Below are 230,686 nucleotides of genomic sequence, written 5' to 3'. Positions count from 1 at the left end.
TCGCTGTGTAACCCAACTCAGCCATGTCGTCCATGGTTCGTGTCGCAAACCTCACTTTGATGGCGAGGACGCTCTGCCTGCCATTGATGTATTAATTGAAAAAACGCCACAGCAACGCCCTGACCTATTGCTCATGAGCGGCGATCAAGTCTATGTTGACGATGTTGCTGGCCCAATGTTGTATGCTATCCGTCAGGTCATCGAGCTGCTAGGGCTATTCGAAGAAGAGCTGGATGATGCGACCTTAAACAATAGCGCACAATTAAGTGACGCAGAGTTAGGCTATTACCAGCGCGAGAAAATTCTACCTAAAACCGCTGACAACAGCTTACTATCATCCCTATTTTTTGGCGCTAAACAAAAGCCTATATTCACCTCAGTCAATGCCAAAAATCACTTGATCGCCTTTAGCGAAGTGATGGCGATGTATCTTTTGGTTTGGTCGCCAAACATGTGGCGGCTGGTTACTTCTGGAGTGCCGAAAAATGTTGGCGAACAGTTTCTAGAGCAGTACCGGACCGAGCAACAAGTACTTACCAGATTTGTCGACAATTTACCACGCACCGCTAGAATGTTGGCGCATGTTCCAACGTACATGATCTTCGATGATCATGATGTGACTGATGATTGGAATCTAACTCGCGGTTGGGAAGAAGAAGTTTACGGCCACCCATTGTCAAATCGTATGGTTGGGAATGCTCTGGCGGGTTACTGGTTGTGCCAAGGATGGGGCAATGATCCTGATGTTTTTGCGCCTCTGGTGGAAGCCGCGCAGAAAACCTTTACAACGCAAGGGCTTAACGCTCAAGACCAATTCATAGAAGCGCTATATGATTGGGATCAATGGCAGTACTGCTTGAATACAACACCCGCTATTTTTGTTATGGATACGCGCACACGCCGTTGGCGTTCAGAGTCAAATCCCAATAAACCCTCAGGATTATTGGATTGGGAGGCACTGTGTGAGTTCCAGCAACAGATTTTAGGCAAGGAATCCGTGATTGTAGTTTCAGCTGCCCCAATTTATGGGCTTAAATTCATTGAAGCGGTGCAAAAAGTATTCACTTTTTTCGGCAAAGCACTAATGGTTGATGCTGAAAACTGGATGGCGCATAAAGGTACCGCTCAAGTTATCTTAAATATCTTTCGTCATTACAAAACACCGCCGCTGTTCATGATCCTAAGTGGCGATGTGCATTATTCCTTTGTTTACGACGTTACTCTGCGTTTTCGCAAAAATAGCCCAAGAATTTTACAATTCACATGTAGCGGTTTTAAAAACGCCTTTCCAACGGGTTTACTCAAGGGATTTGAACGCCTAAATCGCTTGTTATACTCTAAGCGTTCTCCGCTAAACTACTTTACTCGCCGTCGCAATATGCGAGTTGATGAACGTGATCCTAATCCAGAAAGCTTGCCCAGCGTATTAGGACATGTGGTTAATACACCAGCGGTTGGGCAGTTATTGCTGAACGACCATGGCGAACCCGATAAATGCCAACTTTTATTGGCAGACGGCACCACTATTACATTCACCCAAGATTAACGAGCACGCGCAATAACCATGAGCGAAGAAACATTCAGTATTGGCCTGTTTTACGGTTCTACCACTTGCTACACCGAAATGGCCGCAGAAAAAATTCAGCAACACTTAAATCAATTAATTGGATTCGAGTGCGTACAGCTATTTAATTTACAGGATACGGCGTTAAGCAAAGTCGCTCAGTTCGATATTCTTATCTTGGGCATTTCAACCTGGGATTTTGGTGAAATTCAAGAAGACTGGGAATCGCAATGGGACGATATTAGCTCCCTTGATCTTGCAGGTAAGGTCGTCGCAATGTTTGGTCTGGGTGACCAGATCGGTTATGCGGATTGGTTTCAGGACGCTTTAGGAATGCTGCATGATGAGGTAATTGCACGCCACGCTACCGTCATTGGTTATTGGCCAAATGATGACTATGAGTTTACCGCATCGAAAGCCCTCACCCCAGATAAGCGTCATTTTGTAGGATTATCGTTAGACGATGAAAATCAATATGACAAAACTGATGCACGCATTGCGCATTGGTGTGAGCAATTACTTAGCGAGCTTAGTTAGGCAAGATTACTATGTCGCACCAAAGCCGTTTGCAAAAGCCTTTTTATCGCAACGGCGAGAACCACCGGGCGGGCGCAGATGTCACATTTGCTGATATCAAACAGGTGTTCGGTTTTCGCAGTATAACTATCGGCCGCTGGGTTAGCGGCGCAGAACAACAAATTGCCGCCAACTTGTTTTTCGATGCATTGTGCGATTTATCCGACCTGCTGGCCATTCCAACGCCAGTGATTTCACTCAATGGCACTTTATCATTAGCCTTTGGCACGGGCGGCAGGAGGTCAGTAAGCGCCCACTACGACTCTGCCAATGGAACTCTGGCGCTCGCTAAAAATGCGGGTGGGGGAGCATTAGCCCACGAGTGGTTTCATGCCTTTGACCACTATATTGCCAAAAAAGCTTTTGTTGCTGCAGGAGCATTGGATTTCGCCAGTGAACTATGGTTGCAAGGCAAATCCCTATCCCCACATCCTTTAAACGAACAACTCAACCAATGGTTTCAGCTGATCTTCCTGCAACCGACAAGCAACGGTAATAACGCGCTAAACTCGAGTGCCTACCTACAACGTAGCGTCGCCATCGATAAACAACTAAATACGTTTTATTACGCTCGCCCGCAAGAAATTACGGCGCGTGCCTTTGAATCGATACTCCAAGATAATCCCGTCAAAAACCATTTTTTAGTTGCGGGTACCAAGCAATCCACTGAAGCGCAATTGGGCGCGTACCCAACTGCAGCCGAACGCCAAACGTTAAGTCCCTTGTTGTACCGGTACTTTGGTCAACTTGGAGCGGCAATCCGCTACCAATACGAACAGCGAAATGTACGATGACTCGTCGGATCTGCACGATCTTTTTACCAGAAAGATCACTTCAGGGGCTATTCATTTTTATTTGAGCAAGTATACTAACAGGTCTGATTGACGTTAAAAGATTGCTAAAGAGATGAAAAGAAAAAAGCATACCTCGGCTGACGACGAAGCACAGATCGATATGACCCCGATGCTTGACATCGTATTCATTATGTTGATTTTCTTCATTGTGACGACGTCGTTTGTTAAAGAGAAAGGTCTTGAAGTTAACCGTCCGAAGGACAACAATTCACCAACGCAACCGAGTAAAGCGTTGTCTATTCAAATTGATGAATATGGCAAGATCCGCATGAATGGACGTGATGTTGATATTCGTCGTGTTATCGCTAACATTCAAACCTACTTGGCGGAAAACAACACGGATTCTGCTGCCATCCAAGCTCACGAAGATACAGAGCATGGGATTGTGGTTGAAGTGATGAACCAAGCCAAAGAGGCAGGTATTGAGAAAGTTTCAGTACTGGTTAAATAAGCGTTAAATGACAGACAAAAACCGAGTTCCTTCGAACTCGGTTTTTTTATGCTCGCTAGTCCTGGTTCTTATACGTCATATTCCGCTCTTGCCAAAGCTTTAATCCAATACTGAATAAATTACTGATATTGAAGACGCTGCCGAAAATACTGCCTACCGAAAGGGCATAAATCAGGCCAAGTAATTCAGCGAGTATAAACCAGCGACGAATCTGCGCTGCGCTATGCAAAACAATGGAGCCGACGGTAAAGATCAATGAACTGGCATAGGCTACGAGTATCATTAATCCATGGTTTAACACGAATAGTTCGTAACCCAAAAAACCAAGATTCAAGGCAACAAATAAATACAGGATGCCATTGTGGCGATAGCGCATAGCGATGATATTGCGCACACTCGCTAGCATACAGCCGACACCTGCCGCCATTGCTCCTAATAAGAAGAAGTGCGTGCTGACACTAGCGAGCGCCAGTGCGGAAATAAAACGATAATGATTAATTTCATTCTGCCGGTAGCCAATGAAATTTAAGATCACGGCGATGGCACCAAATGCTTCAGCTAAATACAACGTAAAACCTCGAGTTAAATACTGTTAGGACCAAACACTGACTGAATGGGGAACTGTGACTTAGGAATGGTTGCCGTACCTACAATGTGATCGGCAGGCCGCGCGACCATACGATAAGTTGTGCCACAAAAATCAGCCAAGACAATCGCATACGCTGGAATTTCATCGACACCAAGCCCCAAAGGGTCAAAAAGCGGCACATCATACTGATCTATTGTCAAAATAGGTAGCGTTTGCCGGTTAATTTTGCAGAATTTGACGGGGATTGGATCCGGGATCTGTGCGTAAACTTCGAAACACGGTACTCTGAAAGGAACCCCCATCCAAACATAATCCAGCACAGCGATGCGAGAAACCGTATCTGAGAGTATTGGATTAACCGGCATTTGAACCTCACTAAAAGTTCAGATAAAACGCCCGACAAAGTTGACGGTATTCGTCAGTATACACGTGATCAGCGGTGTAAACATTTATCTGTTGCTGCACAGTCGATTGAGGCTCTTTAGTGATCTCAAACACATATCGGCTGACTGGCTTATTGACCACACTAGCAATGTCGAGTTGTTGCGCCACAAAGAGCTCACGTTGTTGCAGTAAGCTTACCCACTCATCGCGCACAGGTGCTGGTAAAATCACAAATGCTTTGCCGGCCGAGGCCAGTCCCTGCTGCAACCCTAAAGCTAATTCAGATAGGTCTAAACTCACCTGCGAACGTGCTTGCTGGCGATTTGCAAAATACCCATTAAACCCGCGAGAGGGTGATTGGATTGAGTTAAAATACGGCGGATTGCTGATGATAATGTCGTATTGCATTGGCTGCTCGGCCAGCCATTGTCTGGCATCTTGATTGACCACAGTTATGCTATCTGGCCATGGGCTTAGCGCAACATTACTTCTCGCTTGCTCACAGGCTATGGCGTCAATATCAACTGCGGTGATCTGCAACTGGCCCTGCGACCATTGTGCGAGCATCAACGCCAGCAGACCGCTACCGCTACCAATATCAACAGCTTTATGCGGTGCAGTAGGCGTTGAGCTTTGACTTAATCGATGGTTCGCAAAACTGCCCAACAGGATACTGTCGGTGCCTACCTTCATGGCACAATGACTATCTTCAATTTGAAATTGTTTAAATTTAAAAATGCTGCAACTCCACCATTTGCCGAGCGACATCAGCAGCTCGAATGGGACGATACTTTTCTAATGGCCCAAACATCAACGGCGCAAGCAGTTTACCGGCCCAAATCCCCATAGCCTCTGCGTAGCGTGTATCTGAACGTTCACCGAGCAGCAAAGAAGGTCGAACCGCAGCAGCATGAGCCAATTGCGGCATGGTCATAATGGCATTCTCGAGCTCGCCCTTCACACGTAAATAGAAGTTGCTACTTTTTGCGTTCGCACCAACCGAAGAGATCCAAACAAACCCCTTAGCCCGTTGCGCCCGAGCTAACTGTGCGGCAACGTGCACATATTCAAAATCTACCCGCCGGAAGGCTGCTTTGGAGCCTGCCTGCTTCAATGTAGTGCCCAAACAGCAATAAACATGATCGACCGTAAAGTAACCTTGGTAATCCTGTAAATACTCAAAATCAATCACCACTGGCTGAAGCTTATTGGCAGGATCAAAAAACTGACTGCGACTCAGGGGTTTACGCACCAATAAGGTAATACTGCTGTAGCGCTGGTCAGCCAACAATTGCTGAGTCAACGTGCGGCCCACTAGGCCTGTTGCACCGAGTACAATCGCCGTTTTATCGCTAGTCACTTTGGTTCCTCGTTACGATGCTCTACACTACCCCCTCAGTGTAAAACAAAGACGTAATAATAATGAAAAAACTCTGCTTTCTTGTACTGCTTTTTAGTGGAAATAGTTTCGCCCAAACAGCACTTTCCATCGAGCGCATATTTTCTTCACCGTCATTGGACGGCTCGGCCCCAGTAAACCTGCAGATATCACCTGACGGTAAACGGGTAACCTTCCTGCAAGGCAAAGTTGATGATTATGAACGCTATGACCTCTGGGAGTATCATATTGAAAGCGGTGAAACTCGCTTATTAGTCAATTCAGATGATTTGCATCAAGGTGACGAACAACTATCGGACGAAGAAAAAGCGCGGCGCGAGCGCATGCGTTTATCCGGCACAGGCATAGTGGATTACACATGGTCAGCGGACGGCAGTGCATTATTGTTTCCTCTTGCTGGTGACGCGTACTATTACCGCCTAGCAACCGCAGAATCTCCGGCCGCCGTTAAGCAATTATTGGATACACCTGAATTTGAAACCGACATCAAACTATCACCCAAAGGGAATTATATTTCTTATATCCGTGATCAGAACCTTTACATAAAATCAATTGATGCAGATAAAGAGCAAGCTATTACTCGTGAAGGCGGTGGCGATATTAAATTCGGCATGGCTGAATTTGTTGCGCAAGAAGAGATGGGGCGTTTAACCGGGTATTGGTGGTCACCGGATGAATCGCATTTAGCTTTTACACGAGTGGACGAATCGCCCGTAGACGTGATTACGCGATCTGAAATTTATGCAGACACGATTACGATGATAGAGCAGAAATACCCGCGCGCAGGTACACATAATGTGACGGTTACTCTCGCAATCCAATCCCTTAGCACAGGGCAACGTGAATGGGTGGATTTAGGGCAAGCACAAGATATCTACTTTGCGCGCGGACAATGGGCCAAAGATAACCGACATTTTACTTATCAACTGCAATCCAGAGATCAAAAACAGCTGACCCTGTTCGCCTATGATATACAACAGAAGTCATCCAAAGTATTGCTGCAAGAGCAAGCTAATACCTGGGTAAATCTGCATGATGACCTAGCCTTTCTTGATGACCAGCAACATTTTATCTGGGCATCAGAGCGGGATGGCTTTCAGCATTTGTATTTGTATCACCTGTCATCTGGCTTAGTGCGACAACTCACAAAGGGTAGTTGGGTGGTTACCTCGTTAGACGCGGTTGATGAACAAAACCAACGGATCTTCTTCAGTAGTAGAAAAGATACGCCATTAGAGAACCACTTATACAGTGTCTCGTTTAGTGGTGGTGACATTACACGGGTTTCCCAGCGGGACGGGTTTCACGAAGTCACATTCAGTGACAATGCACATATTTACGTGGATAGTTTTTCTACCATTAATAGTCCTCCTCAAGTTAGCGTGCATCGGGCCTCTGGTGAGCTATTGACCTGGCTGCAGGAAAACACCATAGATGATAACCATCCTTTACATGCGTATCAGTCACACTGGGTAAAGCCAACCTTTGGTACTCTAAAGACTGAAGACAACGCAACTTTGCATTACCAATTATTTACCCCACAAAAACTGCAAGGCAAACATCCGGTCATTGTCTATGTATACGGTGGCCCTGGCGTACAAGTGGTCAGAAATCGCTGGTTCGGTCCGCGTGGTTTAATGATGCAATACTGGGTGAACCAAGGCTACGTCGTGTTTTCCGTGGATAATCGCGGCTCAAAATATCGTGGCAAAGCCTTTGAAGATCCGCTCTATTTGAAAATGGGTGAAACCGAAGTGCAAGACCAAATTGCCGGGGTTAAATTTCTGCGTACCCTGCCCTTCGTAGACCCTGCTAGGATTGGTATTCACGGCCATAGTTACGGTGGCTACATGACGATCATGAGCATGTTTAAAGCGGGTGACTATTTTAGTGCCGGTGTAGCAGGGGCGCCGGTGACCGACTGGCGTTTATATGATACCCACTATACTGAACGGTATATGGGTAACCCGAATAAAGTAGATGCTGCTTACACTGCGGCGTCAGTATTTCCCTACGCAGACAACCTAAAAGGTCCACTTTTGATTTATCATGGCATGGCGGATGACAACGTCTTGTTTACGCATGCAACAATGCTGTATAAGCATTTACAGGACCGCGCTATTCCTTTTGAAGCAATGGATTATCCCGGTAAAAAACACAGTATTCGCGGTAAAAATACGCGTATTCACATGTACAAAACGATTACGCAGTTTTTTGAGCGCAATTTAGCGCCACCAGCCAAACACTAATCGCGTAAGCAAAACTGTAAAAAAATCGCCGGCATCAAATGATGCTGGCGCTCCCAAGTCTAACCAAACATTGCATTTGCTAACGCTTTTTGCAGGCTCTGTGCGGTGTCTTTACTGAGTTCCGTATGTAATGGTTCCGCTTGACCAGAAACCCAGATTTTTAATTCGGCATCCATGTCAAAGTGACCGGCGGTTTCAACTTTAAATTGAGTGATCGCGCGGTATGGAATGCTGTAATAATCCACTTTTTTACCTGTCATGCCTTGTTTATCAATAAAGATCACTCGGTTTGTGGTCAATACGAATAGATCTCGGATTAATTTATAGGCTTGAGTCACCTGTTCAGTATCCGCCAATACCGGGGTTAGTTCTTCTTGGATTTCTCCAGCATCGATTTCAGAGGCATTCCCCAATAGTTTATCTAGTAATCCCATAAATATTCCTTGTTTGTGAATGTTGAGTTAATTCAACTGCGTTTTACGCTGTAATCAGTGCCCTATCCTAAACCTAAACATCAATGCGCGCCAATTCGTTAGCGCTGAATATTGGTGACTGGAACTCGCTATTTATGCATAACACAAGAGTTTATCTAACCGACTGTAACCGCGTTACAACTGGTCCCACAGCAGAGCGAATTATACTGTGCATTTTTCTGGTTTTATCGTTAGGCTAATGGTTAATTGTTCAATATTTTGAAGAGATCGTTTTTTGCCAGTCGCCACGATTAATTACCAACACATTCTTGCTGCACAATCTCGAATTGAAGCAACGGTGGTCAATACACCAATAGTGTCTTCGAGTCGCTTAAACCGATGGTTAAGTCGAGAAAGCTTGCCTTCAGGACACACCCATACCGTCCTGTTTAAAGCAGAATGTTTGCAGAAAACAGGTGCGTTTAAGCTGCGCGGTGCCACTAATTTCATCGCCCACCTCGCAGAACGCAAGCAACTGCCTGATTCGATTGTGGCCAACAGTTCGGGCAATCATGCTCAAGCGGTCGCCTTTGCAGCGCGTCAATTTGGTATACCTGCTACTATTTTTGCCGCTGACAACATCTCACCGGTTAAAGCAGCAGCAACCCGTGATTATGGTGCTAATTTGCAAGTCTATCCTAATCGCATCGAAGCTGATCAGGCGGTGGCGCAAGCCAGTCAACAATCCGGTTGTATCTGGATCCCGCCATTTAATCATCCAGATATCATTGCTGGACAGGGGACTGCGATTGCCGAAACCCTGCAGCAAGTCGATCCCGTGGATGCCGTATTCACGCCTTGTGGCGGTGGAGGGCTGACGGCGGGAAGCTTTATCGCAACACGCCATTTAAACCCTCAGGCTAAGGTTTTTGGCGTTGAGCCACTGGCCGCCAATGATGCCGCGGAGTCACTCCGGGCTGGCCATATTAAGCGTCTTGCTATGCCAGCCAAAACTCTTGCTGACGGAGCTGCGACGCCTAGTGTCGGCAGTCTCACCTTTCCTTTTTTGCAACAGTTGGACGGCTTTTATGAAGTGAACGAGCATGCTATAAGCTATTGGACTCAATGGCTACAACACTTACTTAAATTACATATTGAGCCCACTTGCTGTATGACCATGCAAGCAGTCGCGCAGTGGTTATCTCAACAAACCAGTGCTAAACGCGTCCTGGTCGTTTTATCAGGCGGAAATATCAGTGCCAGCACCACCCAGCAAATTTATGCAACCGACCATTTAACCAATCATCCATCAATGCAAACTATTCAGGACCTCTGCTCATGAAAAACGTGTTAACCCTGCCGGTAAGGCTTATCTCATTGCTTACCCTGTTTTGCAGTATCAACCTTTATGCAGCTCCGCTCCATATTAGCAACGTTAAAGGGTATACCCTAAATACTCAGGGAGAGTTAGTCACCTTCAGTGACATGATCATTGAGGAAGGCAAAGTGCGAGCAATCGGTGGAGAAGCACTAGGTCATGGTTACCCCACCGCTGAAATGTTGGATGGTCAGGGTAAAACCTTATTACCAGGTTTGATTGACGCCCATGGTCACTTACTTGGACTAGGTGATACCTTACTTGCAATTGATGTCCGGGAGACAGCTTCCGCTCACGCTGCGGCGCAGGCAGTGGCTGATTACGCAGAGAATCATCCTAACCTTAGTTGGATCCAGGGCCGAGGTTGGAATCAGGTGTTATGGCCAGATAAAGCCTTCCCTACTGCGGCGATACTCGACGAACAAATCGCTGATAGACCAGTGTGGCTAACCCGCGTTGATGGACACGCCGGTTGGGCCAACAGTGCCGCATTAAAAATTGCGGGCATTGATAGCGCTACCGTTTCACCTGAGGGTGGCAAAATCATCACCGACGATAACGGCAATCCTACCGGAGTACTTATCGATACCGCGATGGGACTGGTCGAGCAACACTTGCCAAAACTTGACGACCAATTGCGTATCGAACAATTAAACGCCGCAGGTGAGCACTTACTCGCACTTGGAATTACCAGTATGCACGATGCTGGTATCGATTACGCCACGTATAACCTGTATCAAGCGTTAGCCGCGCGCGGCGAATTGCCATTACGGGTATATGCAATGTTATCAGCGACTGACCCGCAGTTACCTAAGATGTTGGCCGCGGGCATAATTCAAAGGCCAGACGATAAACTCTTGATCCGTAGTGTCAAAGCTTATGGAGACGGTGCCCTCGGCAGTCGCGGTGCAGCCTTGTTACAACCCTATTCAGATGATCCACATAATCACGGTTTATTGGTAACCGCTGAGGAAAAGCTACCCGATCTGTTTAATCAAGTGCTCAGTCAGAACTTTGCATTGCATTTTCATGCGATCGGTGACCGCGCTAATCGACTGGCACTGGATCATTTTGAACAAGCCTTCCAACAGTTCGGCGGACAAGAATTGCGGCATCGCATTGAGCATGCTCAAGTCATTGCGCTAGAGGACATTCAACGCTTCAAAACCCTAAATATCATACCGTCAATGCAACCCACTCACGCCACCAGCGATATGAATATGGCCGAAGACCGCATTGGCAAGCAGCGCTTACAAGGTGCCTACGCATGGCAGACGTTTTTGCAACAAGGGTCGATTCTTGCGTTTGGCTCTGATTTTCCGGTTGAGTTGGCAAACCCATTCTATGGCCTGCACGCTGCAGTCACTCGCCAAGATCGCAACAACCAGCCAAAAAATGGTTGGGTACCGACACAAGCACTCAGTGTAAAACAGGCATTCAAAGCCTTTACGCTGGACGCAGCATATGCTGCCGATCAAGACCAAAAAATCGGTGCTTTATTACCGGGCTATTGGGCTGACTTTATTCTGGTCGACCAAGATCCATTCTCCATAGAGCCGCAGAACATCTGGCAGATAGAAGTGCATAATACCTTCATCGCAGGTGAAGAAGTTTTCGCAAAAGAATAACGTGTATAAACAGACCTCGTTCAAAGATAATCAGGCTTTGAACGAGGTTGAATGATGGCCGAATCCGAAGACAAATGTTTGCTTAAGTGCTAGGCCTTTTCACCCGCCTAATTGACGTCAAATGCCAGATTCAGATCAAATGGATGGATACCGAATAGCAACGGGTCGAAAACGATCAACCAATTCAGCAAACTCTGCGGTTTTGCGAAATTCGCTTACCGCAAAATTCAGTTTTGTTACCACACTATCAGGCACGGCTAAATTGACGGCCAAATAATTCCCTTTAAGTTCTGGCGTATGCAACCAGGCAACAGCCTCCACGTCGTCAATGGATGCATTGAATCGTTCTAGTGAACTGGCTAATGTGTATCCAGATGCAACCATAAGATCCAAGCGGCCACGCAAAAACAAGCGGATCGGATCATCCTTGTTGTCGCACTGCAGCAGATTGTCCCCGGCCACGAAACCTCGGGCTATTAGCACTGATTCATAGATATCATCTCTGGTCACGCCAATGGTGTAATTGAGTACGTCATTGGTTTGTGTGATAGCTATATCAGCGCGGCTCTTTAGTTTGAAATACAGCGTCTCACCGGATACTGCTGGCCCTACCCATTTAAAGAATGGTTCACGCGCTGCGTTTCTCGAGGCACTTAAGATAGCGCCTTTGGGGTTCTGCATGCCCTTCGACATGGCGCGAGTCCATGGCATATCGATGAATTCACACCGTAATCTAGCGATCTCACAAGCACGCTTGATTAATAAGCCATTTAAACCGTCAATTTTCCCGTTGGTTGTAAACGTATAAGGGCGATAGTTACTTTCAAAATAAATGGTTAAATCGGTGTCCTGTTCATTAGCCTGCACACCAGTGGTTAAGCACCCGCAAACGACACAAAAAACCAGCCAATATCGCCCCATCAACGTCTACCTATTTATATAACGTGCGGATCCATCGCTCTTCAGTAATGAAACGCCAAGCCCAGCTATCCCATTGACTTTCGAGACCTTTCGCGACAATCGCATCTTCGCTCTCACCCGCGACCTTAAGTGCTTGAACATAGGCATAAGTCTCTTCGATCATAGCTTTAAAACGGATTAGATCTTGTTTATTTGCCAAAGCTCCGTGTCCGGGAATAATCTTTGTCTCTGCGTTGATCATGTCTAGCACCTGTGTAACAGACGCAATGTAACCTGCAACACTGCCACCAGCACCTAAATCAATATAGGGGAACCAATCTTTAAAGAACAAGTCGCCAGTATGTAATACATTAGACTCTTCAAACCAAACAATGCTGTCGCCGTCAGTGTGTCCGCCAGGCAAGTGAATGACGTGAATAGTCTCATTATTAAAATGAAACTTAATCCCGTCTTGGTAGGTAACTACCGGCAATGCAGCTGCATTAACATCATCGCCGGACGCCAGTCGGATGCGCACATTTTCATGAGCAAATATGGTTGCGCCCTTGGATTCATTAAAGAATGCGTTCGAACCCGTGTGGTCGCCGTGATAGTGAGTATTAACAACATAGCGGGGTTTATCAGAGCCTAATTCTTGTAATGCGGCAGCGATTTTTTCTGCTAACGGTGCATATTGATCATCAACAATCAGTATTCCATCACTACCTGCCGAGACACCAATATTACCGCCTGACCCTACCATCATGTGCACAGTGTCTGACAATGCTTGCACATTCATCTCAACACCCGCAAAGCGGTCGTCGGCGAATGCTGCGCTTGGTAACAACAAGGCCCCAAGTATGCAGCCCAACAAATTGCAGCGTTTCATAAAAATTCCTTAGTCCAGTCAGCTATTCAGATTTGAGTAACTCACTATGTATAACAACTAAGAATAGATCATTTTGTAAACACAAAGTAGCGGTTTATCAATACCCAAGAATGCTCATTACTCCGCCGCTTTAAGCAGATGAGTCCAGATACATGAATTTACGCAGCCTAACCTAGCCGAATACGCCGCGAGTGTGGCTTCTCATCAGCCGCAGCACTGCCCGGTGAGTGATGACTATTAAAGAAGCAGTATTACCTGCAACTATGCCGTATTGTCAAACCCTTCTAACCCGTCAACGCCTCTATTTTATCGCGGTTGCGCCGCGACAAGGTCAACAATTCACCCTCAGACAGAATAACCGTATAGTCTCCTTTATCATTCGGGCGGAGTTCTGCGACGTAGGTTCTCCGAACGATAGACGAACGATGAATACGAATAAAGTGTTCCGGATCCAGTTGCGTTTCCAAGTTTGTCATGGTTTCCCTGTGCAATACGGTTTTACCGTCATTGAGATGTAACTCAGCGTAATTACCTGCACCCGTGATGTAGTTGATGGTTGCGACATCTATCAATCGGATCCGGCCAGGATCTCTGACCACTAAGCGGTTTTTGTATGTATTCCCTGCGAGGACTTTAGGGGCCGGTCGTAAGGATCCAGAATCTCCCCCGGCAATAACGTCAGCCGGTAACGCAGCCAATGCCTTTTTCAATGCCTGCAGGAAACGTTCATTAGTAAACGGCTTTAAGATATAGTCCACTGCGTCGACTTCAAATGCAGGTAAAGCAAACTGATCATAGGCAGTAATAAAGATCCGCAAACAAGAGTCGGGGAGTTCACGCGCCAAGGCTATTCCTGTCATACCTGGCATCTGCATATCAAGAAACGCTAACTGCACGTCATGTTGGGCCGCGATTAACAAAGCTTCGCTACCCGAGCTGGCCTGAAATACATGCCCGACTTGCGCACACTCCGATAGCAATCCAACGACCGCTTGGCGCGCTAATGGTTCGTCATCGACAACCAGTACATTGATCATGATTCCCTCCCTATTTGCTTGATAGGTAAACTCAGTAGTGTTTGAAAAATACCATTATTAAGCGGTGTTAACTCCAAACGAAATGACTTATACAATCGCTTCAGTCGCTCCCGCGTATTTGACAGGCCAATACCAAACCCGGATTCAGTGTTTGTTTCATCAATGTGATTGGTTAAATAAATCTCCAATGCACCATTGTGTTGATGAATACTCAGGGTAATTTCATTGTCTTGCCCAGCTAATTGAGCCCCATGTTGCACTGCATTTTCAACTAAAGGTTGTAACAACATGTTAGGAATAAAAGTATTTAAGCAATCATCGTCAACGCGGGTCTGGATTTTAAGCTTGTCCGCAAAGCGTAATTTTTGGATCGCCAAGTAGCTTTGGATAAACTGCATCTCCTGTCGCAGCGTGATAATTTCTTCCTGCTTGGTGTCTAATGACATGCGTAGCATAGTGCTGAGCTCAGACAAGGCGTGAATGGCTTTGTCCTTTTCATTTAATCGCACCAAACTGCTGACTGTATTGAGCGTGTTAAATAAAAAATGAGGATTAAGTTGCGAGCGCAATGATTTAAGCTGTTCGACCACGAGTTCTTGCTGGATTTTATTAAACAGTACACGTTGTTGCATCGACTTATGATAGTAGTGCCCACCAACAGCCGCCCATAAGATCGCAGCATAAATTACAATATCAATCACACCCGTGGACATAATCACGCTATACAGACGCTGCTGAAAGCCATCAAACGGTTGGTCTCGGATAATCAGCTGCATGATTAAGCTAATGGTCCAATAACAAAACAATACCCCAAGCGATGCCATTGAGGCTGGCCAGAACTTGCGCCACTTATTCGGTTCAACTCTCTCTAGAGTGGTGTGTATAACCACAAAAACGGCTGGGGTAACCCAAATAAAATTAAGAAACCAAGGCGCCATCATGACCCAGTAGTCCCACCAGCCAAGCGCCAGTTCAACGGCTTTTGCATTGCGCGATTGTGCAAAAGAAAAGAATGTCAAAAAGCTTAACCATATAAAAATGTTCGCCAACCAAAACCAGCGACTTTGAATTGAAATTGAATGCTCACTGCGAGAATTTGAAATAACCCACCCCGGATAAACGCACTATTGATGATAAATATTTCGCACAACTTAATCATACGTCATATCGAGAGAATTAATCCCCCATTTATCCATTTATTTAGGCGATTTGTCACTTAGAAGTCGCAGTTGGTGGAAGCCCTATGGAGCTCATACTCGTGCGGGCATAGCGTATAGCGCAGATAACAACAGGGTTATCTTAAAACACACAACTCTTCGTTGTTTCTTAGTCAGAGCGACGAAGCAGGGAGACATCATAATGTTTGCAAATTCAAAAATCGCACGCGCTGTTAAACTAGCGTGTGTCGCAGGCGCGACAACGTCCTTGTTGTTCGCGCACGCGGCGAGTGCCCAACAAAGCGACCCAAACAGTAACGATGATACCGCCGATGTTGAAGTTATATCGGTCACCGGCAGCCGCATTCGAGCGCCTGGTGTCGAATCATCAAGTCCAATTATTTCTATTGGTGAAGAAGAAATTGGTTATCTACAAACACCTGAATTTGAACGTATTGTGCGCAGCTTGCCAGCCACCATTCCTGCTGATGGCAGTAATGTAAATAATGGCACGGCTGGCGCTGCAACGATTGACCTACGTGGTCTAGGCCCACAACGTAACCTAGTGTTACTTGATGGTCGTCGCTTAGTTCCCTTCAACTTTAATGGTGCAGTTGACACCGCAACCATCCCCACAGCTTTGATTGAGCGTGTCGACGTGGTTACCGGCGGTGCATCAGCGGTTTATGGTTCAGATGCGATTGCTGGTGCAGTCAACGTTATTCTTAAAGATGATTTTGAAGGCGTCGCCCTTGATTTAAACCATAACCAGACGGGGGAAAGTGATGGGGATCAAGACAGTATCTCGTTAACTGTAGGCTCTAATTTAGACGATGGTCGCGGTAACGCAGTGGTAAGCCTTAGTTGGATGGAACGCGACGCCGTTAGATTAGGGCAGCGTCCACTTGGCCAACTTGGGATCAACTCAAATACGGGCGCAGGATTAGCCGAATTTTTAGCGGGTGAAGAGCCGGCCCAACCCATTGCTGGTTGTGGTGGCCCGAATGTGGTCGACTTCGTTAACGGCAGTGGTTCAACTACTGCAATCCCGACCCGTTTTGAATTAATTGGTACCGGCGTCAGTGGTCAGTTCCGTGATGACCGAACCTTGGGCGATCAATGTAGCCGATTTAATTTTAACCCTTTCAACTTTTATCAAACACCGGCACAGCGCTACTCAGCAACAGCGTTAGCTAATTATGAAATTAATGAACACGCGAATGTGTACGCCCGCTTTAACTATTCCAATACATCCGTAACTCAGCAAGTTGCACCGTCAGGTACCTTTGGTGCTAGCTTTGTGTTGCCGCTCTACAATCCACTACTCAGTGATCAAGCCTTACAATATATTCTCGATGGGGCTAACTCGGCGGTCGCCGACGGTTCACTCGTCGATGGTGGCAGTTGGACAGACGCTAACGCGAATGGCGTAGTTGATACTGAAGACAGTGTTACTGTGCGCTTGCGTCGTCGTACCCTTGAACTTGGTGCACGCACAGAGCGTTATGACTCAGACTTGTGGCAGCTTAATGTGGGCGTAAACGGCACCTTTATCGGTGATTGGGATTACGATGCATCATTCCAATACGGTGAATCGAACCGTACCACTGTGCGAGATGGTTATACTAATCTAACCAATATTCAAAATGCGTTGGACACACGTGATGGTGTTACCTGTGCGGTAGGTGGCAACTGTGTACCTATCGACTTGTTTGGTGGTTTCGGCACGATCACCGAAGCGCAGGCAGGATACGCGCGAGCAATCGCATTGCAGCAGCAAAAGTATGAGCAAACCATCGGTACGTTGTTCTTTACCGGCCCGGTTGACGCCATCGAATTACCAACAGCCGCGGGGCCGCTCGCGATGAGCTTTGGTTATGAATATAGAAAAGAGGATGCGTTGCTAGAGCCGGACGAGTGTCTCAAGTTAGCCCCAGCCAGTTGTCAGGGCGGAGCCGGCGGCAACTTACTGCCAATCCGTGGTGGCTATACTGTTAATGATTTCTTCTTCGAAGGCATACTCCCCATCTTTGATGGTCAGACCTTTGCTGACCGCCTCGATCTTGAGTTCGGTTTCAGAACGTCCGATTATGATTCCATCGGCACGACTGACTCCTGGAAAGTCGGTTTCAACTGGCGACCTGTAGAATCATTAATGGTTCGCGTTATGCAACAGCGGGCCAACCGTGCACCGAATGTGGGTGAACTGTCTTCGCCGGTAACTTCGGGCTTGAACAATGCTGTCCAAGATCCATGCTCGGTAGCAAACGCAGGGAATATCGATGATCGCTTGCGCCAGCTGTGTATTTCTACTGGTATGACGGCAGCTCAAGTGGGCGTTATCCCAGATATTATTGCGGGTCAAATTAATACCTTTAATGGCAGTAACCCGACCAATCCGCCAGGGCCTGAAGAAGCTGATACAACGACCGCAGGTTTTGTTTGGACACCGGAGTTTGATGGTGTTGATAGCTTTGTCTTCTCCGCGGATTACTACAAAATTGATATTGAGGACATCATCGGCAACTTCAGTGCGCAAGAAATCTTAGATTCTTGCTATGTTGCTGGATTGGCCAGTGAATGTGCCAAGATCACTCGCGTCGGTGGTGATCTTACCGGTTCAGCGGCTGGGGTAAACTTATTTACAACTAACCTCAACTACTTGCAGGCTGAAGGTGTAGAAATCGCGTTTAACGTATCATTTGATTTAGATGATATGGGTAGCTTGCGCTTTTCAGGAAATATCAACAAGTACTTGTCACAAGAGTCGCAAAGCTCAATCACGGTGCCCGTCATTGACTGTAAAGGCTACTATGGCACTACTTGTGACCCCATCTCTGATCTCCGTTGGATCCAAAGAACCACTTGGACCCATGATGACTTGACGGTTTCTGTGCAATGGCGTCACATCAGTTCAGTGGATGTTGAGCCACCTGAGCGTTCGCTCCGTTATGAAGCATTCCGCAGTATTGATGCCTACGATTACATTGATATCTTTGGTAGCTACCAAATCAATGACTATATAACCTTAACTGCTGGAGTGGACAATTTATTTGATGATGATCCACCAGCACTCGGTAATGAAATTGGTGATACCAGCTCTAATTCAGGTAACACCTTCCCAAGTAACTACGACACGCTAGGTCGTATTTATAAAGCGGGTATCAATTTCCGCTTCTAAGACGATAAGTCTGCCGTCAAGTCAGCGAGGCCTGAGTGCCTCGCTTTTTCATTCTGCACTGATAAAACGAAATCGCGGGACCGACTCGCCATTCACGTCGACAGTTTCTTGAAACATAGTAAGCGGGCGTACCCAAAGTTTACCTTCACCATACAATGGTCGATAGACCACGAGTTGTGAGCCGTCTTCGGAATGCGTGGCGATATCAATAACCTGATAATCATTGCCTTTATAATGTCGATAACGCCCCGGTTTAAGCGACACTCGGTTGCTCCTTTGTTCGTCGATACTGCCAGGTGAGTAGTAACAAATACCCGACAATAATTATTAGGCTAATTTGCATTAAGCCTTGCCAATTGAAAATGGCAAGCAAAGCACCGGCACTAAGCGCTGCTAACGCTTGGCCAGCAAACACAGCAAAGTCATGGGCCCCTTGTGCAGTAAAACGTTGTTCATTGGAGTGACTGCTGGCTAACAATAAAGTACCGGCCAGAAATAATAAGTTCCAGCCTAAGCCCAATAATACCAGCGCTAACCAATATTGCACAAAGTGTCCCCCAATATAACCGACAAGTATTGTAATTAGATAAATAACAATCCCTGTTGCGATCACGCCTTTGAGGCCGAGACGCACGACCAACCACGCACTGATAAAGGAAGGAAGATACATTGCTAAAATATGCGATTGGATCACCCACTTGGTCTGTTCAAGGCTGTAGGTCTCGACTACATGCATATGGACGGGAGTAGCCGTCATAATAAAGCTCATCAAAGCAAATCCAGTAACCGATGTTGCAACCGCGATGATAAATTTTGGCTGACCAAACAATTGCCGCTTAGGAACAACGATACTCGAGGTATTGCTTCGCAACGATGGCGTGCGTGACAGTCGAGTAAAAAGCAGTGCACATATAACCATTACACTAGCGACCAACAAAAAACTTCCGGCAAACGGTTGCGCAAACAACGGCTCGCCTACTGTTGCTAGTTCTGGCCCAACGACCGCCGCGACTAACCCACCCAGTAACACAGTCGAAGTGGCTTTTGCGGCCAACTCACTAGGCACAGATTCTATTGCGGCAAAGCGCGTTTGCTGAAAAGCAGCGACACACAGGCCAAGGGCAAAGGTACTAAACAGGAATCCGTTGAAACTTTGCTGTAAGGTTGCCCACATCGCGACAGTCGCAGCTAATGCTGCTACCAATGCAGCACAGATAAATACCAAACGCCGGCCCCACCGATGCATAGCGCGGGTCACCGGCAGCACACCGCACGCAGTACCCACTATCATGAGCGCAACAGGCAAGGTTGCCAGCGCCTCACTAGGCGCCAGGCGGGATCCAACGATACCGCCTACCAGCACAACAGTAGCACCAGCACTCATAGCTAAGGCTTGAATACAAGCCAGTAACCAAACTTGCGCAGGCAATCTACTTCCCCTTACCCTGCATGGCATACGCTGCGACTAGTGCCGTAAGTGCAGCCGCGGTAGGTTTACCGTGCTGCCAGTCACTGTTCTCAACGCCACTACCGGCAATATCCACATGGGTATAGGCCAATGGCTCATCATTTTCCACATCATGCTGAACTAGCCCTGAGGCAATGGCCAAAAACGCCATTGGGAATTGATGCCCTCGCATGGTAGAAACTGATGGGGCATTATTCGATGACAACACATCATCAGCTTTGCTACGCGGAGCAATAAACGCATAGTCTTCACGGCGACTGCGCGAAATCTCACCACAATCACCCCAGATTTCACCATGCGCAACAATATGTTTGGCCACTTGACGTGCTTCGGCGCAGCCGTTTTGTACATACCCCGTGTAAGGGCCTAGCGCGATGGCTGCGTGGCCTGTCAAGGTGGCTACGGAGAATAATTCCGGTTGAGTTTGCTGGGGCTCCGCTAATGCCAATTCGCGGAGATGGGATAACACATCGGCCAGTACCATTCGTCCTTCTGCATCCGTATTGCCAACGCGGACGCGCACACCTGCGTGTCCAGAAATAATTTCATCGGGCACAAATGCGTCATCCCCAATACTATTGCGAACCACCCCGAGCTCTGCGACTACTTTCAGATGAGCCGGTTGAATCTCCGCTAAAGTGCGCATAAAACCCGCCACAGAGGCTGCACCGCCTTTGTCTCTGCTCATACCGGCCATATGCCCGCCGACTTTAAGGTCGGCACCGCCAGTATCAAAAGTAATTCCTTTACCCGCTAGAAACAGACTTTTTTGCGTTAATCCAGCTCCGTCGTAAGTGAGACGAACAACCCGCGGTTGATGACGCTCTACTTGCACCGAGGCCCGCGCAACCGCATGCAGTAATGGGTATTCTGTGCGTAACTGAACATCATCAGCAATGACCTCGACCTTTACTGCTGTGCCTTTAAATGCTTCCACACAATAGTCCGCAAATGCGGGCGGAGCCATACGCTCAGGCTCAGTTCCACAGAGGTCACGGGCTAAACGTTTGCCCACTTCTAGCGCATACAACTGGTCTGCTTGCTCGGTATCTGTCCCCACGATACCAATCGCAGAGATCGGTTCGAGCTCGCTTTCTAAATTCGCCTCGCGCGCTTCTAAGGGCTGCCATAAACCTTGACAGAGACCTAAGTAGGCAGCCTCTCTAGCCTTGCTAAACTTACGGTCGCTTTGTTCTAAATTAACCATCAATAATGGCTTTTGGGCTCCCACTGCAAGTAAGGTATCGGCAGCTTTACGTGCGGCATCGAAGATTCGACGTACGTCGTCGTAATAATGCTTTAATTCTCCGGTTGGGATATGGATCAGGCGTTGCTCCGGCGCATCTGCACAGGGAACAACAACCAACTCCTTTCCCACCCGCCCATCGACTGCTTGATGAGCAACCAAGGCTGCTACGATTGCTTGGTCGGTTATTGCTGATAAGGTATCTGATAGCACCACGAGGGCATCAAATTCTGCAACGGTTCCATGGTGTTCGAAGGTTTCTACTGCGATAACGTGCGGTGCAGGCATACGAATTCTCAAATCAAGTTAACGGATTCGGTATTGTGCCTGTGGTTCGGCTGCAAACTCAAGCTGTTCCAGTGGTAAATCCATTTGGCGCATGGAATGATTTGTTGGCAAGCCAACGTGTAAGCCCACCAAGCGTATGCCACGCCCCTGCGCTCGACTGAATGCTTCTCGCAAAAGCACGTCAAAGTAGTCGGCTTGTAATAGGGTCATACGGTGCTCGACCGTGGTTTGCTGAAAGTCGGCAAACTTGAGTTTGACGCCCTGTGAAGCGATTTTAGTTGCACTACCCTGAGATAAACGCTTAAGCAAGCTTTCATACAACCGCTGACTCACTTCTTGGCATTCTTCTAACGAGGCTATATCTGCGGGTAATGTTCGCTCAACTCCAACTGATTTGCGCTGCCGCTCAACAGTAAGGTCTCGCTCATCGATAGCATGGCTACGCTTCCATAATACCGGTCCAAACTTGCCAAATTGCTTTACTAGCCGATCGAGCGGATATTTGCGCACGTCTTCACACGTGTATAAGCCTAGCCGATGCAATTTCTCGATGGTGACTTTGCCCACTCCGGGGATTTTGCGCAGCGGCAATTGGCGGACGAACTCATCCAATTCATCGGGTGTTACCACACACAAGCCATTCGGTTTATTCTCATCACTGGCAATCTTGGCGACAAATTTAAGCGGTGCGACACCGGCAGAGGCAGTTAGGCCAATTTCGTGCTGAATGCGTCGGCGAATATCTTCTGCAATTAACGTGGCACTGCCGTTGAATAGTTGGCAGTCACTCACATCTAGATAAGCCTCATCCAAACTTAGTGGTTCAATTGTGTCGGTATATTGTAAAAAGATTTCGCGGATTTGCTTAGACACGCTGACATAAACGTCCATGCGCCCCTTGATCAATGTTAAGTCAGGGCATAACCGCATGGCATGGGCCGTTGGCATTGCTGAGCGCACGCCGTATTGGCGCGCTGGGTAGTTACAGGTACTAATAACGCCACGTCGGTCTGAACTTCCGCCGATAGCGATTGGAATATGCGTTAAGGCTGGGTTATCACGCATCTCAACGGCGGCATAAAAACAATCCATATCGACATGAATGATTTTTCGCATGTACCCACCAACCTGTATAAATAACCAGTATCATGCATTTATTATGGCTAAATTGCAAAGTATTCAGGCATAAAACCAACAACGCAGTGTATGCTGCTTTCTACGTTATTTACCGATGGCTGATATCCGTATGGGCTCAAGTCGAAATTGAAAAACTAAATTATAAAGAAACCTAATACAGGTGTAATGCTCATCCAAGCAAGTATCATTATACGAAAAGATAACCCTCCTGAAGATAACCGCTATCCACTGACTTATATACCAATGAAGACTCATGTCATAAGAACAGTGCTAAACGCTGCGTCTCACTAAACGCCAGGCAACCTGAAAGCTACAAGATTTTGTTCTTTTCCCACTCGGCCAATTTCTTCTGCCGAGCCGCTTCCTTTTCCATCCGCGCTTTTTTACGATCGCAGGGTTCAGGACAATCACAGGCTTTATCAACACCCAAAGCGCCTAGGCCTCCGCAGCTTCCAGATATGGTTTTGCGTTGCACCATATAACCAATCGCCATAGCGGCGACCATCGCAAGAAAAAAGAAAAATGCAAGGATAAACGTGCTCATAATATTTAAATACTCTGTAATTACTGGTTTGGATTGACCACAGTTACACGCTGATCAAATCCACTTGATGTCCATTCAATAAATTCATCTTGTTCTTTGGTGATTAAGATCACCGCCCAGTCATTCAGCTCAGCCATTGCCTTGGCCTGTTCAGCACCCATCACTGCAAGTGCAGTCGCTAAACCATCGGCGGTCATAGCAGAAGGATGGACGACGGTAACCGAAACTAAATTATGCTGGATTGGGTAGCCCGTGGTCGGATCAATCAAATGGGAATAACGCACCCCATCCTGCTCGTAGTAATTACGATAATCACCCGATGTCGCAATACCATTATCACCGATCGCTATCACTTTTTGTAATGCGCGTTGCTGACTCACCGGTTTCTCTATTGCAATGCGCCATGCTTGACCGTTAATTTTGCGACCTGCGACACGCATTTCACCACCAATTTCGACTAAATAACTATTTATTCCTTTGCCGTGTAGTAGCTCAGCAACCGCATCAACACCGTACCCCTTCGCAATCGTACTCAAATCAACATAGAGTTCTGGGTGATACTTAATGACCGCATCGGCTGTTAATAGCAATTTATCTAAACCCGTTCTTTCTCGCGCGCGCTCAATAGCATCAACCGAAGGCACCTGTTCTGGTCGCATCTGTGGGCCAAACCCCCATAAGTTGACAACCGGTCCAATCGTTACATCTAACGCACCCTGAGTAAGCTCGCCTAACCGCAACGCTTCAGCGATAACTAATTGAGTCTGTGGTGAAATAGAAAAGGGCTGATCACTCGCGTGCTGATTGAAGCGCGACAACTCTGAATTGGGATCATAAGTCGACATTAACTTATTCACGTCAATCAATAGCTCATCGATTTCTACTTGTAATGCTTCAGCATCGAGGTTGTCAGGCGGTGGGAATTTTACATTGTATGTAGTTCCCATTGTCTGGCCTTGTAAGTGGATTTCTTGCTCGGTCGGAGGTGCACAAGCAGAAAGCAAGACCAGTAAAAAAACAAGCAGAATTGCGTGGAATAATTTCATAAGAATCCTAAAAAAAGAGGGCGATATCGCCCCCTTTAATCATTTGCATTTGACGGCAGTTTAGCCACCAAAGTCATCCAACATGATATTTTCATCTTCAACGCCCAGATCCTTGAGCATGTTGATCACAGCTGCGTTCATCATAGGTGGTCCACACATATAGAACTCGCAATCTTCTGGCGCAGGGTGGTCTTTCAGGTAGTTCTCAAGCAAGACTTGGTGAATAAACCCGGTATACCCTTCCCAGTTGTCCTCTGGCTGAGGATCAGACAAGGCAACATACCAGTTAAAGTTGTCATTCTCATCTTGCAACATATCGAAATCTTCAACGTAGAACATTTCGCGCAGTGAACGTGCACCATACCAGAAAGAAATCTTACGTTTTGATTTCAAACGGCGCAGTTGATCAAAAATATGTGAGCGCATCGGCGCCATACCCGCACCGCCGCCAACAAAGACCATCTCCGCGTCAGTTTCTTTCGCAAAAAACTCACCAAATGGACCAGAAATAGTGACTTTATCACCTGGCTTCAAACTCCAAATGAATGAGCTCATTTTACCCGCAGGTAAGCTTAGATTATTAGGTGGCGGCGTAGCGATACGCACATTCAGCATAATAATCCCTTCTTCCTCTGGATAGTTTGCCATCGAGTAAGCACGGATAGTCTCTTCATCAACTTTTGATTCAATATCAAAGAAGCCGAAACGCTCCCAATCACCACGATACTCGGCTGGAATATCGAAGTCTTTATACTTAACATGATGCGGTGGTGCTTCAATTTGGATATAACCACCAGCACGGAACGGCACGCTCTCACCATCAGGAATTGCCAATTTAAGCTCTTTGATGAAAGTTGCTTCGTTATTATTCGAAATAACTTCACAGTCCCACTTTTTGATCCCAAAGACTTCTTCTGGTAACTCAATCTTCATGTCCTGTTTGATAGCGACCTGACACGATAGACGACAACCTTCACGCGCTTCACCTTTGGTAATGTGATCAAGTTCAGTTGGCAATATTTCACCACCACCTTCTTTCACATCCACTCGGCACTGACCACATGAGCCACCACCACCGCAGGCACTAGAAACGAAAATCCCTGCCTCAGCAAGTGCACCTAATAACTTACCACCCGGTTCGGCCGTAATAACCTTATCAGGATCGTTATTCACGATAATCTTAACATCACCGCTCGGTACAAGCTTTGACTTGGCAAACATAATAATAAACACCAAGGCGAGTACGATGGCGATAAACATGCCAACGCCGAGGTAAATTTCAACTTGATTCATACCTTTGACCTGCCTTTATTAAAGTTGGATACCGGTGAATGACTGGAAGCCTAATGCCATTAGACCTGCAATCATAAAGACTGAACCTAAACCACGCACACCATCTGGCATATCAGCGTATTTAAGCTTCTCACGTACCGCAGCCAGAAGGGTAATCGCTAATGCCCAACCAATCCCGCTACCTAATCCGTAAACTACACTTTCAGCCATGTTGTATTCACGCTGTACCGCGAAAGCAACACCACCAAAGATGGCACAGTTTACTGTAATCAATGGCAAGAATATCCCCAAAGCGTTGTACAACGCAGGGAAAAACTTATCCAAACTCATTTCCAGTATTTGTACCAATGCAGCGATTACGCCGATAAAGGTCAAAAAGTTCAAGAAGCTTAAATCAGCTTCTGGAAAACCAGCCCACGCCAATGCTCCTGGTGCCAGGATGTTTACGTAAATCAATTGGTTTACCGGAACCGAAATCCCAAGTACAACAATTACCGCTACACCTAAACCCATTGAGGTTTTTACTTTCTTTGATACTGCTAAGAAAGTACACATCCCCAAGAAGAGGCTGAGAGCCATATTCTCGATAAAGATCGAGCGGATCAATAATGATAAATAATGTTCCATGATTAGTCCTTAGCCTCTACTTGCTCGGGGCGAATAGTACGAATAAACCAGATCATACCGCCAATTAAGAAGAACGAGCTAAATGGTAAAATAAGCAAACCATTACCTTGATACCAACCGCCATTTTGCACCAATGGCAGGATTTCAAAGCCAAGAATTGTGCCGAAGCCAGCCAACTCTTTAATCGTGCCGATAACAATCAGGATGAACGAATAGCCTAAACCATTCCCAATGCCATCAAGTAAGCTCATCATTGGTGGACTCTTCATGGCATAAGCTTCAGCACGGCCCATTACGATACAGTTGGTAATAATCAAACCAACAAACACCGATAATTGTTTGGAGATTTCGTAGCTGTATGCTTTTAGTACCTGATCGACCACGATTACCAACGACGCAATAATGGTCATCTGAATGATGATCCGCACGCTGCTGGGTATGTGGTTACGAATAATGGATATAAATAAGTTTGAGAACGCTACAACCGATGTCAACGCTAGTGACATCACGAGTGCAGTTTCTAGCTTGGTCGTAATCGCCAATGCCGAACATATACCAAGTACGTGTAAGGCAATAGGGTTACTGTCAAGAATCGGCCCGAACAGGGCTTTTTTCATTTCTTTTGTATCTGCCATTGTTCTTGCCTCTTATGAACGCCAGGATTGCTTTTTAAGGTAAGGGCCATAGCCATTCTCACCTGCCCAGTAAGTCAATGTGTTCTGTACGCCGTTGCTGGTTAGCGTCGCGCCTGAGATTGCGTCAACCGCATACGGGTTGTCATTACCCGCTTGCTTCTTAACCTGAATAGCAACTTTGCCATCATCAAACAGTTTCTTACCTTGCCACTTAGATGCCCATGCTGGGTTTTGAATTTCACCACCCAACCCCGGCGTTTCTTTGTGCTGGTAGTAAACCAGTTCTTTAATGGTGTTGCCGTCAGCGTCAACCGCTAGAAAGCCATACATTAAATCCCAGAGGCCACTACCGTGGACCGGCAGAATCACGCGTGTTACATCACCACCAGAGTTCTTTACGACGTAAACACTCGCGACGTCAGCACGACGCTGAAAACCAACGTTGCTGTTCTCAACCTTGCTGCTACGCGCAGGATCTTTAGCCGCTTTATACATGTCGTAACCTTCTTCAGTCTCGACATATTGGCCAGTTTCTAGATTAATATGACGTTCCTGCACAAACTGCTCATAAACATCGGCGATTTGTGCACCCGTCATGCCTGCTTCATACAATCCAGCAGCAGTTAGAATGTTAGTTTTCTTATCCAGTGCGGCATTGCGTTCTTGTGTGGCACGTAGACCAACTGCAGAGCCTGCTACAACGATAGAGCAAACCAAACATACAGCAACTACGATGCCAACGGTTTTTCCTAAAGTTTCTTTTTTAGCCGACACGAGCAAGCCTCCGTTTTATGTTGCTTTGCGCCACGAAGTAGTCAAACAATGGCGCCCAAAGGTTAGCAAATAGAATGGCCAGCATAATCCCTTCTGGGAATGCTGGATTTAGCACACGGATAAGTACGGTCATAAAGCCGATGAAAATCCCGTATGCCCACTTGCCTTGATTAGTGAATGACGCCGACACGGGGTCAGTCGCCATAAAGAACATACCGAAAGCCAAACCGCCAATCACAAAGTGCCAGTAGAATGGCATTGCGAACATAGGGTTAGTGTCACTACCGACAAAATTCAATAAAGAACCGAAGAAAGCTACGCCTAAGGCAACGCCAGCAACAATTCGCCAGCTGGCAATGCGCATGTAAATAATAAACAAGCCACCCAGCATTATCGCTAGTGTAGATACTTCACCTACTGAGCCAGGAATGTTGCCGAAGAAAGCATCCCACCATAGTGTCATATCAGTAAAGCCATTCGTGACATCACCCATTTCGCCTGATGCAGCCTTACTCAACCAAGTTGCACCTGAATAACCGTCAGCTGCCGTTGCAGGGTTAGTCGCAATCCACACTTGGTCACCAGAGATTTGTGCCGGGTAAGCAAAGTATAAAAATGCTCGACCTGACAATGCGGGGTTGAGGAAATTACGCCCCGTACCACCAAAAATCTCTTTCGCAATGACTACACCGAACGTAATACCCAAGGCAACCTGCCAGAGTGGAATCGTCGCAGGTAGTGTTAATGCAAATAAGACGGAGGTTACAAAGAAACCTTCATTCACTTCGTGCTTGCGGATCGAAGCAAACAGCACTTCCCAGAATCCACCCACCACGAAGGTCACCGCGTAAATCGGAATAAAGAAACATGCGCCGTACAGCATCATGCTTCCCCAACCCGTACTATCTAAGCCTAATTGACCACCTAGTGCAGCAAACAAACCTGCCTGCCAGAAATCTGGCAGCGAAGTACCGTACTGCACCATGGCTTCATGCGCTTGGGCACCAACGTTATACATGCCATAGAACATGGCTGGGAATGTTGCCATCCAAACCATGATCATAATCCGCTTAAGGTCGATGCTATCACGTACGTGAGTGCCGGCCTTGTTAACCTTGCCTGGCGTATAAAAAATTGTTGCTGCTGCTTCATACAGCGCATAGAACTTTTCGTATTTCCCGCCGGCTTCGAAATGCGGCTCTATGTCTTCAAGAAATGTCTTTAATCCCATGACTTAGCCCTCTTTCTCGATAGTAGTTAGACAATCGCGCAAGATTGGGCCGTAGTTATATTTGCCTGGGCAAACATAGGTACATAAAGCCAAATCTTCTTCATCCAGCTCTAAACAGCCGAGTGTTTGTGCGCTATCAGTGTCACCGGAAATAATGTCGCGTAATAGCAAAGTCGGGATGATATCTAGCGGCATGATGCGCTCGTAGTTCCCGATTGGCACCATGGAACGATCAGAACCGTTGGTGGTGGTTGTCATATTAAATTTCTTGCTGCCACTCAAATGCCCGAGATATGCACGGGTGATGGAGTGTTTATCGCTACCTGGCGTAATCCAACCAAACAGCTTTTTCTCGCGACCTTCCATTAGCAATGAGATTTGCACATGGAAACGCCCTAGATACCCATGCACACCCATCGCATTGGTACCCATTAAGACTGAACCTGATACCGCGCGAACCTCACCTTCTTTGCGCTCGTTGGCAGTGAGTTCAGTGATTGATGCGCCCAGTACAGTGCGGATAAGGCGTGGATTGGTTGCTGCTGGTCCACCCAAGGCAACTACGCGATTGTTATCAAGCTTGCCGCTGGTAAACAATGCGCCAATGGCGATTACGTCTTGATAACCGATGTGCCATACGCGCTTATTCAGACCTACCGGATCTAAAAAGTGAATATGAGTGCCGACTAGACCTGCCGGGTGAGGGCCAGCAAACTCATTAACTTCTACGCGTGGTCCTTTTGCATCAATCGACGCACCAGCGGCTTTACTGACAAACACCTTACCTTCGGTTAAGGTGCTTAATACCGCCAAACCATTATTAAAATCATCGATGCGCTCGTTGATCACCAACAACGGATCGGCCGCCAAAGGATTAGTATCCATAACCGACACGAAAATTGAATGTGGTGTCGCGTCAAGCGCTGGTGAACGACTAAATGGACGTGTGCGGAAGGCAACCCACATACCCGCATCATTCAACTGCTCAACCACTTTATCCCTGGCCAACCCAGCCAATTGGTCAGCGGCTACTGGCTCAAAGCTGATTTGCTCATCACCTTCCAGCTGAATAACCACGGACTGTAATACACGTTTGGCACCACGATTAACCTCAACCACCTGACCGGCCGCGGGCGCAGTGAATTTAACGCCAGGGTTCTTCTTGTCTTCAAACAAGACCTGACCTTTTTTCACTGTATCGCCGACCTGCACATGCATGGTTGGACGCATACCAACGTACTCTTCGCCCAACACAGCGACTTTAGTAACGGCGGGGCCATCACTGATTTGCTGCTGCGGCGCTCCCTCGATAGGAAGATCCAAACCTTTCTTGATTTTTATCATACGCTATAGCACTACTTTAATTACAAAACCTAATTTTACTAACCCACTTGGCAGGGATTGCCATCGGCAGGCAAATAGCCTAGTAAAATGGGTCTCGGCTGAAGGATGACCAATCACCCAGCTCTGCTTTGGTGGAAACCAAAACCCCACACCACGAAATGCTTATCCTCACAAACCGTCAAGGTGTCCGTATCTTGCGCAAATATAATCTTGTGAATAAAAGAATTTTATGATGCTTTTTCGTTCGCTTTGAGCGGCAATGTCTCCCAGACAATTTCCACTTAAATAAACTCTGTGATTTTAACACTATCCGGCATTGTTGTGCTAATCAAAATCACATAAACATCAGAAATTTAATGTTTTAAATTGCCAACTCTTCACACACCGAGGCCGATCCGGACAAATGTGTACCTCGCACAGCTGTGTCATAATCGTTTATAAGCATAGCAAAACGCCCCAATTTGGGGCGTTTTTTCGATTTGACGTTACCAGCTTCTCAATGGGTCAACATCGGCATCATAGTCAACACCATCGAAGGCAAATCCGAAAAGTTGCAAGAAATCTCGATGATATCCCGCATAATCAGCCAATTCATGGAAGTTGTCCTGAGTCACCTGATCCCACAATGCTTTTACTTTCGCCTGTGTAGCATCATTAGTTTCTTTGCCATCCATGCGATAACGACGGGCGTCATCAGTTGGCGCATTCTCGGCAAAAAGACGGCGCGAGAATAAACCTGCGATTTGCTCGATACAACCTTCGTGCGTACCCTCTTCTTTCATCACTTTGTAAATTAAAGAGATATATAACGGCATCACCGGAATAGCAGAGCTGGCTTGGGTCACCAAGGCCTTCAATGAGGACACGTGGGCATCGACATTAAGACCGGCGTGACGCTCACGAATAGCGGCAGCGGCGCGATCCAAATCCTCTTTGGCTTTGCCAATGGTTGCTTGCCCATAAATCGGCCAGGTCAACTCTTTACCAATGTAGGTATATGCTGTGGTCTCACAGCCATCGGCCAGACAACCGGCATCGGCTAGCGCATTCAACCAAAGCTCCCAATCTTCGCCACCCATGACTTTCACGGTATCGTGGATTTCTTCGTCACTGGCAGGCTCTAAATCTACCGTGTGGATCAAATCTTTGTCAGTGTCATAAGTTTTGGTTGAGTACGCCTGACCCACTGGCTTTAGCGTTGACTTATAGACCGTTCCTGAGACTGGATCGGCTCTGCGTGGCGACGCCAAACTGTAGACCACCAAATCAACCGTACCGAGGTCGGCTTTGATGGTTGCAATGACTTCATCTTTCAATTCGTTAGAAAACGCATCACCGTTTAAGGTCTTCGCATATTTACCTGCAACGCTCGCCCGAGCATGAAAGGCTGCAGTGTTATACCAACCCGCAGTACCGGTTTTTCGTTCTGTTGGGGCTTTCTCGAAACAAACCCCCAAAGTATTGGCTTGATATCCGTAGGCCGCAGTGATCCGCGACGCTAAACCATAACCTGTTGAACAGCCAATCACCAAAACGTTCTTGGGCTTGCGAGTATTTGCGGCAAACTCTGCAGCATGCGCTTGAATATAATCGATTTGTTTATCAACCGAAGCCTGGCAGCCCTCGGGGTGAGCGTTGGTACAGATAAAACCACGCACTTTTGGCTTAATAACCATGATAAATCCTATTGCTGAGAATGGCCGCTATTGTAATCAGATGTGCAAGATTAACAACTCGGAGCAGCTTTTAAAAAATTTAGCTATAGCGTCATGCGGCTTTATCACCGGTTATTATCAAACCGTGTGCCGACTCCTCCATTAGCTTTAATTGAGTAAATGTGCAGTAAAAACTTCGAGCTGTACTAAGCTTACTTGTACTACGCCCAACAACAATTCAAATACTCATGTTAAAACATATAGTTAGCATAATCCTTTTCACTTTTATATGGTTTTCTCCCATGGCGGTTGGGCAATCCATTGTAGTAAAAGCCCAGCAGATGCTGGATGTGCAGACGGGGCAAATTATCTCCCCTGCCGTTATCGTTGTGAAAGATGGGATGATAACCGCGATAAACCCAACATCTTTACCAGAAGGTATCAAACTCATCGATTTGGGTAGCCAAACGTTGTTACCTGGCCTAATTGATATGCACACTCACGTGACCGGTGATTATTTTACTGGCGCTGAGTGGACCACGGCAGCAGTGCGTCAGACCAGTCCCGACTGGGCTCTGCAAGGGGTTCGCTTCGCCCGAGAAATATTGAGCAATGGCTTTACAACCATACGTGATCTTGGTGCTCAGCCAGGGTTCCCCGATGTCGCTTTGATGCGTGCAATTCAAGCTGGGCACATGCCAGGCCCCGACATTTGGCCTGCTGGACATGCAATATCCATCACCGGAGGGCATTGTGACTGGACAGGGTTCGCCCCAGGAGTAATGGAGTTGGGGCCAGAATCTGGTATTGCCGATGGCGTTGATGAGGCTATGAAAGCCGTGCGTTACCAGGCAAAGCACGGCGTCCGGGTAATTAAAGTTTGCGCCACTGGTGGTGTTTTTTCTTTTTCGCAAAATGCTGAAGTTGGCGCTCAGCAGTATTCACTGGCAGAACTTGAAGCGATTGTGCAAGAGGCGCACAAGCTAGGCTTAAAAGTTGCGGCTCATGCGCATGGAACCAACGGTATTAATGCTGCGATAACCGCTGGTGTAGATTCTATTGAGCATGGTTCAATACTGTCAGAAGAATCAATTGCTCTCATGCAAGCACACGGCACATTTCTGGTACCTCAGGCTTATTTGAATGAATTTGAATTAGCGCCTGATACACCGCCAGCGACAGTAGCTAAAAACGAATACCTCAAGCCTCTTGTCACGAATAGCTTTAAAATGGCCTATGACGCTAACGTAAAGATGGCCTTCGGCTCAGACAATGGCGTTTTTCCGCACCGTGATACCGCTCTGGAGTTTGCAGCCCTTACTCGCATGGGTATTGCGGAAATCGATGCGTTAAGAATGGCGACGATCTACGCAGCCGAACTCCTCGGTGTTGACGACCGGGGTACCCTGACTGTGGGCAAACGTGCTGACATTATTGCCGTTCCAGGAAACCCATTGGACAATATTTCTGTGATGGAATCAGTATCGTTTGTAATGCAAACCGGTAAGATTTTTAAATCGTAGCTACGTAGCTTGACCGCTACCGGTCAACGGGGGCTCCGCGAAACCGTAGTACCAGTTTTACCAAGCCTACCGTGGTTGCCACTAACAATGCCGCCACGCCAAGCAAAACTAAAGCACTGTTTAATTGTTTTGATTCGGCATTGTTTGCCACAACGACCAACCAATGCACATAACAAAGAAACAGCGCCATACCCACCGAACACCAAGCCAACCAGTTTGCAATATAATTTAGCGATTCAGCTCTTCTCTCTGGCGCTAGCCAATAGGATTTATTCGGCAGGTTGATAAGTTCATCTGACAGTGACGGTATGAAGCGGCTGAGTAGTCCAGTTACCAGTGAAATAACAAGAACGATTGAAATCATCAGCACAATATAACTGTCACGAGATAAATAACTGTCTGCATGCCATGCGGCATCAAAATGGGAGGCGACGCTTGCGGGCATTTGTTCGCCCGTGAGCCAGATAAACAAGGCAGCAATCACGGCTGTGATAATTGAGATTTTCATAATAGCGCGTCCTTTTGCATTTTCATGATTGCAAAATAATACCACAACGATCTTACTTTTCTAGTCTTCAAAGCCCCCAAATGATTAGCATCAACCTATCAAAACACCAGCGAGTAAGTCTGATAGAAACGTGGTCAGATTTGATCTATTCACTAGCAACTTATCCGCGACGTATAAACTTTAACCGCTCAGTAGAACGTCCGAATGCAAACATTACTGTGCAGCGTCTATACAAACACTTTGCTTACCCGTGATTAATCTTTGTGTAAATCTAACCAGATCATCGACGTCACATTGAACATCCGGCATAACCCCTTCGTTCTGCCAATTCTCACCTGTTGCTGGGTGGCGCAACTCTGCATAGGCCATTATCAGACTGATATTTTCGCTAAGCGCTTTGGTTGTTGTCATCTGACTCAACCCCATTGTCGGCGAACCAACAATTGTGGCACGTTGCGCCTGTTGCAAGGTGTATCCAACAAATTCCCATGCGCCGGCGACAAAGGGAGAAGTGAGTAAAACAATTTGCACATCTGGGGCGATGCTGATTTCAATCTCATCCGTAAACAACAGCTGCGTTTTATCATGCGCAAACTTCAATTGAGCAATAGGAAGTCCCGCCGGCATTAATTGGCTCAACAGACGCCTGGCCAACTCCAAATCAATCTGACCGGCCTTCCTTAAATCAATGATTAACGCATCCGCTGACGCTAAATGAATTAATGCCTCATCCAAAACGTCCTGTGAATTAGCGTAAATTAGATCGCCGTCCACTTGCAAATAGCCAACGTTATCATTAAAAAATTGCGACTGAATAACAGCCGGAAAAACGATATCGGATGTTTCCTCAGAAAGCGTAAAGCCTGCACGCCAGTGCACTGCAAAATTAGCATCATTACTAGCGGCAAATAATGAGGATTCCAGTTTTCGCTTTAACCGTCCAAATTGATATTCCTCGTTAAACTCACCACGAGCAATTGCTGACGTTAGCATTGCAATAATTTGCTCGCGCTTGTTGTCCAGCAAATAATCTTGCTCTATGGTTGCCACCAAGTTATTCATCGCTGTCACAACTTCCTGATGCACGACGATGTTCTCATCCGCAGCCTTCAATGGTTGATTTACAATCATCCCCAGCAACAGTAATAGTGGGAATAGTAGACACTGCTTGGCCATCTGTTTTTCATTCTAATTAAACTAATCATAGAAGAGATGCGGCTCGATCGCGGTTATTCAAGCACGCAGAATCTCGACACCCCATTCATTGATTTATAGCATCAACCCAAAAGGCCCCTAATGCTCATTAAAGGCCTATTATCGAGAAAGGATGAGTGAGTTATCGATTTTGATAGTAGGCTTGTTCTGATAGCTTATGATAAGCCTTTACACCTTCGTAAAACGTTTGATACGACGCATAAATGCGGGCAAAGTCAGCGTTTTCGGCCGACTTTTCTGCCAGCACTTCTGCCGTAGCTTGACGTAATGCGTTTATCACATCATCCGGCAGTGGACGAACATCGACCTTGTGCTCTTGGATCAGCTGCTGCATGGCATTATTGTTGCGCGCAGTGTATTCGTCGAGCATGTCCTGATTCACTGCGCGCGTGGCAATTTCTACAATTGCCTGTAGATCCTTAGGTAAGGCATTAAAGGCCTCTTCGTTGACAATAAACTCTAACGCGGTGCCTGGTTCATGCCACCCCGAATGGTAATAGTAGGTAGCTGCATTATGTAGACCGAAGGCAAGATCATTGTAGGGCCCCACCCATTCAGTTGCATCAATCGCGCCCGTTTGCAACGAGGTAAAAATTTCTCCCCCCGTCAATGTCACTGGTACGCCGCCAATTTTGGCAAAAACTTCACCACCAAGTCCGGGAATGCGCATATTTAAGCCCGCAAAGTCCTCCAAGGTATTAATTTCCTTTTTAAACCAGCCGGCCATTTGTACGCCAGTATTACCACCAGCAAAGGGGATAACGCCAAAGGGCTTATAAATCTCGCGCCAAAGCTCTAAGCCCCCACCATAATGCAACCAAGCATTCATTTCAGTCACATTCATACCAAAGGGAATTGCGGAGAAGATCGGAGCTGCTGGTATTTTGCCTTTCCAATAATAAGCACCTGCGTGGCCCATTTGCGCAGTACCCTGTGCAACAGCGTCAAACACTTCAAATCCTGGGACCAATTCACCCGCACCATACACCCGCACTTTTAAACGTCCGCCGGACATGTCTTCTACATAGCGCGCAAAGGTCTCAGGCCCCCTGCCCAAGCCGGGAAAATTTTTCGGCCAAGCAGTTACCATTTTCCAACGATATTCCTGCACTGGTTCGGCAGTCCCCTGCGCGGTTGAGGTGGACTGCGAGGATTGACCACACCCCCACATTAACGTAAGTACTGATAGGGAGATAAGGCTAGCGAGCGTAATTCTTATTTTCATTGTTATAACCTTAAGCGGTGAAACTTATAAATTAGTAGATTGTATCAGGCAAATAGGTCGCCAGTTCTGGCCATAGTGATAGTAGTATCAACACTAACACCTGAATAGCGATAAAGGGTATCACACCACGGTAAATCTGGGTGGTTTGGATCGTCTTCGGTGCAACTCCGCGTAAGTAAAAAAGGGCGAAACCAAAAGGTGGTGTTAAAAACGACGTCTGTAAATTCACCGCCAACATGATCCCTAACCACACCGGATCGATCCCCATCATTAACAGCACTGGTGCGACTATAGGCACTACGACGAAAGTAATCTCAATAAAATCCAAGATAAACCCGAGTAAAAATACCACTAACATCACCACCAACATCGCACCGACTTGACCACCGGGCAGACTGCTAAAGAAGGATTCGATGAGTTCTTCGCCGCCAAAACCGCGGAATACCAGCGAAAAGACGGATGCGCCGATCAAAATCAAAAACACCATAGAAGTGATTTTACTGGTGTCGATGAGAACTTCGGTTAACTGCTGACGAGATAATGTGCGTTTTACTAACGACAAAACTAACGCCCCCATCGCCCCCACACCTGCCGCTTCGGTAGGCGTCGCATAGCCGCTGATAATTGCCCCCAACACAACCACAATAAGTAACAATGGTGGAAGTAATGCCGATAGAATACGCTTAAGCGGTACAGGCTCGGCATGTTCGGTTTGATTGACTGGCATGCGTTGCCGCCACGTCGTAAAGACCACGTACACCACATATAAACCGACTAAAAGTAAGCCTGGGATGATTGCGCCCACAAAAAGATCGCCGACTGACACTGAATCTGGCGAGAAAATTCCCATATTCAACTGGGCCTGTTGATAAGCACTGGATAGCACGTCACCTAGCAAGACCAGAGCAATCGAGGGAGGAATAATCTGGCCCAAGGTTCCTGTAGCACAAATCAGTCCGCTACTGAGTTCTGGGGTATAACCTTTTTTCAATAAACTCGGCAGCGAAAGGAGCCCCATCGTCACAACTGTCGCACCGACAATGCCGGTACTGGCTGCCAATAACATGCCGACGAAAATAACTGAAAGTGCCATCCCGGCAGGTAAGCGACCACTCAGCAATTGCGCCATGGTTTGCAACAGTTCTTCGGCAATCTTGGATTTCTCCAACAACACGCCCATGAATACGAACAGCGGTACCGCAATTAACGTAGTATTGGTCAAAATCCCGTATAACCGACTGGGTAAAGCATGCAAATAGCTGGCGTCAAATCCACCAAGGAGAATACCCACGCCAGCAAACAATAATGATGTTCCGGCCAATGTTAACGCCACCGGAAAACCCAGCAACAAAACCAAACAAACGCAAGCAAACAACAGCAAAGCCATATATTCCATTACTGTGCTCCTGCTGCTTGCTTTATCACCCCAAAATAGCGCACGACATCTGCACAACCTTGTAATAAGAGCGTACCGCAAAACACTGGGATTAGACTTTTCAACACAAAGACAAGTGGCAATCCACCCGCTTCTTTAGAAGATTCCATAAGTTGCCATGAGTTAATCACGTAGTCCCAACTCATCACAAAAATAAAGACACAGACTGGGAACAGCAATACCAGCGTCCCAATAATATTGACCCACGCTTGTTGGGTAGGGCTAAAATTGCGATAAAAAATGTCGACCCGTACATGGCCATCATCTCGTAAGGTATAAGCAGCCCCCAGCATAAACACGAGTGCATGCAAATACATCACAGATTCTTGTAGCGCTATCCAACCGGTCGAAAAACCGTAGCGCAGCACCACAACTAAAAAAGTAATGAGCGTCATCAGCAAGATCCCATAACTTGCTGCATGCCCGAGCCAGCGCAAGATCCGGTCAATTGAGTTACTGAGCGAATTCACTCACAGCTCCTGTTATCATTTTTCTAATTGAGCTATAGGGTAAGCGTTGCTGCTAGGTCTGCGCAACCGAAATAAAAAACCCCGCTCGTGGCGGGGCTTTTTATCGTGCTTTTGTCTGAATTAGAGGATATCTAATAGCTCTACGTCAAACACTAAGGTGCTGTAAGGAGCGATGGCACCACCCGCACCTTGCTCGCCATAAGCGAGGTTATGCGGCACATATAAACGCCACTTAGCACCGACTTGCATCATTTGTAATGCTTCGGTCCAACCTTTAATTACGCCGTTGACTGGGAATTCAGCAGGTTGACCACGATCATAACTACTATCAAATACCGAACCGTCGATTAGGGTGCCATGATAATGTGTGCGTACGGTTGAATTCGCATCAGGTGTCGCGCCATCGCCAGCATTAATCACTTCGTACTGTAAACCAGAAGCTGTAACTTCTACTTCAGCACGCTTTGCATTCTCAGCTAAAAATGCTACGCCTTCTTCGATTACGGCTTTATGCTGTTCTGCCTTAGCCGCTTGCATGCGCTCATGGATCGTATTGAATGCGGTACGCAAATCGGCATCAGAAACCTGTGGTGCCGCGCCAGTGAATGCATCACGCACGCCTTCGACGACCGCATCAACATCCATTCCTTCAAACGGATTTGACGCCAATTGCTGGCCCATTTGATAGCCAATCCCGTAGCTACCTTGACCTTCGATTGTGGTAAATTTATCGCTCACATTTATCCCCAAAGTGGTAAAAGGCGGGGATGATAACACAGTCTGAGACAAATTGTGGGGAATAGACAAGTGTCTATCTTATAGCCAAACACATTAGACAGCTATCCATCACTTGCAGTATCGTGTTAATTGGCAAAATTTAAGGAGAAGGAAATGGCTGAAATAGATGCACAACTTCGAGATACCGTGCGCCAACTGGGCGCAACGCTTGGCGCAACGATTAAACATCAGTTGGGCGATGAGTGGCTCGAGCGGATAGAAACGATCCGCAAAGCAGGACGTTCAGCCAATAAGGGGGATGCGGAGAACCGCGCAAAATTACAGGCGCTGTTCAGTGAATTGGATGAGTCTGAACTACTCGTAATTGGTCGAGCATTTGCACAATTTCTTAACCTCGCTAATATCGCTGAACAAGAATACAACTCAGCGCAACAAATTGATTTCCCTATCGATCAATTGTTTGCTCACCTTGATCGTGCTGAGCTTAGCAATGATAGCATCGCGAGTGCGGTCGCTGATCTAAATATCGACTTGGTGCTAACGGCTCACCCAACCGAAGTCACGCGCCGCACCCTGATCCATAAACACAGCGAATTGGCTAAATGTTTAGCTCGCTTACACCAAAGTACCACCGACGAATATCACCGCGACAAACTCAATCAACGCATCGCCGATTTAATTGCCCAAGCTTGGCATACCGAAGAGATCCGTACCGTGCGGCCAACACCGGTTGATGAAGCGCGTTGGGGATTCTCTGTGATCGAAAATTCACTGTGGGATGCTGTCCCCGAATTTTTGCGTGACTTTGAAACCCGTTTAAAAAGTAATTATGAGCTGGCCTTACCGCTCGATGCCAAGCCTGTTCAATTCAGTAGCTGGATGGGCGGAGACCGCGATGGTAATCCGTTTGTTACGTCCAAAGTGACCGAGCAGGTTTTATTATTGGCGCGCAAACGCGCCGCTAAATTATTTGCCATTGATCTCGACAAGTTACAGGTTGAGTTGTCCATGAGTGAGTGTAACGCGGCCTTGCGCGAAGAGGTTGGTGATGCGTTGGAGCCTTATCGGGCATTGTTACGTCCTCTGGTTACCCAACTCCAGTTCACTCGCGATGACATTGATCGCCATGTAAATGGAAAACCCAGTGAACCAAGCCAATGGATCGCATCCCAGGACGACCTAATCAAGCCATTGATGTTGTGTTATCAAAGCCTCGTTGACTGTGGCATGCAAATCGTTGCCGATGGTTTACTGACTGATACCATTCGTCGTGCCCACTGTTTCGGGATCCACCTGTTGAAATTGGATGTGCGCCAAGACTCACAGCGCCACGCGGATGTGTTCAGTGAAGTTACTCGTTATCTCGGTTTAGGAGACTATAACCAATGGTCAGAAAGCGACAAACAAGCCTTTTTATTACGTGAACTGAGTTCCAAGCGGCCACTCTTTCCCCGCCATTGGCAACCGAGTGAAGAAGTACAAGAGGTCTTAGACACAGCAGGAACAATTGCCGCACACTCCGAACATGGGTTTGGTATTTACATTATTTCAATGGCAAGTGAACCCTCGGATGTGCTCGCCGTGCAGTTGTTGCTGCAAGAAATGGGAGTGACCTGGCCAATGCCTGTGGCCCCCTTGTTTGAAACCTTGGATGACTTAAACCAGTCGCCAACAGTGATGAACAATCTGCTCTCAATTGATTGGTACCGTGGCTATATTCAAGGTCGCCAGTATGTCATGATTGGCTATTCTGACTCCGCTAAAGATGCCGGTGCCCTCGCCGCCGGCTGGGCCCAATATCAGGCGCAAGAAGCTCTAGTTAAGCTCGCGCAAGATGCGCAGATCCAATTAACTCTGTTCCATGGCCGCGGCGGTACAATCGGTCGGGGTGGTTTGCCGGCGCATGCGGCCATTCACTCCCAACCGCCAGGTTCATTGGATGGAGGCTTTCGCGTTACAGAACAAGGCGAAACCATCCGCTATAAATTTGGGATGCCAGAGTTAGCCAAACGTAGCCTTGGGATTTATGCCAGCGCGATTATTGAAGCCATCTTATTTCCACCACCTGAACCGAAGCATGAATGGCGGGAAACAATCCAAACCATGGCTGATCAGGCGCGGGATAATTATCGCGGTATTGTGCGCGAACACCCTGACTTTGTGCCGTACTTTCGCGTTGCTACGCCCGAACAAGAGCTCGGTAAATTGCCCTTGGGGAGTCGCCCAGCAAAACGCAAGCCCACCGGTGGTATAGAAAGTTTGCGCGCAATTCCATGGATATTTGCCTGGGCGCAAACCCGTTTAGTGTTGCCGTCTTGGCTTGGTGTCATGCCAGCGATTCAGGCTAGCTACAATTCAGATGCTAAAGCAACGATTGAGGAAATGATCGCAGACTGGCCATTTTTTGCTTCACGTCTATCAATGCTCGACATGGTATTTCACAAAGCCGACCCGCAGATCAGCGCCGCCTATGATGAACGCTTAGTGCCTGCAGAGTTAAAACATTTCGGCGAAACCCTGCGCCAAGAGCTCTCCGACAGTATTGCCCTGTTGTTAAAGTTAACCAAGCAACAAAGCGTGATGGAAACTGATCCGCAAGGTAAGGAGTCGATGAACATTCGTGCTGGGTATTTACAACCCTTGCATTACCTGCAAATTGAATTACTCGAGCGGATCCGCGCACAGGTTGAAACCCCAGATGGCGAGAGCCCTTCTGCAACCGTTGCAACCCTCGAACGCGCAATGATGGTGGCAATCGCCGGCATCGCAATTGGGATGCGCAATACTGGCTAATGCCGTTAGGCGTATGCTAATTATCGCAGCCATCTAAGTTAGACCAGTAGCGTAGCGTTAATAAACAGAAGGCCTGATGATTATCAGGCCTTTTCTTTTTGCTTGGGAAGCTTCTTTGACAATACCCGAGTTAAAACACCACTGTTTGCTCCGGTGTACACGCCGTTTGCGCTAACTCACAGACTTGATAACGATAACTACCAGCCCCTTTTTGGCCAATATTATCAAAGCTTTGCCCACTATTCGCCACAGTAGCAACGCGTTGACCGTCACGATACACATCCACTTGCTCACCACCTAATCCAAGCCATTGTAGTTCAGTATTTTGTACGCCTTTCTGCTTAAACCCAGAAACTGTCAATTCGGCCTGGGTGGCTTCAGTAACCACATTTACCACATTGCTGCATTCGAGCGACTCGCCGCCAGCATTAAACGCAGTAACCCAAAAGAAGTACTCTGAACTTGCTTGCGCCTGCGTATCACTGATAGTACCGAAACCTGTCGCTGCGACACTTGCCTGAGTCGCGACGATTTGTCCATTTGTGCAACTACCTAATGGGTCACTGCTAGAACGATAAAGGTTAAACCCTAGCTCATTATCGGCATTATCATTGAACTCAAAACTGACACTAGTGGCCGTCATTGCAGTAGCGACAAGGTCGCTCGGTGCTAGAGGTACTTCAGGAACTAGAGTGGACGAACGAATAACTAGTTGATCAACGTATAAGCTATCAACCGCCTCGCCACTGCTTTGCTCAGCATCCGTAGCGCGGATCTGCACGGCACCGCTGATAGTTCCCAACACGGCCACGACACTATTGTCAGCAGCTTGACTGGACACGGTGAACAAGGGCGTCCAGCTATTGCCGTTATCCAGCGACATCGCAAAGTTTGCGCCTTCATTACCAGAGACCCAGGTATTCGCCACTAACGTCGAACCCCCTGCTCCGCCAGTGATATTGAAATTCCAGATATGCTGATAGGCTTGCCGTCTAGAGCGCTTAGGCCCCCCAGAGCTGGCTTCTGTGACAACTTGAGCGTTGCCATCATCAGCGTAAGTCGTGGCAAAACCGTTGGTGACCTGCCCTTGGTTCGTCAATTCGCTCAACGCAAACTCGGTAATTTCACTCGGTTGCACTGGTGTCACAACAGCAACCAGAAGACTATACGCGGAGGTGCCAGCACCATTGATTGCCGCTACACGGTATTCATAGGTCGAATCAGCCGCAACAGTATTATCAACAAAATTGGTCGCATTTGCGCTCAAGCGTGCGATCGTCGTCCAGTCTGATGCCACATCGCGCCGTTGCACCACGTATGACTCTTCATCATCGGCGTTATCAAGCCAAGCTAAAGTCACCGCGTTAAAATCAATACTGACGGCTTCTAGCGCACTGGGTGCAAGTGGAATAGTGACTTGTTGATTCACTCTGAAAGACGCCACATAGCTGGCAGATTCATTTAGCGTGCGTGCATTCCACGCACCACTCTCAGGCGCAAATGCTGGATCGATTCCCTGGGGCACGCCTGCATAGCTCACTTGTGGATTTGAAAACCGACCGACGCGGGCAGCACCGGAGCAGCTATACGACATGATCGTACGAAAGTAAGGAGACCCATTGTCATCGATTGAACCATCACTACAACGGCGATAGCCATAATTAAACGCACCAGATACGCCACCACCAACGGTTTGTCGATCATGATGGGCTCCTTGATTGTGACCAATTTCATGCGCTAAGGTACGATTGCCTACCATACAAGGCACATCGGTTACATTGAACGCTGAGGTTGCTGATGAACGCAGGTAGCCGATCCCACATCCTTGGCCATCATAAATCAAAGATACAATATCGGCATTCAACTGATCCCGTACTTGATGAACTTCATCCATTTGTCCATCTGACGTCGAGCGCAATGCAGTCAACGTTTCACTTGCATTGGTTCCGCTGTAGTCAGTTAAATGGGTGCCGACTAAATTCATAGTGATGTTTATTCCACTGGCGGCATAAGCATTATTTAGATCGGTAATAGCGGTAACAATATCTGCATCCAATTGCGAGCAACTCCCGGCATAGTTACACGCACCTTGCGTATACACTACTAGCAGGTCCTGCGTTACTGTATCACCGCTGTTAGCGCTTGCCGTGTCGGCCACAAACTCATTAATCTCTGAGTCTCCAAGCGGCACTTCACCATCAGCTTCTTCACTCGGTAGCGAGGCCAAATCAACTTCGTACAGTAATTCCTTTCCGGCATTATTGGTCGTCATTCGGTAGGTTTTTTCCTGCCATTGCACCAAGCCTGAAAGCTGACTTCCTTTAAAGGTTATAATCACACTTGCCGCTTCATCTCCCTGCACATGACCACTCCAAACATGCAGTCCCTTCCGACTGCGGTCTAGACTCGTTCGAACAGCAACAACCGGTTCGGTTAGGTTCGGTAATTCAATCAGTACCTCTGCGGCTAATAAGGCTTTGCGGTTTGCTTTGATTTTAAACGCCTGGCTCACATGTGCCGGTAATTGCGCATTGCTGTGCGGCGCTAATTCAGAAAATAACGCAAGAGGCTGCGCATAAGCTGCTGCGGGTAAGCCAGAGAGCAAGGTGGCTAGGATAGCAGCATTTTTGCAGGTTGAAGTGATCGTTTTCGGCATCATGGATGTGCCCTCTTAGTAAATTCGAAACAACAAGACACTGGTATAACCGCAGGTCTATTCGTAGTTGCAGTATAGAGTTATGGTGCTGCAAGTTGGGTAAGTGGAATTTTGCCTAAGGATATTTTTTTATAACTTTACGTTTCCTAACCGGCGACTAAGCAACAGGCAGCTAACGTAAACTGGCGATTGCTAAAGTTAACCTATACACTGATAGGCACTTAGCAAAATCCGGTGCTAATCAGTCAAAATGAGAGGTCAGCGGTGTCAGGTGTATTCAAACCGCATGGTAATTTAACTGTGCAAATTAAAGACCGCGTTCTCTGGCTAGAGGGCACAGGCCCTTGGAATCTAGAATTGCTGCAACAAGCAAACCAAGAATTACCTAAAAACTTTCCTTCCTGCATGGGTGCAAAATGGGGGGTGTTAACCATTATGCATGGTGACGCAATGTATATCCCCTCAGCGGAAAGCTACTTAAAAGAACACGTAAAAAATGAAAAGAACTATGGCCGTGTCGCTACTGCAGTGGTCATAACAAACCGTGACTCTTTTGATTTTTACACCCGTTATTTTGACAACCTATATTCCTCTTGTGGTGAAGTCTCGATGAGCTTTACCGATGTAACAGAAGCTGAAAAATGGCTGGCAGAACAGCTTCACTGAATTTGGCAGGAACTAAAAAAGCCAGTCCTAAGACTGGCTTTTGATATCTCGAATAAGTATCAATCAAGCGTTAGTAACGAAGTCTACACCCAATTGAATATCACCACGGAGACCGTCTAGCATGTCTTCCTTGGCTTTCTGCTCAAATGCGCTCAGTTCACCGTAGGGTAAAATCTCTTCTACGCCATTTGCCCCCAAACGCACAGGGTGAGCAAAAAATGCTGCATCATCAGAATCAACCTGAACATAAGTATATTCGACGACATTATCGCCTTTCATAGCGGCAACTAATGATAAACAGAAACGCGCTGCGGCTTGACCCATAGATAATGTTGCTGAACCACCGCCTGCTTTGGCCTCAACCACTTCAGTGCCGGCATTTTGGATACGTGTCGTTAATGCTGCGACCTCATCATCACTAAAGCTTACGCCTTCAACTTGTGACAATAATGGCAAAATCGTCGTACCTGAGTGACCACCAATCACTGGTACATGCACACCAGAAACATCCAGACCTTTCTTTTCAGCAACGAAAGTCTCAGCACGGATAACATCTAATGTAGTCACACCAAACAATTTATTTTTGTCGTATACACCTTTGGCCTTGAGTGCCTCAGCAGCGATTGCCACTGTAGTATTCACTGGGTTAGTGATGATCCCGATGCATGCTTTAGGACAAGTATCTGCGATAGCATCTACTAAGTTGCGAACGATCCCAGCATTAATATTAAATAAGTCAGAGCGATCCATACCTGGCTTACGCGGCACACCAGCAGGGATCAAAACAATATCACAGCCCTGCAAGGCGTCAGCCAAATTATCTTTACCGTGGCCGGTTACTTTTACATCGGTAGGAATGTGGCTTAAGTCAACCGCAACGCCTGGAACAACCGGGGCTACGTCGTAGAGTGATAACTCTGAGCCGGCTGGTAATTGAGTTTTTAATAAAAGTGATAATGCCTGACCAATACCACCAGCCGCACCTAGGACTGCTACTTTCATGAGTCTCTCCTACAAGAATATTCTTTACAAAATTAAAGCGTCTATGCACACGCACATAGAAGTGTGAGCTCAAGCAACGCGCAAGAAATTAAACGCCCGACACACTAAATCAAAAGGGCCCAAAACTCAATGACCCAATGGTCGTATACTGAGTATTTTAGGCAATTATAGCCTGAATTTACGATGAAAATTGCCACACCGCGTTGATTGCGGCAAAATGTGGGTTTTCCTCCAAGCAACTGCAATACCTATGGCAACTCCGAAGCAAGAATTATTGATAAAAGCATTCAAAGACTTATTGAAAGCCGAAAGCTATGGCTCGCAAGGAGAGATCGTAGACGCCCTTAAACAAGCGGGTTTTGATAGTATTAGTCAATCTAAGATTTCGCGCATGCTGAGCAAGTTTGGCGCGGTGCGCACGCGCAACGCCCGCGGTGATATGGTTTACTGCTTGCCACCTGAATTAGGTATGCCGACGGCGAAAAGCCCACTCAAGCAGTTAGTATTGGATATCGTGCACAATAATGTCATGGTAATCATTCGTACCAGCCCAGGAGCTGCTCAGCTTATCGCTCGCCTTTTAGACTCGTTATCGAAAAAAGACGGTGTGCTCGGCACCATCGCCGGTGACGATACAATATTCATCGCGCCTGCCGACGTAACTCAAATTGAAGAGTTACGGCAGCGGGTAGAGAAGCTGTTCGATAACGTATAACTAAAAATGAGCGAGTATCCTTGCCTCGCCTAACAATCTATTGGGAAACGGCTAGTCATACTCAATGTGTACGGGTTGTATATCCAATAAGCTATTAATACTGACAACCCTCGCAACTATAAAAGTTTTTCTAACTGTCATGTTAAATGCATTAGCTGGCTTACGACTCGACAGTGAGCGCACAAAACAAAGTCGTAGTACTCCCTCCAAGTAAATCACAAAAACAAAAAACCGGCCAAAAGGCCGGTTTTTCTAGATTAATCCGATTGGATTAGAAGCGGTATTTAACACCTACACGCATTGACCAGGTCGATGCATCTGCGTTAACTGTTTGACCTGCATCACCATCAAAGTTGGTGTATAGGTAGGTACCATCGTCAAGTAGACGAGCATCAACCACTGGGTTGTTGTACTCGAAGTTAACCTGACGGTATACACCCCAATCGTCGTTGATTAGGTTACCTAGGTTACGGATTGCGAAGTAAACTTCACCACGGTGTCCGTCCATAAAGCCAGGTAGCTCCTGAGAAACACGTAGGTCAACGCGTGTCCACCAGTTACTGTTCTGAGTATTGCGGTCAAGGATTGAACCGCGCGCACCTTCTAAACCACGCGTACGGATAAAGGCGTTGAACGCGTCTAGATCAAAGTTGTCGCCGTATTGAACGATTGGATCGTCAACCAATGGTACGTACAACAATGAACGATCTTCGAATGGACGCTCGTCACCAAAGCCCGGATCCCAGTCAAAGTTGAAGCTATACGGCTTACCTTTCACACGTTGTGCAAATAGGTTAAAGCGCGTGTCATAACCGTCGAAAATTTCCATCTTGTAGCCAAGATTGAAAGTAAAGCGGTGCTTAACTTCGTAGTTACTGGTTGCAACTTCTGGATTGTTGTAATCAGCGGTAGACAAGTTACCGTAGTTAGAACTTGCCGTTGAGCTGTTCATTGGGCTGCCTTCTTCAGCATCCATGTACGCATATGCTGCGCCAACACGTAAACCACTGTCATACGTCTTGTTAGCAAACACTGAAACTACCAATGAATCGCCATCGTCATCAGAGTTAGTCAAGAAGTAATCAGTTGTGTTACGGCCAGAACAATCGCTACTCGCTACATTCGCAACGCAATCTGCATCTAACAAATCAGCGTTCTTGTAGATAGGACGACCATCAGCTGCACGACCGATACGGACTGAGTTCAGTGCAATTGTCTTAGCAGAGTCTTGCTGACGTGAGTAAATCGCGTCGATACCAGCAACGGTACCATCTTCAAACTCGTGCTGTGTACCTAGGTTAAACTTCCATACGCCTGGTACGTTGAAGTCTGCGTCTAGCGCATTAACCGCACCGTCACCACCGGTCAAACCGTCGATGGAAGCTTGTGGTACGTTGAACAAGAATCCAGGAGTATTCGCTGCTAATAATGCATCACCTGACGTGATACGCGAAGCAAGAATAGTTACACCGTTGTTTGAATAGTTGTTAGACAACCAAACATTCGGGTTACCACCAGCGAACAAACCAGCACCACCGTATACGAACGTACTGTCATCAACTACGTAGTTGAAGCCTAGACGTGGTTGTAACAAATCCATGTCTGGTGCAACTGCGTTGGTGAAGCCATAACGCTGCTGGAAGCTTGGGTTAGCAGTTGGAGTATCGTCAGATGTCCATTTGTCGTAACGCAGACCGAAAGTCACTGTTAGGTCAACAGTTGCTTCCCAACGGTCTTGTAAGAAAACAGTCGTGTTTTCGAAGGTAAATGCCGCTGCACCATCGTTCGCATCAAGAGAAGCTGGGATGTTGTAGTCGATTTGTGACGCGATACCGTTGCGGAAGTCATCCAATGAATCAAATTCAAAGATACCTTGGCTGCCTGGAACGAATAGGTTGAACACGTCAACTGCACCGTACTCGACACCACCAGTGATTTCGTGATCACCTGCGAAATAAGTACCTGCGATACGGAACGTATCTGTATCATAGTCCAATTTGTTCGCTTGACGGAATTGGTCAGCACCCAAGAAAACGTCTACGCTACCGACTACGTCGCGAATAACCACGTCACCGAAGTCAGAGTCAGAAGTGAATGGCGTTTGGCCATTACGCACTTCTTGCATACCGAAACGGATTTCAGTAGAGAAGTCATCTGTCCAGTCAGAGAACAACTGCAATGAGTATGAAGTCAACTCATTTGCACGTTGGTAGTAGCGGTCATTGAATGCGTAGCTACGTGAGCCAGCGCCTGTTGCACTGATAGTGTTACCGTCAGTGTTTTGGTACGTCAATGACGCACGTTGACCGTCCATGATTTCCCAATCTAGCTTGATAAGCACTTTTTCTTCGTCTTCATCAGCTGCAGTTAGGATATCACCCGCTTGGTAACCATAGGTATTAAGGGCAATGTCACGGATTTCATCAAGTAAACCAACGGTTAGACCAGAAATTGGCTCAGCAAAGCCTGCACCTTCTGGGCCATCTTCAAAAAGTTCAGTTGGCTCATGAGTTTCATACGCAGCAAAGATAAATAACTTATCTTTAATGATCGGCGCACCGATAGTGAAACCGTAACGCTTCTCATCAAAATCAGGCACGTCAAACTTGTTGCCTTCAATTGAATCACCTTGCATTGAGTCGTTGGTGTAATCGATCCACACACTACCGTGGATTTCATTAGTACCAGAGCGAACAACGGCGTTAACGTTACAACCAGTGAAACCACCGTAAGTTACATCGAAAGGAGCAAGCTGAACGTCAACTTGGTCAATTGCGTCGAATGGGAAAGGTAGACGCTCAGTTGGGTAACCATTGTTGTTCAAACCGAAGTTATCGTTTTGCGCAATACCGTCAACAGTGATGCTGTTGAAACGGTTGTTTGCGCCACCACACTGGATTGCATCAGAGTTTGATGGATCGATAGTGATACGTGGGTCGTTTTGGATAACGTCTTTAATGTCACGAGAGATAGACGGTTGGAACTGAAGATCTTCAAAATTGAAGTTAGATGATGGACCTAACGCCTCAGTAACAACACCACCTGCAGCACCAGTAACTACAATACGCTCAACGTTAGAAGATGTTTCTAGCGCGATGTCAACGTTCGCTGGCTCACCTAGGTTAAGGTAAACATCTTCAATAGTACGCGAACCTTGCGCGTCTACTACGGTAATCGTGTAAGGACCGCCTACACGTAAACCACGTGCTACGAAGTTACCACTTTCATTAGTTTCTAATGTACGAACAGCGCCAGTACGAGTGTCTGTCAAAGTAACGGTAGCACCGCTAATCATCTCGCCAGCTTGAGTTGCTACAGAACCACGAATGGTTGATGACGTATCTTGCGCCATCGCTGCAGTAGAAAGGCCTACTGAAACAGCAACTGCAATCGCAACACGATTGAGTTTTGATTTAAGTAACATAGTGTGTTTCCTATTAATGTATCGTAATACTTTGTTCAACGCGGTGGCTTATTATTGTTATCAGCACGTTGAGTCCAATTCAAAAAGCTGCGGAAGTCTATATAAGAAATGTTGCAACTTTATGACAATCAGCCGCTTAGTTTGGAACGAAGTCGCGTAAAAATCCAGCAAAAAAGTCATTTTTGGCGATAAATCAACCAACTTCAGACCACGTGTTGTAAGATTATGTCCCTAACTGTATGACAGTTTAATGATAGAACCATCAATTCTGTGCATTCCAAGCTGTAACGAAACTGACGTAACCGATGACTAAAAACCGGCAACAGCAAACAAAATGGGTAACAGATGCCCCTAAAAAATTGCCAAAAAGCAGCTAAACACGTATCTTTGCACGAAGTCAGCAAAATTCCGTTTTATCATGCAAAAGCCGCTTATTATCGCCATATCTGGAGCATCCGGTTCCGGTAAATCCTTATTTACTGAAAATCTGCTAAAAGCATTCGCCGAGCAAGGCCGGCCAGTGCAGATTTTGCGCGAGGACCATTATTATAGGGCGCAAGATCACCTACCGATGGAAGAGCGCGAAAAAAATAACTATGACCATCCCAATGCATTTGAGCATAGCTTGTTGAAAGACCATCTTGAGGCACTACGAAATGGTGAAGAGATTGATTATCCGCACTACTGTTATAAAACGCATACTCGTCTGCCGGATACGGAGCGCTTAAAACCAGCGCCGGTAATCATTCTTGAGGGCATTATGCTATTGGCTCGGCCTGAGCTTTTACCGTTGTATGACGTCAAAGTGTTTATCGATACCCCGTTGGACATTTGTTTAATGCGTCGTATGATGCGAGACGTGCGTGAACGTGGACGAACACTAGAATCTGTCGCGACCCAATATGAATCAACGGTCAAGCCTATGTATCATCAGTTTATAGAGCCAAGTCGTTTTACCGCTGATGTCGTGGTAACCCAAGGCGGCAAAAACTACATTGCACTGGATGTAATCTCTTCGCACATCAAGCAAGCACTACAATAAAAATAAAAAGGTAACCCTACACATGACTGGTATTTTTGGCATTCTATTGCTGCTCGCATTGGCATACGCCATTTCTTCTAACCGCCGCGCCATTCGTTGGCGCACCGTAGGTGGTGCTTTCGCCATTCAGGCCGGAATTGGGGCATTTATCCTGTACTTTGAACCTGGCATTCAAATGCTGTTGAGTTTGAGTGAGTTTGTTAAAAACATCATTGGTTACTCACAACAGGGTATCGACTTTTTGTTTGGTCCGGTCGGTAACCTATCACTCGGATTTATTTTTGCGTTTAATGTACTACCCGTCATTATTTTCTTTTCCTCGTTAATCACCGTCCTATACCACATTGGCATTATGTCTTGGGTGATCCGCATTATTGGTGGTGCGCTAGAAAAGCTATTGAAAACCTCACGACCAGAATCGATGTCTGCGGCAGCAAATATATTTGTTGGCCAAACCGAAGCTCCACTCGTGGTGCGCCCCTTTATCCCTAAAATGACACAGTCAGAACTGTTTGCCATTATGGTCGGTGGTTTAGCCTCAATTGCCGGTTCTGTGATGGCTGGCTATGCTGGATTGGGCGTGGAAATCAAATACCTATTAGCCGCAAGTTTTATGGCCGCGCCGGGCGGACTCTTGATGGCGAAGTTGATGCAACCCGAAGTCGATAAAGTGCATAACGAACTGGCCGAAGTGAAGGAAGAAAAAGCCGACTATGCCAATGTGTTTGATGCGGCGGCCAGTGGTGCCTCCTCAGGCTTGCAATTAGCCTTGAATGTAGGCGCTATGTTGTTGGCTTTTGTTGCTTTGATTGCGCTTTTAAATGGAATGATTGGTGGCATTGGCGCATGGTTTGGCATGCCCGACCTAACCTTCCAAATGATCCTTGGCTATATATTGCAACCGTTAGCATGGGCGATCGGTGTACCATGGGAAGAGGCGCGCTTAGCCGGCAGCTTCATTGGGCAAAAAATTGTCGTGAACGAGTTTGTTGCGTATCTCGATTTCATCAAATACAAGGAAGAGTTGTCGGCGGGTACGCAAGCGATTGTAACGTTCGCTCTGTGTGGTTTTGCAAACTTCTCTTCTATTGCTATTTTGATGGGCGGGATTGGCGCAATGGCACCTACTCGCCGCAAAGAAATCGCGCAGTTGGGGTTGAAAGCGGTTTTTGCTGCTACACTAGCTAACTTAATGAGTGCAGCGCTCGCTGGCGTATTCTTATCGCTGGCGTAAATGCCAGACACTGGCAAAAGTTTTTTTGACCCGAATCAATGACCTCCGCAGAAAGCGCGCTATAATGCGCGCCTTTCCAGTGAAATAGAGATGACTATGACTCAGCGATTAGTTGCTGTCGATTATCAGGCAGCCAATGCAAAAGAAGAATTCGTGCGTTCATTGCGCGAGACAGGATTTGGCGTGTTAAAGAACCACCCGATCCAGCAACAATCGGTTGCCGATATCTACGCCAACTGGCAGAATTTTTTTAATAGCGACGAGAAAAATCAATATACCTTTCATAAAGAAACTCAGGATGGTTTTTTCCCGAGCACTGTGTCGGAAGTTGCAAAAGGCTTCAAAAAGAAAGATATCAAAGAATATTTCCATTATTACCCTTGGGGACAGTGTCCAGCCGAGCTAAAGCAACAGCTGCAAGATTACTATGATCAGGCAACAGCACTGGCCGCTGAATTATTGTCATGGGTAGAGGAACTGTCGCCCAGCGAGGTCAGTCAAGGCTATCGTGAACCCTTATCGAATATGATCAAGGATAGTGAACAGACCTTACTGCGCGTACTGCATTATCCACCGCTAGATGGCTCGGAAGAACCCGATGCAATCCGTGCCGCAGCTCATGAAGATATCAATTTACTGACCATCTTGCCGGCAGCAAATGAACCCGGCCTGCAGGTCAAAGGCAAAGACGGTGGTTGGATCGATGTGCCTTGCGACTTCGGGAACTTGATCGTTAACATCGGTGATATGTTACAAGAAGCCTCGGGGGGCTATTTCCCTTCAACAACGCATCGCGTGATTAATCCTGAAGGAGCTGATCAAACTCGCTCGCGTATTTCATTGCCGTTATTTTTACATCCGCGTCCTGATGTTGTGTTATCTGAACGACATACCGCGGACAGCTATTTAAAAGAACGGTTACGCGAGTTAGGCGTAATTTAGTCCGCTTTGGCGAGGCGCTGATCCACTTCTGTGAGCAGCGCCCAAGCCACATCTATTGCTAGAGCTAAACTCTCTGGCTTGATCCGCTCTACAGTATCCTGTGCGGTGTGATACCACGGATGCGCACCTACCCCTAAAAACAAATAAGGGATACCTGCGTCGGCAAAAACCGCATGGTCACTGGCACGCTTAAAATTAATATCAGTGCCCACTGAACGTCGAGTCCGCGCTTGGCGATGCTCTTTGATCAAGCGTAAACCAGAGTCTGCCAGTAGTGTTGCGTTAATATCATCGACCAATGATGCGAACGCTACATGCGATTGCGTGCCGGTTAGGTACAAACGCGCTGGACGCCCCAACTGACCGAGCATATCTAAATTAATGTTAGCGACGATGCTGGAGAATGGAACTCCCTCATGTTGGAGCATCGCTTTAGCCCCAATTAACCCTTTTTCCTCAGCATCAGTTGCCGCGAACAACAAGCGGTGCTGCCACGCTGTATTATTACTGAGCTGGGCCAAAGCCAGCATAACGGCCACACCTGATGCGTTGTCATCCGCGCCAGGATGAATTCGGCCTTGCACGCGGCCAAGATGATCATAGTGGGCGGTTAATACAATCACACCCAACTGATCCCCCTTTGTTATCGCCAGTAAATTGGTTCCCGAATAAGCATTCAATCCATTTTTCATCGTAAAGGGGTGATAAAAATCATCGCTCGACAGTACCCCTTGCAACTGTGCTTGAACATAACGCTCAACAATATGCTGCTGTGCCTCAATGCTTCCCTGTGTGTTTGGCTCTCGCCCTGCGCGTTCGGGTGCTGCGAGATAAACTAAATCATCCCACGCTTGGCGGTATACATCTGCATGAGTCTGGTTGGTTGCTGCAGCCAGAAGTACTAGGAGGCAAAGCCAAAACTTCACGATACCGAAACTACAACTGTTGCAGTTTGGTGAGCTTGCCCTGGTAACGCGCTTCATCTTGCGGATTTGGCGCCCGACGTTTGGCCATCGCAAGATATTTTTCGGCGCGACTAATATCACCTAATTCGTAATAGGTTTTGCTCAGCCCGAAAAGGATTTCATGCTTTTCCGCATCTAAACGATGCGCTCGCACAAAAAATTGTAAAGCATCATCAAGTTTACCTTCATCAAATGCCTGCTCTCCGAGAATAAAATGGTAAAAGGGATTATCTTGCCGCTGGCGTTCTACACGACTAAAAATGCGCTCAGCAAGCTCGGTCTCACCATTCTGGCTATGTAAAAACGCAAGGTTTTCCCACGCCGTAAGATTATCGTCATCAGCTTCTATTGCCCTTTCATAACTTTGCTTGGCGAATTCCAGGTGTCCAGTACGGCGATATAGGATCCCTAAGTTGACCCAAGCGCCGTCAAAATTGGGATCCATTAATACAGCAGCCCGAAAATATGCATACGCCCTCGTGTACGCTTCGTCAATCAGTGCATCCGCACCTTTATTGTTATAGAACATGGCGAGTGCTTGTTGCTTAGTAATCTCTACAACGGGGAAATGCTTGCGACTCTCTTGCGGATCAAAATCAATCACCACATCCGAACTCAATAATTGGATCACCTGTTGATCATGCTTTGGCCGTACTAACACATTGACATGCCCATTGAGCAATGAAAAGCCATCGCGGCGAGTCCAGTATTCGGGTATCTGAATATCCTGAAAGCGCGCATCAAAACCAGCGTATTCAGCCAATGCAAAAGTCATTATTGACATCGACAAGCAGTTTGCAGCGCCCGTTCTAAACGTATCAGACGCGGTGGTATTGGCATCATTGCTGTACAGCAGGTTCAGATCAGAGCGATCAAAAATACTACTGACTAATGCTTTGATCTTCTTAGTGGGATGGTCGTGTTGCCATGTAATGCGGTTAACAAAGGACTTCGCTTCTGGAGTAAGCTCAAATACCTCTTCCTCGGTTTCGATAGCAAAGAGATGATAACCAGGAAATGCACGGTCATTAAGCAACTGATTTGGACTTTCGCTCAGCGGGACGGACGTGCTCTGGCAAGCGCTCAAACTCAGTGCCACTAAGGCTAACAAGATTTGTGGAACCTTTCGCATACGTTACCCCACCAAATGTTAACAACATGTTAAGCATATACAGTAAGACCCAAGTCGGACAAGGGAGTTCCCCGTAAAATAGTGTCGTTCATCGTATGCATGGTCTAGCACAGCTCAATCTTCAGGTTTGCGCCAGCCATAAAACAATTTCGGACATAAACACAGTATTGGCCAATACCTCTGTTAATGGCCCCATTGCCATTATCGGGATCAAGCCAACCAGATAAGCGGGATAGAAGCGCTTCTTATTTGACCAATCAAACACCATGCCGCCGATCAGGAATAACAACATTACTGCCGATACCACAATGGCAGCTTCTACATTTAATACCAAAGCTATCCGACCAACTCCAGGTGTACCAATTGAAAGTGTCGCAGCGAACATTAACCGCCTATGCCACTCAGTCTGCTTTCGAAGCCTTAACCCTAGGCCAATGAGCATGCCGAAAACCAGCAAATTCAGCCAATCCAAGGCGAGAAAAAACTCCGGAGTAAAAAACACCGGCGTTCGCCCCACAACGACTGTATAAGGTAAAAACACAGCACCCGTCACTAACATCCAAAGCGCCAGCGCTGCTCCTATTCGCCCGAATAAACGATGATTGCCGCGTCTGTCAGAATAGATGAAATATGTTTGGCAAATATACAGCACCAGCCATGCCATAAAGGACAGTGCATGCATATGCACCCACCATGGAGCATCAAAACTCGATCGAGCCGTGAGGATAAAAAGGACAAATCCTACAATCACTATGGACGCATAGCTAATAGCGGTAACCAAGAAAAAAGTGGCCTCTCTTTGCTCAGTCTCTGTTTGCATTTCGATCTCCTGATTTCACTACAACGATAGTTCAGTCACCGAAATGCGCCAGCCAAACGGGTAAAAACAATTTTTTACAATTCCTCTATTGAGGGGCTAGCACGCACAGCCTAGTCTTAAAGCTGTGCCTTCTGATGCGATGAACTGGAGTGTTTGGGCTGCATTTACGGTGGTGGCCTTTATCGGTCTATTTCGCACTGTTGAGATGATCCCAATTTTACTCCTTGAAATTATCTATAAGTGCCTCTGGTTGCTATTAGTTGCCTTGCCACTGTGGCTGGAGGGACGTTTGTCAGAGCAAACAACCGATGGCTTGATTTTCCCCTTCGCATTAGTCATTTTACCGATCCTCGCAATGCCCTGGGAATACGTAGTTAAGAAACTCATACTGGGCCGCACTCACGCCACAGTTTGAACGTCTGGCACTCCTCCCAGAATGCTCGCCCCTTATCGGTAACCTTATATCTGCAGCACAATATCGTGCGGACCATCGACAATAATGCATTGATAGAAACTAGGCCAAGGTTCCAGATTACAAAAGATTCATCAACCAAAAAACAATGGCTGCTGTAATGAAACTATGCAATGTGCACTGCATGACTTAATTTCACTTAAAGACATCATTTGAGGTAAGCAATATGAATATGCGCTTAAAATCTACCATTCTCGCTGCTGCATTGATCAGTGTAGCAGGAGCCGCTGTCGCCGGCGGTAACTACGCGAAAAGCACTGCTAGCCAACCTGATATTGTTGATATTGCTGCAGGCAACGCCAATTTCACGACACTGGTTGCGGCACTGCAGGCCGCGGACTTAACCGATGCATTAGGAGGCAAAGGTCCATTCACCGTTTTTGCTCCCACCAACGAGGCATTTGCGAAACTACCAGCAGGTACCGTTGAGTCGCTGCTAAAGCCTGAAAACAAGCACAAGCTGGTCGAAATCCTGACTTATCACGTGGTTCCAGGGGAAATCTATGCCAAAGAAGTGGTTAATCTGTCTAGCGCCAGTTCGTTGCAGGGCGATAGTATTGATATTCACGTATCTATGGGCACAGTAACAGTCGACGGCGCCAAGGTTATCCAAACTGATATCAAAGGTAGCAACGGCGTAATCCATGTTATTGATAATGTGATTTTGCCCAATTCTTAAGGTTGATGCTCCGTCAGATCCAACTGACGGAGCCTAGTTGATGTTTTATTTTTGCTCAAAGGTGCCATAGCCATTCCCAAAACCAACGCTTTCTTTTATGCTGATCGTACCTGTTGGGCAGCAAAGAAATAGTATGAAAAAACGAGTTGTGTTTAATCAAAAAGGGGGCGTCGGTAAATCCACCATTAGCACCAATTTGGCCGCATCAAGTGCCAAACGGGGGTTAAAAACACTTTTAATCGATCTCGATGCACAGGGCAATGCTACCCATTATGCAGGTATCGACGTTGCCGAAGACACGCATACCGTCGCAGATATGTTTAAGCAAACCGTAGGATGGTTCAGTAAAGCGCTTACGGGCGAAGATTTTGTGCAGCCCTCAGCATTTGAAAATCTCTTCGTCATGCCCGCAGACAAAAGTTTAGCCAATATTGAACGCGAGTTAGAGTCGCGCTATAAAATGTTTAAGTTGCGAGATACAATCAAAGAGCTTGAAGGTCAGTTCGATCGCATATATATCGATACGCCGCCGAACTTTAACTTTTACTCCAAGGCTGCATTAATCGCTGCAGATTCTTTCCTAGTACCATTTGATTGTGACGATTTTTCCGCTCAAGCGATCCAGCGTTTACTCGACAATGTCATGGAACTCAAGAGCGATCATAATCCGGATTTGGCCTGTGAAGGAATCATCATCAACCAATTCAATGCGCAGGCGAATTTGCCCAAACAACTCGTTGCCGGATTAGTTGCGCAAGGATTACCTGTGTTAGAAGCCAAACTAAGTGCCTCGGTAAAAGTTCGAGAGTCGCATAGCCAGCGTCGTCCGCTCGCCTTTTTTGCCCCGAGTCATAAACTGAGTCAGCAATTCGAAGAACTACTCAACGAACTCGAATCTTAGACGCCTGATGGGAAGTTCTGCCGATCCACTACAAGGGCTTACAGTTGCCATTGCGACTCAACACCGTAAGGCAGACTACATAGCAGCTCCATTAGCTGCAGCGTTGGATTGGAAAGTAGTCAATTACACTGATTTCAATACCGACTCTTTAGGTACCTTCAGTGGTGAAATAGAACGATCGCTTTCCCCCTTTGAATGCGCTAAACAAAAAGCGCTAATGTCTGTCCAGCACGCAAATGTTAAGATAGGTATTGGCAGTGAGGGTAGCTTTCAAAGTGACGCTTTTGGCTTGTTTGCGATCAATACGGAAATACTCGTCTGCGTTAATCATGTTGGTCAGGTGATCGCAAGTGCCAGCGCTCAACAACCCATTATGGTTGAGCAATTAGCATTAGAACTTCCGCTTATTGAAGATTGGCAAACGCAGGTCAATGCGTTTACCGCTGAAGTGCCACCGGCTCAGGCCTGTATTCTCATCGCAGTTAATAGCAAAAACAGTGTACTGGCTGTGCGCAAAGATCTGATCGGGGCAGCCGCGATACAAGCAGCCGTGCAACAACTCAGTACCACTGAGTCAGCGAGTTTGCTAAAATTGCAATACGATTTTCGGGCCATGCACTGCCCACAACGTCAAGTAACTTTAGATCTAGCTGCGCAAGCGCTTGCCAAACACTTAACCAGTCTCTGCCCAAAGTGTGCAGCACGTGGCTTTGTTGCTAGTCAAGCAGTCGCAGGGCTACCTTGTCGTCATTGTGGAACACCCAGCACGCTACCGAAAGCCTATATTACGGCTTGCCAAAAATGTGGATTTAACCAAACCCAAGCGGTCGATATGCGGGATACAGATCCCGTAAATTGTAACTTTTGTAACCCATAAAATGACAGACAGTAAAACTCAATTTTTACCTGCAAACGAAACAGGAATCGCTCAAGCGGCTGATCTATTGAGGCATGGAGGGACTGTAGCCGTGCCCACGGAGACCGTCTATGGCCTTGCCGCAGATGCAACCAATCCGGCAGCGGTTGCGAAAATTTTCAAGGCCAAACAACGCCCTAACAATCATCCCCTGATTGTGCATATCCACAGTCTTGCACAGCTTGATTCGATCTGTTCTGACATCCCGGCCGTTGCGCGGCAAATCGCCAAAATTTTTTGGCCTGGACCACTCACTTTGATCCTGAAGAAAGGTGCGCTGATCGGTTCGGCTGTCACCGGTGAACTAGACACTATCGGAGTACGCATGCCTGCTCACCCGGTGTTCCGGGAAATTCTGCAACAGGGAGAATTGATTGTCGCAGCGCCTTCCGCCAATCCACACAAACAGCTCAGCCCAACTACAGCCGAGCAAGTGTTTAACGAATTAAGCGATAGAATTGACGCAGTGGTCGACGGAGGCGCTTGTGATGTTGGTTTAGAGTCAACTATCCTCGATGTCAGCGATTACCCACTCCAACCAATGCGCATTTTGCGTGCCGGTCCAATCACCGCAAAACAATTATCCGATGCCCTGCAGCTGCCAGTACAAAGCTATCGCAGTCATCAGTTACAGGTGCCCGGTAACATTAAGCAACACTACCAACCAAAGGGCAAACTGCAGGTTAAAACAACGGATGAGTTGACTGCCGCGCTGGCTCATTGGCCAGAACATACCGCGTGCGTATACTATAGCGACGAATTAACACAACAACTCGGCAATAGGGAGCTTGACGGCTTTGTTCAACTCAGTGCAGAAAAAGCCAACTATGCCCGTCATTTGTACCAATCGCTGTATCAGCTCGATAACCAAGGCTTTGCCAATATTTGGGTCGAACAACCGCCCAGTGATGAAGCGTGGGATGATGTGAATGATCGGTTAGCGCGCGCACAGGCTTGAATGTAGGCGGCGACATACAGTTCTGCCGCTGCCTGATTGTGCGAATAACTTAAACCAAGCCACAATCGCGTGACATATTCTCAATCGATTTGGGGTGTACGATAATATTGTCCTCGATGCGAATACCACCAAAAGGCTTAAATTCAGCGACCCGATCCCAATTGATATACTGACTGTTATCAGAACTGCGCAGCTCCTCTAATAGACTGTCAATAAAGTATAACCCTGGCTCGATAGTGAAGACTTGGCGAGCCTCAACCGTGCGCGTGCAACGCAAAAACGGATGATCGTCGGGTGCTGGCTTCGGGGTCCCCCGCTCATCAGCAATCAAGCCACCCACGTCATGCACCTGCAAACCTAAGAAATGCCCAATGCCATGCGGGAAAAAGGTACGACTAATGCCCTTATCAACGACCTGCTGGGCAGTAAGATTCACAATATGGGCATCACTTAAAATCTCGGCAATACCATCATGAGCCTTGCGATGAATGTCGGCATAGTCGACGCCAGGTTGTAGCTCTGTGGCGAGCAACTTCGTCAAGTTATCCACGCGCGAGATTAAATCGTTAAATTCGTGGGGCTGGTTACAGTAAGTGCGGGTAATGTCGGCAGCATAGCCATTAAACGATGCCCCCGCATCAATCAGAAAACTACGATGCTGCTGCGGTGGCTGCGACTCTAGCACCATATAATGTAGGATAGAGGCATTTTCATTCAACGCTACAATGTTGCAATAAGGCACTTGATTTTCGCCCTGTCGAGCAGCGTTTAAATAGGCCAAATTGATGTCAAACTCACTTTTGCCTTGCAAAAAAGCCTGTTCCGCGGCGCGATGTGCTGCAACGGCAGTTTTATTGGCCAAACGCATGCACGATAATTCATAGTCAGTTTTATAGGCGCGATGATAATGCAAATAATGCATGACCCGATCAGGGTTTACATGACTAAAGCCTAAGGCTTGTGCGACCTCTATGAACTCGCCCACATAAGCATATTTGTCCTTGTCATAGGGCAAGTGTTTCTCTACTGCATTGGCTTGCTTTAATAACACAACATCAAAGTGTTGCGTCCAAAACGCCGCCGGCTCAGGTGGGACTTTATGCCAAAAATCCACCGGGCGATAAAAAATCAACTTAGGTTTATTCACGCCATCGACAACCAACCAGCAGTTCGGGTTATCAACCACTGGCAACCACGCTTTAAACTGAGGGTTTACGTGAAATGGGTAATGATTATCATCAAGAAACATGACTTTACTTTGGCCCGAATGAATGACGAGGCCATCTAACGCTTCATTTTCCAAGGCTTCGCGTGTCCGCGCTTGTAAGATTTCAATGTGTTTGGCGTAATCTTCAGCTAATGCTTGCATATATTCCTTACTCAATTTCAATACGACCAGTCGCAGTGGCTGGTTTTAATTCGTGCTTGGGGACCATTTGCATATGCTGCAACTGCTCGAACACATCGGTTTCTAGCCCCAGCTGACGTTGATAGATATATTTATAGGCTAACACGGCTTTAACATAATTTCGTGTTTCTCGATACGGGATTGATTCGATCCAGATGTCAGCATCTTGCGCCTGTTGTTTTGGTAGCCAATTTAACACACGCTGCCACCCTGCATTATACGAAGCCGTTGCTAACACCGGATTATTATCCACTTTCTGCATGAGATACTGTAAGTAACGCATGCCTAAAGAAATGTTACGCTCTGGCTCAAGCAACGCCGAATAGTTGACCGATTGCTTTTCGAGGTAGTTCGCCGTGGTTGGCATTATTTGCATCAGTCCACGCGCCCCTACTTGCGAAACAGCATCGACCATGAAGGAACTTTCGCGTCGCGTGATGGCCAGCGCCCACGCAGGATCGACTTGGTACTCATTAGCTAATGGCTGCAATGGTGTTGCGTTGGGCACGGGGAAACGGCGCACCACATCATCCATGTAACCTAACTCAGTAAACAATTGGATTGCCTGATCAAACCACCCCCAGTGATGGGCGAGTAATGCGGCCTGTAATTTAATATCCGGTGACATCTCACGCAAAGCATAACGCCATTCACGCCGAGCTTCGGCGAAGCGCTCATTGCTTTTCAGTTCATAAGCGCGATTAATCGCTGGGTCTTGGATCAAAAGCGTTTGGATCTGTACATCCGTAATCGGCTCGCGATGATTGAACTGCGCCGGTTGGTCGAGCTGAGCACTCGCTAAAAATCCGTAATAATGGCGCTCTTGTGCGGCATTACTGAACCGCTCTCTAGCCTTTTCAGCGACGTCTAATTGCTGCCAACTGCGTCCCATCCAATACTCATAGGAGAGATCCTGCTGTGCAATGTCGCTGGCTTGCTCGATAATTGCTAACGTCTCTTGCCACTGCTGCTGCCGTACACTGGTTGCAACCTGCCAACGTAAGATTTCTTCGTTAAGGTTAAACGCTTGCGCCTTTTGCAGCCAACTAGGCGCATCTGGATGCTGGTCGACGGCCAATGACAGAGCGATAGCGCTAACAATATCCTCACGTTGCTTTGCGTCCAGTTGTAAGCCATCTGCAAACGTTTGATAAGCATTGATCACTTTATGCGGTTGTGACCACGCCAATTTTTTCATCGCATAAGTAAATGCTTCACCCTCTTGCAACAGATACTGCATGGGTAATCGCTTCGCATTGGTCAGGCGTGCAGGATTGCGTTGCGCGTCACGCCACAATTGCGCGAGATATTTGTGTTGGGGTTTTAAACTGCGCGCCAGAAAACTGGCAAGACGATAATTACCCTCTTGCGTGGCCAACTTGACTCGCTTTAACGTTCGTTCGGAGGTTTGCAGGCCCGCTTTTTTCCAGCGCGAAAACAACGGATCGCAGGCACTGGGTTGCGAGTAAGCAACCATCCATAAATGCGCGACTTTGGCATCAAGTACTTGCGGTTCAGCGTCCGCAGGTAACGTGTGACGAAGATAGTAGCAATCCAGCTCAGCACTTAACCCGGCATGATAGTCACGCACAAACGTTTGATTCGCATTCTGATCCTGCAATAGCTGTAACCAACGCTTACGCACGTTCCGTGCTACGGGTTGACCGTCGTAACGGGTTAGAAATTCGCTAATTTGCGCTTCTGATTGGCGTGACAAACTAGCCAGTAACCAATACTTCCATGCATAGGGATATAACGCGTAGCCTTCCAGTGCATGCAAACGTGCTTGCATGTCAGCAGCGTCAATATTGCGCTGCGTACGGATAATGGTAACAAACTCGTCAAACTGCTCACGATAACGCACAGTATCAGGGGCGCTGTACGGGTCTACCGCAGCAGCCATAGGCGTTTGCGGAAAAGTAATAAGGGGATTGTCGACTGCCAAAACAGAATTATGCCAAGCTATAGATATAAAAAATAGTCGATATAACCCTGCCAATTTAAGGCTTTTAATACGGCTAAAACGCAGCATCGACGCAACTAAAAATGACCTAGGCATACTCATAGAGTAGCAAGATTTGACGCGCGTTTCAGCGAACTTTGTCGCAATTTACGCACTTTGTGCCTTGAAAAAAACGCGAGACTACCTATCTCTAGACTTTCAAACACGTGTTTTATTTTTTCGTTGTGTTTCACACCGATTTTAACGAGAATCTCGACCCCCTACGCATAAAGTGGTGTGAGTCATCTATACTTATGCTCCACCGCGATGAGGAGATATACAATATGATTTACTCAGGTAGCTGTCTTACAGTTGCAACTATCGACTCGGCCAATGACATCGCCGAGCTAGTGTTCGATGCCTCGGGCTCGGTTAACAAGTTTGACCGTCAAACCGTGGAAGAGTTGGACCAAGCCACACAAGCCATAAAAGCACAGAGCGGCCTCAAAGCCCTGATCGTTCGCAGCGCTAAGCCTGCTTTTATTGTAGGTGCTGATATCACAGAATTCACTGGATTATTTGCTCAACCCGACGACGAAGTCCTTGCTTGGGTAGCAAAAACCTCGCAAGTATTCGATCGTTTCGAAGATCTTCCACTGCCAACCGTTTGTGCCGTGAATGGCTTTGCCCTCGGTGGCGGGTGTGAAATGGCGTTGGCCTGTGACTTACGTGTCGCTGATACCACCGCACAAATTGGTTTACCTGAAGTAAAACTCGGTTTAATGCCTGGCTTTGGTGGTACGGTTCGATTACCTCGAGTCATTGGCTCAGACAATGCGCTTGAATGGATGACTACCGGACGTGACCGGAAAGCCGCTAAAGCACTTGCTGAAGGCGCGGTTGATGCTGTCGTTGCGCCAGATGCACTGCGTGAAGCTGCTATTTCAATGGCCCAAGATGCAGCGGCCGGTAATATTGACTGGCAAGCTCGACGCACGCAGAAAAAATCCCCTTTACAGTTAAATAAAAATGAAGCCATGATGAGCTTTTCAACTGCAGCTGCTATGGTTGCAGCGCAGGCGGGCAAGCACTACCCCGCTCCGCATATGATGGTTGAAACAGTAAAAAATGCCGCTATGCTGGACCGCGAGGGTGCATTGAAGCTAGAAAATGAAGGCTTTGTTAAATTAGCTAAAACCGATGCGGCGAAAGCGCAAATTGGTATTTTCATGGCCGACCAACTGGTCAAAAGTAAGGGTAAGAAACAAGCTAAACAAGCCAGTAAAGAAGTTAAGCAGAATGCCGTGTTAGGTGCAGGCATCATGGGGGGCGGTATTGCGTATCAGGGTGCGGTGAAAGGCATTCCAACGGTGATGAAAGATATCAATCAAGCCGCACTCGATCTCGGCATGAAAGAAGCGTCTGGCATTTTGTTGAAAGGCATGCAGCGCGGTAAAGTTGACGGCGCTAAAATGGCGACGACCTTAGCCAACATCACTCCAACACTTGAATACAGCGCGATCAAAGACGCTGACCTCATTGTTGAGGCCGTAGTAGAAAATCCGAAGGTTAAAGGTATTGTTCTGGGTGAGACTGAAAACGTCGTCGCTGACGATGCGATCATCTGCTCGAACACTTCCACTATTTCAATTAACCAATTAGCCAAGAGCTTAAAGAAGCCTGATCGCTTCTGTGGTATGCACTTTTTTAACCCTGTGCATAAAATGCCACTGGTTGAAATCATTCGTGGTGAAGATACCTCAGACGATACTATTGCAGCGGTTGTAGCCACAACGTTACGCATGGGTAAAACGCCTATCGTAGTTAACGATTGTCCAGGGTTTCTAGTCAATCGTGTCCTATTCCCCTACTTTGCAGGATTTAGTCGCTTAGTGCTTGATGGTGCTGATTTTACTGCCGTCGATAAAGTTATGGAGAAGCAGTTTGGGTGGCCTATGGGTCCAGCTTACTTACTAGACGTAGTCGGCATGGATACGGCAGATCACGCCGCTGGCGTTATGTCAGAAGGTATCCCTGAACGTATGCAAAAGATTGATAATGACCCAGTGACAGTCATGTTCAAAAACGAGCGTTTAGGTCAGAAGAACGGCAAAGGCTTCTACGATTACGGCGTTGACAAGCGCGGTAGACCGCAGAAAACTCCAGCGCAAACTGCGTATGAGCTATTGCAACCGCATGTTGCCGAGCGCACCGATTTTAGTGCTGACGAGATTATTGCTCGGACAATGATCCCAATGGCTAACGAAGCCATTCGTTGTTTAGAAGAAGGTATTGTTGGTAGCGCAGCAGAAGCCGACATGGCACTACTCTACGGGCTTGGTTTCCCACCGTTCCGTGGCGGTATTTTCCGTTACATCGAGACTATGGGATTACAAGCGTTTGTTGAATTAGCCGATAAGTATGCTGACTTAGGCCCGATTTATCAGGTCTCTGATGGTGTTCGCGAGATGGCTCGCACCGGCAAATCATACTTCGCATAATTCAGGCCTAGGAGAATCTTATGAAAGACGTAGTAGTTATTGATTGTATACGCACCCCGATGGGTCGCTCCAAAGGCGGTGTTTTTCGCAATGTACGTGCAGAAACCTTATCTGCACACTTAATGAGTAAGTTGCTTGAACGTAACCCTAACGTTAACCCCGCTGAGATCGAAGACATCATCTGGGGTTGCGTACAGCAAACCAAAGAGCAGGGCTTTAATATCGCACGTAACGCACAGTTACTTACCGATATTCCGCGCAGTACAGGCGCTGTAACGGTAAACCGTTTATGTGGCTCGTCGATGCAAGCCTTGCACGATGCGACTAAAGGGATCATGACCGGCAACGGTGATATCTTTATGATTGGTGGTGTTGAACACATGGGCCATGTGCCTATGACCTTTAATCTAGACTTCCACCCGGGGCTAGCCAAGTATACTGCCAAGGCATCAGGCAATATGGGTATGACCGCTGAGTTACTGGGTCGCCAAAACGGTATTACGCGTGAAATGCAAGATGCATTCGGTGCTCGCTCGCATCAACGTGCGCACAAGGCTCATCTTGAGGGCCGTTGGGCCAATGAGATTGTGGGCATTGAAGGGCATGATGAGAATGGCGTACTCAAGTTAATTGAGCATGATGAAGTTATCCGCCCGGATAGCACTATCGAAACTATGGCAAGTTTGCGCCCAGTATTTGATCCCGTCAACGGCACGGTTACCGCTGGAACTTCCTCCGCAATTTCTGACGGTGCAGCTGCCATGTTACTCATGTCTGCAGATAAAGCGAAAGAACTTGGCCTAACGCCACGCGCGAAGATCCGTGCGATGGGCGTAGCTGGATGTGACGCTGCTATTATGGGCTTTGGTCCGGTACCTGCCACCCAGAAAGCACTTAAGCGCGCGGGATTAACCATGGATGACATTGAAATTGCTGAATTCAATGAAGCTTTTGCAGCGCAAGCATTGTCGTGTGTCAAACAGCTAGGTTGGCTGGATAACTACGATGAGAAAGTCAACTTGAATGGCGGCGCGATTGCTCTTGGCCACCCACTCGGTTGTTCAGGTGCTCGTATATCTACGACGCTACTCAACCTCATGGAGTCAGAAGACAAAACATTAGGTTTAGCGACCATGTGTATTGGTCTCGGTCAGGGGATTGCCACAATCTTCGAACGCGTCTAACTCCCAGCACGAAAAATGCTAACAAGCCCGTAGCCGCATGGCTATGGGCTTTTTTATATTTAGCCTGATCCCCACCGACCCGTTGGCTGCGTTTACGCCCCAAGTTCGCCTATAAATAAACAGACTTTTCGAGTTACCGTTGCACTGGTGTTGGCAATCGAGCATAAATTTGCATAACTCCTTGCTTGCGAATGGCCCCTTGCATGTTATTAGAACTTCCTTGTGGACTTTGGACTTTGGACTTTGGACTTTGGACTTTGGACTTTGGACTTTGGACTTTGGACTTTGGACTTTGGACTTTGGACTTTGGACTTTGGACTTTGGACTTTGGACTTTGGACTTTGGACTTTGGACTTTGGACTTTGGACTTTGGACTTTGGACTTTGGACTTTGGACTTTGGACTTGTAAATATTAGATCCTGAGTTCTTATTTTCTATTTAATTTTAAATTTTTAATTGAGTTTTTGGTTTTTGGTTTTTGGTTTTTGGTTTTTGGTTTTTGGTTTTTGGTTTTTGGTTTTTGGTTTTTGGTTTTTGGTTTTTGGTTTTTGGTTTTTGGTTTTTGGTTTTTGCGGCTATAGTTAATTCACAGGATAAAAAAACAAGGAATTTTTATGTTACTAAAGCACGCTCGTTTACTCATTGTCTCCCTTTTTCTTCCACTACTTACCATCATAGGGTGCTCCAGCTCCCAACCCTTCATTCCCGTTGCTCAGTATACATCCGATACCGCCTTATTTTTGTATAGCCCACTACAAGTAAGGAATGGGCATGAAGTTCCTGTCATTCATATCAATGGTCAGGAGGTCACGCGGTTAACAAATGGTGCTCTAACGGTGGTTAATCTGCAGCCGGGATTACACGAAATCACCTTGTACAAAATGGAAACGCCATTCGCGGTGGCTAGCCAAGCGTTCTATGCTGCGACCTTTACGATAGAGCAAGGTGAACGTCTCTATTTCCGCTGGCAAGAAGATAAAAGCTATGATGTATCGTTAACTGCCGATAGTTTTGCAGGTCCAATGGATTATCGATTTGTACCCGCGCAAATTGCCAGCACTGAGCTTAGCGAAGCAAAAATCAAAACCGTGACTGTACTTCCGGTGCGAGCGCCACTCGAGTCATAAACATCTGAGGGGCCAGATACTTTGATGGTCTCGACGGACAGCCTACTCTGCCATGAATGGATCGGCTTGCGTTGCATAGCAACATAAGTTATTGCCCTGGGTTAGTTTTAACACAGTCAATCTGACGCCTTAAACTAGTGTCCTGTAGCCCAGCTCGAGCCAGAGGGACTTAGAGGCAATCAATCATTTACATGTATGTAAAACCATTTAATCTTATTTCTTCAACATAATTAGAATACCGGTATTTGCGCATGGCATTTAAAACGCTCCTGTTCTGTTGCTTTGTTTTGTTATGGATTAGTGGCAACGCGTGGTCGCGCGAATCACTCACCGACCCAAACGCGTTTTATCAAAACAGAATGAACGTAGCCCCATTAATTCCGGCCAACAACAACAGTAGTGCTCTCAGTTGTGCGCCGCGTAAACCTGTCAATCTGAGCTCTTTTCAAAGCAGTACGGACATAAATTATGCGCAGTCTGGCTGGTCTAAACGCGTATCAACCGACCGTAAATGGCTGGCAAGCAGTGCAGAATTAGGCCGTCTACTGCTCATAGATTTTGCCACAACGAATGACGATTCACTGGTATTTCGGTATTTATCCAATGGTCGAGAGCTCGAACTGTATGAACCGTGGAGCTCGTCAAAAATATTCGCTTATACCGCCGCCATGGCAAAGTTACGCGAACAAGGTATTGGCGCAACCAGCACTATTGGTGAGGTCAGCGTCGCAGACCTGATCACCAGTATCAACAGCTATGAGTCTAGCGGTAAGGCGCCAGGTGATTCCAATGCGATTGCAACGTTTTTTGCCAACTTGGCGGGGCGTGACTTTTTAACTGAGCTATTTCATGCCCGCTGGTTACTTCTGGAAGACCCTGCAGTCCGCTTTCGCGGGGCTTACGGCAATCAAGCATTCAATCCATTTGATTACACGTGGCATGATGCAAACAAAGCAGTGAGGTTGGTGCCGTTTCAGCACGCATCGGAAGACCCCGGCTATCAGCCGTATCGCTGCGCTACCTGCGGATTAACTGGCAATAAACCTATGCATGCGCTGGCTCAAGCGGAGTGGCTGAAGCGTTTGGCCACTCACTCAAGAATCGCTGCGACACGTCATCCCCTACTCGAACAAGCAGATGTCGATATTTTATTGTACGGCTCAGATGGTCTAGGAGGCATGATGGCTGGCATCAGCCGGATCCTAGCTGATGCTATCGCAGGAGCGATTGAACCAGGAGCGGATAATGACAGTAAGGCGGTTTTGGATAACGCAACTCAGGGGCAATGGCGTATATTCCAAAAAATTGGTTGGGGTCCGAGTGAAACGCGGGGCGCCGGCGAAGTGGTATTGTTAGCGCATGTTTGCTTGCCTTTTTATCAGGGTGGCAGGGAATTTACGCTTGCCGCCCAGACAGCGCAGAGTGGCAATGGTGAAATCTTTGTCGGCTACGCAGGGATCAAAATGCAGCACCTGCTGAATCAAAGTATGCGCAAGTTGTTTGCGCTGGACGATAGTTAATTATATTAACTGAGCTTAAATTAACATATCTGCGCACGCTCTCATACACGCCGGGATTAGGCATTGAACAAATCGAAATTTTATTTGTGTTTATACTTTAACCAGCGGTAGTATAAATTTTCGCCCTCGGCGTTTGGATAGCTATGCAGAGAAAAAGTAGGACCTTAGAAGAATCAATTATTCTCACTATCAGTGGTGCTATCTCACTGAGTCTCTTGCCGTTTGTTATCATTCGATTTTTACAAAACGATATTGCTGTGGCCATTCTAAATACCACGGCAGTCTCGGTTACTGCCGCCATATTTCTTCAAGTGTATATTACCCATACGGTTTATTATGCCCGTTGGGCCTTAGCTCTATTGAGCGTGATCGTGATGGTGCTCACTATCGGTATCAAAGGACCCGATCAAATTGTCTGGGCCTACCCAGCCATTACAACCGTTTTTTTTCTCCTGACACCGCGTGTGGCAGTCATTATCGGCTCGCTGTTTATCTCCGCAGTCATTTTAATCATCTGGCCACAGATTGACGCTTTTTTTGCGTTGAAATTCGCGGTCTCAGCTGGCGCTACGTTGCTATTTTGCTTCGCATTTGCGAGCCGAACTCGACGCCATCAAGAGTTTCTCCAGCGTATGGCAACCTCCGATCCGCTTACCGAAGTAGGTAATCGACGAGCGATGGAAGAGATGCTTATTAAAACCATTGAAAGACTGCGGCGATACCATGAGCAAACGTGCTCTTTAATTATGATGGACATTGATCATTTCAAGCAAATCAATGATCAGTTTGGGCACGCAGTTGGCGATGACGTTCTCAAACACTTTGTTCAGGTAATTGCAGAGCGGATCCGCAAAACGGACGCTTTGTTTCGCTTCGGCGGCGAAGAATTTGTTGTGATTGTCGAAAACACAGGGCTGAATGAAGCAAAGTTGCTCGCGCAAGAGTTGGTCGATGCGGTGCGCTCGGCTAGCTGGCCAGTCGCATCACTTAACGTCACCATGTCATGTGGTGCCGCCGAGTTTAATGGCAAAGAAACTGCCTACGAGTGGATCGCTAGAGCAGATTCTGCGATGTATCGGGCAAAAGCGATGGGCCGTAATCAAAGTCAGTTTGCTGATTAAAGCATTAACGCACATATTCTCTGGGTACGCGCTCAGATACCCGCGTGAGTAGTTCATAGTCAATCGTACCTGCTCGTGCAGCAACATCGCCAACGCTAACATGACGGCCCCATAATTCCACTTGGTCACCAATCGCAACTTTTGGGTGGTCAGTTACATCAAACGTCAGCATATCCATTGAAACCCTACCCACTAGCGGAATTCGCTGCCCATTACACCAACCGGGTGTACCGCTGGGAGCGTGCCGTGGATACCCATCGGCATACCCAATAGCGACCGTCGCAATTCTGGACGCGCGCGATGCTTGCCACGACGCACCATAACCGACACATTCGCCGGCATTAATATTACGCAAGGCTATTACTGGGGCGCTTAGCGTCATGACCGGCTGAAGACCAATGTCGACAGGTTGTTGACTTGCCATCCCACCATATAAAGCTATGCCTGCGCGATTCCATGCACCGTGACTACTTACCCATTGCAAAATACCCGCCGAATTCGCCATACTGCTTTGAAAATGGTACTGCTTAAGTATCGTGTTGAGACATTCAATTTGATTTTTGGTGTGCGGGTTCTCAGGTTCGTCGGCACACGCGAGGTGACTGAAGATCACCGTTTCCTGATTAATTAAGTGCGCAAAGAGGTCAAATACATGCGCTAATTCGTGTGGCATAAATCCCAAACGATGCATTCCTGTATCGACCTTTAACCACACCCGTGGCGTCATGTTCAAATTGTCATTGATCCATTGCAACTGAGCCATTCGATGCGCAACTAGAATGACATTATTGGTCAAGGCCCAGCGCGTTTCACTTTCACTGTATGCGCCCTCTAACACTACGATGTTTTGCTTACTTCCCTGTTCCCGCAATTGCATAGCTTCGTCTACAAACGCAACGGCCACACACGTTGCTGCATGCTCCAGTGCACGCGCAACCTCTACAGCCCCATGCCCATAAGCATTCGCCTTAATCACCGCCAGGGTATTACCGTTAGGATTGCACTTTTGCAACAACTTGAAATTTGACAATAGCGCATTTAAATCAATGGTTGCGGTAGTTTTGCGGGTCAAAGGTCTCTTCCATCGAGTAGCTAAACGGGAATATTATTCCAACATGTACTTTATTAAAAGAATAAAGTATTCTTTTGCAATGAATATCGCTTATAGACGCTAAACATACCGCAATGCTTGATCAATATTCCAGTCTTGATGTCGTTGTTTTTGTCGGCTATGCGCTATTACTCTTGATTTCCGGTTACTGGTTTAATCGTAGAGCCAACAATGGTGCTGACTATTTTCTCGCAGGCAACACCATGCCGGTATGGGCGGTCGCTATTTCGGTCTTGGCTACCTCGCAATCAGCCGCGACTTTTTTAGGCGGGCCAGATCAGGGATACCGCGGCGATTTGAGCTATCTGGCCAGTAATATTGGGGCGTTTATTGCGGCATTGGTGGTTAGCCTGATATTAATCCCGCGCTTTTATCAGGCCCGCGTAATGACAGTATATGAGTTATTACAAGAACGATTCGGGGCTGACGCCAAGCAACAAGCAGGATGTATTTATTTGTTTGGCCGCTTACTCGCCAGCGGCGCTCGCCTTTATATGGCTGCGATTGCGGTCGCCATGATCCTGTTCGGAAACATTGCTCCAAGCAGTGTGCTAAGCGCCACAGCAGTCATAACCATTTGCGGCCTCGCCTATACCGTATACGGCGGCGTCCGCAGCGTTATCTACAGTGACGTTATTCAGTGTTTTGTGTATGTCAGTGCTGCCATTGCGGTTATTGTTTGGTTGCTGATTTCTATTCCGGCGGACCTGACTACTATAATTACCGCGCTAGAAACACCGCTTGACGGTAGCGCATCGAAGCTCACATTGTTCGACTGGCGCCTTGATTTTTCAGCAGGCGGTGTATTTACCATGGCCTCAATCCTGACCGGATTTGTGCTGCTTAATATTGCCGCGTTTGGTTTAGACCAGGACATGACTCAACGGGTACTTACCTGTAAGTCAGCACGCGATGGTGCTGCCGCGATGTTGAGCTCGGTCTTCCTAGTGATCCCAGTCATGTTACTGTTCATTACTATCGGACTACTTCTATACATTTTCTATCAACGCCCTGACTTAATGCAGTTGTCACAAACCAGCGCTACAGCGCCCAGTTTTGCAGGTGAAACCGTTACGATTTTCATGTATTACGTGCTTACACAAATGCCCGCGGGTTTAAAAGCGTGGGTCACCATCGGCATAATAGCAGCTGCACTATCTACGCTAAATTCAGGTTTAAATTCAATGGCATCAGTCATTGTTAATGACTTAGTAAAACCGTTTTGTAGCAAGCGCATGCAAACCTTATCGAGTGCACAAGAAGTCCGTTTTGGTCAATGGACAATGGCAGTCGTTGCTCTTTTACTCGCTTCGGTCGCCAGCGTTTGTTTTTATTGGCAACAGTATACCGACACTCCCTTATTGCAATTTGCCCTGAGTGTCATGGTGTTTTCCTACAGTGGTTTATTAGGCGTCTACTTTACTGCAATCTTTACCCAACGAGGGTCTAAATTAAGTGTTCTACTAGCACTTATCAGTGGTTTTGTTGTGCCTTTGCTGCTGCAGCCTTATATACTGAAGTGGTGGCTACCCACTGACGAACCTGTTTCGATCGGATTTACTTGGCAACTCATGCTCGGTACATTAACCTCCAGCATCGTCTGTTTATGCGGTGCGCAGCGTGCATCATCAACGGGTCATAACCGTCAACAACCAAGAGCCAGTTAACACTATGCTGCATCATGAAACCTTTACGACTGCGCAATTGCTCACTCAGTTGAGCAAGATAATATCTGAAGGGCGAAATCCCGACACCATGGATATTGATCTTTTGGGTACCGAAGACATCCTTAAACGCATCAATCAAGAAGATCAAAAAGTAGCTGCGGCAGTAAGTGAGTGCATCAGTCAAATAGCAGCAGCGGTTGATACTATCGTTGCTCACTTGCAGCAAGGTGGACGTTTGTTTTACCTGGGTGCCGGTACCAGCGGACGCCTCGGTATCCTAGACGCAGTAGAGTGCAGACCGACGTTTAGCGTCTCTGACGAGCTGGTACAGGGAATTATCGCGGGCGGCGAAAAGGCGATTCAACACGCGGTTGAAGGAGCTGAAGATGATCATCAAGCCGCAATCGTAGACTTACAGCGTGTCGGCTTTTCGCATACCGATGTATTGGTTGGCTTAACGGCTAGCGGTCGCACCCCCTATGTAGTTAGTGGACTGCAATACGCCAATCAATTGGGTGCGCCAACCATCGCTATTACCTGTAATCCTGATTCTCCCGTGATAGAGGCTGCAGATATCGGGATATGTGCAGTGGTAGGGCCCGAAAGTTTGACCGGCTCGACGCGCATGAAGTCCGGTACTGCGCAAAAGCTGATCCTAAATATGCTGAGCACAGCCAGTATGATCAGATTGGGTAAGACCTATCAGAATCTGATGGTTGATGTGAACGCCACCAATGAAAAGCTAAGAGCGCGAGCAATCCGTATCGTTATGCAAGCCACCGATTGCACTGCAGATGAAGCTGAAGATGCGCTCAACCGCGCTGACAACCGTGCCAAACTTGCGATCTTAATGCTGCTCACCAACACTGGTGCCGAACAAGCAGAAGGTCTGTTGATCCAGCATAACGGCTTTTTGCGCAAAGCGGTTGAAGCGCAAGGTGGCTAATATCTTCCGTGGACTTTTAATTTTATTGGCAGTGCTGCACTGTCATGCCTACGCGATCACAGTTGGCGCTGAGCGCCCGGAGCTTTACTTGCCGGAGTTAGCGAATAAACAAGTAGGTCTGATTGTGAATCCCTCATCGCGCGCATTTGACCAACATTTGGTTGATTATTTAGTGAGCCAAGACGTAACCATCGCTGCCATATTTTCACCCGAACATGGCTTCCGCGGTGATAAGGGCGCAGGAGAAAAGGTTGCCGATAGTATAGACAGTGTTAGCGGTGCTCCCATCTATTCATTGTATGGCAAAACACGTAAGCCAACGGCGCAAATGCTCAACAATATTGATGTTCTCGTTTTCGATTTACAAGATGTTGGTGTGCGCTTTTATACCTACATTAGTACCCTGCATTATGTGTTAGAAGCTGCTAGCGAACAGAACATCCCAGTTATCATCCTTGATCGCCCTAACCCGAATATCCGCTTTGTTGACGGTCCACTATTAGAGCCTGCTTTTCAATCGTTTGTTGGGATGCACCCGATCCCAATTTTGCATGGTATGACCGTGGGTGAATTGGCGCAAATGATTATAGGTGAAGAGTGGTTAACCAGTGCCGATCCTGTGAATCTTTCGGTTGTACCGGTCGCGGATTATGCGCGCGACATGCGGTACTCGCTGCCGATTGCACCAAGCCCTAATTTGCCTAATGATCAATCAGTTCAGTTATACCCAAGTCTGTGCCTGTTTGAACCCACGATAATGAGTATTGGCAGAGGAACACCTTTTCCGTTTCAGGTTTTAGGGCATGATCAGGTTCACCTCGGAGTTTTTGACTTCACTCCGATCAGTATGCCCAAAAGTGCACCCAAGCCTAAACTACAGGACTCCCCACTACAGGGCTTAGATTTGCGAACAAGTGACCAAGAGGGGTTATTTTTAGCGTTACTGATCGAAAGTCTGCGTCAGAGTCAGGACTTGAAGATTAATTTTTTCACTTCAGAGAGCTTCTTTGATAAGCTCGCTGGCACTGATAAGCTGCGCCATGCATTACTAGAAGGCAAGTCTGAAGCCGCTATCCGAGCCGGATGGCAAGCAGGTTTGAAACAATTCAAGCAGCGACGAGTCCCCTATCTTCTCTATCCCGAAGCGATGTCAGACGCTTAAGACGTCGCCCCCACGCGAAAACGATGCACCACACTATTGGTTTTTTCCAATAGTTTACGTCCACTGCGAGACGCCTGAGTCAACGCAATGAAGAGCATATCGATGATCAATTCTTGCGCCGTTCGCGCCAATATCGACGACAAACGCAGTGAAGGGTCTTCAGCCACCGAGTAAAGTCGAACATCTGCCATATCCGAAACAGGGGTACCACCATACTTGGTAATCGAAATAACTCTCGCACCGTTGTTGTGCGCCGCAGTGACTGCATTTAGAACTTCTCGTGTACAACCTGATTCACTGATAGCAATCACGACATCAAACTCACCAAAGGTGGCCGCAATACCAAGCTGCGCATGACCGTCTTGCTCAGCAATCGCATGGATCCCTAACTTGTGCAACTTATAGGAGAAATCCTTACCCACCAGCGCTGAGCCCCCGATGCCACAAATCAAGATGCGCTGCCCATTTTTAATCAACTCAACGGCGCGTTCAAAAGCGACTATTTCATTCAGTTGGCGAGTTTCATGCAGCACAGCAATCTTGCTGTTTACCAACTTATCAGCCATTTGCTGATAGCCATCAGTAAGGGTGATTTGGCCATGTAATTGGGTATTGGGAGTTTCGTTGTTAAGGGCATCTATCACCGCTAGTTTGAACGCAGGATAGCCCCGATAACCTAACTTTTGCGCAAATTTGACTACGCTGGATTGACTTACCCCTACTACATTTGCCAATTCCTGTGAGCTTAAATCTCGCACTGCATTTGGAGAGTCCAGAGTAAACGTGGCTAATTTCGTCTCACTGGTTGAGAGATTCTCACGGATGGCTTTAATTTTTACAAAGGCAGACATGGCAATTGTGAACAATAGAAGGTCAACTCAGTATAGAGACTTCAACTAGAATGTGAATTATTTATTCGGAATAATTCCAATAAATAGAATATTTATCTGCGCAGGTATATATTCTTCGCTATAGTAACCAGAATAATTGCATGGAGTGATTGTTACTTTGAGCCAAGAAGCCCTTTTACCTGTATGGCAGGCGTTAAACCGTCCTCATCTAACATTAGATGACTTGCTTCCTACGATCCAACACTTAAGCAGCCTACCGTACGTAACCAGCGAGGTGATCGGGCAAAGTTACGAGCAACGACCCATTCATCAACTAAACCTTGGGCACGGGCCTGTAAGGATCCTCGCGTGGACTCAAATGCATGGTGATGAGCCAACAGCCTCAGCCGCCGTTCTGGATCTTGTGCATCATTTGGTGACCGGTCAGGTTATGCCGCTAGAGGAATTTCTTGCACAATTCACGCTGCAGATCATTCCAATGTTGAATCCGGATGGTGCTGCACATAGAACCCGTGTGAATGGACAAGGCATCGATATTAATCGCGATGCCAACAAGCTGACCACCCCTGAAGGTCGGTTACTGATGAGAGTTGTCACCCACTTTAAGCCTGATGTCGCATTTAATTTACATGACCAGAATCCCTACTACAGCGCCGGACATTCGCGTAAACCTGCGACAATCGCGTTTCTAGCTCCCGCCTTCGATGCAGCCAAATCGCTCAATCCAGCACGGACAAAAGCCATGCAATTGATTGCTTCGATGCGCAAGGAACTGGAAGCTCAGATCCCAAATCAGGTTGCACGTTACAATGATACCTACTCTTTTCGCTCGTTTGGAGACACCATCGCAGGATTAGGCACCAGTATTATACTGATTGAGTCTGGAGCGCAGTTTAACGATCCCCATCGCCAAATTGCTCGTTACATGAATATTGTCGCGCTTGCCCACGCGCTGCTCGCGCTGTCGAATAATCAGTGGCAGCAGTATTCCCAAACTGATTATTTTGCTATTCCAGAAAATCTGGAAGACGGATTTGCTGACATATTGATCCGCGGTGTTAGCCTGCGCAGAGACCAGCACACTCTGCCATATAATACAGATGTTACCTTCCGGGTCATCGAATCCACCCAGCGACCAACCCTCGATGCCATCGGTGACTTAAGCCATCATGCGGCTTTTCAGGAAATCAACGGAGAACATTTGTGTCTTATCGCGGGGAAAGGGTTTTTACTCACAGAACCACTCATACTCTCACAGGAGAAGTACCGCGAATTGTTGCTTGCCGGCTACAGTTTTTTTGTTGGCGAACCGCGATGGATATCCAATACAAGCAATTGGCCACTCATGTGCAAGCCCACCGCTGAGCATACACTGCAACCGGGTTGTGATGGCTATGCACTGCTAGTTGAAGACGACAATGTCATCTCAGCGATACTCGGCAACCAATACATCCCTAACCTAGCAGCTTAAAGGATGCTGATGAGCCAAACTATTGCGTTAACACCTATCAGTAACTCCCAAAAGCCGGGTTGGCTGGAACGGCATCAGCAAAAATTGACCGAGATCCAATTGCGTGCTGCAAATATTCGCTGGGTATTTATTGGCGACTCAATTATTCAACACTGGGAAACCCTTGCGACAGACTCTTGGCATCAACTTGCGACTACCTTTAACGCCTTAAATTTAGGTTTTGCGGGCGACCGCACCGAGCATTTATTGTGGCGTATCGAACACGGTCAACTCGAGGGTTACACTGCCGAAGGCGTTATATTGCTAATTGGTACCAACAATAGTGGACATCGCAAAGATCCTGCCCACATCACTGCTGAGGCTATTCAAGTCATCATTAAGAAAATCCGAGAAAAGCAACCTAACGCGCGTATCATCGTGCATGCATTGTTGCCCCGCGGCAAACGACCAACGAATCCATTACGTTGTCTAAATAACGCGATAAATCATCAGGTCCGGCAACTGACTGCTTCTTTGCAAGTCGAATGGTTTGACGCTGCGGAACTATTTATTAACGAGCAAGGTTTGATGAAAAATCAGGTCATGGATGATTACCTTCATCCTAATCCCAGCGTTTACAAAGTTTGGGAAAAAACATTATGCCCACTGCTGCAGGCAAAATAGTGATGCTCATTCAAAGTCGTGCAGGCTTGTATATCGAGCAAGCTGAGATGTTTCAATTTCAAGCCGCACAACGCCTTGCTTAAAACGCTGCAGGATAGCGGTGAGCTTGAACAACTGCAGTGCGAAGTATTTGCACGTTACAATATTGATTACGTTGCGAAGTGAACAATAGGGACTTTCCTCAATTCGTTTTTAATAGCATTAACTCAGCCTAGCAACACAGCTATGTTGCAGAACACAGTCAGGGTAATTGCATTCACAGGTTGGAATAAATTAAGGAACAGTAATTATTATTACCCAGTTTTGTGCAATAGATGGTCGGTCAGCAATGATCGAATTTAAGACGGATGTGATCATTTACGACTACAGGCTCAACTCCACAAAGCGGCGTTCAGTTTATTAATTCCTGCTCCAAAACATCATTGTTTGGCTTGTAGTTTCTGAAGTGCATATTCCATGGCCTCGTTTGCAGGCATAGCCACATCTGGTTTTACACCTTGTTGTTCAATTCGCCCCGAGTTGGCGGCATAGTAATCTGCAATGGGTAATGACAGTTGTAAACCATGGCTTAGGTCGTACATTTTTTGCGACAGCATTTCTCCTGCAGTCACTTCCCCAACTACAGTTACGTTATCAATATAGCTCAACGCATCCGTTACCAGTTCGGCAGCGCTAGCCGTTCTTTTGCTGGTTAATACATACACAGGTTTATTGAAATATGGTGCGGTTGGTTGGAATTGAACACGCGTTATTGCATTGTTTTGAGCGTCATTCCAAAAGCTTTTTATAGACCAACCAGCCCAAGGAACTTGTTGTGAAATTTCTTTTTGGGTTGGTAAACGATCATGCGCCTTGTTCCAAGGCTGTGAAATGAATATGCCTGCATCTAAAGGTGATTGAATTAGATGACTGACTAACGGCTTTACGGCAAAAGCGCCACCATTGTTATTTCTTAAATCTATAATTAGGCCAGTTGCCTTTTTGTCGGCTATTTCTTTGTATGCAGTGTATATTTGCTCGATGGTATCCATACCCATCATGGTATTGACTGTCAGAATAGCGATGGAGTCATGCCAAGTTAAAGCAGCGCCATTGCCTCCCACGTTCATGGTGTCTAGATAATCAACCATTTGCGGTGCAGGCATTTGGGCGTTGTCTATTCTTACATGTGAAAACGGGCCTTCGTACCAAATGCGATTAAAGGCTTTTATAAAAGCTTCTTTATCTGTTGCTGTCCTCGCAAGCGTTTCGATTTTTTGTTCCATATCTTTGTAGGCATCCGAAGATAGTTCTTCAGGGTTATAGTGATATTGATGCATCAGCGATTTAATATCCTGATTAATGGCCTTAAAATCTATGGCCGGCTGATTTGCAAATAGATTGAATGACGCTAAACCAGCGGTTAGGCAAATAAGCAGGGGTAAGCTGATTTTTTTCATTGTTTTGACCTTTTTCTTTCTTAGTAAACATTTTCGTAATGGTCAGAGAGCAAATTTCAAACCAAATGTAACCACTTGAAAGTATTGGGAATTATACTTATCTGATTGTGTATATTCTAAATTCAGTGGTGAAAAACACGATTTAATGGTCTGATTATTGAACAGTTTTTTCTTGTTTCGTTATCGCTCAGTCATTTTTGTTCTGTGTCTTGAAAAAAGAGACTGTAACTAATTTCGTGTAACTGCTTATTATTAGTAGTCCTCGTCATAATGCGGTTTTGACCAGAAGTAAGTTACATTGGGCGTCTACTTTCATTTTCCACTTTTTTTTTGTAGGACAAGGTGAACGGCTCAAAATGGCGCTCAGCGTAACTAAACAATTAATTTCCAACGAAATGATTTATGGCACAGTCGGAACGAAAACACTTCTTCCAACCTCAGTAAGCATATGGCCCAAAGTAATTAGGGAACACCTAGTCAAAGTGAAATGAGTGCCGTTCTGCAATGGTTGAACGTCTACTCAGGTTGATTTTTAGCTTGCGCAAGTAGGACGGAAACTTGTTCCTGCCGTGCGGTTATTTGCTCTTTCAATTGAGTTTTCTCTTCAGTATCTGTGGCGGCTGATAACGCCTGATGCAATTGCTCCAACTCCGACTGCAACTGCTGGATCGAGAGTTCCTGTTGTTCTGCCTGCTCAGCTTTATCAAAAGCGACTTCTTCGTGCTGCTCCCCCTGCGCCTTAGTCACTTTCTTTTGCGGCTTTTGCGGAAGAACCGCAACATTCGGATCAGTCGGCCGTTGCGCCATGTAATTGGGGGATAAAATTTCAATACCCCGTTGATGAAATTCGTCGAGTATTGCTTTGTGTAATTTTGATTTTGCCGTTAATAGCCCTTTGACTTCAGTTAATAGACCCGATACACGATAACTGACACTAAAGTCGCCAAGCGCCAAGACTTGTACAAAGCCGTCAGATAATTCGGCTTTTTTCGCAGCACAAACTAGGACATCTTCTACTGTGTCATGATGCACGTCGTAGCCAATACTCACGTGCGCGGTAATTAAAGTGCCAGATGAGCGAATCACAGATACCGGATTGGCGATCAGATAACTATTAGCAATTGAAATCAGCTGGCGCTGCTCGGTTTGAATTTCTGTGTCCAACAAACCCTTTTCCGAAACGCGGCCAAAATATTCATTGCACTGAATAAAGTCTCCGGTGCGAAAAGGTTTATTTAGGCGCAGAACAAAACCCGCCATGAGATTGCTGACGATGGTTGTGGAGGAAAAGGCGATAACACCAGACACCATAACGCCAAGCAAAGCCAGCACCTGATTACGAGAGCTTTCACTGATGGGAAGAGACAGAATAACTGCGACAAAAGCAACAATAACCAGCATTCCAAAACCCAGCTGACGCGGTAAGCGCTGTTCCACACTGAGTTCAGGCTTAACCAACAATAACCGATGAGCCACATAAACAATGATTGCGGTTATGATAAGCGTGATAAAAAGAGGGCCAGATTGAGTTAAGCGTTCCATGATTTTCCTTGCACCGTGATAAGTTCATTGGTTTTAAGCATTCCAGTGACTCTAACAACTCATTTCGCTTGGGACTGAATTAATAAGTCTCACCTTTCCTTGCGACAAGCGCAACCAATCAATGGCAAATAAGCTCGCAATCCTAACTACTCATAATGGAATTATTGATGCATAACATGTCCCTTTCGCCTCAATCCTGACCGCACTGGTCGAGGGGCGGTTGAAAATTGTACCGTGCAATTTAATCTAGCGACTTATTCACAAGCATAAATGAGTAGCGTACCCATGCTGATGAGAAACCGTACTGCAAGTCTACTTCTGGTTGTAAGTTCCGCACTAGTTGGCAACAGTGTAAACAGTGAGTCCTTGATTGCGTATCCTGATTACACCGGTGACTACGAGGGCTTCAGTTTGGTCTTGGACGAGCGGTTTGACGACTTTAACCAGACTATCTGGAAAACCGGAGATGGCGCAGTCGGTGCGGAATCAGCCTGTCGCTTTCAGCCCCAAGGGGTACAAATTCGCAATGGCATACTCACGTTACTGGTGCAACAAGAAGCTATCGAGCCTAGTTGGTCTGAAGACCATCAACAGCAGAAAAACGCATATGATTTCTCCTGTGGTGAGGTGCATACCCAACCGCACCTGTCTGTTCGCTACGGGCGCATTGAAGCTCGTATGAAAGCCCCTGACAGAGCCACTGCGTCAGGCTATATTTCCTCGCTTTTCACCTATACCAATCATGTGGATCCGCAGGCGCCTGCAGATGCCTTATTGGAATGGGAAGAAATTGACGTTGAACTGGAAGGTGGCCGCCCGGATAAATTTCAAGCGAATTTGATTTATGGTGTAAATACCTGGGAATGGTGGCGTACACGTGCTTATGGGGCATGGGAAGATAAGATCATTGTTGGCCCTGTGGATGAATGGCGGGTATTTGCTATTGAGTGGTTGCCTGACGCTATTAAGTGGTATGTGGATGGTGAGCTAGTCAAAACGTTACATCAAACCGACACCGACTGTGAACCGACGTGCGTCGGTGAACAACGTTTCCCAGCGCCCATTCCAGACAACCCGACGCAATTGTTCGTAAACTTTTGGATCCCCAATGATGCCATTCAAGACACCTTTGGTGGCAATAAAGTCCGCAATCAATATCCAATGAAAACCGAATACGATTGGATCCGCTACTATCAGCTTGACACTCATCCTGTTGATTGGTCTTCAACTCACTGAGCGGCATAAATCCAGCTGGATTAGGGTAAGGTTTGTAATTGATGTTTAATTTCTGCCCGCACGGCGTCCACATGACCAAGGACCAGTTCAACTGAGGTGTTGTGCTGTTGAATCTTGTCCCAGTGTTCATTCCAATTAACTTTGAGGTTACTGGTATGAGCTTCCACTTCCGGGGCAATTAAAGCACTTAGCTCGTGGATCAAACCGACTTTTACCCAGCCGATCCGCGGACTTCCTTCTTCTGTATTATTGTCATAATGCAACGCATAGATATTTTGCTCTAATTCAGACAATAACACTAAGACCTCAAAAGCCGCCTCACGAATGGTATTGTTATCTTCGGTCACTTCCAAACGCCATGTATTGTAAGTGAAGCCAACGATCGCAAACACCACACTGAACATAGCGGTAAGGTAATACAGAGTGAATTTTTCACGTAATGTCACTCAATGCTCCTTCTATCCGGGAATTCTGTCGAAGTTAGACCGTATCAACATCCATAACCTTTCATCTAAACATCTACCGATGTTTGCTAATGTGAAAATTTAGCAGCGAATGCTTACCCCTGACTAGCTGCACGTCGGCTAAGGTCGCAATCCAGACACAGTGACCGGTAACCTGCCGTTAGCCCCCAGCTGTCCAGCTAACACTTTAGCCAGCGCATCAAACATAAACCCTCTCGGTTGCTCATTGGCATCTGCGTAAACCCGGTAATCATAAGTGACCAGCGCCAGATCCAGATGAGAAGCAAATTGTCCAATGACATAGGGCGCGCGAAGTGCGGCAAATATTCTTAGCTTTTCTTGTTGCGTTGCGCGTACCAGCACATTCGAGATGATTCGATACTGTTGCTCTTTATCCATTCGATTTTGCCACTCAATCCAATCGTCCATTCCCCCCATCTCAGCCATACTGTGTTGTGGAGAGATATCACCAACAAGTACTGCCGAGGCGTTATCCAGCGCCGAATATAATTGCTCAAGCTTGATTTCATTCGCCAAGGAAAAGCAGTCGTAAACAGGTAGTTTAACCGCTTGTAAGGCAGCTTCCATCGCCGCACAGCGAGCTGCATCAGGCATCAAAACCAGCAAGGGCTGAGCGGCAATCGGCAAAGTCGTCTTTTGAATAACGGGGGTAATTGCAGCTTCAGCGAGCGCCAATTCCAATTCATCAAATCGCGGCAGTGGCGCCGTTATCTCTGGCATATTCGTAACCAGTGACTTTTTTAACCTCTGAATGCGCCCAATAGATGCCTCTAATTCAGTCGTTGACACCATACCAATCCCGGCATTTGCCCTATTGGCGCGCTGCTCACTGATTTGAGCGTGCACCGAACGCATTGTTTGGCTGTACTGGGTAATGTCAGCAGGTGTTCGAATGGTGAAAGGCATCAGCGCGATGTCAGCACCGGCATAAAAGGTTTGTAACATAGCATCAGAAGGCTCCATGTAATGTGCGATGCCAGCCATATCCAGCGCGTCGGTGACAATGACGCCCTGATATCCGAGCTCGTGACGTAATAATTGGGTCAAAATAGCATGTGACAACGTCGCCGGTAGAATCGTTTTATCGCCCTCGCGAGTGACAAATTCAGTACTGTCCAATGCAGGGTATTGAATGTGAGCTGTCATTATCATTCCGGGTTGCGCGTTGTCTTGCGCACTAATTGCCCGTTTAAATGGCAACAAATCGACTTGCTCAATCACTTCCCTCGAATGTGCGACTGTGGGAAGCCCGGTATGACTATCAATATGCGTGTCACCATGCCCAGGAAAATGCTTCATTGCTGCAATGATGCCGTTATCTTGTAATGCCCTTACCGCAGCATGCCCTAACTCCGCCACCATGGGCGCAGATTCGCCATAGGAGCGCACATTGATCACGGGATTCAGAGGATTCACATTTACATCAACCGTCGGAGCGAAGTTGACGTTGATCCCCAGTGCTGTTAATTGTTTCGCGATGGCAGCATTAATTTGTTGGGCAAAAGTGTTTTTTTGCCGCGCAAAGGTTGCACCAATGGCCATATTGCCGGCAAACGCATTACTTTCACTCACCGGGATCCTCGATACGCGCCCGCCTTCTTGATCAATGGCAATAAATAGCGGGGGTAAACCAGCATCTGCCACTGCTCCTTGAAGATCAGCAATTAACCGTTTGACTTGGCTAGCTGACGCGACATTTTCTGCAAACAGGATTACACCGCCAATCTGGTGCTGCACAATCAGATCTTTCAATTCAGCGGGTAGTTGAGTGACGGGCTCACGGCATTGCTCAGATGGGATTTCTGATTGGCAAAAATACCGAATATCCAGCATTTGCTTTTGACCCAGCATAAAATCTAAAGGCATGGCGCTAATGGGCTTAACAACTATTGATGCACACAGTGCTAACCAAAAGTAAAACATGGATTGAATGTGGCGCATTGTGTTGACATACCCCTTCGCGTTTTTATCACTTTGATGACTTTCAACTTTACCATAGATTGGTAAAGTAAGACTTTATTCAAACTCGTTACAACGTTACTCTGCTAGGCGTTACTTGCCATTAGTGCGTCAACCAAAGCATTGCTTAATATGATAAAAATCACGTGGTTCTCTTTGCCGACATCAGTGCAGCTCATGACATTAAGTCTATTTTTGCTGTTGTCTAGCTGTGCCACAAACAATCTCGTGCAAATGCCATCGGCTAATCAAAACCAGCGGGTAAAAGTTTTAGTCATGCACTTTACTGCGCTGAATTATGCTGATTCAGTCACTGCCTTGGTCGACGCAGGCGGACTCAGTTCACACTATTTGGTGCCTGAAAATGGCGACACGTCCTATCCGCACGATAAACTAAAAGTATTCCAGCTAGTAGATGAACACGCACGTGCTTGGCATGCTGGACAAAGTTACTGGCAAGGCATGAGTGGTTTAAATGATCAATCGATCGGTATTGAAATTGTCAATGTCCCTGAGTGTGCGCGCGATCAAACACTCTCTTCAAGTCGTGCGGAAAATGCAGCCAATCGCGTATGCCTCTATCCTGATTATGATCCTCAACAAATCGAGCTATTAATAAAACTGAGTCAGGACATTTTAGCGCGTAACCCTGATATTCATCCGACCGCTGTTGTCGGCCATGCCGACATTGCCCCCCAACGCAAGAGTGACCCTGGCCCAAGATTCCCATGGTATCAGCTTTATCAAGCCGGGATTGGTGCATGGTATGACAACGCCCAGTTCATTGCTTATTGGCGTGATTTCAATCATCGCTTACCGCATATTGGGCTAACCCAAGCAGCCTTGCGAGCCTATGGCTATGGAGTCACAGAAACCGGTATTCTGGACCAAGCCACGCGCGATACGCTGGCCGCTTTTCAGATGCATTTTACGCCGTGGCAAGTTGACGCAACCAATAGTAGCCAGACCAATGCCGCATTATTTGCGTTGTTACATAAATACTTCCCAACCCAGTTAGCGGCCTTAATGCAGCGTTATCAACGTGAAGCAACCGTGCTGCCTCAACCGCAGACAGCCAAGCCTGCTGGCCAGATCGATCGGGTGTTTCCAGATGCAGAGCCTTCAGACCGGACGCTTGTCAATAACAAAGCCCGGTTTAAGGCCTATCAAGGTCGCGGCACATTGCGATTGGAAAATGTTTCTCAGCAACCGCTAACCGCTGACCTATTCATCAATGGCCAAAAACTCAACTTAGCAGATGAATTCAAGCCCGATACCCATTATGAATATTCGTTATCGCGGCGCACGCGAAACGGTATTAATGCGCTGGCAGTAAACAATATCCAGCCGCATGATGGTCAGCTCAGAGTGGTCATTCCCTACCCTGAACTACACGCGTCAAAACCGATGGATGTTGACTTCAGCCAAGTTGACCAATTAATCGCTAGCGATATAGCTAATGGCTTCCCGGGTGCGGTGCTATTGGTTGCTCACCAAGGCTCGATAATCAAACATCAAGCCTATGGCTTCGCGCAACGTTATAACCAGCACGGTCGTGAGTTGATCACACCAAAGCCGATGACTACGGACACACTTTTTGATATTGCCTCGAATACCAAAATATTCGCTACGACGCTGGCAATTATGCGTTTAGTCGAACTTGGGTTGCTCGATATTGATAAGCCACTGTATCACTATCTCCCCGAATTTAGAGGTGACGGACGTGATGCTAGAACCACTCGCGACCTGTTGACGCACACCGCAGGGTTATCGCCGGAAGTGCAATTTTTTCGCCGTGATAATTCCCTTGGTACTCGTTTCTTTTCCCAGCAAGCAGAGCAAACGAAACGGCTATTGCTAACGCAAGTGCCATTACTCACCAGTAATGGTGTGGTGATGCAGTACAGTGATAGCAGCTTTATGCTGCTCGGTATCCTGGTCGAGCGGATCACAGGCTTACCCTTAGATACGTTCGTCGAATCTAGCTTATATCAGCCCTTGGGGTTAACGCATAGCGTATTTAATCCAAAGCAAAAACTATCTACCGAACAGCATTACGCAGCAACGGAATTAATGGGTAATACGCGTGGCGGCCGGATCCAGTTTGACAACATTCGTACCTACACGCTTGCGGGCGAAGTTCACGACGAAAAAGCCTACTACAGTATGCAAGGCGTTGCAGGCCATGCCGGCTTATTTTCTACCGCTCACGAACTCGCCATATTGGCACAAATGTTACTAAACGGGGGTGGCTACGGCGACCAACATTTGCTGTCAGAATCCATTATCAATCAATTCGTCTTGCCCAGTGCTGTGGATAATGCCACTGGACTCGGTTTTCGGCGCGCGGCAGGCGGCCAGCGGCGCTGGCAATTTGGCCCGTATGCCAGTGAGCGCGCTTTTGGTCACACCGGTTGGACCGGCACTCTCAGTGTGATAGACCCTGAGCATGAGTTAATTATTATCTTACTGACGAACAAGCGCCATACACCTATTCAAACCGCCTTTGATGATGCGGGTAACGAGACGGTTGCTTTCGCGGGTGATAGCTTCGAAACCGGACGCTATGGCAGTGTTGTAAGTCTCATTTATGAAGCCGTACTTTTTAATGACTAGCCTGATCTTGCGGCTGCAAGCGGGCTATGCCAAGCTCTCGCCGCGAAAACGGCAAACAATTCCATAAGGACAAACATGGACTGGATATCAATTATCCCACCACTGGTAGCGATCGCTATCGTGTTTTGGAAGAAAGAAGTCATCTTGGCACTATTGATGGCAGTGCTTTGTGCGGAAGCATTGCTGCTGTTGAGTAGCGGTGAACAAAGTGTACTGTTTAGTCCCATCAGTAGTGTAGAGAGAGTGATCGCCATAATCACGGATGGCGGGAACGCCCGTATCTTACTGTTCAGTGTTTTGATCGGTGCGCTGTTAGCTTATGTCAGAGATTCTGGCGGTGTCGCAGCGACCGTCGCGCTGCTAGTGAATAAAGGCGTTGCCAAAAGTAAACGGCAAGTGGGTGGTTTAACCTTTTTAACCGGTGTTGCAGTGTTCATTGAGTCAAACTTGAGTGTTCTAACCGCAGGTATCTTGTCACGTGGCTTATTTGATAAATTTAACATGAGTCGAGCTCGGCTTGCATACATTATCGATAGTACCAGTGCCCCCGTGTGTATTTTGATCTTGTTGAATGGCTGGGGCGCCTTTGTTTTAGGCTTGCTGAGCAACTACGAGTTAGATGCAGCGCCAGCTGCGATTTTATGGGGCAGTGTACCTTTCAATTTTTACGCTATTTTCACCTTGTTAATTGTGTTGTATACCATTTTCACCGATCAACTGCATGGCCCGATGAAACAAGAGGAAACCCAGCTAAGTAGCACGGGATCAGAGCTTAATGCAGCACCCGCAACTAAAGCGCGTTTTATGCTCCTTCCACTATTAACCATGATCATTGCTATGCTTGGTTTTATGCTATGGACCGGCAACGGCGACCTTGCCGCCGGTAGTGGCAGTAAATCTGTACTCTATGCCACTGTGCTTGCCTGTGTCGTTGCCTATCTTTTGCTACTCAGCCATCGCCGCTATAGCCACCAAGAATTAGTCACCGTTGGTTTTAAGGGTATGGGCGAGCTATTACCCTTAGTCACCATTGTTTTACTATCGTTGACTCTCGGTGCCAGTCTTAAGAGCTTAGGCACAGGGGTTTTTGTGGCCGGAATTGTGGGTGAATACCTGTCTATTTACTTGATCATACCGTTGCTGTTTGTGGCAGGTGGGATCATGTCGTTTACCACAGGCACGAGCTGGGGAACATTTGCGATTTTGGTACCCATTGGCGTTCCCTTGATACAAACCTTAGGCTTGCCATCAGAACTAGTCTTAGCTGCCATTTTGGGTGGTGGTATCTTTGGTGATCACTGCTCACCTATTTCTGATACTACTGCAGTATCTTCGATTGCGGCTGGTTGCGATTTACTTACGCATGTACGCACTCAGTTACCTTATGCGTTGTTCGCTGGTGGACTAAGTCTTATCGCCTTTACCCTAGCGAGTTTTATTATGATTTAACGTACTAGGAGGCGAATAGCTGCTCAAGATCAGCAAATGCCTTAAATTCCAACGCGTTCCCGCAGTAGTCGAGTAAAAACATCGTCGACTGCTCGCCCACCTGACCTTTGAAGCGAGTATAGGGTGCAATGATGAAATCGATATGTTGCGTTGAGAGCTTATCCGCCAAAGCTTGCCAATCATCCGGTGACAGAACAACCCCAAAATGTGGCACCGGGACGGCTTTACTATCCACTTGATTATGCTCGGGAGCCGAGGGCATTTGTGCCACTTTATGGGTCACTAATTGATGACCAAAAAAATTCCAATCAATCCACTGTTCGCTGCTACGCCCTTGTTCGCAACCCAGCAAATCACCATAAAATGCCCGCGCTTGCGCTAAACAGCTCACTGGAATAGCAAGATGAAACGGGGAAAGTGTTGTTGACATATTACCCGCCTCTTACTGCAACTTTTTCAGCAAGCTTAATTTTGTTTTATTAAACGGCGCATAGCGTATATCCAAGTCAAACCAGAAGCTGCGCTTCATGACCGATTTCAGATGACTAAACGTATCAAAACCCCATTTACCATGGTAACTGCCCATCCCAGAATGCCCGACCCCGCCAAACGGTAATTCAGGATTGACCATAAACATAAAACCATCATTAACACAGACACTGCCCGCACTGGTTTTCTGTAAAACTTTTTGCTCTAGCTGCCCATTCTTGGTGAACAAGTACATGGCGAGCGGCTTTGCTCGCTGTTTTATCAAACGGATCGCGGCATCCATCGATTCCACTGGAATAATCGGCAAAATAGGACCAAATATTTCTTCTTGCATCACTGCAGAGTCAAGCTTGGGATCAATTACAATGGTAGGGGCAAAATAGCGTTCGTCAGTGTCTACGGTTCCACCATGCGCAATGTTTTGCCCCTCGAGATAACTCGCTAAACGGGCACAATGGCGTTGGTTAACAATCCGCCCATAATCAGCTGACGCGCGAGGATCATCACCATACTGTTTAATGAGCTTGCGTTTGATGGCATCTACTAGGGGTTCTACAAAGTCTTGCTCGACCAACACATAATCCGGAGCCACACAGGTTTGGCCGGCATTCATCCACTTAGCCCAGACAATACGCTGTGCCGTGACCTCCAAATTGGTTTCCTTATCAACAATACAAGGGCTCTTCCCCCCCAATTCTAATGTTACCGGTGTTAAATGCTCCGCTGCTGCGCGCATCACAATTTTACCGACGGCTTCTCCGCCGGTATAGAAACTATGCGCAAAGGGCAGTTTAAGGATTTCTGTGGTTTCCTCTTTGCCACCTTCAATCACACTAAAGGCTTGATTGTCTAAGTATTGCGGGATCAATTTAGCGATGAGGGCTGATGTGGCTGCCGATAATTCTGAGGGCTTTAATACCGCACAGTTCCCCGCAGCGATTGCGGCAATCAATGGCGCTAAAACGAGTTGGAACGGATAATTCCAAGCACCGATAATCAACACCACACCCAAGGGGTCTGGTTTAAGATAGCTTTTACCGGGTTGCGCCAGAATAGGTGAAGAGACTTTACGTATCTTCATCCACTTTTTTAAATGTTTTAAGGTATGTTTGATCTCTGCTTGCAAGTAGCCAATCTCAGAAATCCACGCTTCCATTTCACATTTACCGAGATCTTGCGCGAGGGCTTTCTGAATGTCTTGCTGATGTTCTTCTACGAGTCGATCAAGCTGCTTCAGCTGCTTGACTCGCCATTGATATTCATGAGTCACACCAGAGTTGAAATACTCATCGAGTTGCACAAAAGAATCTTCAATGTAACGAAAATCGTCTTTACGATTTGTGCCTGAAATATCAGAAATAGTCGCCGTCATAGTCCATCCCACTCTCGATTGAATAGTCGCATTATTGCATAGCCCACGGGCTATTAGTACGAGATTTCACAACAACTGATCAGTCGCACATTGCCAGCAAGCGCCGATACATGAAACCAGTTGTTCCCGCACAAAAAAACACTGCACGAGAAGATTTCAATAGATAAACACATTCATAAAGAATGAATCGACACACCCTGATCAAACGAATGACATGACCAACTAACATTTAGTCATTCTGCTCATATCCGTGTGGTTAATTAAGCCAATGATCTTAAAAAACCAATATAACTAACTGTTTTTAATAGAATTAAAATGTGGCTCCGATATTGCTAAATAACTGGGGTAAGAATAACGAGTAAAAAAGGAACGCACATGTATACCGATGAAGATTTAAATCAGGCGGTGCAACACAACATTTTCACTGCTTCTGAAGTACAGAATTTTCGCCACTACATTAATCAAGCCCGTAACTCTCATGCGGTCGATGAAGAAAATTTCCGCTTGATAAACGGCTTTAACGATATTTTTGTGGTGATCGCCAGTGGTTTATTATTAGCCTCACTTGCTTGGCTGGGGTACTCAACCTATGCACCGCTCGGCGGCCTTGCTGTCGCTTTAGGATCTTGGGGGCTCGCTGAATACTTTGTGATCAAGCGTCGTATGGCGTTGCCTGCAATCGCCCTGCTATTATCCTTTTTGTCGGGATTGTTTGCGATCCCGATCCTGTTCCAACCTGAAGTCAAAGAATTTGCTTTGATCGCCTCAGGGTTACTAACCACTGTGGGTGCAATTTGTCACTGGCTACGGTTTCGTGTACCCATTACCGTTGCTGCGGGAGCTGCCGCTTTGACTGCAGGAATTGTGGGTGCGGTTTTATACTATTTCCCGGCAACCGTTTTCTATGTGAATAATATTCTCTTGACGTTTGGTTTATTAATTTTCGGTTTGGCCATGTTCTGGGACAGTAAAGACACACAGCGCCAAACGCGTGCCTCCGATGTGGCATTCTGGTTGCACTTATTGTCAGCCCCGATGATTGTGCATCCCATATTTCAAAGCCTTGGTGTGCTGGATGGCAACGGTGGCATTATGATTTCGCTGGTTGTTTTAGCACTATATGTATTATTGGCGTTGATCAGTATTGCAGTTGACCGCCGGGCGATAATGGTTTCGGCTCTGGTGTATGTGATCTATACGTTCTCTAGCCTGATGGAAACATTCGGTATGGTTACCTCAAGCTTTGCCATCACAGGACTCTGTATCGGCTCATCGTTGCTATTGCTATCCGCTTTCTGGCATGGCTGCCGCAAATGGGTGCTGAGGCTAGTTCCTGCACAAGTGCAATTGAAACTGCCCGTTATCAAAGCGTAAGCTAATTACTAATAGGTTAGCCAATCGCACTATCAATGAAGAGAGGCATCAAGCCTCTCTTATTTGTTTTTACAATGTCGTTGATAGGACAACTGTGTACCGAACCATGTACACACACTAAACAAAACACCACCTGCTAGGCTCAGCAAAAAAACGCTTAAGACCGATGCTTGTATGCTGTGGCTAGCTTCCGTTCTTTGGGATAAGCTCAACGTGAGAAAGTACAACGGCACGAACACAGAAGTACTGTAAATAAGCAATCCGCGTACAAATAAAAATCGGCAGAACCCTTGCTCTAATGTCTTCTGCCATTGAGCCCGTGTGACTGGGTCCCACTGCGTGTGCATGCTCGCTGTTAACATCAACAAACGTCTGATATTGAAGCGCTTTACTGCTTTCTTTGGATTGAATAGCATTATTCGTCCGTAGTTTCACTATCTGAATCAGAGGACTGATTAGCAATAGACGCCCCACTAGCAAATCCACTTCCGATTGAACGCACTGCCCAACCGGCTCTAACAAATCCGGATGTTGCCGCAGCCAATCCTCCTGTTAGCCCCGATAACGCTCCCAACCCCACCAACTACCCGATCCACTTCATTTAACGATAGTGTTCTCATTTTAGTGTCCTTACTAAATTAGTGTTGCAAAACCATAAACCCCTTTGGCAGATACATGTGTATGTGCAAATAAAGTAAAACAGGTTGAGAACTAGCCCGCAACTGATCTTAGGTATAAAAAAACCAGCCATTCGGCCGGTTTTTTTATTAATTGGTACTCAGTTTACGCATCATAGGGATGGCGAAGGACCATCGTATGCGCTCTATCTGGTCCGGTAGAAATGATATCCATCGGCACACCCGTTAGCTCTTCCAAACGCTTAATGTAGTTCTTTGCGGCTTGTGGTAACTGAGCAAAATCAGTTAATCCGAAGGTATTATCCGACCAGCCTGGCATGCTCTCGTACACCGGAGTTACCAACTCATAACCATCAGCGGCCATCGGTGGCACATCAGCAATGTTACCCTCAGCATCTTTATAACCCACACAGATTTGCAGTTCTTCTAAACCATCCAATACGTCCAGTTTGGTCAAACAAAAGCCAGTGATTGAGTTAATCTGCACAGCCCGCTTCATAGCAACAGCATCAAACCAACCCGTGCGACGCTTCCGCCCTGTGGTCGCACCAAATTCGTGGCCTTTAACACCTAAATGTTCACCAACCGCACACTCAAGTTCGGTTGGGAAAGGACCCGAACCAACGCGTGTGGTATAGGCTTTTACGATACCGAGAACATAATCTAGATTTAATGGGCCAAAACCTGCACCAGTGGCAACACCACCTACCGTAGTATTCGATGATGTCACATACGGGTATGTGCCATGGTCGATATCTAACAATGTACCTTGTGCACCTTCAAACATAATGGCATCACCGCGCAAACGTGCCTTGTCTAACATGTCAGTAACGTCAACGACCATCGCTTTGAGCATATCGGCGACAGCTAAAGCTTCATTTAGCACAGTATCGAAATCCACCGCCGGTGCTTTGTAGTATTCGGTTAACATAAAGTTATGATAAGCCAACACTTCTTTTAGCTTGCTGGCAAAGTCTTCGGGATTAAACAAATCCCCAACGCGCAAACCGCGGCGCGACACTTTATCTTCGTATGCTGGACCGATACCGCGACCAGTCGTACCAATGGCTTTATCACCACGAGCTTTTTCACGCGCTTGATCGAGTGCGATATGGAACGGCAAAATGAGTGGGCAGGCTTCACTGATAACCAGGCGCTCGCGCACTGGCACGCCACGCTCTTCGAGCATTTTCATTTCGGTCAATAATGCTTCAGGACTTAATACCACACCATTACCGATCACACAGGTGACGTTGTCACGTAAAATACCCGACGGGATCAGATGTAATACCGTCTTTTCACCGTCTATAACAAGCGTGTGACCCGCATTGTGTCCGCCCTGATACCGCACCACGTATTTGGCGCGATCCGTAAGTAAGTCAACAACCTTACCCTTGCCCTCATCACCCCATTGGGTGCCGAGCACTACAACATTTTTAGCCATGGAAATTTACTATCGAAAAAATAGACGCGGATCCTACCAAAAAAAACCCCAAGTGTTGACCTTTTTTCGAGCAGATCCAGCAACAACTCGAAGGTGCTTTGCAGTGCACTGATTTGCTTACTAAAAGTTCTATTCGCTCAAATAAGACCGGGCGCTGCAAACGTATGTAACGTGACTCAATGTTAGCAATATGTAAATCTGGCTAAAATCATGTAAATGGATACGCCCATGAAGAATCTGACGTTATTAGCCCTTTCATTGACCAGTTTAAGCACTCTCGGCGCTGGATCTGCTGACGTTTTCTTTGGCACCACTGAACCCTTTGCCAAAGAGGCTGTTTACTTTGCCCTGACTGACCGCTTCGTTGATGGTGATCCGAGCAACAATCACACTGAGCAGGGCAAAGAATATGCAGATGGACAGTGGTATACCTTTGATCGTCCGTTGCTTGGTCCGAATGGCCAATCTGCAAATGTAGGGTATTTAGGGGGCGACTTTCGCGGCGTACTGAATAATGCGGACTACATTCGTGACATGGGCTTTACTGCGATTTGGCTCACGCCCATTTGGGATAATCCGGACCTTGCATTTAACGGCGGTGAAACCATTACCTACGCCGGCGGCTATAAAGATGGTGGCAAAACCGGATATCACGGCTATTGGGCTCACAACTTTTATCAAGAAGACGAGCACCTAATCTCAGCAGGGCTTAAATTTAAAGACTTCACCGCAGCACTGGAACAAAAAGGACTCAAGTTTGTGCTTGATATTGTCGCCAACCATGGCTCACCGGCCTACAGTATGGCTGAAGATCAACCTCTCTTTGGCGAACTCTATGATGCGCAGGGTAATCTGGTTGCGGATCATCAAAACTTACATCCGACTGAACTGAGTGATGATAACCCTCTCCATGAATTTTATAACCGTCAAACCGGGCTGGCCCAATTATCCGATATCAATGAGAATAATGACGCTGCTTATGATTATTTACTGAATGCCTATCGGCATTGGCTGGCACAGGGCGTTGACGGAATTCGTATCGATACCATCAAAGAGATGCCGCATCATTTTTGGAAACGCCTAGCCGATGACATTCGTCGTGACTATCCAGGTATGTTTATGTTTGGTGAAAGCTTCTCCTACGATGCGGAGTTTATTGCACAGCATACGCTGCCTGAAAATGGCGGTGTGAGTGTATTAGATTTTCCCGGTCGTCAAGCCATCACTCAGGTATTCGAGAACCCCGATAGTGACTTTGCTGAGCTCACCTCATACTTACATCTGACTTCTGGGGTCTATCAAAATCCGTATGAGCTGATGACCTTTTACGACAATCACGATATGGCGCGCATGAATGCTGATGATGCAGGTTTTATCAATGCGAATAACTGGTTATTTACCAGTCGTGGGATCCCAGTAATTTACTATGGTTCTGAGATCAATTTTATGACTGGCAAAGCCGAGCACGAAGGCAACCGTAATTACTTTGGACAAGCCAATGTAGAACGTGCGAAACAGCACCCTATTCAACAACAGCTAAGCCGCGTAGCAAATTTACGCAAGCAGTTACCGGCGCTACAGCGAGGCTTACAATTTAACCTTACCTTTGATGGGAATATTGCTGCGTTTTATCGTGTGCTGCAGCTAAACGATATCACCCAAACGGCTTTAGTCATATTGAATAAAGGCGATGCCACTAATGTGACCTTGGATAAATACCTCAACACCGGCCTATGGCGTGATGCGTTCAGCGCTGAAAATATCCCTATCGATAGCGCCAAACCTTTAACCCTGCAAATAGCGGCCAACGACTTGCGCGTCTTGGTATTGAACGCTCCATTGACGGCACCAGAACTTGTGTCTCAGTTACGTCAGCTACAAAAAGGTATTAAATAGACTATCTGGAGGGTGTTCAGCGCAGTAGAAACCATAAACTGATCACCCCGATTACCACCAATACTCCACCCACGCGGCGGAGTTCATTGGGGGATTGCAGACTGACAGAAAGCATGAATTTTTGCCATTTTTGGGGGAATAACAGGGGGCCAATTCCCTCCACCACAAGCACTAAGGCCAGTGCAATCAACCACATGGAGCTATCCATTATACCCCCTTGTGGTTGAGGCAAGAAAAATCATATTGCTTCGGATCATGATAAAGAGCAAAACCAAAGCGTAACCGCTCAGCGCGATAATCGGTCAGGATCCCGTGAGTTGCTAATTGATCGTGTAGCCGCGCAGCGGTTGCAGCATCGGGTAATGCAAACGTCAAGAAATGGCCATGATTGGATAAATCGTTGCACAATAAACTATCACGGTTTAATAACGGGTGCTGGAGCGCATCAATGCAGGCTAAAAACTGCTGTTGGCAAGACTGAATATAAGCATCAATAGCCTCTACACTGAGTGCTTCTTGAGCAAACAGTTTTAATACTGCCCGCAAACGATAGATAGCAGAAAAATCCATCGTCGCGCCCGCAAAGCGCATACCGGTTTTACTGTATTTAACCTCTCCTTGCTTGGCGCTGCTAAGTTCACCAAACTCGGCGTACCAGCCGGTATATACCGGCCGTAAATCACAACCCACGGGTACGACAGCAAAACAGGCACCTTCACCACCCTGGGCATATTTATAACTACCGGCTAAATAAAAGGCCCGTTGCGTAATATGGCTAAGATCCGTGGGCTTCGCCATAAATCCATGGTATCCATCAACCACCACCAAGGTGTCGGGATCGGTAACTGCATCAACAATCGCATCAATGCCTTCTACCACCACACCCGAGTTAAAAAATACCTGACTAAAAAAAACTAAGTCATAGTGGTTGGATTGAATGGCCTCAATAAAACGCGGATTAAACGTAGCATAAGGTGCAGATGCGATCCGTGTAACGGTTACCTGACCCGCTTCTTCCATGCGTGCAATTTGCCGCGAAAAACTATGAAACTCACTATCCGTCGTCAATACGCGTAAGGGACGCCCAGAAGGCAAACACGACATAATGCGGTAGAGCAGTTCGTGGGTATTGGGCGCGAAAACAATCTGCTCATGGTCTGGCAGGCTAAGTATGCGAGCGATATGTTGTTGAACGTCAGGAATGCAATCGCGGAAAAAGTAGCTCCATTTCTCATCCACATACCGCGCAGTGTCATCCCAGTATTGCAACTGCGCATCGCGCGTGACGTCAGGCCAAAAATAATGGCTATGACAAGCAAAGTGTTGCTTGTTTGGGTTAGCCGCTAAAAATCGAGAGTATAAGTGCTGATACATAACCAATGAGCATGCCGAATGCCTAAAGTAGCTGGCATGCATAGTACCATGCAAGCTAGCAATTCGGTATGCTTTGACTCCCGCTAGGTAGTCAGTGGCAAGCGCAAACTAAACACCGTTCCCTGTCCGACTTGACTGCGTACACTGATCTCTCCACGCATTAATGCTGTTAGCTTTTGACAAATGGCTAAACCAAGACCAACATGCACCCGCTTATCATTACACTGATTAGCAGCTTGATAACGCGCCGTAAAAATAAACGCCAGCTCACTCTCTGCAATCCCATTGCCGGTGTCTTTAACCTCAACACACGCAAACTCTTCTTGGCGATATAATAACAAATCAATATGTCCATCTTCGGGGGTATGCCGAATAGCATTGTCCAGCAGGTTAGCCACAATACGCTCGACCTTGCCGATATCCGCATGCACGAACAGCTCTTGATCATCGGCCTTAACACTTAGGGTTATATTCTTACTCATCAGTTGCCCGGAAAACGTAGCAGCTACATCATGCAACAGTTCAGCTACTGAGAATGCCTCTTGCGTAAGTGTGACCTGCCCGGCTTCTAAGTAGGCAAGTTCAAAGATTTGTTCAATCAAACGCTTTAAATTCTCTGCATTCTTAAGGGAAATCTGAATAAAACGTTTGCGCTCTGCAGGACTCAGGGTGTCGTTCTGAATATCTAAAGTTTCAATATAGCCCTGCAAATTGGCCAAAGGCGTACGTAAATCATGCGAGAGATCGGCTAGTAGCACGCGACGCTGAGTATCGGTCTGCTGTAATTTATCAAACTGTAGCGTTATGTGTTCCATCATGTCATTAAACGCACACCCTAACCGATGGATTTCATTGTGACTGGTGCGCCGCCATTGGCGCTTAACTTTAGCAATTTCTGCAGCTGCAAAGCTGGCGTCCCGGACCGCGTCCATATCATCACTGAGCAGTTTCATCGGTCGCGTAAATGCTTTAAACAACACTAATAATGCCACCAGTAAAAAAATCAGCGCGGCAGCAGCAAAAATAGCAAACTGCTGGGTTGCGGCACTGCGCTTTAGGTTTGCCAAGATAGAGTCATAAGCCTGACCACCAATAATGATATAGATATAACCTTGAACGCCTTGCTCGGTAATGACGGGGGCTGCAGAAAATATTTTGCTTCGTTGGGAATGACGTGGGTCGTTGCCCAAGATAGGTAAACTTGCAGTCTCAGCTAAAAAAGCAGAGATGGGTTCAAGTTCCACAGAGTGGCGAGCTAAGTCACCCAGTTCAGACGCATAGCTTAATATCTTGCCGGTAGGATCCAGATAATAGAATTCAAAGCTTGGTCCCATGACCATTAAGGTATGAAACAGGTTTTTCAGCGCGTCGTAATCATACACGCCTTGCGCTAACAATGGATTATCGCTCACCAAGTGTGCCGCCAAGTCCACATGTAAACGCTGTTCAGCTTCCAGCCGCGTATTTTGTTGCAAAGTAGCCGACGCATACACAAACACACCAACGACCAGGATAAATACGCTCACCAAAGAGATGGCTAAACGTTGGTAAAAACACAGCTTCAACATGCCTCTCGAACTCCTGCTGCATTTAGCTTGTAACCAACGCCCCAGACCGTTTGAATAACTAATGGCTGAGTAACATTAGTCTCTATTTTTGCGCGCAGCCGATTAATATGCGAATTAACGGTGTGCTCGTATCCGCTGTGATGATAACCCCACACAGACTCCAGCAGCTGCGCACGAGAAAACACTTGATTTGGATGTTGTGCTAGAAACGCCAACAGTTCGAACTCGGTCGCTGTTAACTCAATAGACTGGTTGTGTAATATGACTGTGCGGCGTTTGGTACAGATATGTAACTGGCCAACGTTAACCGTCGCGTGCGTATCATCCTGTGAAGGTAAAACGCTAGCGAGCATATGCACCTTACGCAGTTGGGCCCGGATCCGCGCCTGCAATTCGCGCACAGAGAATGGCTTGGTTAAATAATCATCGGCACCAAGCTCCAATCCTAATACCCGGTCCATCTCAGAATCCTTGGCGGTGAGCATAACAATCGCTTGCTCAGGCTTACGCTGCCGCACTTCCCGGCAAATATCCAAACCGCTAACGTGCGGCAACATTATATCCAACAGCAATAGCTCGTATTGATTATCTAATGCTTTAGCAAGCCCTACATCGCCTGTTGCAGCATGATCAACAGTGATACCTATTTCAGTCAAATTCACTCTGATGAGGTCGGCGATATCGTTGTCATCCTCAACCACCAAAACACTGTCGTTCATGCTCATTTTCCTTACTCTACTCGGGTTACAACCACCCGCATCACTGGATTGTCAAACTTATGCTGCGCAGCCAATATCGAGTCTGCCAATCCATCATCTTGTGATACAACGCCACCATGCATGGCGACGTAATCAACATCATCACGTGCTGCGTTATAGCCTTCACCACCGTCCGCAGGACCAGGAATAGTGCCTAGTGCCTCCGTATTTGCTTCTGTGCCTGCATCGTAGGCCACTGTGGTTGTCATCCAGCTATCACCCACAGCTAATTCGGCCAGCGATATAGCATTAAGACCGGTAAATGCATCATTTGTATTCACCAACATTGTGGTAATCGAGAGTAATGCATCGGTCGTGTCTACGACTGTTACAGTAATCGTTTCGTTATTACCGGGACCAATCGGTGCAACACCTGAAACTGCAGCCAAGGCCATATCTAACGCGATAAGTTGAGAGTTGTCGCCGCCTTCCGCCATTACCTCAATTGCCTCAGTGGCGGTCTCTCCAACAGCAAATAACTGGCCTTCAGCATGCAGTATTACCGCCGCGGGAGAAAGCGGCTGCGCATTAGTTAAATTGGTTAGTGTTACCTCATAAGTGACCATCACTGGCGCTGGAGGCTGTGGTTCAGGTGGCGGGGACGGTGGGGGTAAATCATCGCTATCACTGCCACAGCCGGCGAGCACAACACTGAAAACGCTTGCCAGCAATAACTGGCCCTTGATTGGATTGCTAATCATAGCGGCCTCCTTATTGCACTGTAACCGTGACTTTTGCGACAGGATTCAGCCAACGATGTACATTGTTGGTTACATCACTGCTGCCGCCACTGGCGTCACTATCACCTAAATTGCCTGGGTGAATATGCACGTTGGTATTTATCGACATCGTAGTCACCCCAGTTCCGTTCATACCCAATAAGGGGTCAAGTGGAGGAGGAACTGGCATACCAGGCATTCCCGGCATGCCACTGCCACGCAGCTCGTCATTGGCTTCAGTACCAGCATCATAGGCATTCAGATAGAGGGTGTAAGTTCCGGCTTCACTTGGGATTGGCCAGTTATCCAAACCGACAAAGCCGTCATTGGAAGGAAGGATCATTGCTACGATAGACAACACATCGTTACTTTCGGCAGTGCTCAACATCGCCGTGGTTGTTTGCGCTGGCGCAAGCAAACCACCGGCTGGGTTGGCCACTGCATCTGCGCTTATCGCACTACCGATAGCCACAAGCCCATCGAGACTGCCTCCTTCAGCCATTGCTTGAAGCTCTGCCGACGCAGGAGCCCCAACATCAAACAAGGTATTCTCATCGCCATGGGCCACGACCAATATTGGCGTAAAATAGATGCCTTGAGTCAGGTTAGTAACTTCAACGGTGAGTTCAGCCGCTGATGACGTTGACGCAATACCTAAACATAGCGATGTCGCTAGAAGTGAATAACGTTTTTTCATAGATTCCTCGTGAGTAAATGTGATTAACAACGAGGAAAGTGTGCGCAACAATTATCGCAAAAGTATCACGAAATGATCATAATTTGCTGGCAATTGGTTCTCGCAATGCGCGGCTAGCGCTGGCTCGAAACAATCAGCGACGGTGAGATGAAGCAAACCATCACGGTTGGTTTTTACCGTGACAGTTTGACTCTTGATTCAGATAAACGCTTCAACCTGCGGATTAATACAATAGACTATAAATTTTACGGCGGTAGGTCGATTTGAGTGCGTCACCGTCTGGCAAAGCATTAACCATATCCAAGAACAGTTTTTTCGCATCGCCAAAGTTTAAATCTTTGCTGATAACACTGTATAACAAACTCAGTGCCTCTTCGTGCTTATTGGCTTGTTGTAATTGCACGGACAATTGGACCTGAGTTTCCATATCGTCAGGATTTTCTGCCAACTTCGCCTGCAACGCTTTAATTTCGGGCGATTCCGCTGCTTGCTCAGCCAGTTCAATTTTACCCTGCAAGGCACTATAGCGGCCATCTTGGTCCACCAGACCTATAGTGCTAAGAATCGCTTTGGCTTGCTCAAGATAACCTTGCTCGATAAAACAATCAGTCATCATCAGCTTACCATCCAGATTATCGGGATTGATTTCATAGGCTTGCTTAACCAAAGGAAAGGCCGCAGCATAATTGCCTTCACTAATTAACTGTGCGCCTTGAGCCAGCAATTCTTGTTCTGGCGATGGTAAGTGTTTGGCGAGCATTTCACGGATTTGTGCTTCTGGTTGCGCACCAGCAAAGCCATCAACCGGTTGGCCATCTTTGACCAGCATAACCGTTGGCAAATTACGTACCCCAAACTGACCAGCGATTTCTTGCTGTTTCTCACAATCGACGGTCGCTAAAATTAAATCGTTGGGGTATTCCCGTGCTATTTTTTGCAATATTGGCATCAAATCTTTGCACGGCTCGCACCAATCGGCCCAGAAATCAACCATGATGAGCTTTTCATGGGATTGCTGAATGATCACCTGTTGGAAGTTTTCGAGGTTGAGTTCTACGATATTTGTCGCGAGGTTTTGCATTGAATTCACGCTTTGCTTTTGCCAAGATGGCTATAATATGTGGTGTTAACGTTGAATATCAACCCAACGATTATAAACGCGTGAGAATGCGCAGCGTCGTTGAGGCTAATTGGGGTGTTGGTTATGCAAACTGAACAAAAAACGTATTCTTCATTTGCCGAATTCTATCCATACTATTTGAGTGAGCATCAGGACCCACGCTGTCGACTGTTACATTTTATCGGCTCTTGGTTGGTGTTAGCTGTCATTGCTACCGCTGTATACACTCAGCAATGGGCATTATTATGGCTAATGCCTGTCATTGGCTATGGCTTTGCTTGGGTCGGTCATTTTTTCTTTGAACACAACAAACCTGCCACCTTTACCTATCCGTTTTACAGCTTACTGGGCGACTGGGTAATGTTTAAAGATATTCTGCTTGGGCGTATTCCTATCGGTAAGTAGCGGTTGATTTTGACGGTATCTCCTTGCTGAAACCTGATACCGTCGATACTTCAATTGCAACCAGCAACCGCCATGCAAAGTGAGCAGGTAATCAATGCAGTTAGTCATGATCGTTTTACTCTTCGCTGTCGGGCTTGCCCCCCACCACTCAGCTCGCGCTGATTATCCTCAAGGATGCACTGACCCCGCTTACCTTGCCAACATTGAAAACGCATTTGAAAACTTTGCTGCAAGTGGAAAACGCGCACTGGTTCAAACTGCACAAGCGTATACATTAAGCCTTGAAAATAGTGCCAATATTTATCAAATCATTGCCAATTTACGCAGACATATACAGTACAGCGCTCAATTCGAGCCAATTGAAACCGTCGAGCGCAAAATCGAGCGTATGTTTGAGCATGCTGAACAATTGACGCGGGAACAGTTGATCGCCGGTGATGTCATTGATGGATTCAGTGACGAAAATCATGCAATTTCTATTGCTCGCGCGTGGTTAGCGTATCGGCAAGACCAAAAAGAGCAGGCGTTTAAAGCTCTCCTGGATGCGCTTGGCCCTGAGCAATCAATACTAATATCTAGTTACGGTCCTGATTTTGATTTAGTTCGGCAAATATACCGCGACGGTCATAGACAGCCAGTACTTGAATACATAACAAAAACGGAAAAGTTTTGGATTGGCCAGCGGGCTGACAAATTGCGCAACGTGTGGCGGAAAATGATAGCAGCTGATTGCGCGGTGCAATTCAATTCAATGGACTTAGTCAACGCCGTTGAACTCGGTTTGGAACGATCATCGATGCATGAATAAGCCTCAAATACAGCTGTATTTGAGGCTCATACCTTGCGACGTTGCATTTTCAGCGTGTAGCTAGTTACTTCGGTGCGACCTGCAGCAACTTACCATTCGGTTCATCCGTCAACAGATAAATGAAACCGTCAGCACCAACCAATACGTCACGAATGCGCTCTCCTCTGTCGCGCAGTAACTCATGTTCTGCCATCACTTTGCCTTTTTCATCGAGTTCGATGCGACGCAGATGGTCAAATTTGAGAGAACCTACTAATAAATCACCTTGCCACTCTTTGAAAGCTTCGCCGTAATAAAAGTCCATTCCGCTGGGCGCAATTGACGGGTCCCAATACATGAATGGTTGCTCCATGCCATCTTTCTCAGTGAGGTCAGAAACAATAGAGTCGTCATAGTTCACGCCATAAGTGATTACCGGCCAACCATAGTTGTTTCCTTTGGCAAGGATATTCACTTCGTCTCCGCCTTTAGGACCATGTTCATTGGTCCAGACCGCCCCTGTTTCTGGATGGACAGTCATCCCTTGCACATTGCGATGGCCATAGGTAAATACTTCGGGAGCCTTCCCTGACATAAACGGATTATCAGCAGGCACAGAACCGTCGCGCTTTATGCGGGCAACGGTGCCAAAGTGATTGTCAGTGTTTTGTGCTTCGTAACGCTGTGAGCCGCGGTCCCCCATACTGATGTATAAGTCACCCTGCCCGTCAATCACCACGCGACAGCCAAAATGGAATCCGGTATTAATGCGTGGATTAGCGGTAAACAACACCTGCACATCTTCTAGCGCTTGACCATTTAGCTTGGCGCTTGCAACAGTACTGGTGGCACCGCCCTCGCCGGGGCTGCTATAGCAAAAATACAGGGTATTGTTGCTAGCGAAGTCGGGATCAGCCGTAATCCCTAACAGGCCACCCTGATTTTTCGCGACAACCTCTGGCACGCCCACAATAGGTTCGCTTAAAACGCCCTGACTGAAACGACGCATCGTTCCCGGACGCTCGTTAATGATAAAGTCGCCGTTGGGTAACTGCACCATGCCCCATGGGTGTTTCAGACCGTCAGTCAACTCAGTCACTTTAACCGCAGAGTCAGCATGGTCGTGCGCGCTAACATTGAGCGCTAAACCAGCGACGAACATTCCACATATCAGCATCTGTTTTTGCATTTTTACTCCTTAGGCGTTAGATTGCGTTGCTCGCAACATCCATGCAGTCTTTTCATGCACGCGCATGCGATCAGACACTAACGCGGCTGTGGACTCGTCATCGGCCTCTTGGGCAGTGGCAAGTACCGCTCGACACGTTTTTACCACTTGCTCGTGACCTTTGGTCAATAAGGCAACCATTGCACCAGCTGCGGGTACCCCTTCAACTTCTTTAATTGAGCTTAGTTCAGCAAATGCCTTGTAAGTGCCTGGCGCTGGCACATCGAGTGTGCGGATCCGTTCAGCGATGTCGTCAACTGCGATAGCCAGTTCGGTATAGTGCTCTTCAAACATCAAGTGCAACTCACGAAACTGTGGGCCGGTAACATTCCAATGAAAATTGTGCGTTTGTAAATACAACGTGTACGAATCTGCCAACAAGCGTTTCAGGCCATCGGCAATGGCTACTCGGTTAGATTCATTTATCCCGATATCAATTTTATGCATACTTGCTCCTATTTATGATCCCACCAGCATAGCCTCTCAGTCAGCTCAAGCCAGCAGAAAGCGGTAAAAGTCTTACCATCATCGTTCAATGGATTATCACTGTTAACGCATGAGGTAAGATTTTAGATTAGCCTATTCCCCTATTTAGTTAGTGGTGATGCTCATGCCCAAGCGCTGCACCATCAACCGCCTGCACAAGCACTTGTGTTTCGACACTTTCGCCAGACCCATAATACAAGGTGAGCGTAAACTGCTGCCCCGCTTCCAACCCTGACTTCAGCCCTAACAGCATAATGTGATAACCACCGGGCGCAAATGCGAGTGTCTCTCCGGCGGGTATCAACACACCGCCTTTTTGTTCTCGCATTTTCATCATTTCGCCGTCTTGAATGACATTGTGGATCTGCGCTTCACTCGCTATAGAACCAACGACTGATGCTCGTTCTAAGCGAACAGGCTTTTCACTCGAGTTCGTTACGCGCAAATAAATAGCCCCTGTAGGTGCGAGCGGAAAGGTGGCTCGTGCCCAAGCGTCATCGATGCTTAGTGGTGCCTTAGCGACGGCACTCTGGATACAGATTAAGCTCAGACATAACGCGACAAACCGGATTAACCCTTTTTGATACTGCATACTGCTACCTCGAAGCGGTTATTAACATCCATGCTTTATGGCGAATAACCGCTTTTTTATTGTTTTACTACCAATGATAATTTATCGCTACGTTAATTGAACGCCCCATTTCAGGGATCCGCTCACCCAGTGCCAGCTCGCTGCCATTCACGCGGTTTACGCCCCCCAAATGACTGACGTAGGCCTTATCTAATACATTATTGACGACCACATTCACTTGCCAATCATTCGCAAACGTCATCCCTGCACCTATATTGAATACCGTATAGCTCGGCGTGCGAGTCTCATTCTGAATCGCGGCAACATCATCCTGTGCATCAACCCAAATTCCCTCTGCGAATGCATATTGATTTGCTTTACGATAATCAATGCGTAAATCCAAACGGTTTGGCGCAATTCGATACAATGGTTGATCGAGATTTTTATTAACCCCCGAAACCGATTCATATGCGCCTGCTAGTGACCATTTATCATTGACTTTGAATGTTGCGGCGAGATCGAAACCGTAGAGTTTGGCGTCGACATTTTGCCACTGCAATGGCGGCTCAGTCCCCATCATCATTGCTATCATGCGGGCGGCGGCATTATCACTGGGTAATCCAGTAATATAATCATCAATACTGTAGTAAAAAACGCGTGGTTCAATGCTAAGTTGTTCACTCCGATACAACAATGAGAAGTCCACTTGCTGGGCCTTTTCCTCTTGTAGATCTAAGTTCCCAAGATAATTTCTACCGTCTGCCAGTCCCGCCGAAATCCCTAATGGAAACCAGGTGTAGAGTTCATGGTAACTGGGCGCTCTCCCTTTCTCGGCAGCTGTGGCTGTTACACGCCATTGCTTATTTATATCAATGCCTGCCTGGGCAGTCATATCGAGCCAAGTATATGTTTGCTTGCGCTGAGCCTGATTAAACGCGGTCACTAATGCCGCAGCATTAGGATTCATCATCGCCATGCTGGTTGCCACGTCATCGGCATCCGCTTCTACGCGCGTAGGTCTAGCACCTACGGTAACGAATACGCCATGCGGATTTTGCCATTGCAACTCAGCAAAGAGCGTAGAAAGGTCGCGTTTAACGTGATTAAAATTAGTGATACCAAACATGTCGTTGTTTGGGTTAGTAATATCACTCTCGTGTAGGCGAGAAGTGAACGTGCTACCGACTAAAAACTGGTAGTTCTGCTGTGCCGTTTCCCATTGCCCGGCATACTTCGCCGACAATCCCCAAACATCACTGCTCACACTATTACGGCGAGCCATTGCAGGCATGCGGTCACGCAATACAAAATTACTCATGTCGTGACGATTATTATTACCAAAGCCTTTAACTTCGATCTGATAGTCGTCAGCACTGTAGGTGTATTGAGTCCGATACCACAACGCATTAATAAACTCTATATCCATTGCGAGTGCAGGTGTACCAGATGTATTCGTATTGTTGTAACCCACTGAATAGGTCACTTCATGCGCTCGGTTTCGCCAGATCCCAGCAACATTCCCCATGGCTCGTTCATAACCGCTAGGGAGTACCGTGCGCCCATCACCATCTTGGTAGTCGTCGCCTTGTTGATACTGTGCAGCGACTCTTAAGCCCCAGTGCTGATTGACCCACTCATTAGCTATACCAAATTGATTGCGCTCACCATTATCAGTGTAATCTGCGCTAGCATTGCCCTGCATCTGCCAAGTGTCAGATGCACTCAATGACCAATCAGGGTCGTCAAATTTCACCACGCCGCCAATCGCTTCATAGCCTGCACTGACAGGAGCTATACCGGTATATAAAGTGACTTTAGGATGCTGTGCCACAATTACATGCGACAAGGGCGAATCCATGGCATTGGGCCCAGCGCCATATATACTCGCTCCCTGATGACTGACATGGATCCGATCACCAATGAAACCGCGATGTTGCAAAACCCCCGTCACCACACCATTGCTATTTATAGCAAATCCCGGCTCACGCGCAATTTGCTCCCTGACATCAGGCGCCATACTGGTAACTAACGCGCGTTCAACGCTAGTGGTTTCGTGCTGAGTTTGCCCATGTACGATAATGCGTTCTATCGTTATTGCATCTGGGCCATCGGGTTGTTCGGTATTTGCAATGGCTACAGTGCCATTGGTTATTGAAAAAACAGTAAACGCGCTCGCGACAATGCGGCGCTGCATAGAAAAAATAGCCATAGTAATCCTTTAATAGTAAATCAAACTGCCACATAGCGCGGCAAAATTAGTTCTAAAAACGTTGATTTACTGCCGGCGGAGCACGCGGATTAGAGGCTAAATAAGGAAAGGTTTGTACTGCACGAGCTTCGCGTGCCCGTACTCGATCGTGATATCGTTGAAAGGCTATATCAATTGGATCATTCGCCACCGCAAGCATATCGGAGTATGCAAAAGTTGCGAGTTCACACGCACTCATCGCTGGATCTGTCAACTCCGCTTGCGGGTCTAACTCAGTCCCGTCCGCATTCACGTAATGCATTTCACCAGTGTCCCAGAACTGCTGCAGATCGATGTATACCATCCCTTTCCCGGTACAAATCATCATTGTATTTTCGTCAGAGGCGAGACTAGCTCGCTGCATAGTATGCGACGCAGCAGCATTAATAGCGGGATGGATCAACATCAAAACCACCACTACCGCATAGCTAATCCAGCGGCTTGCAGATTTGTGGTTGTTAAGCGTGTACTTCATCGACTATTGGTAGAAGGATAATTTTCCACATTAAGGCATGAGAAGCAGAAAAATTCAAATGTCTTTAGTGTTTGGTTGACCTAGCGCATGCTTACATCACAAATGCAAAGCAAGATGGATCTTGTGGTGCGGATAAATGGTGCCGACTGCCGGAATCGAACTGGCGACCTACTGATTACAAGTCAGTTGCTCTACCAACTGAGCTAAGTCGGCACACTGTAGAGGCGCGTATTTTAGGTACGCGTAGCGTTTTGTCAAGCGCTTTTATGCACCATCAACGCGTTGCAATTTATTCACTTCTTCCATCAATACTGGGAAGTGCTCAATAGGCAGCAAGCGAGCCAGATCGGTGAGGCGAAGCGCTAATTCAGTATAGTTTGCTGCAACTACATTAATATGGCCCATCTTACGCTTCGCACGCACAGTCTTACCGTACCAATGTAGGTGACAGCCCGGCAGACCAAGAACGTCTTTCGCGATGCTACCACAGCCAATGATATTGACCATCGCACTAACTCCGCTCACAGACATATCACCTAACGGCAGATTCAGCACCGCGCGTAACTGATTTTCGAACTGTGATGTCTGAGCCCCATGCAGCGTCCAATGCCCTGAATTATGCACTCGTGGCGCCAGCTCATTGACCAACAAGTGATCACCTACCTGGAACATTTCAATAGCGAGCACACCCACGTAGTTCAAATCATTAACAATCTTATGGAACAGTGTTAACGCTTGTTCTTGTAACGCAGGCGTTAACGCAGGAGCGGGGGCCACTGAGACATGTAATTGCCCTTGATGATGGCGATTTTCAGCCAGTGGATAAACGCTGATCTGCCCCTGCGCATTGCGTGCACCAATGATCGACAGCTCACGTTCAAATTCAATCATTTCTTCGGCAACAATTGGAACAGCTGCCAAATCAAGCTGAGCCAATTCTGCAGTTACATCAGCCAGTGAATTGGACTCGGTCAAGCGCCATTGGCCATAACCATCATAACCATCGAGACTGGCTTTAAAGATAATCTTGCTGCCCAATGCTGCCACCACATCTGGCAGCTGGTCGACATGGGTAACGATTTTGTGCCGACAATTAGGGATCGCAAGACGGTCCAAGAACTGTTTTTCTAGAACTCTATCTGCCCCGAGTCGAATGGCATCAAAATGTGGGTATAATTTTTGACTCGCTTGCGCCATAGTGAGTAAATCGACTGGCACATGCTCAAATTCTACGGTCAATGCCTGTGCTGCATCGACTGCGTCTTTCAGAGACTCATTCAGTGGTGTTTTATCTACCGGGTTGACCAACTGCTGGTTTTTAACGTTAACCGCAGTGACCTCAATACCTAACGGTGCGCCAGATAAACTGAGCATTTGCGCCAGTTGACCATCACCAAAAACTACGACTTTCATGCATCCAATTCCAAGTCAGCGGCAGCTAAAACTTTTTCAGTTTGCTCTTGCCTAAAGTCAAGGATCGCTTGCCGTACGGCTGGGTTATGTAAGGCTATGATTTGCGCCGCCAGCAGTCCTGCATTAGCCGCACCCGCTTCGCCGATTGCCAACGTACCAACAGCTACCCCTTTGGGCATTTGCACGATAGATAAAAGTGAATCCATACCGCTTAATTGACTTGAGCGAACTGGGCACCCTAAAACAGGAAGGTGAGTATGTGCAGCAATCATTCCTGGCAAATGCGCAGCGCCGCCAGCACCAGCGATGATCACATCAAATCCATTATCTGCAGCACTAACAGCGAACTCGGTTAAGCGATCAGGCGTACGGTGCGCAGATACCACTTTAGCTTCGAAATCCACGCCAAATGCGCGCAACATTTTCGCTGCATTTTGCATGGTTGGCCAGTCTGAGGTTGAACCCATTACTATCGCTACTTTATTCATTTCAACTCCAACTTTCGAGCAACACTTCTGCGCGGTCGCGGTACACAAGGATTAAAAAAGGCGCAGAGTATACCTTAAAAATAGAATTGTTCCCATTGCTACGAATGGCCGTATGAAAACTCGTGTTGATGCCAAATATCTCGGTTAAGCGAATGAGATTAATCTCAGTGAAGCGAGTAGATTGATATGTAGCATTTACATTTTAATATTGATTTTGTATTTTGTTTTACGCTCATCTATAAGGTGCGATATGAATTCGTTAACGTTCCGGCTGTTACAAGTCTACCAACAAGTTGTTGATAGTGGCTCCATTACCGCCGCATCAACGGCCTTAGGATTATCTCAACCCACTGTTTCTTTGCAACTAAAGAAACTTTCTTCACTATTCAATATGGCATTGTTAGAGCAATATCAAGGCCGACTAAAGATGACTGATGCTGGCAAAGCGGTTTATCAATGTGCGCAAGAAGTTTTAAGTTCACAAGCTCGGCTGGACAGTTATATGCAAGCTTTACAAGGCATGGAAGTTGGCTCATTGAAAATTGCTGTAGTTACCACAGCAAAATACGTTGTTCCTCCATTATTGGCCGAGTTTTGCGAGCTTCACCCAGGCATTGATATCACCTTGAAGGTAGGCAATCGCGCACAAATAATCGAGCGTTTGCAAAATAATCAGGATGATATTTATATTTTTAGTCAGCCTCCGCGTGATATGGCCATTCATGTCGAACCATTTTTGCTCAATCGGTTAAGCGTGATTGCACCAAAAGACTACGATGGCCCGAACAATTGCCATTTAAATGAGCTAGCCGAACAGCGCTTTTTATTGCGCGAACCTGGTTCAGGCACACGCAAGTTAGTGGACGATTATTGTCAGTCGCAAAAAATTGAACTCAGTAAAGTTATGGTGATTGAAAGTAATGAGGCGATCCGTTTATCTGTTGCCACGGGTTTGGGACTAGCAATTGTCTCCGAACAAACCTTGGCGCATAGCCCCACAGATGACTTAACTTTTTTACAAATCAATGATTTCCCATTGCAGAACTATTGGCAAGCGGTCACCTTGAACAGCCGACCAGAGAGCTTAGCCGCTTCAGGGTTCAAAAAGTTCTTACGGGAGCATGGAGATATTGAGAGTTAACCGAGACAGCAATATTGCCAATCAATGCAGATTGCGCGCGAGTGTTTTAATGACTGCTGCGCGCGTTATGGGTTTGCTTAAATAATCATTCATGCCAGCTAACAGACAGCGCTGGCGATCCTCTTCAAACGCATTTGCAGTGATTGCGATAATCAGCGTATTTGCTTTGTCGTTATTCCATTTTCGAATCTGCCTAGTCGCTTCATAGCCATCCATTTCCGGCATTTGACAATCCATCAAGATTGCGTCAAAACGGTAAGCCTCAAGCGCCGAGAGGGCCTCTTTACCATTACTAGCGCTAACAACCCTTACCCCTTCTTTGCTGAGCATATCGGTCAATATTTCAGCATTAACCGCGTTATCCTCAACAATTAAGACGCGCAATCCCTGCGGCAACTTAGGCAAGCCAACAGCAGAAGGCACGATATCTAAGTTCGATTCAGCCATTGGAATGCTGACAGAAAAAACTGTCCCCTCGCCAGGGGTGCTATTCACTGCAATATTACCTGACATCAGTTCAATCATTCGCTTGGTAATGGCTAAGCCAAGCCCAGTGCCGCCATATTGCCGCGCGGCAGTAAAGTCTGTTTGCGCAAACTCATCAAAGATCAACTGAAGGTCTTCAGGCGCGATCCCAACCCCCGTGTCGCGCACCAATAAACGGAGTACGCCTTCACTGTAGTCGAGAGTTAACATGACCTTGCCAATATGCGTGAACTTGATGGCATTATTCAATAGATTGTTCAATATTTGAGCATATTTACCCGAATCTCCTTGCACCTGTGCCGGTACATCATTGGATATCTCACAGCTGAGCCTGATACCCTTTTTCAATGCAGCCTCTGAGTGCAACTCACATGCGTTACGGGTGGTTGCTGCGACATCAAACGGATAGATTCGCACATTCATTTCACCCGACTCGATTTTTGACCAATCTAATACACTGTCTAAAATCAGTAGTAAATTCTGGGCGGACTCTCCAATAACCTTGATTTTTCGCTCCAAAGGTTCACTTAAATCCTCACTCAATAAGTTTTCACAACTACCGATAATCCCGTTCATTGGCGTACGAATTTCATGTGACATGTTGGCCAGAAACTTGGATTTAGCCTCACTGGCCACTTCCGCCATCTTCAGTGCGGTACTGAGTGACTGAGTTTTCTCTTCAACTCGCTTCTGCAAAGTCGCATTTAAATCATGCAATTCTTTATTAAGCAGATCTTGTTTACTCCTTGCTTGTTGCAGCTCATTGAAAGTATCTACCAAGCGTTTACGTAAGCTCACAAACTCGCTGTTCAATGCATCCACTTCGCGCAAATACAATCGATTGCGTTCGTCGCTTTTAAATTCGGATTTGCTGGCTGGGTCAAATAGTGCGAATTGATGCATTAAAGTACGCATGGGTTTGGACACCAAACTAGCCACAAAATAGCCCATTAGGATGCCTACGGCTCCAAGTAACAGGAGTACAACCAACGCCAGCAATAAATATTGAGAAGTTGCTTCAATAAACTCGTCTTGTGGATAAAATACATGGGTCGACCATTGTTGCGGCCCATCGAGCTTCGACTGCACAAACCAATGCTTGCCAGCCAAAGTCACAACCGTTTGACTACAACTCGCCACCAGACAGGGCATTGAACCAACATCAAACAAGCGTTCGAAACCTAAGCTACTGTTTGCGTAGACGACCTGATTGAGCGGATCGCTAACCATGGTAACAAATCCAGTAAGGTTGCGGTCGTCGTATAGATTAAACTCGTTTAGCCCAAGTGAACCTTCCACAATACCAATGAATTCGCCATTAGCATCATACATTGGAGCTGATACAGCAACGATGTTATCGTTCCCAAACCCTCGCCCTTGAAAGGCCGCTGAAATAAAAGGACGTGCAGTTTCTTTAGCACGATTAAAATAATCGCGACTTGCGACCGAAAGAAAACCGGAGCGCTTGGCTGATGTCAATACCGATTGTGGAAAGGCGTGTGTGATAGTGCCGTCCTTGTCTGTTACAAGAAACGTAAGAAATTCGGGGTTTTGTGGCGCGAGTTCACTCAATACGCGATCACTTAATTCAGGAGAACGCTCCAACACACGTGCAGCAAAAGTGATTGCCGACTGATGGCGAATAAAAAAGCCAGCCAATTGATCACTTAAGACTTGAGAACGTTGGTGCATGTAGGACAGTAGCTGTTGCTTTTGCTGTGCTTGAAAACTCGCAATATAAAAATAAATGACGGTGAGTAGAGCGATAAAAAATACACCCGCAAAAAAATACTGAAACACCACTCGAACTTCGATCATTGGTGTTTGACTGGACGGCCATACCATGAATCGCCCAATGTATAGAAAATGCCCAATGACTAAACTGATAACCGCTGAAAAACAGGTCACCGCCATGGCGGTAAATGCGAGCACGATACTGTGCGGATTCTCGCTGTAAAACAGCATCATTAGCAACGGGATAATAAACGCAAGCCAGTAGCCTAGGCCGATAACGAGTGTCCGCTGTATTGGCCGCCGATGACAATAGTAAGCCACCACGATGGGTTGACTCAATATGACGGTAATAACTAAGGGATTATAGAGCTGAACTCCCAACACTGGCGCACCGAAGAAAATCGGCAACCAATAGGGCAAGCTAATGCAAAGACTACTTGCGATAGCAGCCTTCAGGCCAAACAATAAGCCCAAGAACATGGCAAATGCAAAGCCAAATGAAAAAAGACCTTGCGTCGCAAATGGCGGTGGAAGCCAATGTAATAACATGCCGCTTAACGTCAGTAATACTGCCGTTAACCGCTTATTGTTAAGTAGAAACTCGATCACGATTGTCCGCGAGCGCGATTAATTCGCAAACAAATAATCGACCGTCATATTGGTCAGCAAGTCCACGCCAAGACGCATGCCGCTATCGTCAACATAAAATTCTGGGGTGTGGTGTGCTGGAGCATCTTCAGCCTTCACATCTAAAGGCTTGCCGCCAACCCAAAGATAGACACCAGGCACCTGCTCTTGGAAAAAAGAAAAATCTTCAGCGCCAGTAACGGGTTTCGAATGTAACGCATTCGCCTCCCCTGCGGTGCGCTGAATGGTCGGTAACATCGCAGCCATCAACTCTGGATCATTAAAGGTAATAGGATAGTTATAGTCAAGCGGCAAGGTTACCTCAGCAGTAGCACGCATACTTTCAGCTATCGCATGCACTTTGCGCGGTAATGCTTCGTAGATATGATCACGGGCCTGCTGATTAAGCGTACGTATGGTACCCACCATTTCAACTTCACTTGGAATAATGTTCGAGCGATTGCCACCATGGATTGAGCCAATAGTGATCACAGCCGCATCGTCAATTAGCTTTAACTCACGACTCACAATGGTTTGCAGACCCATAATTACTTGTGCCGCAGTTGTAACTGGGTCAACGCTCAACCAAGGATACGCGCCGTGTGCCTGTTTACCGTTGATTACCACTTTAAACGGATCAACCGCTGCCATAACACCACCGGCGCGATAGCGTACTTTTCCAACATCGGTGTCAGCACTGATATGCAGCCCGAAAATCGCATCCACATCGGGATTCTTCAGCACACCTTCTTGTACCATAACCTCAGCGCCACCGGTTTCTCCCGCTGGCGAACCTTCCTCGGCAGGCTGAAAAATGAACTTAACCTGACCACGCAGTTGGTCCTTAACATCAACCAAAATTTTCGCTGCTCCCATCAGCATTGCCATATGGGTATCGTGCCCACAAGCATGCATCACAGGTACATCATTCCCATTGAACTCGCCCCGTTGTACCGAGCGATAGGGCAAATCATTTTGCTCCAAAACAGGTAGCCCATCCATGTCCGCCCTTAAGGCAACGACTGGACCGGGCTTACCACTATCTAATACTGCTACCACACCGGTTTTAGCCACGCCTGTCTGAACTTGCAATCCAAGATCGCGCAAATATTTCTCAATATAAGCTGCCGTTTTGAACTCTCGATTAGACAATTCCGGAAATTCATGAAAATGGTGTCGCCAGTTAATAACTTGCGCTTCAATCTCGCCGCTCATTGCGTTGAGTTGAGTAGGCGTGGGCTTAGCTGCTGCGTTGAAGGTACAAATGCCAACAATAAGAGATAAGACGATTTTTTTCATGAGACAGCTCAACAAGAAGTGGATAACTAGAGATTACCTTATCATCTGCCCAACCCCAAATAAAAAAGCCATGTATTTCACATGGCTTTAACGGACTGCATTGAAATGGTAACTTAGCTCTTCTGCCGCTTCATGGAATCAAAGAATTCATTATTGGTTTTACTCATTGCTAAACGGTTAATGAGAAACTCCATCGCGTCAATTTCCGACATCTCGTGTACGATCTTGCGCAAGATCCACATTTTTTGCAGCTCATCCTGCGTGGTCAGCAATTCTTCACGACGTGTACCTGAGCGATTAAAATCGATCGCCGGGAACACCCGTTTTTCAGCAATCTTACGATTGAGGTGCAGCTCCATATTACCGGTACCTTTAAACTCTTCATAGATAACTTCATCCATTTTCGAGCCGGTATCAATAAGTGCAGTGGCAATAATTGTTAAGCTTCCACCCTCTTCAACATTTCGAGCCGCACCGAAAAAACGCTTCGGTTTATGCAATGCATTTGCGTCAACACCACCCGTTAATACTTTGCCGGAAGAAGGAATAACCGTGTTGTAAGCGCGTGCTAAACGCGTGATGGAATCCAACAATATCACTACATCTTTTTTGTGCTCGACTAGTCGTTTGGCTTTTTCGATAACCATTTCTGCCACTTGTACGTGACGACTGGCCGGTTCATCAAAAGTTGATGCAACAACCTCGCCTTGTACCAAGCGTTGCATTTCCGTTACTTCTTCCGGGCGCTCGTCGATCAACAACACCATCAATTGGCATTCTGGATGATTAGCAGCAATGGATTGCGCAATGTTCTGCAAGAGTAGTGTTTTACCTGCTTTTGGCGGCGCGACAATCAAGCCCCGTTGGCCTCGACCAATCGGAGAGGCTAGGTCTAAAACCCGTGCAGTAATATCTTCGGTGCTACCGTTTCCGCGCTCCATGCGCAACCGTTCATTGGCGTGTAACGGGGTTAAGTTTTCAAACAAAATCTTATTGCGTGAATTTTCAGGCTTATCAAAATTGACTTCTCTGATTTTCAATAACGCAAAGTAGCGCTCACTGTCTTTTGGTGGACGAATTTTTCCTGCGATGGTATCACCCGTGCGCAAATTAAAGCGCCGGATTTGACTAGGCGATACGTAAATATCATCGGGCCCAGCCAAGTAGGATGAATCTGCAGAGCGCAAGAAGCCAAACCCATCTTGCAAAATTTCTAGCACACCATCGCCAAATATATCTTCACCGCTTTTAGCGTGTGCTTTTAGGATTGAGAAAATTATGTCTTGCTTACGTGCGCGAGCCATGTTCTCGAGGCCCATTTCTTCGGCCAACGCAACCAGCTCACTGATAGGTTTATTCTTAAGTTCTGTTAAATTCATATTGGTGGGTCTTTGTACGTAAACGCTATTGTGCGTATTCTTTTTTTCGAAAAGAGTTTTATAAAGCTCAGATTTGAAAGAAAATTGGAAAGCTCTGGTTTGAGCTGTAAGAAACTTAGCACCATATTTACAATTCGTCTAGTCTGATGACTGAATATGGCGAAAATTATTGTATTTATTACAGTATATCCTTGTTTTATGGGGCCAGCGCCACTATTTAACACTATGAGTGGATAATAGTAAGCATATTTCGTAGCCAAGCGATGCGCCAGACAACTGATGCTATGATCCAAAGTGACCAAGACAAACAATAAACTTCAAAGGCTATTTACAAGGTACTTATGACGCTTCCTATTCTTGCCATCATCTGCGGACTCATTGTGTTGTTGTGGAGTGCGGGGAAATTTGTTGATGGCGCGGCTGCTACTGCACGTTATCTGGGCATGTCGCCACTATTAATCGGCATGCTGATCATTGGTTTCGGTACTTCTGCACCGGAAATGATAGTTTCAGCATTTGCAGCAAGCCAAGGTAACCCAGGCCTAGCCTTGGGTAATGCTTATGGTTCAAATATTGCGAATATCGCGTTGATTCTTGGGATCACTGCTTTGATCAGTCCCATCGCCGTAAAGTCTGAAGTGTTACGTAAAGAACTGCCCCTGTTACTCGGCATAACCTTGTTTTCAGTCTATCAATTACTTGACCGAGAGGTTTCCCACGATGACGCCTTTGCGTTGCTCGGAATTTTTGCTGGATTGATGGCATGGAGTATTTATTCTGGCATGAAAGGTGGGGAGGATGCTCTGGCTGACGATGTTGCCGCGGAAATCCCGGAGCATCAGCCGTTAAAGAAAAGCCTTATCTCACTAGGAATTGGCTTGATCCTTTTAATTGCCAGTTCGCGCTTACTGGTATGGGGGGCGGTTGATATTGCCACAGCCTTTGGGGTCAGTGATGTAATTATTGGCCTAACCATCATTGCAATTGGCACATCATTACCTGAATTAGCCGCCGCCTTGGTCGCCGTAAAAAAAGGGGAGCACGAATTGGCGCTGGGCAATGTGATCGGCTCGAATCTATTTAATACGCTGGGTGTCGTAGGCCTGGCCGGTATTATTGCCCCCATGCAAGTGGATGCTTCATTCCTGTATCGCGACGCTTTATTGATGATCGGGCTAACGGTAGCTTTGTTTATTTCTTGTGTTGGGATTAAAGGGCCCGGTAAAGTGAACCGTGTTGAGGGCGGCATTTTTACTGCGGTGTATATCGGTTATATGTATTTCCTCGTGATGGCGTCATTCTGACCGAGCCCTATTACGCAGCAAAAAAAAAGCCCTTTTTCGAGGGCTTTTTTTATTTATTTCAAAACCAGTCTTTTCGTTTAGATGTGCTCGTTCAAGAACTCTTCTAGTTGAGTCTTAGACAACGCCCCAACTTTAGTTGCAGCAACGTTACCATCTTTGAATAATAACAATGTAGGAATACCACGAATGCCATATTTTGGCGGAGTTTCGTTATTTTCATCGACATTCAGTTTACCAACTGTTAACTTGCCTTCGTATTCACCAGCAATATCTTCTAAGATAGGTGCAATCATTTTACAGGGGCCACACCACTCAGCCCAGAAGTCAACCAGCACAGGACCCGCAGCATTGATAACATCTGCTTCGAACTTATCATCAGTTAACTGGATAATTTTGTCGCTCATTCTTTTCTCCGTTAATGGTCTGTTGCTGATACTTTTTCAGCACTCCCATAAGTGTTATATAGAATCTGTTTTTAATGCAAGCACTGATAAGCTATAAGCTATGCAAACAACTCATTTAACGACCACACATTTTTCTGAATTACCGATCCATAAAGACGTGATCGCTGCGCTTGATGCCGCTAATTTCAAACATTGTACCCCAATTCAGGCCCTTAGCCTGCCACCTAGTCTCGAAGGGCTAGATGTTGCTGGCCAAGCGCAAACGGGTACCGGTAAAACCATCGCGTTTTTAGTCGCCACTTTTCATCATCTATTGTCAAACCCAGCGGATAAGTCCTCTGCGCCGCGTGCCATTATTATGGCACCAACACGTGAACTAGCCGTTCAGATTTATAACGATGCAGAGCTACTAAGCAAGCACACTGGCTTGACGCTTGGTCTGATATATGGGGGCGAAGGATACCAAAGTCAACGTGAAAAACTAGAAAAGGGTGTAGATATTATCATTGGCACCACTGGGCGGATCTTAGATTATTACAAACAAGGTGTATTTTCCCTGGCGAATATACAAGTTGCAGTATTAGATGAGGCTGATCGCATGTTCGATCTTGGCTTTATCAAAGACATTCGCTACTTACTCCGCCGCATGCCAAAGCCCAGTGAACGCTTGAGTATGTTATTTTCAGCCACTTTGAGCTTTAAAGTACAAGAGCTTGCTTATGAGCATATGAATAGCCCAATCCATGTGCAAGTTGAACCCGAGCAAATGACAGCGACACGGGTGCAAGAAGAACTGTTCTATCCTTCGGATGAAGATAAAGTCAAACTGCTTCTCACCTTGCTGGAGGAGGAATGGCCCGACAAAGCCATTGTCTTTGCCAATACCAAACACAGTTGCGAGCAAGTGGAAGCATGGCTAAAAGCCGATGGTCATCGTGTTGGCATGCTCTCAGGTGATGTCCCGCAGAAAAAACGCCTCGGCATATTGGACAAATTTACCCGTGGCGAGCTGGATATTTTAGTCGCCACAGACGTTGCTGCGCGCGGCTTACATATCGACAAGGTGACGCACGTATTCAACTATGACCTACCCGATGATGCGGAGGACTATGTGCATCGAATCGGACGCACCGGTCGTGCGGGTCAAAGTGGTCATGCCATCAGCTTTGCCTGTGAAAAGTACGCGCTAAACCTGCCCGCAATCGAAGAATACATTAAGCATTCCATCCCCGTGACAGACTATGATGCGTCGGCACTCTTGGATGACATACAAAAACCCAAATTCCAGCATAAGCGACGTCCCACTGAACGCGGGAAAGGACGTTCTCCTCAAGGCGGACGCAACAAACGCCACGGCGGAGGTCGGGGAGCGCGGTAGCGATGGATAATACATTTGGTTTACCAACGTTACGCGGTGAGTATTACGCCGCTGTAGACCTAGGCTCAAATAGTTTTCATATGGTGGTCGTGCACGTGATCAACGGCAACGTGCAGATCGTCGGAAAAATCAAACAAAAAGTACGCTTGGCTGCTGGCCTAGATGACAACATGAATTTGGATAATGCCAGTATGGAGCGCGGATGGAATTGCCTGCGCTCCTTTGCTGAGCGTTTACAAGATATCCCACGTTCGAACATTCGCATTGTCGCTACAGCCACGTTACGACTGGCGCAAAATGCGCACGCTTTTTTGCATCAGGCAGAACAAATCCTTGACCACCCTATTAACGTTATCAGTGGCGAAGAAGAAGCTCGGCAAATATACCTCGGCGTGGCCTATACCTCAGCCAATCAAGGTAGCAGTCTAGTGATTGATATCGGCGGTGCAAGTACCGAAATTATTTTTGGTAATGACATGACGCCGATTGTTGAGAATAGCTTAGATATGGGGTGTGTTACCTTTATGGATCGCTATTTTGGCGATGGTCATTTATCTGAAGCTAATTTTGCCGCAGCCCAAGCAGCTGCTACCCAATTGCTGGAATGCGTGAAAGAAGAGTATCTGTGCTTTGACTGGCGCAACTGCTTAGGTGCATCAGGCACTCCACAAGCGATCATTGAAATTTTAGTCAATCAACGGATCAGTGATTCTATTCGGCTTGATTATCTGTATCAATTGCGCCAGCAGTGTATTGACTGTGGCAACATGGAAGCACTCGATATTGACGGCTTAAGCGATGCTCGCAGAGCCATTTTCCCAAGTGGTCTCGCGATCCTAATCAGCTTGTTCGAGCAGCTTAATATCGCGGAAATGAATATTTCCGGAGGCGCACTGCGGGAAGGTCTGATCTACGGCATGCTGGATACCATGCAAGATAATGATCGGCGCACCCAAACCCTAAACCAAACCATGCAGCGATTCCGCATTGATGTTGAGCATGCACGCACTGTACACAAGATCGCTGCGGGATTATCCAAACAGGTGTGTGAGCAAACCGGGATTTGTAATTTTGATACCGATGCGGTGTTAAAAGCCGCCTGTATGTTGCACGAATTGGGCCTGCATATTGACTACAAACTGTATCATCAACATGGCGCCTATGTACTGTCACACATTGATTTACCTGGCTATACCTTATTGCAGAAAACGACTATCCGCCACCTGGTCAGTAACCATAGGCAGGCAGTAAATCTAGACGATTTTCTTGGCTACCACGAAGAAGTTAAGCCCATGGTACTCAATTTATTACGCGTCCTTAGAATTGCTGTGGTGCTCTCAATTCGACGTGCTAATTTAGATCTACCAATGATCACGCTAAGTCTAGACGCTGACCATTGGCGCATGGAGTTTCCAGCTGATTGGCTTAAAGCACATCCATTGCTAAAAGCCGAACTGAACAATGAAGCATGGCTGAGCCACAAAGCAGGTTGGCAGTTAAGTTTTATTTAGTCCGCAGGTAATCTGCAGCTTGTTTGGCGAAATAGGTCAATATGCCGTCTGCCCCAGCGCGTTTAAAGGCGAGTAAGGATTCCAGTACCACCGGCTCCTCAGCTAACCAGCCGTTGGCGAATGCCGCTTTGTGCATGGCATATTCGCCACTCACTTGGTAGGCAAAGGTAGGTACAGCGAACTGTTCCTTGCAGCGGCGCACGACATCCAAATATGGCATTCCCGGTTTAACCATCACCATATCCGCACCCTCTGCGATATCCAAGGCTATCTCACGCATCGCCTCATCCGTATTAGCCGGATCCATTTGATACGTTTTCTTATCTGCCCCTTTTAGATTGGCAGCTGAACCAACCGCATCACGAAATGGACCGTAATAGTGTGAAGCATATTTCGCCGAGTACGCCATAATGCAAGTGTGAATGTGCCCTTGCTGTTCTAAGGCACTGCGAATTGCACCGATACGCCCATCCATCATATCTGATGGAGCAACGATATCGGCTCCGGCTTCAGCATGACTCAGCGCTTGTTTGATCAGTACCGCTGTAGTTTCATCATTGAGTACATAACCGTCATCATCCAGCAGCCCATCCTGCCCATGACTAGTAAAAGGATCTAAGGCGACATCAGTGATCACTGACATTTCAGGAAAGCGCTGCTTAATACTCCGCACAGCAGATTGCGCCAGACCGTTCTCGGCATAGGCATGCTCAGCGGTCAACGACTTGTTCTCAGCGGGCGTAACTGGAAACAGCGCCAGTGTTTTTACGCCGAGCGCGAGTAACTGTTCACATTCATGCATTAACAGATCAACTGAAAGACGCTCAATACCTGGCATTGATGCAATAGTCTCCCGTGCTTGTTTGCCGGGCAACACGAACATCGGATAGATCAAATCGTTACAAGTTAAGTGATGCTCACTGACGAGGTCTCTAAGGGATGCCGAGCGGCGCAACCGACGCATACGAGTGGCTGGGAACTGAGAGTTTGATTGCATAACTAGGATTCCTGAGATTTTTTACTAAAGGCTCTATTGATCACGCAGTTACGGCCATTACGCTTAGCATCGTAAAGTAAACCATCGGCAAATTCGACAAGGTCGTTTTCTTGCCCCTCACTGGCAATCGTAGCAGCAGTGACCCCCGCGCTTAACGTTACCGATATGGATTGACTGTCGGTCTCAATAGGGGTTTTCTCTACGGCTTTGCGGATCTCTTCTAACAGTTGGGTTGCACCTAACAGATCGGTGTTAGGTAATATAAACGCAAATTCTTCACCGCCATAGCGGCAGACTTCATCACTAGGGCGTTTTAACTGGCTTTTGATGATTTGAGCAATTTGCTGCAAACACTCGTCACCGGCAATGTGCCCATAATCATCATTGACTTGCTTAAAGTGGTCAACGTCAAGCATGGCAATGGCTAACGGTGTTTGCTCACGACGACTCCGACGACTTTCTGCGAGTAAACGCTTGTCGAAGTGGCGACGATTTGGCAAGGAAGTCAACTGGTCCATTGCACTGAGTTGTTCTAATTCGCGATTTGCCTCAGACAACTCCCGCAACGCTATTTCTAGCTCGAGTGTGCGCTCCTGTACGTTGTACTCGAGCTCGTCTTGACTTTGTTGTTGTACGCGGATGAGTTCATCTTTGGCTTTGGTTGCGGCTTGCTCCTGTTCGAGTGCCAAGGCTTGGGCAGCTGACAAGCTATCGCGCTGCTGCGAATAGCGCATGGCGAGGATTAAACCTAACAATACGGTTTCAATTGATGCTCCGAATATGAGGATATAATGCGATGATATCGGTAACTCCACTAGGTCCAGATTGTCGAGTGTGGCTGAAAATCCGCTCAATAATAAAAATGACCAAGCCAGCGTGTAATACCTAGCAACTTCACTGCCTCGCACAGATAACCATATCCCACAGGCGAGAATCGCAATGACTGCAGACAGCAGCATTAGCATAAACACTTTAATAACGATTTCGTACGGAGCTAAACAGCTAACGACCGCATACATGGCAAAGATTACCGCCAACACTTGCAACGTTTTATTGACTCGCTTGCTATAACTAGCAACATCTAGTGTTTGATACGAAAAAACTACCGCAAAACATAACGTTAGTGACGCAAATATAGCAATGGCGCGCGCTTGTATGAAGGTATTGTTAGGCCACAAATACTGAAACGCAAAACCATGCAAAGTTGCAATTGTCACGCCTAGCCCAAGCACATACCCCGTATACACAAGAAAAGTGACGCTTCGGGTCGTGATAAAAAAGAATAGATTGCTGATAGCCATTGCAACCATGAAGCCAAAAAACAATGCCATGATGCTGGCGTGCTTGGTGGAGTCTGCGATGTAATCGGTACTTTGCCAAACACTGACAGGAAACCGCACGGTTCCAGTGGTCTTAACCCGTGCATATACCCAAGCCACATCGGCGGCATCATGCAGGGGTACCAGAAATAACGGATGCGGGATGGGACGCTCAGAGAAGGCTAACGTATCCCCCATTTGGTAACGTTTGATAACAGCAGCCTCATTATACTTTGCGGGCTCAGCGACTAAATACAGGGTGAGCTCGTCTAGCATCGGGTAATCAATTTCAATGATGAAATCTCCGTCATCTTGGCGTTTCACTCGCTCGGGGAGCTGAAAACGAAACCAAAACGCGGCAGTATTCATGCCCAGTGAACTGTCCTTGCCAATGCTCTGCCACTGCTCATTTGAAAGTTGAAAAACATCTGACAGCTGTAAATTAGCTGAGTTATCCAGTACATACTCAATGGCTGAAATACTGTTCTGTTGCTTTTGCACCAAACTAAAAAATACCAACCCCCACACGACAACAAATGCGACAGCGCTAATAATACCGAATCGCCAGCGCTGTCGGGTTGCATCGATTGAAATAGATTTGGCATTAGTTGGGATCATGTTTACGCCATAAAAGCTCAGTAGTATTGATGATACTCGCTTGATTGACTTCTTCAACACTGATGTTTTTTATTTCAGCAATCATTTCAGCGATATAGGGTAAATTTGCGGGTGTATTGTTGCGCGCTCTTGGCTTTAACCCTTTAGGGAAAAGATACGGTGCGTCAGTTTCAATAATGAGGCGTTCGAGTGGGAGGTGGGTGATTGCCTCACGTAATTCAGTCCCTCGTTTGGGATCGCACAGCCACCCCGTAATCCCAATAAAAAAGCCTAAGTCCAAGTACGCCTTTAAGTGTTCCTTGTGGGAAGTAAAGCAGTGCACAAAGCCAGCCTTCAAACGCTGCTGATACGCTTGCAACAGCGCATACTGCTGCGCAAACGCATCGCGTTCATGCAAATATACGGGCAGCCCTAATTCGCACGCCAGCTCCAACTGTTGCTCAAATACGCGTAATTGCCCTGCCTGACTGGAAAACATTCGATTAAAATCAAGACCACACTCACCGACCGCAGCAACGGGCGACTCGCTCAGATGCTTACGTAAGTTTTCTAACCAACGCTGGCTAACCTGATCGGCGTTGTGTGGATGCACACCAAGCGTGCAACAGAGCGCGTCAGGGTATTGCTGGCTCCAAGTGAGACATTGCTGCCATTCACTTTCTTGCGTGGCAATGATGCATAAACGATCAACGCCATTGGCTTGAGCTTGAGCAAGCGTTTCTGCCAGTGGCATACGCTTGTCAAAACAGTTAACCCCGGCGTCAAACCAACGCATTGGTTACTCGTCCCTTTTGACCTTCATGCGTTTATTCACATCATCAGTACTGAGATAAAAGGCCCCAAGTACGCCTCGCTCAACATAAACCGTATCGCCAACTGACACTTTGAGTGTGCTGCTATCCTGCTGCCGCCAGCGCTGCCCATTATCCAATGTAATCAAGCGCTTGCGCCGAGCATCCGTACTGATCTTGGTGATCACGGCATACAACTTTTGGATCATCGCATCGGTATCTTGTCGATGCTCCAATCCAAACTGAGATTCTGCATTATTGGCTGGTACTACTGGCGCTTCTACCATAGGGCGCGTTGGAGATGCTGGCTGAGGCGCATTTACCTTGGCCGCAGGCGGGTTCACCACGGCCGAGGGTAATACTATCTCGCCCCCCTTGTACTCGCGCACAGACTTGGCCACACGATCATAGCAGACAAGGCGTTGCAAACTGTTAGATTCAGCGCTACAACGCTGAATAGCATCCTGCAATGTCTGTGACTGTGCAGAGGCTGAGGCACAAAAGGCACCAGAAATAACCGTTGTAATAATCAAGCTTAATGCACGCAAAGAAACTCGTTTCATGTACTTTCCTGTTGTTGTTTTTTTGCCGAGTATAGACCGCCCACGACCACACCAAGTTCAAATAAAAGCCACATGGGCAGGGCTAAAAGAGTTTGTGATATTACATCCGGTGGCGTTAACAGCATACCGACAACAAAGACCCCTACAATCACATAAGGTCGCTTTGCACGCAGCGAGTTAGCGTCGGTAACACCAGTCCAACACATGAGGATGATCGCAATTGGAATTTCAAACGACAAACCAAATGCGAAGAACAGTTTTAACACAAAGTTGAGGTAGCTATTGATATCCGTGCTAACCAAAACACCTTCCGGTGCGACACTGTTAAAAAACGCAAAAGCGAGTGGAAACACAACAAAATACGCGAAGGCCATCCCTGCATAAAACAACAGAGTACTGGACAAAAGTAAGGGTGCCACCAAACGTTTTTCGTTTTGATACAGTCCCGGTGCTACAAATCCCCACACCTGATACAAGATATAAGGAATAGCAATGAAGAACGCCAAGACCATCGTTAACTTAAACGGCGCAAAAAAGGGCGAAGCCACATCAGTTGCAATCATATTGGCGCCTTCTGGCATGGTTGCCAATAGCGGCTGTGCAAGTAAATGATAAAGATCTTGGGCGAAATAGGCTAAGCCTAAGAACACCACTAAGACACTCAATAGTGCTTTCAGGATCCGACTACGTAACTCAATTAGGTGAGATATAAGGTTATTTTCAGGATTTTGCATGCGTATCTTGCTGAGTTTCCGACGCAGCAGCACCCGCGGGATCATCCTTCACCTGCGCTGGTTTTGACTTATACGGTTGTTGTACTGACTCTGCAGCAGCTTTTAGCTCAGCTACACTGCGTTGCAATTCGGGTGACAGGTTTTGCATATCCATCGACTCAGCCTTGCGTAAATTTTCATGCAATTCATGGATGCGCAATTGCTCATCCATTTCTGCCTTAAAACCACTGGCCATCGACTTTACGCTACGAATTGTCCGGGCGGTCGAACGGATAGCACCGGGCAGCCGCTCGGGCCCAAGCACTAATAACGCCATTACACCAATGACCAACAATTCCCAGAAGCCAATATCAAACATAGATTTTACGCGTCAGTTTTATCTGCTTTTTTCGCTTGTGCTGTAGCCTGTTTCTCATCTTTCTCGGCTACTTTTTTCGGTTCTTCAAAGTCAGCATCTTGATCGTTCACGGCTTTCTTAAAGCCCTTAACCGCCGAGCCTAGGTCACTACCCATGCCGCGTAATTTCTTGGTGCCAAATAAGAGAACAACAATCACTAAAATGATCAGTAATTGCCAGAGACTAATTCCACCCATACTTCACCCACTATTGGTATCTAAAATGCATACTCCGCATTGTGTCACAACCCACCTATCCATTGCTACGAAGATTTGCCATTATAGTTATAAGATGGTCGCAGAAATTGGCTTATTCGTATGTTGGTTTTTACAAAATGAAACATCCTTGTGGCGGATATCGCAGAGCGCTAATTATTACAGGCCTTTTCAGCTTGCTGCCCTGCTTTGCACTCGCGCAAGAGCTAGAGTCCGACCACGTTAATGACGCGTGGTTTGATACTTGGCATGCCCAATTTGAAACGGCAATGGATAGTACGGCGCAAGATTTGGATGCGTTTTTTGCGTTAGCCAATGACCGTTCACATGAAGATGCGCGCGCATCTGGCCGGATCCGATTGGGCTGGGAACCTCGCAGCCGAGACTTTGCTGAATTTGACGTGCGATTTAGAGTTAGAGTCAAGCTCCCTGCACTGAAGAACCGGGTTGATTTACTCCTCACTGATGATGAAGATGACTTGGATGAAAACAGCGTCAAAGCGACTCGCAACGATCAATTAGGCCGACGTGATCAAACCACCCTATCTTTGCGCTTCAGACGGAGTCCAGATGCCAAATTGTCTCATCGAATAGGCTTTGGACGCCGTGATCAGGTATTTGTTAAAAGCCGTTACCGCAACCATTACGATATCGATTCAGTCAATGCATTGTTTTATGACGCTGAAGTGTACTACTACAATCGCGACCGATTGGGCGGTGAGCTCGGCTTGACCTATCAACACCTTGTTGATGATCACACCCTCTGGCGGCTCAATAACCGCTATTATTACCGTGACAATAGCAACGATTGGCGTTGGCGTCATGAGGCACAATGGTTGAGCCAAACGAGTGCTAATAGTGCCTTTATTTACACTTTATTTGTCGAAGGATTAAGTCGCCCCAATATGCACACCGAGCAAGTGTTCACTAGTGTACGCTGGCGCACAAATCCCACCAGAAACTGGCTATTCTATGAAGTCGAACCTTTTGTGCTATGGCTCAAGGAGGAAGACTTCAAGCCATCTTACGGCATTGCATTACGACTTGAAGTCCACTACGGGCGCACCTGACTAAGGGCGTAACGCCTTTTCGCCCCGCGCCAGTCCGCAAACCCCAGTACGTGAAGATTCAATAATCTCAGTACTTTGCGCGAGCGTTGCCGCAAATGCATCGAGCTTATCGGAAGTTCCAGTCACTTCAATGGTGTAATTGGCGGCGTTGACATCCACAATTCGCGCCCGAAAAATATCCACATTGCGTTTGACTTCTGCGCGCGCCAATTCGGTTCTAGTGGCCACTTTGATCAACATTAACTCACGCTCAACATGTGCGCCTTCCGTCAAATCAACAACCTTTAGCACATCAATCAGTTTATTCACCTGTTTGGTGATTTGCTCAATCACTTTATCATCCCCATGAGTGATGATGGTAAGGCGCGATAAACTCGGGTCATCCGTTGGTGCAACACATAATGAGTCAACGTTATAGCCACGCTGCGAGAAAACTCCCACAATCCGAGACAGCGCACCAGGAGCATTTTCCATTAATACTGAAATAATTCGTTTCATTAGGTACGCTCCGTTTTGCTTAATCGCATATCATCCATGGCACCCCACTTAATTTGCATTGGGTAAACATGTTCATTTTGGTCAACTGCAATATCCATAAAGACTAAGCGATCGGTAAGCGCGAAACACTCCTGCATGGCTGCATCTAAATCTTCTAGTCGATCGACTTTCATCCCTACGTGACCATAGGCCTCGGCCAATTTGACGAAGTCAGGCATAGAATCCATGTAACTGTGTGAGTGACGACCTTTGTAGATCATGTCTTGCCACTGACGCACCATGCCCAGCGCGCGGTTATTTAACGAAATGATTTTGATCGGCAAGTTATATTGCAAACAGGTCGATAGCTCTTGAATATTCATCTGGATACTACCGTCGCCGGTAATAACTACCGATGTGGAGTCTGGATGCGCAAACTGCACCCCCATAGCAGCAGGTAGGCCAAAGCCCATGGTGCCCAATCCACCCGAGTTTATCCACTGCCGAGGCTTCGCGAATGGGTAATACAAAGCCGCAAACATTTGATGCTGACCAACATCAGAACTGATGTAAGCTTCACCGTTAGTGTGCTTATACACCGCTTCGACAACCTTTTGCGGCTTGATAACCGAGCTTGAATCCTGATACTTCAAACATTGACGCGCGCGCCATTGGGCAATTTGCGCCCACCAATCTTGTAAGCGAGTGCTTTGTTGTGACAGATCTCGTTCAGCTAACTCTGCAAGAAACTGCTCACAAACTTTGTCTACGGCCCCCACAACAGGGATATGCGCATTTACCGTTTTCGAAATCGATGCCGGATCAATGTCCACATGAATGATGGTGGCATGCGGGCAAAACTTATCCACATTATTGGTGACCCGGTCATCAAAACGTGCACCCAAAGCGACGATACAATCAGAGTTATGCATCGACTTATTGGCTTCAAGGGTGCCGTGCATTCCTAACATACCTAAACTCTGGTCATGAGTGCCAGAAAAAGCCCCTAGCCCCATCAGGGTGCAGGTAACCGGTGCTTTTAACAATTCAGCCAGCTCCGTTACTTGGGCTGAAGCATTAGCATTGATCGCTCCACCACCCACGTATAAAACAGGACGCTCAGCATTGACGATAGCTTCCACAGCCTTTTTGATTTGCTTGCGATGACCGCGTTCAGTTGGATTATATGAACGCATACTAACGTCATCGGGAAATACATAGGGATGCGACTCTTGCACATTGACGAGGTCTTTTGGCAGATCAACCACAACAGGCCCCGGACGACCGCTATTGGCGATGTAATAGGCTTTGGCGATAGCCATCGGTATATCTTCAGTGCGCTTGACTAGAAAACTGTGTTTAACTACCGGGCGCGAACAACCGACCATATCAGTCTCCTGAAACGCATCCTCACCAATATGCATACTCGGTACCTGGCCCGACAATACGACCATCGGGATGCTGTCCATATAGGCTGTAGCAATGCCAGTCAGCGTATTGGTTGCACCTGGCCCAGAAGTCACCAAAACAGTGCCGGTCTTGCCTGTCGAACGCGCGTAACCGTCGGCCATGTGCGCTGCTGCTTGCTCATGACGCACTAAGACATGTTTGACATGATCTTGCGCAAACAGCGCGTCATAAATGTCCAAAACAGCACCACCTGGGTACCCGAATACGTGGGTTACGCCAACATCTTTGAGCGCCTCTACCACCATGGCTGCGCCTGACATCATTTTCACTCGCACATCTCCTGAGGTTGGCTATTTTGCAATAGCAATGAAAACCGGAATTTCGAGTGACTATACCGAGGACAATGGGGTATTAAAACAACAGTTTGAATAATAGTGAGGCGCATATCCCAAAACAGTGAATTTTTGGGATGTTTATCCTAAAAGCACAGGACAAAACTGCACTTTTAGGGATTTTTTACATTTTATTTACATATTTTTAGGCTAAAAATCCTAATCATCGATCACGATGTCAGCATCTTCAACGTCATCAATTACGTCATCAGAATCGTCATTACTACTGACTTTACTGGAACCGTAAATATTACCCATCTTGGGTCGATTAATGCGTTTCTGATACTTAACCCATGCACGCTCCATCAAGGACTCGGGTTCACTGCGTCCATACGCAGCTTCCAAAAACGCATGGTCATCTTCTGTTTCAGGGGCTAATTTACCATCCACAAGGGCAGCCATTAGACAGCCATACTGACTCAATGCCTTGCTTTCGTTGATAGAAAAATCACCAGAACGTGAGAAACCATAAGGATAATTTTTCGGATCATTGAATAACCGTTTTAGCAAATCGATTCGAGTTAAATTCGCCATAACAATAAACCTTCCAAATCAAGGGTTAGGAAACTTTTTATTGTTGCTTTTTAGGGCGAAATTTGACTGCTGTCAAACGGGTTTTTCATTAAATTTATATGACGAAGCTAGGTTATTGTTTTTTCTTTATTTTTGGGATCCAAGCCCAAACCATTTCGCACAGGATTGGTTCTACATTCAGGGCATCCGTAACCGTTACTCGCACAGTAACCTCGCCTTTTTCGGCAGTGTGTAGCTGTTCTAGCTGCTCATCGGTTAGCTCAGCTACCGCTTGCATGTCACCAGTGGAACGCTTTACATAGCTTAAATTCATGGTTTTGATCAAAGGCAATTTATCACCCGGCAAGTTTACACCGACGATAAAACCCGTCGCTGATTCAGCCAATAAAGCCATGCCTGCTGCATGCACGCTACCAATGTGATTCTGCACCTTTTTACGATTCTTCTGCCGAAACGTCACACTTTTAAGATCGGTTTGCACGATCTCTACACCTGCCGTGCCAGCTAACTTCACTTTAAACCGAAACATCCAGGTCATTAAGCGGGAACTCAACCACGCTGGATATTGATTGACCTTGATAACAAAATTACGCAGTGGATTACCTGATACCATCGTTAAGCCCTTCTGGTTTGACCAGTTGACTGTAGCTGCTTAACCTCCGAATTGCAATCGGTATCAAGGTCTTGATAGCACGGGCGCAGGGACGCTAATTCGATATGTTAGTTTTTATTTTAGATAATTTGGAGCGGGAAACGAGACTCACACTGGCCGACACTCGGTCGCGACCCACGGGGCGCAGCAATGCTAGTTCGATAAATTAGTTTTTTACTTTAGATAATTTGGAGCGGGAAACGAGACTCGAACTCGCGACCCCAACCTTGGCAAGGTTGTGCTCTACCAACTGAGCTATTCCCGCTTTTTGGAGGTGCCTTCTTTCGAAGAGGTGCGCATTTTACAAAATTTTTGTGGGAGCGCAACCGAATTTTACAAAAATTTTTATTTTCCGTGCAAAAACCGCGCACCCTGCTGGATGACCGCATGCGCATCCTTGCTTAACACAGGACCAAGAATAAATAAAAACTCTAATCTCCTAAGAATAAGGCTGGCAACACTAAATACTCAGATAGAAAACACATGTTCGCGATAAAACTTTAATTCATCAATGGACTCTCGAATATCGTCCAAAGCAAGATGCACGTTCTTCTTGTTAAAGCCAGCTAATATCTCGGGCTGCCAACGCGCGACCAACTCTTTAATCGTGCTGACATCGACATTACGGTAATGAAAGTAGTCTTCCAAAAGTGGCATGTACTTAACCATGAAACGACGATCTTGACCGATTGAGTTCCCACATAATGGAGATTTACCTTTGGGAACATAATTTTCTAAAAATGCGATGGTTTGCTCAGCAGCTTGATTGACATCCACCGAACTTTGTCGGCAACGCTGGGTAAGTCCCGTTTTGCCGTGCGTATCAATGCACCATGGATCCATGTTATCAAGGACACTGTCCGGTTGATGTATGGCGATTACTGGGCCTTCTGCTAGGATGTTGAGTTCTGAATCCGTCACAATCGTCGCGATCTCGAGTACCACGCAGCTTTCCGGATCCAAGCCCGTCATTTCCATATCAATCCAAACCAGGTTTTTATCATTCAGCATCACAAGTACTCTCAGTAGGTAGAATAAATCGATTAAAGCGTGGCACTTCTTTACATCAAACGGTAACATGACAAGGCAATTGAGCCAACGATTAGAAGCCAGTGAAGAAAAAACGGCATTTAACGCATCAACAAAAACGCAGGATCAGTGCGAATAGAACTCGCCGCTTAGAACAGCGAAGCAAATCTGATATCACTGCAGTTAATCAAGACACTCCACTTCTTTCAGGTACAGTTATTGGTCGATTTGGCCAACATGCTGATGTTGAAATCTCACCGAGCGAGATATTCCGCTGCCACATTCGACGTAGTGTCGATTCCGTAGTTTGTGGAGACCGGGTTGAAGTTAGCACTGGACAAGACAGTGCTGGCGGTTTGGAAGGTGTAATTGAAGCGGTACACGATAGAAAAACCGTGCTTACCCGTCCGGACTTTTATGACGGCATCAAGCCAATTGCGGCCAACATTGACCAAATTATTATCGTTAGTTCAATCAAACCAGAACTGAGCACTCACATTATCGATCGCTATTTAGTCGCCTGTGAAGACACCCAAATACCGGCCGTGATTGTGATCAATAAAATGGATCTGCTCAACGTTGACGAACAGGAACAAGTGCAAGACGATATCCAACTGTATCGCGATCTAGGCTATCCAGTTATCTTCACAAGCTGCAAAACCGAAGACGGCTTATTGCCGCTGCAAACGATTTTGAATCACAAAGTCAGTGTATTCGTTGGTCAAAGTGGTGTCGGCAAGTCCAGTCTTATTAATGTATTGTTGCCAGAAGCCGATGAGCTAACCGGCGAGATTTCAGACACTTCGGGGTTAGGCCAACACACCACTACTACGGCAAAACTTTTACATTTCCCGTCGGGTGGCGATCTGATTGATTCGCCTGGGGTTAGAGAGTTTGGGTTGTGGCATTTGCCGGTTGAGCAAATTACCCAAGGCTTTATTGAATTTCGCGATTATTTGGGTGGCTGCAAATTCAGAGACTGTAAGCACCTTAACGATCCAGGTTGCCTGATAACACAGGCAGTGGCTGATGGTGAAATTTCGCAACGTCGTTTTGACAGTTATCACAAAATCTTAGCTAACCTTGATGAAGCACGCCCCAGCCATGCCCAAAAACCCGGACGCAACTAAGATATAGCAAACTGAACTGGTAGAACGCACTAAATTGCTTATTCGGCTTTCAGAATAGTGTACAATTCGGCGGTCGTTATTTCGGAGTTGAGTTTGTGATTAACTGGTTTAAGGTCAACGTACAATACATCTTGCCTAAACATTTGATTTCTCGTTTGGTCGGTTCATTAGCTAGTGTCAATGCAGGCTGGCTAACCACATCGTTGATTAAAGTATTTATTAAACAGTTCAAGGTCGATATGCAGGAGGCTGCAGAGCCGGATCCAGCCAAGTACCCAACCTTTAATGCATTTTTTACACGTTTATTGAAAGACGGTGCGCGCCCTATAAATACTGATGACGCGGTACTGTGTCACGCAGTTGATGGTACCGTGAGTCAATTGGGCCCGATTCGAGACGATGCCATATTCCAAGCCAAAGGGCATGACTATAGCCTAACCGCCTTGCTCGGTGGCAAGCCAGAAGTCGCAGCACCATTTAAGAATGGAACCTTTGCGACCATATATTTATCGCCCAGAGATTATCACCGTATTCATATGCCTATCGATGGTGTGCTAACTGATATGCTTTACATCCCTGGTGACTTGTTCTCAGTTAATCCGTTGACCGCAGAAAATGTACCGGGATTGTTCGCAAGGAATGAGCGGGTCGTCACAATCTTCGATACGGATGCAGGTAAAGTCGCGATTGTGCTTGTTGGCGCTACGATTGTCGCGAGTATCGCTACCGTCTGGGCCGGCACCATCACTCCGCCTGCTGGCCCCAACGTTGTGCATTGGCAGTACGACACCAATAACCCCGACAACGTCATCACATTGAAAAAGGGTGAAGAGATGGGGTTATTTAAACTAGGATCGACGATTGTCGCCTGTTTTGAACCTGAGCGTATTGAGTTGGAAGCCATGCAAGCTGGTGACGTTACCCGCTTGGGCACGCCCTTTGCGAGAAAACTGGGCGTATCATAGCGCCCATGGATCCTGTCAAACGTAGCCTAATCTCGCTGCACATTACAGTCATTCTGTTAAGCGCCGCTTCACTGTTTTCGGTGCTTATCCCATTGAATGCGATTGATATCACTTTTGGCCGTTCACTATTTGCGTGCTTCGCATTACTGGCTTTCATGCTAGCAACCCGTTCGAGATTTCGGCTCGCGACGGCGCGCTGTTATCTCGTGGCAGCAGGATTGGGTGTATTGATGGCCGCGCATTGGTCAAGTTACTTTGCCGCGATGCAGTATGCTGGCGTGTCCGTCGGCATGATTGCTTTATTTACCTTTCCTGTGATCACCGTTCTATTGGAGCCTCTGTTTGAGCGTTTTCGACTTGCATGGCAAGATATTGTAAGTGCTCTGGTAGTGATCATTGGGATCTATTTAATTGTCCCGGCGCCTGACATCGCTGACGACACAACATTGGGTGTAGTCATCGGCATAAGCTCAGCTATTTTGTATGCTCTGCGTAATCTATTGCACAGAAAGTACTTTGCTCACTATGGCGGTGCGCGCACGATGTTCTATCAAATTTTGGTGGTTTGCCTGTGTCTCGCCTTATTTGTTTCACCAGACTTTCTTCGAGCGAGCGCTGATGTGTGGTGGCAACTACTGATTTTAGGCAGCGTGCTTACGGCGTTACCCCATGCATTGGTTGCATCAAGTTTGCAGTACCTGCGCGCCAAAAGCTTTTCCTTAATCGCCTGTATGCAACCGTTTTACGGTGTCATTCTTGCGATTTTAGTACTCAACGAAAATCCTAGTCTTAGTACATTAATTGGTGGTATTTTGGTGGTCTCAGCGTCTGTATACGAAACCATGAATGCGCATAACCGACAAGTTACCAGCGCGTCTTAAAAGCGGCGCATTAGAGCCATTAATATAGGTCAGAAGATGCATATTTTTGCCCATCGCGGTGCTAGCGGACATGCGCCTGAAAACACTCTAGCCGCGATCCAATTAGCCTTAAATATTGACATTTACGGTATTGAGATCGACATCTTCCAAGTAGAAGACGAATTTGTGTTGATGCATGATCGCTGGCTAACCCGAACCACTGGCGAAAAGATACGCATTGATCAAGTCACTCTGCAACAACTCAGCGAACTCAGCGCAGGCAGCTATCTTAATGCGCCGCAGAAGGTGCCGACCCTTGCTGAGATATTGCAATTAAACTGGCAGAACAAAGTCTTAAATATAGAAATCAAAGCCATTAAGTCCATCCACCAACTACATACCTACATTGAACGCCACCGGCCAGCTACGTTACGCCCTGAACAAATTTTACTTTCATCGTTTAATCATCTATTACTACTGGACGCTCAAGCACTTGACTTGCCCTATCCGCGCGGCTGGCTAAGTGCCTCAATGCCTGTAGGAAAAGCGCAAGAGCCAGCAGTATTGGGTTGTCAAATATTAGGTATCGATGTGGACGTAGTGGATGTAGCACTGATTAAGGATGCACATGCGCGCGGCATAAAAGTAGCGGTGTATACGGTTGATGAACCCGATGATATCGATTGGCTAGCACTGCTTGGTGTAGATGCTGTGTTCACCAACTTCCCGGCGCGCGTGCACCAGCATTTACAGCAAAAAGCCTCTAGTTAACCCGTTTAACGGCTCGATAACACCGCTTCACACTGAGTTCGTTGGGCTATTTTATGTGCGCGGCATAAGCGTAAATTCATTACGTGCGCAGCGATAATTAAACTGGCCCCCATCGCAATGGTGATGGGCTCAAAGGATTCTCCCAGAACGTCTTTGTTCCAGTAGATCAAACCGCCAGCAAAAAGTGCTAAAGCAGGTATGATTTGGCGATGATAACGGATATAACCAACACTTAAGGCGGCTAACCCAACCAGCAACGAAAGGCTTAAAATCGTGCGCTCGAACCACGCTTCAGCTACAAACGAGCTGGCAACTAATGGCGCAATCGGCAATAAAAGGGGCAACGCAAGACAGTGCAAAGCGCACAATCCTGACACCCAAATCCCCAATTTGTCCATTAATAGGCGTGTGTTATCTGACACAAAAAAACCAAACCCAACGTTCGTAAAAATCAAGAGACGTTATATTATAACAAATTGAGCCTTGAGCAAAGCAGAATTTAAGGCGATAACTCTACCGTTGACTCTGCATTCGCATTTGTCGTCGCCGCCGTCGTCGCTCTGCGCTTATCTTGGCGAACAATACGCGGCATTGGTTGTAGGTTAAGTAGTTCAGTCACCGCGACAAAAGCTACATCATGCTGATCGCCGATCCTGCGTTGCAATACTGCGAGTGTTTGCGGATGGGGATGGCCAATCCCTACGGCCTGACCATATTTGCGCGCTAGCCTAATAAGACGGTCGAATTGCTGCTCAATGGCCACTTCGGTTAAATCGTGATCCAGAAAAACTTTGCGCTGCACACTCGGGATGCCAAATTCAGTCGCGATTGTGAACGCTTTGCTGTAACGAGTAGTGCGACTATCCACAAAAAACAAATCATGCTTTGCTACTGCTTGCATTAAGGTTGTCATTGGAAAACTCAATTGCGTGAGTTTGCTACCCATATGATTGTTGAGTCCAACCGCATGGGGCACGGAGGCTAAGGCTGCCTCAAAGGTATCAATCAGATAACTCGCATTCATGGAGGCTAGCAGTGCACCAGGGCCTAATTTTTGTGGATGCAAGGTTTCCATAGGTAAGTGCAGCATGACCACGCGGCCCTGCTCTGCAGCCATGGCTGAGAAACGGGTTGAGTGTTGGGTGTGTGGCAGAATGGCAAAGGCCACATGTGAGGGCAACTCAAATGCTTGGAAATCAGTATCGCGATAACCCATATCGTCGATAATCAACGCGACCTTGTGCACTGTCCCTGCGTAGCTGTTCGGCGAGACAACCAATAGGGCCCAACAAAAAAGTGATATTAAGACTCGAAGCACAATCAATGATACGATGTTTTTTCATTAGCATAACAATGCAGGCGTCTAATTGCGATAGTAACGTTGGATGACGCACTAGCAAAGTCATTGGGGGCTACATAGAAGTGTCGGATATCAACTGGAACGATGCGATTACGCGAGCACATGCGAAGCTAAGCGATGCGAAGATCCCTCCTTATATGACTGCGCTGGAATTGAGCCCATTTTTTAGTGCCGGGCATCAATGCCATATTTTTCTCAAGCATGAACATATGCAGCATACCGGCTCTTTCAAATATCGCGGCGCATTAAATAAATTACTTAATCTGTCTGACAGCGAACAGCAGGCAGGGATAGTGGTCGCCAGCACGGGGAATCATGCCATGGCATGTGCTTTTGCTGCGGCCAATCTTAATATCGACGCGACAGTGCTTGTGCCAAATAGCGTAGATGAATATAAGCTTGCGCAAATTTCTCGGCTTGGGGCAAACGTTATACTCGTTGAAGGGGATTGCTTAGCCGCAGAATCCACCGCCTATGCACTAGCCAAACGCGAGGGTAAAACCTATGTGTCGCCTTACAATGATGCTCAGGTAATCGCCGGTCAAGGCACCGTTGGAATTGAATTGGCACATCAATTACCTGATTTGGATGCAGTCTTTGTTGCCGTAGGCGGTGGTGGATTAATTGGTGGCGTCGGTCATTACCTCAAATCTCTACACCCGCACATTGAAGTGATTGGCTGCTGGCCGAGTACGTCTCCCGTCATGGCGCGCTGCTTAGAAGCTGGCAAAATCATCCAAGTTGCGGAGCAAGCCACGCTATCCGATGCAACTGCAGGCAACATTGAAGCGAACGCGCTGACCTTCCGCTTATGTCAGCAGGTCATCGACAAGCATGTACTCGTCAGCGAACAACAAATTAGCAGCGTTATCCAACAAACATTAGAACACGAGCGACAAGTGATTGAGGGTGCAGCTGCAGTCGCAATTGCAGGCGCCTTGAGTTTAAGTGAACAGTACGCGCATAAACAGGTTGCAGTGATCGTCTGTGGGCGCAATATCGGCTACAGCAAGCTAAGATCGATTATCTGCCAAAACTGAAACTATCATCAACGCCATTGCAACCATGCACTGGGGTTAAGGGCTTTGCCTTTGTGCCGAATTTCAAAGTATAAATTAGGGCTTGCTTGCCCCCCACTGCGCCCTACGAGACCAATGGTTTGGCCAGCCGTAACCAAATCGCCGGGTTGAGTCAGCAACGCTTGGCTGTGGCCATAGACACTCATAAAACCTTCACCGTGATCGATAATGGTCACCAAACCAAAGCCTTTTAGCCAATCTGCATACAACACACGACCTTGATAAACTGCTTCGATCGGGCTCCCCTCATTGCCTTCAATGATCACCCCTGTCCAACGCACACTGCCTTGTCGGCGATCACCGAAAATACGCCTAAACCGCCCCTCTGCTGGCATGGCTAGTTGCCCTTTGCGTTGCTGTAAGCCGTCTAACTCGGTGGGTTGTTGCTGGGCGCGCTGACGCGCTTGTTCAATAGCATTAACGAGTGCTTGGGCACTGGCTTGTAATTGCTCCACTCGCTCAGCATCAGTTTGAATGGATTGGCTAAGCGCACTCAACGTGGTCTCGCGGCTGCGCTGCTGGGAATCAAGAGCCTGCTTCTGTCGTTCCTGCTGCGCTAACAACTCGCTTAAGCGCGCAATTGTCGCATTAAGGTCACGCTTGATCTCAGCAAGGGCCAATATATCCCCCCGAAAGCGCTCAATGGACTGGCGACGCGCCTCACTGACGTATTGGTAATAACTCAATACCCGTTCAAACTTCGCTGCATCCTCTTGGTTTAATAACATTTTGGCGTAATCATAGTTACCTGCCATGAAGGCACTTTTAATTTGTGCCGCGAGCTGCCTTTGTTGCTGGGCAATCTTGCGCTCTGTATCAGCCTGTTGTTGCTCTAAGTCGCGCTGTTTGTCACGATTCTCACGTAATGCTCGATTAGTTTGTGCAAGTGCTTTAGCGCTTTCAGAAATCGCGATTTCGGCTTGTTTTAGTTGGCTCTCGAGCTCCAGAGCACGCCGCTGCTTTTCTTTTAACTGCGCTTGCGTCTCGCGCAGTTGTTGTTGGATTGCTTCAAGCTCTTGTTCACTCGCCTCTTGCGCACTGACAAAAGTCGAGATTAATGCGCAGATACAAAAAAGCACCATGCGACGGCACAAACCTCGACACAGTGCTTGATAATGTATAGACAACAGCGACAAAAGTGATTCCTCAGAACGATTGAGCTGCAAGTCTACCCAAGATGCCTACAACAAAAAAGTGATGCTTGGGCTTATTTCAATTCGAGAATTGATTTCCCGGTCATTTCACTCGGTTGTTCCATCCCCATAAGGTATAACATGGTCGGTGCGACATCACTTAAGGTACCACCCGTTCGAGCCGTTGCATTACGCCCAAAATAAATAAACGGCACCGGCTCACTGGTGTGTGCAGTATGTGCTTGACCCGTATTGTGGTCTTTCATTTGTTCAGCATTGCCATGATCGGCCGTAATTAAACACTCCCCTCCGTGCTGTTCAAGAGCGGCCACGATACGGCCAATCGCAGTATCCACTGCTTCACAGGCTTTAACCGCAGCGTCAAAATTACCGGTATGACCAACCATGTCACCGTTGGGGAAGTTACACACGATCACGTCAAACTCACCAGACTCAATCGCTGCGACTAATTCATCGGTTAGTTTTTCTGAGTTCATTTCAGGCTGTAAGTCATAAGTTGCCACATCAGGAGAGGGTATAAGCACCCGTTTTTCACCCTCAAACTCGCTCTCTCGACCACCACTATAGAAAAACGTCACATGGGCGTATTTTTCAGTTTCCGAAATCCGTAGCTGGGTTTTGTCATGCTTCGCCAACCATTCCCCCATTACATTCACTAAATCCTCAGATGGGAACGCCACTTGCGAAGGAATGTCCGCTGCATATTCGGTTAATGATATGAACGCAGCAAGTTGTGGGTGAGCTTCGCGGCAAAACCCCGAAAACTCGGCATCGACAAATGCATGGCTTAATTCGCGCGCCCGGTCCGCGCGGAAATTCATAAATATGACGCAATCGTTATCGCCAATTAAAGCCTTCTCACCGATCACTGTGGGTTTCACAAATTCATCATTTTCGTCACGGGAATAAGCGCTTTCAAGCCCTGCCACAGCGTTATCTGCGGAATACTCTGCCTGCCCCAGCGTAAGTAAATCATAGGCTTGCTGCACCCGATCCCAGCGATTATCTCGGTCCATCGCATAATAGCGCCCCACTAACGTAGCAGTGCGGCCCGTACCCAACTCCGCGAACAATTCGTCAGCCTTCTCTAAGCTCGCTTTTGCACTGCGTGGTGGCGTATCACGACCATCCAGAAATGCGTGTAAGTAGACGTCTTTAGCCCCTTTCGCAACCGCCAACTTCAGCGCCGCAAAAATGTGCTCCTCATGGCTATGCACACCACCGGGTGACATTAATCCCATAATATGCACCGCACCTTTGGCGTTGATGGCTTTCTCAATGCCCTTAGTCAGCACCGGATTACTCGCGAAAGTACCTTCTTCGATAGCCTTGCTCACGCGAGTGAAGTCTTGGTAAACCACACGGCCGGCACCAAGGTTTACATGCCCGACTTCACTATTACCCATTTGCCCTTGCGGCAACCCTACATCCAAGCCTGAGCCGGATATCAAGGTCGATGGGTATTCTTTGGTAAGACGATCCAAATTAGGCGTATTGGCTGCCGCAATCGCATTGTTGTCGGTATCTTCTCGATAGCCCCAACCATCTAAAATCAGTAGCGCAAGCGTTTTCTTGGGATGAGTTGCAGCGTTTTCCATAAAATCCTCAGCGGTCGCAATGGTAAAAGAGTGAGATTAACGCCTAAAAAATACCAGTAACGGAACAGTTAATAAACTGCTTTGCCAATCTGAATTAGATCCAGACGCTATAGATCGTTAGCACGACTGGGCACCGACCTTAGGGATAACTAGCGCTGGATCATAGAGTTAGCTAACAAACCGATTTTAATTGAACCCATCGATTATTAGCTCGACGCTATCAACAGCGGTACTTGAGTAGTTCTAGTAGCAGCGCTTAGCGCTATGTGTTCATTAATGATTCTGCTTTATATAAGGTGCTAGAGCGGCTTCTTGGCTTTTAAAATTGTGAATTTTCTATATACTTTGCGTTCTTTTTTTACCGCGCTTCACGGAGCCTGAATTAATGGAACAAATCATCGAGTTCGCTGGCAACAATTTTATATTGTCAGCGATTTGGGTCGCACTAGTGGTGATGCTGGTTTACAGCTTTGTAAACAGTGCTTTTTCACCGGTTAAAGAAGTCAGCACGCACGACGCAACTTTGCTAATAAACAAACAAGATGCGGTTGTTCTCGATATTCGTCCTCCGGCTGAGTTTAAAAAGGGTCACATCCTAGGTTCACGGCAGCTTAAACCAGAAGAAGTCCGCGAAGCTAATTTTAGTAAGCTTGAAAAATCCAAAGATAAACCCATTATTGTAGCTTGTGCCATGGGGCACAGTGCGCGCAAGACAGCCTTGCAACTGGTTAAAGCCGGTTTTTCACAAGTGTCTGTGTTAAAAGGCGGTATTAACGCCTGGACGGGAGCTGGTTTACCAGTAAGCAAATAAGACGGAAAAATGATGAGTCAAGTTGAAATCTACACCAAAGGGTATTGCCCATTTTGTCATCGCGCAAAAGCGTTACTCGAACAGAAAGGCGTGGCTTACACTGAGTATCCTATTGATAAGCAACCCGAATTGCGTGATGAAATGATAAGCCGCGCGAATGGTGGGTACACTGTACCGCAAATCTTTATCAACCAGCAGCATATTGGCGGATGTGACGATATGTATGCTCTCGAATCTCAACAAAAATTAGATCCGTTACTCGCAGCGGATTAAACCTAATCAATACAGGCAGTTTTATGGCAGACGAACAGCAAACGAACGGCGCAGCTACCGCTGAGCAACAAAACCAAGCACCACAATTCAATATTCAGCGCATCTATACAAAAGACATTTCTTTTGAAACGCCGAATTCACCGAATGTGTTTACGAAAGAGTGGAAACCAGAAGTTAAGCTGGATATTGATACTCGTACTAACCAAATTAACGAAAACACCTATGAAGTTGTGCTTGCGATTACCGTAACTGCTACTTTAGGCGAAGAGACCGCATTCTTATGTGAGGTTCAACAAGCCGGTTTGTTTAATGTGGGTGAAATGCCGGACCAGAACAAAGCGCACTTGTTGGGATCGTATTGCCCGAACTTATTGTTCCCGTATGCGCGTGAGGCAGTATCCAACCTTGTGAACCGTGGTACATTCCCACCGTTAAATTTAGCGCCAGTCAACTTTGACGCAATTTTTACTGCGTACATGCAAAAGCGCGCGCAAGAGCAACAAGCAGCTCAGCAAGCTGACGCATAATATGAGCCAAACGCCAGTCAGTGTCTTTGGTGCCGGTTCGTACGGAACTGCGCTGGCGTTTTGTCTAGCCCGCAATGGTGTTCCTACGTATTTGTGGGGGCGCGACAAAGGGCATATGCAAGCGCTGGCACAAGAGCGTGAAAATAAACGCTACTTGCCAGATGCACGCTTTCCGCAGGACTTACATGTAGAAGCCGATTTAATTAAGGCAATTGAACTCAGCCAAGACCTGCTCATCGTTGTGCCTAGCCACGCCTTCAAACAGACGTTGGAAGCAATGCTTCCGCACTTGAATGCGCAACATCGCATTATATGGGCTACCAAGGGGTTAGAGCCTGGAACTGGACGCTTACTGCGTGATGTCGCAACCGACATTTTGGGTAATGAACGCCCTCTAGCGGTGCTCTCTGGCCCCACTTTCGCAAAAGAAATGGTTGCAGGCTTACCCACGGCTATTTCTCTGTCGGCAACCGATGAAACCTTAGCGCAGGAGTTTGCTGATAAATTGCACTGTGCAAAAACCTTTCGGGTGTACTACAACCCAGACTTTATTGGTGTGCAATTAGGCGGTGCAGTCAAAAACGTGATTGCTATTGGAGCGGGGCTTGCTGATGGCTTAGGCTTTGGGGCAAATGCCAGAACGGCATTGATTACCCGTGGTTTGGCTGAACTCACCCGCTTAGGCGTAAAATTAGGTGCTCAACCAGAAACCTTTATGGGTATGGCTGGCCTTGGTGATTTGGTGCTTACCTGTACTGACAATCAAAGTCGCAATCGCCGGTTTGGTATTGCGCTGGGCAAAGGTGTTAGCGTAGAGCAAGCCATGGCGGATATTGGTCAGGTTGTCGAAGGCTACCGCAATACCGAGGAAGTACATATTCTCGCTCAACGCGAAGGCGTAGAAATGCCGATCAGTGAGCAAATCTACCAAGTGCTCTATCAAGGAAAATCAGCAAAAGCTGCGGCAATGGCATTATTGGGCCGCGAACAAAAAGCAGAATAGCCTTCACAGCCCTTTGCCAGACTGGACTCGCATACGCCGCCGCACAATTACTGCATAGCTTATCGACGGTACTATTACTGCCACTGCAATAAAGAGTAGAACACTCAGATACGTGTTTTGAAACAGCGCTAGGTGGGTCGCAAGTTCTGCCTTTGCGTTATTCACCTCATTGGCGAAGGCAATACTACCAACGGCGGCGTGCGGAGACAGTGCAAAAGCACCACTGACGGCACCTGCCCAGCCAGAGGATAATAATGAGGAATAGCTGAGCCAACCAATTGCCGCAGATCCGAACGCGACTACGCCAATCGCTACAGTACCTAAACCCAGAATTCCAAAGCTTACAGCACCGATTGAAAGCCCGCCATATGCAATGATCCCGATGCTGATTGGCGCAACAGCCAGCCCTCCCCAAGCGACGATAAGCCCATAGGCCTTGCTACCACATGCAATCCAGCCAAATGCAGGGCGATAGTTAGCCTCGGGAATACCGAACTGAAAATGACACAGCGGAACACCCAGTAAACGCCATGAACTGACATATTCAGAGGCTTCTGGTTGTTGGTCATAACTCCCCCAAAATTTGTGCGGGTGTAACATTCGCTCCTGCTTTCGCAAGGCTGACATTGCGGTTAGCATTAAGCGAGTCATGACCAAGTAAGCGAGTACGAACACAACCACGACAGTATGCGCAAACGTGGTAAACCATAGCGCTAATTCAGGATTGGCGTAGGTAACGTATTGCGTGCCAATCATCAGCACGCTGTAGAGCAAGGCTACCAACAGAAATGCCACCACTGAACGCTTAACTAATCGCTTTTCACGTTCGGTGCGCGACTGATCTAGGCCGGCGCGTAAGCCAAAAAATGCACTGACCAATCCAGAGAGTGACGCAAGCGTTGCCAGACTCGTTGCCGCAGTAAATGCTGAGCTCCCTTTTACAGCGCCAAATCCCAAAGCCGCCGCTTTGGCTGGCGGAGATATGGAATTAATACTGAGCATCACCGCTGTGGTGAAGGCAATTCCGGGTTTCGACTTCTCAAGACCTGTTTCAACAATGCTAACCATCGCCTGTTTTAGCAATTTCCGCCCACGCGAAAGACGCTGTTTAACTGTATCTTCGGTCAAGTCCAGCTCTGCCGCTACGGTCGCAATCGACTGTTGCTCGCGGTAAAAAAGTACGAGTGGCTCCCGATACGCAGCATCCATTTCTTGTAGCACTTGCCACATCAAACTTTCGTGCTGTGTATTGATGGCTTCTTCTTCAATACTCTCTGTGCTGTCTATACTTCCTTGCGCAGCTTCAATATCATCAGCCTGATGCGTGGCTTGGCTGGATTCATGACGACGAAAGTGACTGATCTTGAAACGCAAAATACCGCACAGCCACGCCTTTAAACGTTCAGGCTCTTTTAAGCTATCTAGCTTTTTCCATGCTTCAATAAATGCTTCTTGCGCCAAGTCTTCACTTCGCTTTAAGTCACCTACGGCTGAATAGGCAACTGAACAAAGTAAATTTTGATAACGCAGCACTATGGTGCAAAACGCATCTCTGTTACCCCCTAATGCATGCATTACTAAGCTCGCATCAGAGTCATCATGAAAGGCGGTACTAATTAATTGTGTCATAAACTGTGATCGTGGCGGTTTTTATACAAGTGCCATCGACATGAAAAAGGTGACACGTTTTTTATAACTTACTTTAACCGTGCCTTTTCCTGCAACGTTGCCGCGTTGGTTATTCCAAACTCGATGATTTTTTATTGTCACCTTTTCAAAACTCTCGGCACTTAGTTATTAAGCCTCTGACATTCGAGGTTAATGAATATGAAAAGGAAAAGCTATGAATCAGTCATACACAAAAATCATTCAGCTTATTATTACCCTATGGGTATTGCTGAATAGTCTAGGCCAACCAGCGTTTGCGACAAGTTCGGTCGCACTGACGGTTGATAACTTTACCCAAGTGAGTGCCAACAACCTCGGATTTGCCCGTCAATATCTCGATGACACCATGACCGGTGGCAAAACCCAATTTAACGCCAGCGTCGAGAAACAGCAGCTAATACTGAGCGGTGATATTGCTCCACCACGCGGTCAACCCGGATGGGCAAGTGCCGTTTTACCTCTCGCTGAACTAGGCGCGGCGTTTGACGCTAGCCAATACACCGGGATCCAGATCCGCTTAAAAATTAACAGTGGCCAGTTCTCGGTTTCCGCCAATAGCCTAGATGTGACCAACTTTGATTATCACGCATACCCACTGGTGGTTGCCCATGATGGTAAGTTTCATGACGTTGCCATTCCATTTGGGTCTTTCAAACGTGCTTGGTCTGCGCCAACTGACCTAAACACGAGTAACTTAAACAGTATCAGCATTGTTGCCTTTGGTGTTCAACCGACAACATTTGATGCAGAAGTCGCACAAGTGAGCTTTTACTAATATGCAATCCCAGCCAATACAAACTCAGCCAACTGCGCAAAGTGAACGCATTGATTATTTGGATGCTGTGCGTAGTTTTGCGCTCGTGCTCGGCATCGTATTTCATGCCAGCCTATCATTTATGCCGATCTACATTGGCTGGGCGGTAATGGATATCTCTACCAGTTCGTTGATTTCGATCTTCGTGTTAATCAGTCACTCATTTCGCATGGAGTTATTCTTTTTGGTGGCTGGTTTCTTTGCTGCGCTCAGTTTAAATAAACTGAGCCTGAAGCATTTCTTGCGCTCACGTGTCATACGTATTGGGCTACCTTTTCTTTTAGGTTGGATATTGTTACGCCCGTTGCTGGTCAGTGGCTGGATCATGGGTGCGCAGAGTTTACAAGGAGACATAGATATTGAGTCTGCAGTTACGCAAGGGATCAAATTCACTTTCAATGCTGAAATTGCGTGGTTTACCGGCACTCATCTATGGTTTTTGTATTACTTACTGATTTTTTCACTGGTTGCGGTCATTCTAACTTCGCTAAAGCAGCACACTAGCGCTCTATCTGCAAAGCTCAGTGAGGGTCTTAGTCGTATCATGTTGCGTCGCTGGAGTGTTTTTCTGATTGCAGGACTCATCACTATTCCGCTTTGGTTCATGCAACGTTGGGGGGTTGATACACCTGATCAATCACTCGTACCACACATCCCAGTAACGGCTGTCTACCTGATCTTCTTTTTTAGTGGCTGGCAACTGTGGCGACAGCCTCAGCTATTAACTTCATTAACCCAACTCACACGCACCAAACTACTAATGGCTTTTTGTTCAGTGAGTCTGTGTGTGTTTTTGGCGGATTATGAACTACAGTCTGGGCATGCCTACTATGCGCAACTGAAATGGCTTTTCTCCTACAGCTACGCAATCATGATGCTGATATTCATTGCACTCACCATTGGCATTTGCCGCCACTTATTTAACCGCCCTCTCCCTTATGTGCGCTACGTCGCGAACGCTTCCTATTGGATGTACTTGATCCACCTGCCTATCGTAGTAATTTTGCAAGTCATGCTCGCGGAGTGGCAACTGCATTGGAGCGTTAAATGGCTTATCGTGAGTCTCTCCACAATCACGCTGGGCTTGCTTACTTACGAACTACTCGTGCGCCATACCCCACTTGGCTGGGTTTTAGATGGCAAAGCTCGGATCAAAAATAAGTAACCGGTTTGGCATAGCAATCTAGCCCTGAGAACAGTGTTGCTAAAGACACCATCAGCATAATCTACATCGACATGCTTCTCAGGGGGATCTTAATGGGCTCATATAAACAACTATCCGTTGCAGGTGCGACCTTAGCGGAATTACTTATCGCACTGGGAATATCCAGTTTTATGCTGATAACAGCTGCGCCGCCGTTGTCTGAGCTTTACCGCAAATCGCAGATTATCGCTGAACTGAATACACTCAGCGGCGTAATTCAAGCCACACGTGCGCTTGCCATTGATCAGCAACGTACACTTTCTCTATGCCCTACACGCAACTGGCAACGTTGTGACTTCTCTGATTGGGCGCTGGCGAAGATGGCATTTGAGGATCGCGATGGCAATAAACACCGCGACCCAAATGAACGTTTGCTGTTGAGCACAGGCAAGATGGACGCGCAAATTAATAGTCTAGGGCCAAAGCGCCACATTCGCTTTCATGCCAACGGGCAAACTGCCACACCCGCCACGCTAACATTGTGTCCCGCCAAGAAGACACCGCAATTAAATCGCGCGTTGATCATATCCATGCAGGGCCGCATCAAATTAAGTCGCGATACTAACGGCGATGGTATTCACGAACTCAATAATGGTAAATCCGTAAAATGCTAATCTACGGAATACCGGCTTGATACAGGGTCAGCCTGCGCTGAAACGCAGACTAGACAAGCGATGAGAGCAGAACTTAGGCATGCTCACCGCGTAAGGACTGCACCTTCGCATGCAGCATGTCTGCACTTGCTGCCGCCGCTGGAACCGGCTCAGCGGCGACAATATTAACCTTCGACCAAAAACGTTTGCCGGATTTAAACATTCCACTGCCCTGATGACTAAAAAACGACCCCCATAATCCTTGCAGCGCCATAGCCACAACGGGTACAGGCGTTTCTTGCAAGATCCTTTCGACCCCAGTTTTAAACGGATTAATATCGCCACTTCGGGTTAATTTCCCCTCGGGGAAAATACACACTAGGTTACCGTCATCCAGTTCAGCTTTAATGCGTTTAAAGGCATTTTCATAGGTTGCTTCGTCTTTCGCTTTGGCACAGATCGGAATGGTTTTGGCGATCTTGAAAAGCCAGCCCAACACCGGACTTTTGAAGATATTGTCATCCATTACGAAGCGGATCGGCCGTCGACAAGCGCCAGCCAAAAGCAATGCATCAACGTAACTCACATGATTGCAAACCAATAATGCCGCACCTTCATCGGGGATATGATCAAGCTCTCTGTGGGTGACGCGGTACATGCTATGGCTTAACATCCAAATCATAAAACGCAGCACAAACTCCGGCATCTGACTGTACACGTACACAGCCACAACCGCATTGAATAAGGCTAATACCAGAAAGTATTGAGGTATCGATAGCTCCAACATACCAAGCAGTACAATGCCCGAAAGCGCACTGCCCACCATAAACAAAGCGTTGAAAATATTGTTGGCACTGATCACTCTAGCTCGTTCTTGTGGCTTAGCGCGCTGCTGCAATAAGGCGTAAAGTGGAACAATAAAAAAACCCCCAAAGATTCCAATTAAGGAAAGGTCAATGAGTACGCGCCAGGCATAGCTTTGCTCAAAAAACGCCTGCGCGGCGAGTAATTGTTCAGGTACCACCGTTGGCGTGGCGAAATATAAGTCGACACCAAACACGGTTAGCCCGATAGAGCCAATCGGTACAATGCCCAGTTCAATTTTATGCCCAGATAGGCGCTCACATAGCATTGACCCCACCGCTACTCCAATAGTGAAAGCACAAAGCAGTACCGTAACAACTGAGCTATCACCGCCTAACGAATCTTTGGCGAAATTCGGGAATTGAGTTAAGTACCCTGCGCCCAAAAACCAAAACCAACTGATGGCAAAAATAGACAAGTAAATTGGGCGTTGCTCAAAGCAGATCCGCATCGCTTGCTTAGTTTGACGAACCGGTTGCCACTTGAATGCTTGTTGTGGATTTTCCATTGCAATAGTAGGCACTTTGCGTGCAGCCATATATCCCGCAATCGCCGTTGCAACCAGCACACACGCTACCACAAACAACGTTTGCTCCAACCCCATCATCAAGCCAGCGCCGATGGTGCCCAGCAAAATAGCCACAAAGGTCCCCATCTCTACCAAGGCATTGGCACCAATTAACTCCGTTTCATCCACCAGCGAAGGCAATATGGCGTATTTGACGGGCCCAAAAAAGGCTGATTGCGTCCCCATTAAAAACAAGAGGCCGAGCAACACCATATACATTTCGTAGTAAAACGCGATGGCGGCAAACGACATCAATACAATCTCGATCAGTTTTACCCAACGTATGATCCGTGACTTTTCCATATTATCAGCCAGCTCACCTGCGCTGGCCGAGAATAAAAAGAATGGCAATATAAACAGCCCTGCGGCGAGGTTCATCAGAATATCTGTTGAAAACGGCAGATTGCTCGCAGCAGTAAAAGCCATCAGCAACATCAAGGCATTTTTAAAGATATTGTCGTTGAACGCACCCAAGGCTTGAGTGAGGAAAAAAGGTAAAAAGCGTCGGGTTGTGAGTAGTTCAAATTGAGAGCTCATTGATTCATCCTCTAGCCGTTCTTCCACGTGCGTAAATAGTTATCTAGAAGATCACGCAACATTACATTCGGATCAGTCGTCATATTTAGCGACAATTTGTCATCTAGGGTCAGTAAAGTAATTCCATGCACACTAGCCCACAGGGTATTTGCTGATAACTGCGTCTGCGCATCAGAGCGCGTGTTGTTGATACCAACAAGACACGCAGAGACGAATTCAAATAACGTATTGATCCGCGCTTGCATCCAGTCAGGAATATCGGTTCCCGCCGGTAACTTGTGTTCGAATACCAGGCTCCATAAATGTGGCTGCTTGCATGCGAAAGCCAAATAGGATTCGGCGATTGCATAGAGCCGCTGCTGTGGGTCGGGATAATTTGCTGCGGTGGCTTGTAGGTGCTCTAACAACCGATCCAAGGTTCGCGCGTTGACTCGTAGTAATAACATTGACCAATTACTATACGTGTGGATCAGTGTGCTAGGCGCATAACCAATCATTTTCGCGACTTTACGCAAACTCAATTCTGATGCGGGCAAACGCGTTAAAAACTCTTCCATTTGAGTGAGTACCAACTCGTTAAATTCATCGGCATTATGATCGTTGCGTCGTCCCATAACATCCTCAAGTCAACATTTATTAAACAGTGTTTTATTAGGCTAACGCTATTCCATCTGTGCGTCAATAGCCCTTGAACAATTAATTGAACATTGTTTTATTTTTTCTTGACTTTTATCGAACGGTGTTCAATATATTAAATCGAACACTGTTTCATTGGAGAGGAAAATGTTCTACAAAAAATTAACCCTACTGCTGATAACTACGTTGCTGTTTGCGCCATTCACCTTGGCATCCGGTCTATTAACGCCTGTCGGCCAAACACAAACACTCAGTATTCAACAACACCAAGTTAACGTAACTATTGACCATAGTTTTGCCGTGATTGAGGTGGAACAGGTGTTTAGCAATCCTCATAGTGCACCTTTGGAAGCGATATATTCGTTTCCCGTTCCTGAAAATGCGAGTGTTGGTGAATTTACCTATTGGCTGAATGGCACACCGGTGCATGCTGAGGTATTGGCGAAAGAAACGGCTAAAACGGTTTATGCTGAGCAAAAAGCTCAAGGGCGTAATGCCGCTCTAGTAGAAAAAAATGACTACTTAGACTTTCAGATCAAGGTTAGCCAAATTCCCGCCGGGCAAGACATCAAACTAAAGCTGGTTTATTTACAGCCAGTGCATGTCGATCACGGAATAGCGCGCTTTGTGTATCCCTTACAATTTGGAGGTACCGATGAGGCGCAAAATGCGTTCTGGACCGCAAACGAAGTCGTAGAGCAAAACTTTCGCTTCGATTTAAGCTTGAATAGCAGCTATCCAGTGGCGGATTTTCGTCTTCCAGCCCATCCGCAAGCACAAATCAATTCGCAGCATGGTCAATCCTGGCAGGTGCGTTTGACCAACCAAGATCCGCAGTCAGAGCGTACGAGTCAGTATCGCCTCGATCAAGACATTGTGGTGTATTGGCGCCTAGCCGATCACTTGCCTGGCAGTGTTGATATGATGACTTATCGCGCAGCAGGCAGTGAGCGCGGCACATTTCTCATGACCTTAACCCCCGGCAACGATTTAGCACCACTCACCCAAGGGCGCGATTGGATAATTGTATTAGATTATTCTGGCTCCATGGCAGGCAAATATCAGACACTGCTCCAAGGTGTGCAAGCCGGTCTGAAAAAGCTATCGCCCAATGACCGGATCAAAATCGTACTGTTTAATGACCATGCAACCCTGGTCCGCAATCATTTTACCCCGGCAACCCCAAACGAAATAAACCATCTCATTCAGTCGTTAGATGAGTACCAGCCCGATGGCGGCACGAATTTGTATGCTGGCCTAGCATCTGCGCTGAATGAATTAGATGCTGACCGTACTAGCGCCATTTGGCTAGTCACAGACGGTGTCGCTAACGTTGGTGAAACCAAGCAGCAAGCGTTCATTAAACTGATGCAGCAAAAAGATGTGCGCTTGTTTACTTTCATTATGGGCAATGGAGCTAATCAGCCGTTACTTAACGGTCTCACCAAAGCAAGCAATGGTTTTGCGCTAAATGTTTCCACCAATGATGACATTACCGGCCTGCTGTTAAACGCAGCGAGTAAAGTTAATCATCAGGCCCTGCGCAATATTGCCGTTAATTTTAGCGGTGTGAAAGTCGCCGATGTGCACCCTGTCGATATTCAAAGCTTGTATCGTGGTCAGCAATTAGTTCTGATGGGGCACTATTGGGGCGACGGTGAATTACAAGTTGAGCTAACAGCCAAGCGCGGTAGCGAGACCGTGCACTATGCTAGCTACTTCCCGATTCCTGAGTACGCTGAATCTTTTCCGGAACTCGAAAGACTCTGGGCTTTCAGCCAAATTGAAACGCTTAAACAACAGCAACAAGACTTTGGCGAGGATGCTGATCGACAAGACGCGATTGTTGACTTGGCTATTGAATACGGCCTCGTCACCGACTACACCTCTATGTTGGTGGTTGAAGAAGATGTATTCGCTGCACTTGGGATCGACAGAGCCAATCAACGGAGGATTGAAAAGGAGCAGCAGGCACGGAAACAACGTGCACTCAATCCGATCAACACCACTAAAGTGGACGAACAAGCACCAATGTTTAACCAACCCCGTGCCACCTATTCCAATTCTTCAGGTTCGGGCGGCAGCATGGGCAAGTGCCTCCTCGTATTGCTCTTGGTATTAGTCGGGTACCGAAAATACAGCCAGCTTAAACTGCGCTTGCAGCATATGAGTTAACTCGTTAAGCCCTTCACTGTTAACAGGGTGGAGGGCGTTTTTGTCCACAACGTAATTCACTCGAACTTCACTTAGGCGTTATCTCCAGCGGCTTTCAGAAACTTGGTAATCATGGCACTATGGATGAAAAAGAGCGCATGCTCGGTAAAAAAATGCGCAATGAGCACTATTAAATTGTTAAGCCCCACGAGAAAGGAATCACGATGTTTCACAAATTATTATCTATATGTTTAATACTGCTTAGTCTCGGCGTCTCAGCTGATGAACCTATCCCAACCAAATCCGGAATGTATGATGTTGGTGGCTTTAGTCTCTATTTGGAATGCTATGAAAATGACAAACCAAAATTAATACTTGAGCAAGGGTTCGGTCGTTTTGGCTCTGATGGAGTCTGGTTGAATAATATTAAAGAGCTCAAAGACCAATATAGTATCTGTCTTTATGATCGTTCTGGTTTAGGCAAAAGCGAAAAAGGGCCAGTTCCTTTTACGATTAACGACAACGCTAAACGCCTTCACGCTCTTTTATCTGCTGCAAATATTAATCCACCATACTATTTCGCCGGAGGCTCTTACGCTTCGTATATTATTACTGCGTACAATAACCTTTACCCCGATGAAGTATTAGGTGCTGTTTTTATCGCTCCTCCTACTCTCGGGTATTTTTACACGATGGGTACTCGTTGGCCTCAAGACTTTGAAACCGATAACGAAGAGTTGAAACGCTACATGGAATTTGAACAAAGTGTTTTAAATCCAATGTTTGAACGTGTGCCGGAAAACATCGATCATATGAAAAGCTACCAACAACTATCAAGCTCCAATGATTTTGACTCTAAGCCCATTATTGTCATCCGCGCACAACAATCCGAAGAGCCCTACGACCCTCCTTTTGTTCCTGATGTAATAGCGGAAAGAATGGAATCATTAGAACAGGGGGCAGAGAACTATTTCAAATCACTTTCAACTGATGTCGAGATTATTTATTCGGAATCAGAAAAACACCATTTACACCTTTCAGACCCAGAGCTAGTAGTATCTAAAATACAGGGATTGGTAAGGTAGTGGGGCTTAACAAACGCATAAACACTCGCTTTGCTCGGTATTTAAGCCTACGTATATTTGCCCGTTATGCGGGTCGTTATTCTCCAAAGCTTACAGGATGTACATCCATACTTTTATGAAGGATTCTTGTGATGAGAATTTCCTGACTACCGGTTTGTTTGTAAAAAATAACGTGGCTTCCTTGCGGAAATTTTCTGTATCCATCTCTTATTTCGTCACAACTTTTGCCAATATCAGGATTTTCAGACAACATCCAAAATGAATCGTCGAACTGTTTAAGATAAACATTACGCTGTTCTCGACCCCATTTTCGTTGTGTAAACAGCGCTATGTCTTTTAAATCGGTTTTTGCTAATACAGTTAACTTAAATGGTTTCACTCTTTTAACTCACCATCGAGTTCTGATACCAGGTCACGAAGGTCGTATTCAGCTTCGCCGCTTTCTTCACCTGCCACAAGCAATTGACGCAAAGTATTTAATTTGGTTTCCTGTGTTTCCAGTAAGCGGAGCGCTGAACGAATTACCTCGCTCGCTGAACCATAACGACCTGTTTGAATTTGGCTAGCAATAAAACCATCAAAATGGTCTCCAAGGGTAATGCTGGTATTTTTAGCCATTTACTTTCTCCAAGTACCAATATGTACCTAATTATGGTATCCGCACGCTTTAAGTCAATAGCACGTAACAAACGACTATGGCGTCAACTCACTTAATTTTAGATATCTTAGCAACATGCTCTCGCCGGTTGTTGGTAGAATTCTCAATAACCGGAATGTCAATGGAGCAGACCTAGAGCCGACTTTAATTGAGCCTGGTCGTTAACGGCTTTGGTGTCCGGAAAATCAACTGAAATCTTATATATTGGGTTAGCTGCCATTCGGTTGTTCCCCCAAGCATGCTCAATATCCGTCACTTCGCTTACCATTCACAAATTATGATGATTTAAGCTATAGTCGCAGTGAAAACCCGTCGGCAGGAAATTAATCATGGCCACAGCCAGTGCCCTTCATATATTGGTAAAAACTGAACAGCAGGCTCAGGATATCCTCAAGCAACTGCAACAAGGCAAAGACTTCGGTGCGTTAGCAAAACGTTATTCTATTTGCCCATCAGGTAAACGCGGCGGCGATTTAGGGGAGTTTAGGCGTGGGCAAATGGTGAAGGCTTTCGATGATGTGGTGTTTAAAAAGCCTATTCTCACTGTTCATGGGCCGGTAAAAACACGTTTTGGGTACCATTTGATCAAAACCCTGTATCGCAATTAAAGACCGTCGTGTAGGAAGCGTCAGTGGAAGACCCACAAATGGTTAGCAAGCGCTCGGATACCCCAGTTGACGCCAGGTTTCATACACCACGACAGAAACTGCATTGGATAAATTCATGCTTCGGCTGTTGGGTAGCATAGGTATGCGAATTTGGTGTTCTGGCGAAAAAGTGTCCATTAGTTCATTAGGAATGCCGCGGGTTTCCGGCCCGAAGAGAATCGCATCACCCGCCTGAAAGCTAACGTCTGAATGGTATTGCGTGGCCGTGGTTTCGCAAGCAAATACGCGTGCTGGTTTGCGCTCGGCTAAGTAAGTAGAAAAATCTGCATAGCGTTTTACGTCGGCGAACTCATGGTAGTCCAGTCCCGCCCGCCGCACTTTTTTATCATCCCAATCAAAACCCAGTGGCTCTATAAGATGCAATGAATAACCGGTATTGGCACATAAGCGAATAATATTACCGGTGTTGGGTGGAATTTCGGGTTGGAATAAGACGATATCAAGCATGTTCAGGACTAATCTCTTGAGATCCACAGACAAAATCGAATAACGCATTCATCGCTTGATTGCGGTAACTATCACTTTCAAACAGGAGTTCATGTCGGGCACCATCAATTGTGCTTACGATTGCATTCGGCAACTGCCCAACCACACGACGAATGCGCTGGTTATCAACCACTTTGTCGGCGCCAGAAATCAATACGCGGGTTGGCAAGTGGAAGTCTTTTGCAGTGCGCTCAATTCGCGCCATCGCTTGAGTGGCCTCAGCCAGCCAATGATAAGTGACACCACCCAATTGCAGTGAGCGCAATTGCTTATACTCTGCCCTGAATTGACGGTAGCGTATTTCACTGTGCGTTAATGTATTCAGTTGAAACGGGATCTCGATATAAGGGCCTTGCCCGAAAGCATACCAAGCTTTACGCCCAAACCAGCGATTCGCTAATAAGCCAGCCGACAACAAAATATCGAGTAACGGTGCAGGGATACTGGGCTTGATACCAAACATAGGAGAGCAAAACATTACGCGGCTGAATATATCTGGGTGCTGCAACGCAGTTAAAAAGCCAACCGCACAGCCCATGGAGTGACAGGCAAGCACCGGAGGAGTTTTACTTACAGGCAAAACCACTTGATTGACGAAGGTAGCAAGGTCTTTCGTATAATCGGAAAAGTCGTCGACATACCCTCGCTGCTGGTCTTTTTGCATGCGATCAGACAATCCCTGACCACGATGATCCAGCATGTATAAGGCAATATTGTTGAGAAAGCACTCATAGGCGAACGCTTTGTACTTAACTAAGGTTTCAATACGACCATTTGAGAATACCAAGTGAGCAACCGGCTGCGCCGGCTGTACAGTCGCATAGTGGATATTGGTGCCGCGTTCACCCGTGAAACTATCTTGCACCACTTGGGTTTGCCAAAAGTCTTTAATTTCATTTTCGTAGGCAGTCGTAAGCGCTTGCTCACTAAGAATTTTCCACATCGTGTACTGTACTGGCTAATGGAATTGCAATGCAAATCACCAAGCCCTGGTTATCCTGGCGTAATTGTGCCTGTATATTACCACCGTGACGCTCAATTGCACGCTGTGCGATACTTAAACCTAGGCCGGCACCGCCACTGTCCCGATTGCGACTCGGATCGGTACGGTAAAAGGGCTTAAACAACGCGCTTAATTCATCAGCGTTGACGCCCGAACCATCATCCATCACTGTAATCACTAGCGCTGTTGCTGTCGTTTTGATACTTAAATCAATCGTGCTTGCTGCATAGCGAATCGCATTACGGCAGACATTTTCCAGCGCGCTTACGAGTAACTCTTGGCAAATGCTGGCTGACGGCTGCAAAGCGGCCTCGGTATCACTAAACGTGATTTTTTTATCATGAGCATCAGCTTCAAAACGCAAATCCTGCAATAGCGGGTATAGCAACGACTCTATAATATTGGCTACGGAGTAAAGTTGAAACTTAAGTTCGACACTATTGCTGGTGAGGCGTGAGAGCCATAGCAACTGAGCAATCATGTGTTCCATTTGCTCGCTTTCTTTGCTGATCCGCTGCAACAGATCTTGTGACACTTCAGGTTGCTGTTCTGCTACACCTATCGCAATTTGGAGACGGGTGAGCGGTGACCGCAGTTCGTGTGATATATCAGCCAAAAAGCGCTGATGCTCAGTAAACAATTGTTGTAGTTGCGCGGCCATTTGATTCGTTGCTAGCGCTAACTTGCCTAATTCATCCTGGCGCGGTTGCGACAAATTAACTCGAGCACCTAAGTTACCAGAGGCTAGGCCTTCAGTAGTAGACTGGATTTCTCCGACAGGACGCGAAAAACTGCGCGCCAGCCAAAAACACAGTGCCCCACTCACCACAAACGCGACCGCCAGAATACTTAATGCCATTGGTAAACGCGCGGTTGCATTAACCCCCATTTGTCCCGTAAAAACTGCCAAATCTCGCTGTCCCAAGCGAATGGTCTGCGGCCCGACAAACTGCGTATTCGCGCGTGTTAACACCAGCACTTGTTGTCCTTTAGCGAGATCAATATAGGGTTGCATGGCGCGCCGTGGCGGCGGAGGAAAACCAAATTCAATTTGCTCCGTTTGGGCATCGACCACAAAAACCGCCGTTTCAAAGCGCCGCCCCACGCGACGTAATGCTCTCTCCAAGTCAGCTCTATTCGAGATTGGTAGTTCACTTAACCGCTGCGCCACTGCCGTTAACGTATTGCGCTGTTGCTGCGTTGGTGTAGTAAACTCTGGGGTAGCAACAAAGTAACGCGCAGTGAGCACGCCGGCTCCCAAACTCACCAAAGTAATAAACCAAAACCAAAAAAAGATCCGACCAAAAAAGCTGTGTCGCGGATCAAGACGTCGCCATTGCATTACACTTGCTCACTCAAGGTATAACCAGCCCCGCGATGAGTTTTGATGACATCGTTTAAACCGGCATCAGTGAGTTTCTTGCGCACATTACTCACATGCATATCAATACTGCGATCAAAGGGTGCTAACTTTCGCCCCAGCACTTGTTCACTGATTTTTTCTTTGGTGACCACTTGCCCCGCGTTTAACACTAAAAGTTTAAGCAACATAAATTCTGTCATAGTCAGTGCCAGTGGCTCTCCATTGATAAAAGCCGTTTGTTTAGCCTGGCTAATGCAAACGTGAGAAAACTGAATATCCTGTTGATTCACCGCCAACAGCGCATGTTCACTGCGCCGTATGAGGGCTTTCACTCGTGCCGACAGTTCGCGATGATTGAATGGCTTGGGTAAGTAATCATCGGCGCCCAATTCCAGACCTAACACGCGGTCAAAATCATCACCACGGGCGGTGAGCATGATGACTGGCGTTAGGTGTGTTTGCCGGAGTTGCTTAAGCACTTCAAAGCCATCTAACTGCGGCATCATCACATCCAGCAAAATCACATCAATATCATTTCTTGACGTTGCTTCACTGAGTCCTGAGCGGCCGTCGGAACACACAGAAACGACGTAACCTTGCGGCTCGAAATAACTTTTTAGCAAATCAGTTAACGCGCGGTCATCGTCGATAATTAAAAGTTGTCGGGTATCCATGAGAGAGCAAGTGGCTGTTTTGGTAAGCGTAGACTATGAGATTACATTAGTGAATTCATCTTTTCGTGGTTAACTTTACACAACCTTTACACTGGCTTTGCGTTTCTTTGCATCCAGTTTTATAGACTGAGGGCTTCGAAAATATTACACCCCTGAGGACATTATTATGCAATACCCAACCATTCGTTCTTTACTTTTTATTGGCGCTATTACTATTAGTGCCGCGAGTATAGCTGTAGCGCATCCACAGCACCCGTCTCAGAATCCTATGTTACAAACCTTAAAACAATTGGATTTAGGGGCGCAGCAAAAGCAAGATGTAAAAGCTTTAATGCAGCAAGCCAAAGCAGACCGTGCGGTGTTTAAAGCCGATAAACACGCATTTCGTCAGGCGCTAAAAGACATCGTACAAGCTGACGATTGGCAACCTGAGTTAGTGGAGCAACTGTTAGCCCAACACGCCCAACAGCATAAAGCGGCATTACTTGAGCGCGCAGAGTTACGTCACAACATATGGTTACTGCTGACCCCCGAACAACAGACAGAATTTGTGCAACAGGCACAGCCGCAAGGTAAAGAGAGACCTGACTGGAGTGACCGCATGTCTCACATGGCAGATAAGCTTTCGTTGACAGAGACACAACAAGAGTCAATACAAATGTTGCAAAAGGATACACAACAGTTAATCGCCCCACTTAAACAGCAATTGCGTGCCATGCGTGTGTTGGAACGTGCGCTTATCCAAGCAACCGAGTTTGATGAGCAAGCATGGGAAGCGTTATATGCGGAGTATCAGCCGGTACAGCAACAACTCACTCTGCACCGAGCTCACCTTCAGCAGCAGATGTTCCATGAGTTAACAGAGGCGCAACAAAGCAAGTTCGAAAAACTAATGCAACGCAAAGGCCGCAGGGGCTAAGCCCCCTGCACGGGGCAATAACCCCCCTCTGCATCCACTGGTATCGTCGCGCCCCAATCATGTTCAGCATTGGACTCGATGAACGCTTCGACGATACCGTTTTCCATAGAACAATTTAATCCGACTGAATACGGGCCAAAATTAACGACTTATTGCCTCAAAACCTAAATAACAGACTAATAGTTTGGGACGTCTCGTGTGTAGTCTGGCGATAAGAATAGTGGCGATGTGATAATCATGTCCGCGCTTGAGCGATTACAAGCAACCGGCACATTCCACACCGAGCATAGTCGCAGCAAGGCTTTAACATCGGGATCATGCGGGGCTGGATTTAGTGGATCCCAAAAAAAGAATAACGCATCCAACTTATTATCGGCAATGAGTGCCCCAATTTGTTGATCGCCACCCAGCGGACCGCTTTTAAACCGATGAATACTTAAACCGGTTTTGTCAGCCAGCAAGCCTCCGGTGGTTCCCGTCGCCACTAACTGGCATTGGCCTAAACGACTGACGTTGGCTTCTACCCAAGTCAATAAATCCGATTTTTTATGATCATGGGCGACAAGCGCTACGGTCGGTTCATGCATGTTATTTACTCATCACTGTGTAATTTTACACCATATACTGCCACGCCTACATTTGGATAGCTAAAGAGTTTTGCTGGCAGCGCACCGCAATTAAATGAATTTTTATTCTTTTTTATTTAATATTTATTCTTTTTCATGTATTCTTTGCTTGGAATTCATAAGCGCTAATTTGAACATAATGAAAAGGCATTTATCAGTAACACTAAAATACTCCCTGACTAGCCAGGAATCACTTAAATTGCGATGCAAGTAATATCTTTGGCTCCTTTTTATCTTTGCTTGTAACGCTGTTCCAATGGCACGACAGTCAAAGATAAAAAGTTCTTTTAATTCCAACGAAATGAATAAAAATGAAAGTATGCATTATTGGGGCTAGCGGTTATACCGGCGCCGAGCTGGCGCGGCTTGTAAATAGTCACCCAAATTTTGAATTAGGCCAACTCTGCGTAAGTGCAACCAGTGCAGACGCCAACAAACCACTGAGCGAGCTATATCCAGCCCTGCAGGGCTATGTCGATCTACCACTGCTCCCCATTGGTCAGGAAGATTTAGCGCAGTTAGCAGAATCCTTTGATATTATTTTTCTCGCAACGCCTCATGAAGCGAGTCATGATTGGGTCGCAACGTTATTGCAAGGTAAGGCTAAAGTGTTCGATCTTAGCGGTGCCTTTCGATTACAAGACCGGCAGGTCTTTGAGCAATTCTATGGCTTTCCTCATGCGCATCCAGAAACACTATGTAAGGCGGTCTATGGTCTGGCTGAATGGTATGCAACTGACATCGCTCAAGCAAATTTGATCGCAGTCCCTGGTTGTTACCCCACGGCATCATTACTCGCGACTAAACCTCTGATGCAGGCGGAATTGCTGGACTCAGCGCATTTCCCGATTATCAATGCTGTCTCTGGCGTGAGTGGTGCTGGCCGCAAAGCAGCCTTCAATAGCAGCTTTTGTGAGGTCAGCTTGCAGGCATATGGCATTCTATCGCACCGACATACCCCTGAGATCAGTGCATACTTAGGTGCCCCAGTAATCTTTACGCCGCACTTGGGGAATTTCAAGCGCGGTATTCTTGCCACAATCACTTGCAAACTAAAGTACGGGGTTACCGCAACGCAAGTGGATGAGGCATTCATCCGGGCGTACCAGCACAGTGCATTGGTTAGGTTAAGAACACAGGCACCAAAAATTGACGAGGTGGCACATCAAGCATTTGCTGACATTTATTGGCAGTACTCACCACAAACAGGATACGTGGTTATTAGCTCCGCCATCGATAATCTATTAAAAGGTGCTGCAAGTCAGGCGCTGCAATGTGCCAATCTCGCTTTTGGCTTGCCTGATTGGGTTGGCTTGATACCTCAGCGAGGTAACCACGATGCGTAATCCTGTGGTTATCAAAGTGGGCGGAGCATTACTGGAAAATACTGCTGCACTGACTGGATTTATTCAAGCGATTAAGCAGATAACCGTCAGCCGTAAGGTGGTTATTGTGCACGGCGGCGGTAATGGCGTTGAAACTCTGTTGGCTAAACTCGGCTTTCAGTCCAACAAACATGAAGGGTTACGGATAACACCCGATGAGCAGATGCCCTATATAACCGGCGCATTGGCAGGTACAGCAAACCGTCAACTCTGTGCGCTAGCGAAACAACAAAGGTTGCGTCCAGTCGGACTCAGTTTATTTGATGGAAATAGTATTGAATGTGGCGCAATCTCAACTGCACTGCAAGCCGTAGGGCAAGCCGCACCAGGCGATCCTGAGCTATTAAACGGCCTGCTTGAAAAATGCTATTTACCCGTTATGAGCTCGATTGGATGCGATAATAATGGTCGCCTATTAAACGTCAATGCCGATCAAGCCGCCACTGCCATTGCTGAGCTACTAGGTGCTGATTTATATCTACTATCCGATGTAACGGCGGTACTAGATGATAATCGCCAGCCACTGACCGAGTTATCTGAATTACGCATTCAAGAGCTAGTCGCCAAACAAGCGATTAAAGATGGTATGTTGGTAAAGGTATACGCAGCACTGCAAGCCGCTAACCATCTTGGCAAACCGGTAACCATTGGCAGCTGGTCGGCGATGGAATCCTTGATTGCAAATACAACTCAAGACAATCAAACGCCTTTTGGCACCCAAATCATCCCGCACAAATTAGGTTAATGCGAATGACGAAAAAAAGTTTACTGACATTTTATGATTGGCGGCCTGCAGAGGCTGAGAAATTGCTCGCGCTAGCCCTAAAGGTGAAACAAAACCCGCGCCAGTTCGCGAATAGTCTTGCTGGGAAATCGATTATTGCCTTGTTTGAGAAACCGTCGTTGCGAACCCGCGTTAGCTTTGATATCGGTATTCATAAGTTGGGTGGACACTTGGTTTATCTGGACAGTCAATCAAATAACTTGGCTGGTCGCGAAGATATTAAAGACATGGGGGCTAATTTTGCCTGTTGGGCCGACGCCATTATTGCTCGGGTATACCAACATACAACCTTAGAAACCCTTGATGCGGCAGCCAAGGTGCCAGTCATCAATGCACTGTGCGACCGTTTTCATCCGTGCCAAGCGATGGCTGATTACCTGGGTTTGCTAGAAACCTACGGTAGCGTAAAAGGCCGCACCCTTGCCTACGTTGGGGATGGAAACAACGTGACGCATTCGTTGCTACTGCTCGGCGCACTCTTGGGTTGCAATCAATGGGTGGTTACCCCTGCGGGGTTTGAGGTCGATGGTAATATTCTTGCCCGAGCGCGAAGTATCGCCCAACAAACCGGCTGTGAGATCAACGTGACAACAGATATCAATCAGCTTACGAGTAGTCACAACAGTGTGGATGTCATCTATACTGATACCTGGCTGTCGATGGGCGACACCACGCCACTGGCAGAAATAAAGCAAACGTTTATGCCCTATCAAGTCAATGAAACGTTAATGAAGAACACTGGTGCAAAATATGTGATGCATTGCCAACCCGTGCACCGCGACTTAGAAATCAGCGGCTCGTTGATGGACAGTGATGCATCGTTACTCATGCTCCAGGCCGAAAACCGTATGCATGCACAAAATGCAATTTTAATCGAATTACTGGCAACAACTGAAGGTTAGGAAAGATTTACATGAGCGCAATCAATAAAGTGGTATTGGCTTACTCAGGGGGTTTAGATACATCGGCAATCATTCCATGGCTGCGCGAAAACTATGCGTGTGAAGTCATCGCATTTGCTGCTGATGTGGGGCAAGGAGATGAAGAATTGGACGGCTTGCATGAAAAGGCCATCGCCTCTGGTGCCAGCGAGTGCTATATCGTCGATTTAAAGGAAGAGTTTGTCAGTGATTTTATCTTCCCAACGATTACTACCGGAGCTGTCTACGAAGGCGAGTACTTGCTCGGCACATCAATGGCGCGCCCAGTCATTGCCAAGGCGCAAGTTGAGATTGCCCGCAAGGTAGGTGCTGATGCGCTCTGCCATGGGTGCACGGGGAAAGGCAATGATCAAGTGCGCTTTGAAAGTACGTTTGCCGCATTGGCACCTGATTTAACCGTTATTGCGCCATGGCGCGAGTGGGACATGGTGTCGCGTGAGGATTTGCTCGCGTATCTTGCCGATCGCAACATTAAAACATCCGCATCAGCAACCAAAATATACAGCCGCGATGCGAACGCATGGCACATATCGCATGAAGGGGGTGAATTGGAAGATCCATGGTGTGAACCCAGTGATCAAGTATGGACACTCACGACTGCCCCAGAACAAGCACCCGATGTACCAGGCCGAGTCATGTTAAGTTTTGAACACGGGAGACTCACTCATGTAGATGGTGAGGCTTTATCTCCCTACCAGGCATTAGTAAAGCTAAATGAGCTTGCCGCACCACACGGCGTAGGCCGCATAGACATTGTGGAAAATCGCCTAGTTGGCATGAAGTCTCGGGGTTGCTATGAGACGCCAGGAGGCACAGTCTTGCTGAAAGCATACAAGGCGCTTGAAACCCTCGTGCTGGACAAAGCTGCACTGAAATATCGTGAACAAATCGGCTTGGAGTTTTCCCATGTTATGTATGACGGGCGTTGGTTTACTGCATTAAACGATGCGTTGCTGGCAGGCGCGCAAAGTTTCGCACAACAGGTGACGGGCGACATTGTGGTAAAACTATTTAAAGGGCAAGCCACTGTAGTGCAACGGCGTTCACCTAATAGCTTGTATTCCGAAGATTTTGCTACCTTTGGTGCAGATACTGTGTATGACCAAAGCCATGCAGAAGGCTTTATTCGTCTTTTCAGTTTATCCAGCCGGATCAAGGCATTAAAAAACCAAGCGCAGAAGGACTAACGCGATGGCATTATGGGGAGGCCGCTTTACCGGTCAAGCAAGCCAGATGTTCAAGCAGGTCAATGATAGCCTGCCATTTGATCAGGTTATGGTCAATGAGGATATCACTGGGTCTATCGCGTGGGCTAACGCCATCCATCACGCGGGAGTGCTTAACCATGAAGAGCATAGATTATTAATTGCAGCGCTTAAGGAACTGCTGGCAGAAGCCGAACAAGATCAGTTGGATTTCGCCAATAGTCAAGAAGAGGATATACACAGCTTCATTGAAGCTGCGCTGATTGAACGGGTCGGTGATATTGGTAAAAAACTGCACACGGGGCGCAGTCGTAATGACCAAGTGGCAACCGATTTTCGTCTGTGGTGTCGCAGCCATATTACGGCGCTAAGTCAGGACATTTTGCACTTGATCCAAGCCCTCTTGCACTGTGCCGGGCGTAATCAAGCCGTAATTTTACCGGGTTACACCCATTTGCAACGCGCGCAACCGGTGCGATTCCCGCACTGGTGCTTGGCTTATGTGGAAATGCTTAAACGTGACTTGAGCCGATTGCGGGATGCCAAGCAACGGTTAAATCAATCGCCGCTAGGCTGCGGTGCCCTCGCTGGCACAACCTACCCTGTCGACCGTCAGGCAATCGCGCAAGAATTAGGCTTCGCAAGCCCATGCCTGAACAGTCTAGATGCGGTGTCTGATCGCGATTTTGTGCTGGAGGTACTGTTCTGCGCATCGACTAGCATGATGCATTTAAGTCGAATGGCTGAAGATCTCATTTTTTACAACTCCGGTGAGGCAGGATTTACGCAATTGTCGGATGATGTAACCTCCGGTTCATCACTGATGCCACAGAAGAAAAACCCGGATGCCTTAGAGTTAATGCGTGGTAAATGTGGTCGCGTATTTGGGCACTTACAAGGCCTACTGGTAACAATGAAAGGACTACCCTTAGCCTATAACAAAGATATGCAAGAAGACAAAGAAGGTGCCATGGATGCAGTCAAGCAATGGCATATCTGTTTGTCCATTGGCGTTGAAGTGCTGAACGGCCTAAGTTTGAACGAGGAGCGCTGTCGTAAAGCAGCACAGCAAGGGTATGCCAATGCGACTGAGCTAGCTGACTATTTGGTTGATAAAGGGATCCCCTTTCGCACTGCACATGATCTGGCAGGGAAAGCTGTATTACTGGCAATAGAAAATAAATGCGCCATTGAGGATTTGTCATTGGCCCAATTAAAAACGGTTGCAGTGGAGATCGAAGAGGACGTGTACCCAGTATTAATGCTCGACCATCTCGTCGATAAACGCAACATTCTTGGTGGCACCGGCTCGTCACCAGTCAACGACGCATTGTTCGCCGCGCATGCCTGGCTTGATGAACAATTGGATGTTGAGTAATTAGCATGGCGGTGAGTGATCAAGACAGTGTGCGGTTATTTCGCAGTTCTGCACCCTACATCAATGCGCACCGAGGCAAAACCTTTGTATTGATGTTTGGTGGGGAAGCGATTGAGCATGATAATTTCGCGAACATCATCCACGATATCGGATTGCTATCCAGCCTCGGTATTCGACTGGTATTGGTTCATGGGGCTCGCCCGCAAATCGACCAACGAGTAGCGTTGCGTGGTATAGAAGGGCGCTTTGAATTCGATACACGAGTAACAGATAAAGCCACTCTAGAGTGCGTAAAGGATGCTGCGGGCTCGGTCCGTTCACACATTGAAGCTCTATTAACCATGGGATTACCTAACTCTCCCATGCACGGTGCACAAATCCGCGTTTGTTCGGGCAACTTAGTGGTTGCAAAGCCAATGGGCGTGCGCGACGGCATTGATTTTGAAAATACCGGATTAGTGCGGCGCATTGACGTTGACGGTATTAACGACCACCTCAACGATGGCTCGATCGTACTGTTATCGCCGATGGGTTATTCCCCCACGGGTGAAGTGTTTAATTTGTCTCATGAAGATGTGGCAACGCAAGCAGCGATAGCATTGAAAGCGGATAAACTGATTGTATTCTCGCATTGGTTGGGTGTGGTCGACAAAGAAGGTAAATTGCTGCGCACCTTGGAGCTTGAGCAATTGCGCCAGATGATTAGCGCTGAGCAAATTGAAACTGAAGCGAGCGTGCTGCGAGCACTTACCACCAGCGTCTCGCAAGATGTGCCCCGCGCTCATTGTATCAGTTATGAAAAGGATGGCGCATTGCTCGAAGAGCTGTTTACTCGTGATGGTACCGGCTCTCTCGTTCTGCGTAACCACTATGAGCAACTACGCCGTGCAACCATTGAAGATGTTGGCGGGATCTTAAGGCTGATCAAGCCCTTGGAAGAAAGTGGTGTATTGGTGAAGCGTTCACGTGAACGCCTTGAAAGTGAAATAGAACATTTTAGCGTGATTGAACGTGATGGCATGATCATTGGTTGCGCGGCTATTTACGTTTATCCGGATGATGCATGTGCTGAGTTGGCTTGTGTTGCAACACATCACGAATATCGTGGCAAAAATCGCGGTGAGCGCTTACTGGAAGAAGTGATTAAATTCGCTCAATTACAAGGCATTAAGCGCCTGTTCGTGCTGACCACAGTAACCGCACACTGGTTTTTGGAGCAAGGCTTTAAACCAGCTACGTTAGATAGTTTACCGGCACAGAAGAAAGAGCTATATAACTTCCAGCGCAACTCTAAAGTATTTGAATTAGTTATCAGCTAATGCCAACTGAAATCAGATACTTAATCTGTAAAAAGTATTGTTAGTGGTTAAAGTTGGCATTCTAACGCTTGATAGGTACTGAGCTATTGGATTTAGAAAAAACTAGATAAGCAGTTTTAACCACAACCCTAGCCTTTACTCGGTAGCTGCATTGTTTGTTTTGCAAGCATAAAAGTTTTTATCTAAAGGTAAATTGTGTTTTTGTGCCCATTGCTCAAGCTCGAGTTCGCTGTACACACGCTCGGGACTGAAACTGTAAGAGTCAAAAAAATGATCCAGATGTTTGCCTTGTTCAGGATGGTTAACAATCCAGGCTTCAGCGAGTTGATTGCGGCGTTGAATATCAATCACGTAACCGCTGTTTTTCCCAGCAATTTCGGGTTCAATCACCCAATCACGCAGATCGGCAATTAAGCCCCATGTTTGGCCGCGCATGGCGCGTATATTTTCAATCAGTTCAGATAAATACGCCAAATCAATCGCGGTGGTCCATTGCCCACTCAAACGCACATAGATCATGCGCGAGGTCCGTTGTATAGAATAAGAAGGACTACTCATTTATCGGTACAAACGCCACACAATAATGGTCAGGGAAACTGGCTCCCAATTTTTCAGCGAAGACGCGACATCGAACGGTTTCTTGTGCTTTAGTCATAATGTTCACGGTCATCATCACATGCTCTTCTTTACTCAAATGCATGGTCTCCAATGCTAACTCCCACTGCCGTTCCACGACTACCTGGTATTCTGGATCCGGGTATGCATGAAACCACCATGCTTGTTTGTCAGGTATGTCCTCAAGGGTCCAGCCAAATAGCGATACGAAAGCCGGATTTGCATAAACGCAACGATGATTTAAATCATTCCCCTCCGCTTTCGCTATCAAGATTGGTGTAGGCAAAACTTGTAGAATGCTATTCGCGAATTCAGGCACCATTATCACCTCTGCTGGTCAGAACTCGTAATCAGGATAACTCAGCCGTCAACTTTATGCGAGCGGTAAGCGTAACACCCGATAGATCCGTGATTTCGTCGACCGCCAATGATTCTTTGGTTCATGCGGAGCAAGCGCTAAAACTCTGCCGATGTCCTGTTCAGACAACTTGGCAGGGGCAGCATGCGCAAAATATAGAGTTGCATCCTGTAATGCGGCAATCCGTTCCAGCGAGCGTTTGTATTGATTGGGGTGACACACTGGGTATGGAGGTACGTAGCGATTTTTCACCCTGACGATAAGATCAGCAATATAAACGTGCTGAGACGGTACATGCAACAGAGACAAATCGTGATCCGTATGCCCTGGGGTATGCAACACCTGCCATTCCGGAAAGCCTGGAATGAATTGATAATCTTTGACTAATTCATCAGGGCGCAATACCGCAGAATACCAAATATGCTTGCGTGGTTTGCCAAGTCGCCCGGCAACCCACAGCGCTAGCCCGATATCAATAAGATGGGCTAAACGGCCACCTAATCCTGTATACCAGCGTGCCGCTTTCGGATGTGCGAACACACGACATCCAGTGAGCTCTCTAAGCTTATGTGCGCCGCCAGCATGATCAGGGTGCATATGCGTCACGACCAATGCGATCAGATCAGACAATGGCCGTTGCAACTCATGCGCAATGAAATCAGTTACGCGTTTAACATCGGCCTGACTGCAGCCATCAAGCAACAGCAAACCATGGTCATACTCAACCAGATAAATATTCTGAATATAGCCTTTAAGCTTATGTATGATCATGGCTTACGGTTAGATGCTGACTCGTTTATACGGTCGATACTGGGCTTGCCAGAAATTACGTTCAATGGCGGCATGCAGCATTTCATCGGATTGCTCCAAAGCTAACCCTTGTTCAACTGCGACTTTAGCCACTGCAAAAGCAATTTTTTTACTCAATTCAGCGATTGTGGTCAGCGGTGGTAACAATTCCATGCCCTGACCGAGTGCCAAAGGTGAAGCGTCAGCTAAGGCATTACTGGTCGCCATGAGCATTTCATCACTGATCAACTTAGCTTTACTGGCGATCACGCCAAGACCAATGCCTGGGAAGATATAACTATTATTGCATTGTGCGATAGGGAATGTCTTGCCCGCATACTCAACTGGCTTAAACGGACTGCCAGTCGCGATAATCACATTGCCCTCAGTCCATTCAATCACTTGCTCAGGTCGTGCCTCGACTTGGCGCGATGGATTGCTCAACGGAAAGATAATCGGCTGTGGACAATGCTTGGCCATCGCGCGGATCACTTGCTCGGTAAATAACCCAGGCTGACCCGACACACCAATCAATACGTCTGGTTTCGCACAGTTAATTACATCCAACAAGCTCGCATAATCGCCACTGTAACTCCAGTCAGAGAGTTGGGCTGTCGATTGTTGCAGGCGTGCCTGAAAATCACGTAACCCCTGCATGCCTTCAGTTAATAAACCAAAGCGGTCAACCATAAAAATTTGTTGCCGTGCTTGCGCGTCACTGATCCCCTCACTGACCATCTGCTGAATGAGCATCTCAGCAATTCCGCAACCAGCAGAGCCTGCACCCACAAATACAACCTTCATATCAGAGAGTTTGGCTTGCTTAACGCGACACGCCGCCAAGATAGTGCCTAACGTGACGGCTGCAGTTCCTTGAATATCATCATTAAAACAACAGATTTTGTCACGATAACGCGTCAATAAAGGCATTGCGTTGGGTTGCGCGAAGTCTTCAAACTGCAGCATAGCTTCAGGCCAACGGCGCTTCACTGCGTTGATGAATAATTCAACAAATTCATCGTATTCTTTTTGTCCAATACGCGGATGACGCGATCCCATATACATAGGATCATCTAACAATTTTTGGTTATTGGTGCCGACATCGAGCATGACCGGTAAGGTATAGGCGGGGCTAATGCCACCGCATGCGGTATACAAAGACAATTTGCCAATAGGGATCCCCATACCACCGATCCCTTGGTCACCAAGGCCTAATATCCGCTCACCATCGGTAACCACGATCACTTTCACTTTGCGCTTGGTCGCATTGCGCAATATATCATCAATTTGGTGACGTTCACTGTAGGCAATAAATAGTCCACGTGAAGAACGGTATATATCTGAGAACTGCTCACAGGCGTCACCTACCGTTGGGGTATAGATGATGGGCATCATCTCATCAATATGCTGCTGGATCAGATTATAAAATAAGGTTTCATTGGTATCTTGGATCGAGCGCAGATAGATATGCTTGTTGAGCGGGTTTTCAAAGCTTCGATATTGCATGTATGCGCGGTCCACCTGCTCTTCGATGGTTTCATAGCGCGGTGGAAGCAAGCCAGTCAAATTAAACGTGACCCGCTCTTCTGAGCTAAATGCGCTGCCCTTGTTCAACAAAGGTGTCTCGAGTAGCGCCGGTCCTGCATGGGGGATGTATAAGTGGTTATTCTGTGCCATTTGCAGTCTCAAATTGGTAATTTAATGCTAGAAAATTTCATCATTTTCTGGCGTTGTAGTCTGTTCTGTTGCTGGATCGACAATGTCCTCATCCAACACATATTGTGTCGGCTCTGTGCCCGGAATGAAATACTCAAACAAAGTGGTGTGATCAGTTCGTGAGGTCAGCAGCCCCGTAGAACGGTCAACCCTCACTCTTAAAATTCCATCTGGAATCGCTGTAGGTTGTTCTTCAATATCCGCCAAAACTCTTTGCATAAAGCGGATCCAAGCAGGTTGAGCCGCTTTAGCACCATCTTCGACACCGACCAAGCCGTTACCGATCCAGTTGTACTTTTCCGGGTTCATATTGACCAGATTCTGATTGCGTGTGACGCGACCCAGTTGACGACTCATATCATCAAAACCAACCCAGGCAGTTGCTACCAATCCCGGCGCAAAGCCACTGAACCAAGTGTCGCGAGAATCGTTCGTGGTACCGGTTTTACCGCCGATATCCGTGCGCTCTAAAATATTTCTCGCGCGCCAACCAGTGCCTAACCAATAGGTATTGTTGGACCAACTGCCATTGGCCCTAACGGCTGTGCGCAGCATTTCTCGGGTTAAAAATGCATTGTGCTCTGATATTACCCGCTCAGCTTTAAGCAACGGTTGTGCATGTGCGGATAAAGTATCCGTTTGGTCTAAATCCGTCCCAATGGAGGCAAACTGCTGGGCCAATAAAGCCTCAATGTCATCGCCCTCAACAGTCTCGTCAGTTGAGTCGGCAATCTCTACTTCACAAGGGTCGCAGGCTAGCGGTGGATTGGCTCGCCAGATCGCTTCGCCACGTTCATTAGTAATGTGCGAGATAAAGTATGGCTGCACTAAAAATCCACCATTTGCGAATGTGGCAAAGCCTCTGGCAACCTCAAGGGGAGTATGTGAGCCAGAGCCTAACGAAACCGTTTCATCACGCGGAATTTCTTCACGTTCAAAGCCGAATCGCGTAAGGTACTGCACGGTTTCATCCAATCCCACGCCGCGCAGCAAACGTACCGAAACTACGTTTTTAGAACGTCCGAGCGCATACCGCATACGCACAGGGCCATCGTACTCAGCGGGTGAGTTTTGTGGCCGCCAAGCAATACCGCTGCTCGCATCCCATTGATTAATGGGCGCATCATTGATGATGCTCGCTAACGTATAACCACTGTCAATAGCTGCAGAATATACGAAAGGCTTTATATTTGAGCCCACCTGACGCTTTGCTTGAGTCGCTCGGTTAAACTGACTTTGATAGAAGTTATACCCGCCAACAACCGCCATGACTGCGCCGTTACTTGGATCTAATGCTACAAAGGCTGCGCTTACATCTGGCACTTGCGATAAACGCCATGCCCCCTCTTGCTCTCGGATCCACACAACGTCACCGGCAGAAACCACATCAGCGGCCACTTGTGGATCGGCTCCCTGTTTAAAATCACTGATATATTCCCTTGCCCAAGCAATCCCTGGCCACTCGATCCGCACAGGCAATAAACGTCGATTTTCAGAGACCGATAACACGCGGACGCTAGATTCGCCAACCTCTACGACTACGGCTGGCCGCAGAGGGTCAATCCAATTGATACTGAGTAAATGTTCGAGAATTGCGTCCTCACTCATTGGCAATTCAATCGCTTCAGACGCTGGTTGAATTAGCTCATCCTGTAGCCGCTCATCTAGACTCGCTGTCGCTTCCTCAAGTGCGAAGTCAGTCGGTTCTTCTGTGCTTGAATCATTAGGAAGCGCAGGTTCTGTTTGCCAAAGCTGTCCAATTGGGCCTCGATAACCATGCCGTTCATCATAATCATGGATATTTCGGATCACCGCTTGCTGCGCAGCCAATTGCATCTCAGATGGCGCTGTTGCAAAAACTTGATAACCACCCGTTTCCGCTTCCTCTTTGCCATAGATACTGATCATTTCGTTGTAAATAACATCCGCCAAGTAAGGCGCATCAACTTCGATTTCCGCGCCATGTTTGCGCGCAGTAACCGGAGCTGCATTGGCTTGTTCAAACTGATCTTGCGTAATGAAGCCTTCATCCAGCATGCGCAGTAATACGATACGCCGGCGCTCAACTGAGCGATCGGGTCGGCTAATTGGATTCAGTACTGATGGAGCCTGCGGTAAACCCGCTATGGTAGCGATTTCCGCTAAGCTAAGTTCGTCTACCGACTTACCGTAATAGACTTGTGCTGCTGCGCCTACACCAAAGGAACGATGACCTAATTCTACCTTGTTCAGATACAACTCAAGGATTTCTTCTTTGGTTAATACTTGCTCCATATGTAGCGCAATAAAAATCTCTTTGATCTTGCGGATATAGGTTTTTTCACGTGTAAGAAAAAAATTTCTGGCCAATTGCATGGTCAAGGTTGAGGCCCCTTGGCTCTTCTCACCGGTTAACAACAAGTTAAGGCCTGCGCGGATTACACCAATGGGATCAATCCCAATATGATCATAGAAACGACTATCTTCAGTTGCCAACAAGGCTTGGCGCAGCTGCTCTGGCACTTCCTCTAGCGCCAGCGGGATACGGCGCTTCACGCCGTATTGGGAGATTAGCTTACCGTCGTGTGTGTAGATCCGCATGGGGGTTTGTAGCTTTACCTCCTTCAGTACATCTACGCTGGGCAAGTCGGGTTTGATATAAAAATAAATACCTACAAGTGCGGCAATTCCGATAGTGGAACCAACGATAAAAGTAATGAATAACGGTTTGATGTACTTCACAAAATTTCAGATTCCGAGGCAAAATCGAGGAAATGGCTTATATTATAACTAATCACAACAATAAAATCGCTGTTGAAAATTTATCCATCACAGCGGTTTTTTTGCTGCTTGTTACTATGAGGTTTATCGGTCAATACGACAATTACTTGTCTAGGATTATACGTAAGTGTCGATAATAGAACCATATTATTGAAAATAACGGCGTATGATGGCTTTCTCGGATTTATAGCCATGAAAACGCCAATGATGCGGAATAACGATTTAATGAAATCTCTGTTTAACAGAAGCGCTCAACCCATAATCGGGCTTGATATAGGCACTCGCTTCATTAAAGCCGTCCTGTTAGAAAAGTCAGGCGACTCTTATACAGTTGCCGCATTCGCATGCGAACCAATTAATGGGAACGCATTCGTTGAGCGCGAATTAAAAGACTTTGATTTGGTCAGCCAATGCCTTAAGAAGATAAAGCTTGGATTGAAAAAGAAAAAGATCAAGGATGTCGCAATCGCAGTGGCTGGTCCTTCAGTGTTAACCAAAGTCGTGCAAATGCAGCCCGACCAAACTGACTATCAATTGGAAGGACAGATTGAGATTGAGGCCGATAGTTTGATCCCCTACCCCCTTGAAGAGGTTTACCTCGACTTTGAAGAATTAGGGCCGAGTAAAACGCACATGGATCAAGTCAACGTATTATTGAGTGCTGCGCACAAAGACATTGTCGATTCACGGGTGACACTTATTCGGGAAATTCCTTTCGAGCCTAAAATCATCGATATCGAAGGGTATGCGATGGCCAATGCTGTGACGGCGTTTCATGGTAATGATGAAAACTCAACAGTGTGCATTAATATCGGCGCTTCATTATTACAAGTCTCGGTCACCAAAAATGGCGAAGTTGAGTACAGCAAAGAGCATAACTTTGGCACCGATGCATTATTACAAGATATTTGTGCATCAATGATGCTCGAACGCGACGACGCACAAAATCAGTTACTTAATGGTGAATTACCAGAAACGTGGAAGCAGGAAATTCTGCCTATTTTCGCGTCAAGCCTGCAGCAGCATATTAATCGGGCAATGCAAATGTATATCAGTGCCACGCACGCCAATCGTCCAGAAAAGCTCTTACTCAGTGGCGGCGGCGCGGTCATAACTGAATTAGCAACCATACTAGAACAAGATTTAGGGGTTACTGTCGAAGTATTTAATCCGTTTAGCAACATGCTGTTTGCCAAAAACATTGATGTGGAAAAAGCGATGACTATTGGACCACAGATGGCGATTGCTGCCGGGTTAGCCAGTAGGAGTTTTAATCCATGGCACATATAAACTTACTGCCTTGGCGTGAAAAGCAGCGCCAAGCACAAAAACAACAGTATCTCGGTGCACTATTTGTCACTGCAGTTTTTGTCGGCTTAATATTTTGGTTTGTGGGTGCATTTATCGACCAGAAAATCAGCCACCAAAATGCGCGTAATGACTTCTTGCGTACTCAGATTAGTATTTTAGACACGCAAATTGACAAAATTAAGACGATTAAAGAAGCCAAGCTTGCGATTGAGCAGCGTATGGCTCTGATCGAGCAACTGCAAACCAGTCGGAATATTGCGCCGCGAGTTTTTGACGAGCTTGCGCGCATCGTACCGCCTGGCGTAGCCTTTAGAACCATGACTCGCACCGGTAACAGAATTGATATCGATGGCATCAGCGATAGTAACAATCGGTTGTCCGACTTTATGCGCCGTTTGGAGACCTCTGAAGTGTTTTCCAATGGCGTGCTGTCATCTATCGTCGCCGATACCTCCTCGACCGATGCAGTCAGCGAGTTCAAGTTGACATTTTCAATCAGCCCGCGAGTAGCACCACAGCTACAAGTTGCGACTGTGGAGGGCAAATAGTATGCAGTTTGATTTTGCCAAACTCAAAGAAATGAACGAACTGGATTTCGAAAATGTTGCTGTCTGGCCATTCGAAATCAAAACTGTCGTTGCCTTAGTGCTTGCAATTGTTGTCGGTATCTTGAGCTACAACCTGATCGTAAGCAGTAAACTACCACAACTGGACCAAGCTGAGTTAAAAGAGGTTGAACTCAAGCGCGAATTTGAAGCGAAATATCGCATTGCAGTTAATCTTGAAGCCTATCAAGAACAATTAGCTCGCATCGAAGAAGACTTTAGTTCAATGCTACGTTCTTTGCCCACCAGCAATGAAACACCAGGATTATTAGACGATATCACTTACGTAGGCACCAGTGCAGGACTGACTTTCCGCTTACTTAATTGGCAGAATGAAGTGCCAAAAGAATTTTATACCGAGCTGCCTATTGAGCTAGAAGTTAAAGGCAACTATCACGAGTTTGGTGACTTTGTCTCATCCATAGCCGGTCTACCGCGCATTGTGACACTGCATGACTTTGAACTTGTTAGCGAGCCTGATGGCCTCAAATTGCAGATGCAAGCAAAAACCTATCGTACGGCACTGACTTCATCACCTAATGCTGGAGGTGCACAATGAAGCGTAGTTACCTAACTCTATGCCTTGTTGCCACGGTCTTAGGAGTCACCGGTTGTACTGCGGACATTAGTGACTTACAAGCATACACGCAGCAGGTCAAAGCGAATACCCAGGTACGCATTGAACCTTACCCGGAGTTTGAAGTTCAACCACCGTTTAATTACTCTGCTAATCAGTTACGTAGTCCATTTGTGCGTCCTCGCACAATTGAACAACCTGCGGCTGAAGTGGCTAAAGCGAACTGTTTGCAACCTGATTTTGGCCGTAAAAAAGAGCCACTTGAGAATTATGGAATCGATGCTATAACCATGTCCGGAATTTTTAATGCCAACAATAAAAAGTGGGTATTATTTAAAACCAACGATGGAGCCTTACACAAAGCTTCCTATGGTAATCATTTAGGCTTGTTTCATGGTGAAATTACCGTGATATCAAATCAATCAGTGACAATTACTGAATTACTTCCAGATGGCGCTGGCTGTTGGCAGCGAAAAGAAACTGAACTGACTATGGCGTCATTGGCAGGAGAGAACGATAATGTCTGAGCGTTTTATCTTTAACAAGAAATTAAATCAAAACCGCGGTCGCAAGTACCTGTGGGTTGCAATGTCACTGGCAGTTTTTGCTGCAGCGAGCAGTGTTGGAGCAAAAGCATGGGCGCAAGATATTGAGTTACTCGATCCAAATGCCGAGATCCAGAGCGTATTCAACGCCACACTTACGGGCATTGATTTTACCCGTGGTGCGAATGGCGAAGGGGTGGCTAAACTTGCATTTGATGCTGCACCCGCCAATCCACAACTCATTGAGTCACAGGGCAAAGTAACGGTCACATTACCCGCAACACGCCTAGCTGATGATCAGTTTGTAAAGATTGCAGTCAATGAATTTGGCACGCCTATCACACACATTGAAACCTTCCAAGATGAAGCTGACGCTCGGGTCGTTATTGAATATACCGGTCAGGTTACTGCACGCTTAAATGAAGAAGACGGGAATGTAAGTGTTGAAATTTCGCCGTTGACGGCGGCTCAAGTTGAAGAGCTTGAACAGGAGAGCACCTACACCGGCAAGCCTATATCATTAGATTTTCAAGATGTTCCTGTCCGTCAGGTGTTACAAATCATTGCTCAAGTCAATGGCTTTAACTTAGTAACCACTGACACTGTAACCGGCAATGTGACCATTAGTCTATCTGCTGTACCTTGGGATCAGGCGCTGGATATGATCCTTAAAATCAAGGGGTTAGGGAAACGATTAGAAGGCAACATTTTATTGATTGCGCCCGCTGAAGAGCTCACAGCACGTGAGACTCAGGAGCTGCAAAGTCAACAACAAGTACAGAGCCTAGCGCCATTAAAGTCTGCCAGCATTACCGTCAACTACGCGAAAGCACTTGGACTATCAGAGATCCTTAAAAACGGTAGTGGCGGTATTTTAAGTGACCGCGGTGTAGTCAGTGTTGATGAGCGCACCAACACACTATTGATCCGCGACACACAAGAGTCCATCGACGAAGCGCGTCGTGTTGTGCAAGAGCTGGATATTCCGGTTAAGCAAGTACTGATTGAAAGTCGCATGGTAACGGTACGCGACAATGTCGACGAAGAATTGGGCGTTCGTTGGGGGTTCTCCGATCGCCAGGGCGATGATGGTGTCTCCGGTTCAATTGAAGGCGCTGACTCCATTGCCGGCGGCGTGATCCCGTCAATCACAGATCGTCTTAATGTAAATTTACCAGTGACTAACCCTGCTGGACGTATTGGCTTCCAAGTTGCAAGTTTGGTTGATGGCACAATTTTAGACTTGGAGTTATCTGCCCTAGAGTCAGAAAATAAAGGTGAAGTTATTGCCAGCCCCCGTATAACCGTGGCGAACCAGCAGGAAGCTTATATCGAGCAAGGTACTGAGATTCCATACGTGCAAGCGACATCGAGTGGTGCTACGTCAGTTGAGTTTAAAAAAGCAGTGTTAAGTTTGAAAGTGACGCCGCATATAACACCAGATAATCGTATTATTCTAGACTTAGTGGTGACACAAGATACCCGCGGTGAGACGGTATCGACGTCTACCGGACCGGCGGTTGCAATAGATACACAAGAAATAAGCACTCAGGTGTTGGTGGAGAATGGTGAAACAGTGGTGTTAGGCGGTATTTTCCAGCAAACCAACACAGATGATGTTACCAAAGTCCCACTAATCGGAGATCTGCCAGTAGTAGGTGCATTATTTAGAAATAAATCAACTATTTACCAAAAGCGTGAGTTATTGATCTTTGTTACGCCAAAAATAATGAACGAAAGCCTGTAATCGCAACTAAGGGTTTTTAAGCCTAAAAAGAGCCGCAATTTTTGCGGCTTTTTTAATGAATTCGCCGCGAAGCTTGCATATTGCCCAATTTAACTGAGATAATCGCGCCCTCGAAATTTTTAACGAGGTCTGAGGAGTCGTGCACATGGGCGATTTCCCCAATGCACGCATGAACGGGTAGTCAGCAGAGCAACAATTCGCTGCCCTATTATCAATATTGAGTTGTGAAAATAGCAAACTATGGCTGAAAAACGTAATATCTTTTTAGTTGGTCCAATGGGCGCAGGTAAAAGCACCATCGGCAGACACCTCGCAGATGAACTCCACCTTGAATTTTATGATTCTGATCAAGAAATAGAACGCCGCACGGGTGCCGATATTGCTTGGATATTCGATTTAGAAGGTGAAGAAGGTTTCCGCAAGCGCGAAGAAAACGTAATTAACGATTTAACCGACCTGCAAGGTATCGTACTTGCCACCGGAGGCGGTTCAGTTGTCAGTAAAGCGGTTCGCAATCGCTTATCAGCTCGCGGTATTGTGGTTTACTTGCAAACCACTATCGATAAACAGGTCGCACGTACTCAGCGCGATAAGCGTCGTCCATTATTACAAAACGACAATCCTGAGCAGGTTTTACGCGATCTTGCTGAAGAGCGAAATCCAATGTACGAAGAAGTCGCTGACTATGTTGTCGATACCGACGACCAAAGTGCGCGCGCGGTCGCCAATCAAATAATCAGTAAAATCGGATTGTAAGCATACGGAGGATCACCCATGAGCGTAACGGTAGACTTGGGTGACCGTAGCTACCCAATCATTATTGCAGAGGGGCTCCTCTCTCAATCCTGCGAAGCGCTAGCCAGCAATATCAAGAAAAAAGCAATCGTCGTAACGAATTCGACGATTGCCCCCCTGTACTTAGCAACGTTAGAAAAGCACCTCGGTGAACAATTAGTGCGGACCATCATTATTGAAGATGGTGAACAATTCAAAACCTTGGATACCTATGCGTCAGTGATGACTGAATTGCTGTCTTGCGAAGCGGGACGCGACACCACGTTGATTGCACTGGGTGGCGGTGTGGTTGGTGATTTGACCGGTTTTGTTGCAGCAACTTATCAGCGAGGCATGCCGTTCATCCAAATCCCAACGACATTGCTAGCGCAAGTCGACTCTTCTGTTGGAGGAAAGACAGCGGTTAATCACCCACTGGGTAAAAATATGATCGGTGCGTTTTACCAGCCCCAAGCGGTTTTGATTGATACGCAGACATTAGCCACGCTACCCGAGCGCGAGTTTGCTGCAGGCATGGCGGAAGTGATCAAATACGGCATTATTTATGATGTCGATTTCTTTATTTGGCTCGAAAATCATATAAGCGAGCTGCAAGCCAAGCAACCACAAGCGCTACAATACGCAATCCAACGCTGCTGTGAGATAAAGGCTGAAATTGTCGCTAAGGACGAAAGAGAAAGTGGCATACGAGCCCTGCTTAACCTTGGGCACACTTTCGGGCACGCAATTGAGGCCGAACAAGGCTATGGAAATTGGCTACATGGTGAAGCAGTAGCCGCTGGTATTATACTTGCTTGTAGTGTCGCTGAATGCGAATTTTCGTTCTCTGAGTCAGAATTTTGTCGGGTGAAAAATCTACTCAAGGCGTTTGGCTTGCCGGTGGCTGGTCCAAGTGACATGAATTATGCTAATTACATGCAACACATGCGGCATGATAAAAAAGTCTTGGATAGCCGCATACGCTTTGTCATCCCAACAACAATTGGACATGCAATTGTTACTGATAAGATCAGCGATGAGACCCTTCAGAAAGTGTTAACCAACGCTTAAACAAGGATCTTAAGCTAAGAGTCTGAACGTTCGCTACACTTATAGTTGAGAGTGGAAGAAACAGTGAACACCGTGTACTCAGAACTACATGAACGCCTAAATCAAATGGTGAACTATTCATCACAGTTGATCTTTGTCAGCAGTGATACGATTGCGGCCCAGCGCAAAACGTTGGAAAGCTTCCTAGCAACCCAAGACGAGCACACCGATGTTGCCTTTATTACCGCCAACCCAGATTTAGATATCACCCAATATCGGCGGCAACTGTGTCAACAGTTACTAGGGCAAGTTGCAGGCAGTTTCATCCGGCCACTGAACGAACTGCTTGAGTCCTTGAATCACCATGATGGCCCTGTGTTAATTGGTATCATGCAAGCCCAAGAATTACCCAATGAGTTTTTGCGCGAGTTATGGCAACTTGTGTTGCAGAGCCGATTTGCAGCTAACAAGCAGCACCTTAATATTGTTCTTTTCGGTGAAACTCATTGGGCAGAGCAAGCCCAACAATGGCTACCAGCAACCAACACGGCCACTCCATTATTACTGAGTTCTGAAACCGTTAGTGGCGCAACCAGCGACCTAGACCGATTGATTGCCGAGAAGCGCGCAGCCTTCCAGCGCCGGCTGGCAGATCGAGCTATGGCACAAGAGCCGGCTGAAGTTCGTCCGGTATTTACTCGCAGTCCATGGTTTGCACTCCTCGCTATTGGATTGTTTATTACCATTTTTGGTGGATTACTCTGGTGGCAATACCCAGAAAAAGTTGCAACCCTGTTGGGTTATAACACTGATTTACCAGAGGCAACTAAAGCACCGATTTCAGCGGCTCAACCTGCAGAGTCAGAGCCACTAGCAACAACGCTAGATACCGCAACTACGCCTCCTCAGAACGCAGACGTCGACACCAATGAAATTACGCCTACACCGATTGACGTTGAACCAGCAGCCTCAGTAACTGAACAACTATTGGTTGCGCGCTGGAAACCAGATGAAGAAAGAGCCGACGCAAGCTCTGAGCAGCCATCCGAGCTTGAAGAAACATCGCTGAATTCAGCACAGACAACCACCGTACCCACGGTAAACGCGCCAGCTAATGGATCAGATTTAGTAACCGCAGACTCGAATACAGCCATTGAAGCCAATAGCACAAATGCATCACAATTAGCGGATACGGTTCTAGCGTCATTTGCATGGCTGCCCGCTGAATTACCAGATGGATTTGTGATCCAATTGACGGGTGTTAGCACTATCGCATTGGCTGAGCAGTTTATTGCTGATAATGAGTTATCAGAATATACCTGGGTTTATCAGGCAGAACTTAATGGAAATCCATGGTTCGTCGTGGTTGCAAAGCAGATGTATCCAACACTCGAGCAGGCAAGAGCTGGAATTAGCCAATTGCCGACTTACAACCAAGTGAGTCCACCGTTCGTAAAATCGGTTGCACAAATTAAACGCCAACAAATCACTGTGGATTAATGCGTAAAGCTTGTTTGGATCCGAGCAGATGGTTACAATTTGCCAACAAAGTCCGCCTGTAGTAGCGCGAAAAATGAAGAATAAAAAGACCCGCGCTTTTTTAAAGTGGGCAGGAGGCAAGTACAGTCTTGCTGAACGTATTATCGATCTGCTGCCGGAAGCAGACAAGCTCGTTGAGCCATTCGTCGGTGCTGGTTCAGTGTTCCTAAATAGCGACTTTGAAAAATATCACCTCAACGATATCAATCCCGATCTTATCAACCTGTATACAACTATCAAGCGGCGACCACAGACCTTTATCAACGACGCGCGACGTCTTTTTGTGGACCGCAATAATACAGCAACAGCATATTACGCCTTACGCGATCAGTTTAACCTCAGTACTAACCTCTACGAACGTTGTCTTTTGTTCTTATATTTAAATCGACACGGTTACAATGGACTGTGCCGATATAATCGCAGTGGGGGGTTTAACGTGCCCTTCGGGCGGTATGTTAAGCCTTATTTTCCAGAGTATGAGTTAGAAGTATTTGCTGAGAAATCGAAACGCGCGACCTTTACTTGTTTATCTTTTAATCAGGTTTTCAGACGCGTAAGAAAAGGCTCGGTGATGTATTGCGATCCGCCCTATGTACCTATCAATACAACGGCTATGTTTACCGATTATAGCAGTAAGGGTTTTAGTCTAGATCAGCAAGTTGAACTTGCAAAGCTTGCTAAACATGCAGCATTCAAACGGCAGATCCCTGTATTGATCAGTAATCATGATGTGCCATTCACTCGTGACATCTACCAGCATGCCGCAATAACTCAGTTAAAGGTTAAACGTTCAATCAGTCAGAATGCAGACAATAGAGTCGCTGTTGGTGAGTTATTCGCACTCTACCATCGACCATAGATAGGCTGAGAATTAAAGCAGCAAATTAACGATTAGCAGCAAGCCCGCGATCAATAAAAACACCATGACAACCCCAACCACAATAAATGGCAAGACACTCGTTTGAGTAAAGTCACGTTGATGATTGGCTTGACTTTGGACCCCAAAAAAACTTGCCATAACACTCGTTAGGACTTGCCAAAAGGTTGGCCTGTCATGAGAGTTAGTCATTTTGGACAATCAATTACAACGAGCTCGTAGGGCCAGAACCCACTCGGTCGTTGTGCTCTGAGTCGTTGCTATAGAGAAGCTCAAGTAGATCCAAAAAGTGAAATTGATAAGAGCGTGATTTACCACCAATCCAGTCAAACCAGCTAATGGAGTCATTGGTTTTTGTGGCGCATGTGACTTGGGTTTGCACATCTACAGTAAATTGTTGCTCACAGCTATTTTGCCATTGCGGCTTCAACGCGCTAGCGCTTAATACAACGCTAAACGCCACTGCACCAGCTGCAATACTGATTGATTTTTTGCTACACGACTTCCAATTCATGAGCGTTCTCCCCTAACTCACATTAGCGTAAGTATACGCCTGGTTTAATGATACGAAAAGAAACTTATCGGATAAAGTTGACATTTGGTCGGCTATAGAGAGGACTAAACGATAAAAAAAGACTACATGATACAAGTGAATGGCTGAAAACTTGTGTGCATAAAAGCACCGTCTGAGCGCCAAACAATACCCCCTGGAGCAAAGCAGACTTTGGACTAACCCTATGCCAATCAGCATTATCAGGCACTGCAACAATGCATATCGATTTGCAAAATATAAAAAAACGCGGTCGGAAACCGACCGCGCTTTACTTTTGAAAAACGTCTTATAGAGAGAAAGTTTTGCCGATGGTAAAGACCAGTGACTCACTATCATCAAGCTCGCTGCCACTGACGATTAATGCAGCACCAATATCGAACCCTTCGTATTCAGTTGAATAACCAAACTCACCGTATTCACCTGAGAACTCACGACCAAACTTACCAAAGGTCGCATAGAAACCTTCGTGCTCAAGTGTTACCGCAACAAACTCATACTTAGATTCGGTATTCGCCTCATCACCCACAATGCCATCCCAATCACCGATGCTGTACTCAAAGCTGACAAAGCTGTAAGACAGGCCAAAGTTCAATTCATTGTATGCAGAATCAAAATCACCTGTGTATTGATAAGTGGTGAAACCAAAGCTCATCCCGACGCCGTTCTCGAACTCTGTGCCGTAACCGCCATACAAGTCAACTTCAAGGCCGTCTTCGACTTCAGCAGCCCAAGTACCGACGAAAAATCCGTCTTCTGACTCAAAATCAACACCAGCATAAGCTGACGCAGATTCTGCTTGTTGTATACCACGGAAGTGATAGTCAGACATCAGACCGACGTTTGCAGACCAACCCGCAACAGCAGTGTGACTTACCACGGTTGAACTTAATGCAAGTGCTGTAAGCGCTGCTAATTTATTGAGTTTCATGTGTGTTCTCCATTGATTATATTCTTAGCTTTTTACTCTGCTATGTAAGCGCCAGTAAATATTCTGTCTGCAGTGTATTATTATTGTTCTACGCAAACACCACGCAAATCTAGTGCCGACATTTCGTGCGGCCAGGCATTTACACGAAAAAACATAAGTTCTTGTTTTGTATGTATTTTTGCAAGAATCTCATGAATCCGATAGCGCTGACAGACGTACGTATTGCACCATTACACTCCAATTGCACCACTTTAGTGCCATTTATAAATAGTATCAAGCATTTGCGAACATTTGCTATGCTACGCCCATCGTTTGTTGTGATGGATTGATTACGTGAATTCCAACTTTTTAATCGCCCCCTCTATTTTATCGGCTAATTTCGCCGCGCTCGGTGCTGACGTCGAGCGTGTCTTGGCTGCTGGCGCAGATATTGTGCATGTGGATGTCATGGACAATCACTATGTACCAAATCTTACCTTTGGTCCAATGGTGGTAAAGGCATTAAAGGCCTATGGCATCACCGCCCCCATGGATGTCCATCTGATGGTAGAGCCCGTCGATGAACTGATTGTGGGTTTTGCTGATGCTGGAGCAGACATGATCAGTTTCCATCCTGAAGCATCCAAACATGTCGACCGGAGTATCCAGTTAATTATAGATGCCGGCTGCAAACCTGGTCTGGTGTTAAATCCAGCCACACCGCTCAATGTCTTAGAGCATGTTATTGACAAGCTACATCATGTATTATTGATGTCGGTGAATCCCGGATTTGGTGGTCAATCATTTATTCCTGCGACGTTAGATAAGTTGCGTCAAACGAAACAACTGATTAATCAACGGGGGTTGTCAACCCGATTAGAAATTGACGGTGGCGTAAAAGTCGATAATATTCGCGCCATCGCAGAAGCCGGTGCCGACATGTTCGTTGCTGGTTCCGCAATCTTCAATCAACCGGACTACAAAACGGTTATCGATCAAATGCGGCACGAACTAAGCACCCTAAACCAAGCATAAGCAGATTAGAGTTATTTTCTCATGAGTAGTAAACCCATTGTTTTAAGTGGCTGTCAGCCATCAGGTCAATTAACCATCGGCAACTATATGGGCGCGCTGCGTCAGTGGGTTGCTATGCAGGATACTCATGATTGCTTATACATGCTCGTTGATTTGCATGCGATTACGGTGCGGCAAGACCCGAAAGCACTTTACGATGCTTGTTTGGATGGTTTAGCGCTTTACGTGGCGTGCGGTATTGATCCAAACAAATGCACTATCTTCATGCAGTCGCATGTGCCAGAGCATGCACAACTGGCGTGGGTGTTAAATTGCTATGCGCAGATGGGCGAATTAAACCGAATGACGCAGTTTAAAGATAAGTCCTCCAAGCACAGTCAAAATGTCAACGTAGGGCTATACAGTTATCCGGTCTTGCAGGCCGCTGATATTTTGCTCTACCAAGCCAATGAAGTACCCGTTGGTGAAGACCAGAAGCAACATTTGGAGCTTACGAGGGATATCGCAACACGCTTTAATAATTTGTATGGTGAGATCCTTACAATACCAGACCCATTTATTCCGCAGCATGGTGCGCGGGTGATGAGTTTACAAGACCCGACAAAAAAAATGTCCAAGTCTGACACTAATCCTAATAATGTGATTGGTCTATTGGAAGAACCAAAAAAGTTAGCAAAAAAGATTAAACGTGCAGTAACCGATTCTGACGAACAAGCGCGCATCTATTTTAACGTTGACGAAAAGCCCGGCGTTTCCAACCTATTATCGTTATTATCATGTGCCACCGGACGAACCATCGATGACTTAGTCCCTGAATATGAAGATAAAATGTATGGGCATCTAAAAGGTGATGTGGCTGACGCAGTAGTCGCATTAGTGGAACCGATCCAGCAACGCTTTCACGAACTGCGCGATGACAAAGGTGCGTTAGATAGTATCATGCAGGCAGGTGCGCAAGCGGCCTCTGAGCGCGCTGCAAAAACCCTGCAAGCGGTGTATGATGCAGTTGGTTTTGTGCCGCGCATACGCTAGCTCCTGTGCTGTTGTTGATCGACAATTTTGACTCTTTTACGCACAATTTAGCCCGCTATTTTTGCGAACTTGGGCAAAACGTAAAAGTTGTTCGAAATAACCAAATCGAGTTGGCAGACATAACTCGATTGAAACCCAGGTATATTGTCCTTTCTCCGGGCCCTTGTCGCCCGGAACAGGCGGGTATTTGCCTAGCCGTGGTGAAACAATTTGCCGGTCAGATCCCCATTCTGGGCGTTTGTTTAGGCCATCAGGCCATTGCACAGGCGCTCGGTGGAAAGATTGTGAACGCACGCCAAATTATGCACGGTAAAACATCATTTATAGAACATTCTGCACATGGGCTGTTCCAAGACGTCGAAAATCCCTTTATCGCCACACGCTATCACTCTTTAGTCGCGGATCCTGCTACGCTGCCCAGTTCGTTAACCGTGACCGCATGGGTTGCAAGTGAGCACGCTGAATTACGTGAGATCATGGCTTTCGAGCATACTACTTTTCCACTTTACGGGGTGCAATTTCACCCAGAGTCATTACTTACTGAATGTGGCCATCAAATTTTGCGCAACTTTTTATTCCATCCGAATAATCAATCGGTTATGACAGGTGAAGCTAGGTAAGCTATCATCTAACAGGAAAGTATGCCGAAATGGCGGCAGACAACAGTAAGCTCGCATGAAGACAGAATCAGAACACCACCTTGCAATCCTTAATCATCGCTTTGAAACGATGATGACATCGCTGTTCGAAGCGAATGAGTTAATGGGTCGTGAAACCCCTGGGGTGATTGCCTATGAAGACTCAGAGCAAGGCTATGCGCGTCGAGAATTACTGATTGTCGAGAAACAAGCAATTGAGAATCGCCAGCGCGCCGAAATGACACAACAAGCCTATGTTGATGCGGTGCGCAATGATTTTCACAAGCAGTTGTTAAGTCGTTTGGAAACCGAAATTCGCCTACCTGGCGCAATTTTTAGCGACTGGCTGGGTCTCAGTAACAGCGTGCCTGAACTACTCGACCTGTTATCCGTAAAAGCCTGCACAATCCCGCGCCTTGAGCCATTGGTGGCAAGGATCCCGTGGATGTATCCTGAATTATTGAAAATAGTCAATGCACCACAACATCGTCGCAAAGACTCGCGTGGTAAGGTGATTATTGTTGAAACGCTGCGCGCAGCACTCAGTTTCATCAACATTGAGAATTTACAACTCATCATCCCAACTTTGATTGTGCGCCGGTGTATCCCGCAAATTACTGACCCATACCCGGAAATAAAGCAACATATTTGGCACTATGCATTGAGTGTGGCGTTGACTAATCGGTACCTCGCCCCCTTTAACAAAGTCAGGGCAAACGATGCCTATGTGATCGGACTGTTGCAAGCGCTAGGTAGAAATGCCGTAACGCGGATTTACTTCAAATTGTTTGAGCGCCAGCAAAGAGAAGCGCTGGAAAGAGCCCAAGCCAGTAAAAAGCGCGATTTGCATGATGCTTTAACGCAAATAACGCCTTCCAACAATTTTCTCAGTGCACTGTGGAATGACTATGCTGATATCGTCACTGCAGACCTTTTGCATTACATGAAATTTAAGCGTTTGGGGGTATCTCCAGCAATGCAGTCGATTGCCTCAGGAACCGTTGCGAAAGACGAATTACCACTTGCACGATTGACTGAACGCTCACGATGGTATGCCAGGTATCGCATGCTCAAAGCCAATAAACTCTTGGATAGCAGTGATGCTAATTGTCTGGTTCGTGCCAGCGGTATTGATAAACCCAAAGTGTTGGCACTCAATCGCATAGATTTACGTCATCTACCCTTAAATTTCAGCTCCACACTGGATGACATTGAATAATCGAAACCGCTTGTTGCTGCGCTTTTAGCTGAGGCTTGCGCATTTCATCGCTCCGCTTTTCTGACCCCATCCATTTTTTGCACACAATTTAACCAGCCATGTTGCTGGGTTCTAAAAATTTTTGCAGATAACTATGCAATTCTACATTTTATTAACATTGTCATTACCGATAACGGTATTTTCGTTGGTCTGCGAGCTGTTATGGTTTTCGTTGAAATTGAGCAAATCAAATAGTTATGCATTTTTTCTGCAATTAGCTGCATAAAGCCTTTATTTTCAAGGACTCCAGCGATATCAAACGAGACAAGATGCAGAAGAAATGGCATACTTGTCGGCTAGATTTTGCACACATTTACGCTATTGCCTGAGTGCAGTTGCGAATTATTTGAGGGTAACTAAATGAATGTAACTCGTGAAATGTTTAACGATGTAATGGTTCCAAACTATAACCCAGCAGCCATGATCCCGGTTAAAGGCGAGGGCTCGCGTGTATGGGATCAACAAGGTAACGAGTATATCGACTTTGCTGGCGGTATCGCGGTAAATGTATTAGGTCATTGTCACCCCGAATTAGTCGCGGTGCTCAAGGAGCAAGGCGAAAAGCTTTGGCACCTGAGTAATGTATTCACCAACGAACCATCCATTCGTTTAGCGAAGAAGCTGACCGATGCCACGTTCGCAGAGCGCGTCTACTTTGCCAACTCAGGTGCTGAAGCGAACGAAGCGGCATTAAAGCTGGCGCGTCGTTATGCGCTTGATCATTACGGCGAAGAAAAGAATCAAATTATTTCTTTCAAGCAAGGTTTTCATGGTCGCACTTTCTTCACCGTGACCGTTGGTGGTCAAGCAGCCTACTCAGATGGTTTCGGGCCTAAACCAGGCGCGATACAACACTGTGACTACAATGATTTGGCGGCGTTTGAAGCTCTGATTTCGGATGCGACCTGTGCCGTAATGATGGAGCCGCTGCAAGGTGAAGGCGGTATCATTGAGCCAGACGTGGCATTCGTTAAAGGCGTACGTGAACTTTGTGATAAGCACAACGCATTATTAATTTTTGACGAGGTTCAGTCCGGCGTTGGCCGTACCGGTCACCTGTATGCCTACATGGGGTTGGGGGTAACACCAGATATCTTAACTACCGCAAAGTCATTAGGTGGCGGTTTCCCAATTGGTGCAATGCTGACCACCGCAGCGATTGCGGCTAGCCTTAAACCGGGCACACATGGCAGCACATACGGCGGCAACCCACTGGCCTGCGCGGTGGCTGAAAAAGCATTTGATATCGTAAATACTCCAGAAGTTATGAATGGCGTAGTTGCTAAAGAAGCACTATTCAGAAAGCATTTGGAACGCATCAACGAAAAGTATCAGGTTTTCAGTGAGATTCGCGGTAAAGGCATGCTGCTTGGCTGTGCATTGAATGAAAAGTATCAAGGTCGCGCACGTGACTTCATGATGGCAGCTACTGAGCATCACCTCATGTGTTTGGTCGCAGGTGCCAACGTGATCCGCTTCGCGCCATCGTTGGTCATTCCTGATGCGGATATTGAGGCAGGCCTAGAGCGTTTTGAACAAGCGGTTGCTCAAGTCGTCGCTGCCACGCAGGAATCTGCCGCTTAATAGCAGCAGTAACATTACTATGAATGTTATTCGCCCAATTCAGCGTAGCGACTATGCCGCTCTGCATGCCATTGCCGAAGAGTCTGGTATTGGCTTTACTTCACTGCCAGTGAACGAAGGATTACTGCGCCGTAAAATTGAGAAATCAGAAAACTCGTTTGTTGATGGCGTCATCGAGCCAGGTAATCAAAGCTACTTATTTGTAATGGAAAACACCGCTAATCAACACGTGGTAGGGACCACAGGTATCGAGGCTGCGGTAGGCCTTGATGATGCGTTTTACCATTATCATGTTGGCAAAGTCGTCCACGCATCGCGCGAGTTAAACATTCACAATACCGTGGATATTCTTACCTTCTGCAACGATTATTCCGGCGTTACCGAGATTTGTACGTTGTTTTTACGCGAAGAAGCTCGTGGTGGCGTGAATGGACGTTTTCTGTCAAAAGTCCGCTTTTTGTTTATGGCTGAGCACCCCGAGCGCTTCTCCGACACTGTAATTGCAGAGATGCGTGGAGTGAGTGATGAAAACGGCTGCTCGCCGTTTTGGCAATGGCTAGAAGAGCACTTCTTTTCCATGGACTTTCCAACTGCGGATTATTTAACCGGTATTGGCAACAAAGTCTTCATTGCTGAACTCATGCCCAAGTACCCGATTTACACCAGTCTATTGTCGCCAGAGGCACAAGCGGTGATCGGCAAGGTCCATGAGAAAACCAAGCCGGCATTGCAGTTACTTGAGCAGGAAGGTTTCAGCTGTCGTGGATATGTTGATATTTTTGATGCAGGCCCAACGGTAGAAGCTCAACTGCAGAATATCCGAACGGCCCAAGCAAGTCGCAAGTTACCAATTGAGATTGTTGATAGTGCAACTCAAAGTGCCGTTGACAGCATAATAATAAATACGTCCATCGCCAATTTTAGAGGCGTTGTGAATCCGGTCTCTGTGGATGAGGAGCGACAAGTTGCACAGGTTACTGCGCCAGTTGCTGCTGCTCTGCAGATCCAAAGCGGTGATTTTATTCGCTTCGCGCCGGTTCGATTAGGAGATACTCAATGACTCAAAACACCTTATTCATCAACGGTCAATGGTCTGCGGGGCATGGCCATGCCATCCAGTCTGTTGACCCAGCTAAAAATAACGTTATCTGGCAAGGTGTCAGTGCTTCAGCGGAAGACGTTGACAGTGCCGTGAAAGCGGCAAGAGAGGCTTTCCCCGCATGGGCGCAGCGCAGTTTTGCAGAGCGTATGGCCATCGTTGAAGCTTTTGCAGAGCAACTTAAAGCGAACCAGAGCGAACTGGCTGCAACAATAGCTAAAGAAACCGGTAAACCGCAGTGGGAAACCGCAACTGAAGTCGCAGCAATGGTCGGCAAAGTAGCTATTTCTGTGCGCGCTTACAATGAGCGTACCGGTACAGTCGAAAATGCAATGCCACAAGGAAAAGCATTTATCCGGCATAAGCCACATGGTGTCGTTGCCGTGTTTGGCCCCTATAATTTCCCAGGGCATTTGCCGAATGGCCATATCGTACCAGCATTGCTTGCAGGCAATACCGTGGTCTTTAAGCCTAGTGACCTGACGCCGATGGTTGCGGAGCATACCTTACAGTTATGGCAGAAAGCAGGCCTGCCAGCTGGCGTAATTAATCTGGTACAAGGCGAAGTTGAAACCGGTAAAGCTCTGGCTTCACATAGCGACATTGATGGCTTATTTTTCACGGGGAGCTCACGCACGGGCAAGATGTTGCACGAACAATTTGCTGGCCACCCAGGCAAAATATTGGCCCTTGAAATGGGTGGCAACAATCCTTTGATCGTGAAAGACGTTGCAGATATCGATGCGGCAGTGCATGACATTGTGCAATCTGCTTTTGTCACTTCAGGGCAGCGTTGCACCTGTGCGCGTAAACTATTTATTCAGAATGGTGCTCAAGGGGATGCCATCCTAGCTCGCCTGATTGAGGTGACCAAAGCCATCAAAGTAGGTGATTATGACGCTGCTGAACAACCATTTATGGGGGCTATGATTTCAGCGAATGCGGCGGCACAGATGGTAACTGCGCAGGAAAAGTTACGCGCATTGGGAGCCACATCTCTGTTGGAATTGACCCAGCCGGACCCAGAAAAAGGGTTTGCAACACCTGGGATTTTAGATGTGACCGCAATTATTGATGAGCTTCCGGATGAAGAGCATTTTGGTCCGTTATTAAAAGTCGTGCGTTACGATTCTTTTGACGATGCTATTCGTTGGGGTAATGCGACAAGCTTTGGTTTATCGGCTGGATTGCTCGCTGATGATCGCAATGATTATGAGCATTTCCTAACCCATATTCGTGCCGGCATTGTGAATTGGAATCGTCCCATTACTGGCGCTTCCAGTGCCGCCCCCTTTGGTGGCATCGGCGAGAGCGGTAATCACCGTGCCAGTGCCTATTATGCAGCCGACTACTGTGCTTATCCGGTGGCTTCGGTCGAACTTGATAAAGTCACTATGCCGGGCACGCTTAGTCCGGGTTTATCGTTTTAACTACAGGAACACACATGCATACTCAAGTTGAAAGTTTATTTGACGCTTTATGGCAGGACTATATTGCGATCACGCCTTCAGCACACGAAGTACACAAATTGCTTGCCTCTGAGGACGAAGCGATTATCAACGATCACGTCGCTTTTCGCACCTTCGATCGTGCCAAAATCAATTTAGATAAGTTGGCAGCACACTTCCTAGCACTGGGCTACGAAGCCAAAGGTGATTATAACTTCGAAGCAAAGAAGCTAACCGCAAAGCACTTTGAGCATCCAAACAGCACTTATCCCAAAGTGTTTATTAGTGAGTTACGTGTTGATGAACTATCAAAAAATGCGGCTGCGATTATCGATAAAATGATCGACCAAATTAGTGATGATGCGGCAACGCAAACTGACTTTCTTTATTCCGGAGCACAATGGCAAGTCAGCGCTGCTGATTACCGTGCACTCGCTGAAGAATCAGAATATGCTTCTTGGATGGCAGCATGGGGTTTCCGTGCTAACCACTTCACCGTCAGCATTAACCAACTGCAAAGTGGCTTATCGTTGGCCGCAGTGAACGAGCTGTTGAAGGAGAATGGGTTTAAACTCAATACCTCAGGTGGCGAAATAAAAGGTGGAGAAGACGTTTATCTGGCGCAATCCTCAACCATGGCTGACAAACAAGCGGTAGAATTTACTGACGAAACACTAACGATCCCGAGCTGTTTCTATGAATTTGCTCAGCGTTATACTTTGCCCAATGGCGAGCTGTATCAAGGTTTTGTTGCAGCCTCAGCTGACAAAATTTTTGAAAGCACCAACGCAAGCTAAGCTGTCTCCTCGGCCTTTTGTGTCCGTCCATGGCTGATAGCAACCGAACCTGATATGCTAAGCCCATTCATACCGAATGGGCTTTTTTATGCGCGTTTTATGCATTCTGCTACTGACATGTCTTGTGGTCGGTTGTGCCAGCAAAAGGATTATTACCGACCGCGACCCCAATTTTGACTTCAGCCAGATCCAGGCGGTTAGTGTGCAATCAACTGACGATGTGGAGAATCTTGCCCTACCTTACGTGAGTGAACTGCTAAAATCCAAACTGCGCGCCAGACAAGTGAATGTTGCCGATGATGCCCGCACCTTGTTGCAACTCAGCGTTCGCACTGAAGAACGCCCGAACGATCAGGCTATTTCAATCGGACTCGGCTCTCAGACTGGGGGGCGCCACTCAAGCATTGGTATTGGTACCTCGGTCAGCCTCCCTCTCGGCGACAGGACAGTCGACTGGCAAATCATGCAACTGGACCTAATTGCTAATCAGCAGGTGGTGTGGACCGCGCAAGACGAAGCTAAAATAAGCATTCGGGATGGCAAAGGACTCAATGAGTTACACGATAAAATGTTGGATCGCCTGCTAGCCCAATTACCGGTACCTCAATCAGCGGAGCCACAACCATGAATTATTCCGGCAGCTGTCATTGTGGCAAAGTAAGGTTTAGTGTCGAGTTGCCCGACAACATTGAAGTAGAAGACTGTAATTGCAGCATTTGCCAAAAAGCTGGCTACTTGCACGTCATTGTACCCAAGCGGGCGTTCACTATCGAGCAGGGCGCCGAGGATTTGCAGCTATATACCTTCGGCAGTGGTATTGCTAAACACTATTTCTGTGCCACTTGTGGCGTTAAGCCCTTTTATATACCACGCTCCAACCCAGATGGAGTCGACGTGAATTTACGCTGTTTAGACCAACGTCCTCCAGCCGTCACTATTGTTGAATTTGATGGGCAGAATTGGGAAGCGAATGCGCACACGTTAGCGCATAAAAGTGAGTAAATGACTCTTCAATCTTATCCCCCCTTTTGCAGCCTATTGCAGGTCTAGTCTAATTTTAGGGTTATTTTTTTGCGGTTAGCAGCAGGCTGACCCAACACCAAGTATCTATCCCACACTAAAACTAATCATACTCCAACGTTGCAGCTGCTTTTTGTGCGCGTTCAGACCATTCATTTGTGTTCAGATCTGTAGCCGTCAGACCACGGTTAATATCGATACCGGTGTACCACCATTCGTGTGCATCAATATTAATAGGGCCCACAACACGCTCAAAAAAGTGTACAGGGAAAACATAGTTGTCGATGGTCTGATACTTTAAATAACTGGTGTCCACATGTGCGCCCTGTGTTGTTGCAAAGCCTTCTAAGGTAATATGCAAGCGATAGGTCAATGATGTGGCTCGGTTGATCCAAAGCGTAATGTAATCCACCTCGGATTCACCTATTCCCGGACGCAAAGTGCCGTTTATCCGATAATAGGTATCACCATCCAGTTCACCATCACTCAACCGACGCCAATCAGTCACTCGGTTGGCTAACCCGAGTGGGCCCAAGGTGAACAAATAAAAAGCATCCGACGTTAATGCAGCCGCGGCCTGAGTTTGTCGGTCCTGACTGGGTTCTCCATCATAAGTCACGAAGGTATTATTCTCAGATCGATAAACCCACTTGGTGCCAGCATCGCCATTAAATATAGCGCTGTAGACCCGCGGCATGACAATAATCCGCTCCTCTGAAGTCTGCCGATATCGATGGTCAGTGACTAGTGGCTGGATTTTGGTGATCAAATAATGCCATTCCCCATCAATTGCCACATTCACATCGTTCAATTCGGATATATAGTCACCGCCATGTGCTTGCCAAGACTGCTGGAAAATCGCCTCAGCGCTAAGGCCATCTGAAAATGCTTGCGGTACTTTTTCGAACTGTGGGGAGGTTTTCGCACAGCCGCTCAAAATACTAATACTCAGCAGCAGTCTAAATAGGGTTGTGACTCTAACCTGAAACATAAGCGCCTCGTGCAACTTTAATGATAAGTTTGCATACGCACCGATGCCATGCAGGGATTACACTGGCGTAAAATTTCACTCAACAACCGCTTAACAATAATTATCTGCGCAGAAAATTGGGGGTTAACTTTTTCGTACGATTTGGGTCATACTAATAATTGAATTTAACCATGATGATTTCAATGGCACGTATACGTAGTCTCCACTTCAGCATACTCCTATTACTTATGTTCTTGCCTTCGTGCTCGGTCATAAAGGACGTAAAACAAGAACTCGCGGTAGCGGACTCTCTGTCGGTCATTAGTGGGCGGGTGACTATAACTGAGAATAAACCGTTACATTCTGTGCATGTGCTATTGATGAAAAAAGCTGATGATTTTGATCTGATATTAATTAACCAAACTGCGGTTGACGCCAATGGTGACTATACGTTTGCAGTGCCTCCGGGAGAATACTTTTTAGTTGCCTTCAATGACGTTAATGGTGATAAAACCTATCAAAGCGATACTGAAATGGCCGCCTATTATGGTCAATTGAATGGTCCCCCTGCAATGATCAATGTCTCAAAGGTCCAGAGTTATCGGGCGCAACCGTTAACAATAACCGGCACATTGATTAACTCAGGCGATTATTCCGTTACTGTCGACTTACCCACCTCAAGAATAGCCACTGGTCGCATAGTCAAAGTGAGCGACCCCATCTTTTCTCGTAAAAACGCATTGCTTGGTATGATACGCCCGATCGAATTTGTGCAGACCGTGGGCGGTGGAATTTACTTATTCACAGAATACGACCCAACTAAAATTCCCGTTATTTTCATTCACGGGATTGGTGGCAGTATCAGTAATTGGGAGAGTTTAATCGCGAACTTAGATACCACGAGGTATCAGGCTGTTGGGGTTTTTTACGCGAGCGGGTTTAGACTCGATCTGATCAGTGACTTTATTCTTAATGGCGTGAATCAATTGCAATCGCAATATGGTTTTGCTGAGTTTTACGTTGTTGCCCATAGCATGGGCGGATTGGTCAGCCGTTCATTTATCAAGAAATACCTTGCCACACCACGAGCAGCCGACATTGGTCTATTTGCTACCATCAATAGCCCGATGATGGGTATGGACAGCGCGAACTCTGGCGTCAAATATTCGCCGATCATCATACCGTCTTGGCGGGATGTCGCGGCTGGCAGTGAATTTATTCAAGAGATAATGGCTTGGGATCTACCCGATCATATCCCCTACTACCTTTTCTTTACCTATGAAAGCGGCAGTGGCGACGATGGCGTGGTGTCTTTAGAAAGTCAGATCCCACTCAAACTACAGCAAGAAGCTGCGCAAATGTTCGGTCTCACGGGTTCCCATGCGGGAGTGCTGGCGGATCCAGTATTTGTGGAGCAATTCAACAAAGTCTTAAAGCGCTAAATCTGATAATGCTCTCTACGCTTGCAAGTGCCAAGGCTTTCTGGTTTGCTTACGCCACAATTGACGCCACAACGCTCATTTAATTCACTATGCACACAGAGCAATTGCAACAGGTTTTAAACCATGCCAATCAATGTATGGCAGACCAGCAATATGCCCAAGCAATTGCCCTATTAAACCAAGCGCTCAAGCAAACGCCGAATTTCTTCCAAGGCTGGTTAAAATTAAGCCAATGCTTGTATCTGGCGCAATACTTACCGCAAGCGCGTGATATTGCCCAACACGCAGAGCAATTCGACCCATTGGCGAAGGAGTTTAAGCAAATCCAACACGCCATGGCGCTCAAGGCCTACGTAGACGCCGACCAAATTGCACAAGATATGCTGGATGCCTGCCCGCACCATCCCAGGGCATTATTTACTCTCGCGCACGTTGCGTTACTGCATAATGATCCTGAAAAAAGCGCTCACTTGCTCGAACAGCATATTCAATTTCTACCTGCACATATGACACTGCGACAACTACTGCTGGATAGTTATGTGCAGTCAGACAATTATGCTGGCGCATTAAAATCTGCGGAAGCACTTGTACAGCTGAATGAATGCTATGAGAGCTTATGGCGGTGGATAGGCTTGTTGCTCAAATACAGCCAAACTGATGTGCTGTTAGAGGCCTGTGCCAGAGCAGCAAAATTCATCAACAATGAGCCGCAAAAACAAACTCAACTGGCGCTAATTCGAGGCCAAGCTTTGCGCATTGTTGGTCAACGCGATGATAGCATAAAAGCCTTGCATGCAAGTCTTCACGCAGACTCCCTAAATGCTGACGCATGGTGGGCGTTAGCCGATATGAAAAACTATCGTTTTTCTGAGGATGAGATAAGTAGGCTTGAACACCTTGCAAACACCGCTTCCCTGCCAGCCAGAGCGAGAGCGATTGCGACATTTGCGTTAGCCAAGGCAACTGAACTGTCGAGCGGAATCAAATCAAGCATGTCACTCTACGCGCGCGCAAACCAGCTGTTTCCGGCGCAGCACACGACCATACAGCATATGGAAACGGAGTTTGAGCGACGCAAGAAAGCCTTTTCAGCTGGATCATTGCAGACCCAAGCTAAACCTCTCGACAATCAGCCCTGCCCCATATTTATTGTCGGCATGCCCCGTGCAGGCTCGACGTTAATTGAACAAATTCTTGCCAGCCACCCCGAAATCGAAGGCACCATCGAACAACCCACGTTGCCGGCCATAGAACGAGAAGCTCAGAGGTTGACTCAAAAAAGCCAACAGTTGGACTTGTTTGCTGCATTGCCCCAAATGCGGCAACCAGAACTTACCCAACTTGGCCAGAACTATCTCGATAAGGGCGCGCTGTTCAGACGTGAAAACCGCAAATTCTTTGTTGATAAGCAACCCTTCAATTTTCGCTTGATTGGACTTATCCATAAAATACTACCCCATGCCCGGATCATTGATGTACGCCGCCACCCGATGGATTGCGGCCTAAGTCTGTATAAGCAATTTTTTCATGCGGGCGTCGATTTCAGTTATCGCTTGAGCGATATTGCCAGAGCGATTAATGCGTATGATTCTCTGATGCAACACTGGCACACTGTGCTCCCCGGGCGCATCATTACCGTGCAATATGAAGATCTGATCGCCTCCCCTGAGCAAGAAATTCGCCGTTTGTTGGACCAAGTGGGGGTATGCTATGACGAACGGTGTTTACACTTTCATCGCAATACTCGCAAAATACATACGGCAAGCAGTGAGCAAGTGCGAGAACCTCTTTATACCAGAAGTATTGACGTATGGCGTAGGGTTGAAATCGAGTTAGCAGAACTGCAGCAACATTTGCACCCCACGCTACGGTAACAGCTTAAACTGCGCTACACCGCCGTCATAGAGTTGATAGGCTTCTTCACACTTACACGTTTTTCACCAAAACGCATAATTGCACTACCATTGTGCGTCAGGTTGCACTAGCATTTAGCATAGTGTGGCGAAATATTGCACTACGCCGGCGCTAAACCGCTTCATACGGCGGTTGTCAGAGATGGCATAAAGTATGCTCAAAAACCATAAATAAAAAGCTCGTTGAGGTAAACGAAATGAAAGCACACACACAAGAACATGGCATCAAGCGCTCTGCAGTGTCGTTATGCATTGCAACCGCGCTCGGTTTAAGTGCAACGGGAACTGTTGTTGCGCAAGAATCGCAAGCTGAACAAGAAGCCGCAGTAGAAGTGATCAGTATCACAGGCTCAAGAATTCCTACCGACCCTAATGTGGTTTCTTCAGTTCCCATCCAATCGCTGGATAGCAAAGACATTGCCTTGTCGGGCGAGCTCAACTTGGCAGATGTCGTCAATGACATTCCCGCCTTGATCTCTTCCACGACGTCTGAGAACAGTTTAACTGGTGCCAACGCGCTAAACCTGCGCGGTCTCGGTGAAGACCGCACATTGACCTTGGTTAATGGTCGTCGCCATGTGGCCGGTTTCCGTGGTTCGCAAGCGGTTGATATCAGCACCATCCCGCGCGCACTGGTCGAACGTGTGGAAGTGACCACCGGCGGCGCATCAGCAATTTATGGTGCGGATGCGGTGACCGGGGTCGTTAACTTTATCTTAAAAGATGACTTTGAGGGCATTCAACTGAATGCCACCAGCGCCATTCCAGAAGAATCCGGCGGTGAAAGCTTTGCCTTCGATGGCGCATTTGGTAAAAACTTTGATGATGATAAAGGTAATGTGGTATTAACCCTTACCTTAGAAAAGGAAGAAGAATTACTGCATGGTGACCGCGAATGGTCACGCAATAACGGTTTGCATCAAATCGTACCTGACCCGAATAACAGTGATCGTCGTATCCTCGCCAGCGACGTTCGTTATTGGTTAACCTCGAATGAAGGTTCAATTGCACCAACGTTTGGCGGTCGAGATATTCTTTATGTTGATATCAACAATAATGGTATTCCTGACTGTCAGGAATCACTGGGTGGGCAGACCGGCTTCCTTGCGGGCTGCTGGATAACCAATCCAGACGGTACGGTACGCGTAAATTCTGACGGTCCGATTTATAATGGATTGTTAAGTAGCGGTGGTGACGGCGGTAAATTTAACTTCGATAATGACACCTTGATGCCCAATACTGACAAGGTGGTGGTTAACTTAAACGGTAACTACCAACTCACCGATGACCTCAATGTGTTTTTCGAAGCAAAATACGTCAATACTGAAAGTAATGTTTATACAGAGTATGACTCATACTACGACACATTGTTTATTTTACCGGATAACCCATTTATTCCTGAGCAGCTGTTACCGGTAGTTGACCAAACTGGCGGTTTATTATTAACCCAAGACGCCATTGCCTGGGATGATGACCCAACGACATATGAGCGCGAAACCATGCGTTTTGTGGGTGGTTTTACTTGGGATTATGATATCAACCACTCGCTCGAATTTGCGGTAAACCACGGTCGTTTTACTAACACCACCGACTATACTGACCAGTATATCGATCGTATTTTCGCAGCGATTGATGCCACAACGGATGCTAACGGTAATATCGTTTGTCGTTCAGACTTAGATCCAAACGCAGCCTATGAAATTGATTATTTTGCCTATAACGTGAACTATGCCGACGGTAATTTCTTTAGTGACCAGTACTACACCTTTACCCCTGGTGATGGTCAATGTGCGCCGTTAAACCCCTTTGGTACCGACGCCCTAAGCCAAGAAGCCAAAGACTTTATTTCCGTGCGTAAGCAAGACAAGCTGACTATTGAGCAAACCGTATTGTCATTAACTGCAGTCGGTTCGTTTGAAGTGCTGGACAGCATATTGGATGACGCCATTGGCTACGCTGCCGGTATCGAATACCGCGAAGAATCCAGTGACAACCGCTTGGACCCCGTCGAGCTAGGTATTCTGCCGCAAGGTACATCTTATACACCGGGTATATTGGTTAGCGAAGTATCGCCTTGGTTAAACTTCATTACGGGTATTGATAACGTACAGCAATTCAATACTGCCGGTGAATATGATGTTTGGGATACCTTTGTTGAGGTTCGCTTACCGATTTTTCTTGATCGCGAGTATGCCTATGAGCTAACAGTTGATGGTGCAATCCGTCTTGCAGACTATTCAACGCTGGGTAATGCGACTACGTGGAAGTTAGGTTTCTCATATAGCCCAGTAGAAGATTTCAATTTACGGGGTACTATTTCAGAGGCCGTACGCGCCCCCAATATTACTGAACTGTTTGATCCGCAGTTGCCAATCACAGTCGATTTAGATGAAGATCCTTGTGATCCAGCGAACATTAATGCAGGAACAGGTGAGCGCTTACCAAACTGTGTCGCTTCATTGGAGGCTCTAGGTATCCCAACGTCTGAAATACTCGATGGTAACGGTAATTATATTTGGACTAACCCACTAACAGCACGCTTCAGTGGGACGTCTGGCGGTAATCCAAATCTAGACGTTGAAACAGCAGAAACGCTAACATTAGGTGCTGTATTTAGACCAAGCTTTATTGAAGGTCTAACGCTAACCTTGGACTACTGGGATGTTCAAATAGAGGATGCAATAGGTGCAGTAGCTGCTAGCGATATCCTAAATGGGTGTTATGATTCTGCAAGCTTCCCGAATCTAGGTTTCTGTCAACAGTTCTCACGTCGCGCAGACGGTGGCTTAAATAATTTAACTACGGGTGAACTTAACTTTGCTCGAGTCGAAGCCGATGGTTATGACGTTTCTATCAACTATACCTTCGAAATGGATGAGAACGAGTTTGGTATCAACCTTGTTGGTACTCGCCAAGAATCATTAAATCGTTTCTTTAATCCTACCGATCCAAACGATGTGGATGTTGTTTTGGAAGAAGTCCAAACGCCAAAAACCTCAGGTAATATCGAACTTAGCTGGGCTCGTGGCCCACTCAGCATGGCCTTCCAAACCACTTACCAAAGCCGTCAGGCCTATGGTGCAGTTGAGAGCTCATTGGGTATCAATGGCTTTGAAGCCTTGTTTGATGATGGTGGTTTCTACAGCAGTGTGACAATCCACGACATCAATGCCAGTTACGAGTTTGATGAAAATCTAACGGTGTTTGGTGGTATCAACAACCTGACTGATGAAAGCCCATTCCTCACTGAGCTTGCATGGCCAGTTGGCCCTAGAGGACGTACGTTCTTCATTGGTGTGAACTATTACATGGAGTAAATAGTTAACTCTACAAAAAAGCCGTGATGGGCAACCGTCACGGCTTTTTTTTGCTTTATTCTTTGATTAATAACTGCAGTTCAACATCAAGCTGACCCGGTGGCGCGGTATCACTTAAGATCACCATGCGCGACTGACCGGTTGGTGTTAGCCCATTGGCAAGGGTTTGTCGAATCAATCCCTCCCATTCTGCTGCAAGCCCCTCGGCTGAACCTTGATAAACTAGCGTAGCGGCTCTTGACGCCGACTTACGCATAACTCGATTGCCCGCCGAATTCATCGGCACGCCTGAGTATGGGAACCCCATGGTCAATGAAACTTCATGCTCGCCTTGCAGCCCATCGAAGAACAAGTGCAGCTTACCATCCACGCCACCACCAGAGCGCACCAAACTTTTCACTAAGCTAAAGGTCTTACGCGTGACATCTTGCTTGAGTGATTGCAGGGTTGTGGTCAAAGTTGAGGCATAAAAACGGGCCTCAGGGAGTTCAACAATAGTGAGTACATTAGCCTCTTCAGGTAAATCTTGAGGCACATTTTCGCGCTCACTCTCGGCACTCTGTAGCGCGAGCTTTGGGTTACTCGTTTGAGCATATTCGGGTAACTTAATCGTAGTTTCTGCGGGCACGCATTCTCCCCACAACTGTTCTGATTCAGCACGTGACGGAGGAGCAGCATCAATATAATCCAGCCATTGCTGTGGCAAGTCTCCCAACCCACCCAGCAGTTGCGCATTGATGAATGCTCGGCGGGCTTGTTCATTATCCCCTTGTTTATGGCGCGCAATACCGAGTAACAAATTAACCTGACCGGCCTGTACGTCTGGCAGTACTTGATTGCAAATTAGCCCAATAACACGCTCCATGTCTTGCCATTGCTGTGCTTGCTGGTATAGCTCTGTGAGCACTAGGCCACGTTCTAAAATAGGCACCTGTTGTAAGCTCAGCCACAATGCCGCGCGCGCTTGCTCACTTTCCTTACTCTCGTACCACAGCGAGAAAAGCTGATAGTAACGATCCGCATCGGCTGCTACTTGCTTTGATTCAATGGCTTGTTGCAGCGTTCTCGCTGCCTTTTCGGGGGCGTCATTCCGGCGGTATAGTTCCACGAGTAACAGCCAATCCTGTTCACGCTGCAGCAGCCCCGCACTGGCCATTAGTGCCCAACGGGAAAGCGCCGCGGGATGATCATTGGCTTGCGTGTACAACGTCGTCAACTGACGAGCAAGTTCGATGTCATTGGGATACTTTATCGCAAGGAAATGCAGTGCCTGTGCCGCCAGAGCTGAACTGCCTGCATGATAGAGTATCGCAGCAAGCTGTCTAATCTGCTGTTCATCTATTTGCGCCAACTGTTCTAATAACGGCTTTAGCCATGTCACTGCGCGGTGAAACTGCTCTTGTGCAAGGCTCGCGCGTGCTAACACAAGTCGGTCTTCTGTCTGCAAGACCACATCATTGTAGAGCTCTATCACTTCCGCATAGCGTTCTAGCAGTAGCAAAACTTGTGCATACTCCTGGCGCAAGGGTACACGCGCAAGCTCGTCTAAACTGTTACTTTGCAGGGCTTGCGCATAGTATTCTGCGGCCTTTTCATAGTCTTTTGCGGCTAACATATGTCGAGCGAGCGCTTGCCCGCTAAGCGCACGCTGATAATCATCATCAAGAGTGGAAAATGCCTGTTCAAGTGCTGCAATAGAGTCTAGTTCTGATGCACTGAGCGTCTGTTGCGGATCGATGAATAATCGACTGCGGTATTGAGCATCCACACGTTCGCTGAGACCACAAATAACCGTCAGTAGTAGCCAATGTTGTATTTTCAGCATACTTTATTACCCTGCCGGTTGTGGACAGCTTGGCAATAACTATTCGTCATAATAGGGCAAGTTTTGCGCATAATTCTGCCAGTCTAACTCTATCCTTTGCGTCATGATCACATCCTGCCCACTATCCAGCATCGCGCGTACATCATAGCGCCAGCGCTTAACGGCTTTAATCACCTCCTCTTCAAATATCCCTTTCGGACTCGCATCAAGCACTTTGATGTTGTGGGGTTTTCCAGTCGCTGACACATTAAATATAACCAACACCCAGCCATTTAATTGGTTCTGATAGGCAATATCCGGAATATTAGGTCGGCGTGTGGCATAGGGCCTAACTTCCACGAATCCTTGTCGAGTATCCGCGCCGAACGCTTCGTTCAATGCGGTATCTACGATCACGCTCTCTTGTCCCTGACCGAACCCATCGCCCAATTGCAAGCCGGCTAACGCTAATTCTGGTCCTTCGACAAGTTCGAGGGCGCTAACTTGAGTAGGTAAACTTTGCACATCAAGCAACGGCGATTTAGGCTCTGATTTAACTTCTTTCGGTTCTGGAGTATCGGTTTGAGGTGGTGGCGGTTGATTCATTGGTAATAGTTTTACGAAACCTGAGAATTCCACATCTGGCAAATCAGGTATTGGCCGCGTGATTAATTGGTGCATGAAGTAAAACAAAGCAACACTGACCCAAACAGCGGCAATTAAACACAGCAGCAACTTGCTGGCGTTCCTAAGGGGCGGTTTAGGTACAAAGAGACCGTTCATATAGCCGGAACAGGCTGAGCTGCGATCGAGACCTGCTCAACACCAGCCAACCGTATTTGATCCATGACGCTGATTAGCGCTTGTGTGCGCGCATCACTATCTGACTGAATAACTACGCCGCCCTGTGGATTTTGCGCATGCAAACGGGCTACAACACTGCGCACTGAGCGGATATCCACAATACGATTGTCGATCCAAACCTCGCCTTGCGCGTTGATCGCAACCAATATTGTCGTGTTGTCTTTACGTTCAGCGCTCTGTGCTTGCGGCGGGTTTACTTCAATACCTGATTCTTTCACAAAAGACGTGGTCACAATAAAAAAAATCAACATGATAAACACAATATCGAGCATTGGCGTCATATCAATTTCCGCCTGTTGTGCCGCACGTTTACGTTTAAATGCATTCATGCTCTAAACCCCAAACTGTCGCGCAATAGTTGCCCGCACTGCTCTGCCTTCTGGCTAATACGCAGCGCAAAATAGTATCCGGATAGGCCCACCACCAGTCCTGCCATGGTTGGTAAAATTGCCTGGTAAATCCCCGCCGACATGGCTTGCACATCGCTGTTACCATTCAAACTAATCAGGTCGAACAGGTTAATCATGCCGGTGACGGTCCCGAGTAGACCGGTCAGCGGACACACCACAATTAGCGTATGAATAATTTTAATCCGCGCCTGCAGTCGCAATTCGACTTCCGTTATCACAAATTGTCGCTCACTGCGTGCTATCCAAGGATTAGGGCTTGCTTGCGATTGCCAGTACTCCAGCGCGCGCTTAACTAGACCTGGATACTCAAACCGAAAGAACCAGAGTCGTTCAAAGATACACACCCACAGCAATGTACAAACAAAAAAGACTAACCACAGGACCCACCCGCCCTGCTGGAACAAGCTATCCAGTCCACTCCATGCTTCACGCAGCACGATTTCCACGCTTAATCCTCTGCTTGCTTGGCGACAAGTGTGCGGGTTAATAAACTGGTGGTTTGCTCCTCCAAGCGACGGCTTATGCCCTCAGAAAGACTATTTAAAAAACTGTGTCCGAATAAGAGTGGGATCGCCACCATAAGACCGAGTACGGTCGTCATTAGCGCCTGCGATATACCACCGGCCATTAGCTTTGGATCGCCGCTACCAAAAAAACTGATACTTTGAAAGGTAATAATCATCCCAGTCACCGTTCCCAGTAATCCTAAAAGAGGCGCTATGGCGGCTAGTAGTTTGAGTAAGTTCTGCCCCCGCTCTAGGGTATTTAACTCGTGGATCAGTGCTTCATCGACTTGCAATTGCAGCGCTTGCCAAGCATCACCCTCTTCACTCTTAGATAACGCCATCGGTGTTAGTGTGAGGCTCGACAATTTAAGTAGCACCCGACCTAATGCATTATCTGAGGTTGGCGTTTCCAGGTGTTGCAACTGGCGTTGTAAACGGTACTGTTGCCATAGCAATATCAGCATGCGCCAAACAATAATGAGTGCACCCAATGCTCCTATCACAACGATAATTTTGCCAATGACACCGCTTTGTTCAAACCGTTCATGCAAGTCTGGGCTCCATGCCAATAGATTTAACAAGCTGCCGTTGGAAGGGTCTACATATAGCGTGTGAACGTCTGCGTTGCTTTGAAAAAAAGCTTGGTTAACCTGATTCTCTCTACTGCTACCGGCGACAGTCAGAAATTCACGAGTTTCCGGAATGTACTGTAAGAAACCTTGTTGAGTGTAGCTACTGAAACCCCCAAATTGATACACGCGTTGTTGTTCAATCTGGCCGTCCTCCTGCACAACTGGCGCGATAAATTGCTGCATATTGCCCGCTAAGGTCATCTCTTCCTGCACCAGTAGCCAAAGTGTCTCCAGACGCGACAAACTCAATCCCTGTGCCGGATCTTGAATAGTCTCAACTTTGGCACGCCGCTCAGGTAGGCGCATACTGGTAGGCGACTGTTGCAACGCCGCACTAAAATCACTGGCCATCTGTTCCAATACCCCCTCGACATCACCAATTTCGCGTTTGCGTTGGGCTATTTGGTCTTTTAACTTCTGTATTTCAGAGCTGTTACGTTCGGTTTGTTGTTGCAACGGATTATTGGCACGTTGGTAGCGCTCAAACTCTTCCTGTGCCTGCTGTAATGCTTGTGCTTGCAGTTCCTTATTTTGGATAAAACGCGCCTCACGCTCCGCCATATGGCGACGCTCTTGCTCGCGCTCTTGCTTAACTTTTTGCAACAATGCTTGGTGATCTTGCTGAGCATAGGCTGTATTAATTAATGCTAAGAGGGTGCCGACCAGCAACCATGTCTTACTCGTCTGCATATTGCACCCAATCGGTGGTCATCGGTAACGGTAACAACTCAGGTGCAATGCGCTCTGTTGCTATTTGAATCGCCCGTTTTACGTCTGGCACGAATGCTTGTGGCAATACTTGCCACGCGCGCCGTTGCTTATTCCATAGCGCCGCTTCTGATTCGTCTAGGGTAAGATAGTAGAAACCCACGCGACCAACCCGTAAATAAGTCACAATGAGGTCACTGTCGGCGATGTTGCCAGTAGAAGCACTGAGCGTATCGCGCCAAGATTCAACACTTCGCCCGTATTCATATTCAATTTGCCACGCTTCCATCAGCAGACGGTATTTATCGGGCAAAGCCTGTGCTCCGGAATAAATGCGGCTGCGCAACTGCTGCAAGCCATCCATACGCGTTTGAAAATGAAAAGGCACATCTAGCACCACAAACTCCTCCAACGCGACAAGCATGCTCTGTAATAGTGGCATTAGTAAGACTTCAACAGCGTCAAGTTCCTGCAATTGCCGCTGTAGATTTGCAATTTCCTCTTGCTGGGCTTGCTCTTTTTGTTGCAGTTGAAAATTATAATATTGCTGGTAATCCTTCTTCTGCAACAATTCTCGGTAGGTTTTGAGAAGCTGGGCAGTTTGACTGTCCAGCTGATCGATTTTCTGCTGCGATTCGGCAAGGGCTTGATGCGTATCTTGGAGTACTTGAATGGGCTCAGAAGACTGACTATCCGTTGATGCGCTGGACATAAAACAAATGAACGCTGTTAGCGCAGCAATTCGTGGCAGTAAAAAATTCATAAGCGTATCGATCCTTGACCTTATCACGTCACCATTAATTAAAAGCGTCGATATGTAAGCGCTGCCTGAAACGATAACTGTAGACACATACCAGCAAAAATTAAAGTCGCTTTTACTCGCTAGCTACAGGAATCGCCAAGAGCAGGTTGCACTAATGCCAAGATTACTGATGTAACGTCTTTAAGCATTAATCACCTTGATCATTTTCAGGCGGCTCTAGCTCCATGGAATCATGTATCGCTGGTGCTTCCAGCTCAATAGCGTCAACGCGCTGCAAGCCCCGCGGTAACTTATTACCCCGGCGGCCGCGTTCACCTTTATAATGCTCGAGATCACTGGCGCTCAATGACATACCGCGTTTGCCCGCAATAATGCGAACACTCGCCCCTTGCGGCACAACACTAAGCACTTTGACATATTCCTCGCGCGATTGTGCCCGCGCACTCGGAATATTAATAATCTTATTCCCCTTACCTTTACCTAGCGTGGGCAAGTCTTTAAGTGGAAACATTAACATGCGGCCTTCAGTGGTAATGGCTAAACACCAATCCGTCGCAATATCCACGACCCGCTGTGGCGTTAATGTTTTTGCTCCGGTCGGTAAAGAAAGGTAAGCCTTTCCTGCTTTATTTTTACTCACCATGTCGACAAATTTGCCAACGAAACCATAGCCGGCATCAGAAGCTACAAGATATGCTTGCTCATCGGCCGCCATTAGCACATGTGCGAATGATTCGCCGGCCACGATAGAGAAGCGACCCGTCATTGGCTCCCCCTGACTGCGTGCAGAGGGCAAGGAATGCGCATCACAGGCAAAGGCTCGACCGGAGGTATCGAGGAACACGGCTTGCTGATTACTTCGCCCAATTGCACTGGCAAGGTACTTGTCGCCAGACTTATAACTCAACCCTTCGGCATCAACATCATGGCCTTTGGCACAGCGCGCCCAACCTTTTTCTGATAACACCACAGTTACCGGCTCTGATGGGACTAATTCTTTTTCTGAAAGCGCTTTGGCATCGCTACGCTCAACGATGGGCGAGCGGCGATCATCACCATAAGTTTCAGCATCAGCAAGGAGTTCTTTCTTGATTAAGGTTTTCATGCGTTGCTCACTACCCAAAGTGAGTTGCAACTTATCACGCTCGGCAGCGAGTTCTTCCTGCTCGCCTCGGATCTTCATCTCTTCCAGTTTGGCCAAGTGACGAAGTTTTAGCTCCAAAATCGCTTCTGCTTGGGTGTCTGTCAGGCCGAAACGACTCATTAACACTGGTTTGGGCTTATCTTCGTTACGGATAATCGCAATGACTTCATCAATATTGAGAAATGCGATTAATAAACCTTCCAAAATGTGTAAGCGTGCCAGCACCTTATCGAGACGATATTGCAACCGGCGAGTCACCACGTCCTTGCGATACACTAACCATTCGGACAAGATAGTTTTAAGATCTTTGACTTGTGGACGCCCGTCCAGCCCTATCATATTGAGGTTGACGCGATAATTCTTTTCTAAATCGGTCGTGGCGAACAGATGTTGCATTAACTGTTCTGTATCGACGCGATTGGAGCGCGGAGTGATTACCAAGCGAGTCGGATTTTCATGATCCGATTCATCACGCAAATCGCTAACCATAGGTAACTTTTTAGCCTGCATTTGCGCTGCAATTTGCTCTAAGATTTTTCCACCCGAAGCTTGGTGTGGTAATGCCGTAATAACGATGTCACCGCTTTCTTCATGAAATACCGAGCGCATTTTAATCGAACCACGACCACTCTCATAAATCTTTGCGATCTCGCTTCTTGGCGTGATGATTTCAGCTTCTGTGGGATAATCAGGGCCCTGTACAATCTCTAATAATTCAGATAATTCAGTTCGACTGTTATCCAACAATTTGGCACAGGCGTTAGCGAGTTCGCGCACGTTATGCGGCGGCAAATCAGTCGCCATACCTACAGCGATACCAGTGACGCCATTCAGTAGAATATGCGGTAAGCGAGCGGGTAGTACTTTGGGCTCTTTGAGTGTGCCATCAAAATTTGGGATCCAGTCAGCAGTCCCCTGCCCTAATTCATTAAGTAATACTTCACTGAACTTCGAGAGCCGCGCTTCTGTATAGCGCATGGCTGCAAAGGACTTTGGATCATCCGGAGCCCCCCAGTTGCCTTGCCCATCGATCAGCGGATAACGGTAAGAAAACGGTTGCGCCATCAACACCATGGCTTCATAACAAGCGCTATCACCATGCGGATGAAACTTACCCAAAACGTCACCGACTGTGCGAGCGGATTTCTTATATTTGGCATTTGCGCTTAAACCAAGGTCTGACATCGCATAAATAATCCGACGTTGCACCGGCTTTAACCCATCACCTATGTGTGGCAAGGCACGGTCCATAATGACGTACATGGAATAGTTTAAGTAAGCATCTTCGGTGAAGCGCTGCAGAGGAAGTTGCTCAACGCCGTCCGCGTTGATCGTAATGTTGTCACTCATAAGCTAGTTGTACTGTATTTTTGCTGTTGTTTTGGTAACAATGACGTTTGAGTTTTCTCATCATAAACGATTCATTGCCAGAGTGATATGAGCTTTACAAGTAATATGACAATAAAAATGCAGCCGCGCCGCTTCAGCCTCATATCCTTCAGTCAAATCGTTGTTGTGAGCCTTTTGCTGACATTTGCTCTTGGCGCAGCCCAATTCGCCAATGCGCAAATTGCCATGCAGTTATTAAACGAGGATGACTCAATCAGGCTTTCTGATAACTTTTTAGTTTATCGTGAAGGAAGTTCTCAATGGCAAATCAGTGATGTGATGAATTCACGTCAGCTGTTTAGTTGGAGCGCCAAAGAAAACCCTAATTATGGTTTCAGCGACCACGGATTGTGGTTAATGGCGACCTTTACCCATTTCACCGAAAATCGCAAGTGGGCCATCGATGTCGACTTTAGTCAGTTAGAAAAGGTCGACTTTTATCTGGTTGCCCAAAACGAGATCATTGCCCAATCGCAGCAAGGGAAATTGCGTTCGGAACAAACCTATCGGATCCCAGTGTTGCTTGCAGAGATCCCAAGTAACACCCCTATCCAACTCTACCTGCGAATTCAAAGCAATAGTTCAAGTTTGATTGCCCCTGTTACCATTCGCTCAGAACAGCAACATATCAAATCTATGCTAATTGACAGCATTTTATGGGGCCTGTTCTATGGCGGATTAATTATCCTAGCAATCTATAATTTGGTGCTTTATTTCAATGTTAGGGAGAAAAGCCTTCTCACCTATGTTGGCTACATTTCCACTGTATTAATTTGGCAATTCGTATGGGGTGGGCACGTCCATTTAATCGACAGTGACGTGCTGTATCCATGGTTAATCAGTCACACCAATTTACTCTTTATCATTATTGGTCTGAGTAGCGGGATCTTCACTCTAACCTTCTTGAACACCGCGAAAACTGCCCCCAAAGCTCATATTGTCGTGATGCTAATGCTGTATTTACAAGCGATTCTGGGCATAGCATCGTTACTCAACTTTATGCCCCCTATTTGGCTAAATGGCACTATTTATTCGGTCGGTATACTTGCGATTTGTAGCTATATTGCTGCGGGCTTTGAGAGCTATGCCAACGACTTTCATCCCGCGCGTTATTTCATATTTGCGTGGGGCATGTTAGCAATAGGCGCCGTCGTGGGCATACTCAGCTTAATTGGTGTTTTACCCTCCAATCGCTTTACCGCGTATTGCTTTCAAGTCGGCGTTTTCCTAGAAGCCGGAATTTTCTCATTGGCATTGATGGAGAAAAGTCGCACTCAGTTAGAAAGCGAAGTAGAGCAGGCCACTACCGATTTACGCAATAACATGGAGTTGATCGAAGAGCAGAACGCGCGTTTAGATATTGCGCGTAAAGATGCGATCAAGGCGAGCAACGTAAAATCGCAGTTCTTGGCGAATATGAGTCACGAAATTCGCACTCCCCTAAACGCTATCCTTGGATTTAGTCGAGAATTGATGCACGCATCGCTCCCCACGGAAAAACAGGAGCAAGTGAAAATTATTAATGACGCGGCAGACGGATTGCTAGCCATTGTCAATGATATCCTCGATTTTTCTAAAATCGAAGCTGGCAAGCTCCAGTTAAATAACCAGCCATTTGCCCCCAATCAATTACTTGAGGACATGGTCAGTCTGATGGCGAAGTCTGCCCATCAAAAGCAACTGGAGTTTATTTTTGAGCTCGGTCAATTGCCTGACAAATTGATCGGTGACGTATTTCGGATCAAGCAGATCCTCAACAATTTACTCGGCAACGCAATTAAATTCACCGCTAGCGGAAATATCACTTTTAGCGCACATGGCCGGCATTTACCGCATGGTTTGTATGAATTGCAACTTATTGTGGCGGATACTGGGATTGGGATTAGCCGTCAAGATCGGAAGAAATTATTCAGTGCCTTTTCACAAGTTGATGATGCGCTTAATCGAAACTTCCAGGGCACCGGATTGGGTTTGGTTATTTCACAAGAGTTAGTGCGTTTGATGCGTGGGCAGTTAACCCTGCACAGCACCCCCGGTCAAGGCAGTACGTTTTGCGTAACTTTGCAAATGAACCAGCTCAGTAACCGCTACTACTTAAGTCCCAGTGAAGAGTGGCGTGGAAAGCATGTGGTTATTTATGATCCTCTGCCAGCAACGCGACAAGCCAGTGCCAAACTGTTAAAGCTGCTGGGCGCCAATGTCACTAGCATCGAATCATTGGATTTCTTGAGTGAATACGATAATCAGGGGCATAGCGTCGACTTTTTATTCGCGTGTTTACCGCAATATAAGTTGGAACACCGCAACGACGTCCTGAGCCACTTACTCCACTTTAATGCCGGTAAACGCATTTTATTGTATTCAGGCCCCGATCCATTCAACCATTATCCTAGCTTAAGTCAGCATTTTAATACGCAACTCAGGATGCCGTTAACGCCCAACAAGATTGACAGTTTGTTGCGCGCTCCGCAATCGACGGATAGCAATCTGGACGACGCACGTCTCAGCCAGCTGCCCAAGGCAACCGTTCTCGCTGTTGATGATATGGAAATGAATTTGCGCCTCATAGAAACTTGGTTACGCGATTCTCCAGTGTTATTAACGCTGACACAAAGTGGTGCAGAGGCCGTACAGGAATGTCAAAAACAAGCCTTTGATATTATCTTGATGGACGTACAAATGCCCAACATGGATGGTTTGCAGGCAACCCAGTTGATCAGAAAAAGTGAAAAAAATGCCGGAACCCCGATTATCGCCGTTACTGCTCACGCATTCAAAGAAGAGCAGGAACGTTTGATGGCATCAGGCATGGATGACTATTTGCCAAAACCTGTCGAACTCTCCCAACTGATTGATGTGATCAATCGCTGGTGCGTTAATCATGATATACAGCCAGAAAAACAACCCAGCATTGATTGGGCATTAGCGCTTAAACGGGCGAATGGCAACGAAAATACTGCGCTCGAATTATTAGATGCCTTTATTAGCCAGTTGCCGTCTTGCATCGAACAAATCGAAAATGCTTGGCACAGCGCACAGTATGAAGTTCTACTGCAGCAAATCCACCGCATCCACGGAGCCAGTTGCTATACCGGTGTCGCACCATTTCAAAGCGGGTGCGATGAACTAGAGTCAGCATTAAAACGCAATCAGATGGACAGAGTTGATCAATTACTGCCCATCTTAATTGCCGAGAGTGAGTCGGTGATTAAGGATGGCCTAGAGCATTTAGCTAAGCTGCGCTCTTAAAGTGCTTTTGAATCTGTATGCTGCTGTTGGCTAATTTGCTCTTGGCAACTGCGCAATAACACGACAAATTCACTGACTGGGCGGTCGAGCTCAGCGGCGGCAATATATAGGTCATATCCCAAACGCTCACGCAATTTTTGCATCCGGTGCGCCAACATAGCTTTAATGCCGCGCAATATCTCACCATTATCTAGTTTGAACGTATCGTCTTCCAACAGGTCTGCGCTAGCGCATGTACCAGTGGCGCATTTTCCATCGGGATTTTGCAGCAACAATGGCCGCTGCTCCATCAAAATATTAGTTGCCAGACGCGGAGAGATTGCATTTATGACCGCTGCAGAATCGCGCAACCGTATGCCGATCATTTCAAGGTCATGACTTTGTAATCCGCGTGTGACACGCGGCGCATCGATGCGTTGAATGTTATCCCAAGCAACCAGCCACTGGCCATTCCGATGGTTATAACGGATCCCTGAGGGAGATATTTCGAGGCTAAAATCAGGCTCACGGATCTTAAACCAACCCATAATTACGCCAACGATACCTGCGCTAGCAATAAAAACCCCGGCTAAAAATAAATACTCTCGAAACAGCGAGAGAATAATAAATCCTGCTGCAATCAGCGCGCAGCCAATGAACGTAGTCGTAATACCATTACGCTTAGACTGTGCTCTGATCCGAATAATTGCGTCATTGCCAGACATACAAATACACCAATAGCATGATAACTCCCCACAAGATAATCAAGCGCCAGCGTTTGCAAGTAGCACAGGTTGTATTCCACCAACTATTTGCATCGTTACGCTTGTTCATCGCAGAAGACTCTAACTTGTTCAATTGATGTATACGATATTACGACTTATTCAGCTCAGACAAATAATATTCCGCCGTCGCTGGTCTAGCACTGGGCGTATTAGCCATGCGTGTATTCGCTCTGACGCGACACAACCATGCCACAATTGAGGGCGTAAATAGCAGTGAAAGGATAACCGAAAAACCCACTCCACCCGCCAAGACAACCGCCAGCGGTGGCCAAAAAGTCCCTTCACTGAACAATAACAAAGGCACGAGTCCGCCCACAGTGGTAAAAGTGGTCGACAGTATGTGGCGGCTACAACTCATCGTTTCGGCAATAATCGCTTGGGTATTCCCCTGCTTTGCCTCTGGATTACCATTAATTGCAGCGATTACTACAATCGAACCGTTAATAGCCACGCCAATTAATCCTGCACACCCAAGTAATGGATTAAAGCCAATCGGTAAGCCACTGATCCAGAGACTGAAAAAACCGAGGCCGACCGAAAGTATTGCAACCAACGCAATCACGCCCGCCATGCGCACGCTATTAAACGTCAAAATTAACGTAGTGATCATGAGTACTAATAGTACTGGAGCATAGGTGGCAAGTTGCCCCACCGCTTGTTGCTGTTCATCTGCATCGCCAGCCATTTTGATGCGATATCCTTGTGGTAGCACCATATCACCATTCTCCAACCGTGCTCGCAATTGATTGGAGACATCGATAGCCGGCACGCCGGGCAGTAGAAACGCCTGGATACGATTTAAACGCTCACCGTTTTTACGGGTGATCCCTGAAATTGTTGGCTCCAGCGTAAAATCCCCCAAAGCAGCGACCGTCGTGGCAGTAGAGCCATTTTGCGCAGTACCTTGTAAAGGTTGATTGGCAATATCAATCAGCGATTCACGTAAATCCTTACCTAATCGCACGCGCACAGGGATATCTTCGGTGCCTTCTAAAACAGAGCCACCAACCTGTCCACGCAACGCTGTTTGCAGCTGTTGCGCGATACTCGCCAATGACAAAGCCGCTAATTCTGCATCGTCACTCACCGTATTCAGTCGCAATTCAGGTTCTGTTTGCGTAATTGAAGCGATCGATTGTGTGATCCCGGGCACTTCTGTCATCGCCAATCTGACTTGCATCCCAAGCTCCGTCAGTGTTTCCAAGTCCGGTCCAAAAATATCGACTTCAATCGGGGCTGCAATCGGCGGTCCTTGGCCAAACGCCCGCACCACGATTTTAAGGTTAGTGAACTGTGCACTTAATTTATGCTGTAATTGCCCAATTAATTCAGCCGCAGCCCCTACCGATTCAGCAGTGACGACGGCGTTGGCAAAATTAGGCGTATTATCACGCTTCATGACTTGATTGTAATAAACGGATGGAGCTGACCCCCCAACCAGCCAAGTGACTTGCTCGATTGCGGGATAATCACGTAATGCATTATCTAAACGCAGGGTCTCTGCCTGGGTGTGATCGATCCCACTGCCATCTGCTGTCCATACATAAATTTCGAACTGGTCACGGTCAGCACTCGGGAAAAATACATTCGCCAGTTGACCAGACAGTACAAAACCACTTAAACAAAAGATAATCACCAAAGGCAATGCAATTAGCGGGCGTCGAATCGCACTGAGAATAAGTCGACGAAACATGCCACTAATTGCCGGCATCTGCCAGCCTGCCAAGTACCAAGCACGCGAGGCAGCAGGTGCGCGGGATAAAAAACGCGCGGCTAATGCAGCAATAATCGTCAGGGAGATAAACAGCGAGCCAATGAGTGCCATAACCACACTGATGGCAATCCCACCAATAAAATCGCCGATATTACCACTGAGTAAAAACACTGGCATGAACCCCAAAATGGTGGTCAGCGTCGATGCTGTAAGTGGCGCAAATAAATGCTTTAAGGTCTTTTCTAGCGCCTGTGCACGCGACAAGCTATGATCCTGCAAGTTTAGCCGGGTTTCGTCGGTGATCACGATAGCATTATCGATTAACAACCCGATCGCAATGATGATCCCAAAAATCGACATTTGATGGATTTGTTCGCCGTAAAAACTCAAACTAAATAACGCGAATGCGGCACATAAAGGCAAAGCAATGCCAACAATTACCGAGGCTTTGATCCCCATAAAGATCAGTACAACTAGCATCACAACGGCACAACCCATCAGTAGATTCTGAGATAGTTCAGACAGACGTTGCTCAGTGTAGGTGTTCTGCTCAAAGACTAATGCAGTACTCAATGTACCTTGGAATTCTTGGGTGAATCTATCCTCAACAGCCTTGACTGCCTTGGTCCACTGATCAACTCGAACGGTTGTTTGCATGCGAGCAGCAACAAAAATAACCTGTTCGCCATTTACATAGGCGATATCGTTCATCGGTTGCTGATATTGCCGAGTAATACTGGCGACATCATTGAGACGTAAAAACAAACCGTTATCGTTTAATAGCGGAATGTTGCGGATAGTATCAAGCCCGGCCAAGGGCTCGGCCACTTGTAAGCGAATGTTCTGTGATTCCGTGTAAATAACACCTGCAGGTAATTTAGGGTCAGCAGCGCGTATCGCCTGAGCAACCTGAGCAATCGAGAGGCCGGCTTGTGACAATCGTTGTGGGTCAATGCTAACCACAAACTCTTCTTGCGGATCGCCATAAATCCGCACCAATTCGGTGCCACTCACATTACGAATACGATCAGCAAATTCATTAGCCAAGCGTGTGATCATCGACATCGGTGTGGTGGCAGGGAAGTTTGGTTTTAACGCATACAGCACAGTAAAAGCCGTAGCACCGCGTTTTTCGTCGAGTACCGGTTTGCCCGTCCCTGCAGGAAATTGCTCGGCGACTTCGGCAATTGCATCCCGAACCTCAGAGAACAATTGTTCGTTACTGGAATTGTCAATCCAGTCTTGCAACTCAATGGAAATCACCGAGATTTCAGCTCTCGACGTTGATTCGATCTCTTTGATTTCAAAAATTTCGCGTAGTCGGTCTTCTAATACGTCCGTAACTAATGCTTCTACCCGTTCTGCAGATGCGCCCGGGTAAGGCGTAATGACCAGCATATTGCGGGTGTCAATCCGTGGATCTTCCAAACGTGGCAAATTGGTTAACGCTGAATAGCCCGCCACCAAGATAATAACCATACTTAATAGCAATAAATGACCACGCCGGAAAAACAGGGAATACCAACTATAGGTTTCGTGTTGTGCGGTCGGCCCCATCATCTGCGCTCCGCGACAGCGTCAATTTGTACTAATTTTGCAGCGACCTGCTGTCCAGGAGCCAAGCGGTGTGTACCGGAAACGACAACATGCATGTCCTGGGCAATCGCACCACGTACAAAGGCGAACTCTCCGTCGCTGTACAAAATTTCGATGGCGCGCGGTGTTACTGATGTTGCCCCCGGCTGCTCTACGGTATAGATATTCCATAAACCGCGCACGCCATGACTCAACGCAGCCAATGGAACCCAAGCGCCAGCTTCGCGTATCTCAATGCTCAATTCGAGCGCAAGTAAGTCACCAGGTAATAGACGATTGCTGACCAGCTGACTGGCAGGTTGTAGTTGAAACACCGCATCAATACTCCGTGTCATTTGATTACGTTGTTGCCCAATAGCGCGCAATACAGCCGGGTAGGCGCTGTCTTCACTGCGTAAGGTATAGGTTTGTCCAACGCTAATCTGGTGCACTAAGTCGGCAGGCATGGGTAGACGAACTTCCGCTGCCCCGTTGGCAAGTAACTCAAACACGGGCTGCCCAGCAGCAACGACCGTTCCCTGATCGATAAAGCGCGCGGTCACCACGCCCGCATAAGGCGCACGCAACTGACTCTTATCAATACTGACTTGAATACTTTCAACGCCAGCCTGCGCCTCATTAACTGCTGCTGCAGCAGCAGCTACACGCTGTCTCGCCTCATCTAAGCGTTGCTGTGATTCTAAGCCTCTCGCCACCAGATCATTGATGCGCTGAAGTGTGCTTTGCGCCAAGTTGGACTCTGCCTGAACCCGTTTTAGGCTGGCCAACGCTTGCTTTAACTGGCTTTGCAGTAGTACCACATCAAGTTGCGCAATGCGTTGCCCAGCGGTAACACTCTCGCCATCATCGACCAAGACTTTGGCAACCAAGCCCCCCAGTTCAAACCCCATGCGCGCCACTTGCGCCGACTCTACCCGACCAACAATTCGATGCATCTTTTGATAGCTGTCTTGCCATTGCAAAGTGCTAACCTCGACGTTTGCAATACGGCGTAACGACTCTGGATCTGCCGCTTTTCCCTGGCCAGACATAAACAAAAGTCCGATGAGGCTTAAAAAGCAAACGACAATGATACCCATAAGGGAAAGTTTAGAAGTGGTATCAGACATTAAGCGGATTCCTGAAAATAATTACTGGACTATCCAGTTCACTATATGGGAGAGTAGTTTAAATTTACTGGACTGTCCAGTTTGATAATTATACAAAAAAGTAATAATACAGCAGCTTTTACGCATCCAGCTCAGCTATCTGTGCATTGTTAAGGTGCGCTTGGTTGTGTCATTTGCGCTAAAATTTAGCCATACCAGACCGCAAAAGACTAACGACGCCTGCCGATTAACTTGCTACAATTGCGGAGTTTCAGTCCTAGCCTTAAGAATTGCGATGAACTCATTTACTGGTCAACATATCTTATCGGTAGAGCAATTTGATCGAGCCGCTATAGAACAAGTTTTTCGTGTCGCAGACAGCATGCAACCTTATGCTCTGAGGCAAAAGCGCACAACCGTCTTGAACGGGGCCATCTTAGGTAATTTATTCTTTGAAGCCAGTACCCGCACCAGAGTCAGTTTTGGTACCGCGTTTAATCTATTAGGCGGGGAAGTGCGTGAGACAACCGGTATGAGCTCTTCTGCTCTGGCCAAAGGCGAATCCTTATTCGACACCGCACGGGTTCTGTCAGGTTATTCCGATATCATCGCCATGCGACACCCGCAAGCCGGTTCTGTCGCGGAGTTCGCAGAGGGCAGTCGCGTACCCGTGATCAACGGTGGCGACGGTGCGAATGAGCATCCCACCCAAGCACTATTAGATTTGTACACAATCGATAAAGAATTGCGTGCTCATGGCGCGAAAATCGACAACTTACACATTGCCATGATTGGGGATCTAAAGCATGGACGCACGGTTCATTCGTTATCTAAACTATTAGCCTTATTTAAACATGTGCACTTTACCTTGATCTCACCAAAAGAACTTGCCATGCCGGCAAGCGTGGTCGATGTCATCACTCAGTATGGTCATCGCATCACCATCACCGATCAACTGAGCGGCAGTGTTGATGCGGATATTTGCTACCAAACCCGCATCCAAGAAGAACGGTTTACCTCACAGGAAGAAGCCAACAAATACCGCGGTAAGTTCCGGCTGAATCAGGACATTTATACCAAACATTTCAAATCAAATACCGTCATTATGCATCCGCTCCCCCGTGATTCCCGGGCTGAGGCAAATGAGCTCGACAATGATCTAAACCTAAATCCGAATTTAGCCATATTCAGACAGACAGATAACGGCGTATTGGTTCGAATGGCCCTCTTTGCCCTAACGTTAGGTGTTGAAAATATCGTCAGCCAATACGATCGTGACGTTGTTTGGCATACCAATAAGTAAAAGATGAGAGTTTAATGCAAAAATCAGAAGTTCTATTTACCCGCGCCCAGAAAACGATTCCCGGCGGAGTCAATTCTCCTGTACGCGCGTTTAAGGCCGTCGGTGGCACACCGCGGTTTATTACCAAAGCTGATGGCCCCTATATCTATGATGTTGATGGTAAACGTTATATCGACTATATCCAGTCATGGGGCCCCATGGTATTGGGTCATAACAACCCGACGATTCGCGAAGCGGTTATCAACGCGGCACAAAACGGTTTGAGTTTTGGTGCACCCACTGAAGCTGAAATCATTATGGCGGAGTTGGTGGCTGAATTAGTTCCTTCCATGGAAATGGTTCGTATGGTCAACTCGGGGACTGAAGCGACTATGTCAGCCATCCGTTTGGCGCGCGGCTACACCAATCGTAACAAAACGTTGAAATTTGAAGGGTGTTATCACGGCCATGCCGACGCCCTGCTGGTCAAGGCGGGTAGTGGCGCCCTAACGCTGGGTGTGCCGAGCTCACCCGGTGTACCTGAAGACTTTGCGAAGCATACGTTAACCGTCGAATATAATAATCTCGACAGCGTGCGACAGGCTTTTGCGGAACACGGAGACGACATTGCTTGTATAATTGTTGAGCCCGTCGCTGGTAACATGAACTGTATCCCTCCCGTGGACGGTTTTTTGCAAGGGCTGCGAGATATTTGCGATGAATTTGGTGCGTTGCTGATCTTTGACGAGGTTATGACCGGCTTTCGCGTTGCACGCGGCGGAGCACAGGAGCGTTACTCAGTTACCCCTGATCTGACCTGCTTAGGTAAAGTCATTGGTGGTGGAATGCCAGTAGGTGCTTTTGGCGGTAAGCGCAAAATCTTGGAATACGTTGCTCCCACCGGCCCAATTTACCAAGCGGGCACGCTGTCTGGAAACCCGATTGCAATGGCTGCTGGACTAGCGGCGTTAAACCAATTGCGCGACAGAGCGATGTATCAGGAGATCTTCACTCAAACTGAGCGCTTGGCTAAAGGCCTTACTGCATGTGCACAGCAGCACGGTATTCCAATGACTTATAATATCGCTGGGAGCATGTTCGGGATCTTTTTCACTGAGGTAGAAAAAGTCACTAACTATCAGCAAGCGATTAATTGTAATACCGCCCAGTTTAATGTGTTTTATCATGCCATGTTAGATGAGGGAGTGTATTTAGCACCCGCTTCATATGAGGCCGGTTTTGTGTCTAAAATGCACACGCCGGATATTATTGATGCAACCCTTGCTGCAGCTGACAAAGCGTTCGCCAAAGTCGCAGCGATGTAACGAGAGTATAGAAGTAATGGATAAGATGATTTGGGTACTCGCAATACTCGTCGCCTACAGTCTTGTGGTGACAGTGTTGCTGTTGCGGCGCAAATCATCTGGCTTGCATGACAACCAAGGAGAATTCACGCCGCACTCCGATTCTCAGGTCACATTGCCATATACGGCGTTGGTCGAAGGTGATCTGACAAGCGAGCAATCGCGTTTCCAGGATAAGGCAGATGAGGCTTTACGCCTCACCCAAACCTTTCAAAAATTCGTGCCGCGTCAGTTCGTCGACCACTTTGCGAAACACGGTTCGAGTAGCCTCGAGCTTGGTCGTGCCGATGAAGATGATGTAGCCATTCTATTCTGCGATATTCGAGGGTTCACCGGCTTATCCGAAAAAATGAAACCGCAGGAATTGATGAAGTTTCTCAACTCGTATTTTCTGCGTATGAACGACCCCATCCATCAAAATGGTGGCTTCATCGATAAATTTATTGGTGATGCGATTATGGCATTGTTTGACCATCCGGATGGCACCGAACAAGACAAAGCAAACGATGCCCTGAGCGCAGCAATCGATCTCAATAAGGCATTGCTAGTTTATAATCATCACCGGGCGAACTCAGGTTATGACCCTATCCGCATTGGCATTGGTATTCATTTCGGTGCGGTGATTATTGGCACCGTCGGCTCCGATGACCGCATGGACACCACCGTTATTGGTGACAGCGTTAATATTGCTAATCGCCTCGAAGCCTTAGCCCCGATTTATCATGCTGACATTGTTGTTAGTGAACAGTTATTGGTTACCGCTGACAACCCAGACATCCGCTATCGCACACTGGACTGGGTCAAGGTGAGAGGACGGCAAACACCACTGAAAATATACGAAGTTTTAGGCCATCTCCCCAAAACGGTGCAGTCTGAGAAGTTGGCGATTAGCGAGTTAATTGAGGGAAGTTTACAAGCCCGCATTGAGCAGCGCTTCGATGATGCGCTAGATTTACTCCATAAGGCGCTGGTCGAGAGCCCCAACGATCCGCTGATCATTCACCATATTGACGTCTGTCATCGCTACAAAAAGTTAAATCTTCCCGATGATTGGGATGGCGCGTTTACCTTATAGCTTGCGCACGGATAAAGCTGACTGAAGGTGCAAAAAACGCAGCCCCCGTTTCAGCCGCGGTAAAGTCCAATAAGCGATCGTAATCACCGTTGTCATCGCCAAAGATGCGGCTGTGTAATTGTCGCTTGAATGCGGTCCCAGCGGCGGAACAAGTAACGACAAACAAGCCTAATTCATGCATGTCACCATAAGGCATGGACTGGTCAAGTAAGGGTACAGGCTTGGCATCAGCATCTAATGCTTGCATACGCACAAAATGTGAACTGGCATTCGCTTCAGCACTTTCAGTATGATGCTCTTGTGTAACCCCCATTATTTGCTCTTTTTGACGTTCGGTTAATGCTTGCCAGCGTCGAAAATCATGTCTGAAGCGCTGCACATGCACATAACTACCACCGGCAAACAGCGGGTCTTCATCGCCGACAATGGTGATATCAAGCTTTTTGAGTCCGCGTGGATTGTTTGGCGCCAGCAAAAATCCGGTAAAGTCCCGCCCGTCGAGATACCGAAAAGCATGTACTTGTTCAACTAATTCCACATGTAAGCGGAATAGGTCCATGATCTCGAGCCCCAAAGCAAAACAAATATCCTGTCGATCAGCACGGATCTGAATAAATAAATCACACGGAGTTGTAGGTGCACATCGGTCCTCACACTGCATATCCGGAAATGGGCTTAACTCACTGGGATACGCCTCAGGGTAAACCTCAGGCCAATAATTCACACCGATGGCGACCATGCCTGTAACCATCGCCTCGTAGTGTTCATTATCGTAATGTTCAAACAGTTCTAGCGTTTTGGCTAACTTCGCGCGAATGGCATGCGTATCTTCATCAACCACATTAAGCAGCAGATACTGAGCATGTAAATTGGGTTCAGCGCAAACACCTTTTTGTGGTTGGGTCATGTGTTTTCCATTAAAAACCAGCAGCTTGTCCGTCTTTTCGCGACTCTGATGCACCATAGTATACACCAGTCTTAGGGTCACGCATGATCGCTTGATAGCCACCAAATACGCCGAGTGTGTCACGCAGTGTATGACCTTTTTCCATGAGTTCTCTGCGTACCCGTGGAGCAAAGCCTGACTCTAAACTGACATAGCCACCGTCTAGCATCACCTCACCTGTCGGTTGGCTGGAGCCACTATGCACAATCCTTGGAGCATCGCCTGCTTCTTGCAGATTCATACCGAAGTCGATGAGATTCATTATAATTTGTGCATGCATTTGTGGTTGAGTGCCACCACCCATGACGCCAAAACTTAACCACGGTTTACCATTGCGGGTGACAAACGCCGGAATAATGGTATGGAAAGGGCGCTTATTAGGGGCGTAAGTATTGGCATGACCCTCAACTAAGGTAAACATTTCACCTCGATTTTGGAGCACAAACCCCAAATCTGGCGGCGTCATGCCAGATCCCATTCCTCGATAATTACTTTGGATCAGCGACACCATATTGCCTTGCTGGTCCGCTACCGTCAGGTAAATCGTGTCGCCTTCATACTTGCCTGCATCATATCGCTTGGCGGCGCGATTGATATCAATCAGTTCATGCCGCTGCTGCGCGTAGGGTTTTGAGATTAGCCAGTCAACGGGGATCTCGGCAAAGGCTGGATCAGCATAAAACTTAGCCCTATCCTCAAAGGCTAATTTCTTAGCCTCTACAAAAGCATGGACATAGTCAGACGAAGCGAAGCCCATACCTTCAACGTCAAACTGCTCCATAATATTAAGTATTTGTAGTGCTGCAATACCTTGACCATTGGGCGGCAATTCCCAAACATCATAGCCACGATAGTTCGTCGCCACAGGGTCGACCCAATTTGATGTATGACTAGCCAAGTCCGCATAACTCAAAAAGCCACCTTGTGCTTGCATGTAAGCAGCTATGCTGCGTGCTATGTCACCTTTGTAGAACGCATCACGTCCGCCGGTGGCAATCTTTTCATAGGTTGCCGCTAGGTGCGGATTGGTAAAAATCTCTCCCTTTTTAGGGACATCTCCCCCGGGCATAAACACATCTGCGAATCCAGCATATTCACCAATCCGCGCTTTATTTAACGCGAAGTAATAAGCCACTAATTCTGTTACCGGAAAACCCTCTTTAGCATAAGTAATGGCGGGCGCTAGTATGGCAGTCATGGGAATGCTGCCAAACCGTTCGTGTAACATGAACCAGCCATCCACTGCGCCAGGAACTGAGACCGGTAAAGGGCCAAACTTTGGGATCGAAGTGAGAGATTGTTGCTTAAAATAATCCAGTGTTAAGCTTTGCGGAGAGCGGCCTGAAGCATTCAAACCTATCAGCTGCTGAGTCTTAGCATCCCAAACTATTGCAAATAGATCACCACCAATGCCAGATCCGGTCGGTTCAACCAGACCCAACATCGCATTTGCCGCAATTGCCGCATCAATGGCATTACCGCCTTGACGCATGATATCCAGAGCGACTTGAGTGGCTAGGGGTTGGCTGGTTGCCGCCATAGCATTCTGCGCAATCACTTCTGAACGCGAGGCAAACGGCTGTCCAGTAATACGATCATAGCCATAGAGTGGTGAAAAAACACATAACAGAGTCAGGATTAACGTCGCTCGTCTTAGCATTCTGCAAGCTCATTATTTGCGGCACATGACGCTAATATAACCACATCAATCCGCATTTGCTACGCAGCACAGGTACAAACTTACCGAATGGTACTTTGGATCCCGTCAAGTAACGAAAAAAGCCCCGCAATGCGGGGCTAAATGAGGTGAGCAGGCCTTATTATTATTATTATGTATTAGCGCTTTGCCTGTCAGAAACGCTGGAAGGCTAGTTAGCTACGACCGCTGGTGAATTCTGGATAAGCTTCCAATCCGCATTCACTCTGGTCAACGCCTTCAAACTCTTCTTCTTCTGAGACGCGTACACCCATAATCGCTTTGATAATCAACCAAGCAACTAAGCTAGTGACAAAGACCCAAACAAAGATAGTTAATGCACCGATAATTTGGCCTGAGAAGCTTGAGTCGCCGTTAGTCACCGGAACCAGTAATAGACCTAATAAACCAACAACCCCGTGCACCGAAATTGCACCAACTGGATCATCAATCTTCATTTTATCCAAACCGACGATACTAAATACCACTAGAACACCGCCGAGAGCACCGAATAAGGTTGCTTGCAATGCAGTTGGCGTGCTTGGCTCCGCAGTGATTGCAACCAAACCGGCTAATGCACCGTTTAATGCCATGGTTAAATCTGCTTTACCAAACATGATACGGGCCAATAATAAGGCAGCGACCAAGCCACCTGCTGCCGCAGCGTTAGTGTTTAAGAACACCACAGCAACACTGTTAGCACTTTCAACGGTTGCCGTTGCTAGCACTGAACCGCCGTTGAAACCGAACCAGCCCATCCAAAGGATGAAGGTACCTAAGGTCGCTAGTGGAAGGTTTGCACCAGGGATTGCCTTAACTGAACCATCTGCACCGTATTTACCTTTACGAGCACCAAGGATTAATACGCCTGCCAAAGCAGCGGCTGCACCAGCCATATGTACAATACCTGAACCGGCAAAGTCACTGAAACCAAGGTCGCCAAGCGTATACAGACCAAATACTGGGTTACCGCCCCAAGTCCAAGAGCCTTCCATCGGATAGATAAAGCCAGTCATAACCACAGCAAACAGCAAGAATGCCCATAGTTTCATGCGCTCAGCGACAGCGCCAGAAACAATCGACATAGCCGTTGCTACAAAAACAACCTGGAAGAAAAAGTCAGCTGAAGGAGCATAAGTTGCTGGGTCTTCAGCAACGCCTGTCGCGCCATCGGCCATTAACCCATCCAAGAAGAAACCGCCACCGTACATAATGGCATAGCCACAAATCATGTACATGATGCAAGCGATTGCATACAAGGCAACGTTCTTAGTTAAGATCTCTGTGGTATTTTTAGTTCTTACTAAGCCAGCCTCTAGCATGGCAAAACCAGCAGCCATCCACATAACCAGTGCGCCGCAAATTAAGAAGTAAAAGGTGTCGAGTGCATACCCGAGTTCAAATGTAATTTCCATTATGAGTTCTCCGCAAATCTAATTTCTGAGGTTACAGCGCTTCAGCATCTGCTTCGCCAGTACGAATACGTACAGCCTGATTCAGGTCATACACGAATACCTTACCGTCACCGATCTTGCCGGTTTTCGCTGCGCTTACGATCGCCTCCACTAGACGCTCTACTTGATCGTCTAGAACTGCAATTTCCAGTTTCACTTTAGGTAGAAAGTCCACTTGGTATTCAGCGCCGCGATACAGCTCGGTGTGGCCTTTTTGGCGTCCGAAACCTTTCACTTCAGTAACGGTTAAACCGTCAATACCTATTTCGGAGATAGCTTCTCTAACATCATCAAGCTTAAATGGCTTAATGATGGCGGTTACTAGTTTCATAAGTTGCTCCCACGGATTGTGTGTGTTTGTTGTTTGAAGTTCCCTCACAAGTCTTATGCCAAAAATTTAATTCTTTATTTTCAGCATGTTAGAGTTTTTGCCCGACTGGAAAACTGCCACTTTTGCACTATTTTTGAGCTAAAGCCTATAAATGCACCATAATGGTGCGATTGATTTTACGCGCTCGCTTGGGAACTAATTGATAACGCTTTGCTCTGATTGAGCATGATACTTTTAAGCGACGAAACCCGACCTCAAAATGCAGTGAAGAAGCCAAATTCACTGCCTATCGTTGTAGCAGTTTCAGTGCTGATCCATGCCGGGCTGATCGGGTTAATGAGCGTGCCTACCCAACAACTAGCGACACGCGTTGGGCCACCAACTCAAGCAATTAAAGCAACCATTGTTTACCCCAGTTTACTGGACTTAAAAGAGAGGTTTAATGCAGACGTGGATGAACCAACTAGCATTGATGATCTAAGCAATCGACCACAACTGCCGCAGGCGCAAACTGTCGAGGAAATGTTCTCACAATTAGAGCAAGAGCCAACGGCAGCAACACCATCCGGAACGGAAGATACAGCATCGGTTGCAGCAGAACAGACAACTGCCCCCGTAACGGGAGCGCGGGCGGTGAATAGCCTTGACCGAATGCGCAGCCACTTAGGCCAATTACAGCAACAACAACAGCACGCGCTTGCACAACAACAAGCGAGTCAATTCCAGCAACAAAAGCAGTCACCTGATTTACGCATCCCTGACTACCAGACCAGCGAACTCCCACCGATGGTGAAAGAAAAGATCGTGAACTGTGACCAAACGGCAGCCAATGTGTTGCGTGTCGTCAGTCAAATCGCAGGCGGGAATTTGCGCTGTCGTGACACTGTCGATTTCAATCAATATATTGAAGACCGGCTGGAGAAACGCTAAACGCGAAAGTTAGTCAATTTGACTATTTGAGTGGTCAAATTTGTTATTTTTTTGTTCCCTATCTCCCACCGCACTATCAAGCGCTCAACCAAAATTAAATTATTTTATTATATTTCAATGATTTAAAAATTTCTCAAGAGCTGGCACAACTATCGCAATAGTCTTTGCGACTTAGTAATACAACTGCCACGCAGTAAACAACAGCGCAGTTAAATCGAAATGAAGAGGAAAAATTTATGCAACGCTTAACAACTGTAAAAACTGCTGCCGCCTGTCTACTTGCATTTTTGAGCACTGGTGCGTTAGCGCACGAAACTTCGATTGAGAGCTACATGGGTACTGTTGTTGCTTCTCACGTAGCAGAGACCACGTTCGAACTAAACAATAACGCCCGACAAAACGTTGCCAACACAGCGTATCAATTTGCCCTTGATGGTGAAGAAGAAGCGACTATGGTCGCCAAAGTGTCAGTGACAACGTTAACTGCTGAAGAGGCTAAAGCGACACCAGAAAATGGTGCGGAGTAGGAACTAGGCTATGATTGATCCCATTATTCTGCTGTTGGTATTGATGATCCCGATCGCTGCGTTTGTCATTGCTGGAGTGACGATTGCTACACTCACCCAAACACTAAAAATCAAACGCAGCATCCGCACCATTAGACCACTATCACAATCAGTCAAGCAGGCATTTACACTCCACAACGCGAGTCGTTAATAACCCCGACTCGCTGCCTGCTTTGCTTTCTCCGCCTGCTCAGGTAACCTTGACTTCCCCAAACCCCAAGGAACCCTTATGGCCGCTGGCAGTCTCCTCACACTATTGGATGATATTGCGACTATTCTCGATGACATTGCTGTGTTATCTAAAGTCGCGGCAAAAAAAACCGCTGGCGTATTGGGCGATGATCTCGCACTGAATGCAGAACAAGTTTCAGGTGTAAAAGCCGACCGAGAACTGCCCGTCGTCTGGGCTGTGGCCAAAGGGTCATTCTTAAACAAACTGATTTTAGTGCCTAGCGCATTAGTGATCAGTGCCTTTATTCCATGGTTAGTCAACTACTTGCTTGTTGCGGGTGGTTTATACCTTTGTTTTGAAGGGGCTGAAAAGCTCATTCACGTGTGGCAGCAAAAACGAGTCCGCAGCGTTGCTCAGGCGGAGGAACATTTGCAACAGTTGCAACAGACCTCCTCGGCTGACCTGCTAGTGTTGGAGCAAGGCAAAATCAAAGGTGCAATTCGCACAGACTTTATCTTATCGGCCGAAATTATCGTGATCATCCTTGGTACATTGCAAGGAACAACTGTAACCAATCAGATTTTAGTTTTGAGTGGTCTGGCAGTTCTATTTACGGTCGGCGTATATGGGCTAGTTGCATTGATTGTTAAACTTGATGATGCCGGACTTTATTTATTAAAAGCATCGTTATCTGGCTCGCTACAGCGACTGAAAAAGTTGTCTGGTCGGGCGCTCCTAACTATCGCACCGCACCTAATGAAGCTCCTATCTATCGTTGGAACTATTGCGATGTTTTTAGTTGGCGGTGGTATTATTGCCCATTACGTAGGCTTTGTGCATACTTTGATTATGCCACTTGAAGGGGTAATCGAGCACCTACAAGGTTGGCTCCAAACACTCATCGCCATCGGTGTTGAAGGCTTGATTGGGGTCTGTGCTGGGGCCTTTATAGCGCTGCTAGTCACCGTGTGGCATAAGCTCAAACCCACGGAGCAAGTATGACTAATGCTAATGCCTGTTTATGGCAATGCCCGCTGTGCGCGACTCCTCTTGTGCTGATTAGTTCACAATGGCAATGCTCCAATGGGCATTGCTTTGATCGCGCGAAAGAAGGCTATGTA

Annotated in this window: 208 protein-coding genes and 2 tRNA genes (2 of these 210 cut by a window edge); 95 read left to right on the top strand and 115 right to left on the bottom strand. The window is 46.9% G+C overall.

Going from position 1 to position 230,686, the window contains the following annotated elements; all coding sequences use genetic code 11:
- The 4 genes from AC121Z_RS02860 to AC121Z_RS02845 form a co-directional block, all read left to right on the top strand.
- Positions 1–1,546 carry the 3' portion of a metallophosphoesterase family protein gene (locus AC121Z_RS02860; protein WP_498126510.1) on the top strand. The gene continues 371 nt to the left of window position 1, outside the view, so only the last 1,546 of its 1,917 coding nucleotides appear in the window; the start codon falls outside the window, past its left edge; it ends in the stop codon at positions 1,544–1,546.
- 18 nt (positions 1,547–1,564) lie between these two features.
- Positions 1,565–2,101 (top strand): flavodoxin FldB, encoded by a 537-nt coding sequence (gene fldB, locus AC121Z_RS02855; RefSeq protein ID WP_498126508.1) that lies wholly within the window; start codon positions 1,565–1,567, stop codon positions 2,099–2,101.
- Between the two features lie 11 nt (positions 2,102–2,112).
- Positions 2,113–2,934, top strand: a complete 822-nt coding sequence (locus AC121Z_RS02850) for a CLCA_X family protein (protein ID WP_498126506.1) — start codon at positions 2,113–2,115, stop codon at positions 2,932–2,934.
- A gap of 112 nt (positions 2,935–3,046) precedes the next feature.
- Positions 3,047–3,445 (top strand): ExbD/TolR family protein, encoded by a 399-nt coding sequence (locus AC121Z_RS02845; RefSeq protein WP_100658177.1) that lies wholly within the window; start codon positions 3,047–3,049, stop codon positions 3,443–3,445.
- A gap of 55 nt (positions 3,446–3,500) precedes the next feature.
- On the opposite strand, the gene AC121Z_RS02840 is transcribed toward AC121Z_RS02845, so the two are convergent.
- From AC121Z_RS02840 to AC121Z_RS02825, 4 genes are read right to left on the bottom strand one after another with little or no spacing between them, the layout of a single operon-like run.
- Complete coding sequence (locus tag AC121Z_RS02840; protein WP_498126504.1) at positions 3,501–4,013, bottom strand: YgjV family protein; 513 nt, start codon at positions 4,011–4,013, stop codon at positions 3,501–3,503.
- A 14-nt stretch (positions 4,014–4,027) separates the two neighbouring features.
- The gene (locus AC121Z_RS02835) at positions 4,028–4,399 is read right to left on the bottom strand and encodes a hypothetical protein (RefSeq protein WP_498126502.1); all 372 of its coding nucleotides are present in this window, start codon (positions 4,397–4,399) and stop codon (positions 4,028–4,030) included.
- Between the two features lie 10 nt (positions 4,400–4,409).
- The gene (locus AC121Z_RS02830; protein WP_498126500.1) at positions 4,410–5,111 is read right to left on the bottom strand and encodes a tRNA1(Val) (adenine(37)-N6)-methyltransferase; all 702 of its coding nucleotides are present in this window, start codon (positions 5,109–5,111) and stop codon (positions 4,410–4,412) included.
- 37 nt (positions 5,112–5,148) lie between these two features.
- Positions 5,149–5,778 carry an NAD(P)H-binding protein gene (locus tag AC121Z_RS02825; RefSeq protein ID WP_498126499.1) on the bottom strand — a complete coding sequence of 210 codons (630 nt, stop codon included), beginning with the start codon at positions 5,776–5,778 and terminating at the stop codon, positions 5,149–5,151.
- Between the two features lie 62 nt (positions 5,779–5,840).
- On the opposite strand from AC121Z_RS02825, the gene AC121Z_RS02820 reads away from it, so the two are divergent.
- Positions 5,841–8,066 (top strand): S9 family peptidase, encoded by a 2,226-nt coding sequence (locus tag AC121Z_RS02820; protein WP_498126498.1) that lies wholly within the window; start codon positions 5,841–5,843, stop codon positions 8,064–8,066.
- Between the two features lie 59 nt (positions 8,067–8,125).
- On the opposite strand, the gene AC121Z_RS02815 is transcribed toward AC121Z_RS02820, so the two are convergent.
- Positions 8,126–8,500, bottom strand: coding sequence for a PH domain-containing protein (locus tag AC121Z_RS02815; RefSeq protein WP_498126497.1), 375 nt, complete (start codon positions 8,498–8,500; stop codon positions 8,126–8,128).
- Positions 8,501–8,774: 274 nt separating this feature from the next.
- Here AC121Z_RS02815 and AC121Z_RS02810 point away from each other — a divergent pair, with 274 nt between their 5' ends.
- Positions 8,775–9,821, top strand: a complete 1,047-nt coding sequence (locus AC121Z_RS02810) for a serine/threonine dehydratase (protein WP_498126496.1) — start codon at positions 8,775–8,777, stop codon at positions 9,819–9,821.
- Positions 9,818–11,485, top strand: a complete 1,668-nt coding sequence (locus AC121Z_RS02805) for an amidohydrolase (RefSeq protein WP_498126494.1) — start codon at positions 9,818–9,820, stop codon at positions 11,483–11,485. Before AC121Z_RS02810 ends, AC121Z_RS02805 begins: the two co-directional genes overlap by 4 nt.
- 135 nt (positions 11,486–11,620) lie before the next feature.
- Here AC121Z_RS02805 and AC121Z_RS02800 read toward each other — a convergent pair whose 3' ends face one another.
- From AC121Z_RS02800 to AC121Z_RS02785, 4 genes are all read right to left on the bottom strand, one after another.
- Positions 11,621–12,406, bottom strand: a complete 786-nt coding sequence (locus AC121Z_RS02800) for a substrate-binding periplasmic protein (RefSeq protein ID WP_498126492.1) — start codon at positions 12,404–12,406, stop codon at positions 11,621–11,623.
- A 10-nt stretch (positions 12,407–12,416) separates the two neighbouring features.
- Positions 12,417–13,274, bottom strand: a complete 858-nt coding sequence (locus AC121Z_RS02795) for an MBL fold metallo-hydrolase (RefSeq protein ID WP_498126490.1) — start codon at positions 13,272–13,274, stop codon at positions 12,417–12,419.
- A 284-nt stretch (positions 13,275–13,558) separates the two neighbouring features.
- On the bottom strand, positions 13,559–14,311 hold the full coding sequence (locus AC121Z_RS02790) for a LytR/AlgR family response regulator transcription factor (protein WP_498126488.1): 753 nt from the start codon (positions 14,309–14,311) through the stop codon (positions 13,559–13,561).
- The gene (locus tag AC121Z_RS02785; RefSeq protein ID WP_498126487.1) at positions 14,308–15,330 is read right to left on the bottom strand and encodes a sensor histidine kinase; all 1,023 of its coding nucleotides are present in this window, start codon (positions 15,328–15,330) and stop codon (positions 14,308–14,310) included. Before AC121Z_RS02785 ends, AC121Z_RS02790 begins: the two co-directional genes overlap by 4 nt.
- Positions 15,331–15,670: 340 nt before the next feature.
- Here AC121Z_RS02785 and AC121Z_RS02780 point away from each other — a divergent pair, with 340 nt between their 5' ends.
- Complete coding sequence (locus tag AC121Z_RS02780) at positions 15,671–18,649, top strand: TonB-dependent receptor plug domain-containing protein (protein WP_498126485.1); 2,979 nt, start codon at positions 15,671–15,673, stop codon at positions 18,647–18,649.
- A gap of 48 nt (positions 18,650–18,697) precedes the next feature.
- On the opposite strand, the gene AC121Z_RS02775 is transcribed toward AC121Z_RS02780, so the two are convergent.
- From AC121Z_RS02775 to fabV, 13 genes are all read right to left on the bottom strand, one after another.
- Positions 18,698–18,913 carry a DUF1653 domain-containing protein gene (locus AC121Z_RS02775; RefSeq protein WP_498126483.1) on the bottom strand — a complete coding sequence of 72 codons (216 nt, stop codon included), beginning with the start codon at positions 18,911–18,913 and terminating at the stop codon, positions 18,698–18,700.
- Positions 18,903–20,078 (bottom strand): MFS transporter, encoded by a 1,176-nt coding sequence (locus tag AC121Z_RS02770; protein WP_498126481.1) that lies wholly within the window; start codon positions 20,076–20,078, stop codon positions 18,903–18,905. The genes AC121Z_RS02775 and AC121Z_RS02770 overlap by 11 nt, the downstream gene beginning before the upstream one ends.
- Before the next feature lies 1 nt (position 20,079).
- The gene (locus AC121Z_RS02765; RefSeq protein ID WP_498126479.1) at positions 20,080–21,651 is read right to left on the bottom strand and encodes a M17 family metallopeptidase; all 1,572 of its coding nucleotides are present in this window, start codon (positions 21,649–21,651) and stop codon (positions 20,080–20,082) included.
- 18 nt (positions 21,652–21,669) lie between these two features.
- On the bottom strand, positions 21,670–22,767 hold the full coding sequence (gene dinB, locus AC121Z_RS02760) for a DNA polymerase IV (RefSeq protein ID WP_498126477.1): 1,098 nt from the start codon (positions 22,765–22,767) through the stop codon (positions 21,670–21,672).
- A gap of 331 nt (positions 22,768–23,098) precedes the next feature.
- Positions 23,099–23,332, bottom strand: coding sequence for a (Na+)-NQR maturation NqrM (nqrM, locus tag AC121Z_RS02755; RefSeq protein WP_498126476.1), 234 nt, complete (start codon positions 23,330–23,332; stop codon positions 23,099–23,101).
- Between the two features lie 20 nt (positions 23,333–23,352).
- Positions 23,353–24,378, bottom strand: coding sequence for an FAD:protein FMN transferase (locus AC121Z_RS02750; RefSeq protein WP_498126474.1), 1,026 nt, complete (start codon positions 24,376–24,378; stop codon positions 23,353–23,355).
- A 60-nt stretch (positions 24,379–24,438) separates the two neighbouring features.
- The gene (nqrF, locus tag AC121Z_RS02745) at positions 24,439–25,671 is read right to left on the bottom strand and encodes an NADH:ubiquinone reductase (Na(+)-transporting) subunit F (protein ID WP_498126472.1); all 1,233 of its coding nucleotides are present in this window, start codon (positions 25,669–25,671) and stop codon (positions 24,439–24,441) included.
- An 18-nt stretch (positions 25,672–25,689) separates the two neighbouring features.
- A complete protein-coding gene (nqrE, locus tag AC121Z_RS02740; protein WP_498126471.1) occupies positions 25,690–26,298 on the bottom strand; it encodes an NADH:ubiquinone reductase (Na(+)-transporting) subunit E in 609 nt (202 codons plus the stop codon).
- A 2-nt stretch (positions 26,299–26,300) separates the two neighbouring features.
- A complete protein-coding gene (locus AC121Z_RS02735) occupies positions 26,301–26,933 on the bottom strand; it encodes an NADH:ubiquinone reductase (Na(+)-transporting) subunit D (protein ID WP_100658154.1) in 633 nt (210 codons plus the stop codon).
- Between the two features lie 12 nt (positions 26,934–26,945).
- Positions 26,946–27,707: a Na(+)-translocating NADH-quinone reductase subunit C gene (locus tag AC121Z_RS02730; protein WP_498126469.1), complete on the bottom strand. Its 762-nt coding sequence runs from the start codon at positions 27,705–27,707 to the stop codon at positions 26,946–26,948.
- Positions 27,697–28,938, bottom strand: coding sequence for an NADH:ubiquinone reductase (Na(+)-transporting) subunit B (locus AC121Z_RS02725; RefSeq protein WP_498126468.1), 1,242 nt, complete (start codon positions 28,936–28,938; stop codon positions 27,697–27,699). Before AC121Z_RS02725 ends, AC121Z_RS02730 begins: the two co-directional genes overlap by 11 nt.
- A gap of 3 nt (positions 28,939–28,941) precedes the next feature.
- The gene (locus tag AC121Z_RS02720; protein WP_498126467.1) at positions 28,942–30,282 is read right to left on the bottom strand and encodes a Na(+)-translocating NADH-quinone reductase subunit A; all 1,341 of its coding nucleotides are present in this window, start codon (positions 30,280–30,282) and stop codon (positions 28,942–28,944) included.
- Between the two features lie 485 nt (positions 30,283–30,767).
- Entirely contained in the window at positions 30,768–31,958 is a 1,191-nt protein-coding gene (gene fabV / locus AC121Z_RS02715; RefSeq protein ID WP_498126466.1) for an enoyl-ACP reductase FabV, read from the bottom strand.
- Positions 31,959–32,239: 281 nt separating this feature from the next.
- On the opposite strand from fabV, the gene AC121Z_RS02710 reads away from it, so the two are divergent.
- Complete coding sequence (locus AC121Z_RS02710; protein ID WP_498126464.1) at positions 32,240–33,460, top strand: metal-dependent hydrolase family protein; 1,221 nt, start codon at positions 32,240–32,242, stop codon at positions 33,458–33,460.
- A 16-nt stretch (positions 33,461–33,476) separates the two neighbouring features.
- Here the strand turns inward: AC121Z_RS02710 and AC121Z_RS02705 are convergent, their stop codons facing one another.
- The 6 genes from AC121Z_RS02705 to bamJ all read right to left on the bottom strand — a co-directional run bounded on the left by AC121Z_RS02705 (position 33,477) and on the right by bamJ (position 39,051).
- Positions 33,477–33,968 carry a hypothetical protein gene (locus AC121Z_RS02705; RefSeq protein ID WP_498126463.1) on the bottom strand — a complete coding sequence of 164 codons (492 nt, stop codon included), beginning with the start codon at positions 33,966–33,968 and terminating at the stop codon, positions 33,477–33,479.
- Between the two features lie 213 nt (positions 33,969–34,181).
- Complete coding sequence (locus tag AC121Z_RS02700; RefSeq protein WP_498126462.1) at positions 34,182–35,144, bottom strand: S41 family peptidase; 963 nt, start codon at positions 35,142–35,144, stop codon at positions 34,182–34,184.
- 160 nt (positions 35,145–35,304) lie between these two features.
- On the bottom strand, positions 35,305–36,408 hold the full coding sequence (locus tag AC121Z_RS02695; RefSeq protein WP_498126460.1) for a TRAP transporter substrate-binding protein: 1,104 nt from the start codon (positions 36,406–36,408) through the stop codon (positions 35,305–35,307).
- Between the two features lie 31 nt (positions 36,409–36,439).
- Positions 36,440–37,804: a TRAP transporter large permease gene (locus AC121Z_RS02690; protein ID WP_498126458.1), complete on the bottom strand. Its 1,365-nt coding sequence runs from the start codon at positions 37,802–37,804 to the stop codon at positions 36,440–36,442.
- On the bottom strand, positions 37,804–38,313 hold the full coding sequence (locus AC121Z_RS02685; RefSeq protein WP_498126456.1) for a TRAP transporter small permease subunit: 510 nt from the start codon (positions 38,311–38,313) through the stop codon (positions 37,804–37,806). The genes AC121Z_RS02690 and AC121Z_RS02685 overlap by 1 nt, the downstream gene beginning before the upstream one ends.
- A 120-nt stretch (positions 38,314–38,433) precedes the next feature.
- A complete protein-coding gene (gene bamJ / locus AC121Z_RS02680) occupies positions 38,434–39,051 on the bottom strand; it encodes a BamJ family beta-barrel-assembly machinery protein (protein ID WP_498126455.1) in 618 nt (205 codons plus the stop codon).
- A 153-nt stretch (positions 39,052–39,204) separates the two neighbouring features.
- On the opposite strand from bamJ, the gene ppc reads away from it, so the two are divergent.
- Positions 39,205–41,844 (top strand): phosphoenolpyruvate carboxylase, encoded by a 2,640-nt coding sequence (ppc, locus tag AC121Z_RS02675; protein WP_498126453.1) that lies wholly within the window; start codon positions 39,205–39,207, stop codon positions 41,842–41,844.
- Positions 41,845–41,974: 130 nt separating this feature from the next.
- Here the strand turns inward: ppc and AC121Z_RS02670 are convergent, their stop codons facing one another.
- Positions 41,975–44,503: a M12 family metallo-peptidase gene (locus AC121Z_RS02670; RefSeq protein ID WP_498126452.1), complete on the bottom strand. Its 2,529-nt coding sequence runs from the start codon at positions 44,501–44,503 to the stop codon at positions 41,975–41,977.
- Between the two features lie 297 nt (positions 44,504–44,800).
- Here AC121Z_RS02670 and AC121Z_RS02665 point away from each other — a divergent pair, with 297 nt between their 5' ends.
- On the top strand, positions 44,801–45,166 hold the full coding sequence (locus AC121Z_RS02665) for a hypothetical protein (RefSeq protein ID WP_498126451.1): 366 nt from the start codon (positions 44,801–44,803) through the stop codon (positions 45,164–45,166).
- A 63-nt stretch (positions 45,167–45,229) separates the two neighbouring features.
- On the opposite strand, the gene mdh is transcribed toward AC121Z_RS02665, so the two are convergent.
- The gene (mdh, locus tag AC121Z_RS02660; RefSeq protein ID WP_498126449.1) at positions 45,230–46,168 is read right to left on the bottom strand and encodes a malate dehydrogenase; all 939 of its coding nucleotides are present in this window, start codon (positions 46,166–46,168) and stop codon (positions 45,230–45,232) included.
- Between the two features lie 250 nt (positions 46,169–46,418).
- Between mdh and argR the strand changes: the two genes are divergently transcribed.
- A complete protein-coding gene (gene argR / locus AC121Z_RS02655) occupies positions 46,419–46,883 on the top strand; it encodes a transcriptional regulator ArgR (protein ID WP_498126447.1) in 465 nt (154 codons plus the stop codon).
- A 271-nt stretch (positions 46,884–47,154) separates the two neighbouring features.
- Here the strand turns inward: argR and AC121Z_RS02650 are convergent, their stop codons facing one another.
- Entirely contained in the window at positions 47,155–50,307 is a 3,153-nt protein-coding gene (locus tag AC121Z_RS02650) for a TonB-dependent receptor (RefSeq protein WP_498126445.1), read from the bottom strand.
- 418 nt (positions 50,308–50,725) lie between these two features.
- Here AC121Z_RS02650 and udk point away from each other — a divergent pair, with 418 nt between their 5' ends.
- The 3 genes from udk to AC121Z_RS02635 all read left to right on the top strand — a co-directional run bounded on the left by udk (position 50,726) and on the right by AC121Z_RS02635 (position 53,525).
- Complete coding sequence (gene udk, locus AC121Z_RS02645; protein ID WP_498126443.1) at positions 50,726–51,349, top strand: uridine kinase; 624 nt, start codon at positions 50,726–50,728, stop codon at positions 51,347–51,349.
- A 22-nt stretch (positions 51,350–51,371) separates the two neighbouring features.
- Positions 51,372–52,583, top strand: coding sequence for a NupC/NupG family nucleoside CNT transporter (locus tag AC121Z_RS02640; protein ID WP_498126441.1), 1,212 nt, complete (start codon positions 51,372–51,374; stop codon positions 52,581–52,583).
- A 96-nt stretch (positions 52,584–52,679) separates the two neighbouring features.
- Complete coding sequence (locus AC121Z_RS02635; RefSeq protein ID WP_498126438.1) at positions 52,680–53,525, top strand: isopenicillin N synthase family dioxygenase; 846 nt, start codon at positions 52,680–52,682, stop codon at positions 53,523–53,525.
- Here the strand turns inward: AC121Z_RS02635 and AC121Z_RS02630 are convergent.
- The 3 genes from AC121Z_RS02630 to AC121Z_RS02620 all read right to left on the bottom strand — a co-directional run bounded on the left by AC121Z_RS02630 (position 53,522) and on the right by AC121Z_RS02620 (position 56,442).
- Positions 53,522–54,451 carry a M20/M25/M40 family metallo-hydrolase gene (locus AC121Z_RS02630; RefSeq protein WP_498126437.1) on the bottom strand — a complete coding sequence of 310 codons (930 nt, stop codon included), beginning with the start codon at positions 54,449–54,451 and terminating at the stop codon, positions 53,522–53,524. The genes AC121Z_RS02635 and AC121Z_RS02630 overlap by 4 nt on opposite strands.
- A gap of 10 nt (positions 54,452–54,461) precedes the next feature.
- Positions 54,462–55,622 (bottom strand): tetratricopeptide repeat protein, encoded by a 1,161-nt coding sequence (locus AC121Z_RS02625; protein ID WP_498126436.1) that lies wholly within the window; start codon positions 55,620–55,622, stop codon positions 54,462–54,464.
- Between the two features lie 121 nt (positions 55,623–55,743).
- Entirely contained in the window at positions 55,744–56,442 is a 699-nt protein-coding gene (locus AC121Z_RS02620; RefSeq protein WP_498126435.1) for a hypothetical protein, read from the bottom strand.
- 139 nt (positions 56,443–56,581) lie between these two features.
- Between AC121Z_RS02620 and AC121Z_RS02615 the strand changes: the two genes are divergently transcribed.
- The 5 genes from AC121Z_RS02615 (at position 56,582) to AC121Z_RS02595 (ending at position 60,368) form a co-directional block, all read left to right on the top strand.
- Entirely contained in the window at positions 56,582–56,857 is a 276-nt protein-coding gene (locus AC121Z_RS02615) for a hypothetical protein (protein WP_498126433.1), read from the top strand.
- 223 nt (positions 56,858–57,080) lie between these two features.
- The gene (locus AC121Z_RS02610; RefSeq protein WP_498126431.1) at positions 57,081–57,593 is read left to right on the top strand and encodes a fasciclin domain-containing protein; all 513 of its coding nucleotides are present in this window, start codon (positions 57,081–57,083) and stop codon (positions 57,591–57,593) included.
- A gap of 133 nt (positions 57,594–57,726) precedes the next feature.
- Entirely contained in the window at positions 57,727–58,494 is a 768-nt protein-coding gene (locus AC121Z_RS02605) for a ParA family protein (RefSeq protein WP_498126430.1), read from the top strand.
- A gap of 7 nt (positions 58,495–58,501) precedes the next feature.
- Positions 58,502–59,371, top strand: coding sequence for a DUF6671 family protein (locus tag AC121Z_RS02600; RefSeq protein ID WP_498126429.1), 870 nt, complete (start codon positions 58,502–58,504; stop codon positions 59,369–59,371).
- 1 nt (position 59,372) lies between these two features.
- On the top strand, positions 59,373–60,368 hold the full coding sequence (locus AC121Z_RS02595) for an L-threonylcarbamoyladenylate synthase (RefSeq protein WP_498126428.1): 996 nt from the start codon (positions 59,373–59,375) through the stop codon (positions 60,366–60,368).
- A 49-nt stretch (positions 60,369–60,417) separates the two neighbouring features.
- On the opposite strand, the gene pepQ is transcribed toward AC121Z_RS02595, so the two are convergent.
- Together pepQ and AC121Z_RS02585 are read right to left on the bottom strand one after the other, a co-directional pair.
- Positions 60,418–61,737 (bottom strand): Xaa-Pro dipeptidase, encoded by a 1,320-nt coding sequence (pepQ, locus tag AC121Z_RS02590; RefSeq protein WP_498126426.1) that lies wholly within the window; start codon positions 61,735–61,737, stop codon positions 60,418–60,420.
- A gap of 7 nt (positions 61,738–61,744) precedes the next feature.
- Positions 61,745–63,679 carry a lytic transglycosylase domain-containing protein gene (locus AC121Z_RS02585; RefSeq protein WP_498126424.1) on the bottom strand — a complete coding sequence of 645 codons (1,935 nt, stop codon included), beginning with the start codon at positions 63,677–63,679 and terminating at the stop codon, positions 61,745–61,747.
- A gap of 383 nt (positions 63,680–64,062) precedes the next feature.
- Between AC121Z_RS02585 and fadB the strand changes: the two genes are divergently transcribed.
- The 5 genes from fadB (at position 64,063) to AC121Z_RS02560 (ending at position 71,171) form a co-directional block, all read left to right on the top strand.
- Positions 64,063–66,219, top strand: coding sequence for a fatty acid oxidation complex subunit alpha FadB (gene fadB / locus AC121Z_RS02580; RefSeq protein WP_498126422.1), 2,157 nt, complete (start codon positions 64,063–64,065; stop codon positions 66,217–66,219).
- Between the two features lie 20 nt (positions 66,220–66,239).
- Positions 66,240–67,403, top strand: a complete 1,164-nt coding sequence (gene fadA / locus AC121Z_RS02575) for an acetyl-CoA C-acyltransferase FadA (protein WP_498126420.1) — start codon at positions 66,240–66,242, stop codon at positions 67,401–67,403.
- A gap of 614 nt (positions 67,404–68,017) precedes the next feature.
- Entirely contained in the window at positions 68,018–68,530 is a 513-nt protein-coding gene (locus AC121Z_RS02570; RefSeq protein WP_498126418.1) for a hypothetical protein, read from the top strand.
- Between the two features lie 251 nt (positions 68,531–68,781).
- Positions 68,782–70,050, top strand: coding sequence for a hypothetical protein (locus tag AC121Z_RS02565; RefSeq protein WP_498126416.1), 1,269 nt, complete (start codon positions 68,782–68,784; stop codon positions 70,048–70,050).
- A 143-nt stretch (positions 70,051–70,193) separates the two neighbouring features.
- The gene (locus tag AC121Z_RS02560; protein ID WP_498126414.1) at positions 70,194–71,171 is read left to right on the top strand and encodes a GGDEF domain-containing protein; all 978 of its coding nucleotides are present in this window, start codon (positions 70,194–70,196) and stop codon (positions 71,169–71,171) included.
- A 4-nt stretch (positions 71,172–71,175) separates the two neighbouring features.
- Here AC121Z_RS02560 and alr read toward each other — a convergent pair whose 3' ends face one another.
- Positions 71,176–72,243, bottom strand: coding sequence for an alanine racemase (gene alr, locus AC121Z_RS02555; protein WP_498126412.1), 1,068 nt, complete (start codon positions 72,241–72,243; stop codon positions 71,176–71,178).
- Positions 72,244–72,356: 113 nt separating this feature from the next.
- On the opposite strand from alr, the gene AC121Z_RS02550 reads away from it, so the two are divergent.
- The 3 genes from AC121Z_RS02550 to AC121Z_RS02540 are packed head-to-tail and all read left to right on the top strand — an operon-like array spanning position 72,357 to position 76,057.
- Entirely contained in the window at positions 72,357–73,949 is a 1,593-nt protein-coding gene (locus AC121Z_RS02550) for a sodium:solute symporter (RefSeq protein WP_498126411.1), read from the top strand.
- 4 nt (positions 73,950–73,953) lie between these two features.
- Positions 73,954–74,895: an N-acetylmuramic acid 6-phosphate etherase gene (gene murQ, locus AC121Z_RS02545; RefSeq protein WP_498128127.1), complete on the top strand. Its 942-nt coding sequence runs from the start codon at positions 73,954–73,956 to the stop codon at positions 74,893–74,895.
- 1 nt (position 74,896) lies between these two features.
- Positions 74,897–76,057: an exo-beta-N-acetylmuramidase NamZ family protein gene (locus tag AC121Z_RS02540; protein ID WP_498128126.1), complete on the top strand. Its 1,161-nt coding sequence runs from the start codon at positions 74,897–74,899 to the stop codon at positions 76,055–76,057.
- Here AC121Z_RS02540 and AC121Z_RS02535 read toward each other — a convergent pair.
- Positions 76,054–76,908 carry a MurR/RpiR family transcriptional regulator gene (locus AC121Z_RS02535; RefSeq protein ID WP_498126410.1) on the bottom strand — a complete coding sequence of 285 codons (855 nt, stop codon included), beginning with the start codon at positions 76,906–76,908 and terminating at the stop codon, positions 76,054–76,056. The genes AC121Z_RS02540 and AC121Z_RS02535 overlap by 4 nt on opposite strands.
- 157 nt (positions 76,909–77,065) lie before the next feature.
- Here AC121Z_RS02535 and AC121Z_RS02530 point away from each other — a divergent pair, with 157 nt between their 5' ends.
- Both AC121Z_RS02530 and AC121Z_RS02525 read left to right on the top strand, forming a co-directional pair.
- Complete coding sequence (locus AC121Z_RS02530) at positions 77,066–78,379, top strand: M14 family zinc carboxypeptidase (RefSeq protein WP_498126408.1); 1,314 nt, start codon at positions 77,066–77,068, stop codon at positions 78,377–78,379.
- A gap of 9 nt (positions 78,380–78,388) precedes the next feature.
- Positions 78,389–79,042, top strand: coding sequence for a GDSL-type esterase/lipase family protein (locus tag AC121Z_RS02525; RefSeq protein ID WP_498126406.1), 654 nt, complete (start codon positions 78,389–78,391; stop codon positions 79,040–79,042).
- Positions 79,043–79,461: 419 nt separating this feature from the next.
- Here AC121Z_RS02525 and AC121Z_RS02520 read toward each other — a convergent pair whose 3' ends face one another.
- Positions 79,462–80,481 (bottom strand): S41 family peptidase, encoded by a 1,020-nt coding sequence (locus AC121Z_RS02520; protein WP_498126405.1) that lies wholly within the window; start codon positions 80,479–80,481, stop codon positions 79,462–79,464.
- A gap of 516 nt (positions 80,482–80,997) precedes the next feature.
- Positions 80,998–82,023 (bottom strand): mechanosensitive ion channel family protein, encoded by a 1,026-nt coding sequence (locus AC121Z_RS02515; RefSeq protein WP_498126403.1) that lies wholly within the window; start codon positions 82,021–82,023, stop codon positions 80,998–81,000.
- Positions 82,024–82,308: 285 nt separating this feature from the next.
- On the opposite strand from AC121Z_RS02515, the gene AC121Z_RS02510 reads away from it, so the two are divergent.
- Positions 82,309–83,259, top strand: a complete 951-nt coding sequence (locus AC121Z_RS02510) for a glycoside hydrolase family 16 protein (RefSeq protein ID WP_498126401.1) — start codon at positions 82,309–82,311, stop codon at positions 83,257–83,259.
- Between the two features lie 20 nt (positions 83,260–83,279).
- Here AC121Z_RS02510 and AC121Z_RS02505 read toward each other — a convergent pair whose 3' ends face one another.
- Positions 83,280–83,705, bottom strand: a complete 426-nt coding sequence (locus AC121Z_RS02505) for a hypothetical protein (protein ID WP_498126400.1) — start codon at positions 83,703–83,705, stop codon at positions 83,280–83,282.
- Positions 83,706–83,843: 138 nt separating this feature from the next.
- Positions 83,844–85,685, bottom strand: coding sequence for a glycoside hydrolase family 3 N-terminal domain-containing protein (locus tag AC121Z_RS02500; protein WP_498126398.1), 1,842 nt, complete (start codon positions 85,683–85,685; stop codon positions 83,844–83,846).
- Positions 85,686–85,835: 150 nt separating this feature from the next.
- Between AC121Z_RS02500 and pbp4b the strand changes: the two genes are divergently transcribed.
- Together pbp4b and AC121Z_RS02490 are read left to right on the top strand one after the other, a co-directional pair.
- Positions 85,836–88,319: a penicillin binding protein PBP4B gene (gene pbp4b, locus AC121Z_RS02495; protein ID WP_498126397.1), complete on the top strand. Its 2,484-nt coding sequence runs from the start codon at positions 85,836–85,838 to the stop codon at positions 88,317–88,319.
- A gap of 75 nt (positions 88,320–88,394) precedes the next feature.
- Complete coding sequence (locus tag AC121Z_RS02490; RefSeq protein ID WP_498126396.1) at positions 88,395–89,768, top strand: Na+/H+ antiporter NhaC family protein; 1,374 nt, start codon at positions 88,395–88,397, stop codon at positions 89,766–89,768.
- A 4-nt stretch (positions 89,769–89,772) separates the two neighbouring features.
- On the opposite strand, the gene AC121Z_RS02485 is transcribed toward AC121Z_RS02490, so the two are convergent.
- Positions 89,773–90,198, bottom strand: coding sequence for a VOC family protein (locus tag AC121Z_RS02485; RefSeq protein WP_498126394.1), 426 nt, complete (start codon positions 90,196–90,198; stop codon positions 89,773–89,775).
- Positions 90,199–90,210: 12 nt separating this feature from the next.
- Positions 90,211–91,629 (bottom strand): aldehyde dehydrogenase family protein, encoded by a 1,419-nt coding sequence (locus tag AC121Z_RS02480; protein ID WP_498126392.1) that lies wholly within the window; start codon positions 91,627–91,629, stop codon positions 90,211–90,213.
- Positions 91,630–92,004: 375 nt separating this feature from the next.
- Here AC121Z_RS02480 and AC121Z_RS02475 point away from each other — a divergent pair, with 375 nt between their 5' ends.
- Positions 92,005–93,003, top strand: coding sequence for a hypothetical protein (locus tag AC121Z_RS02475; protein ID WP_498126391.1), 999 nt, complete (start codon positions 92,005–92,007; stop codon positions 93,001–93,003).
- 783 nt (positions 93,004–93,786) lie between these two features.
- Here AC121Z_RS02475 and AC121Z_RS02470 read toward each other — a convergent pair.
- Positions 93,787–95,085 carry an adenylosuccinate synthase gene (locus AC121Z_RS02470; RefSeq protein ID WP_498126389.1) on the bottom strand — a complete coding sequence of 433 codons (1,299 nt, stop codon included), beginning with the start codon at positions 95,083–95,085 and terminating at the stop codon, positions 93,787–93,789.
- A 228-nt stretch (positions 95,086–95,313) separates the two neighbouring features.
- Here AC121Z_RS02470 and AC121Z_RS02465 point away from each other — a divergent pair, with 228 nt between their 5' ends.
- On the top strand, positions 95,314–96,981 hold the full coding sequence (locus AC121Z_RS02465) for an alpha-amylase family glycosyl hydrolase (RefSeq protein ID WP_498126387.1): 1,668 nt from the start codon (positions 95,314–95,316) through the stop codon (positions 96,979–96,981).
- A 16-nt stretch (positions 96,982–96,997) separates the two neighbouring features.
- Here AC121Z_RS02465 and AC121Z_RS02460 read toward each other — a convergent pair whose 3' ends face one another.
- From AC121Z_RS02460 to trxA (AC121Z_RS02430), 7 genes are all read right to left on the bottom strand, one after another.
- Positions 96,998–97,189: a DUF2065 domain-containing protein gene (locus tag AC121Z_RS02460; RefSeq protein WP_498126385.1), complete on the bottom strand. Its 192-nt coding sequence runs from the start codon at positions 97,187–97,189 to the stop codon at positions 96,998–97,000.
- The gene (locus AC121Z_RS02455) at positions 97,189–98,355 is read right to left on the bottom strand and encodes an aminotransferase class V-fold PLP-dependent enzyme (protein ID WP_498126383.1); all 1,167 of its coding nucleotides are present in this window, start codon (positions 98,353–98,355) and stop codon (positions 97,189–97,191) included. The genes AC121Z_RS02460 and AC121Z_RS02455 overlap by 1 nt, the downstream gene beginning before the upstream one ends.
- Before the next feature lie 83 nt (positions 98,356–98,438).
- Positions 98,439–99,923 carry a sensor histidine kinase gene (locus AC121Z_RS02450; protein ID WP_498126381.1) on the bottom strand — a complete coding sequence of 495 codons (1,485 nt, stop codon included), beginning with the start codon at positions 99,921–99,923 and terminating at the stop codon, positions 98,439–98,441.
- On the bottom strand, positions 99,917–100,642 hold the full coding sequence (locus AC121Z_RS02445) for a response regulator transcription factor (protein WP_498126379.1): 726 nt from the start codon (positions 100,640–100,642) through the stop codon (positions 99,917–99,919). The genes AC121Z_RS02450 and AC121Z_RS02445 overlap by 7 nt, the downstream gene beginning before the upstream one ends.
- Positions 100,643–100,653: 11 nt before the next feature.
- Positions 100,654–101,382: a spondin domain-containing protein gene (locus tag AC121Z_RS02440; RefSeq protein WP_498126377.1), complete on the bottom strand. Its 729-nt coding sequence runs from the start codon at positions 101,380–101,382 to the stop codon at positions 100,654–100,656.
- Positions 101,383–101,392: 10 nt separating this feature from the next.
- Positions 101,393–102,097, bottom strand: coding sequence for a spondin domain-containing protein (locus AC121Z_RS02435; protein WP_498126376.1), 705 nt, complete (start codon positions 102,095–102,097; stop codon positions 101,393–101,395).
- Between the two features lie 223 nt (positions 102,098–102,320).
- Complete coding sequence (gene trxA, locus AC121Z_RS02430) at positions 102,321–103,178, bottom strand: thioredoxin (protein ID WP_498128124.1); 858 nt, start codon at positions 103,176–103,178, stop codon at positions 102,321–102,323.
- Between the two features lie 123 nt (positions 103,179–103,301).
- Here trxA (AC121Z_RS02430) and AC121Z_RS02425 point away from each other — a divergent pair, with 123 nt between their 5' ends.
- Positions 103,302–103,622 (top strand): Mpo1-like protein, encoded by a 321-nt coding sequence (locus tag AC121Z_RS02425; RefSeq protein ID WP_498126374.1) that lies wholly within the window; start codon positions 103,302–103,304, stop codon positions 103,620–103,622.
- Between the two features lie 94 nt (positions 103,623–103,716).
- Positions 103,717–104,430, top strand: a complete 714-nt coding sequence (locus AC121Z_RS02420) for a hypothetical protein (RefSeq protein WP_498126372.1) — start codon at positions 103,717–103,719, stop codon at positions 104,428–104,430.
- Between the two features lie 64 nt (positions 104,431–104,494).
- Here the strand turns inward: AC121Z_RS02420 and AC121Z_RS02415 are convergent, their stop codons facing one another.
- The 8 genes from AC121Z_RS02415 to purE form a co-directional block, all read right to left on the bottom strand.
- Positions 104,495–105,598, bottom strand: coding sequence for a PQQ-dependent sugar dehydrogenase (locus tag AC121Z_RS02415; protein ID WP_498126370.1), 1,104 nt, complete (start codon positions 105,596–105,598; stop codon positions 104,495–104,497).
- Positions 105,599–105,607: 9 nt separating this feature from the next.
- Positions 105,608–106,084: a Dps family protein gene (locus AC121Z_RS02410; RefSeq protein ID WP_498126368.1), complete on the bottom strand. Its 477-nt coding sequence runs from the start codon at positions 106,082–106,084 to the stop codon at positions 105,608–105,610.
- 148 nt (positions 106,085–106,232) lie between these two features.
- Positions 106,233–106,715: a copper chaperone PCu(A)C gene (locus tag AC121Z_RS02405; protein ID WP_498126366.1), complete on the bottom strand. Its 483-nt coding sequence runs from the start codon at positions 106,713–106,715 to the stop codon at positions 106,233–106,235.
- A 67-nt stretch (positions 106,716–106,782) separates the two neighbouring features.
- Positions 106,783–108,903 carry a TonB-dependent receptor plug domain-containing protein gene (locus AC121Z_RS02400; protein ID WP_498126364.1) on the bottom strand — a complete coding sequence of 707 codons (2,121 nt, stop codon included), beginning with the start codon at positions 108,901–108,903 and terminating at the stop codon, positions 106,783–106,785.
- A gap of 52 nt (positions 108,904–108,955) precedes the next feature.
- Positions 108,956–109,417, bottom strand: a complete 462-nt coding sequence (locus AC121Z_RS02395) for a DUF2946 family protein (RefSeq protein ID WP_498126362.1) — start codon at positions 109,415–109,417, stop codon at positions 108,956–108,958.
- A 137-nt stretch (positions 109,418–109,554) separates the two neighbouring features.
- A tRNA-Thr gene (locus AC121Z_RS02390) sits at positions 109,555–109,630 on the bottom strand.
- Positions 109,631–109,681: 51 nt separating this feature from the next.
- Positions 109,682–110,830 (bottom strand): 5-(carboxyamino)imidazole ribonucleotide synthase, encoded by a 1,149-nt coding sequence (locus AC121Z_RS02385; protein WP_498126360.1) that lies wholly within the window; start codon positions 110,828–110,830, stop codon positions 109,682–109,684.
- Positions 110,827–111,318 (bottom strand): 5-(carboxyamino)imidazole ribonucleotide mutase, encoded by a 492-nt coding sequence (gene purE / locus AC121Z_RS02380; protein ID WP_498126358.1) that lies wholly within the window; start codon positions 111,316–111,318, stop codon positions 110,827–110,829. Before purE ends, AC121Z_RS02385 begins: the two co-directional genes overlap by 4 nt.
- Positions 111,319–111,568: 250 nt before the next feature.
- Between purE and AC121Z_RS02375 the strand changes: the two genes are divergently transcribed.
- The gene (locus AC121Z_RS02375) at positions 111,569–112,459 is read left to right on the top strand and encodes a LysR family transcriptional regulator (RefSeq protein ID WP_498126356.1); all 891 of its coding nucleotides are present in this window, start codon (positions 111,569–111,571) and stop codon (positions 112,457–112,459) included.
- Positions 112,460–112,480: 21 nt separating this feature from the next.
- Here the strand turns inward: AC121Z_RS02375 and AC121Z_RS02370 are convergent, their stop codons facing one another.
- The 3 genes from AC121Z_RS02370 to rho form a co-directional block, all read right to left on the bottom strand.
- Complete coding sequence (locus AC121Z_RS02370; protein WP_498126354.1) at positions 112,481–115,288, bottom strand: response regulator; 2,808 nt, start codon at positions 115,286–115,288, stop codon at positions 112,481–112,483.
- A gap of 18 nt (positions 115,289–115,306) precedes the next feature.
- Positions 115,307–116,521 carry an amidohydrolase gene (locus AC121Z_RS02365; RefSeq protein WP_498128122.1) on the bottom strand — a complete coding sequence of 405 codons (1,215 nt, stop codon included), beginning with the start codon at positions 116,519–116,521 and terminating at the stop codon, positions 115,307–115,309.
- A gap of 197 nt (positions 116,522–116,718) precedes the next feature.
- On the bottom strand, positions 116,719–117,984 hold the full coding sequence (rho, locus tag AC121Z_RS02360; protein WP_498126352.1) for a transcription termination factor Rho: 1,266 nt from the start codon (positions 117,982–117,984) through the stop codon (positions 116,719–116,721).
- Between the two features lie 341 nt (positions 117,985–118,325).
- Here rho and AC121Z_RS02355 point away from each other — a divergent pair, with 341 nt between their 5' ends.
- Positions 118,326–119,288, top strand: coding sequence for a calcium/sodium antiporter (locus AC121Z_RS02355; protein WP_498126351.1), 963 nt, complete (start codon positions 118,326–118,328; stop codon positions 119,286–119,288).
- A gap of 77 nt (positions 119,289–119,365) precedes the next feature.
- Here AC121Z_RS02355 and trxA (AC121Z_RS02350) read toward each other — a convergent pair whose 3' ends face one another.
- A complete protein-coding gene (trxA, locus tag AC121Z_RS02350; RefSeq protein ID WP_100642744.1) occupies positions 119,366–119,692 on the bottom strand; it encodes a thioredoxin TrxA in 327 nt (108 codons plus the stop codon).
- Positions 119,693–119,792: 100 nt separating this feature from the next.
- On the opposite strand from trxA (AC121Z_RS02350), the gene rhlB reads away from it, so the two are divergent.
- Both rhlB and AC121Z_RS02340 read left to right on the top strand, forming a co-directional pair.
- Complete coding sequence (gene rhlB, locus AC121Z_RS02345) at positions 119,793–121,070, top strand: ATP-dependent RNA helicase RhlB (RefSeq protein ID WP_498126349.1); 1,278 nt, start codon at positions 119,793–119,795, stop codon at positions 121,068–121,070.
- 2 nt (positions 121,071–121,072) lie between these two features.
- Complete coding sequence (locus tag AC121Z_RS02340; protein WP_498126347.1) at positions 121,073–122,581, top strand: Ppx/GppA phosphatase family protein; 1,509 nt, start codon at positions 121,073–121,075, stop codon at positions 122,579–122,581.
- Here the strand turns inward: AC121Z_RS02340 and hemB are convergent.
- The 7 genes from hemB to tatA are packed head-to-tail and all read right to left on the bottom strand — an operon-like array spanning position 122,574 to position 128,197.
- Positions 122,574–123,578 (bottom strand): porphobilinogen synthase, encoded by a 1,005-nt coding sequence (gene hemB / locus AC121Z_RS02335; RefSeq protein WP_498126345.1) that lies wholly within the window; start codon positions 123,576–123,578, stop codon positions 122,574–122,576. The two genes, AC121Z_RS02340 and hemB, sit on opposite strands and share 8 nt — an antisense overlap.
- A gap of 2 nt (positions 123,579–123,580) precedes the next feature.
- Positions 123,581–125,515 carry a sensor domain-containing diguanylate cyclase gene (locus tag AC121Z_RS02330; protein ID WP_498126343.1) on the bottom strand — a complete coding sequence of 645 codons (1,935 nt, stop codon included), beginning with the start codon at positions 125,513–125,515 and terminating at the stop codon, positions 123,581–123,583.
- Positions 125,502–126,290: a TatD family hydrolase gene (locus tag AC121Z_RS02325; RefSeq protein ID WP_498126341.1), complete on the bottom strand. Its 789-nt coding sequence runs from the start codon at positions 126,288–126,290 to the stop codon at positions 125,502–125,504. Before AC121Z_RS02325 ends, AC121Z_RS02330 begins: the two co-directional genes overlap by 14 nt.
- A gap of 3 nt (positions 126,291–126,293) precedes the next feature.
- Positions 126,294–126,869 (bottom strand): hypothetical protein, encoded by a 576-nt coding sequence (locus tag AC121Z_RS02320; RefSeq protein WP_498126339.1) that lies wholly within the window; start codon positions 126,867–126,869, stop codon positions 126,294–126,296.
- Positions 126,866–127,603, bottom strand: coding sequence for a twin-arginine translocase subunit TatC (gene tatC, locus AC121Z_RS02315; protein WP_498126337.1), 738 nt, complete (start codon positions 127,601–127,603; stop codon positions 126,866–126,868). The genes AC121Z_RS02320 and tatC overlap by 4 nt, the downstream gene beginning before the upstream one ends.
- A complete protein-coding gene (gene tatB, locus AC121Z_RS02310) occupies positions 127,590–127,961 on the bottom strand; it encodes a Sec-independent protein translocase protein TatB (RefSeq protein WP_498126336.1) in 372 nt (123 codons plus the stop codon). The genes tatC and tatB overlap by 14 nt, the downstream gene beginning before the upstream one ends.
- A gap of 5 nt (positions 127,962–127,966) precedes the next feature.
- A complete protein-coding gene (tatA, locus tag AC121Z_RS02305; protein WP_498126334.1) occupies positions 127,967–128,197 on the bottom strand; it encodes a Sec-independent protein translocase subunit TatA in 231 nt (76 codons plus the stop codon).
- Between the two features lie 137 nt (positions 128,198–128,334).
- On the opposite strand from tatA, the gene AC121Z_RS02300 reads away from it, so the two are divergent.
- Positions 128,335–129,285 carry a hypothetical protein gene (locus AC121Z_RS02300; protein ID WP_498126332.1) on the top strand — a complete coding sequence of 317 codons (951 nt, stop codon included), beginning with the start codon at positions 128,335–128,337 and terminating at the stop codon, positions 129,283–129,285.
- Here AC121Z_RS02300 and ilvN read toward each other — a convergent pair whose 3' ends face one another.
- The 6 genes from ilvN to orn form a co-directional block, all read right to left on the bottom strand.
- Positions 129,286–129,783, bottom strand: coding sequence for an acetolactate synthase small subunit (gene ilvN / locus AC121Z_RS02295; protein WP_498126330.1), 498 nt, complete (start codon positions 129,781–129,783; stop codon positions 129,286–129,288).
- Positions 129,783–131,501 (bottom strand): acetolactate synthase 3 large subunit, encoded by a 1,719-nt coding sequence (locus AC121Z_RS02290; protein WP_498126328.1) that lies wholly within the window; start codon positions 131,499–131,501, stop codon positions 129,783–129,785. The genes ilvN and AC121Z_RS02290 overlap by 1 nt, the downstream gene beginning before the upstream one ends.
- 222 nt (positions 131,502–131,723) lie before the next feature.
- The gene (locus AC121Z_RS02285; RefSeq protein WP_498126326.1) at positions 131,724–132,098 is read right to left on the bottom strand and encodes a MaoP family protein; all 375 of its coding nucleotides are present in this window, start codon (positions 132,096–132,098) and stop codon (positions 131,724–131,726) included.
- Between the two features lie 112 nt (positions 132,099–132,210).
- Complete coding sequence (locus AC121Z_RS02280; RefSeq protein WP_498126324.1) at positions 132,211–132,711, bottom strand: DUF4442 domain-containing protein; 501 nt, start codon at positions 132,709–132,711, stop codon at positions 132,211–132,213.
- A gap of 228 nt (positions 132,712–132,939) precedes the next feature.
- A tRNA-Gly gene (locus AC121Z_RS02275) sits at positions 132,940–133,015 on the bottom strand.
- Between the two features lie 203 nt (positions 133,016–133,218).
- Entirely contained in the window at positions 133,219–133,761 is a 543-nt protein-coding gene (gene orn / locus AC121Z_RS02270; RefSeq protein ID WP_498126322.1) for an oligoribonuclease, read from the bottom strand.
- 101 nt (positions 133,762–133,862) lie between these two features.
- Between orn and rsgA the strand changes: the two genes are divergently transcribed.
- From rsgA to AC121Z_RS02250, 4 genes are all read left to right on the top strand, one after another.
- Positions 133,863–134,909 (top strand): small ribosomal subunit biogenesis GTPase RsgA, encoded by a 1,047-nt coding sequence (gene rsgA / locus AC121Z_RS02265; RefSeq protein WP_498126321.1) that lies wholly within the window; start codon positions 133,863–133,865, stop codon positions 134,907–134,909.
- 95 nt (positions 134,910–135,004) lie between these two features.
- Complete coding sequence (gene asd, locus AC121Z_RS02260; RefSeq protein WP_498126319.1) at positions 135,005–135,874, top strand: archaetidylserine decarboxylase; 870 nt, start codon at positions 135,005–135,007, stop codon at positions 135,872–135,874.
- A 5-nt stretch (positions 135,875–135,879) separates the two neighbouring features.
- Positions 135,880–136,755, top strand: coding sequence for a DMT family transporter (locus AC121Z_RS02255; protein ID WP_498126317.1), 876 nt, complete (start codon positions 135,880–135,882; stop codon positions 136,753–136,755).
- A gap of 36 nt (positions 136,756–136,791) precedes the next feature.
- Positions 136,792–137,505, top strand: coding sequence for a glycerophosphodiester phosphodiesterase (locus AC121Z_RS02250; RefSeq protein WP_498126315.1), 714 nt, complete (start codon positions 136,792–136,794; stop codon positions 137,503–137,505).
- A 5-nt stretch (positions 137,506–137,510) separates the two neighbouring features.
- Here the strand turns inward: AC121Z_RS02250 and AC121Z_RS02245 are convergent, their stop codons facing one another.
- Positions 137,511–137,903: a MerC domain-containing protein gene (locus AC121Z_RS02245; RefSeq protein ID WP_498128120.1), complete on the bottom strand. Its 393-nt coding sequence runs from the start codon at positions 137,901–137,903 to the stop codon at positions 137,511–137,513.
- A gap of 101 nt (positions 137,904–138,004) precedes the next feature.
- Positions 138,005–138,751 carry a divergent polysaccharide deacetylase family protein gene (locus tag AC121Z_RS02240; protein ID WP_498126313.1) on the bottom strand — a complete coding sequence of 249 codons (747 nt, stop codon included), beginning with the start codon at positions 138,749–138,751 and terminating at the stop codon, positions 138,005–138,007.
- A 176-nt stretch (positions 138,752–138,927) separates the two neighbouring features.
- Here AC121Z_RS02240 and AC121Z_RS02235 point away from each other — a divergent pair, with 176 nt between their 5' ends.
- Positions 138,928–139,905, top strand: a complete 978-nt coding sequence (locus AC121Z_RS02235; RefSeq protein WP_498126311.1) for a threonine/serine dehydratase — start codon at positions 138,928–138,930, stop codon at positions 139,903–139,905.
- A gap of 8 nt (positions 139,906–139,913) precedes the next feature.
- Here the strand turns inward: AC121Z_RS02235 and AC121Z_RS02230 are convergent, their stop codons facing one another.
- A complete protein-coding gene (locus tag AC121Z_RS02230; RefSeq protein ID WP_498126309.1) occupies positions 139,914–141,080 on the bottom strand; it encodes a murein hydrolase activator EnvC family protein in 1,167 nt (388 codons plus the stop codon).
- A gap of 71 nt (positions 141,081–141,151) precedes the next feature.
- Complete coding sequence (gene gpmI / locus AC121Z_RS02225) at positions 141,152–142,696, bottom strand: 2,3-bisphosphoglycerate-independent phosphoglycerate mutase (RefSeq protein ID WP_498126307.1); 1,545 nt, start codon at positions 142,694–142,696, stop codon at positions 141,152–141,154.
- A 385-nt stretch (positions 142,697–143,081) separates the two neighbouring features.
- Here gpmI and AC121Z_RS02220 point away from each other — a divergent pair, with 385 nt between their 5' ends.
- The 4 genes from AC121Z_RS02220 to gpsA are packed head-to-tail and all read left to right on the top strand — an operon-like array spanning position 143,082 to position 145,310.
- Positions 143,082–143,507 (top strand): rhodanese-like domain-containing protein, encoded by a 426-nt coding sequence (locus tag AC121Z_RS02220; RefSeq protein WP_498126305.1) that lies wholly within the window; start codon positions 143,082–143,084, stop codon positions 143,505–143,507.
- Between the two features lie 12 nt (positions 143,508–143,519).
- Complete coding sequence (gene grxC / locus AC121Z_RS02215; protein WP_100658060.1) at positions 143,520–143,780, top strand: glutaredoxin 3; 261 nt, start codon at positions 143,520–143,522, stop codon at positions 143,778–143,780.
- Positions 143,781–143,803: 23 nt separating this feature from the next.
- The gene (gene secB, locus AC121Z_RS02210; RefSeq protein WP_498126303.1) at positions 143,804–144,307 is read left to right on the top strand and encodes a protein-export chaperone SecB; all 504 of its coding nucleotides are present in this window, start codon (positions 143,804–143,806) and stop codon (positions 144,305–144,307) included.
- Position 144,308: 1 nt separating this feature from the next.
- Positions 144,309–145,310, top strand: coding sequence for an NAD(P)H-dependent glycerol-3-phosphate dehydrogenase (gene gpsA, locus AC121Z_RS02205; protein WP_498126301.1), 1,002 nt, complete (start codon positions 144,309–144,311; stop codon positions 145,308–145,310).
- 3 nt (positions 145,311–145,313) lie between these two features.
- Here gpsA and AC121Z_RS02200 read toward each other — a convergent pair whose 3' ends face one another.
- On the bottom strand, positions 145,314–146,939 hold the full coding sequence (locus AC121Z_RS02200) for an RNA polymerase sigma factor (protein WP_498126300.1): 1,626 nt from the start codon (positions 146,937–146,939) through the stop codon (positions 145,314–145,316).
- A 214-nt stretch (positions 146,940–147,153) separates the two neighbouring features.
- On the opposite strand from AC121Z_RS02200, the gene AC121Z_RS02195 reads away from it, so the two are divergent.
- From AC121Z_RS02195 to AC121Z_RS02185, 3 genes are all read left to right on the top strand, one after another.
- Positions 147,154–147,753, top strand: a complete 600-nt coding sequence (locus AC121Z_RS02195) for a CIA30 family protein (protein ID WP_498126298.1) — start codon at positions 147,154–147,156, stop codon at positions 147,751–147,753.
- Position 147,754: 1 nt separating this feature from the next.
- The gene (locus AC121Z_RS02190; RefSeq protein ID WP_498126296.1) at positions 147,755–148,957 is read left to right on the top strand and encodes an acyltransferase family protein; all 1,203 of its coding nucleotides are present in this window, start codon (positions 147,755–147,757) and stop codon (positions 148,955–148,957) included.
- A 92-nt stretch (positions 148,958–149,049) separates the two neighbouring features.
- Positions 149,050–149,610, top strand: coding sequence for a GspH/FimT family pseudopilin (locus AC121Z_RS02185; protein ID WP_498126294.1), 561 nt, complete (start codon positions 149,050–149,052; stop codon positions 149,608–149,610).
- Between the two features lie 73 nt (positions 149,611–149,683).
- Here the strand turns inward: AC121Z_RS02185 and AC121Z_RS02180 are convergent, their stop codons facing one another.
- Both AC121Z_RS02180 and AC121Z_RS02175 read right to left on the bottom strand, forming a co-directional pair.
- Positions 149,684–151,558 (bottom strand): MFS transporter, encoded by a 1,875-nt coding sequence (locus tag AC121Z_RS02180; RefSeq protein ID WP_498126292.1) that lies wholly within the window; start codon positions 151,556–151,558, stop codon positions 149,684–149,686.
- A gap of 11 nt (positions 151,559–151,569) precedes the next feature.
- Positions 151,570–152,172, bottom strand: coding sequence for a TetR/AcrR family transcriptional regulator (locus AC121Z_RS02175; RefSeq protein WP_498126291.1), 603 nt, complete (start codon positions 152,170–152,172; stop codon positions 151,570–151,572).
- Between the two features lie 169 nt (positions 152,173–152,341).
- Between AC121Z_RS02175 and AC121Z_RS02170 the strand changes: the two genes are divergently transcribed.
- Together AC121Z_RS02170 and AC121Z_RS02165 are read left to right on the top strand one after the other, a co-directional pair.
- Complete coding sequence (locus AC121Z_RS02170) at positions 152,342–154,369, top strand: VIT and vWA domain-containing protein (RefSeq protein WP_498126289.1); 2,028 nt, start codon at positions 152,342–152,344, stop codon at positions 154,367–154,369.
- 203 nt (positions 154,370–154,572) lie between these two features.
- Positions 154,573–155,433: an alpha/beta fold hydrolase gene (locus AC121Z_RS02165; protein ID WP_498126287.1), complete on the top strand. Its 861-nt coding sequence runs from the start codon at positions 154,573–154,575 to the stop codon at positions 155,431–155,433.
- A gap of 76 nt (positions 155,434–155,509) precedes the next feature.
- Here the strand turns inward: AC121Z_RS02165 and AC121Z_RS02160 are convergent, their stop codons facing one another.
- Both AC121Z_RS02160 and AC121Z_RS02155 read right to left on the bottom strand, forming a co-directional pair.
- Positions 155,510–155,812 carry a type II toxin-antitoxin system RelE/ParE family toxin gene (locus AC121Z_RS02160; protein ID WP_498126285.1) on the bottom strand — a complete coding sequence of 101 codons (303 nt, stop codon included), beginning with the start codon at positions 155,810–155,812 and terminating at the stop codon, positions 155,510–155,512.
- Entirely contained in the window at positions 155,809–156,051 is a 243-nt protein-coding gene (locus AC121Z_RS02155; protein WP_498126283.1) for a type II toxin-antitoxin system ParD family antitoxin, read from the bottom strand. Before AC121Z_RS02155 ends, AC121Z_RS02160 begins: the two co-directional genes overlap by 4 nt.
- A 369-nt stretch (positions 156,052–156,420) precedes the next feature.
- Between AC121Z_RS02155 and ppiC the strand changes: the two genes are divergently transcribed.
- A complete protein-coding gene (gene ppiC, locus AC121Z_RS02150) occupies positions 156,421–156,699 on the top strand; it encodes a peptidylprolyl isomerase PpiC (protein ID WP_498126281.1) in 279 nt (92 codons plus the stop codon).
- Positions 156,700–156,741: 42 nt separating this feature from the next.
- Here ppiC and trmL read toward each other — a convergent pair whose 3' ends face one another.
- The 4 genes from trmL to AC121Z_RS02130 are packed head-to-tail and all read right to left on the bottom strand — an operon-like array spanning position 156,742 to position 160,285.
- On the bottom strand, positions 156,742–157,206 hold the full coding sequence (gene trmL / locus AC121Z_RS02145; RefSeq protein ID WP_498126279.1) for a tRNA (uridine(34)/cytosine(34)/5-carboxymethylaminomethyluridine(34)-2'-O)-methyltransferase TrmL: 465 nt from the start codon (positions 157,204–157,206) through the stop codon (positions 156,742–156,744).
- Positions 157,199–158,188: an alpha/beta fold hydrolase gene (locus AC121Z_RS02140; RefSeq protein WP_498126277.1), complete on the bottom strand. Its 990-nt coding sequence runs from the start codon at positions 158,186–158,188 to the stop codon at positions 157,199–157,201. Before AC121Z_RS02140 ends, trmL begins: the two co-directional genes overlap by 8 nt.
- Positions 158,172–159,590, bottom strand: a complete 1,419-nt coding sequence (locus tag AC121Z_RS02135) for an ATP-binding protein (protein ID WP_498126275.1) — start codon at positions 159,588–159,590, stop codon at positions 158,172–158,174. The genes AC121Z_RS02140 and AC121Z_RS02135 overlap by 17 nt, the downstream gene beginning before the upstream one ends.
- On the bottom strand, positions 159,590–160,285 hold the full coding sequence (locus AC121Z_RS02130; RefSeq protein ID WP_498126273.1) for a response regulator: 696 nt from the start codon (positions 160,283–160,285) through the stop codon (positions 159,590–159,592). Before AC121Z_RS02130 ends, AC121Z_RS02135 begins: the two co-directional genes overlap by 1 nt.
- Before the next feature lie 166 nt (positions 160,286–160,451).
- Here AC121Z_RS02130 and AC121Z_RS02125 point away from each other — a divergent pair, with 166 nt between their 5' ends.
- Positions 160,452–161,204, top strand: coding sequence for a Spy/CpxP family protein refolding chaperone (locus AC121Z_RS02125; RefSeq protein ID WP_498126272.1), 753 nt, complete (start codon positions 160,452–160,454; stop codon positions 161,202–161,204).
- Here AC121Z_RS02125 and AC121Z_RS02120 read toward each other — a convergent pair.
- Both AC121Z_RS02120 and AC121Z_RS02115 read right to left on the bottom strand, forming a co-directional pair.
- Positions 161,201–161,311 (bottom strand): hypothetical protein, encoded by a 111-nt coding sequence (locus AC121Z_RS02120; RefSeq protein WP_498126270.1) that lies wholly within the window; start codon positions 161,309–161,311, stop codon positions 161,201–161,203. The two genes, AC121Z_RS02125 and AC121Z_RS02120, sit on opposite strands and share 4 nt — an antisense overlap.
- 69 nt (positions 161,312–161,380) lie before the next feature.
- Positions 161,381–161,791, bottom strand: coding sequence for a methylglyoxal synthase (locus tag AC121Z_RS02115; RefSeq protein ID WP_498126268.1), 411 nt, complete (start codon positions 161,789–161,791; stop codon positions 161,381–161,383).
- Positions 161,792–162,141: 350 nt separating this feature from the next.
- Here AC121Z_RS02115 and argC point away from each other — a divergent pair, with 350 nt between their 5' ends.
- The 6 genes from argC to argA are packed head-to-tail and all read left to right on the top strand — an operon-like array spanning position 162,142 to position 168,842.
- The gene (argC, locus tag AC121Z_RS02110; protein WP_498126266.1) at positions 162,142–163,176 is read left to right on the top strand and encodes an N-acetyl-gamma-glutamyl-phosphate reductase; all 1,035 of its coding nucleotides are present in this window, start codon (positions 162,142–162,144) and stop codon (positions 163,174–163,176) included.
- A complete protein-coding gene (argB, locus tag AC121Z_RS02105) occupies positions 163,169–163,960 on the top strand; it encodes an acetylglutamate kinase (protein ID WP_498126264.1) in 792 nt (263 codons plus the stop codon). The genes argC and argB overlap by 8 nt, the downstream gene beginning before the upstream one ends.
- 5 nt (positions 163,961–163,965) lie before the next feature.
- On the top strand, positions 163,966–164,901 hold the full coding sequence (locus AC121Z_RS02100; RefSeq protein ID WP_498126262.1) for an ornithine carbamoyltransferase: 936 nt from the start codon (positions 163,966–163,968) through the stop codon (positions 164,899–164,901).
- A gap of 11 nt (positions 164,902–164,912) precedes the next feature.
- On the top strand, positions 164,913–166,127 hold the full coding sequence (locus tag AC121Z_RS02095) for an argininosuccinate synthase (RefSeq protein WP_498126260.1): 1,215 nt from the start codon (positions 164,913–164,915) through the stop codon (positions 166,125–166,127).
- A gap of 4 nt (positions 166,128–166,131) precedes the next feature.
- Positions 166,132–167,523: an argininosuccinate lyase gene (gene argH / locus AC121Z_RS02090; protein ID WP_498126258.1), complete on the top strand. Its 1,392-nt coding sequence runs from the start codon at positions 166,132–166,134 to the stop codon at positions 167,521–167,523.
- 5 nt (positions 167,524–167,528) lie between these two features.
- On the top strand, positions 167,529–168,842 hold the full coding sequence (gene argA / locus AC121Z_RS02085; protein ID WP_498126257.1) for an amino-acid N-acetyltransferase: 1,314 nt from the start codon (positions 167,529–167,531) through the stop codon (positions 168,840–168,842).
- Positions 168,843–168,977: 135 nt separating this feature from the next.
- On the opposite strand, the gene AC121Z_RS02080 is transcribed toward argA, so the two are convergent.
- From AC121Z_RS02080 to AC121Z_RS02060, 5 genes are read right to left on the bottom strand one after another with little or no spacing between them, the layout of a single operon-like run.
- Entirely contained in the window at positions 168,978–169,361 is a 384-nt protein-coding gene (locus AC121Z_RS02080; protein WP_498126255.1) for a hypothetical protein, read from the bottom strand.
- A gap of 31 nt (positions 169,362–169,392) precedes the next feature.
- On the bottom strand, positions 169,393–169,779 hold the full coding sequence (locus tag AC121Z_RS02075; protein WP_498126253.1) for a PAS domain-containing protein: 387 nt from the start codon (positions 169,777–169,779) through the stop codon (positions 169,393–169,395).
- A gap of 51 nt (positions 169,780–169,830) precedes the next feature.
- Positions 169,831–170,586, bottom strand: coding sequence for an MBL fold metallo-hydrolase (locus AC121Z_RS02070; protein ID WP_498126251.1), 756 nt, complete (start codon positions 170,584–170,586; stop codon positions 169,831–169,833).
- A gap of 9 nt (positions 170,587–170,595) precedes the next feature.
- Entirely contained in the window at positions 170,596–172,281 is a 1,686-nt protein-coding gene (locus AC121Z_RS02065) for an NAD-dependent malic enzyme (RefSeq protein ID WP_498126250.1), read from the bottom strand.
- Positions 172,282–172,308: 27 nt separating this feature from the next.
- Positions 172,309–175,041 carry a penicillin-binding protein 1A gene (locus tag AC121Z_RS02060; RefSeq protein WP_498126248.1) on the bottom strand — a complete coding sequence of 911 codons (2,733 nt, stop codon included), beginning with the start codon at positions 175,039–175,041 and terminating at the stop codon, positions 172,309–172,311.
- 264 nt (positions 175,042–175,305) lie between these two features.
- On the opposite strand from AC121Z_RS02060, the gene pilM reads away from it, so the two are divergent.
- The 9 genes from pilM to AC121Z_RS02015 all read left to right on the top strand — a co-directional run bounded on the left by pilM (position 175,306) and on the right by AC121Z_RS02015 (position 184,087).
- Positions 175,306–176,370 (top strand): type IV pilus assembly protein PilM, encoded by a 1,065-nt coding sequence (gene pilM / locus AC121Z_RS02055; protein WP_498126246.1) that lies wholly within the window; start codon positions 175,306–175,308, stop codon positions 176,368–176,370.
- Positions 176,358–176,939 carry a PilN domain-containing protein gene (locus AC121Z_RS02050; protein WP_498126244.1) on the top strand — a complete coding sequence of 194 codons (582 nt, stop codon included), beginning with the start codon at positions 176,358–176,360 and terminating at the stop codon, positions 176,937–176,939. The genes pilM and AC121Z_RS02050 overlap by 13 nt, the downstream gene beginning before the upstream one ends.
- A gap of 1 nt (position 176,940) precedes the next feature.
- Complete coding sequence (locus AC121Z_RS02045; RefSeq protein WP_498126242.1) at positions 176,941–177,555, top strand: type IV pilus inner membrane component PilO; 615 nt, start codon at positions 176,941–176,943, stop codon at positions 177,553–177,555.
- Positions 177,552–178,100, top strand: a complete 549-nt coding sequence (locus AC121Z_RS02040) for a pilus assembly protein PilP (RefSeq protein WP_498126240.1) — start codon at positions 177,552–177,554, stop codon at positions 178,098–178,100. Before AC121Z_RS02045 ends, AC121Z_RS02040 begins: the two co-directional genes overlap by 4 nt.
- Entirely contained in the window at positions 178,093–179,865 is a 1,773-nt protein-coding gene (locus AC121Z_RS02035; protein ID WP_498126238.1) for a type IV pilus secretin PilQ, read from the top strand. Before AC121Z_RS02040 ends, AC121Z_RS02035 begins: the two co-directional genes overlap by 8 nt.
- A 240-nt stretch (positions 179,866–180,105) precedes the next feature.
- On the top strand, positions 180,106–180,621 hold the full coding sequence (gene aroK / locus AC121Z_RS02030) for a shikimate kinase AroK (protein ID WP_498126236.1): 516 nt from the start codon (positions 180,106–180,108) through the stop codon (positions 180,619–180,621).
- An 18-nt stretch (positions 180,622–180,639) separates the two neighbouring features.
- Complete coding sequence (gene aroB / locus AC121Z_RS02025) at positions 180,640–181,710, top strand: 3-dehydroquinate synthase (protein ID WP_498126234.1); 1,071 nt, start codon at positions 180,640–180,642, stop codon at positions 181,708–181,710.
- A 63-nt stretch (positions 181,711–181,773) separates the two neighbouring features.
- Entirely contained in the window at positions 181,774–183,189 is a 1,416-nt protein-coding gene (locus AC121Z_RS02020) for an SPOR domain-containing protein (protein WP_498126232.1), read from the top strand.
- Between the two features lie 73 nt (positions 183,190–183,262).
- A complete protein-coding gene (locus AC121Z_RS02015; protein ID WP_498126230.1) occupies positions 183,263–184,087 on the top strand; it encodes a Dam family site-specific DNA-(adenine-N6)-methyltransferase in 825 nt (274 codons plus the stop codon).
- Positions 184,088–184,099: 12 nt separating this feature from the next.
- Here AC121Z_RS02015 and AC121Z_RS02010 read toward each other — a convergent pair whose 3' ends face one another.
- The 3 genes from AC121Z_RS02010 to AC121Z_RS02000 form a co-directional block, all read right to left on the bottom strand.
- Complete coding sequence (locus AC121Z_RS02010) at positions 184,100–184,246, bottom strand: DUF2970 domain-containing protein (RefSeq protein ID WP_498126228.1); 147 nt, start codon at positions 184,244–184,246, stop codon at positions 184,100–184,102.
- A 64-nt stretch (positions 184,247–184,310) separates the two neighbouring features.
- Entirely contained in the window at positions 184,311–184,619 is a 309-nt protein-coding gene (locus tag AC121Z_RS02005; protein WP_498126226.1) for a hypothetical protein, read from the bottom strand.
- 325 nt (positions 184,620–184,944) lie between these two features.
- Positions 184,945–185,586, bottom strand: coding sequence for a TorF family putative porin (locus AC121Z_RS02000; RefSeq protein WP_498126225.1), 642 nt, complete (start codon positions 185,584–185,586; stop codon positions 184,945–184,947).
- 333 nt (positions 185,587–185,919) lie between these two features.
- Here AC121Z_RS02000 and rpe point away from each other — a divergent pair, with 333 nt between their 5' ends.
- The 10 genes from rpe to AC121Z_RS01950 all read left to right on the top strand — a co-directional run bounded on the left by rpe (position 185,920) and on the right by AC121Z_RS01950 (position 195,458).
- Positions 185,920–186,600, top strand: a complete 681-nt coding sequence (rpe, locus tag AC121Z_RS01995; RefSeq protein WP_498126223.1) for a ribulose-phosphate 3-epimerase — start codon at positions 185,920–185,922, stop codon at positions 186,598–186,600.
- Positions 186,601–186,621: 21 nt separating this feature from the next.
- Positions 186,622–187,632, top strand: a complete 1,011-nt coding sequence (gene trpS, locus AC121Z_RS01990) for a tryptophan--tRNA ligase (RefSeq protein WP_498126221.1) — start codon at positions 186,622–186,624, stop codon at positions 187,630–187,632.
- 5 nt (positions 187,633–187,637) lie between these two features.
- Positions 187,638–188,252 (top strand): anthranilate synthase component II, encoded by a 615-nt coding sequence (locus AC121Z_RS01985; protein ID WP_498126219.1) that lies wholly within the window; start codon positions 187,638–187,640, stop codon positions 188,250–188,252.
- Between the two features lie 55 nt (positions 188,253–188,307).
- On the top strand, positions 188,308–189,489 hold the full coding sequence (locus AC121Z_RS01980) for an HDOD domain-containing protein (RefSeq protein ID WP_498126217.1): 1,182 nt from the start codon (positions 188,308–188,310) through the stop codon (positions 189,487–189,489).
- A 399-nt stretch (positions 189,490–189,888) separates the two neighbouring features.
- Positions 189,889–191,112 carry an aspartate aminotransferase family protein gene (locus AC121Z_RS01975; RefSeq protein ID WP_498126215.1) on the top strand — a complete coding sequence of 408 codons (1,224 nt, stop codon included), beginning with the start codon at positions 189,889–189,891 and terminating at the stop codon, positions 191,110–191,112.
- A 19-nt stretch (positions 191,113–191,131) separates the two neighbouring features.
- Positions 191,132–192,172 carry an arginine N-succinyltransferase gene (astA, locus tag AC121Z_RS01970; RefSeq protein WP_498126214.1) on the top strand — a complete coding sequence of 347 codons (1,041 nt, stop codon included), beginning with the start codon at positions 191,132–191,134 and terminating at the stop codon, positions 192,170–192,172.
- Complete coding sequence (gene astD / locus AC121Z_RS01965; protein WP_498126212.1) at positions 192,169–193,641, top strand: succinylglutamate-semialdehyde dehydrogenase; 1,473 nt, start codon at positions 192,169–192,171, stop codon at positions 193,639–193,641. The genes astA and astD overlap by 4 nt, the downstream gene beginning before the upstream one ends.
- Positions 193,642–193,655: 14 nt before the next feature.
- A complete protein-coding gene (locus tag AC121Z_RS01960; protein ID WP_498126210.1) occupies positions 193,656–194,456 on the top strand; it encodes a DUF1338 domain-containing protein in 801 nt (266 codons plus the stop codon).
- Between the two features lie 88 nt (positions 194,457–194,544).
- Positions 194,545–195,084: a DUF4136 domain-containing protein gene (locus AC121Z_RS01955; RefSeq protein WP_498126209.1), complete on the top strand. Its 540-nt coding sequence runs from the start codon at positions 194,545–194,547 to the stop codon at positions 195,082–195,084.
- Complete coding sequence (locus AC121Z_RS01950) at positions 195,081–195,458, top strand: GFA family protein (RefSeq protein WP_498126208.1); 378 nt, start codon at positions 195,081–195,083, stop codon at positions 195,456–195,458. The genes AC121Z_RS01955 and AC121Z_RS01950 overlap by 4 nt, the downstream gene beginning before the upstream one ends.
- A 121-nt stretch (positions 195,459–195,579) precedes the next feature.
- Here AC121Z_RS01950 and AC121Z_RS01945 read toward each other — a convergent pair whose 3' ends face one another.
- The gene (locus tag AC121Z_RS01945; protein ID WP_498126207.1) at positions 195,580–196,467 is read right to left on the bottom strand and encodes a hypothetical protein; all 888 of its coding nucleotides are present in this window, start codon (positions 196,465–196,467) and stop codon (positions 195,580–195,582) included.
- Between the two features lie 182 nt (positions 196,468–196,649).
- Between AC121Z_RS01945 and AC121Z_RS01940 the strand changes: the two genes are divergently transcribed.
- The 3 genes from AC121Z_RS01940 to AC121Z_RS01930 all read left to right on the top strand — a co-directional run bounded on the left by AC121Z_RS01940 (position 196,650) and on the right by AC121Z_RS01930 (position 203,118).
- Positions 196,650–197,888, top strand: a complete 1,239-nt coding sequence (locus AC121Z_RS01940; RefSeq protein ID WP_498126205.1) for an alpha/beta fold hydrolase — start codon at positions 196,650–196,652, stop codon at positions 197,886–197,888.
- 89 nt (positions 197,889–197,977) lie between these two features.
- Positions 197,978–199,762, top strand: coding sequence for a tetratricopeptide repeat-containing sulfotransferase family protein (locus AC121Z_RS01935; RefSeq protein WP_498126204.1), 1,785 nt, complete (start codon positions 197,978–197,980; stop codon positions 199,760–199,762).
- A 236-nt stretch (positions 199,763–199,998) separates the two neighbouring features.
- Positions 199,999–203,118: a TonB-dependent receptor domain-containing protein gene (locus tag AC121Z_RS01930; protein WP_498126202.1), complete on the top strand. Its 3,120-nt coding sequence runs from the start codon at positions 199,999–200,001 to the stop codon at positions 203,116–203,118.
- Positions 203,119–203,173: 55 nt separating this feature from the next.
- Here AC121Z_RS01930 and AC121Z_RS01925 read toward each other — a convergent pair whose 3' ends face one another.
- From AC121Z_RS01925 to parC, 7 genes are all read right to left on the bottom strand, one after another.
- On the bottom strand, positions 203,174–204,943 hold the full coding sequence (locus AC121Z_RS01925; RefSeq protein WP_498126200.1) for a hypothetical protein: 1,770 nt from the start codon (positions 204,941–204,943) through the stop codon (positions 203,174–203,176).
- A gap of 39 nt (positions 204,944–204,982) precedes the next feature.
- Positions 204,983–205,657 carry an energy transducer TonB gene (locus AC121Z_RS01920; RefSeq protein WP_498126198.1) on the bottom strand — a complete coding sequence of 225 codons (675 nt, stop codon included), beginning with the start codon at positions 205,655–205,657 and terminating at the stop codon, positions 204,983–204,985.
- Between the two features lie 44 nt (positions 205,658–205,701).
- Positions 205,702–206,115, bottom strand: coding sequence for an ExbD/TolR family protein (locus AC121Z_RS01915; RefSeq protein ID WP_498126197.1), 414 nt, complete (start codon positions 206,113–206,115; stop codon positions 205,702–205,704).
- Entirely contained in the window at positions 206,112–206,642 is a 531-nt protein-coding gene (locus tag AC121Z_RS01910) for a MotA/TolQ/ExbB proton channel family protein (RefSeq protein ID WP_498126195.1), read from the bottom strand. Before AC121Z_RS01910 ends, AC121Z_RS01915 begins: the two co-directional genes overlap by 4 nt.
- Positions 206,643–206,644: 2 nt before the next feature.
- Entirely contained in the window at positions 206,645–208,024 is a 1,380-nt protein-coding gene (locus AC121Z_RS01905) for a MotA/TolQ/ExbB proton channel family protein (protein WP_498126193.1), read from the bottom strand.
- On the bottom strand, positions 208,011–208,805 hold the full coding sequence (locus AC121Z_RS01900; protein ID WP_498126191.1) for a DUF3450 domain-containing protein: 795 nt from the start codon (positions 208,803–208,805) through the stop codon (positions 208,011–208,013). The genes AC121Z_RS01905 and AC121Z_RS01900 overlap by 14 nt, the downstream gene beginning before the upstream one ends.
- A gap of 187 nt (positions 208,806–208,992) precedes the next feature.
- Positions 208,993–211,299, bottom strand: coding sequence for a DNA topoisomerase IV subunit A (parC, locus tag AC121Z_RS01895; RefSeq protein ID WP_498126189.1), 2,307 nt, complete (start codon positions 211,297–211,299; stop codon positions 208,993–208,995).
- A 225-nt stretch (positions 211,300–211,524) separates the two neighbouring features.
- Between parC and AC121Z_RS01890 the strand changes: the two genes are divergently transcribed.
- Positions 211,525–214,587 (top strand): hybrid sensor histidine kinase/response regulator, encoded by a 3,063-nt coding sequence (locus tag AC121Z_RS01890; RefSeq protein WP_498128119.1) that lies wholly within the window; start codon positions 211,525–211,527, stop codon positions 214,585–214,587.
- Here the strand turns inward: AC121Z_RS01890 and AC121Z_RS01885 are convergent.
- The 3 genes from AC121Z_RS01885 to AC121Z_RS01875 all read right to left on the bottom strand — a co-directional run bounded on the left by AC121Z_RS01885 (position 214,584) and on the right by AC121Z_RS01875 (position 219,770).
- Entirely contained in the window at positions 214,584–215,291 is a 708-nt protein-coding gene (locus AC121Z_RS01885; RefSeq protein WP_498126187.1) for a DUF2982 domain-containing protein, read from the bottom strand. The genes AC121Z_RS01890 and AC121Z_RS01885 overlap by 4 nt on opposite strands.
- 148 nt (positions 215,292–215,439) lie before the next feature.
- Positions 215,440–218,625, bottom strand: coding sequence for an efflux RND transporter permease subunit (locus tag AC121Z_RS01880; RefSeq protein ID WP_498126186.1), 3,186 nt, complete (start codon positions 218,623–218,625; stop codon positions 215,440–215,442).
- On the bottom strand, positions 218,622–219,770 hold the full coding sequence (locus AC121Z_RS01875; protein ID WP_498126184.1) for an efflux RND transporter periplasmic adaptor subunit: 1,149 nt from the start codon (positions 219,768–219,770) through the stop codon (positions 218,622–218,624). The genes AC121Z_RS01880 and AC121Z_RS01875 overlap by 4 nt, the downstream gene beginning before the upstream one ends.
- Before the next feature lie 274 nt (positions 219,771–220,044).
- Between AC121Z_RS01875 and AC121Z_RS01870 the strand changes: the two genes are divergently transcribed.
- The 3 genes from AC121Z_RS01870 to AC121Z_RS01860 are packed head-to-tail and all read left to right on the top strand — an operon-like array spanning position 220,045 to position 223,470.
- A complete protein-coding gene (locus tag AC121Z_RS01870; RefSeq protein WP_498126182.1) occupies positions 220,045–221,052 on the top strand; it encodes an aspartate carbamoyltransferase in 1,008 nt (335 codons plus the stop codon).
- 14 nt (positions 221,053–221,066) lie between these two features.
- Positions 221,067–222,356, top strand: coding sequence for a glutamate-1-semialdehyde 2,1-aminomutase (gene hemL / locus AC121Z_RS01865; protein ID WP_498126180.1), 1,290 nt, complete (start codon positions 221,067–221,069; stop codon positions 222,354–222,356).
- Positions 222,357–222,372: 16 nt separating this feature from the next.
- On the top strand, positions 222,373–223,470 hold the full coding sequence (locus AC121Z_RS01860; RefSeq protein ID WP_498126178.1) for an adenylate/guanylate cyclase domain-containing protein: 1,098 nt from the start codon (positions 222,373–222,375) through the stop codon (positions 223,468–223,470).
- On the opposite strand, the gene AC121Z_RS01855 is transcribed toward AC121Z_RS01860, so the two are convergent.
- The 4 genes from AC121Z_RS01855 to glnK all read right to left on the bottom strand — a co-directional run bounded on the left by AC121Z_RS01855 (position 223,460) and on the right by glnK (position 227,897).
- Positions 223,460–224,377 (bottom strand): Dyp-type peroxidase, encoded by a 918-nt coding sequence (locus AC121Z_RS01855; protein WP_498126177.1) that lies wholly within the window; start codon positions 224,375–224,377, stop codon positions 223,460–223,462. The two genes, AC121Z_RS01860 and AC121Z_RS01855, sit on opposite strands and share 11 nt — an antisense overlap.
- Before the next feature lie 10 nt (positions 224,378–224,387).
- A complete protein-coding gene (gene ggt / locus AC121Z_RS01850) occupies positions 224,388–226,076 on the bottom strand; it encodes a gamma-glutamyltransferase (RefSeq protein WP_498126175.1) in 1,689 nt (562 codons plus the stop codon).
- Between the two features lie 212 nt (positions 226,077–226,288).
- Complete coding sequence (locus tag AC121Z_RS01845; protein ID WP_498126173.1) at positions 226,289–227,527, bottom strand: ammonium transporter; 1,239 nt, start codon at positions 227,525–227,527, stop codon at positions 226,289–226,291.
- Between the two features lie 31 nt (positions 227,528–227,558).
- Complete coding sequence (glnK, locus tag AC121Z_RS01840; protein ID WP_498126171.1) at positions 227,559–227,897, bottom strand: P-II family nitrogen regulator; 339 nt, start codon at positions 227,895–227,897, stop codon at positions 227,559–227,561.
- Positions 227,898–228,122: 225 nt separating this feature from the next.
- Here glnK and AC121Z_RS01835 point away from each other — a divergent pair, with 225 nt between their 5' ends.
- The 5 genes from AC121Z_RS01835 to AC121Z_RS01815 form a co-directional block, all read left to right on the top strand.
- Entirely contained in the window at positions 228,123–228,827 is a 705-nt protein-coding gene (locus AC121Z_RS01835) for a hypothetical protein (RefSeq protein ID WP_498126169.1), read from the top strand.
- A gap of 236 nt (positions 228,828–229,063) precedes the next feature.
- A complete protein-coding gene (locus AC121Z_RS01830; RefSeq protein ID WP_498126167.1) occupies positions 229,064–229,354 on the top strand; it encodes a hypothetical protein in 291 nt (96 codons plus the stop codon).
- Between the two features lie 10 nt (positions 229,355–229,364).
- The gene (locus tag AC121Z_RS01825; protein WP_498126165.1) at positions 229,365–229,544 is read left to right on the top strand and encodes a hypothetical protein; all 180 of its coding nucleotides are present in this window, start codon (positions 229,365–229,367) and stop codon (positions 229,542–229,544) included.
- Positions 229,545–229,622: 78 nt separating this feature from the next.
- Positions 229,623–230,567 carry a DUF808 domain-containing protein gene (locus tag AC121Z_RS01820; protein ID WP_498126163.1) on the top strand — a complete coding sequence of 315 codons (945 nt, stop codon included), beginning with the start codon at positions 229,623–229,625 and terminating at the stop codon, positions 230,565–230,567.
- Positions 230,564–230,686, top strand: partial view of a putative RNA methyltransferase gene (locus AC121Z_RS01815; RefSeq protein WP_498126161.1) — the start only. It continues 729 nt past the right edge of the window; the window shows 123 of its 852 coding nt (coding positions 1–123); its start codon is at positions 230,564–230,566; its stop codon lies off the right edge, out of view. The genes AC121Z_RS01820 and AC121Z_RS01815 overlap by 4 nt, the downstream gene beginning before the upstream one ends.

This window comes from Alteromonas sp. DYW1, from assembly GCF_059752595.1.
The sequence above is the reverse complement of the archived record's forward strand: the minus strand, read 5'-3'. Positions and strand labels throughout refer to the sequence as shown.

What these genes read in the sequence shown, in the direction of transcription:
- fldB (WP_498126508.1), top strand. Translation starts at nt 1,565, where the DNA reads ATGAGCGAAGAAACATTCAGTATTGGCCTGTTTTACGGTTCTACCACT.
- AC121Z_RS02850 (WP_498126506.1), top strand. Translation starts at nt 2,113, where the DNA reads ATGTCGCACCAAAGCCGTTTGCAAAAGCCTTTTTATCGCAACGGCGAG.
- AC121Z_RS02845 (WP_100658177.1), top strand. Translation starts at nt 3,047, where the DNA reads ATGAAAAGAAAAAAGCATACCTCGGCTGACGACGAAGCACAGATCGAT.
- AC121Z_RS02835 (WP_498126502.1), bottom strand. Translation starts at nt 4,399, where the DNA reads ATGCCGGTTAATCCAATACTCTCAGATACGGTTTCTCGCATCGCTGTG.
- AC121Z_RS02830 (WP_498126500.1), bottom strand. Translation starts at nt 5,111, where the DNA reads ATGAAGGTAGGCACCGACAGTATCCTGTTGGGCAGTTTTGCGAACCAT.
- AC121Z_RS02820 (WP_498126498.1), top strand. Translation starts at nt 5,841, where the DNA reads ATGAAAAAACTCTGCTTTCTTGTACTGCTTTTTAGTGGAAATAGTTTC.
- AC121Z_RS02815 (WP_498126497.1), bottom strand. Translation starts at nt 8,500, where the DNA reads ATGGGATTACTAGATAAACTATTGGGGAATGCCTCTGAAATCGATGCT.
- AC121Z_RS02805 (WP_498126494.1), top strand. Translation starts at nt 9,818, where the DNA reads ATGAAAAACGTGTTAACCCTGCCGGTAAGGCTTATCTCATTGCTTACC.
- AC121Z_RS02800 (WP_498126492.1), bottom strand. Translation starts at nt 12,406, where the DNA reads ATGGGGCGATATTGGCTGGTTTTTTGTGTCGTTTGCGGGTGCTTAACC.
- AC121Z_RS02795 (WP_498126490.1), bottom strand. Translation starts at nt 13,274, where the DNA reads ATGAAACGCTGCAATTTGTTGGGCTGCATACTTGGGGCCTTGTTGTTA.
- AC121Z_RS02790 (WP_498126488.1), bottom strand. Translation starts at nt 14,311, where the DNA reads ATGATCAATGTACTGGTTGTCGATGACGAACCATTAGCGCGCCAAGCG.
- AC121Z_RS02780 (WP_498126485.1), top strand. Translation starts at nt 15,671, where the DNA reads ATGTTTGCAAATTCAAAAATCGCACGCGCTGTTAAACTAGCGTGTGTC.
- AC121Z_RS02765 (WP_498126479.1), bottom strand. Translation starts at nt 21,651, where the DNA reads ATGCCTGCACCGCACGTTATCGCAGTAGAAACCTTCGAACACCATGGA.
- dinB (WP_498126477.1), bottom strand. Translation starts at nt 22,767, where the DNA reads ATGCGAAAAATCATTCATGTCGATATGGATTGTTTTTATGCCGCCGTT.
- nqrM (WP_498126476.1), bottom strand. Translation starts at nt 23,332, where the DNA reads ATGAGCACGTTTATCCTTGCATTTTTCTTTTTTCTTGCGATGGTCGCC.
- AC121Z_RS02750 (WP_498126474.1), bottom strand. Translation starts at nt 24,378, where the DNA reads ATGAAATTATTCCACGCAATTCTGCTTGTTTTTTTACTGGTCTTGCTT.
- nqrF (WP_498126472.1), bottom strand. Translation starts at nt 25,671, where the DNA reads ATGAATCAAGTTGAAATTTACCTCGGCGTTGGCATGTTTATCGCCATC.
- nqrE (WP_498126471.1), bottom strand. Translation starts at nt 26,298, where the DNA reads ATGGAACATTATTTATCATTATTGATCCGCTCGATCTTTATCGAGAAT.
- AC121Z_RS02735 (WP_100658154.1), bottom strand. Translation starts at nt 26,933, where the DNA reads ATGGCAGATACAAAAGAAATGAAAAAAGCCCTGTTCGGGCCGATTCTT.
- AC121Z_RS02725 (WP_498126468.1), bottom strand. Translation starts at nt 28,938, where the DNA reads ATGGGATTAAAGACATTTCTTGAAGACATAGAGCCGCATTTCGAAGCC.
- AC121Z_RS02720 (WP_498126467.1), bottom strand. Translation starts at nt 30,282, where the DNA reads ATGATAAAAATCAAGAAAGGTTTGGATCTTCCTATCGAGGGAGCGCCG.
- fabV (WP_498126466.1), bottom strand. Translation starts at nt 31,958, where the DNA reads ATGGTTATTAAGCCAAAAGTGCGTGGTTTTATCTGTACCAACGCTCAC.
- AC121Z_RS02710 (WP_498126464.1), top strand. Translation starts at nt 32,240, where the DNA reads ATGGCGGTTGGGCAATCCATTGTAGTAAAAGCCCAGCAGATGCTGGAT.
- AC121Z_RS02705 (WP_498126463.1), bottom strand. Translation starts at nt 33,968, where the DNA reads ATGAAAATCTCAATTATCACAGCCGTGATTGCTGCCTTGTTTATCTGG.
- AC121Z_RS02700 (WP_498126462.1), bottom strand. Translation starts at nt 35,144, where the DNA reads ATGGCCAAGCAGTGTCTACTATTCCCACTATTACTGTTGCTGGGGATG.
- AC121Z_RS02695 (WP_498126460.1), bottom strand. Translation starts at nt 36,408, where the DNA reads ATGAAAATAAGAATTACGCTCGCTAGCCTTATCTCCCTATCAGTACTT.
- AC121Z_RS02690 (WP_498126458.1), bottom strand. Translation starts at nt 37,804, where the DNA reads ATGGAATATATGGCTTTGCTGTTGTTTGCTTGCGTTTGTTTGGTTTTG.
- ppc (WP_498126453.1), top strand. Translation starts at nt 39,205, where the DNA reads ATGGCTGAAATAGATGCACAACTTCGAGATACCGTGCGCCAACTGGGC.
- AC121Z_RS02670 (WP_498126452.1), bottom strand. Translation starts at nt 44,503, where the DNA reads ATGATGCCGAAAACGATCACTTCAACCTGCAAAAATGCTGCTATCCTA.
- mdh (WP_498126449.1), bottom strand. Translation starts at nt 46,168, where the DNA reads ATGAAAGTAGCAGTCCTAGGTGCGGCTGGTGGTATTGGTCAGGCATTA.
- argR (WP_498126447.1), top strand. Translation starts at nt 46,419, where the DNA reads ATGGCAACTCCGAAGCAAGAATTATTGATAAAAGCATTCAAAGACTTA.
- AC121Z_RS02650 (WP_498126445.1), bottom strand. Translation starts at nt 50,307, where the DNA reads ATGTTACTTAAATCAAAACTCAATCGTGTTGCGATTGCAGTTGCTGTT.
- udk (WP_498126443.1), top strand. Translation starts at nt 50,726, where the DNA reads ATGCAAAAGCCGCTTATTATCGCCATATCTGGAGCATCCGGTTCCGGT.
- AC121Z_RS02640 (WP_498126441.1), top strand. Translation starts at nt 51,372, where the DNA reads ATGACTGGTATTTTTGGCATTCTATTGCTGCTCGCATTGGCATACGCC.
- AC121Z_RS02635 (WP_498126438.1), top strand. Translation starts at nt 52,680, where the DNA reads ATGACTCAGCGATTAGTTGCTGTCGATTATCAGGCAGCCAATGCAAAA.
- AC121Z_RS02625 (WP_498126436.1), bottom strand. Translation starts at nt 55,622, where the DNA reads ATGCGAAAGGTTCCACAAATCTTGTTAGCCTTAGTGGCACTGAGTTTG.
- AC121Z_RS02620 (WP_498126435.1), bottom strand. Translation starts at nt 56,442, where the DNA reads ATGCAAACAGAGACTGAGCAAAGAGAGGCCACTTTTTTCTTGGTTACC.
- AC121Z_RS02615 (WP_498126433.1), top strand. Translation starts at nt 56,582, where the DNA reads ATGAACTGGAGTGTTTGGGCTGCATTTACGGTGGTGGCCTTTATCGGT.
- AC121Z_RS02610 (WP_498126431.1), top strand. Translation starts at nt 57,081, where the DNA reads ATGAATATGCGCTTAAAATCTACCATTCTCGCTGCTGCATTGATCAGT.
- AC121Z_RS02605 (WP_498126430.1), top strand. Translation starts at nt 57,727, where the DNA reads ATGAAAAAACGAGTTGTGTTTAATCAAAAAGGGGGCGTCGGTAAATCC.
- AC121Z_RS02600 (WP_498126429.1), top strand. Translation starts at nt 58,502, where the DNA reads ATGGGAAGTTCTGCCGATCCACTACAAGGGCTTACAGTTGCCATTGCG.
- AC121Z_RS02595 (WP_498126428.1), top strand. Translation starts at nt 59,373, where the DNA reads ATGACAGACAGTAAAACTCAATTTTTACCTGCAAACGAAACAGGAATC.
- pepQ (WP_498126426.1), bottom strand. Translation starts at nt 61,737, where the DNA reads ATGCAAGCATTAGCTGAAGATTACGCCAAACACATTGAAATCTTACAA.
- AC121Z_RS02585 (WP_498126424.1), bottom strand. Translation starts at nt 63,679, where the DNA reads ATGGCTGCTGCGGTAGACCCGTACAGCGCCCCTGATACTGTGCGTTAT.
- fadB (WP_498126422.1), top strand. Translation starts at nt 64,063, where the DNA reads ATGATTTACTCAGGTAGCTGTCTTACAGTTGCAACTATCGACTCGGCC.
- fadA (WP_498126420.1), top strand. Translation starts at nt 66,240, where the DNA reads ATGAAAGACGTAGTAGTTATTGATTGTATACGCACCCCGATGGGTCGC.
- AC121Z_RS02570 (WP_498126418.1), top strand. Translation starts at nt 68,018, where the DNA reads ATGTTACTAAAGCACGCTCGTTTACTCATTGTCTCCCTTTTTCTTCCA.
- AC121Z_RS02565 (WP_498126416.1), top strand. Translation starts at nt 68,782, where the DNA reads ATGGCATTTAAAACGCTCCTGTTCTGTTGCTTTGTTTTGTTATGGATT.
- AC121Z_RS02560 (WP_498126414.1), top strand. Translation starts at nt 70,194, where the DNA reads ATGCAGAGAAAAAGTAGGACCTTAGAAGAATCAATTATTCTCACTATC.
- AC121Z_RS02550 (WP_498126411.1), top strand. Translation starts at nt 72,357, where the DNA reads ATGCTTGATCAATATTCCAGTCTTGATGTCGTTGTTTTTGTCGGCTAT.
- murQ (WP_498128127.1), top strand. Translation starts at nt 73,954, where the DNA reads ATGCTGCATCATGAAACCTTTACGACTGCGCAATTGCTCACTCAGTTG.
- AC121Z_RS02535 (WP_498126410.1), bottom strand. Translation starts at nt 76,908, where the DNA reads ATGTCTGCCTTTGTAAAAATTAAAGCCATCCGTGAGAATCTCTCAACC.
- AC121Z_RS02525 (WP_498126406.1), top strand. Translation starts at nt 78,389, where the DNA reads ATGAGCCAAACTATTGCGTTAACACCTATCAGTAACTCCCAAAAGCCG.
- AC121Z_RS02520 (WP_498126405.1), bottom strand. Translation starts at nt 80,481, where the DNA reads ATGAAAAAAATCAGCTTACCCCTGCTTATTTGCCTAACCGCTGGTTTA.
- AC121Z_RS02515 (WP_498126403.1), bottom strand. Translation starts at nt 82,023, where the DNA reads ATGGAACGCTTAACTCAATCTGGCCCTCTTTTTATCACGCTTATCATA.
- AC121Z_RS02510 (WP_498126401.1), top strand. Translation starts at nt 82,309, where the DNA reads ATGCTGATGAGAAACCGTACTGCAAGTCTACTTCTGGTTGTAAGTTCC.
- AC121Z_RS02500 (WP_498126398.1), bottom strand. Translation starts at nt 85,685, where the DNA reads ATGCGCCACATTCAATCCATGTTTTACTTTTGGTTAGCACTGTGTGCA.
- pbp4b (WP_498126397.1), top strand. Translation starts at nt 85,836, where the DNA reads ATGATAAAAATCACGTGGTTCTCTTTGCCGACATCAGTGCAGCTCATG.
- AC121Z_RS02490 (WP_498126396.1), top strand. Translation starts at nt 88,395, where the DNA reads ATGGACTGGATATCAATTATCCCACCACTGGTAGCGATCGCTATCGTG.
- AC121Z_RS02485 (WP_498126394.1), bottom strand. Translation starts at nt 90,198, where the DNA reads ATGTCAACAACACTTTCCCCGTTTCATCTTGCTATTCCAGTGAGCTGT.
- AC121Z_RS02480 (WP_498126392.1), bottom strand. Translation starts at nt 91,629, where the DNA reads ATGACGGCGACTATTTCTGATATTTCAGGCACAAATCGTAAAGACGAT.
- AC121Z_RS02475 (WP_498126391.1), top strand. Translation starts at nt 92,005, where the DNA reads ATGTATACCGATGAAGATTTAAATCAGGCGGTGCAACACAACATTTTC.
- AC121Z_RS02470 (WP_498126389.1), bottom strand. Translation starts at nt 95,085, where the DNA reads ATGGCTAAAAATGTTGTAGTGCTCGGCACCCAATGGGGTGATGAGGGC.
- AC121Z_RS02465 (WP_498126387.1), top strand. Translation starts at nt 95,314, where the DNA reads ATGAAGAATCTGACGTTATTAGCCCTTTCATTGACCAGTTTAAGCACT.
- AC121Z_RS02460 (WP_498126385.1), bottom strand. Translation starts at nt 97,189, where the DNA reads ATGGATAGCTCCATGTGGTTGATTGCACTGGCCTTAGTGCTTGTGGTG.
- AC121Z_RS02455 (WP_498126383.1), bottom strand. Translation starts at nt 98,355, where the DNA reads ATGTATCAGCACTTATACTCTCGATTTTTAGCGGCTAACCCAAACAAG.
- AC121Z_RS02450 (WP_498126381.1), bottom strand. Translation starts at nt 99,923, where the DNA reads ATGTTGAAGCTGTGTTTTTACCAACGTTTAGCCATCTCTTTGGTGAGC.
- AC121Z_RS02445 (WP_498126379.1), bottom strand. Translation starts at nt 100,642, where the DNA reads ATGAACGACAGTGTTTTGGTGGTTGAGGATGACAACGATATCGCCGAC.
- AC121Z_RS02440 (WP_498126377.1), bottom strand. Translation starts at nt 101,382, where the DNA reads ATGATTAGCAATCCAATCAAGGGCCAGTTATTGCTGGCAAGCGTTTTC.
- AC121Z_RS02435 (WP_498126376.1), bottom strand. Translation starts at nt 102,097, where the DNA reads ATGAAAAAACGTTATTCACTTCTAGCGACATCGCTATGTTTAGGTATT.
- trxA (WP_498128124.1), bottom strand. Translation starts at nt 103,178, where the DNA reads ATGCAAAACCTCGCGACAAATATCGTAGAACTCAACCTCGAAAACTTC.
- AC121Z_RS02425 (WP_498126374.1), top strand. Translation starts at nt 103,302, where the DNA reads ATGCAAACTGAACAAAAAACGTATTCTTCATTTGCCGAATTCTATCCA.
- AC121Z_RS02420 (WP_498126372.1), top strand. Translation starts at nt 103,717, where the DNA reads ATGCAGTTAGTCATGATCGTTTTACTCTTCGCTGTCGGGCTTGCCCCC.
- AC121Z_RS02415 (WP_498126370.1), bottom strand. Translation starts at nt 105,598, where the DNA reads ATGCAAAAACAGATGCTGATATGTGGAATGTTCGTCGCTGGTTTAGCG.
- AC121Z_RS02410 (WP_498126368.1), bottom strand. Translation starts at nt 106,084, where the DNA reads ATGCATAAAATTGATATCGGGATAAATGAATCTAACCGAGTAGCCATT.
- AC121Z_RS02405 (WP_498126366.1), bottom strand. Translation starts at nt 106,715, where the DNA reads ATGCAGTATCAAAAAGGGTTAATCCGGTTTGTCGCGTTATGTCTGAGC.
- AC121Z_RS02400 (WP_498126364.1), bottom strand. Translation starts at nt 108,903, where the DNA reads ATGGCTATTTTTTCTATGCAGCGCCGCATTGTCGCGAGCGCGTTTACT.
- AC121Z_RS02395 (WP_498126362.1), bottom strand. Translation starts at nt 109,417, where the DNA reads ATGAAGTACACGCTTAACAACCACAAATCTGCAAGCCGCTGGATTAGC.
- AC121Z_RS02385 (WP_498126360.1), bottom strand. Translation starts at nt 110,830, where the DNA reads ATGAAAGTCGTAGTTTTTGGTGATGGTCAACTGGCGCAAATGCTCAGT.
- purE (WP_498126358.1), bottom strand. Translation starts at nt 111,318, where the DNA reads ATGAATAAAGTAGCGATAGTAATGGGTTCAACCTCAGACTGGCCAACC.
- AC121Z_RS02375 (WP_498126356.1), top strand. Translation starts at nt 111,569, where the DNA reads ATGAATTCGTTAACGTTCCGGCTGTTACAAGTCTACCAACAAGTTGTT.
- AC121Z_RS02365 (WP_498128122.1), bottom strand. Translation starts at nt 116,521, where the DNA reads ATGAGCGGCGAGATTGAAGCGCAAGTTATTAACTGGCGACACCATTTT.
- rho (WP_498126352.1), bottom strand. Translation starts at nt 117,984, where the DNA reads ATGAATTTAACAGAACTTAAGAATAAACCTATCAGTGAGCTGGTTGCG.
- AC121Z_RS02355 (WP_498126351.1), top strand. Translation starts at nt 118,326, where the DNA reads ATGACGCTTCCTATTCTTGCCATCATCTGCGGACTCATTGTGTTGTTG.
- trxA (WP_100642744.1), bottom strand. Translation starts at nt 119,692, where the DNA reads ATGAGCGACAAAATTATCCAGTTAACTGATGATAAGTTCGAAGCAGAT.
- rhlB (WP_498126349.1), top strand. Translation starts at nt 119,793, where the DNA reads ATGCAAACAACTCATTTAACGACCACACATTTTTCTGAATTACCGATC.
- AC121Z_RS02340 (WP_498126347.1), top strand. Translation starts at nt 121,073, where the DNA reads ATGGATAATACATTTGGTTTACCAACGTTACGCGGTGAGTATTACGCC.
- hemB (WP_498126345.1), bottom strand. Translation starts at nt 123,578, where the DNA reads ATGCAATCAAACTCTCAGTTCCCAGCCACTCGTATGCGTCGGTTGCGC.
- AC121Z_RS02330 (WP_498126343.1), bottom strand. Translation starts at nt 125,515, where the DNA reads ATGATCCCAACTAATGCCAAATCTATTTCAATCGATGCAACCCGACAG.
- AC121Z_RS02325 (WP_498126341.1), bottom strand. Translation starts at nt 126,290, where the DNA reads ATGCGTTGGTTTGACGCCGGGGTTAACTGTTTTGACAAGCGTATGCCA.
- AC121Z_RS02320 (WP_498126339.1), bottom strand. Translation starts at nt 126,869, where the DNA reads ATGAAACGAGTTTCTTTGCGTGCATTAAGCTTGATTATTACAACGGTT.
- tatC (WP_498126337.1), bottom strand. Translation starts at nt 127,603, where the DNA reads ATGCAAAATCCTGAAAATAACCTTATATCTCACCTAATTGAGTTACGT.
- tatB (WP_498126336.1), bottom strand. Translation starts at nt 127,961, where the DNA reads ATGTTTGATATTGGCTTCTGGGAATTGTTGGTCATTGGTGTAATGGCG.
- tatA (WP_498126334.1), bottom strand. Translation starts at nt 128,197, where the DNA reads ATGGGTGGAATTAGTCTCTGGCAATTACTGATCATTTTAGTGATTGTT.
- AC121Z_RS02300 (WP_498126332.1), top strand. Translation starts at nt 128,335, where the DNA reads ATGAAACATCCTTGTGGCGGATATCGCAGAGCGCTAATTATTACAGGC.
- ilvN (WP_498126330.1), bottom strand. Translation starts at nt 129,783, where the DNA reads ATGAAACGAATTATTTCAGTATTAATGGAAAATGCTCCTGGTGCGCTG.
- AC121Z_RS02285 (WP_498126326.1), bottom strand. Translation starts at nt 132,098, where the DNA reads ATGGCGAATTTAACTCGAATCGATTTGCTAAAACGGTTATTCAATGAT.
- AC121Z_RS02280 (WP_498126324.1), bottom strand. Translation starts at nt 132,711, where the DNA reads ATGGTATCAGGTAATCCACTGCGTAATTTTGTTATCAAGGTCAATCAA.
- orn (WP_498126322.1), bottom strand. Translation starts at nt 133,761, where the DNA reads ATGCTGAATGATAAAAACCTGGTTTGGATTGATATGGAAATGACGGGC.
- AC121Z_RS02255 (WP_498126317.1), top strand. Translation starts at nt 135,880, where the DNA reads ATGGATCCTGTCAAACGTAGCCTAATCTCGCTGCACATTACAGTCATT.
- AC121Z_RS02250 (WP_498126315.1), top strand. Translation starts at nt 136,792, where the DNA reads ATGCATATTTTTGCCCATCGCGGTGCTAGCGGACATGCGCCTGAAAAC.
- AC121Z_RS02245 (WP_498128120.1), bottom strand. Translation starts at nt 137,903, where the DNA reads ATGGACAAATTGGGGATTTGGGTGTCAGGATTGTGCGCTTTGCACTGT.
- gpmI (WP_498126307.1), bottom strand. Translation starts at nt 142,696, where the DNA reads ATGGAAAACGCTGCAACTCATCCCAAGAAAACGCTTGCGCTACTGATT.
- AC121Z_RS02220 (WP_498126305.1), top strand. Translation starts at nt 143,082, where the DNA reads ATGGAACAAATCATCGAGTTCGCTGGCAACAATTTTATATTGTCAGCG.
- grxC (WP_100658060.1), top strand. Translation starts at nt 143,520, where the DNA reads ATGAGTCAAGTTGAAATCTACACCAAAGGGTATTGCCCATTTTGTCAT.
- secB (WP_498126303.1), top strand. Translation starts at nt 143,804, where the DNA reads ATGGCAGACGAACAGCAAACGAACGGCGCAGCTACCGCTGAGCAACAA.
- gpsA (WP_498126301.1), top strand. Translation starts at nt 144,309, where the DNA reads ATGAGCCAAACGCCAGTCAGTGTCTTTGGTGCCGGTTCGTACGGAACT.
- AC121Z_RS02200 (WP_498126300.1), bottom strand. Translation starts at nt 146,939, where the DNA reads ATGACACAATTAATTAGTACCGCCTTTCATGATGACTCTGATGCGAGC.
- AC121Z_RS02195 (WP_498126298.1), top strand. Translation starts at nt 147,154, where the DNA reads ATGAATCAGTCATACACAAAAATCATTCAGCTTATTATTACCCTATGG.
- AC121Z_RS02190 (WP_498126296.1), top strand. Translation starts at nt 147,755, where the DNA reads ATGCAATCCCAGCCAATACAAACTCAGCCAACTGCGCAAAGTGAACGC.
- AC121Z_RS02185 (WP_498126294.1), top strand. Translation starts at nt 149,050, where the DNA reads ATGGGCTCATATAAACAACTATCCGTTGCAGGTGCGACCTTAGCGGAA.
- AC121Z_RS02180 (WP_498126292.1), bottom strand. Translation starts at nt 151,558, where the DNA reads ATGAGCTCTCAATTTGAACTACTCACAACCCGACGCTTTTTACCTTTT.
- AC121Z_RS02175 (WP_498126291.1), bottom strand. Translation starts at nt 152,172, where the DNA reads ATGGGACGACGCAACGATCATAATGCCGATGAATTTAACGAGTTGGTA.
- AC121Z_RS02170 (WP_498126289.1), top strand. Translation starts at nt 152,342, where the DNA reads ATGTTCTACAAAAAATTAACCCTACTGCTGATAACTACGTTGCTGTTT.
- AC121Z_RS02165 (WP_498126287.1), top strand. Translation starts at nt 154,573, where the DNA reads ATGTTTCACAAATTATTATCTATATGTTTAATACTGCTTAGTCTCGGC.
- AC121Z_RS02155 (WP_498126283.1), bottom strand. Translation starts at nt 156,051, where the DNA reads ATGGCTAAAAATACCAGCATTACCCTTGGAGACCATTTTGATGGTTTT.
- ppiC (WP_498126281.1), top strand. Translation starts at nt 156,421, where the DNA reads ATGGCCACAGCCAGTGCCCTTCATATATTGGTAAAAACTGAACAGCAG.
- trmL (WP_498126279.1), bottom strand. Translation starts at nt 157,206, where the DNA reads ATGCTTGATATCGTCTTATTCCAACCCGAAATTCCACCCAACACCGGT.
- AC121Z_RS02140 (WP_498126277.1), bottom strand. Translation starts at nt 158,188, where the DNA reads ATGTGGAAAATTCTTAGTGAGCAAGCGCTTACGACTGCCTACGAAAAT.
- AC121Z_RS02135 (WP_498126275.1), bottom strand. Translation starts at nt 159,590, where the DNA reads ATGCAATGGCGACGTCTTGATCCGCGACACAGCTTTTTTGGTCGGATC.
- AC121Z_RS02130 (WP_498126273.1), bottom strand. Translation starts at nt 160,285, where the DNA reads ATGGATACCCGACAACTTTTAATTATCGACGATGACCGCGCGTTAACT.
- AC121Z_RS02125 (WP_498126272.1), top strand. Translation starts at nt 160,452, where the DNA reads ATGCAATACCCAACCATTCGTTCTTTACTTTTTATTGGCGCTATTACT.
- AC121Z_RS02120 (WP_498126270.1), bottom strand. Translation starts at nt 161,311, where the DNA reads ATGGAAAACGGTATCGTCGAAGCGTTCATCGAGTCCAATGCTGAACAT.
- AC121Z_RS02115 (WP_498126268.1), bottom strand. Translation starts at nt 161,791, where the DNA reads ATGCATGAACCGACCGTAGCGCTTGTCGCCCATGATCATAAAAAATCG.
- argC (WP_498126266.1), top strand. Translation starts at nt 162,142, where the DNA reads ATGAAAGTATGCATTATTGGGGCTAGCGGTTATACCGGCGCCGAGCTG.
- argB (WP_498126264.1), top strand. Translation starts at nt 163,169, where the DNA reads ATGCGTAATCCTGTGGTTATCAAAGTGGGCGGAGCATTACTGGAAAAT.
- AC121Z_RS02100 (WP_498126262.1), top strand. Translation starts at nt 163,966, where the DNA reads ATGACGAAAAAAAGTTTACTGACATTTTATGATTGGCGGCCTGCAGAG.
- AC121Z_RS02095 (WP_498126260.1), top strand. Translation starts at nt 164,913, where the DNA reads ATGAGCGCAATCAATAAAGTGGTATTGGCTTACTCAGGGGGTTTAGAT.
- argH (WP_498126258.1), top strand. Translation starts at nt 166,132, where the DNA reads ATGGCATTATGGGGAGGCCGCTTTACCGGTCAAGCAAGCCAGATGTTC.
- argA (WP_498126257.1), top strand. Translation starts at nt 167,529, where the DNA reads ATGGCGGTGAGTGATCAAGACAGTGTGCGGTTATTTCGCAGTTCTGCA.
- AC121Z_RS02080 (WP_498126255.1), bottom strand. Translation starts at nt 169,361, where the DNA reads ATGATCTATGTGCGTTTGAGTGGGCAATGGACCACCGCGATTGATTTG.
- AC121Z_RS02075 (WP_498126253.1), bottom strand. Translation starts at nt 169,779, where the DNA reads ATGGTGCCTGAATTCGCGAATAGCATTCTACAAGTTTTGCCTACACCA.
- AC121Z_RS02070 (WP_498126251.1), bottom strand. Translation starts at nt 170,586, where the DNA reads ATGATCATACATAAGCTTAAAGGCTATATTCAGAATATTTATCTGGTT.
- AC121Z_RS02065 (WP_498126250.1), bottom strand. Translation starts at nt 172,281, where the DNA reads ATGGCACAGAATAACCACTTATACATCCCCCATGCAGGACCGGCGCTA.
- pilM (WP_498126246.1), top strand. Translation starts at nt 175,306, where the DNA reads ATGAAATCTCTGTTTAACAGAAGCGCTCAACCCATAATCGGGCTTGAT.
- AC121Z_RS02050 (WP_498126244.1), top strand. Translation starts at nt 176,358, where the DNA reads ATGGCACATATAAACTTACTGCCTTGGCGTGAAAAGCAGCGCCAAGCA.
- AC121Z_RS02045 (WP_498126242.1), top strand. Translation starts at nt 176,941, where the DNA reads ATGCAGTTTGATTTTGCCAAACTCAAAGAAATGAACGAACTGGATTTC.
- AC121Z_RS02040 (WP_498126240.1), top strand. Translation starts at nt 177,552, where the DNA reads ATGAAGCGTAGTTACCTAACTCTATGCCTTGTTGCCACGGTCTTAGGA.
- AC121Z_RS02035 (WP_498126238.1), top strand. Translation starts at nt 178,093, where the DNA reads ATGTCTGAGCGTTTTATCTTTAACAAGAAATTAAATCAAAACCGCGGT.
- aroK (WP_498126236.1), top strand. Translation starts at nt 180,106, where the DNA reads ATGGCTGAAAAACGTAATATCTTTTTAGTTGGTCCAATGGGCGCAGGT.
- aroB (WP_498126234.1), top strand. Translation starts at nt 180,640, where the DNA reads ATGAGCGTAACGGTAGACTTGGGTGACCGTAGCTACCCAATCATTATT.
- AC121Z_RS02015 (WP_498126230.1), top strand. Translation starts at nt 183,263, where the DNA reads ATGAAGAATAAAAAGACCCGCGCTTTTTTAAAGTGGGCAGGAGGCAAG.
- AC121Z_RS02010 (WP_498126228.1), bottom strand. Translation starts at nt 184,246, where the DNA reads ATGGCAAGTTTTTTTGGGGTCCAAAGTCAAGCCAATCATCAACGTGAC.
- AC121Z_RS02005 (WP_498126226.1), bottom strand. Translation starts at nt 184,619, where the DNA reads ATGAATTGGAAGTCGTGTAGCAAAAAATCAATCAGTATTGCAGCTGGT.
- AC121Z_RS02000 (WP_498126225.1), bottom strand. Translation starts at nt 185,586, where the DNA reads ATGAAACTCAATAAATTAGCAGCGCTTACAGCACTTGCATTAAGTTCA.
- trpS (WP_498126221.1), top strand. Translation starts at nt 186,622, where the DNA reads ATGAGTAGTAAACCCATTGTTTTAAGTGGCTGTCAGCCATCAGGTCAA.
- AC121Z_RS01980 (WP_498126217.1), top strand. Translation starts at nt 188,308, where the DNA reads ATGAAGACAGAATCAGAACACCACCTTGCAATCCTTAATCATCGCTTT.
- AC121Z_RS01975 (WP_498126215.1), top strand. Translation starts at nt 189,889, where the DNA reads ATGAATGTAACTCGTGAAATGTTTAACGATGTAATGGTTCCAAACTAT.
- astA (WP_498126214.1), top strand. Translation starts at nt 191,132, where the DNA reads ATGAATGTTATTCGCCCAATTCAGCGTAGCGACTATGCCGCTCTGCAT.
- astD (WP_498126212.1), top strand. Translation starts at nt 192,169, where the DNA reads ATGACTCAAAACACCTTATTCATCAACGGTCAATGGTCTGCGGGGCAT.
- AC121Z_RS01960 (WP_498126210.1), top strand. Translation starts at nt 193,656, where the DNA reads ATGCATACTCAAGTTGAAAGTTTATTTGACGCTTTATGGCAGGACTAT.
- AC121Z_RS01955 (WP_498126209.1), top strand. Translation starts at nt 194,545, where the DNA reads ATGCGCGTTTTATGCATTCTGCTACTGACATGTCTTGTGGTCGGTTGT.
- AC121Z_RS01950 (WP_498126208.1), top strand. Translation starts at nt 195,081, where the DNA reads ATGAATTATTCCGGCAGCTGTCATTGTGGCAAAGTAAGGTTTAGTGTC.
- AC121Z_RS01945 (WP_498126207.1), bottom strand. Translation starts at nt 196,467, where the DNA reads ATGTTTCAGGTTAGAGTCACAACCCTATTTAGACTGCTGCTGAGTATT.
- AC121Z_RS01940 (WP_498126205.1), top strand. Translation starts at nt 196,650, where the DNA reads ATGGCACGTATACGTAGTCTCCACTTCAGCATACTCCTATTACTTATG.
- AC121Z_RS01935 (WP_498126204.1), top strand. Translation starts at nt 197,978, where the DNA reads ATGCACACAGAGCAATTGCAACAGGTTTTAAACCATGCCAATCAATGT.
- AC121Z_RS01930 (WP_498126202.1), top strand. Translation starts at nt 199,999, where the DNA reads ATGAAAGCACACACACAAGAACATGGCATCAAGCGCTCTGCAGTGTCG.
- AC121Z_RS01925 (WP_498126200.1), bottom strand. Translation starts at nt 204,943, where the DNA reads ATGCTGAAAATACAACATTGGCTACTACTGACGGTTATTTGTGGTCTC.
- AC121Z_RS01915 (WP_498126197.1), bottom strand. Translation starts at nt 206,115, where the DNA reads ATGAATGCATTTAAACGTAAACGTGCGGCACAACAGGCGGAAATTGAT.
- AC121Z_RS01905 (WP_498126193.1), bottom strand. Translation starts at nt 208,024, where the DNA reads ATGCAGACGAGTAAGACATGGTTGCTGGTCGGCACCCTCTTAGCATTA.
- AC121Z_RS01900 (WP_498126191.1), bottom strand. Translation starts at nt 208,805, where the DNA reads ATGAATTTTTTACTGCCACGAATTGCTGCGCTAACAGCGTTCATTTGT.
- parC (WP_498126189.1), bottom strand. Translation starts at nt 211,299, where the DNA reads ATGAGTGACAACATTACGATCAACGCGGACGGCGTTGAGCAACTTCCT.
- AC121Z_RS01890 (WP_498128119.1), top strand. Translation starts at nt 211,525, where the DNA reads ATGCAGTTATTAAACGAGGATGACTCAATCAGGCTTTCTGATAACTTT.
- AC121Z_RS01885 (WP_498126187.1), bottom strand. Translation starts at nt 215,291, where the DNA reads ATGTCTGGCAATGACGCAATTATTCGGATCAGAGCACAGTCTAAGCGT.
- AC121Z_RS01880 (WP_498126186.1), bottom strand. Translation starts at nt 218,625, where the DNA reads ATGATGGGGCCGACCGCACAACACGAAACCTATAGTTGGTATTCCCTG.
- AC121Z_RS01875 (WP_498126184.1), bottom strand. Translation starts at nt 219,770, where the DNA reads ATGTCTGATACCACTTCTAAACTTTCCCTTATGGGTATCATTGTCGTT.
- AC121Z_RS01870 (WP_498126182.1), top strand. Translation starts at nt 220,045, where the DNA reads ATGAACTCATTTACTGGTCAACATATCTTATCGGTAGAGCAATTTGAT.
- hemL (WP_498126180.1), top strand. Translation starts at nt 221,067, where the DNA reads ATGCAAAAATCAGAAGTTCTATTTACCCGCGCCCAGAAAACGATTCCC.
- AC121Z_RS01860 (WP_498126178.1), top strand. Translation starts at nt 222,373, where the DNA reads ATGGATAAGATGATTTGGGTACTCGCAATACTCGTCGCCTACAGTCTT.
- AC121Z_RS01855 (WP_498126177.1), bottom strand. Translation starts at nt 224,377, where the DNA reads ATGACCCAACCACAAAAAGGTGTTTGCGCTGAACCCAATTTACATGCT.
- ggt (WP_498126175.1), bottom strand. Translation starts at nt 226,076, where the DNA reads ATGCTAAGACGAGCGACGTTAATCCTGACTCTGTTATGTGTTTTTTCA.
- AC121Z_RS01845 (WP_498126173.1), bottom strand. Translation starts at nt 227,527, where the DNA reads ATGGAAATTACATTTGAACTCGGGTATGCACTCGACACCTTTTACTTC.
- glnK (WP_498126171.1), bottom strand. Translation starts at nt 227,897, where the DNA reads ATGAAACTAGTAACCGCCATCATTAAGCCATTTAAGCTTGATGATGTT.
- AC121Z_RS01835 (WP_498126169.1), top strand. Translation starts at nt 228,123, where the DNA reads ATGATACTTTTAAGCGACGAAACCCGACCTCAAAATGCAGTGAAGAAG.
- AC121Z_RS01830 (WP_498126167.1), top strand. Translation starts at nt 229,064, where the DNA reads ATGCAACGCTTAACAACTGTAAAAACTGCTGCCGCCTGTCTACTTGCA.
- AC121Z_RS01825 (WP_498126165.1), top strand. Translation starts at nt 229,365, where the DNA reads ATGATTGATCCCATTATTCTGCTGTTGGTATTGATGATCCCGATCGCT.
- AC121Z_RS01820 (WP_498126163.1), top strand. Translation starts at nt 229,623, where the DNA reads ATGGCCGCTGGCAGTCTCCTCACACTATTGGATGATATTGCGACTATT.